This is a genomic window from Hyphomonas sp. J20-32 (assembly GCF_055808555.1).
The window spans coordinates 1,160,743-1,387,379 of record NZ_CM147873.1 but is presented as its reverse complement, the minus strand read 5'-3'; the positions used below and the strand labels follow the sequence as shown (position 1 = coordinate 1,387,379).

The window sequence follows — 226,637 nt, the reverse complement described above, 5'->3', positions numbered from 1 at the left end:
ATCATGACCGAAGGCCTGATCCCCGAGGAGCAGAACGACACGCGCTTCACGCTGGCGGTCGAGGCCACCAAGGGCGGCAATTTCATGGGCGCATGTGCGCAATGGGACGAGCTGGGGCGCGCCTATCCGCGGGCGCCGGCGGTGCTGCACAATCTGGGCGCCTGCGCCGAGGCGCGGGGCGACATGGAAACGGCGCAGCTGCGTTATGCCCGCGCGGCCGACCTGGCGCGGGGCATTCCCCTGCTGAAAGACAAGAAGGTCCGGCCGATATTCGACGCGCTGGAGCGCGTGTCGGGCCGCCGGGTTGATGAGCAATTGCTGGATGGGCCGAAGACGGCCCCGGCAGGCTCCTGACGCCTAGCCGCCGAACAGGGTGGCCAGCGTGACACCGGTTTCGCTGGCTTCCGCCGCGATGCCCCAGGCGATGCCGCCCGAGAAGGCGATGGTGCAAACGACGAACTTGATCAGGACGTTTTTCATCTGACGGTTTCTCCCGGTTTGGAACACTCTTGCAGGACAGAGTGCAAGCCGGGGGCCGCGCAGAAAGGTGTGGTTAACCCTGTTTCTCCGGGTCGCTGTCGAGACGGTGCCCGTCAGTGAGTTTGGTCAATTTCTCGGCCCGCTTTTCGTCCAGCGTCCGCTCCGCCTTGGTGCGACCGAACCTGGCGCGGTTCTCGCTGGCCGACTGCGCCTTGGCGGTGCGGGCCCGGGCCTTGCGGGCCTTGTTGAGATTGATCGGGGTCGTCATGGCGCCGACACTACTCAGCCAAACGCGGCCAGTCGAGCGTCGAGGCGCGCTTTCACCTCCGGCCATTCACGGTCGAGGATCGAGAAGACGACGGTGGAACGAATGACGCCATTTGGCAGGATGCGATTGTCGCGCAGGACGCCGTCCTGAACCGCGCCAAGCTTGCGGACGGCGGCCTGCGAGCGTTGGTTGCGCTGGTCGATATTGAACTGGACTCGGATGGCGCCCTGATCGAAGGCGTGGCCAAGCAACAGGCGCTTGGCGGCCGGATTGACCGTACCTCCCTGAAAGTCCGGATCATAGATCGTCATGCCGATCTCGACGTTTTTCGACGCGGCATCCGGACTGAGATAGGCGGTCATGCCAACAAAATCCCCGCCGGGCGTCAACACCGCGAACGGCAAAAGCGTTCCCGCATCGGTCCGCTGCCGGATATTTTCAATCCAGTACGCAATCCAGTCGTGCGGCGGGAAATAATAGGGCCACGTCGCCAGCGCTTCGCCCGACCGTTCGGCCATTGCACGCAGCGGCCCGGCATGCGTGCCCATATCGAAGGGCACGAGCCGGACATGGCCATCCGCCAGCGTGACGGGCGCGAGCTTCATTCCTTGTGGCTGTCGCGCCATTGTTCCATCGCCAGCGAGATGGCGAAGGTTTCGCGGTATTTCGGGCTGGAGGCCGGGCGTGGCGCGCGGGCCGACGTCATGGCCATGATCTCGGCCAGCTTGTTGTGCGCGGCGCCCGACTGGCCGGCACCGATATAGGCGTGCAGTTCGACAAGGGCGCTGGAGAGCGGATCATGCGCGCGGATGACGAAATAGGGCTCATCTTCAGCGAGCTTGCCGATGACATCGAATTCGGACGGGTTGGCCTTGGAGCCGACGGGAGGTTTGGCCATGGGGAATGCCTTTCTGGGCAGAAGTGATTCTCTATCGCGAGGATACGACGCGACATCACCGCTGTCAGGGCGTAGATTTCACTGGCTCCACTCTCGCCCTATACGCGCTTGAGGTCGCGCAGAATGACGCCGCGGTGATTGTGACTGACTAAGCCTTCGACGCTGTCACCGACTTCGAACTTTATGCCTTCCTCGATCGCCTGCCTGTCAGCCTGCGCAAATACGGACGTGTAGTTCTCCGAGCCATCCACGATTTCGACGAAGCACTTGCCCCGGCTCCACAGTTGGCGGACGAGGCCGCGACACGTTTTGCCCCGCAGGCAAACCAGATAGGCTGGCGGGTGCTTATGCGCCTTTGACCCCTTTTGGCTTGAGATGAAGAACACCTCGTCCCCTAGTTCAGGCAGCTCGGTATTGCAAACATTGGAATAGGAGAAATAGTATTCGGGCCCGGCCTGGCTCATGTTGCCGGACCCCGGAAGCACGATGCGCTCGGCAATGAATCCAAATCCGCCCGTTCCACCATTCTTCACTATACCCATCCGCCAGGGCCTTTCGCCCATCTCGTCGTTGATCGATTTTGACAGCACAAACCTCATATTAACCCGGCTTCGCAGGAACGGCCCGAACTGATCGCCGGACGGTCGGCCCGTCTCCTTCGCAACGACCCGGTCATTGCGGTCGACCAGCGCGGCAGGTTCGCTGTTTTCGATTTCCACCAGTTCGGTCTCGGTCGTTTCAAGCGACGCGCGCCGGCTCAACCCCTTCTTCTGGAGCGCATCGATCCGGTCGCGTCGCGTCCGGATCCACTGATCGTAATTGACGAACACATTCGACCAGACCCACTTGTTCAGGAGCACGGCCATGGCGATGGCACCTGTCGCGAATGCGACCCACGTGAAATAGTCGGGCAGCGGCGTGCCGAGCAGGCGATCATCGTTGAAAGAGTCAATCTCGCGCAAATAGGCCATCATTGCGGACACAAGCGTGAAAAATGAAAAGATCACGCTCTGCCTGTCCATCAAGGTGGCATGAAGATTTGGCGTGTTGAAAACACGCTCCTTGTCCTTGATCTGCCGCGTCAACTGGCCAATCTGCTTTACGCGATTGCGCTCCCGAAATCCCGCCAGGCCCCACCGTGACAAGAGTATTCCCGAAAAGATACCGACTATGATGGCAAGCGCATTCAGGATGAACCCACTGTTGTCCTGAACAAGACGCGCCGCCGTACCAGCGTACGATTCGATTTGCTCCAACGCCATGCCCCCCAAGGTCGCCTACCCTACCTTAGTGGGAATTTTTCCAATCTCTATCTTTTTTTGCCGGAAGGATGCTGACCCAAGTCTCTCTAGCTCGACGACACGATCCCGCCATCGCACGGCACGGTATGGCCCGTGATATAGGCCGATGCCTTTGACGACAGGAAGATGGCGAGGCCGGCGACATCGCTGGGCGCGCCGACGCGGCCCGACGGGTTGCGGCTGGCGACCGAGTCCCAGTCGACGCCTTCAGTCTCGCCCTTGAAGCCGACGCCGGTCGACAGCATCCAGGTCGGGAACGGGCCCGGGGCAATGCCATTGACGAGGATGTGCTCGCCGGCGAGATGCGCGCCCATGAATCGCGTCAGGTGGATCACGGCGGCCTTTGACGTGCCATAGGCAAAACCGCTCATCGGGGACGTGTGCATGCCGTCAATCGAGGCGATGTTGATGACCCGGGCGGGGTCGGATGCACTGGCAGACTTGCGCAGCAGCGGCATCAGTTTCTGGGTGAGGAAGAAGACGCCCTTGACGTTGACGTCCATCACCTTGTCCCAGCCGGATTCCGGGAAGTCTTCCAGCGTTGCGCCCCAGGCCACACCGGCATTGTTGACCAGAACGTCGATCTTGTCTTCACGCTTGGCGATCTCGTCGGCGAGGTGATTGATGCCGAGCATCGTGCCCACGTCAGACGGGATGGCATAGATTTCGCCGCCATACTGGTCCTTCAGCCGCTCGACTGTCTCCTCGCAGGCCTTGGCCTTGCGCGACGAGATGATGACCTTGGCGCCCTGGCTGAGAAAGCCCGCCGCGATCATCTCGCCGATGCCGCGTGACCCGCCGGTGATGACGACCGTCTTGCCTTCGACCGAAAACAAATTGCTGAAATCCATGCTCACTCTGTGTCTCCTCCTTGAACGCCCGCCGTTCTGGCGGACAGCTGGCAGCAACACAAGTGCATCCGGCGTCAGGAAGGCTTGCGGTAGACGGAAACATGCATCCCGCTCGTGGCGCTGAACGGTTCGCGATGCCAGCCGCCCCAGCGGTGTTCCCGTTCCAGTCCGGCCAGGTTTGCCATCAGGTCGATCTCCTGCGGCCAGGCATAGCGCATCTTCAATGGCACCAGCCTCGTGCCATTCGCCGTGATGCGAACGCGTTGATAGTCGATCACCTGCTCGGTGGGGTCGTGCGTCTTCGCTTCGAACCAGAGCGAGTTGAAGCCGACCTGCATGGTGCGGAGGCTCTGATTGTCATGGTAGTGGGAGAAGTCAGGGACGAATGTCTCGACAAGGAAAGCGCCGCCCGGCGCCAGCCTGTCCGCGACATTTCGAAAGCATCGCACCTGATCGGCCTGGCTGGTCAGGTTGAACAGCGTGTTGAAGACGAGAAAGACGAAATCGAACGGCCCCTCAATGCCGACATCGGCCATGTCGCCGATGACGACCGGAATGTCCGCCCCGCCCGGTTTTTCGCGCAGCTTCGCGACCATGGCCGGAGAGCCTTCGATCCCCGAAATGTCATGGCCGCGCTCAACCAGTGGCAAGGCGACACGGCCCGTGCCGATGGCAAGCTCGAGAATCCGGCCCTCGCCGGCGAGCCCGGCGATCAGGGCAACCGACTCTTCAGTCGTACCCGGATCATGCAGCGCATCATAATCGTCTGCGTTGAGCTCACCAAACGTGGCAGGACCAAATTCCATCAACCAAACCTCTTCAAGTTCACCCCGGCGAGATCATCTTCTCGGGTCGCACGATCGCGTCGAAATCTTCTGCCGGGATGCCGTCCTTGATGGCTTCTTCACGCAGGGTCGTGCCGTTCTTGTGAGCGGTCTTGGCGATCTTGGCGGCGCGGTCGTAACCGAACTTTTCCTTCAGCGGGGTGACCAGCATGAGCGAGTTCTCAAGGCCGCGCTTGATATTGTCGAGGCGCGGCTCGATGCCGACCACGCAATTATCGGTGAAGCTGATGGCGGCATCGGCCAGCAGCCGCGTCGACTGGAGGAAGTTGTAGGCCATCATCGGGTTGAACACGTTGAGCTCGAAATGGCCCTGGCTGCCAGCAAAGCCGATGGCGGCATTGTTGCCGTGGATATGGGCGCAGACCTGCGTGAGGGCCTCGCACTGGGTCGGGTTGACCTTGCCGGGCATGATGGACGAGCCGGGCTCATTCTCCGGCAGGGCCAGCTCGCCAAGGCCCGAGCGCGGGCCAGAGCCGAGGAAGCGAATGTCATTGGCAATCTTGAAGCAGCTCATCGCCACCGTATTGATCGCACCATGCGTGAACACCATCGCGTCATGAGCGGCGAGTGCCTCGAACTTGTTCGGGGCGGACGTGAAGGCGAGGCCGGTGATGGCGGCGATCTTCCCGGCCACCTTGTCGGCAAAGCCGACCGGTGAGGCGAGGCCGGTGCCAACGGCCGTGCCACCCTGCGCCAGCTGCATCAGCATGGGCAATGTGGACTCAATGCGCGCGATGCCGTTCTCGACCTGCTGGGCATAGCCGGAAAACTCCTGGCCGAGCGTGACGGGTGTCGCGTCCTGCGTATGCGTGCGACCGATCTTGATTATGTCGGCCCAGGCCTTCGCCTTGGTGTGAAGCGCGGTGTGGAGATGCTTCAGCGCAGGCAGCAGGCGGTGCGTCACTTCCTCGGCAGCGGCAATGTGCATCGCAGTCGGGAAGCAATCGTTCGACGACTGGCTCATGTTGACATGGTCGTTCGGGTGGACCGGCTTTTTCGCGCCCATTTCGCCGCCCAGCATTTCGATGGCGCGGTTCGAGATGACTTCATTGGCGTTCATGTTGGACTGCGTGCCCGAGCCCGTCTGCCAGACGACGAGGGGGAAATGGTCGTCCAGCTTGCCGGCGATCACTTCCTCTGCCGCCGCGACGATGGTCTTGCCGAGCTCCTTGTCGAGCTTGCCGAGGTCCATATTGGCCTCAGCGGCAGCCTTCTTGACGATGCCGAGCGCGCGGATGATCGGCTCAGGCTGTTTCTCCCAACCGATCTTGAAATTGCCGAGACTGCGTTCGGCCTGTGCGCCCCAATAGCGGTCGGACGCGACCTCAACAGGGCCCATCGTGTCGGATTCGGTGCGGGTGGGGGTCTTGGCCATTAAAAGGGGCTCCGTGAAATTCGCTGGATTGTTGCTGGGCGCGGTTTAGCATGCGGGCAGAACTGGGCAAGGTGGCCAGCGGAATGGACGAACGTCTCGAAATTCACCGGAAGCGGTACAGCGAGTCCATCATGCTGTTCCTGCTCGGCCTCGCCATGGTGGTTGGCATTGTCGTTCTGGTCCGGGTGCCGGCAGCCGCACTCGGCAGCGGGCTGGCGGGCGGGTTGCTCAAGACGCTGCTTGCCATGGCGCTGGCCGGCCTTGCCCTGCTGATCTACTGGCGCGTCCAGCAGGCGCTGTCGGCCGTGCCGGAAATGGTGATCGACGGGCGCGGCATCCTGATGCGTGTCGGCGGGCGCGAACAATTGCTGGCCTGGGACGATATTGTCGGCCTGCGCGTCGACACGGTGCGCGGCGGCCGCGCGCTGCATGTCAGCCCGGCGCCAGACCTTGTCCTCGGCCAGAGTGTCGGGCGCCTCGTCGGATGGATGGAGATCATCATCACCAAGGGCACGATCAGCGTCGACTTTCATGAGGTCGTCAATTTCGTGAAACGCGTCGCCCCGCCCCACCTTGCCGCGCAATTGTGACGGCCCCACCAAAATGGCTGGCAAAGCGGGCGGCGCCCGATAACATGGCGCCATGATCGAAAAACTGTCCGACCCGACCGTCCTGTTCGCTCTCGCGATTGCCTTTTCCCTGGGTTTCATGGTGCGCGGCCGGGGGCGCAACGCGCTTTCGCCGACACCGATGACACCGGAAGACATTGCCGGGGCCCTGGACCGCGTGACCGTATCGCGCTGGATGGAAATCGACGCCGAGATCGATGCGCGCCGGAAGATTGCCGCAATCAAGCTGCTGCGCACGGCGACCGGGCTTGGCCTGAAAGAGTCCAAGGAAGCCATCGAGGCCCGCATGGCCGAACGCGGGATGGGGCGGCGTTGAACGAAAATTGGGTCCAGTCCGGAAAGGTGCGTGCACGCATCACTGAGATGGGCGCGCTGGAAGTGCGCTGCCACGGTCTGACGACGCAGACGAAATATTACAAGGGCCTGCTGAAGGAATTTTTCCGCAAGGACTTCCCGCCGCTCAGGCCCGGCTATGGCGATTACAGCGTGCACATTGTCATGGAATATACCGGAGAGGCGCCGTGGATGGACCTCGACAACCTGGCCAAGGCCCTGCTCGACAGCCTGACCGGTAACGTGTTCGAGGATGACCACCAGGTCGCGCGCCTGCTGGTCGAGCGCCGCGTCGGCGAGCGCGAAGGCATCTGGCTGAGCGCCGAGGCGATAGAGTGATCAGCTGAAGTGACTCAGGCTTCCACCACCAGCTTCTCCAGACCACGGAAGAAAGGCAGCGCACGCCAGACCAGGTCCTGCGCCGGCAGGGACATGTCCGGATAGCGTTCGAACAGTTTCTGGTAGACGCGCCGCGCTTCGATGCGCGCCAGCGGTGCGCCGATGCAGATATGCGGGCCGCCGCCAAAGGCAACATGGCTGGGGCGCTTGACGGTAATGTCGAAGGCATCGGGCGCGTCGAATGTCGCCGCGTCGCGATTGGCCGAGGCGAGCGAGCAGAACACGGCCTGGCGCGCCTTCATCGGGCAGCCGGCAACGTCCTGGTCTTCAGCGAGAATGCGCGAGGTGGCCGACACCGGCGCCTCGTAGCGCAGCACTTCCTCGACCGCCTGCCCGCCAAGGGCCGGATTGGCCTTGAGCGCGGCAAGCTGGTCCGGATGGTTCAGGAACAGCCAGACGCCGTTGCCGATCAGGTCTGTCGTCGTCAGGTTGCCGCCGACGAGCAAGGCCTGCAGGTTCAGGCGCAACTCGTCATCGCTCATGTCGGCTTCACCGCTCGCCAGCAACTGGACCATGTCGGAGATCAGGTCGTCGCGCGGGTCTGCACGCCGGGCGGTCATCAGTTCGGTAAAGTAGGCGTCGAGCGCCTCGGCACCGCTCATCAGGCGCGCGGTTTCGTCGTCCGTTCGCATGGGATTGAGGCCGAGGATCACGTCTTCAGACCACTGCCGGAAATCAGCGAGCCGGCTCTCGTCCACGCCGAGGATGCGGGCAATCACGAGGACCGGGATCGGCACGGCAATCGCTTCCATCAGGTCGAAGGCGCCTTCAGCCGGGGCCGCTGCAATCGTGTCGTCGATGATCGCTTCGATGTCCGGCTTCATCTTGTTGATGCGGGCATAAAAGGCCTTGGCCAGCGGCTGGCGGATGCGGGCATGGTCCGGATCGTCGAGGAAGAGGATGCTTGTGCGCCGGCCGTCCGGATCGTCGTCATCGACCAGCCGCCGGGGCAGCGAGCCTTCTTCCGCCTTGACCGGCAGGCGCACATGGCTGCGATCGTTCACCAGGCCGCGCACATCGTCATAGCGCGTCAGCAACCAGGTCTTCGCCATTTCGTCGCGCATGACCGGGCAGGCCTCGCGAAGCGCCTTAAGCGGTGTATGGGGATCGTTGCGCGCTTCGGGTACGAAAGCCGAAATCTCGATGATGCCCTGGGGCACTTTCACCGGGCTGGTATCGTCTGCCATCTGATTCCTCCTGGAATTCTTGTTTTCCGGAGAATACCACAAGCTGGCGAACTTGGCGTTGGTGCCGTTGCGTCAGCCCAGCCGCTTGAACGGCATCGGGATGGCCGTGGCCGTCGCCTTGGCGACCAGTTCACCTTTCGGGCCGAAACATTCGGCTTCCATGAAAGCAGCCGACCTGCCGAGCTTCAGGATACGGGCCTCGACATGGGCCGGGCCCGGCATCAGGCGGCGCAGGAAGCTGGTCTTCATTTCCAGTGTCGGCGCGGTCATCGTGACGTTCGACGCGATGATGACGCAGGTGCTCATGGCTTCGTCGAGCATGGCGGAAATGAATCCGCCCTGCACGGCGCCCGTGGGATTGGCGAACATTTGCGGCACGTCGAAATCCATGCGGATGCGCATCGCATCCTGCTCGACTTCGGCCAGCGTCATCCCGAGCGTGTCGGAACAGGGCGGCCGTTTCTTCGAGCCCTGGAAGCGGGCCAGCATGTCAGCGTCGCTGATGCGGGGCTTGTCTGTCTCTGCCAAGATCCCGGCGGCCTATTTGCGCCGGAAGGCGTCGAGATTGACGACCGTGCCTTCTTCGGCGGGAGCAGTATCCTGCGCCGGGGCTTCGAAAGCGGCAGCGGGCGCGATGACGGCCTCGTCCTTGTTGGTGTTCTCGAAGGTCAGGCCGAAATTCACGGACGGATCGACGAAACGCGTGATGGCGGCATAGGGCACGAACAGGTGCTGCGGCACGCCGGAGAATTTCAGGATGATCTCGAAATGGCCCTCGTTGACTTCGAGGTCCCAGAACTGGTGCTGCACGACAATCGTCATGTCTTCCGGGAAGCGCTCGATCAGATAGTCGGCGACCTTCACGCCCGGCGCCTTGGTGCGGAACGTGATGTAGAAATGGTGGTCGCCCGGCAGTCCGCCATTCGCGAGCGCGCGCTTCAGCGATTCGCGAACGACGCCGCGCATGGCAGCCTGGGTGAGCGCGTCATATCCGATGTAGTCCGTCATGTTCGCCGTATCGCCCTCAATCGTGATTGTTGGTTATCTTTGCATACACTATGCGCGGTGCCATCTGCCCGCAACGGGCTTCGCACGGCAGGCGAGGAATATTTTACACCTCGCCTTGTCGCCTCATCGGAGAGGTGAGGGACGCGCGTTCTGCAATAGTGCAAGCAGCGCGGAGCCTGCGTCCCGGACGCTGGCCATGACACCGACCTGCGTATAGTCTCGCTGCAAAAACATGCCGTCACGAGGGAGGGACACGGGCGATGCAGATGCCGGATCAGGGACGCGACTGGAACGAGGTCAAAGCCGAGATGATTGCGCGCGGGGGCGGCGATGCAGCCTGGCGCGATGGCCGCACGGCCGTCTATGTCTTCAATGCCGGTGAAGACATCTCGCGCATCCAGCATGAAGCCTATGGACTCTACATGGCCGAGAACGGGCTCGGCCCCCTCGCCTTCCCGAGCCTGGCGCAGATGGAGAAGGAAGTCATCGCCATGGGCCTCGGCCTGTTGCACGGGCCGGAAGGCGCAACCGGGGCCATGACCTCGGGCGGCACCGATTCGATCACGATGGCGATCAAGACCGCGCGCGATCATGCCCGTGCCAAAGGCATGCCGCGCGAGGGCGCAAACATCGTGCTCGCCCAGTCGGCCCACCTCGCCTTCGACAAGGCGGCTCACCTGATGGATATCGAGATCCGCCGCGTGCCGTTGAAGACGGACGGCTCGTATGAAGCCGACCCGGACGCGATGGGCGCAGCCTGCGACGCTGCAACGATCATGATGGTCGGCTCGGCGCCGAGCTTTCCGCACGGCATCATCGACCCGATTGCCGCGCTCGGCGAAGTCGCTGAGAAGAAGAATGTCTGGCTGCATGTCGATGCCTGCGTCGGCGGCTATTTCGCGCCCTTCGCCCGCATGAACGGCGTGCCGGTGCCGCCTTTCGATTTCGAGGTGCCGCAGGTCCACTCGATGAGCGCCGACCTGCACAAGTATGGCTATTGCGCCAAGGGCGCCTCGACCGTGCTGTTCCGCTCCGAGGAACTCTACCAGTACATGCCCTTCGACATGGCCGGCTGGTCCGGCGCGCCGATGAAGACACCGACGCTTGCCGGTACGCGCCCCGGCGGGGCGATCTCTGCCGCATGGGCGGTGATGAACACGCTCGGCGTTGCGGGCTATCGCGAGAAACAGGGCCTGGTTTGCGCCACGCGCGAGCGGATCGAAGAGGGGGTCAAGCGCCTCGGCTTCGAGGTGCTCGGCAATCCGATGCTCGGCCTGATGGCCTTCCGTCACCCGGACCACCACGCCTTTGCGATCTATGGCGAAATCTACCGGCGTGGCTGGTTCACATCGGTCACCAAGGAGCCGCCCAGCCTGCACCTGATGCTGTCACCCAAGCATGCCGATGTTGCCGATGCCTATCTGGCAGACCTCGAAGCGAGCCTGTCCACCGTCGCCGGCGGCAAGGCCGGGCCGAAGGTGGAAGCCCGGTATAGCTGACGCCAGAAGAATCGTTCTTGTGCGACCGTAAATTGGCTCTATCCTCTGGTGATCGGCATTTCGCCGGAAAGATTTCCAGACATGATTTTTGACCGGGTGAAATCGCTCGACGCCATTCTGGCCACAGCTGAAAAAAAATCGCTTCATCGTTCGCTGGGTGCCTTCCAGCTGACCATGCTCGGCATCGGCGCGATTATCGGCACGGGTATTTTCGTGCTGACGGCTGCCGCCGCCCAGAAGGCCGGCCCAGGGATGATGTTTTCATTCGTGATTGCCGGGTTCGTCTGCGCCGTTGCAGCGCTCTGCTATTCCGAACTCGCCTCCATGGTGCCGGTATCAGGCTCGGCTTATACATATACCTATGCGGTTCTGGGCGAACTTCTGGCCTGGATGGTCGGGTGGGCCCTGATCCTTGAATATGCCGTTGCCGCCTCTGCCGTCTGTGTCGGCTGGTCGGGCTACGTGATGGGATTGATACACGATACGACCGGGATGGGATTACCCGATTTCCTGAGTAGCGGACCGGCATGGGGCCTGAGCGGTTTCGTGCCGACAGTGGATTTCAGCCATGGCGTGATCAACCTGCCCGCCATCATCGTCGCTGGCGCCGTCACCTGGCTGCTGGTCCTCGGCACGAGCGAAAGCGCCTCGGTCAATGCCGTTCTGGTGGCCATCAAGGTCGTGGCACTGACGGCATTCATTGCGCTCAGCCTGCCGCTGCTGAAGGGAGAGAATTTTTCGCCCCTCCTGCCGACGGGAATTCTGGGGCATGACGGATTGGGCGTGATTGGTGCAGCAGCATCGATCTTCTTCGCCTATGTCGGTTTTGACGCCGTATCGACCGCAGCCGAAGAGACCAAGAATCCCCAGCGCAATGTGCCGATCGGCCTGATCGGTTCATTGGCGATCTGTACGATATTCTACCTGCTCGTCGCAGCTGGCGTTGTCGGAACCGTCGGCGCGCAGCCGGTCCGCGATGCGGCCGGCATGGTCTTGTCGCCGGACGGCGTAGGATTCGCCAATCGCTGTGCCGAGTTGTCGGCGCAGGGCGCAGCGCCCATCGTCTGTTCCAAGGAAGCCCTCGCCGAGACGCTGCGGCTGATCAATTTCCCGCTGATCGGCAACCTTGTCGGCCTTGCCGCCTCGATCGCCCTGCCCTCCGTAATCCTGATGATGATCTACGGCCAGACGCGCATCTTTTTCGTCATGGCGCGCGACGGCCTGTTGCCGGAAAGCCTGGCAGACGTCCATCCCAAGTACCGCACGCCATGGAAGATGACGATCTTCACCGGCATCTGCGTTGCGATTGCGGGTGCGTTCTTCCCGGTTGGCCAGCTGGCCGACATTTCCAACTCGGGCACGCTGTTTGCCTTTTTCATGGTGGCGCTCGCCGTCATGATCCTGCGGCGGACCGACCCTGGCCGGCACCGGCCGTTCCGCACGCCACTGGTCTGGATCATTGCGCCCATTGCGGCGGCGGGGTGCCTGGGCCTCTACCTCAACCTGCCCCTGGTCGCGAAGATGGTCCTGCCTGTCTGGGGGACTGTCGGCCTCGCGATCTATTTCCTCTACAGCCGCAACCACAGCCATCTCGGACGCGGAGCGGTGGAAATTCACGAACTCGATCCGGACACGCCGCCACAACCGGTGCCGCCGATCGACTGACAATCGGCGGCTCCCTGCGGCATGCCTTGTTCGCAGTGACACCTTGATGCAGTCTCCGGGAAGCCCCAGCCATCCGGAGACCTTCCATGCGCCTTATCACGACCAGTCTCGCCGCCCTCGCCCTCACCGCCTGCGTCCACGCCCAGACGCCAAGCGACACGGCGGTGCTGGACAGTATCGATGCGCGCTATGACGACACCGCCGCCCTGGCACAGCAGATCTGGGACTGGGCCGAGGTCGGTTACCAGGAAGAAAAATCCTCCGGCCTGCTGCAGTCCAAGCTGAGCGAGGCAGGCTTTACGGTGGAAGCCGGTGTTGCCGGCATCCCCACGGCCTTCATCGCCAGCTATGGCTCGGGCGGCCCGGTAATTGCCGTGCTCGCCGAATTCGATGCCCTGCCGGGCATCAATCAGGACGCCAGCGCCAGCCGCTCCCCCATCGACGGCAAAACTGCGGGTCATGCCTGCGGCCACAACCTGTTCGGCGCGGGCTCTGTCGGTGCCGCGCTGGCCATCCGCGACTGGCTGGAACAGACCGGTACGCCGGGCACGATCCGGCTGTACGGCACGCCCGCTGAAGAAGGGGGCAGCGGCAAGGTCTACATGGTGCGCGAGGGCCTGTTCGACGATGTCGATATCGCCTTGCACTGGCATGGCGACGACCAGAATTCCGCCGCCGCGCAAACCTCGCTCGCCAACCGCTCGGCCAAGTTCCGCTTCTATGGCGTATCGGCCCATGCAGCCGGGGCCCCGGAACGCGGGCGCTCGGCCCTCGATGGCGTGGAATCGTTCAACTACATGGTCAACATGATGCACGAACACGTGCCGCAGGATGCACGCATCCACTATGTCATTACATCGGGCGGCGTCGCCCCGAACGTGGTGCCGGACTTTGCTGAAGTCTTCTACTATGCGCGCCACCCGAGCGCCGAGGGCGTGAAGGAAATATGGGCACGTATGGAAGACGCGGCGCGCGGCGCGGCGATGGGCACAGGTACGCGTGTCGAATGGGAAGTGATCCACGGCAACAATCCGCTTCTGGTCAACGAAACGCTCGCCAAGATGATGGATGCCAAGCTGCGACAGGTCGGCGGCGTGGACTACAATGCCGAAGAAAAAGCCTTCGCTGAGGAAATCTACAAGAGCTTCGCCAAACCCGACCTGCCCCTGGGCAGCGAGAAAGAGGTGCAGCCTTTCGAAGTCTCGCTTGGTTATGGCTCAACGGATGTGGGTGATGTGTCCTTCGCCGTGCCGACCGTCGGCCTGCGCGCGGCAACATGGGTGCCCGGCACCGCCGCCCATAGCTGGCAGGCCGTTGCCGCCAGCGGCATGTCGATCGGCTACAAGGGCGCGCAGGTGGCGGCCAAGACGCTGACGCTCGCCGCTATCGAGCTTTACGAGAACCCGAAATTGCGCAAGGCAGCCCGCGCCGAATTCGACGCGGCACGCGGCGAGGATTACGAATACACATCGCTGCTGGGCGACCGGGACCCGCCGCTCGATTACCGCAAATAGGAGAAAAGTGGAGGCTTCTGTTGCCAGGCGCCTCCGGGCCCCGCCTAGGGAGCTGAATCCCTAGGAGTTAAAGCGGTAATCCGCGCACAGCTTACGCTGCGAGCAGTTCACCTTCAGCAAAGTTGTCATTTGCAACTATGTTGATTTGGGCTTCTGAGGGGGCCCAATCCGGCGAAGGCATCGTCTTTACACGTCCGTCGATCCTATTTCGGCCCCGTCAGAAACAGGCGAAGGTGAAACGCCTGAACCTGCTTTTGGTGGAGCCGCCGGGTACCGCCCCCGGGTCCGAACCGCTTATTACACGCGCGTTTATCGCCATAGTCCGAAGACAGGTTCTATATAGGTGACATGCGCTCCCGATTAAAGGCCTTTACGCCGCGCGCGGGAATTTTCCCACAATCATATTGACAGGCAAACCAATATACATAGCATGTTATGTATATTGGGGGGGGTGCGTCATGCCCGACATATTGCAAGACCTTGGATACCTCGCCCTGGGAAGCCGCCTGAAACGGCTGGCCGAACGGCTGCAGGCAGACGCATCACTGATTTTCGAACAGAATTGCTTTGTTACCCAGCCGAGCCACTTCCCCCTGCTCGCGGCCCTCGACCGGTATGGGCCGTTGACGGTCAGCGAAGCGGTATCCGCGCTGGGCGTCAGCCAGCCCGCCGTCACGCGCAGCCTGGTCGGCCTGGTCGATCTCGGCCTTGCCGAGACAACCGTGTCGGACACCGACCGACGCCAGAAATCCATATCGTTGACCCCGGCCGGGGGCGACGCCGTCGCCCGCATGAAACAGGATGTCTGGCCGCATGTCGCCCGGGCAGCGGAGGAACTCGCCGCAGGTCCCGATACCGACCTGCTGGCGCAGATCGACCGGCTCGAAGCCGCCTTCGACACCAAATCCCTGTCAGAGCGGGCCGCCGACGGACATGCCATCGTGGAATATACCGACAGTCTTGCCGACACCTTCTACCGGATCAACGAGGAATGGATTTCCGAGATGTTCGTGCTGGAAGACAATGACCGGAACATCCTGTCCAATCCACGCGAACTGATCGTGGACAAGGGCGGCGCGGTCCTGTTCGTCTCGACCGGCGGTCTCGGCATTGTCGGCACCTGCGCGCTGATGCCGATGGGCGATGGCCGTTTCGAACTGACCAAGATGGGCGTCCTCAAGTCCGCCCGCGGGCGCAAGTCAGGCGAGTTCCTGCTCGCCGCCGCCCTCGAGCGCGCGCGGCAGATGGAAATGGACAGCCTTTACCTGCTGACCAACCGCAAGTGCGCGGCGGCCATCCACCTCTACGAGAAGTTCGGCTTCACGCATGACCCGGACATTCTGGATTCCCACGGCAAGCGGTATGAACGCTGCGACGTCGCCATGTCGTATCCACTGGTGCCCGCACCCGCGCGCCAGGCTGGCCCTACTGCTTGATCCGCAATTGCGTGATCGACCGCGCGATCGACTGATAAGCAGCAGTCAGCTCGTCGCCGTTCGCCGCACTGAACGCATAGGCCGGGCTTGTCGCGCAATACTCAAGAATGGTCCGCCCATCGCCTGTCTTCTGCACGCTGCTGGGCACCTGGAAGCCAACTGTATAGACTTGGATCTTCGACGGTGACGCTTTCATCGTGTCACACAGGTCTTGCGCCTGACGGAAAGAGCTCTTTGTCGCCGTGGGGTGGTTGGTGTTGAAGTCGCCGTCCGTCATCAGGATGACGGCCTTGACGACCTGTTTGGTATTGTAGGGCAGCGGCTCGGACGCTGTCGGCCAGATCGCCGACCAGTTGGGTGAGACAAGGTACCAGCCCCAGGCGAGGCCGATATGGCCGGCTGTGCCGCCATTGGCTGTGAGGGCCTGCACGTGGGCCTTGAGGGCCGCCTTGTCGTCGGTGAGCGGCACGGGCCCGGAGGCGCGACAGCCCGCATAACTCATGTTGTAGGCGCCCTTGGACGAATTCCCACCGCCGGATTCGATTTCCTGCTGGCCGTTGCGCTTGTTGTAATTTCCGGTCGACCAGTTCCAGCGCGGATTACCTGCGCCAATCCAGCGGAGAGACCCAGGCGCGGCATCGGTCGCCGCATCGCCGCCCGTGCGCTCATAAACGCACGTGTCGGCAATGTTCGCGTTCTCGATAGGACGGCGGGCAGCGTTCCAGTCGCCGGTACAATTCCCGCCCGGGCAGTTTTCCTGCTCATAGTAGAAGAACCGTTTGCCCGTGGCCGCGTCGATCATGCGTGCGCCGTTATAGGTGTCGTAGTTGCTTTGCGCTGCCGAATTGGAACCTTCAGCCGCAAGAGTTCTGGAGCCGCGTGACACTGTCGAAATAGGCGCCAGCGTTCACGGCGTTATTGTAGGTGGTGATCGCCAGGCGCACCGAACCCGTATCGGGCGCATCATCGGGCAGCAATTCATCGAAGGCCACTTCGGCGGCCGACTTCAGCAGGCTGAGCCTGTTCTGGCTGTTCATTGAACCGGACACGTCGAACACGAAGGCTACGTCCGCCTTGCCAATGGCATAGGTCGATGTCGACGCAACGCCGAAAGAGATCTTTTCGAACCCCATCAGGTCGGAAATGAAGGTCGGCTGGTCGCAGGAGATCACGCCGTGAATGTCCTTGTTGTCCGGATTGAACGACACCGTCACGGGAGAGCAGACGATCTGTCCGCCCTGCTCTTCGACAAGCGCCGCCGTGTAGCGCTTGACGTCCTCCCTGACGGCTTCTTCTGTGCCACCGCCCTGGCGCAACAACGCGCCGGCCAGCACGGCTGAATCGAGCGCGTACTGGACCTTGTTCTTCTGCCGGACCGTGTACTGGAAATCGACGGCCACACCACCCAGCGCCAGCACCGCTGGCACGAACAGGGCACACATGATGGCAACATTGCCGCGCTGCGACAGGCGCCAGGTTTTGAATATCTTGCCTATGTTCATCGGTTTCAGCCTCATGGCCATGCCCATCGGCGGGCGATCCTAGCGCGTGATGCGCAAATCAGAGATCGATTGAGCGATTGCCGTATACGCGTCCGTCAGCTCCTCGCCATTGGACGGCGTGAACGCGTGGCCTGCATCGGTCGCGCAATAGTCCAGGATTGTCTCTCCGCCCGGTGTCGTCGCGACATTACCCGGAACCTGGAAGCCGACCGTATAGATCTGCACATTGTACGGCTGTTCTTTCATCGCGTCACAGAATTCCATTGCCAGCTCGATCGAGCTTTCGGAAATGGACGGGTGGGTCCGGTTGAACTCGCCGTCCGTCATCAGGATGATCGCCTTGGCCGTGTCCGGCTCGTCCCATGGCCACGGATGTGAAGCCGTCGGCCAGAGCGAATTCCAGTTGGGCGAGATCAGGTACCAGCCCCATGCAATGCCGAGATGCCCAGCGGTGCCTCCGCCCGCGTGCAGGTCGTCAACATATGCCTTCAGCGCCGCCTTGTTTTCAGTGAGCGGAAGTGGCGAGGAGTTTTCGCACTTGGTCGGCGACACGTCGAAGGCGCCCTTGGACGAGTTGGCGCCACCATACTCGATTTCATAGGCGCCATTCTTCTTGTTATTGTTGCTCGTGTTCCAGTTCCACAGCGGGTTGCCCGCAATCATGGAATCCTCGGCGCCCGTTCCGCCCGCCTCATCGGTGAACGCATTCGCGCCGACTCTCTCGGAAACGCAGGTATTGTCGCCGATATTCGTCTCGAACCAGCGCCGCTTCGGCGTGATGGTCCAGTTGCTGCTGTAGTAGCAGTTCGAGCTGCAATTGGCCTGTTCGTAATAGAAGAACCGCTTGCCGGTGGACTGGTCTATCAGTACCCGGTTGTTATAGTTATTGTACCGGCTTTCCGCCGAATTGCTGCCAGACGCCGCGTCGGTGCCCAGCGTGATCTTTCGTGTCACGTCGTCGAAATAGTCCCCCGCATTGACGTTCGTATTGTATGTGGTCAGGGCAACCCGGATCGTGCCGTCGAGTTCGCGGCCATCGGGCAGCAATTCGTCAAACGCGATTTTTGCCGATGTCTTGAGATTGTCCAGCCGGTTGTCGGAATTCATTGATCCGGAGACGTCGAAAATGAACGCCACATCGACATTGCCGATACCATAGGTCGTGCCGGACCGGACCTGGAAATACAGTTTGTCGCGATGCAGCAACTGGGTCAACGTCGTCGCCTGCGCACAGCGGATCTCCGCCTCGATGTCTTGCGTCCCGTCCAGGAAAGTGAGTTCCGGGTCCGCACAACTCAGGCCACCGCCCTGCACACTCACAAGCGCCTCGACATAATCATGCACGAGCGTTCTGATCTGCTCCTGCGAACTGCCGGCCTGCATCGCCTTGGAACCTGCGATCACCGCGCTGTCGATGACAGCCTGTACCTTGTTCTTTTCGGTCAGCGTCGCCTGCACATCGATCGCAATGCCCGCAATGGCCAGGATTGGCAGGATGGCGATAGCTGCGACGACCGCAACATTCCCGCGCTTGTCCGTGCCATAGCGGCCGACAATTGCGTCGTTTGAGCTACTGGGCATGATATTCGCCTCGTCAACGGTCCTTCGGGTGGGTCCTGGATACGAGGATGAACGACATTGCTTTTTGCACCGTTAGATCGGCTTCCCCAGTTCGCCAGATTGCAGCAAGACCCGATTAACCAGGCAGCAGCGTGTTGTCAGCGAACCGGGGGAGCCATTTCTCTAATAGGTGATCCGCAGGTCGGAGATGGACTTGGCGATCAGCTTGTAAGCGTCCTTCAATTGCTGGCCATTTTCCGGCTTGAACGCGTGGCCCGCACTCGTGGCACAATAGTTCAGGATGTCCTGGCCTTCCTTGGGGGCCTGGAAAGCGACCGTGTAGATGACGACATGCTCGGCCTTTGCGGCATCGCAGATTGCCTTGGCCTGCGCAAACGAATCTCCCTGGCCGCTTGAGAAGTACGAGTTGAACTCGCCGTCCGTCATCATGATCAGGGCCTTGGCGGAATCCGGTTCGTCATAGTCCAGGGGCCTGGACGCCGTCGGCCAGATGTTTTCCCACTTCGGATCGATCAGGTACCAGCCCCAGGCAACACCCATGTGCCCGGCCGTGCCGCCAAAATCGTTCAGGCCGTTCACATAGGCCTTCAGGTCTGACCGACTGTCAGTCAGCGGAAGCGGCCCGATACTGTTGCAGGTTTCTTCGCTCCACTTCTCGGTCGACGTGTTGAACTTGGCCTCAGCCGCCTCGATCCACGCATTCGCGCCCGGCGCAGCATCCGTGAATGCATTTGCACCGATGCGCTCCTTCACGCACTTGTTGGTGATCGTTTTCGTCGCGACCATGGGGGTCACGACGTCCTTGTACGTCTTGCACTGCCCATTGCTCTTGTAGGCAATACAGACTTTCGTCGTCTTGTTGTAATTGACGGTATAGGAGCGCGTGACGTTCTTGTTCGTCACAGCCTTGAAGTAGCTGCCGGCATTGACCATCGTGTCATAAGAGGTCATGGCGAGCCGAACGTCGTCCAGCTTCGCCGTATCGTATGTCGCCGGCAGCAGCGCATCGATGGCGTCCTTGGCCGCGATCTTCAGGTCGGCCATCTTGCCATTATTTCCCATCGAGCCCGAGACGTCGAACACGAAGGCCACATCGACCTTGCCGATACCGTAAGTCGATCCGGAACGAACCCGGAAGTCCATCTTCCGCTGGCCGATCACGTTCGACAATGTGGTCGGCTGGGAACAGAAGATCGACGCATTGATATCCTGTGCGTCATCCTTGTATTCGAGCGCGACGCTCGTGCAATCGAGGCTTGCGCTCTGTTGCTTCAGCAGGGCCGACACATAGGCGTCGACATCTTTTGCGACGTCTTCGCGGCTTGAGCCTTCCTGCATGGCGCGTGCGCCGAAGATCACCGCACTGTCGATGACGGCCTGGACCTTGTTCTTCTGGGTCAGTGTCATCTGGGTGTCGATGGCCACACCCACGATCGCCAGGATCGGGATGAGCGCCAGGGCAAAGATGATGGCGATATTGCCGCCAGTATCGGCACGCCAACGAATAGAACAGAAATTCACAACAGCGCGCTTCAACTTTGTCTCCAGTTCAGAACAAAACGCTATGCCAATAAATGTATGTCATGGGATTCACCTCGATCTCCGCCGCTCTAGTACGTGATCCGAAGATCAGAGATCGATTGGGCGATCATCAGGTAGGCGTCCTTCAGCTGCTGGCCATCTTCCGGACTGAAAGCGTGGTCGGCACTCGTGGCGCAATAATTCAGGATTTCCTGACCTTGTGCCGGCGCCTGGAACGCCACCGTATAGATGACGATGTGCTCGAGCTTTGCGGCATCGCAGAGCTTCTTGGCCTGATCGAACGAATTGCCCTGTCCGCTCGAGAAATAAGAGTTGAACTCACCATCCGTCATCATGATGATCGCCTTGGCCGCGTCGGGCTCGTCATAGGGCAACGGCTTGGACGCAGACGGCCAGACGCTATCCCATTTGGGATCGATCAGGTACCAGCCCCAGGCCACACCCATATGGCCGGCCGTGCTGCGGAAATCGTTCAATCGGGCGATATAAGCCCTCAGGTTTCCCCGATTGTCCGTCAACGGAAGCGGGCCGATATTGTTGCAGGTTTCCTCCGTCCAGCGGTCTCTGGACCTGTCATAATACGCTTCGGCAGCTTCGAGCCATGCGCCCGGGCCTGGATCCTCGTCCGTGAACGCATGCGAACCAACGCGTTCCTTGACGCACGTATTCGTGATCGTCTTGGTGGTCAGCGCCGGAACCGTTTCGTATTCCCTGCACCTGCCACGACGCCACCTGAGGCAGACATTCGTCTCCTTGTCGTAGGTGGCGGTGTAGGTTCGCGTCTTGTTTTCATTCGTGACGGCTTTGAAATAACCACCCGCATTGACCATTGTGTCATAGCTCGTCATCGCAAGACGCACGTCATCCGACTTGGCAGTATCGTACGCTGGCGGCAGCAATGTCTCGACAGCCTCAAGAGCCGCGACCTTCAGGTCGTCCATCTTGCCGCTATTACCCATCGAACCCGAGACGTCGAACACGAAGGCAACTTCAACCTTGCCGATGCCATAGGTCGAACCGGACCCGACGCGAAAGTCCATTTTGCTCTGGCCAAAGAGGTTCGACAGCGTTGTAGGCTGCGAGCAAAAGATCGATGCATTGATATCCTGGGAATCGTCCTCGTATTCGAGGGAGATACCCGCGCAGTCGAGCGAGGCACTTTGCTGTTTCAGCAGGGCCTTCACGTAGGCATTGACGTCCTTGGCGACTTCCTCGCGGCTTGCGCCTTCCTGCATGGCGCGCGCGCCGAAGATCACTGCGCTGTCGACGACGGCCTGGACCTTGTTTTTCTGGGTCAGGGTCATCTGCGTGTCGACGGCAACGCCGACGATCGAGAGGATCGGAATAACGGACAGCGCAAAGATGATCGCGGCATTGCCCCGCGTATCGGTACGCCAGCGACTGGTCAGGCCTTGGACAAGATTTTTCATCGTGCTGTACCTCCCCCCCTCTGGATTGGTCGTAGATACAAGCACCATATATTTCATAAGATTCATTCAATTTGGTTCGGGCCTGCGCGGAAAATTGGTTATCTCCTGCAAGATCGTGTTAATGATTCTGGCTAACGAATCGCGCAAACGAGGCCCGCATGAGACAGTATCTCGACCTCCTGTCAGACATTCTGGAACATGGTTCCGAGCGGTCAGATCGCACTGGAACCGGCACAAAGGCCGTGTTTGGCCGCCAGATTCGCTTTGATCTCGCAGACGGGTTTCCCATGGTTACGACCAAGAAACTCCACCTGCGCTCGATCATCATCGAACTGCTTTGGTTTCTGAAGGGCGACACGAATATCCGCTATCTTAAGGATAACGGCGTCTCGATCTGGGATGACTGGGCCGATGAGAACGGCGATCTCGGGCCTGTTTATGGCAAGCAGTGGCGCAGCTGGGCTGCGCCGGATGGCCGTGTGATCGACCAGATCCAGTGGGTCCTTGATGAAATCCGCACCAATCCGAACTCCCGCCGCCTGATCGTTTCGGCCTGGAATCCGGCCGACGTGAATGACATGGCCCTGCCACCCTGCCACTGCCTGTTCCAGTTCAATGTCATGGACGGCAAGCTGAACTGCCAGCTATACCAGCGTTCGGCCGACATCTTCCTCGGCGTACCGTTCAACATCGCATCCTATGCCCTGTTAACGCTGATGATGGCGCGCGCAACCGGCCTTGAGGCCGGGGAGTTCGTCCACACGTTCGGGGATGCGCACCTCTACCTGAACCATGTCGAGCAGGCGAAACTGCAGCTCAGCCGGGAGCCGCGTCCCCTGCCCTCCATCACCTTGAACCCTGACAAGACAGACCTGTTCGGCTGGGAGTATGGAGACTTCAAGGTCGAGAACTACACGCCCCATGCCCATATCAAGGCACCGGTCGCGGTCTAGCCCCGCCTAGAAAAGGAAACGGATGCCCGCACGGATGTTGCATCCGGGCATCGGCACACGGTCCTTCAGGACAGACGTCGCCGCGCGCACTTCCGCGTCACCGATATTCCGTGCCTCGATAAACAATTTCGTGCCCTCGCGGCCCGCTCCATAGCGCGCAATATCGAGATCGGCATGCACGTCGGCGGTGACATAGCCGTCGGTCGGCAGCAGGGCCGTGCCGGGGGAATCCTGATCGCCGGCCCAGGTCAATTTCACACCCAGCGCAAGGGCGCCCCAGTCGGCTTCGGCCCCGGCATTCAGCGTTACGGGCGGCACATACGGCACGTCGCTGCCGTCATCGAATTCGGCGGTCACAAGATCCAGCCCGGCGTCGAATTTCCAGTCTGCCCGGAACGGGCCTTCCAGCCATTGGTATTCGGCAAAGACTTCGCCGCCCGTGAAGCGCGCGTCCTGCTGCTCGAAATTGAACACAGGCAGGTCGTCCAGTACGGCGCCTGTCGGGGCAAGATAGATGAAGTCGGCAAAGTCTGTGAGGAAGACGGTGACGCCGAAGCTTGCGATATCGCTCTCCCAACGTGCGCTGCCTTCGAGGTTCAGGCCGCGTTCCTTGCCGAGCGTCCTGTCGCCCACTTCGTATTGTTCCGTGGCGAGGTGTGGCCCGTCGGCAAACAGCTCGCTCTGGTTCGGCGCGCGCTCGGCCCAGGACGCCTGTGCCCCGAGGAACCAACCGGATGCCCAGTGTTGGTGAATGCCGGCTGACGCGCTGATCAGGTCGAAACGCGCCTTGCCGGCGACCTCATTGTCGAGGTCGACCCGCTCTGCGCGAATACCGCCCTCGATACCAAGGCCAGTGTCGAAGTCCTGGGTCTCGTAGAGGAAGACACCGAAACTCGTCGTGTCAGTCGGCGAGATGAATGCTTCGTCGCCAATCGCGTCGAGCGAACTGTCAGCATATTGGATACCCGCCTCGCCTTCCAGCGGGCCCAAAACGTGCCCGGCTTCGATGCGCCCTTCAAAGCCATTGGTCTTGAAGATGGTACCGGGCTCTCCGGGGGCCTCGAACTCGGTATGCTCATAATCGGCCACCGAACCGGCAGCTGTGACTTTCGTGAGGAAACCATTGTCCACGTTCAGCCCGCCGCGAATGTCGTAGCGAGTCTGCGTGAGATCGATGAAGGCGGTCTCTTCGAGCGGCAGCCCGTACTGGGAACCCTGCTGGCGCACGGCAGCGCCGAGAAATCCCGTCTCGCCGATCCAGGACAGGCCGCCTGCGACGGATTGGGTCTGCACGAACGAATTCGGCAACTCGCCGTCCGGTCCGGCCGGATCACCTGTCAGCGCTCGCGACCGCCCGGACTCGGCCGGCACCGGAATGTCGTAATTGCCGAAGTCGCGTGTCGACGCGGTCAGCGTGGCCACGACCGGTCCGTTAACCGCCTGAACCCGCGCGCCGCCCTCGGTGCCGTCATTGACACTGTTGGTTGCGGCATAGGCTTCGCCGGCAAATGCTCTTTTCGGCAGGTCTTCCATGATCAGGCCGTCAATCACGTTGACCACGCCGCCAATGGCCTGTCCGCCATAAACCAGGGCCGCCGGACCGCGCAGTATTTCGACCTTTTGCGCATCGATGCCGTCAGCGGCCACCTGGTGATCAGGGCTCGCGGCGGACACATCGATCACACCGATTCCATTGGTCAGGACCTGGACACGCTCGGCGCCGAGGCCGCGCAGGACAGGCCGGCTCGCGCCCTGCCCGAACGCGGTGGACGCGACACCGGGTTGGCGATCCAGCGTGTCGCCCAGAGTCGAGGCGAGGGCCTCGACAATCTCCTTGCGGTCGAGCGCAGCCACATTGCTGACCAGTTCGCCTGCCGTCCGTTGCGGTCCGGGCAGGGTGACGATGACGGTTTGCTCAATGCGAACTTCGTCCTCGGCGTGGTCTTGGGCAGTCGCCATTCCGGCGACAAGCGGCGCGACAGCCGCAGCAGCAAGCAGGTATTTCATGGGAGGAAACCTGTTAATGTTATAGAATAACGTCTCCTTCTTTTATCGCCCGGGCCCTGCGTGTCAATTGCTCAAAGCGCCGAACTGGCGCAAATTTCTTCCCCAACGGCATGCAGCCGTCATTTTCTGGGAGGGAAAACCATGAAAATCTTTGCCGCCGAGCTTGTCGGCACACTCACCCTTGTCCTGTTCGGCTGTGGCGCCGCCGTACTTGCCGGAGAGCAAGTCGGACAACTCGGCATCGCTTTCGCCTTTGGTCTTGCCATCGTGGCAATGGCCTATGGCATCGGCCCGATCTCGGGATGCCACGTCAATCCGGCCGTCAGCTTCGGCGCCTTCATCGCCGGGCGCATGGATGGCAAGACGATGCTGACCTATTGGGTCGCGCAATTCATCGGCGCCACGATCGGTGCCGGCATCCTCTTCCTCATTGCCAGCGGCAAGGCTGACTATGACGTCGCCATCAACGGCCTTGGCCAGAACGGCTGGGGTCCCGGTTATCTCGGCGAATACAGCCTGGCAGCAGCAATCGTTTTTGAGATTGTTGCAACCTTCCTGTTCCTGGTGGTGATCCTCGGGTCGACGCAGACGGGCGCCCCGACTGCCATGGCAGGCCTGTCGATTGGCCTGACGCTGACCGCAATCCACATCGTCGGCATCCAGGTGACCGGCGTATCCGTCAATCCGGCGCGCAGTTTCGGTCCGGCGCTGTTTGCCGGCGGACCGGCCATGTCACAGCTCTGGCTGTTCCTCGTCGCTCCCCTGGTCGGCGCGGGCCTCGCAGGCATGAAATGCCGGATGGGCCTTCTCGACCAGGACGCCGCCTGACGGTTCAGGCCTCGGCCGGGTCCACCAGGCCGAGGTCTTCCCGTCGCCGGATGATCGTCGACACAATCACGGCGCCCACCATCTTGCCGATCACGAACACGATCCAGTTGGCGACATGCAGGGAATTGCCGGGCTCGGCGCCGAACTCGATCTGCTTGGCCAGGTCAGCGCCATATAGGAACACGGTCGTGTCAACAGGCGCTGCAAACGCACTCGACAACAGGATCCGCGTCGACAGCCGGTACTTCGTGAACGTGAACATCAGCCAGTCGACGCCTTCGGAAATCGCAAAGGCAATGCCGCTCGCCAGCGCGATGACCGGCCAAGCATAATAGAAGGACCAGGCCACGGCCATCGCCATGACAGCCAGCACGCGGTGGCCCATTTCGCGCTGCACGAAGTCGCGGATCACGAACACCATGCCGGTCACCATTGTCATCGGGTGCAGTGAAATCCCCTGGGTCCATGTGGCGCTTTTCTCGACAATCTGGAATTCCGGAATCACGCCGAACGACCAGTTCAAAAAAGGTATCAAAGCGACATACATCAAGGCCCAGGCACGTCCCTTGAGCATGTAAATCGCGGTGAATGTCAGCGCCAGCGCAACCACTACCTGAACGAACTGACCGGGATTACCGTTGGAAATGATTGATATAAACGAATTGATCACGCCTGAACCCCATGTTGCGGTTCGTCACGCATAGCTGACAAATCCGGTTGCTTCGACCCCAAAACAATGTGTTCCACATGCTTAACAAGGCTAGGCAGAAACGCCGCGTGACAACGAACTTCCAGAAGGGTTGCCCGTCCCACCATGCATAGTGACGTAAAACTCAGTCTCATCGTGGCCCGCGGCCGCAACAATGTGATCGGCGCGGCCGGGCAATTGCCATGGCGCCTGAAGAGCGACCTGATGTTTTTCAAGAAAGTCACATTGGGAAATCCGGTCATCATGGGTCGAAAGACCTGGGAGAGCCTCCCGAAACGTCCTTTGCCTGACCGCGAGAATATCGTGATGACCCGCGACTGGACCTATGACGCGCCCGGCGCGCGGGTCTATTCCAGCTTTTCACCCGCCGTGAACGCGGCCAAGGCCATCGCCGCACGTGAAGGCAAGCGCGAAGTCTTCGTGATCGGCGGCGAAGCGATCTACCAGCTCGCCCTGCCGCTGGCAGACCTTGTCTATGTCACCGAAGTCGATGCGGCTCCGGAAGGCGACGCTCATTTCCCGGTGCTCGCTGAATCTGAATGGCACGAAGAGACTGCCGAGCATTTCGAGATCAGCAAAGGCAACGACCACGCCTTCACCATCCGCAAGCTCGAACGGGTCCACGCTTCCAGTCCGGCCAACGCGGACGCCTGATACCCGCCCGACCCCCTTCCCACACCCTTACCGCCCCCTTTCGCTCCCCTCGCGGAACCCGTTGCCGGTACCCTGCGGCGCACCTAATGTGCCTCCAAAACAAGGAGGAACGCGCATGGATTTCGAACTCTTGGCCAGCGGACTCGGCTTTCCCGAAGGCCCCGTCGTCATGTCCGACGGCAGCATCATCATCGTCGAAATCCAGAAGGGTGCCATCTCACGCCACTGGGGCGGTGGAAAATCCGAAACCATTGCGACCCCAGGCGGCGGCCCCAACGGCCTCGCCATCGGCCCCGACGGCGCACTATGGTGCTGTAATAATGGCGGTTTCCTCTATCACGAAGTCGATGGCCTGCTGATCCCCGGCAATTGCCCGGATGACTATTCCGGTGGACGGATCGAGCGGATCGACCTTTCAACCGGCAAGGTCGAGCGCGTGCTCGACACGGTCGACGGCCATCCGCTGAAAGGCCCCAATGACCTTGTCTTCGACAAGGCCGGGAACCTCTATTTCACCGACCACGGCAAGACCTATTCGCGCCACCGCGATTTCGGCGGCCTGTTTTTCCTCGCCAAGGGTGCGTCCGAGGCGAAGGAACTCGATTTCCATTATTCCTCACCCAATGGCGTCGGCCTCTCGCCGGATGAACAGACGGTGTTCATGGCCGACACGATGACCGGTCGCATGTGGGCCTTCGACCTGGCCGCGCCCGGCGAAATCAAGCCCGCCTCGCCCTTCAATGGCGGCCGTGTCGTTGCGACGATGCCGGGCCTGCAATATTTTGACAGTCTCGCCATGACGGCGGCCGGCAATGTCTGCGTCGCCACAATCCTGAATGGCGGCATCACCACGATCACGCCGCAGGGCGATTTCAGCCACACGGCCTTCCCTGACATGCTAGTCACCAATATCGCGTTTGGCGGAGACGACATGAAGGACGCCTACCTGACGCTGTCCAGCACGGGCCAATTGGTCAAGTGCCGCTGGCCGGAACCGGGCCTCGTGCTGAACTTCAACGCCTGACCGCGTCAGTCCTCGAAGACGATCTCGGGAGCAGGCTTGGTCTCCAGCGTATCGAGGCCGACGGCCACGGTGCGCGCCAATGCGTGAAAGATGCGGGCAGGCTCACCCTCGACCAGCGCGGCAGGCATCCCGGTGTCGCCTCCTTCACGTATGGCCTGCAGCATGGGGATCTGGCCCAGCAATGGCAGGCCCAATGCCTGCGCCATCGCCGCACCGCCGCCCTCGCCCATCAGGTGATGGCGATTGCCTGCAGGGTCTTCGAACCAGCTCATCGTCTCGACAATGCCGAGCACGGGCACGGCTGTCTTGGTGAACATGGCGGCGCCGCGCCGCACATCCGCGAGAGCGACTTCCTGCGGCGTGGTGACAATGATTGCCGCTGTCACCGGCACGCGCTGCGCAATCGCCAGCTGTGCATCCCCCGTACCGGGCGGTGTATCGATGACCAGAACGTCCAGTTCGCCCCATTCGGCATCATTCAGCATCTGCGTGATTGCCGACATGACAATCGGCCCGCGCCAGATCATCGGGGCGTCCGGATCCGACAGGTAGCCAATCGACAGGGTCTTCATGCCATGCGCACTGACCGGCACCAGTTTCTTCGATTCAGCTGTCGCGGGCTGCGCCTCCTGCATGCCCAGCATGGTGGGGATCGACGGTCCATAGACATCGGCATCGAGCAGGCCGACTTTCATGCCCGTCCTGGCCATGGCCGCAGCAAGGTTCACCGCAACGGTCGACTTGCCGACCCCGCCCTTGGCGCTCGCCACCACCAGGATGCGCGCTATCCCGGGAATGGGCGGAATGGCGGAAGCCTGTGTCGGCGCGCCTTGTTGCATCGCCTCATCCGAGAGGCGCGCACCCTTTGATACCCGGCGCGGGGCCGGCTCCAGCTTCACTTTTGGCAGTGCCTTCTGCGCTGTCAGAATACTCGTTACGGCATGTACGCCAGCGACAAGTTCAGCCCGTCCTTCGGCTTCGATCCGGCGTGCCTCAGCTCCCGCCGTATCGGTTGGATCGGCCAGCAACACGAGGATAACCCGGCCCGTTTCATCCACGTCGACCGACTCCAGCCAATCCGGTGCGCCAAGCGCATCACGGACCTGACCGGCCAGTTTCCGGCGGGATTTTTCCTTTGAACCAAACACTCGTAGAGACCCCTGCGTCCTTGATGCCCTGAAAGAGGCATGCACATATCACTCAAAGACCTATATAGAAGCCTACAAAGCAAAACAGGAGGGGCTATGCCCTGGGATGACAAGACTAAATCCAGCGGCCCATGGGGCGGCGGATCGGACGATGAGTCCAGTAAGGAGGGCGGCTCGCCCTGGACGCGCCCTGGCGGCGGCTCCGGCAATGGCGACCTCGAACAACAGATGAAGCGCATGCAGGAGCGATTCCGCAAGCGTTCAGGCGGTGGCGGTGGTGGCGGCGGACGTCGTCGCGGCGGCGGCGGCCCGAATTTCGGTCCGCTCGGCTTCGTCGTTCTGATTGGTATTGCCGTTCTGGGCTGGCTCTCGACCAGTGTGGTCATGGTCGATCCGACGCAGCAGGCGGCCGTATTCCGTTTCGGCAAATGGCAGACGAATTTCGGCCCCGGCCTGCATTTCCACCTGCCTGCCCCCATCGAGGAGCACGTTCTGGTGGAGGTCGAGAATCGCAAGGAAACCAAGATCGGCAAAAATCTCGAAGAGAGCCTGATGCTGACGCAGGACGAGAATATCGTCGACATCCAGTTCTCGGTCTTCTGGAAAGTGGATTCCGAGCACCCGGAAAACTTCATCCTCAACGTCAAGCAGCCCTCAGAGGCTGTCGAGCAGGTTGCCGAATCGGTGATGCGCGAAGTGGTCGGCAAAACACGCCTGCAAAGCGTGATCACGACCGAACGCGACGTCGTGCAGCAGGAAGTGGCCAAACAGGTCCAGGCGCTGCTGAACGATTACCGCGCCGGTATCGAAATCCTGGCCGTCACGATCGACCGGTCGGATCCACCAAAGCAGGTGATCGAGGCCTTCAACGACGTGAACGTCGCCGAACAGGACGCCGAGACAAATATCAACCAGGCAACCCAGTTCGCCAATGAAGTTGTCCCGCAAGCCCGCGGTACCGGCCAGCGTATCCTGCAGGAAGCGGAAGCCTATCGCGATCAGGTCCTGGCCGACGCGCAAGGTGAAGCCTCACGCTTCGAGCAGATCTATACCGAGTATCGCAAGGCCCCGCGCGTGACGCGCGAACGCATGTACCTTGAAACCATGGAACGGGTGCTGGAACGCTCCGACAAGCTGATCCTCGATCAGGACTCAGGCGCCGTTCCCTACCTGCCGCTGGAACGAACCCAGCCCAAACCCCGCGGAGGGCAATAATAATGCGTGCTTTTGGATGGCTAATCATCATCGTGACCGGCATTTTCCTGATGGTCATGATGAATTCGTTTTTTGTAGTCCGTCAGGACGAGCAGGCCCTTATGCTGCAGGTTGGCGAGCCCAAGCAGGTGTATAACGCACCGGGCCAGGACCAGGCCGGCCTCTATTTCAAGCTGCCCTTGTTCCAGCAGGTCGAAAAACTCGACAAGAAGAATATCGGTCTTGATATCGAGAATATCGAAGTGCTGGCATCAGACCAGCGGCGGCTATCTGTCGATGCCTTCGTGCGCTGGCGCATCAAGGACCCGCTGAAATTCTACCAGCGTTTCCGCACCGAAACGGCGGCCGCCCGCCAGCTCAACCAGATCACCAACTCGACCATTCGCGAAGCCCTTGGCGACGTGCCCGTGCCAGAAATCATTTCCGGCCAGCGCTCGCAACTGATGGACCGGATCCGGATCAAGGTGAACCAGCAGCTGAGCGATGACGGCATCGACATTATCGACGTCCGCATCCGCCAGGCTGACCTGCCTCAGGAAGTCGCCCAAGGCGTTTACAGCCGGATGCAGTCGGCCCGTCTCCAGGAAGCCCAGCGCATCCGCGCCGAGGGCGAGGAAAAGGCCCGCCTGATCCGCGCCCAGGCCAGCCGCGAAAAAACGGTGATCGAAGCCCAGGCTCGCGAGCAGGCCGAGATCATTCGTGGTGAAGGCGATGCAAAGTCGACGGAAGTCTATGCCAATGCCTATAACAGGGACCCGGAATTCTTCCGGTTCCAGCGTGCCCTGATTGCCTGTGACAAGTCCATTCAGGAAGGCACGCAGGTAATTGTCAGCCCGCAAGGCCTTGGAATCTGCGACGAGTTCATCGAAGCGGCCCGCGCCAATGGCGGCAGCCGCTAGGACGCAAGATACGTGTCGACACTCTGTTTGATACTGGCTGCGGCCGGAATCTGGTTCTTTGTGGAGGGGGCGATCTATGCGATCGCCCCCGACTTCATGCGGCGCATGGCAGTCCGCCTCTCGGAAATGTCGAGCCGCGATGTGGCCTTTGCCGGACTGGCATCAGCCGTCGTCGGTGCTGCCTTGCTTGTCTTCGCAGTCAGAGGCGTCTGAACCTGTTGCAACAAGGGCGCAAAGCGCCATACTGAACAGGCAACGTACAATATTCGACTCTCAGGAGCGTTCTGCCTCATGCGCATTTCGGCACTCGCCGCCCTCGGTTTCATTGCCGCCTTTGCCCTGCCTGTTTCAGCCCAGGGCAGCCTGTCACGGCCCCTTGATGGCCTGGACCAGAAAGTGCAGCCGCAGAACTTTCGCGACCTTTCCAAACGTCTGATGCCGGCTGTCGTGAATATTTCGACCCAGCAGACGATTGCGCCCAATGGCCTGCCGACGTTTCCGGAAGGCTCGCCCATGGAACGCTTCAACGAGTTCTTTGGTCGTGACGAGGACGGATTCCAGCGCCAGGGATCGCTCGGCTCAGGCTTCGTGATCAGTCCCGACGGGATCATCATCACCAACAATCACGTCATCGACAATGCCGATGAGATCGAGATCAATTTCTCCGATGGCCGCGTGCTCGAAGCCAAGCTTGTGGGCCGCGACCGCGATACCGATCTCGCCGTTCTGAAAGTTTCCAGCCGGACACCGCTGCCCTATGTCGACCTGGCCGACAGCGACCGCGCCGAAGTCGGCGACTGGGTGATTGCCATCGGCAATCCGTTCGGATTTGGCGGATCGGTTTCGGCCGGTATCATCTCGGCCCGCAACCGCGACCTGAACTCCGGGCGCTCGGATGATTTCATCCAGACCGATGCCGCTATCAACCGGGGCAATTCCGGCGGCCCCCTCTTCAATCTCGGTGGCGAAGTCGTCGGCGTGAATACCGCCATCATCTCGCCCACCGGCGGCTCGGTCGGTATCGGCTTCTCGGTTCCGGCCAATCTGGTGAAGCGCATTTCGAAACAGCTGATCGAACATGGCAAGGTGCGCCGGTCGTGGCTGGGCGTGAATGTGCAGGATGCCGACGCAGCCCTGGTCAAGGCCTACAAGGCCAAGGGCAAGGGCGGCGTCATCGTCACACGCATCACGAATGACGGCCCCGCCGACAAGGCCAAATTGGAAGTCGGCGATCTCGTGCTCAGCTTCGACGGCAAGGCGATTGCCAGCGTCCGCGAAATGACGCGCCTGATCTCGGACGCGCCGATTGGCAAGACGGTGGCACTGTCGATCATTCGAGACGGCAAGGCGCGCAATGTGTCGGTCACGCTCGGCGAACTAGAAGACGATGATGATCCGGCTGGCGCCAGCGCACTGCCTGACATGCCCGCCAGCAGCAATGATCTCGGCGCCGAACTCCAAAGCATCGACGATGACATCCGCCGCCGTTTCGGCATTCCCAAGGATGTCGAAGGGGTCGTGGTCACCAGTGTCAGCGCGCGCGGCCGCGCCTTCGGCAAGCTCAGCCGGGGCGATGTAATCGTCGAGGTGAACTTCGCCAAGGTTTCGACGGTCACCGACACGGTCAATCGCGTCGAGACTGCCATGACCACCCCGCACCAGCCCCTGCTCCTGCGCGTGAAACGCCGGGGCGATGCCGGCTGGTTCGACCAGTTCCTGTCAATCGAGCTTGCCAAATAGCGCCTAGGTGTCGACGAACTCGTCTGCCGTGTAGCCCTGGAAGAACAGGGCAGCCGTAAGGTCGGTATAGTTGATGGCAGCCGTAGCCTGTTCGGCAACGATGGGCTTGGCCCGGTAGGCAATGCCAAGGCCTGCCGCGCGGATCATGTCGAGATCATTCGCGCCGTCGCCAAGCGCCAGCACGTCGTCTCGCCGGAGGTCATGCGCCGCCGCCGCTTCGTCCAAGGCGGTGAGCTTTGCTTCGCGACCAAGGATCGGCCTGCCGACGTCGCCAACAAGGACGGCGCCATCGTCTGTCAGCGTGTTGCCCCGATGGGCATCAAAACCGGATGCCTCCGCCACGCGCGACGTGAAGAAAGTAAACCCACCCGATACCAGCAGTGCATGCGCGCCATGCGCCTTCATCGTTGCCGTTAGCGTGCGCGCACCGGGATTGAGCGTGATGCGTTCGCGGTAGGCTGCCTCAAGTGCTGACAGTTCCAGCCCCTTGAGCATCGCCACCCGCGTCGTCAGCGCGCCTTCGAAGTCGAGCTCCCCGCGCATCGCGCGTTCTGTGATCGCCGAGACCTCAGCCTTGAGGCCGGCAAAATCCGCCAGCTCGTCAAGGCATTCCTGGCCAATGATGGTTGAATCCATGTCGGAGATCAGGAGACGCTTTCGCCGGTTGGCGGCTGGCAAGACAGAGACGTCTGCCTCCAGTGCCTTCACGCCGGCGCGAACAGTTTCGACCTGATCCTTGCCGCTTACCTCGAACACGTACTCGCAGGCCCGCCAAGGGCCCGCCTCCGACAGAATCCGCAGCTGCATTTCACCCACGCCTGCCGCAACGAGAATCTCCCCCAGTTGCACAGAAAGCTCAGCATGTGCTGGCTGTGCCACGGCTGTAGCAGCAAGGAAATTGCGGGAATTATGCAGGTTCTGGGTCATGTTTTCAGTCTCTTGGTGTCTTTCCACGCGCCCGACAAGCCCTTAGGTCTAGTGCATGCATCCGGCTATCCTCATTCACGGTCCCACCGCCAGCGGCAAGACCGCTCTCGCCATTGCCGTCGCCCGGCGATTGGGCGGAGAAGTCATCAACGCTGATTCCATGCAGGTTTACAGGGACCTTCAGGTTATTAGCGCCCGCCCCGACGAAACCGAAATGGACGGGGTCGAACACCATCTCTTCGGTCATATAGATGCCGCCACGCGTTATTCCACCGGCGACTGGCTGGAAGAGGTCCGCCGCGAAATCAAGCGGCTTGAGCTGAAAGGCAAGCGCGCCATACTTGTTGGCGGCACAGGCCTGTACCTGCTGGCCCTGACACAGGGCCTGTCGAACATCCCGCCGGTTCCGGAGGATATCCGGGCCGATGTCCGGGCCATCGCCGAAGCTGAAGGCGCCGAAGGCTTGCGTGACCGGCTGGCGCCGGTCGATCCTGAAACAGCTGAGCGGCTCGGCACGGGCGACCGCCAGCGCCTTTCACGCGCCTATGAAGTCTGGCTCGCGACGGGGCGCCCGATCAGTGACTTTCATGACGAGCGCCAACCGCCTGTCCTGCAGGAAGGTGAATGGATCGGCTTCGCGCTCACCCCGCCGCGAGCCCGCCTCTACCAGAAAATCGATCGCCGCTTCGAAGGCATGCTGATGCAAGGCGCCATGGACGAGGCGCGTGCGCTGATGGAACGTGGCCTCGATCCCGAACTTCCCGCCATGAAAGCCCACGGCATGCCCTGGCTGACAGCCTTTGCCCGCGGTGAGATCAGCGCGGAACTGGCCGCAGAAAATGCAAAGCGAGACACAAGGCGCTATGCAAAAAGGCAGTTCACCTGGATCGGCAGGCAATTCCCCTTCTGGCCGCGCATTCCTTCGCCTGAACCAGAAAATCGCCTTAGGGTCATTCATGCCCTTTACAGGGAGATTGACAGCGCCCAAGAGGCAGATTATTCCTAAGTCCGACGTTGGAGGAAACGCACCGTGCGCAAACCACTGGTACTCGTTATTAGGCATCCGTAGTCGGCTGACCATTCAGCCGATTGCGGATGCGCGCACAAAAGGGTCTCCTCCGGGGGCCCTTTTTTAATTTCAGCCTCAGCCCGTTCCATCCCAGATTTCCGAGAGCCCTCATGACCATAGCCACCAAGCCCAAGACGCGCGCCGCCAGCCCGGCCCCGACTGAACCCCGCATCATGACCGGGGCCCAGATCGTTATCGAGGCCTTGCGCGAACAGGGCGTAGACTCGCTCTTCGGCTATCCGGGCGGCGCCGTTCTGCCGATTTATGATGCGCTGTTTGCTGCGCCGGACCTCCGGCACATCCTGGTTCGCCATGAGCAGGGCGCCGGCCATGCCGCCGAGGGCTATGCCCGCTCGACCGGCAAGCCGGGCGTTGCCCTTGTTACCTCCGGTCCCGGCGCAACCAATATGGTCACCCCGATCACGGATGCGATGATGGATTCCATCCCCATGGTTGTCCTGTGCGGCCAGGTTCCCACGCATCTCATAGGCACGGACGCCTTCCAGGAATGCGACACGACCGGCATCACGCGTAGCTGCTCCAAGCACAACTATCTCGTCACCGACGTGAACGACCTGGCACGCGCCATCCATGAGGCTTTCCTGATTGCGACGTCCGGCCGGCCTGGCCCGGTCGTGATCGACATCCCGAAAGACGTCCAGTTCGCCACCGGCACCTATATCGGCAAGGAAGGCGTCCGCAAGCCGACCTACAACCCGCGCACAATTCCCCAACCCGAAGCCGTTTCGGCTGTTGTGGACCTGATCATGGCGTCCCGGCGCCCGGTCTTCTACACGGGCGGTGGTGTCATCAATTCAGGTCCCCGCGCTTCCAAGCTGCTTCGCGAATTGCAAGCGGCAACCGGCATCCCGGTCACATCCACTCTGATGGGGCTTGGCGCCTTTGCGGCCTCTCACCCTGACTGGCTCGGAATGGTCGGCATGCATGGCAGTTTCGAGGCCAACAATGCCATGCACGACTGCGACCTCATGATTTGCGTCGGAGCCCGCTTCGACGACCGGGTCACGGGCCGGATCGATGCCTTCTCGCCGAATTCCAAGAAAGTCCACATCGATATCGACCCGTCTTCGATCAACAAGATCGTACGCGTCGACGTGCCTGTTCTCGGCGATTGCGCAGCCACGCTGCAAGCGATCCTGAAGGAGCTTGGCGCCCGCAAGGGCAAGAAGCCGAATCTCGCCGACTGGCAGAAGCAGATTGCCACCTGGCGGGCTCGTGACTGTTTCGCCTACACCAACTCTGACGCCGTGATTAAACCGCAATACGCAGTCCAGCGCCTCTACGAGCTCACCAAGGACCGGGAGACCTATATCTCCACCGAAGTCGGCCAGCACCAGATGTGGGCCGCCCAGTTCTTCCATTTCGAGGAGCCCAATCACTGGATGACCAGCGGCGGCCTCGGCACGATGGGCTATGGCCTGCCCGCTGCCGTCGGAATACAGGTCGCCCATCCGAAAGCGCTCGTTATCGACATTGCGGGTGAAGCCTCGATCCAGATGGTAATGCAGGAATTTTCCACAGCCGTTCAACACCGCCTGCCGGTCAAGGTGTTCATCATGAACAATGAGTGGATGGGCATGGTGCGCCAGTGGCAGGAATTGCTGCATGGCGAGCGCTATTCTCACTCCTATTCGGAAAGCATGCCGGACTTTGTTAAACTGGCCGAGGCGCTGGGCGGCCACGGCATACATTGCGACAAGCCGCAGGAACTCGATGCGAAGATCCAGGAAATGATCGACCATGATGGTCCGGTCCTGTTTGATTGCCGCGTCGAAAAGGCTGAAAACTGCCTGCCGATGATTCCGTCGGGGTCTGCTCATAATGAGATGATCCTTGGGGAGATAACTGGTAACGAGGTCAGTGACGCCGGGAAGAAGCTGGTATAGCAGCCGGACAGGCATCGGGTTTTGGGACGGGTAATGTAATGAGTATGAGCGAAATCTTCGCCCTGCTGCGCGAACACCTTGATGTGGTGATCGCGATCGCCTCAGCGCTGGTCGCCCTTGTCAGCGCGGTCGCCGCGCGCGCAGAAACGCGGCATCAGCGCCGCCTCCAGACAGAACGCCTGCGCCAGAGCATCGATTCAGCCAGCCTCGAATGGGGCAACCACGCGATCGACGCGCTCGGCCGCGCGGCCATGTTTGCACGCACCCGCCATCTGCAGGCCAATGACGCGACCTTCGCCGGTGGCAAGACCAGCCTGCTGATCGGCTTGTCCGCCCTCGTCGAACGCGGTCGCATGTTCTTCCCGAATCTCAATGCCGACAACAAGGGCGCGGACAAGGACGGTGCCTATCGCGGCCACCGCCCGCCCATCCTCGATGCCATCATGTGGGCCTATTTCGAACTTGACGCCATGAAACGCGAAGGCGGCCCGACGGGCGACAACAGCGCAGAATTCATTGACGATTGCCGCCGCCTTATGGTGTCGGAACTGCAGGCACACCTTGATCCTCGCCGCCTCGACAAGGTGGTCGAACGTTATGACGACCAGACCCAGGAAAACCGGCGCGACGCCATTGACCGCGCTGCGGCTCTGAAGGCCCGCCTTGAAACTCGCAGGCCGGGACTTGTGCTCGACGCAACCCGGGCACCGGACACGCAATCGGAGACAATGCAATGAGCGACGGCACAATCGCAGACACACCCGTCGGCCCGAAGTCGGCCTATTTCCTGTCGCATGCTGACGAAGCTGTCGAACGGCGTACGCTTGCCGTTCTCGTTGACAACGAACCCGGTGTCCTCGCGCGCGTCGTCGGCCTGTTTTCGGGCCGTGGTTACAACATCGACAGTCTCACGGTTGCCGAAGTCGATGCCAGCCAGCATCGCTCGCGCATTACCATCGTCACCCAAGGCACGCCGCATATCCTGGAACAGATCGAAGCGCAGCTGCTACGTATCGTTCCTGTCGGCGAAGTGATCGACATCACGAAATCGAAGCGCGGCATTGAGCGCGAATTGTCCCTCATCAAGGTTGCAGGCACCGGTGAAGTACGCGTCGAGGCACTTCGCATTGCGGAGATTTTCCGCGCCCGCGTCATCGATACGACAAATGAAAGCTTCATTTTCGAACTGACCGGCGCCTCTGACAAGATCAGCCAATTCATCGACCTGATGCGCCCGCTCGGCCTGGTGGAAGTCAGCCGGACCGGTGTGCTCTCGATCAAACGCGGAAAGGAACAGGGATGAAGGCATTCCGATTTCTTCTCCTCTGCGGCCTCCTTTGTGCTGGTGCCGCCAGCGCGGTTGAAGACGCGCCTGAAAGTTGCCGGCCCAAAGTGGCGGGCACGGCGCTGGCGCTTGCCGGTGAAGCTGAAAAGGCCCAGATGCAATGCGACATCGATCGCGCCGATCATCTCGTGGCGCGGTCCGCCCGCCTGCAGCCCACCACACGGAACCCGGCAATCCGCATCGTCGACACCGCATCGCCCAGCGGCGCAGCTTACATTTACGATGTCATCGGTGCGGCACCGTCCTACTGGCTCGAGGCACGCTCGGTGCCAAGCGAAGACAATGAGCGCAGCCGAGTCCCTGTTTGCAAGCTGAGCACCGGCCTGCCCGATGATGTCGCCAAGCGCTTGGTGACGATGCTGGCCACGGTCGGATCGAAGGACATTCCGGACTATGGTCGCCGCGAAGAGGTTTCGATCAACCCGGACGGATCGCGCCGCGTCGTCCTGCTGCTCGATACACATGACATTGTCACAACGATCGAAACGCCCGGTCAGACCCTTCATTTCTCTCGTCATGCAAAAGCGTCCGACGAAATCGCCCGGATCAACCAGATGATCATAGGCGTTGCCAATTTCAGCGATGGCTGGACCTGCAACGCCAACTGAACCTTATCCTATCAACCCCACCCTAGAGCGGAGCTTTTTGAAGCCAATGAAAGTTTATTACGAGCAGGACGCGGACCTTTCCCTGATCCAGAAAAAGAAGGTCGCCGTCATCGGCTATGGTAGCCAAGGCCATGCGCACGTCCTGAACGCACGCGATAGCGGCGTCAAAGACATTGTCGTCGGCCTGCAGGAAAACTCCGCCAGCCGCGCCAAGTGCAAGGCCGAAGGCCTGAAGGTCATGACTCCGGCCGAAGCCACAAAATGGGCTGATGTCGTGATGATCCTCATTCCGGACGAACTTCAGGCTGTCGTCTGGGCAAACGAAATCGAGCCGCACACGCGCGAAGGCCAGCACATCATGTTCGGCCACGGGTTCAACATTCACTACAACCTGATCCGTCCGAAGGCCGGGGTCGACATTTCCCTGTCCGCGCCCAAGGGCCCGGGCCACACACTGCGTGCACAATACCAGATGGGCTTCGGCCTGCCGGGCCTCATCGCCATCCACCAGGATGCGTCCGGCACCGCCAAGGATGTTGCCCTCTCCTATTCGAAGGCCATCGGCAACACGCGGGCCGGCGTCATCGAGACATCGTTCCGTGAGGAGACAGAAACGGACCTCTTCGGCGAACAGGCTGTGCTCTGCGGCGGCATCGTCGAACTGATCAAGGCCGGCTTTGAAACCTTGGTCGAAGCCGGGTACGCGCCGGAAATGGCCTATTTCGAATGCCTGCACGAAACCAAGCTGATCGTTGACCTGATCTATGAAGGCGGCATCGCCAACATGAACTACTCGATCTCGAACACCGCCGAATACGGTGAATACGTTTCCGGACCGCGCGTTGTGAATGCGGAGACCAAGGCCGAGATGAAACGCGTCCTGACCGATATCCAGGATGGCACGTTCGCCCGCAACTGGGTGCTCGAAAACCAGGCCGGCGCTCCAAGCTTCCACGCCAAGCGCGCCCGCATGAACGACCATCTGATCGAGGAAGTTGGAGAGAAATTGCGCGGTATGATGCACTGGGCGCAGAATGACCGCCTGGTCGACAAGGCCCGCAACTAGGACTGCGAATACACGATCGGCATGCCGGATTGTCTATCCATCCGGCATGCCGCCTGCGGCCCTGTTCAGGTCCACCGGGCCTTCTATCCCCGCCATCTTGCCTTTCATCGAATGCTGCCAGATGGCGTAGGGCATGCCCGGCGCGCCATCGACGCTCCGTATCCAGAGCGGGTAATTGTCGAAGTATCCGGCGATCCAGTCTGAATGAAATTCCTTCGTCGCGTAAAGCACGGGGCGCGCGCCATACTCGGCTTCCAGCCTGTCGAGAAATTCCTTCATCTCTGCCCGTGTACCTTCCGCGTCACGAAACGGCGCACAATTGTGAGCATATTCGAGGTCGACGGCCGGTGGCAGCGTGCCGTCGCGCACTTCGACCGACTGGATGAAATTGTCCGCCTGTTCCTTCGCCGGCTTGCACAGGATGTAGAAATGGTAGGCGCCGACATCGTATCCGCGCCGTGTCGCCTCGATCCAGTTCACCTGAAAGTCGGGATCCTTCCAGTCGCGTCCCTCGGTGGCCTTGAGATACACGAATTCGATGCCTTCCGTGTCGAGCGCGTCCCAATCCACGCGCCCATTGTGGTGCGACAGGTCGATCCCCCGTGCGCCCGGCGGCAGTAGACCCGGATCGGGCGTCCTCGTCTGCGCCGGCGTGCAGGCGACCAGTACCAGAAACGCCAAAAACAAGGGGAATCGCAGGTTCATACTATCCAGTCTGGCATGCAAACATGGCTTCGTCGCGGCCAAAGCGTTGCAGTCCAGAGACTCAACCTGCGACAGGCTTCCAAGCGGGAAAATTCGCCTATGGCATGTATTTTGCTTCGATTTATCCGAAATGCAGTCACCCAGGGATCGGACAAATGGCCAATCAACCTTCACAATCGCGTGCCTCCCGGCCGCAGAATGGTAACTTCCTTACGGCAGGCTCCGTGCTTGAAGGGAAAATGACATTCTCAGGTCCGACCATGGTGTCGGCCCATCTCAAGGGCGACATTTCCACCGACAGTCTCCTCTTCATCGAAGCCGGCGCCGTCATCGAAGGCAATGTCACTGGCACGGTCATCATCGTCCACGGAGAGATCAAGGGGTCCGTCAATGCCAGTGAAATGATCGAGGCCTGGCCGGGTTGCCGGCTTGAAGGCCGGGCCTTTGCTCCAAGCATGCGGGTTGACGAAGGCGCGAGCATTCTCGCTGATCTCCTGATAGCCCCAACCTGCCCTGCCGACTGGTTGTCCCCTGTCGAGACTGAGACCGTTCACGCTCCGGCCACACAGCCGGCGCCTGTGGCGCGCCCGGCGGCGCTACCGCCATTCGTCAACACGATGTTCGGCCAACCTGACGAAACCGCCACAGGAAGCTAAGGCGTCAGCGTCCCGCGCCGTCCTTCAGCCGCTCCCACGTATCGTCATTCGGGTCATAGGCCGCCAGGCCGGTGATCCGGTCACAGGCCCATTTGTATCCCGTGTCGCAGGCCGACTGGAGCACACGCGTGCCTTCGGCGACATTCTTGGGCCCGCCCTTCCCCGCGAACATCATGTTGCCATAGCCGGCACAGCCGCTCACTTCGCCCAGGTCACACGACTTTTTGTACAGGCGCCGGGACTCGGCCAAGTCCTGCTCCATGCCGAGGCCCTTGGTGGCGAGATAAGCCAGCGCCGCACATCCGTCCGCGTCTTCGCCCGTGCACGCCTTGCGATAGGCTTTTGCGGCGGCCTCATAGTCCTGCATGCCGCCCCAGCCCTTGCGATAATAGTCGCCCAGCTTGGTGCAGGCTGCGTAGTCCTTCGTGGCGCAATCGCGAATGGCGTCCGACCGCCCCGCCCGATCCCTGGCAAGGTTTTCTGTCGCCTGCTCGACCGCGATTTCTGCTTGCGATCTTTCAACCTGCTGGCCCTGCGCAAGGGCTGGTGTTGCTGTCAGGCTCGCGGCTGTCATGAATATCAGGCTGGCAAGAAGGCGCATGGGATCACTCTCTGAATGATAATGTGTAACACCCATCATATACGCCTCACCCCGTTGGCGTCCACGTGGCGTGCTGCTTAAGAAATCGTAACCCACCCTTGCCGCCACACCATCATCGGCGCAAACTCCGCTCAACATGCAATATCTTCGGGAGACATAAGGCACATGGCCGCACAGGACCAGCTACCCATCGGATCGGGCTTCAATGCCAAATCGACCGCTCGAGAGGTGCTGGAAGGCATCGATCTGACGGGCAAGAACATCATCGTCACCGGGGGATATTCGGGCATCGGGATTGAAACTGTCCGCGCGCTTGCCGGCGCGGGGGCGCGTGTTACCGTTCCGGCACGGCGGGTCCATGTAGCTGAAGAAGCATTGGCGGACGTCGCAGGCGAAATCGAAATCGCCGCGATGGACCTTGCCGATCTCAAAAGTATCGAAAAATTCACGCGCGAGTATGATGAGACCAAGCGCGGGCTCGACATCCTGGTCAACAATGCCGGCATCATGGCCTGCCCCGAAGGCCGCGTCGGTCCCGGCTGGGAACGCCAATTCGGAACGAACCATCTCGGCCACATGGCGATGAGCCTGGCGCTCGCGCCATCCATGCAACGCGCGGACTCGGCGCGTGTCGTCGCGCTGTCCTCGATCGGTCACGCCCGTTCTGACATCCATTGGAACGACCCGCACTTCAACAACACGCCTTATGACAAATGGGACGCCTACGGGCAGGCCAAATCGGCCAATGCCCTCTTCGCTCTCGGCGTGGACCATCGCGGCCGGGACGTTGGCGTCCGGGCCTTCTCCGTGCATCCCGGAGGTATTTTCACGCCGCTGCAGCGCCACCTTTCAGACGAAGAGATGGTCGCGCTCGGATGGAAGGCTGCCGACGGCACGATTCCGCCGCAGGTCCAGGAACGCTTCAAGTCACCGGAGCAAGGCGCTGCCACCAGCGTCTGGGCCGCAACTTCGCCCAAGCTCGCGAGTCGCGGCGGCGTCTATTGCGAAGACTGCGACATCGCCCAGCTCGCCACGGCTGACAGCGAACGCTGGGAACACGCCCGCCCGTGGATTTGTGACGACGAGAAGGCTGAACGCCTTTGGACGATGAGTGAGAAAATGCTGGCTGACGCCTGAACCCAGGCGCTTTGGAGGAAACAAGATGAAATACCTGTTCACCGCCCTGCTCGCCTCCGGCCTTGCGGCATCCTGCACCACGCCGCCACCTCCCTCCGAACCGGCGAGCTTGGTTGACGCGGACAGTGCTGCGCCCGAACCAAAATCAGCAAGTGTTGCCGAATCCGCTCCCACCCCTTTCGACTATGCCAGCGTGTTCGGGCAGGATGACCGGCCCGCAGCCGACTATGAGCAGTATGCGGTCCGCAAATCGGAACAGGTTCTCGCCTTCACCGGCATCGCACCCGGTATGACAGTCGTCGACATGGAAGCGGGCGGCGGTGTCTATACGGAACTCTTCTCGCGTATCGTCGGCGACGCGGGCACGGTCTACATGCAGAACCCGGCCGCGTTCGATGCCTTTCTCGGCGACGCCGTCGCGACCCGGGTCGATGGGCGACTCTCCAATGTGGTCAAGGTCAAGTCTCCTTTCGATGACCTGTCAGCCGTGGCGGATGGCACCGCCGACAGGGTCACATGGCTGCTAGGCCCGCACGAACTCTGGTACACACCAGATGGAGCCGAACCCGGTGCCCTCGGCGATCCCGACGCTACTTTCGCCGAAATCGCCCGCGTCACCAGGCCGGGCGGATCTTTCATCGTGCTCGATCACATGGCACCCGTGGGCGCTCCGGCTACAACCGGAGGCGACACGCACCGCATCGACAAAGCCATCGTCATATCCCTCGCTGAAGCCCATGGTTTTCGCCTCGCCGAGGAGAGCGACCTGTTCGCCAACCCGGACGATGACGGAACCGTGAATGTTTTCGACCCTTCAGTTCGTCGCAAAACTGACCGCTTTCTCCTCAGGTTCGAAAAGAACCCGTCCCCGGATCGGTAGCGGAAACAACGCCGCTCCGGCTTCCGGTCAGCCCGTTCGTTGTGGCTTCGCAAGTATTAACGGCGCCCGGAAAAATCTTTATGCCCTCTTCAGGTCACCTGAACGCCAATAAAGTAGTTTCCTCCGATTAGCCGTGGAGGGACAGCTGTTGAATCCCAAGGGATTCTTGACCAGGTGGGTGCGCGCACGAATGCACCCGAAATTGGAGTCGGGTACCGACGCCCTGCGCGTGGCTATTGGATCAACGCTGATCGTTCTGGCGATAATCGCGCTCGGCGAGTTGACCATATCCACTATCATGGGCACGAATCTGTGGCTTGATCTGGCGCGCGGCATGTTCATCGGCACACTGATCGCGTTTCCGACCTTGCTCTACAATGCGATTGTCCTGCGCCAGAATGTCATCCTGCAGCGCAAGTATCGCAGCGCCTATCGCGTGGCGACGCGCAATGCCGAGGACATTATCGGCAAGAACCAGGAACTGGAGGCCGCGCAGATGCGGCTTGCCGAGCTCGCCAATTCCGATTTCCTGACCGGTCTCGCAAATCGCCGCCGGTTCGAGCAGTCTTTCGCAGACGCCTTTGGCGCAGCCGGCCTTGGCGGTGCCCCCTTCACGCTGATCCTGCTAGATCTCGACAATTTCAAGCAGGTCAATGACGTCCACGGCCACGATGCTGGCGACGCCGTCCTTCAACACGTTGCAGTGCGTATCCGCAAGGCGATCGGCGATCGCCCCGGATTCGGCGCCCGCCTGGGCGGCGATGAATTCGCGATCCTGCTGTGGGAAACCTTCGATGGCGCCGATGCCGCTGCGTTTGCCGCAGAACTCCAGGATTCGCTTGCCCTGCCACATGTCTATTTCGGCAAGCCCCTTGTGGCGCGATCAAGCATCAGTCTTGGCTTCTATTCTGCCGCATTCGATGCGGCCTCGGAAATGTTTGTGGCGACGGACAAGGCGCTGATGAGCCACAAGCACAGCGGCCGGGTCGGTATAGCCCTCGCTGGCACAGTCGACGACCTGTCCCTGGCCAGCTGAGCCAGGCTCAGGCGCGGGCTTCCGCCAGCATAAGTTCCGGCGTGCCACCATGCACCACCGCCTGCGCCGGCAACCAGCACGTGACTTCCAGCCCGCCGCCTTCGACCGGTTTCATTCCAACGGTTCCGCCATGCAGGTCGACGAAATGTTTCACCAGCGCAAGTCCAAGACCCGCACCGCGCTGGTCGCCTGAAACGAAACTGTCAAAGCTCGTCGCACGCTTGTCTGCCTCCAGCCCCCTGCCATTGTCGCGCACCGACAGGGTGACCATATCGCCAATCCGCTGTGCCGAGACCACGATCTCGCCACCAGATTCCGTGAAGCGGAGCGAGTTGGAGATGAGGTTGAACAATACCTGCCGGATACGGCGCTGGTCAGCGCGAATGACGCCCAGCTTACCCGTCACATCGGCGCGAACCGTGATTTCCGTATCCTCGGCCTTCGACACGACCATCTCTATGCTTTCCTCAATGACGTCCTGCAACTGGACATCTTCGAGGTCGAGATCCATCCGGCCGGCCTCGATCATTGCAAGGTCGAGAATATTTTCGATCAGTTTCGACAAGTGGTCCGAGGCCGAGAGGATCGCGCTGACATAGTCTGACTGGCGGTCGGTCAATTCGCCATTGCGCTGCGTCTCCAGCAGTTCGGCATAACCAAAGATCACGGTCAGCGGGGACCGCAGCTGGTAGCTGACATTGCGGACGAATTCCGTCTTCAGACGGTCGGCAGCTTCGAACGCCTCTGCGCGGTCGCGCAAGGCGGACTCGACTCGGCGAGTGGCAGTGACATCGGCAAATGCGATCAACGTGTTTCCATCCGGCAACGGATGGGTCAGGTAGGTCAGGATCGATCCGTCAGAGCGTCGCATCTCGCCGGTTGTCGACTGGCGCGCCCGTGCGGACGGATCCGTTATGTGGGCCTTGATTGCATCCCAAATCTCGACATCGTGAAACAGTGGCACGCACGCCTCGATCACGACGGAATAATCCGGCTGGTCCTTCAGCAAATCGTGCGACAGGCCCCACAGGCGCTCGAAAGCGTGGTTGAACAGCTTGAGCCGCCCGTCGCCGCCGAACACGGCGACCGCTTCGTGCAGGTTATCGAGCGTCGAGGTTTGGGTTTTCACGATCGCATTGAATTTGGTCTTGAGATCAAGCTCGCCGGTAATGTCCTTGAACAACAATAACAGCCCGCCCATCGGGTGACGCTGACGCGTCACCGACAGAGTCCGGTCATCCGGCAGCGACCAGATGTCTTCCTTCACCCCGTCAATATCGAGATAGTAGGACAGCTCCTCGGCGCGCCATTCGGCATAGTTCGTCCGCGCGGGCAATTTGCGGCGCTCGCGCAGCCGGTCCAGCAACTGGCCATGGTTTGGCCGGTCGAGCAGGAAGCTCTCGTCGAGATCCCACATGTCGCGGAACGCCTTGTTGTAGAAACTCAGCTTGCGATCGGCACCAAAGATCGCGACGGCATCAGCGACATGGTTCAACGTTTCGTCATGTGCCCGGACATGACGGTTGAGTTCATCGCGCGCATTTTCCTGTGCTGTCACATCAAAAGCCATGGCCCCGGCCCCGCCAGACAGCGGGAACGTCAGAACACGCATCGCGCGGCGTTCGCCCTTGATGACCATATGGCGCGTCTCGTCGATATCGGCGCCTTCGGAAATCGTCTTGCGAGCCTGTTCGGAAGCAGCCTGGTCGAGCATCAGCTGGCGGTCGAGCACGCGGTCCAGATTGATGCCGTCAACCGCTTCGATATAGGCCGGGTTCACCCATTGCAGCTTGCCCATGCCCGACACACGCCAAGCCGGGAACGGCGACTTGCCGAGCATGTCCAGGAACGCCGTCGGATCGCGCGCGATCACCTGGCGGGCCTCTTCCAGCTTGCCGCGGGCGGAACTCTCTTCGAGCCCCTTGATCGTCGTATCGGTTACCCAAACCACAGCCCGCGCGCCAGCCGTGCGGCCATCTGCTTCGAGGAAACGGCCCGACGGCCCAATAATTGTCAGGGAAAATGCTTGTCCGGTCTCGCGCAGTTCGCGCAAGCGTATGCGCAGCGTCGTATCCTGCCCGGCGCTGTCGCGCGCTTCGAGGTCTGCGAGGCCCTCGATGATACGAACGGCCGGATCCACCGAAATGGCATCGTCAGTAAAGCTGAGCAGGCCGGCTAGGGCTACGGGCGATCCATAGAGTTCCGGCGCAACAATCTCGTCGCCATCCGCTTCCAGGGCCTCGCCCTGCCAGACGAGAATCACTCCCGGGTGTGCGCCGAGCACAGACCTGTGTTCGGCCAGCGCGGTTTCAAGCTCTGCAGACCGGTCGCGAAACTTGCGCGCAGCGCCGCGTGCCCCGTCCGAAACCCGTAGTGCCCATAACAGGGCCGCCAGGCCCAGCGAAGCTGCGCCAGCGGACATGATGATCGGCACCTGGTCTGCACTTATCGCCATAGTCTTCCTATTCCATCGCCTGAATCAGCCACCTTTCGGGCAGCCTCAAGAAGTTAACGGAATGCTCTCATTCCATTAAGGCGGCGTTAACGAGACGGTAAGACGCGCACTCAACCCATGCAAGGTAACTGAAACGTCATGTTGCAAATAAACCACAGCGGCATAGTCTGCCCGTCTGGTCACTCTCCGGGAACCGCTCATGCGTCCACGCTATCTGGCATCCACCCTGACTGCGCTTGCCTGGCTCGCCGCGCCATGCCTGGCGCAGAGCGTCGGCGCAACTGAGACGGCAAGCCTGGTTGAATCGGACGTTCAGGATGGCGAGGCCATCGACGATATCGTGCGCCTGCCCGGCCAGAGCCGCCTCAAGCCGGATGCCCCGCATGGACGGCACACATCAGGCCGGCTCGTCCCGGGTGGCGGCCTGATCGTAAGCTTCGACGCCAATGATGATGGCCACGTCACGCCGGACGAACTCCGGACGGGCGCGGTAGCGGCATTCACACTGGCTGATGCCAATTCTGACGGATCATTGAGCGCCCTAGAGCAGCAGGACTGGGCCAACAACCTGCCGACACGCGATGATACACTGGCCAATCCCGTCCGGTTCGATCCCAATCTCGACCGCGTGGTCAGCGTCGGGGAATTTGTTTCCGTGGTCGCCCAGCTGACCGCCGACCACGCTGATCCGGATGGGAACATCTACCTGTCCAAGCTTGCCGCGCCTGAGCCCAGGGAACCCGGCAAGCGCCTGTGGACCGACGTCAACGATGAGAATGTCCCGATCCGGCGTTAGCTCCGCGAACAGTATCGGAATCCCTGCAGGATCAACAGATATCGTCGTCCTGGCCCTGTTCCCCAAAACCGTCGGCTATCAGGCTGGCGATCGCTGTCACGGCTTCGGGCGCTTCCGGGCCTTCTGCGCGCAGCTCGATTTCGCAGCCCATGTGCGCCACCAGCATCAGCAGGTCCATGATCGAACGCGCGTCCGCGCTTTCGGCCTCATGGTGGACGGTGACATTGGCATCAAACTCGCCTGCAAGCCGCGACAGCCGCGCCGAGGCCCGTGCGTGCAGGCCCTTCCGGTTCACGATCATCACGCGCTGGGTCGCCGTTGTCGTCGCTGGCTGCACTAGGACGACTTCGCCAGCAGGTCGGATGCGATACTGATATATTTTCGGCCCGCTTCGGCGGCGACTTTCGCAGCCTCCGCCATCGACATCTCGTTGCGCACTTCAGCGAGCTTGATCAGCATGGGTAGATTGACCCCCGAAAGGACTTCGATCTTGCCGGCGCCCATGACAGACATGGCCAGGTTGGATGGGGTGCCGCCGAACATGTCCGTCAGGATGATAACCCCTCGCCCGCGGTCGCAGGACTTGGCCGTTTCGCGGATCTGGTCGCGGCGCGCCTCGATATCATCCTCAACTTCAATGGATATCGAACGAAAGCAGGGCTGCTCGCCGACCACATGTTCTGTGGCGGCGACGAGTTCACGAGCAAGCTTGCCGTGGCTGACGACAACGATGCCGATCATGCCGGAACCTTCCAGGGCCATTCTTAACGAACTTGTCATGCTGCCACGCATCGGCGCGGCGTCAACCCTGATTCAACCGTTGCGCAGGCTGGCCGCCACGTCAGGCGTCGGCCAGTCCCAGCACGTCATCCATGCCGTACAGGCCCGGCTTGCGGCCTTTCACCCAGGCTGCGGCCTGCATGGCGCCATGGGCAAACACCGCCCTGTCGAGCGCCTGATGGCTGAGGGTCACGATTTCCATGTCGGAGCCAAGGCTGACCGAATGCTCGCCGATCACATCGCCCATGCGGCGCACTGAAAAGCCGATCCGGCCGGGCACGCGGGCGCTGTCCGGGCCGTCGTAGGGCGGACTCCGAAGCGCGTCCAATGTCGCACCCCGTCCTTCCGCTGCTGCATCCCCCAGCATCAATGCCGTCCCTGAAGGGGCATCCACCTTGCGCCGATGGTGCGTTTCCAGGATTTCGATATCCCATCCATCACCCAGACGGCTCGCCGCCATTCTGGTGAGGGCCTGCAGCAGGTTGACGCCGACGGAGAAATTCCCCGCCTTGACGATTGCCAGCCGCTCGGCCGCCCGGGCAACTTCTTCCTCCTGGACGACACTCAACCCGGTCGTACCGATCACCACGCCGCTGACGCGCGTATGCTTCAGCGCGTCGAGCGACGCCAGCGTCGCCGCCGGACGCGTAAAATCGATCCAGACATCCGCATTCGCGGCCGCCGCGACAGGGTCGGTCACGGGCCGGATCCCCAGCGACTGGCGTCCCGCCAGTTCGCCGATATCCCGGTCGAACGGCCCACTTCCCGGCGCCTCTGTCCCGCCCACGACTGACAGGCCAGCATCGATTGCACCTGCCACGAGCTGGCGGCCCATCCGCCCGGCAACACCGGCAATGGCAACACTCAGCGCGGCCTGGATTGTTGTGTCAGTCATCTCGGTCCTTCCGGATAAGCGAGCCAGCTAGCCTCTTAACACGCCGCCTGCGCCTTTGGCGACCGAAGCCACGACACGGTCCATGAGCCCCTGGATGTCCTCGTCCTTGAGTTTCTCACGCGGCTGGATCGTCACTTCGAACGCCACTGACTTCTTGCCGTCCGGCACGCCCTTGCCCTGATAGACGTCGAACACGTCCACCGCGACGATCAGCTGCTTGTCGGTGCCCACGGCATATTTCACCAGGTCGCCGGCCGGAACGGATTCGTCGACGAGGAACGCGAGGTCACGCCGGATTGGCGTCAGGTCGGCACGTTGCAGAACCGGCTTGGTCTTGGTCGGCCTGACCTTCATCTGCGGCAGGGCATTCAGGTTCAGTTCGAACCCGAACATCGGTCCGTCAACACCCAGCGCTTTCAGCACGCCCGGATGGATCGCCCCGAAATGACCAACCGTTACTTTCGGCCCGAGCTTCAGGCAGGCTGCCTGCCCCGGATGCCAGTGTGGCTGCGTCGGCGCGCCCACCTGGAAGCGCTCACCCGGCTGGCCCAGCGCATCCAGCACCGCGAACAGGTCGGCCTTCGCCGCGTAGGAATCATAGGCATGTGGCGTGCCCTGCCAGTGGCGCTGGCCGGCGGGGCGCACAACGCCGGACACAACCGTGCGCTGGTCCTTCGGACCGTCGCCCAGATAGATCGGCCCGACTTCGAACAGGCGCGCACCGGGCTCACCATGATTGGCGGCCCGCTGCGCGGCCACAGCCAGGTTACCGATAATCGAGGGGCGCATCTGGTTGAGTTCGCTCGCCACCGGGTTCGCAACCGCCAGCGCCGGGTCGTGCTTGGCGAACAGCGCCGCATGATCCTTCGCCATGAAGCTCCATGTCACCGCCTCAAGGAAACCGCGCGCCGCCATCACGCGGCGGGACACGCGCACGCGTTCCTGGATTGGCGTCGTGATCGCGCGGCGCCCGCCGGCCGGTTCCGGCAACGATGTCACCGGCAGCGAATCGTAGCCGATAAGCCGGGCAATCTCCTCGACCAGGTCGGCCGACTGTTCCATGTCGAAGCGGAAACTTGGCGGCAACAGGTACCAGGCATCACCCGCATCCTCGATATCGAACTCAAGGTCCTTGATGATCCGCCGCATCTCCGGCAGCTTCACAACAAGGCCGGTCAGGCGTTCGACGTCAGCCGGATAAAAGGTCACCTTGTCGATACGTGCCGGGATCGATCCGGCGACATTGAGTTTCGACGCCGTGCCGCCGCCATGTTCCAGGATCAGTTCCAGCGCGAGGTTGACCCCGTCAACGCAGCTCTGCGGATCGACGCCGCGTTCGAAACGGTAACGCGCATCCGAATGGATGCCCGTCGCGCGGCCCGTACGTGCGGTGCGCAGAGGATCGAACCAGGCGCTTTCAATGAACACGTCGACGGTCTCGTTCGACACCGCGGTCGATGCGCCGCCCATGACGCCGCCCAGGCCGATCACGCCACTACTGTCGGCGATGACGCACATTTCCGGCGTCACCTTGTATGTCTTGCCATCCAGCGCTTCGAGTTTTTCGCCCGCCTTGCCGAGGCGCGCGACGACCGGGCCGCTCAGCTTCGACGCATCATAGGCGTGCAGCGGCCGTGCACGGTCGAGCGAGATGTAATTCGTCACGTCCACCAACAGCGATTTCGGCTGGATGCCGACCGCCTTGAGGCGCGCTTGCATCCAGTCCGGTGACGGACCGTTCGTCACATCGCGGATCATCGCGCCAGCGAACATCGGGCAGGCATCGGGCGCTTCCAGCTTGATCTCGACCGGGCAATCATAACTGCCAGGCACTTTCTTCGCGTCGGACCGGATGAACCGGCCTGCACCGGCCGCCGCCAGGTCGCGCGCAATGCCCTGCACGCCGAGCCAGTCCGGCCGGTTCGGCGTTACTTCGAAATCGATCACCGGATCGTTCAGGCCCAGCGCCTCTGCCGCTGGCATGCCGAGCGGCAGGGAATCATCAAGATCGGCAATACCGTCATGGTCCTCACCGGCATTCAGTTCCTTTGTGGAACACATCATGCCATGGCTCTCGACGCCGCGAATGGCGCGCGGCTTCTTGTCGAGCGCGAATTCAAGCCCCGGAATATAGGTGCCGAGCCCCGCATAAATCGCCGTCATCCCGGCCCGCGCATTCGGCGCACCGCACACGATCTGCTTCGTGCCATCGACTGTCTCGACCGTGCACACGCGCAGCTTGTCCGCATCAGGATGCGGAACAGCCTCAGTCACCTTGCAGACCGTGAAGTCTTTCAGGGTCTCGTTCGGGTCGACAACCTCTTCGACCTCAAGCCCTGCTTTCAGCATGAGCGCAAGAATCTCGTCCAGTCCGGCCTTGGTCGCGAGGTGGTCGGTTAGCCAGGAAAGGGTGAACTTCATGGTTTCGTTGCTTTCACGGGTTTGGGCGGCGCATAGGACGCCAACAATGCATTGGATGTCGCCTCAAGGGCGCGGCAGGATTTCACAGGCTCGGGCCGCTTCTGATCGTCCAGCGTGCTGGAAATCCAGCAATCCTCAAGAATCGAACAATAGCAGACGAAAACGACTGCGCTTTCCTCTTCGCCGGACACGAACTGCGTCAGGCGGCGTTGCAGCGCCACGCGGCTCTCATCTGTCGAATCCCACGACGCCTTGATCGCGTTGATGGTCGTCCCCTGCCGGATGACCCGACCGTCAAGGGAACGGAAAGCGGTGTACGGTTCGCCGACGTTCAACGCCACCATATAGTCGACAAGTTCATAGAAATCGGTCGTCGCCGGCTGGCCCGGTATGGTGATCGTGAAACTGTCGATCAGCGCCGGGCCGACGCCGGCATTCTCCACAGCGATGGCATAACTGACGGAATCGCCATTGAAATCGGTCTCGTGCGTCAGCTGGATCATGGGCCAGACTTCTGCCTGCTGCTGGCCGCGCATGACCTGCGTCTGGCTCCAGCCAATGAACAGCGCCACCACGCTGGTAATCACCGCGCAGACAGCAATCAGCATTTCCGCCTTGTTGCCCTGTCCCATCATTGCCCCCGGCCTAGCTCAGTCCGCCACTGACCGACGGTGTCGTCCATGGTGCGAAACCGTAATGGCGCGTCCATTGCGGGTCGGCCTCGAAATAGGGGCGCAGGTCCGGCATGCCGTATTTCAGCATGGCAAGGCGATCGACGCCCATGCCGAAGGCAAAGCCCTGGTGAACCGCCGGGTCGAGCCCGCAATTGCGCAGCACGTTCGGGTGCACCATGCCGCAGCCCAGCACTTCCAGCCAGTCGGTGCCCTTGCCCACTTCCACCATGCCGCCTTCGCGCAGGCATTGCACGTCCATCTCGGCAGACGGCTCGGTGAACGGAAAGAAGTGCGGGCGGAAGCGCGAGACCACATCATCAACCTCGAAAAAGGCTTTCACGAAATCGATCAGGCAGCCTTTCAGGTGGCCCATATGAATGCCTTCCGCGATGACCAGTCCTTCGACCTGGTGGAACATCGGCGTATGCGTCGCGTCCCAGTCATTGCGGTACACCCGGCCCGGCACGAGAATGCGCAGCGGCGGCTTCTCATTCATCATGGTGCGGATCTGCACGGGACTGGTATGGGTGCGCAGCACTTTGGGCGTGCCGCCTTCGGGCGCATCCAGGAAAAACGTGTCATGCATCTCGCGCGCCGGGTGGCCTTCGGGGAAGTTCAGCGCGGTGAAATTGTGCCAGTCGTCTTCAATGTCCGGGCCTTCGGCCACGGTGAAGCCCATGTCGCCGAAGATCGCCGCGATCTCCTCGAACACCTGCATCACCGGGTGCAGCGACCCTGCACGGGGGCCGGGGGCTGGCGGCAGCGTCAGGTCGACCTTTTCCGTCGCCAGCTGGGCTTCCAGTGCTTCGGCTTCCAGTTCGGCCTTGCGGGCGCGCACCGCCTCGTCGACCGTCACTTTCAGCGCGTTCAGTTTCGGCCCGTTTTCCTTGCGCTCTTCCGGACTCATCTTGCCGAGGCTGCTCATCAGGCCGGACACGCGGCCCTTCTTGCCCAGTTCGGCCACCCGCACCGCATCCAGCGCGTCCAGGCTCGCCGCCGCGCCAATCGCCGCAAGGGCCTCTTTCTCTATCGTTTTGATATCAGACAAGGTTCCAGCCTCTGTTCAGGATCACGCGCGCTTTCTAGTCGCTTCGGGACAACATGCAAACGCCCAAAGGAAAAGCCCGGCTTTGCGGGCCGGGCTCTCCACTGTGCAGCATGTCGGTGCGGCTTAGGCGAGCGCGGCTTTCGCCTGCTTGACCAGCACGCCAAATGCGTCGGGCTCGCGGATGGCGAGGTCGGACATGACCTTGCGGTCGACTTCGATGCCAGCCTTGGTCAGGCCGTCGATGAAGCGGCTATATGTGAGTTCGTCATCATGAATGCGCACAGCGGCGTTGATGCGCTGGATCCAGAGCGAACGGAACTTCCGCTTTTTGACCTTGCGGCCAACATAGGCGTACTCGCCGGCTTTCCAGACAGCGGCATGCGCGTTCGAGAACGTGTTCTTCGAACGGTTGCGGAAGCCTTTGGCCTGCTTGATGATTTTCTTGTGGCGGGCGTGGGCCGGCACTTTATTGCGTGAACGGGGCATGGTGGCCTCCTAAGTCAAGATCTTGGGGAAAACGGGAAAAGCTTACAGGCCGTAAGGCAGGAACTTCTTCACAACGCGTGCAACGTCAGAATGCGAGGCAACCTTGGTGCCGCGGTTCTGACGAATATACTTGGCATTGTGGCTGCTGAGGCGGTGGCGCTTGCCAACGACACCATGCTTCAGTTTCCCGGAAGCTGTGATCTTGAACCGCTTGGCAGCGGCTTTCTTGGTCTTCATCTTCGGCATTTCGTGTCTCCTTGTATGAGCTCTCACCCGCAGGCGGCCCGTGGTCGTTCATGAACAGAGGGGCATGCCGTTCGCCCGCACCGCTCGGAAGTGGCGGCTTATGGCGGATCAGGAGAAGAGAATCAAGACGTCTTCTGTTCAGATTGCAGGCGTTTTTCCAGCGCATGCCTGCGCGCCTGCCGCTCGGCCCGCCGTTTCGGCATGCCCAGCCCGACCCAAGCCCGCCACACGAAGACAGGCAGAGCCAAAATCACGAGAATGAGGGTAACTTTCATCGGTTCGTCTCCATGAAGTTGAATACCAGCTTCCCGGCAGGTTTCCAACGCCGCTCTGGTGCCGGCCCCGGCAGCGGAGGGACCGGGCTCGCGACCCTGTTGGCCTGCGTTCAATCATAGTGAAGCGACGCGGCTCCGTGCCCTCCGCCCGCCACACAAAGAAAAACCGGAGGGCTTGAGGCCCGTCCGGTCTTTCGTTTTGCTCTCAAGGAAGCGGCTCTCAGCGCGGTGCCAGCACCATGGTCATCTGGCGGCCTTCGAGCTTCGGTTCGGTTTCCACTTTCGTGGTTTCCTCGAACTGGGATCTCACCCGCTCGAGCAATTGCATGCCGAGATGCTGGTGCGCCATTTCGCGGCCCCGGAAGCGCAGGGTGACCTTCACCTTGTCGCCGTCCTCGAAGAAACGCTGCATCGCGCGCGCCTTGACCTCATAGTCATGCGTGTCGATGTTCGGGCGCATCTTGATCTCTTTGAGTTCGCTGGAGCGCTGCTTCTTCTTGGCAGCGGCCTTCTTCTTGCGCTCTTCAAAGCGAAGTTTGCCATAATCGAGGATTTTCACGACCGGGACTTCCTGGTCGGGGGAAACTTCCACAAGGTCCATGCTCGCCTCGCGCGCCGCATCGAGGGCTGCTGCGAGGGGCATCACGCCCTGCTTTTCGCCGTTCTCATCAATCAGGAGAACCTTGGCGGCGGTAATGTCATCATTGGTGCGGGGGCCAACCTGTTTCTGCGGTCCACCCTGGTCTGGTCTGCGAGCTATAGCCTGTCTCCTTTGTGGCTGTTCATAAGCGTTGGGAATATGCCAGTCGTTGGCCCGTTCCACAAGGCGCTTCGGTTGTGCCCTATCGTGGGTGAAGTCAAGCGGCCAACAGCCCAAGCGCCCGTACGGACTGCCAAACGTCATCAACGCTCAGCTCTTTCAGTGTCGGCGCCGAGTTGATGATGACCGGCGCTTTCGGGCCGCGCGGGGCCGAATGGTCCGGATCGCTCTCGGTCAGGGCGAACAGGGCGATGCCCGGTGCACCCGCCAGGGTCGCCATATGCATCGGGCCGGTATCGTTGCCCACGACGAACAGCGCCTTCTCGGCCAGAGTCACGATCTGGAACAGGTCGGTCCGCGTCACCAGGTTCTTCACCCGGGGCTCGCGGCGCGCGATATTATGCGCCAGTGGCCCTTCCGCCTTGCCGCCGATGATCACCGGCATGATGCCCGCATCGGCAATCCGCGTCGCCAGTTCGGCATAATTCTCTTCCGGCCAGCGCTTGGCCTCCCGGTGCTCAGACGCACCCGGAATCAACAGCATGTAGGGCTCGGTTAACGCGAAATAGGCTGGCTGCAGGCGCGGTGTATCGCCCAGCTTGTGACGTACCCAGGACAGGTCCGGGAAAGGCGCGCTATTGCCCAGCCATCGTCCGCCCGGCGCCACACCCGCCACTTCAAGCTGCTCGGCCAGCCGGTCGATCGAGTGCATCTTCGCGCGGTCGGCATTGTCGTGAAAGAACGCTGCTTTCTCATGGTGACCCGACCAGAGCGGCGCCTTGCCCGACCGGCTCAGTGCCGTGAAATAGTTCTTTGTCCGGCCGCTGGTCTGGAAATCATAGATGATGTCATAATTCATCTTGCGGATGCGCTGGATCAGCGCGCCGGTGGCCTTCATGCCTTCCGGCCGGCCATCGGTCTCGATCCGGTCAACATAGGGGCAGAGTTTCGCGAATTCTTCGAAGAAAGGCGTTGTCAGGAGCGTGATCCGTGCCGACGGATGGGCCTCGCGTACAGCCTTCATCGCACCCAGCGCCAGCACGAAGTCGCCCAGTGCGCTCAGCTTGATAACGAGCACTTCCCTGGCTTTGGCGCCGGGGTTAACCGGGCTCATCGGTGAGTTTGTTTTCGCCATCCCTGCGTATCGGGTCCCTACTCCAGCAATCGCTTATAGACATTAAGCGTCGCCGCCTGAAGCCCCTGCTTGGAGAAATGCGCCCGCACATGCGCCTGGCCCGATTTTCCCATGCCCGCCCGGGCAGACGGCCCGATGTCGAGAAACGCCCGGATCGCCCCTGCCAGCGCCGCCGGATCACCAGGGTCCGCCCGTGCGCCGGTCACGCCCTCGATCACGGTTTCGCGCCCGCCGCCATGATCGGCCACGATCACGGGGCGCCCCATGGCGGAGGCTTCGACCGCTACGCGCCCGAAGGCTTCGGGCCGGGTCGACGGCGTCAGCACGATATCCGCGGCCAGGCACGCGGCCGGCATGTCCCGTTCATGTTCCGCCAGGATGACCGTGCCGCCGAGCTTGTAGTTCAGGATCGCGTCTTCCAGCTTGGTGACATAGGCCGCGCGCCCTTGCGGATCGCCTGCCAGGACAAGGACGAGACGCTTGAGTTCAGGCACTGACATCATTCCGAGCGCTTCGATGGCCACGAGCTGGCCTTTCCATTCCGTCAACCGGCCTGGCAAGAGGAGCGTCACGCGCGGGTCATTCGCGATGCCCCATCGCTGCCTGACTGCCTCGATCCGCGACGGCGTCACCGCTACAGGATCGAACACGGCAAGGTCCACGCCGCGCGGGATCGTGACAATCCTGTCTTCTGCTATCCCGTGCTCGGCATGCACATGCGCTGCGATCCACGCCGAGTTGGCAATCACGAGATCGCCCTTCGCCATGACGGAATTATAGGCCTTCTTCAGCCGGGTCTTCCCCGAATAAGCGCCATGATAAGTGGTCACGAAGGGCACACCCGCCGCCTTCGCGGCCCAATAGGCACTCCAGGCTGGCGCGCGCGACCGGGCATGCACAAGACTGACCCCCTCGCGCGCGATCAGGCCCTGCAGTTTGCGCTGGTTCAGTTTGAGAATGACAGGGTTTTTCGATTTGGCGTCCATCCGGAACAATTCGCCGCCCAGTGCCGTAAATTCATCTTCCAGCCGGCCGCCCCGGCTTGCCAGCAAGGCGCGGCCTCCGGCGGCGATGATCGCCTCAGTCACTTCCAGCACGGTACGTTCCACGCCCCCGGCTGAGAGTTCTGGCGCCACCTGCAGGATGGTCTTGCCGGTCATGTCCGGGAAATCGTCCAAAGCTGTTCTTGCCCCTCGCTCGCTTGACAGGGGAAACAGATGAAGGAACGGAAGGACGATGACAACGACCTATTTCACCAGCGCCGAAGGCAGGCGCCTCGCCTTTCGCCACAATCGCGCCAGCACGGGCAAATTGACCTTCGTCTGGATGTGCGGCTTCAAGTCCGACATCAGCGGCACCAAGGTGCTCCGGCTCGAAGACTGGGCGGCTCGCACCGGCCACGGTTTCCTCGCCTTCGACTATTCCGGTCATGGCCAGTCAGACGGCGCGTTCGAGGACGGCACGGTCAGCCAGTGGCGCGCCGATGCACTGGCCGCCATCGACAACCAGACAGACGGCCCGCTGGTCATCGTCGGCTCCAGCATGGGTGGCTGGATGGCGCTGCTCGCCGCCCTGGCCCGCCCCGAGCGCGTGAAGGGCCTCGTCCTGATCGCCCCGGCGCCGGATTTTACCGAAAAGCTGATGTGGCCCGAATTTTCAGCCGAGGCCCAGGCAGAGATCATGGAACAGGGCTTCACGCTCCGCCCGTCAGACTATGACGAACCTTATACGATCACGCGCTCCCTGATCGAGGACGGCCGCCAGTGGCAGATCCTCGACAAGCCCATTGCCTTCGATGGCCCGGTTCGCATCCTCCAGGGCATGCAGGATTTCGACGTGCCATGGACCCATGCCGCACGCCTCGTCGACACGATGACCGCCGACGACCTCACAATCACCCTGGTCAAGGATGGCGACCACCGCCTCAGCCGCGAGCAGGACATCGTCCGCCTGCTCGCAACCTGTGACGAGGTGGCAGCAACGCTCGCCTAGATGCGCGACCCGTCAATCGTGATATCGGACTTGCGCCAGATGATGTCGAACTTGGCCTTGGCCTCAGCAGCCTCGGCCGTCTTGCCTTGCTTTTCCAGGGACTTCATCAGGCCTGACATGGACCAGCCGTTACGCGGATAGTCGACAAGGTCCTTACGATAGACCGCTTCAGCCTCGGCGAACCGGCCCGCCGCAATATAGGCTTCGCCCAACGATTGCCGCGTCGGGTAATACCAGAAGGGTGGCTCGGTATAAGGCAGCGAATCCTGCGCATCGACCGCTGCCGAGAAATGCGCAATCGCTTCGTCGTGACGCGCTTCGACACTGGCAATCTCACCCAGAAGCAATTCGTCTGCGATCGTCAGCAACGTGCTGGCCGGATAGTCGGCCGTATCGAGGAAACTGATCTGGACACTGCCTTTCAGTGCAGCAAGCTTTTCGCGCTCCTCATTTGCCGTTTCGGTATAGCCTGTCCGCGCGGCCGCAACGCCACGCGCATAGTGCCAGATCGCGTTCGAGTAATCGAGCTGCTCGGGGGGCTGCTCCACCGCCAGAATACTCTCCCACTGCCCGAACTGCACCAGCGCCAGCATTGGAACTGTCTTGAAAAATTCGATGGTCGGGAATTGCTCGATCTGTTCCAGCCGCACATTGTCGGCCAGCTTCTGCGCCGTGCTGATCGCCATCTCGCGCTGGCCCGCCATGCTGGAAGCCGCCCAAAGGAAATGGATATTGTGCGGATAGTAGAGCGCCGGATAAAAGCCCTGCGCATTGCATTGGGCGATATAATCCTCGTCCACCTTGGCCGCCCGAATATTGGCGGTCGCCGCATCGTCATACCGTCCGACGCGCCAGTATATATGCGCCGGCATGTGCACAAGATGGCCAGACCCCGGAACCAGGTTGGCCAGCATGTCTGCCTCATCTTCCGCCCTCCCCGGATTGTTCGAGGCTTCAACCGCGTGGATATAAAGGTGCAGCGCCAGCGGATGGTCCGGCGAGCGCTCTATGATGCGCTCCAAAGTCGCGATGACTTCCGCTGTCTCGGGCTTCGGCTCGCCGTCCGCCGACCAGTAATCCCACGGCATCGTGTTCATCCAGGCTTCGGCATACATCGCCGCCGCGTCGTCATCATCAGGATGCTCGGCCACATAGGCGCCCATCGCCTCGGCATAGGCCACGTCCAGGGGTTCTCGTGAGATTGAGGCGTCGCCATTGTAGCGCGTCGCCAGCGCTTCGATCAGCGCCTGCTCGTCCGGGCTGGCCGTGCCTTTCAGGGCAAGCGCCTTGTTGATCGCAGCAAACGCCGCGACGCGTTCGGCTTCCGACATCACGGCCTTGCCCTTGCTGGTGACATTGATGTTCGGGCCTGTCGCCAGCGCTTCGCCCCAGAAACACATCGCGCAGTCCGGGTCGAGTTTTTGCGCCGCCCGGAACGAGCGGATACTTTCAGCGTGGTTGAAGCCAAATGCCAGCACCATGCCCTGGTCGAAGTATTTTTGTGCATCCGGGCTCGATGTCGAAATTTCTCGATGGAAATCGCCCATGCCCTCGAACAGCGGCGCGCCTGCCATCGTGGCGACATCGACCGGTGTCTCCGTGGCCACGGTGGTATCGGCTGGCACGGCCGTATCCGCCAGATTGTCAGTGCCATGGTGGCGCTCCTGGAAATGCGCACAGCCCGTGAGTGCGATGGCGCTCACGGCCATCAGGATATGTCTGCTTGTCATGTTTCGTCCCCTCGTCGCGGGACTTGCCCATCCGTTTGGACGCAAGCCCGTCTGTTTATCCGTCTCCCCTATCACATATTCCCCTTCGGGTTGACCCCATCGACCTTCTGCAGGGTGCCGCTGAGGCAATGCACCCGGTTACAAATGCGTAAGCTGCCGACTGACCTGCGCCTGACGACCGTTCAAGTCCCACATCAATCCAGCTTGAAGGTTTCCCCAAAATGACTTTTCCCCTTGTCCGCCCCGCAACCGCAGGTGCCTGCCTTGCCGCTATCCTGCTCACTGTCGGCTGCGCATCCGGTCGCCAGCCAGCGCGTCCCTCCGGCGACATGCAGGCTGGTCGCCCCGGCGTTCAAGGCGGCAAGATCGCCCGACCGGTTTCGCTACTCTTCGCCGGCATGGACCAGAACCAGGACCATGTCGTCGATGCGGGCGAGCTGAGTGACGGCATCGCGCATGACTGGAAGGGCTTTGGATTAAGCGGCCGGTCGGGTGTCTCGGCCCTGTCGCTCGCTGAATGGTCCGCTTACGCCCTCGGCGACGCCGACGCCCTGCCCAATCACATTGCCTTCGACGCGAACTTTGACGGTCAGGTCACCGAGGCGGAATTCCGCGCCCGGCTCACCAGCGAATTTGCCCAACTCGACAAGGATCATGACCAGCGCCTCACGCGGGCCGAACTTTTGATCGACGCGCCGGCCCGCTCTCAGTCGCGCGAGATGATGCAGGGCGGAATGGCCCAAGGTGGCATACGCCCCGGCGGCGGAAGCCGTCCGCCCCGCTGACCCGCCCAAAAAGCAGCCTCGATCCGCGAAGGGCTGGTCCCTGTCCAGGGCCGCCTCATTCAATTAACGGAATGTATACGCAATACTTGGAATTCGCTTGAAATCTTCCCTTCAGAACTAACCATAAATAGCTGTTTTTGTGGAATAAATTCCGTGTGGGGCAAAGGCTCCGCTTTGTTTGGTTATCGCGGAAGTCTTCCATGCGTTTCGTCAGCAGATTCCTCAGCCTGCTCGTGGTTGTCGTCGTTTCCCTGTCCTTCCCGTCGGACGCTCAGGTGATTCCGGTCGGCAATCTTGATGGCCGGATCGAAATTGGTGGAGCCATCGCAATTGCCGATTCCGTCAAATCTGGCACGAGTCTCGACGATGTCCTGCGGGCCGACAGCGACGTGTTTTTCCAGCCCAGCGTTAAGCATGTCTATCATTCAATGGGTAAAGCTGCCGAAGTCTGGGCAAGGGCAGAACTGGTCAATGACAGCCCGGCCGACATGCGCGGTAAGCTCGTCATCCGTTTTCCCTACTTGCAGTCTGTCGAGGTTTTCCTCGTGGACGCAGACGGAAAGGTGACAAAGGGGCATGCTGGGGCGAGCGTCTCCCTGTCAGGCAATGCCCTACCCGGCCCCTTTCCGGCCTATGAAATCAGCATTCCCGCCGGGCAGTCGCGCACGCTGCTTGTCCATGCACGCTCCAACACGTTGATCACGCTGCCCATCTGGCTCCATTCGAGCGCCGACTACCAGGTCTGGTCGCAATGGAGCACAGCCACCTACACGTTTCTGATTGGCATCATCTTCACGTTCACGGCTTTTGCCTGGTCGATCGCGCGCAGGTCCCGCGAACTGTCCTATCGACTGTATTTCTGGTTCTGCGTCGTGGCGATCTTCTACATCGTGTTTTCGACAGGAATCGGAAAAGCGTTCCTCTGGCCGCACAGCGAACTGAATACGCTGTCGCTGACCTATGCCCTGCAAGGCGCCGTCATGGCACTGGGAGCGCTGTTCATCGCGGCTTTCCTCGATATCCGCACCCATTGGCCTGCTTTTTTCATGGTCATCAAGGGATTCGTGGTGATTGCAGTGATCTCCTGCTTCTATGCCCTGCTACCGGGAAAGATCTCGCGTCTTGCCTATATGGTCTGTACAGGCCTGAGCCCTATACTGGTCTTGGCGGGTGTCTGGGTGCTCCATCGTCGCCAGATTGCCGGTGCAGGCGCCGTCCTGATGGCCTGGTCTCCGTCCTTGATGGCCACGGTCTGGCTCTACCTTCGCCTGTTCGACATCACGCCTTATTTCGAGGTCAATCACTATATCGTGCCGATCGGTCTGGGCCTCACCGTGCTGCAATTCAGCTGGGCAATCAGCAACCGCGTGAGGGAAACGGAAGCCAACGCATTAACCGACGCGCTGACCGGCCTGCCGAACCGTCGCCAGCTCTATTCCACAGTTTCCCATCGCGCGCCCCGCGACGAGCCGCCCTGCACGGCTGTGCTCGCGATCGATCTCGATGGTTTCAAGGCCATCAACGACACCTATGGTCACGATGCAGGCGACGCCGTGCTCCAGACGATAGCCGAACGTCTTACCAAGCTCAGCCTCGGCCGCGCAAAAGCCTTCCGCACGGGTGGCGACGAATTCATCGTCCTCTATTCCGAACTGGATGGACGCGCTGACATCCAGGCCTTCGGCGAACAGTGTATTTCGCGGATTCACCGGCCCATCCCGTACGGCTCAAAGGAGCTGCGGGTTGGCGCGAGTGTCGGGATCGCCTTTGTGCAGACCCTCGAGGAATTCAAAACCGGCATCCACCGGGCTGATTCCGCGCTTTACCACGCCAAGCGTGCAGGCAAAGGCACCGTCCGCCTGTTTGATGAACGTCAGGCACCGATCGGCCATGAAACTTTCCAGCCTGCCATTGTCGAATCCTGAGCTCAGGCCCCGGCCTGCTCACCGGCAAGAATACCGGACAGGCCTTCCCGGTACGACGGAAATTCCGGACGCCACCCCAGCGCCGCCTTGGCGCGCGCATTCGACACCCGTTTGCATTCGGCATAAAAGCTCCGCGCCATCGGGCTGAGACCAGCGTCATCAATGGCCGTTTCAGGCGGTGGCTCAATCGCCAGCAACTCCGCGGCAAACGCCGTCACGTCCTGCGGCGGCGCGGGTTCGTCGTCACAGAGATGGAACACGCCGGCCAGCGCCGGTCTCGACAGCAGGGCCTCCAGTCCGCGCGCGATATCGTCGACATGGACACGGCTGAACACCTGCCCCGGTTTCACCACGCGCGTCGCGGTGCCATCGCGCAACCGCTCAAAGGGTGACCGGCCCGGACCATAGATGCCCGGCAGGCGCACGATCCGAGCCGCGCCGCCCGTCGCGTCCTGCCATTGCCGCTCGGCCAGCACCCGCGCCTTCGCGCGAGCCGATCCCGGATTGACCGGACTCCATTCCATCGCCCAGCCGCCGCCAAGATCGCCATAGACGCCCGTCGTCGAAAGATAGGTGACTGAGGCCGCCTCGCCCGCCCGCTTTCCCATCGCGCGGGCCGCCGGGCAGCCGTCTGCGTCAGGCGGGAGCGTGACCAGCCAATGCGCGCCGGGCGCTGGACCGACCTCCCCCTCGCCGCCCCATTGCAGCGCCCTCACCCCCGGCCCGAAATCCGCATCCCTTGCCCGGCTGGTACCCTCGATCTGCCATCCTGCCGCGACGAGGCGCGGTGCCAAGCGACGGGCTGAATAGCCCATGCCGAAGACAAAAAGCAGAGATGGCGGAACTGTCATTTGCACTGGGCCCCTGACTGATGACTATAGGCACCACTACAGGTCCGGGAGCCCATTATCCATGTCTATACTCGCCTTTGCTGCAGTCTCGTTCGCCTTTCTGCAAAGCGCCAGCGCCGACTTCGCCCAACGCGAGGCGACGCGCCTCGACACCTGTATCGCGCGTATCGATGAAAACCCGGAAGACGCGTATGAAGATGCCCTTGCCTGGAGCTTCGAAGGCAACCGCCCCGGCGCCCGTCAGTGCGTTGCGCTCTCGCTGATCGCCCTCGGCCAGGAGGCTGAAGGCGCCGCGCGGCTTGAAGACCTGGCCAATGCCACCGACGGTGGCACGCTCGAACAGCGCGCGCTCTACCTCACCCAGGCCGGCAATGCCTGGCTTGTGGCCGGCGCGCCGGAAGCGGCGATCCTGACGATCACCAATGCCCTGAAAATCATGCCCGATGATCCGAACCTGCTGGTCGACCGCGCCAGCGCCCATCTCATGCTGGAACATTGGCTTGAAGCCATAACCGATCTCGATGCGGCGCTTTCAGCTGCTCCGGGTCTCGCTGCCGCCCACCAGCTGCGCGCCGAAGCCCGTCTCAACACCGGCGACCTCGACATGGCCCTCGCCGATGTCAAAGCTGCCATGCAGGCCGAGCCGGACAATATCGACACGCTGGTCCTGCGCGGCCGCGTCCGTGAAGCCATCCGCCTGTCGGAAGTCCGGATGGTCCCACCTCAGGCGGAATAGACGTGCTGTTTCTAATGGGCTGACCAATCCAAGTTAATCCGTTGCGGACGCAGATTCGCGACGATAGAAAGGTCAACCTGTGGCAGAAACTCCAAGGCATCGACCATGCAAGACTCAGATCCATTTGCTGATGCGGCGAGTCTTCCAGACGAACTGATCGATGTGCTGGATTTAGCTCAATCTGATGAAGAGGTGCACTTCGTCCGAGTTATAAACTTTCACGGGGACATTCTGAACGGGGGCCTGGACCAAGCGTTCTTCAATCACAAACTGGAAATATCCGATGTGATCCAGTCCTACCGAGAACTGAGCATGCATCCCATTGCAACGCTTCTAGTCACAGCACGAAAGCAGGTGACGATTAGTCGGTTCTGGCGCGGCCTATTCAGTCGGCCCGAAAGCGATTTCGACAGCTTATATTTGGCAATGACCTACAATTTTCCCTACGCCTGCAATGACTTGCAGGACGACGCAGAGTTTCCCGAAACTGGTATTGAAAATGATTGGGTCGACAGGTTGGCCCTCAAATATGCCCGACGTAATCGCGTCTACTTTTCTGCATTGCAGGCTGCATATGACCGAGAGCGGGCCGATAAAAGTTGATCACCCGTAACGCGCCTGCAGCATCGCCCAGACGGCCCGCAGACCTGTCGGCGCGCCGCCTTCCGGCCGACCGTATTTTCCCTTGCGCCAGGCCCAGACATCAAAGTGCGCCCAGCTCTTCGCCGTGACGAACTGTTTCAGGAACAGCGCCGCCGTGATCGATCCGGCTTGGCGCCCGCCGGAATTGACCAGATCGGCAATCGGGCTTTTCAGGTCCGACAGGTAAGGGTCCCACAACGGCATACGCCACACGGGGTCACCGCTCGTTTTTGAACCCGCCAAAACATCCGCAGCGAGGTCGTCGTCATCGGTGTAGATCGGTGCGAGATCCTGCCCTAGCGCCACGCGCGCCGCCCCCGTCAGCGTTGCAAAATCGATCAGCAGGTCCGGCTCACCTTCGCAGGCCCGCGCCAGCGCGTCCGCCAGGATAAGACGCCCCTCCGCATCGGTATTGTCGATCTCGACCGTCAGGCCCTTGCGGCTTGCCAGAATGTCGCCCGGCCGGAACGCATTGCCGGCAATCGCATTTTCCACAGCGGGAACGTAGAGCTTCAGGTGCACCTTCAGACCGGCACCCATGACCAGTTCCGAGAGGGCAATGACATGCGCTGAACCGCCCATGTCCTTCTTCATGATCCGCATCCCGTCACCGCCCTTGATGTTCAGGCCGCCGGAATCGAACGTCACGCCCTTGCCGACGAGCGCCAGCTTGGGATGGCTCGGATCGCCCCATTCCAGTTCCAGGAAGCGCGGCGCAAACGTCGCGGCGTTGCCCACCGCGTGCACCAGCGGATAGTTGGCCGCCAGCAGGTCATCGCCCACAGTGGCGGTCAGCTTGGCGCCGTACAGCCCGGCCAAGGCCGCGACCTCTCCCTGCAGCTCTTCCGGCCCCATGTCGCTCGCGGGCGTGTTGACCAGGTCGCGCAGGTGCGCGGCCGCGTCGGCTTCACGCGACAGAGCGCCGGAATCCTCTCCGGATGGAATCACCAGCCGTGGCGGCTTCGCCTTGTCCTTCAGGTATCGGTCGAACCGGTAGGCGCCATCGGCCCAGCCAGCCGCGATCTGCGCAAAGCCCAGCCCACCATCGGTTGCCACCTGGTAGTCGCCCTCAGGCAGCTTTGCCGAGATGGCAGCCACGCCCAGCGCATCGCGTCCATTGCCCAGTCCCGCCAGAACATGGCTCAGCTTTCCGTCCTTGCCTGCCTGCAGCACAAGCTGCCCCGCTGCGCCGGTGAACCCCTGCCCCTTCGCCAGCGCCCGCGCGCCAGCAAACGGATCGTCCGCCAGCTTTTCAAAGCCGGAAGCCGTGAACAGGTGGATCGCGGCCGGTTTGGCCCCCTTGGCGGTAAAGCTCTTGTGCATTTCGTGTGGCTCTCCGGGCAAATTGTTAATCAGACGGCCGGTATTGTTAACCGAACCTTGACCTCGATCAGGCCAGAATCGGGCCCGAATGCACCTGATACATACTTGGAGCCAGCCCATGTCCAGAGCCAAAACGTCACTGGCGGTCCTCGCGCTCGTCCTTGCGGCGGCGGCGACAAGCTGCGCCAGCACGGCGACGAAAGAGGAAAAGGCCGCGAATGCCGAATTGCAGCGGGCCATGGAAGAAGCCCTGAAGCCAGCCAGCCCGGAAGAAGTGGCTGCGGCCAACCGCGCCGACCCGCTGACCAAAGCCAATTTCTGGTCGAAGGAACATGCCAAGGATCCGGAGAATCTCGAAACCGCTATCACGTTCGGCAATGCCCTGCGCGACATTGGCAGCGATGATCGCGCGATCGACGTCCTGTCCCAGGTTCTGGTTATCCACCCGGACAGTGCCGAGCTTCTCATGGTGCTTGGACGGGCCCTGTCGACCCGGCAGGATTATCGCGCCGCTGTGCAGGCGTTCAGCCAAGCCGGTACGTTGGAACCCGACCGGGCAGCAGCCTGGGGCGCGCTCGGCACGGCGCTCGACCAGCTCGACCGGCACGCAGACGCGCAGCAAGCCTACCAGCGCGCGCTCGTTATTGAGCCCAATCGCACCTCGACACTGGCCAATTATGGTCTTTCACTCGCCCTCTCCGGCGACCTTGTCGGCGCAGAAGAGAAATTGCGGCTCGCCGATGCCCAACCTGACACCACAACGCGGATCAAGGAAAACCTTGCCCTCGTCCTCGGCCTGCAGGGCAAGTATGACGAGATGAAAGCTGCGAGCGGCGCCAACGCCCCCAGAAGCATCGTCGATCAGAATGTCGAACTGCTGCGCGAAATGATACAACCGACCCGCACATGGGAGGCGCTCGCCGAGCGCGCTGAAATGGGCAAGATTCCCGCGTCGCCTGCATCATCGAACCGGCTCGGACCAGATGCCGAGCGCGCGGCCGCCGCAACGTCCACGCCTGTAACGGACGAACCTGCAACCGTCACGACACCCGAGAACGACACGGGCCTGCGCCTGCGAAAGTCCGACTGACCTTCCACCCAAAAAAATCAGCGACCGCCTCGCCACCGCAAGGCAGGCACTCGGTGCCGTCCGTCAGGAAACGCCGCAAACTCCACGCTTCAGAAAAGGGAAGTTCCCACCTGCATGTTGGCGGGTGAGCATTCGCAATGCGTGTTCACCCTGCGCTAGCCGAAATCGCTTGTGGGCATTTCGATGTTCATCTCGAATACATTCGACGCCGTTTCATCGCCAGCCTTCATCGACTTGTACTGGATGTAGGCTGGGCCGAGCACGACGAGGAACAAGACCGGCAGAAAGAACAGGATCATCGGGACAGTCAGTTTTGCCGGAAGCGCTGCGGCCTTTTTCTCCGCGGCAGACATCCGCATTTCGCGGTTTTCCCTGGCCATCACGCGCAGCGCGTCACCCAACGGCGTACCATAGCGTTCAGCTTGCGACAGTGCCATGCACACCGCTTTCACGCCCTCATGTCCTGTACGACCCGCGAGGTTGTCATACGCTAAACGACGATCGGGAAGATAGGAGAGTTCCGCGACCGTCAGTCCGAATTCTTCAGCCAATTCCGGCGAGGCAGTGCCAATCTCCTGGCTCACCTTGTTGAAGCCGAGCTCGATTGACATGCCGGCCTCGACGCAGATCAGCAGCATGTCGAGAGAATCCGGAAAACCGAGCATGATCGACTTCTGGCGCTTGGATGCAAGGTTCGAGACATACATGTTCGGTGCATAGAAGCCAGCCGCCATGCCGAAAGCGAGCGAGCCGTATTTCAATACCGGGCTGAAGCCATGGTCGTTGATGAAGAAGATATAGATAAAGGTCAGGAACAGGCCGACAAAGGGCAGCGCCATTCGCGCAAAATAGAAGGCCGAAATCGGGCCCGGCCCACGCAGGCCGGCCTGGTTCATGAGCTTGACAACGTTGGGGTCTTCCAACGCTTTCGCCAGGTTAAGCTTGGATGAGACTGTGCCCATCATGCTCTTGTCTTCCCGCCGCAGCCCCCTTGTCTCGAGCGCCGCGCGGCTTTGCTTGCGCAGCTTTTCGCGCTGGTTCGAAACGGCTTTGAGACGCGTTTCGAGTTTGTCACCCTTCAGGTAGGGCAAAAAGACTGTAACGAAGGTCGCAAACACGGCTGCTGCAACGAGATAGGCCGCCAGCGTTTCCGGGCGAGTGAGTGACAGAATGAAATCATACATAATCCGTCACCCTACATATCAAAGTTGATCATTTTTTTCATCGTAAGGATGCCCATGGTCATCATCGTTGCCGCGATTGTCAGGATGACATGTCCCGTCTCGGTGATGAACAGTTGCATGATGTAGCTGGGCGTCGTCAGGTACACCATTAAGCCAACCGCAAACGGAAGCGCCCCGATGATCATGCCTGAGGCTTTGGCTTCGGACGACAACGCGTTGACCTTCTCGCGCATCATCTTGCGCGAACGGATCACAGTCGACAGGTTGCCCAGCGCCTCCGAGAGATTACCCCCTGCCTTGGCCTGGATCAGCAGCACAATGACGAAGAAGTTGATCTCCTGGAGGGGAACGCGCTTGTAGAACGAGTTCAGCGAACGCTCGAGGCCAGCACCCATTGCCAGGTTGTCGGCCAGCGAACTGAATTCGGCGCCCAAAGGATCGGGGCTTTCCTTGGCAATGATGCGAATACATTCGTTGAGCGGAAGGCCAGTTTTTACACCCCGCACGATGATATCCAGAGCGTCGGCGAACTGGTTGATCATCTTTTTGTGACGACGCTTGGTCAGCACGCCCAGAAACAGGCGCGGCAGCCACAAGGTGCCTGCAACGAACGCGCTGCCGATCATGACGGGCTTGCTCTTCAACGACATGCCGAAGACCACCAGTCCGTCCGCACCCGACAGGTAGATCAGGACCGCACAAAGCGTACCCAGGACCAATGAGCCGATCCAGAAGGCGGAAACGGGAAGATCCAGGCCAGCCTGCGCGAGCTTTGAACCGATGTCGCGCGGTGTGATCGACTTGCGGCGTTCCTTGTCCTGCTTGCGCAGGTTGTCGAGCATTTCCTGTGTCTTGGCGCGGCGTTTGGAATTTTCGTCATGAACCTTGCCACCACGAGCCTTGCCGGTGGCAGCCCCTGCACCGATGGCCTTGGCGCGCTTGCGCGCCGCGTCCGCGTCACCGCTCGTGAACGCCAGACCGATGCCTGCAAGCGCGATAAACGCCAGCCCGGCAACGGCATAGACCATCATGTTGTTGTCCATGGATCAGCTCCCGAGCCCGTCAAGTGCGGCTGCGAGCTCGCGCTCAAGATTGTAATATGAAGCACGCTCCCAGAAGCGCGGGCGTCCAATACCGGTGCCGCGGTGGGCCCCGATGATCTTGCCGTCAGCGTCTTCGCCATCCATCTCGAACTTCAGGACATCCTGAAGCACAATCGTATCCCCTTCCATGCCCATCACCTCTGTGATGCACATGATGCGGCGCGAACCGTCACGCAGGCGCGAAGCCTGGACAACGACGTCGATGGAGCCGACGATCATTTCCCGGATTGTCTTTGCTGGCAGCGAGAAGCCACCCATCGTGATCATGGACTCCACACGACTGAGCGCTTCGCGCGGACTGTTGGCGTGCAACGTGCCCATCGAGCCGTCGTGACCGGTGTTCATGGCCTGAAGGAGGTCAAATGCTTCCGGTCCACGCACCTCGCCCACGATGATCCGTTCCGGACGCATGCGCAGGCAGTTCTTCACGAGCTCGCGCATCGTTATCTCGCCTGAACCTTCGATGTTCGGCGGTCGGGTTTCCAGACGCACGACGTGCGGCTGCTGCAACTGCAGTTCGGCGGAGTCTTCACAGGTGATCACCCGCTCGCCAGGCTCGATGAACGCTGTCAGGCAGTTGAGAAGTGTCGTCTTGCCCGAACCCGTACCGCCGGAGATCAGGACGTTGCAACGTGAGTGGCCGATAATGCGAAGGACTTCAGCGCCCGCTTCACTGATCGATCCAAAATTGACCAGGTCCTGAAGCTGAAGCTTGTCTTTCTTGAACTTACGAATGGTGAGCGTTGGGCCGTCGATAGCAAGAGGCGGCGCGATAACGTTCACGCGCGAACCGTCAAGCAGGCGCGCGTCACAGATTGGCGAACTTTCGTCGACACGGCGGCCAACCTGGCTCACGATGCGCTGGCAGATATTCATCAACTGGGCATTGTCACGGAACCGGATATTGGTGCGTTCGATCTTCCCGTTGACCTCGATATAGGTCGTGTCCGCACCATTGACCATGATATCGGCGATGTCATCGCGCGCAAGCAATGGCTCCAGCGGGCCATAGCCGAGAACATCATTGCAGATGTCATCGAGCAATTGTTCTTGCTCGGAGATCGACATCACTACATTCTTGATACTGATGATTTCAACCACAATATCGCGAATTTCTTCGCGCGCGCTCTCGGCATCAAGCTGGGCAAGCTGCGACAGGTCGATCGTGTCGATCAGGGCGTTGAAGATCGTCGTCTTGGTGGCGTAATACTGTTCCGATTGCTGGTTCACCTTGCGAACCGGCTCGGGTTTGGGCTCAGGCTTCTTGGCCTTGACGGGCTGCGACGATAGCGGCTTCGGAGCCCCCCTCACCGGCACCGGATCAGGCACTTTAGGCTTGACGGCCTGGGGGCGCGGCTGCGCTACAGGAGCTGCCGGCTTTGGCGCCGCCGGCGCTGTAACTGCTGGAGATCCTGTGCGTTTGCCGAAGGCCATTTACGGGCCCTTTCCCTTGAGTTCTATTTGCCGAGGAGTTTTTTGAATATCGACTTCGCTGGCTGCGCGACGGCCCTGCCCGTCAGCACGGAAGCCAAGTGGTCGATAGCCATCGACGGTCGCGATGTTGCATCCGTTTCCGAGATCATCTGGCCATTGTTTGCTGCCGTACCAAAGAGCTCTGGTTCAAACGGCAAGATGATTTCCGGCTCGACGCCGATAGCCGCCGCGAAATCCTTCACCGGAATTTCAGGCCGCTTCGGTACACCGCTCATGTTCAGCACGAGACGCGGCGGATTGTCGTTGGGCCGCTGGCCCTTGAGCTGGTCGATGAAATTCTTGCCGTTGCGCAGCGACGCCAGGTCCGGCTGGCAGACAATGATGACCTCATCGGAGGCGACAAGCGTGCGCTGCACCCACCGGCTCCACGTGTGCGGCAGGTCCAGAACCATATAAGGCACATTGCGCCGGACGCTCTCGATGACCGTGCTGAAAGCGTCGTCCGGAATGTCCATGATCTGGTTGATCGTTGCGGGCGCCGTGAAAAGTGACAGGCGGTCGGTCGCCTTTGCCAGGAGCCGCTCGATGACGGCATCGTCGGCCCGTTCGGGGGCCAGAAGCGCATCAGCGATCGTCTGCGGCGTGTCTTGGTTGAAGTCGAGCGCAGTCGTTCCGAATGACAGATCGAGGTCGACCAGTGTCGTGTTGACGCGCGCATTTTCCGCCAGGGCCCAAGCCAGGTTGTGGGCTATGGTTGAAGACCCTACCCCGCCTTTCGCACCAATCACCGAGATCTGCTTGCCAACGAAGGGCCGGTCGGGATCGACGAAAAGATTGGAAATCGAGCGGATGATCTGAATCGGGTCAAACGGCGGCACGAGGTATTCGCTGACCCCGCGCGCGACCAATTGACGGTAAAGCTTGATATCGTTGACGGCACCGACAACCATGACCTGCACGTTTTCATCGCAATGCTCAGCCAGCGCATCGATTTCGGCCAACACCTGCTGCGCCAAAGCGGACGATTCGACCATCAAAAGGTTCGGGGTCGGATTTTGCTCCATATAAGCCGTTGCTGCCGCGATGCCGCCGGGAATCGATTCCAGCGTGGCGCGGCCCATGCGGCGGTCGCGCGAGCACACCTCCATCAGGTCGCGGGTTTCCTCACGCTCGTAGAATACCTTGATCGAGATTGCAGGCAGCGGCACATCGCCGCCGTTCCGGTCAGGCATCGTGAAGATCGACTGGTCCGCTGCCACCTGTTTCTGCTCAGGCACATCAACCGGATCGACACTGTGTTCATCCATCAGGGCGCTAAACGCATCATTGGCCGGTGCAGCGAGTTCGTCGACAGGGGTTTCTTCCGCGAAGACATCTTCGAAGTCAGAATCGAAATCGTCTTCAAAGAGCGCTTTTTCGTTCGACATTGTACTTTCGTCCTTCTATTCGGCAGCCAGCTATTACTTGACCGCGTCAGATATCGTTCCGGATTCGTCCGATGAGCGGGCGGACGCCGTAGTTTCACCGTCGCGGAATTTCTGCAGGATCACTTCTCGGCGCATCATGTCGCCCTCGGCGAGTTCACGCTGGCCCAGAAGATCAGCCGGGTCTGCGATCATGGCAGCAAGGTTTGTCCGGATAGCGCAGCCGAGGCTGGGCATTTCATTGTTCGAACGGATGTCGGACACGTCGTATTCGGCCATGGACTTGCAGTCCGGCTTGATCGCGTCATAAACTTGGAAGGCCAGGATCATCGGCTCGGACTTGTCCGAACCCGCACCGTGACTGCTTCCGGCAATTTCTTCATACTCGACGCCGTTCTGCCAGGCGATCTCGCGCGCCGCAGCAACCGCCGATACGGCCAGTTGCGAATTGTCGCTGGTCTCCGGAAGGGACATGATCAGCGGTCCGTGGCCCTTCGATCGATAGGTGCGGACAAAGGTCTCAATCCTGGCGCGGTCCTTCAGCGAAAGCTCGCTGGCAACCGGGCTGATGTCCACTTCAAGGAATTCGGTACGCTTCGACACGCCGATCGCATTGCGATCAAGCGCTGTGCCCTCAAGATACGCTTTCGGCACTGCCGTTGGCGCATGGCTCGCACAGCCGGCGAGGCCGCTCAGGCAAAAGCCAGCGGCGAACAGGGCATGCGTTGGTTTAAGAAACGGGTTCATCCTGACGTCCCTCACTCTTCAATAAAGCCCACGGGGGAGCGGTAATTCTCGGCATCCACCGGTGCGCCGTCCTTGCCGTATTGTTCATTCAGCTTGCCAAAGAAGATCGACTTGGCGTCCGAGGCGTTGGCATATCCATCGGCCGGCGTCCGCAGCTGGTTCTTCTGGGTCGGATCGACCAGGTAAGGCGTCACGATGACGACCAGTTCGGACTCGTCCTGGAGAAAATCACGCGACTGGAACAGGGCCCCGAGGATCGGCAATTTCTTGAGCCCCGGAATCTGGTCAAGCGTCTGGCGTGTCTTGGACTGGATCAGGCCGGCCATCATCATCGAACCGCCTGACGGTAGTTCGATCACGGATTCTGCCCGGCGAACCGACAGGGCCGGGATCGTGATACCGGCCAGCGTGATCAGGTTGCCGTCTGGATCGATGGCCGTCTGCGAGGCGCCCTGATAGGCACCCTGATTGGTGAGTTCCGATACTTCGGTCGACACCTTGAGCGAAATCCGGCCCTCGGAGAGGACAACAGGTGTGAAGCCAAGGCCTACACCATAGGGCTTGAATTCGATCGACACGCGACCGCTATTGTCCTGCCCTACCGGCACGGGAAATTCGCCGCCCGCGAGGAACTTGGCGCTTTCGCCGGAAATGGCGACAATATTCGGCTCGGCGAGCGTTTTGACGACACCAATGCGTTCCAGCGCATCAATCGTGGCACCCACGCTCGACTGCAGGTCGGACCCCACATAATTGGAATATGTCAGGGAGCCGCCGAGACCACCAAGTGCCTGGCCCTGGATCGGAAAGCTGTTACTGGCGCTAAGCGAGCCCTGGAACGTCTGCGGCAGGCCGGGCACAAGACCGGTCGTGCCGGTGGATTCCGGAACGCCGTCGCCGTTCGTGTCCGCAAACAATTGTTTTTCGACCAGTCTGGCCATATCGCCAAAGGCCGGCGTGCCGGACAGGTTGATACCGAGTTGCTTGATCGCTGTGCGCTGCATTTCGACAATGCGCACTTCCAGCATGACCTGGTCCTTGGCCGCGATCTGGATCATGTTGACGATCTGCATATCGTCACCGGCCCCGAGGAACGCCGAAACGAGCCGCTTCACCTGGTCGGACTGCGCCATGTCGTCGACAGTACCCGTCATCAGGACGTTTCCATTGATCCCTTCGATATTGACGCGCGCATCCGGCACATGCCGTTCGATCAGCTTGTGAAGGCTGGTCATGTCGGTTTCGACACTGATTTCCAGGTTCAGGAGCTGGTTGCCGTCGCGGTCGAATACGAAGGCGTTTGTCTGTCCGTAGGCGACACCCCGAAAAATGATCCGCTTGGCCGTCTGCACCACCGCATCGGCGATGGCAGGGTTCGTGATGACGACGTCTGCGGCCGGCGCATCGAGGTCGACAATCATGGACTTGCTCAATCCAAGCGTAACCCGCTGCGAAACGTTCGCTTCGCCAGGTCCGGTAATCGTGGTTCCCATGTCATTGGGGGCCGCATGCGCGAAAAGCGGCAATGCCGCCACGAGCGCCATCACCAGGCAGTTCCGAAACGGGCGGGACATGTTCATCATCAGCTTCCCCCAAGCCCGGCCGATGTGGCCTGGCCGTTGCGGTAAATCATGATGCCACCGGCACCAGATCCGCCATTCCCACTCAACATGTCGGTGCGTGATTCGCGGCCCATGCCGTCTCCGGCATCCGACCACGGGCGCAATGACAGCGACAGCGTTCCCATGCGCTGTGACAGCGCCACCAGTTCGGCCTCTTTCGCCGACACTTCCAGCGTCGCCGTGTTGCCGATCTGGGAAGACCCGCCATTCTCATCAGGCTTGAAGACCTGATCGATCGCCAGCACACGCACATTCTTGATAATTGTCGTGGTTGCCGGGCGCTCGGTGACCATCTGTTCAGTCTGCACCTGCACTTCATGCGTGAGGATCACATCGACCTTGTCATTCGGCAGGATAAAACCACCCGACGCCGACTCCGTCGAAATCTCGACAGAAATCGCGCGCATTCCTGGCGCCAGCAAAGCTGCCATCAGGCTCGAATCTGATGCCTGCACCAATTTTCCAGGCAGGATCGGTTCGCGATTGAAGATTGGAATTCGAACAATTGCGCCAGCCATCTTCTCGATGCCATCTGGATGGTCGGCCTCAGTAAGGTACCCCTCGACAATGTTCAGTTCCGGCCAGGGAGCCCATTCGAAATCGCTCGTCGCCAGGCGATCACCGATCGCCAGGTCCCGCCGGGCAACCAGAACTTTCACCTCGGAAACCTGCTTGGTCTGGATCTCTGTCTGCAGCTCGGTAACAGTCTGCGTCACTGTCGTCGGCGCCGACATGTTGCGAACGAGAAACGCGGCGGCCATCGCTGCCAGGGCAGCTCCGAACAGAATGATAAGACGCATCGGCGACATTGGGCGCCACTCCCTTGTGATGACTAAACCCGGCGGACAACTGCAACTAAGCTGAAACCCCATCCAAATCGGATACTTCCATGATCTGGACTAAGGCTTGGTTAACTGAATAGACTGATTTGGCTTAATAAGTTGGCAAGGAATGGCGACGCTGGCGCAGCGACGAGCACACCTGCTGCAATCGCGACTCCATAAGGAACGCCAGCATTTTCTTCGAATGGTGCACGGATAAGTCCCGGCAGTGCCGCCGCAGGCATAAGGCGGCGGACAGACAGGATAAGCAGGGCAAAGGCTCCGCCTGCGAGCGCCATAATAAAGAGAAAGGTAAAACCGGCGCCTGGCCCCAGCCACAGCATCACGGCGGGAATCATCTTGGCGTCCCCTCCCCCGAAAATATTGAAGGCGAACAGACCAAAAGCCACCATGAAAGCAAGCGCGGCGACCATCAGGTGCCCCCCGATAATTTCCATCGGTACGCCGGAGATCGCGGCTGCAGGAACAAACAGGCCCGCAAGAGTAAGGTTCAGCCAGTTCGGAATCGTCAGACGGTTGACATCATGCATGGCAGCAAACAGGCAAAGGGCCAGGAACACGCCCCCCAGGATGTTCAGAATCATTCGTCCGCTCCTTCATTCTTCAATTCGGCCGCACCGTGACGGAAAAGACTGAAGGAAGTTTTTAATTCTGCGCTGCGCTCCCGGGCCCGCCCCGCGAAGTACAGGGACAAAAGAAAAGGCCGCCAGGTTTCCCCGGCGGCCCTTCTGCGAACCGAATAAATTCGGCCGACGAATTATTGAGCGTTGTCAAGAGCCGTCGAAACGGTCGTGAACGTCGTGTTGGCGCTGTTACCGAGGGCGGTAACGCCACCGATGATAGCAACAGCGATCAGAGCAGCGATCAGGCCGTATTCGATAGCCGTGGCACCAGACTCATCTTTAAGAAAACGTGCAAACATTGGAAACTCCCATCATGCGTTGAATAAGCCCCGAACATTTTTTTCTTCCCGGGACATCGCTGAAACTACAGAACTATTCTCAATATCGCGTTACAGAATAAAGATAATCCGTGAAGGTAAATCAGGGTTTTGTTTACTCTCGCCCAACGTGCAAATCGTCAAAGTCGCCCTTATCGTGTGATCTTGGATTTATCTGATCGCCGCGTAATTAGGAAAAGGGCAACCTTCTTCAGCGAAGAATCCCTCGAAGCTGAATCTGGAGCCTGAGAAATGAACATATTGGCCAAGTCGTGTGCACTGGCACTGGCAGGATCCCTGGTCGCCGTGACTGCTGCGGCCGGTCAATTGTCAGTCGAAGCCAACAAGACCATCCCCGTTCGCGTTTCAGGATCTGCGGCGAGCATTGTGCTTGGAAACAAGAATGTCGCCGACGTCGCCGTTCACGACGAACACCTCATTTTCATCACAGGCAAAACGTTCGGCACGACCAACCTCATGATCTTCAACAAGGCTGGCGACCAGATTTATTCGACCGAAGTGGTTGTCACGATCAATTCGTCAAATCTGGTGACCGTGAATCGCTCGGGCCAGAATTTCACCTACGATTGTGCCCCCGAATGCCGTTCGGTCATGAGCATAGGCGACCAGGCCGACTATTTCGATTCCCTGCTCACGCAGCAAAAAGCTGCCCAGGAATTGAATAGTGGCAACTAGGTCGCCATCGCTTTCGGACATTGCAACGATAATTTTGCCGAAAGCGGACGTTTGCTTTTTTGGGGCCGACAGCTCCCCCCTCGGATGCCAGTTCGATCAAATTTCACACATCCGGTAAATCGGGTGCAAACCCAGGTCTGGTATCTGGTGATGCTGAGACAATCGTCTGTTTGAGGTTTGAAAATGTTCAGCTTCCGCTTCGGCATCCTCGGTTCGCGCCTTCAGGCTTCCTGGAGTGCGTATGCCCACGACCGGCGCGGTGCAGCGGCCGTCGAATTTGCCATGGTCGCCATTCCGTTTTTTCTGCTGATTTTCGGCTTGCTCGAAGTCTGCCTCATGTTTCTCGTATCGACCGTACTTGAACACTCCGTCGCAGATGCGTCCCGGCAAATCCGCACGGGTCAGGCCCAGGAAAGCGGATTTAACGAGGTAAATTTCCGAGCGTCGGTCTGCAGCAGCTTTTATGGCCTGCTCGATTGCGACGAGAAGCTGCACATCGACGTCAAGTCACTTGATGAATTCGGTGCCGCCAGCTTCGATCTCCCGATTGATATGGACGGCAATTTCGACGAAGCCGGCTTTACGTACGAACCGGGCGGCCCCAACGAAATCGTGGCCGTACGCGTTTTCTACGAATGGCGGCTCATGACACCTTTCATTACAGCGCCTCTGTCGAACATGGCCGGTTCAAAATACCTCGTGCAGGCAAATGCCGTGTTCCGCAACGAACCCTTTGGAGACTAGCCCATGCCCCGCAAGTCCCTTTTTTCCCGGATCAATCGCCGCCTGAAATGGCGTGGCATACAGGGCCTGCACTACAATGAGCAGGGTGTGTCGGCGGTGGAGTTTGCCATCATCGCGCCGGTCATGGTCCTGATCTATTTCGGCTGTATCGAGCTCAGCTTCCTCATGCGCATGGACCGCCGGGTCACATCCACCAGCGCCAGCCTTGGCGACCTGACTGCTCGTCTGGCGACCGTGACAGATGACGATATGGGCGAAATGTTCGCGGCAGCAAAGGTGATGATGCAACCCTATGATGCAAGCGCGGCCAACCTCCGGATCACGAGTATCGTCGATAATGGCGACGGGGTTGCGCGCGTTGCCTGGTCAGACGCCTACAATATCACCGCTTATACCCAGGGCGCCGCGATGACGGTTCCTTCCGGCATAATCCCCTCCCCCGGATCGGTGATCCTCGCCGAAGTTGAGTACACGTTCAAAAGTCCCTTCGGCTACGTTCTGAAGACCGAAAAGACGGTCGATGACAAATTTTACCTGCGTCCGCGCCGCGTGAATGAAATCAGCCGAACGCATGACGCCGACGACGATGGCACGTCATTCGGGCCGACAAGCTAGCGGGCTTGAGCCGCACGAAAGCTGCGGGACCAGACGCGAAGGTACATTGCAAGTCGGCACCTTGTCAGGCAGCCGGCTTGTCACTTGCGCGGATTGTGGTCAGCATCGCGAGCCCCAGGAAGAACAATAGCGCAATGGCGGACATGCCGACGCGCTGGTCCTGGGACCATTTGGTAAAATACTCGATCAGCAACGGGCCCATCCAGACCGTAATGGTGCCTGCAATCGCGAACAGCCCGAAGAATTCCCCGCGCATGTGGGCCGGGGCAACATGCACGACCATCGACCGGCTGGACGAGATATTTGCCGTGGCGAACACGGCGATGAGCGCATACTGGAACAGGTAGGTTAGGTCGGACAGCGAACTGAAATAGCGCCAGTTCAGAACCTGGAAATTGTCGATCAGGCCATAGAAGATCGAATCGCGCGTTACCGACAGGCCGAAGAACAGGATCAGGACAATGCCGGTCAATTCGAAGATCAGGGCATTCTTCGGGCCCATCCGGCGATCGAGCCAACCTCCGAAAATACCGCCCACAACGGCCCACATCGACGCCCAGATAGCGCAAATCGTCAACTCGATCAGGCCCCAACCGAGGAAGAGGCTGACATAGACAGCTCCCACGGCGAGCAGCGCCGCCATGCCATCGGCATATAGCGTCCGCGCGATCAGGAACTTGAATGCCTCGCGGTGCTCGCTGGCCCGTTTGACCGTGTTGATCACACCCCGGATGCCATCACGGAACGCAGGAACGATCGGCGTCCCCTTCACGCCAGTGTCTTTCGAGTAGCGGAAGAACGGATAGATCATCAGCACGATCCAGACCCCGCAAATCGGCCCTGCAATACGGAACTGCTCGTACTTGGATGAGTCGATACCGAATGCCGCCTGCTTGAACGGCCAGCCGATCGCGTCGGGCAAGGCGAATAGCAGGACGAGCGCAATGAACATCAATGTGGCCCCGGCATTGCCAAGCGCCAGGCCGAGACCGGAGACACCCGGAAGGGCCTCGGGTCGGGCCGCATCCGACAACATCGAATTGTGAGCCACTTCGCTGTAGGTATAGGCAACATAAGCGAGAATCAGCAGGCCCATGATCATGGACGTCGACAGGCCCGCGCCGCCCGGCATGGCCCACCAGAGCAGGCAACTGGATGCGGCAATGATGCCCAGGTTGACGAACAGGAAGGGTTTGCGTTTCAGGCCCCGGTCAAAGGCTGCGCCAAGGAAGGGGGCCGTCAATGCCGCGATCACCCCGGCCCATTTCGTTACAGATGCGACGGTGGCCTGCCCTTGCGCCCCTGCCACGGCGCGGGCCTTTTCGGTCGACATTCCATCCAGCGCGCCACTGGACAGAAGGTCGCCGCCGATGATGTCCCGGGCGAAATAGGGTGCGAAGATATAGATTACGATCAGGATGTAATACGGATTGCGGGCCCATTCGAACCAGGCCCAGGCAAGTCCCGTCTTGCCGGTGGCGCCGCCTTCCCCGATATACCGGCCGTCGTGACGGGCCTTTTCTATCTCGGCCATCTGGCCCTCAGCCGCCGGCAAGGACGGGTCTGCGTAATCGCTCATATGCTGGTCTCCCGGTGCGTTCTATCCGACGCTCAGGCGCAACCGTGCGATATTCCGCAGCGCGAGGAAAGGCCTTTGCGCCCCTCCGGCTGGCTTGGCGTCGGGGAAACCCGAAGCGGCCTAGAGCTTGGCTGCCAGCTCGCCGGCATATTTGGTGATGTCGCCTGCCCCGAGACAGACAACCATGCCGCCTGGCTTGGCAATGCCCCGGATGGATTCTGGCAAATCATCCAGCGAAGCCAGCACATGCGCGCCCCGGTGGCCGTGCCGCTTGATACTGGCGACCAGGGTCTCGTGCGTGATGCCCTCAATCGGCGCTTCGCCCGCTTCATACACCGGCGCGACGAACACTTCGTCGGCTGCATCGAAGCAGCGCGAAAAGTCTTCAAACAGGTCACGCAGGCGCGTGTAGCGGTGCGGCTGGCAGATGGCGATCAGCTGGCCCTGTCCGAGCATTGAACGTGCCGCCTTCAGGACGGCCGCGATCTCGACCGGATGGTGGCCGTAATCGTCGATGATCCGCACTGCGCCCTTGCCGTCCCCTGCCGGCGCCCATTCCCCCACCGTCGTGAACCGCCGCTTGACCCCGCCGAAGCCCGCCAGTGACGCCCGGATCTGGTCGTCGGTTGCACCAAGCTCCAGCGCCACGGTGATTGCCGCCAGCGCGTTCTGCACATTATGCTCGCCAGCCATCGGCAGCGTCAGGTCCTTGATCACGCGCGGCGTGGCCGAGCCCGGACGCCGCAGGGCCACATCAAAGTGTGCGCCGTCGAGGTCAGTCTGCAGGTTCACCGCCCGGACATCGGCCTGCCGGTTGAATCCGTAGCTGATACGTCGCCGGTCGGTGACGCGGGCCGCCAGGTCCTGCACTTCGGGATGGTCGGTGCAGAGCACGGCGAACCCGTAAAAGGGGAGGTTTTCCACAAAGGTATCAAAGGCTTCGCGCAGCTTTTCCATAGAGCCGTAATGGTCCATGTGCTCCGGATCGATATTCGTCACGATGGCGCAGGTCGGATGCAGTTTGGCAAACGTCCCGTCGCTCTCGTCGCTTTCCACGACCATCCAGTCGCTCTCGCCCGCTTTATAGTTCGACCCATAAGCATGGATGATCCCGCCATTGATCACCGTCGGATCGATGCCGCAGCCGTCCAGCAGGCACGCCACCATACTCGTCGTTGTCGTCTTGCCATGCGTGCCGGCAACGCAAACCGTGTATTTCAGGCGCGTTATCTCGGCCAGCATATTGGACCGGCGCACAACGGGAATCCCTGCTGCCCGCGCGGCCAGCACTTCCGGATTGTCCTTCCTGATAGCCGACGAGATGATGACCGTGCCCGCGCCTTTCACGTTCTCGCCCTTGTGCCCGATGAAGACTTTTGCGCCTTTTTCCTGCAGTCGCTGCACATTGGCGCTTTCGGAAATGTCCGAGCCCTGCACCTGGTAGCCCATGGTCAGCATCACATCTGCAATGCCCGACATGCCGATACCGCCAATGCCCACGATATGGGCCGGGCCGAGGTCGAAAGGGGTGGGCGAAGTCATGATTAAATCTCCGGATCAGCCCAGCGATGTAACCGAATCCGGTCCGGCTTCATAGCTCTGCGACGCGCTCGGCCATGTCGGCGAGATCGCTGGCCGCGTTGACCTTGCCGACAGACCTGGCCGCGGCTGCACGCTGGCGCAGGTCGTCGCCATGCTCCAGTCGCACCGCAATCAGGCTGCCCAGCAGCTTCGGGTAAAGGTTGCTCTCCAGGATCACGTCGGCCGCCTCGACATCGGTCAGCGCCTCTGCATTCGCCGACTGATGGTCATCCATGGCAATCGCCAGTGGAATCAGGATCGACGGCCGCCCGACAACCGCCAGTTCGCTCACCGTACCGGCGCCTGACCGGGCCACGACAAGGTGGGCCGAAGCAAGGCGTTCCGGCATGTCAGCAAAAAAAGGTGCTAGATCGGCATCGACCTGCGCGCGCCGGTAGATATTGCGCACGCCTTCCATTTGCTCCGCCCGCACCTGTTGCACCACCTTGAGGCGCCCGCGCAAAGAGGCCGGAAAATAGTCGGCAATCGCGATCGGAACCGTATCGCCTATGATGCTGGAGCCCTGGCTGCCGCCGGTCACCAACAGGACCAGTTTGCCGTCGGTGGGCGGATAGGGCATGTCGCGCATAGCGACAATCGGTGCGCGCACCGGATTGCCAATGGGCATATGGGCCGCGCCATGCGGCAGGAAGTCGAGCCGGTTGAATCCGCTGGCGACCAGCTTGGCATGTTGGGCGAACTGCCGGTTCACACGGCCCAGCACAGCGTTCTGCTCGTGAATAATGATCGGCACGTTCCGCTTCTTCGCAGCAGCCAGTGCAGGATACGCTGGATAACCTCCGAACCCTGCGACAAGCGCCGGCTTGGACTCGTCAATCAGGCGGACCGCCCGATTGATACCCGCCTTGATTTTCATCGCCGCCGCCGGAAGTGTCCATGGCTTGCGGAAGTTCGGCGATGCGGCTTTCACCTCTTCTTTCCACTCGGCCGGAAAGTCGCTGGCATAGCGCAAGCCGCGATGGTCGGAGATCAATCCCACCTTCCATCCGCGCTCGCGCATTTCATCGGCAAAGGCGCGCGCCGGGAACATGTGTCCGCCGGTGCCACCTGCCGCAATTATCACCAGTTTTCCGGTGTTTACTTCACCCATACCTGCCTCTTGTGCGCGTACCTTGTCCGCGCACAAGGGCCAGTGCAAGCCCGAGTGTCAATCCTGTGCCGATCATCGAAGAGCCGCCATATGATACAAAAGGCAGTGTCATCCCCTTTGGGGGGATGAGCGCAACATTCACAGCGATGTTGATAGCGGCCTGAAGGCCGAACAGCGAAAACAGTCCGGCAGCGGCCGCCCGGGAATAATCGTCGTCCAGCCGGGCCGCCGCGCGGAAGCCGCGAAGCACCATCAGAGAGAAAACGGCCAGCAGGACAATCGCCGCCACCAGCCCGAATTCCTCGACCATTACGGAGAAGATGAAATCGGTGTGCGCGTCCGGCAGGCTCGCCTTGACCTGCCCCTCCCCCGGTCCAACGCCGAACAGGCCGCCACGCCCGATGGCCTCGGCCGCCTTGTCGATCTGGTAAGTGTCATAAGCTGATGGATCGACGAAACTGTTCACGCGCGCGCGCACATGTGGCAGCAGCGCATAGAGCAGGCCCGCCAGCGATACGCCGCCACCCGCGAAAGCGGCAGCCCATTTCCATGGCAGGCCGCTGATGAAGAACGTTATGACGAAGGCCGCAGTCAGCAGCGCCGCCTGGCCCACGTCCGGTTGCAGCAGCAGCAATCCCAGCGTCACGGCATAGAAAACGAATGCAATCACCGCCCAGGGCCCGCTCGGATAGGTCTCCCGCTGGGCCAGCAACCAACCGCTCAATACGATCAACGCCGGTTTGATCATCTCGCTCGGCTGCAGGGAGAAACCCGCAATGCGCAGCCAGCGCTGCGCCCCCTTGGCTTCGTGGCCAAACACAAGAATCCAAATCATCAGCAGCAATGCCGTGAAAAACACGAATGCCGCCAGCCGCCGCGCCCACGCCTGGTCGAGCATGCTGACGCCGACCAGGATGACGACCGCAGACGCGGCAAATGCCGCCTGGCGCATGACAAAGAAATATTCGTTTTCGTAGCCGATGCGGATCGCGGCCGACGGACCTGCCGCCAGTGACATCAACAGGCCAATGGCAATCAGGAAAAACGCGCCGCCCATCAGCCCCCAGTCCACCGTGCGGCGCCATTCGGTCAGCCGCGACGTGTCGGACCGGGCAAACTGCAAGGCGGTGGGCGCTGGGTTCAAGCCGTCACCCTTATCTCGTTCGGCATCATCGCATGGATGATCGAGCGAAAGACATCGCCGCGATGTTCGAAGTCGTGGAACTGGTCAAAACTGGCGCAGGCTGGCGACAGCAGAACGATGGGATTGGCTTCTCCCGAAGCCCTCGCATCATGCAGGGCCGCTTCGACAGCTTTCTCAAGCGTGCCGCATTTCTGCAGCGCGACCTTTCCCTTCAGTGTCGCCGCGAAGGCGTTTTCGGCGTCGCCGATAAGGTAGGCCTTGGCCACGTTCGGAAACAGCGGTTCCAGCGGCTCGATTCCCTCTGCCTTCGGCACCCCGCCAGCGATCCAGTAGACATTCTTGAAAGCACGCAACGCCTGCTCGGCAGCCTGCGCATTGGTCGCCTTGGAATCATTGATGAAGCGCACGCCGTCCACTTCCCCGACAGTTTCCAGTCGGTGAGGCAGGCCTGGAAAAGACTTGAGCCCGGCCATGATGATGTGCTGCTCGATGCCGAGTGCCCGACACGCAGCATAGGCCGCCGCAGCGTTCTGGTGATTGTGCTTGCCGGGCAAAGAGGGACAATCGGCCAGGTTGCCGATCAGTTCGGCCTTGCCCGACTGGTTGTCGTACAGCTTCCCGTCAATCGCGCTGACGCCCCGCCCCAGGGTGTAGGTGGACGACGCATGAACCACACGGCCCTGGCCATGTCCAGCCAGCCCGATGGCGATCGACTGGGTGATCACGTCATCGAAACCGACAATCGCCACGTCACCCTTCTGCTGGTTCTGGAAAATCCGCATCTTGGCAGCCTGATACCCTTCCATGCCGCCATGACGGTCGAGATGGTCCGGACTGATGTTCAGCAACACGGCGATATCGCAGTGGAGGCTCTTCACCAGGTCGAGCTGGTAGGATGAAAGTTCCAGCACATAGACGGCGTTGGCATGAAGGGCAGCAAGGTCCAGCACGCCGGTACCGATATTGCCGCCGATACGCGCATCACGGCCAGCCTGCTTCAGGATATGCCCGATCAGCGCCGTCGTGGTCGATTTTCCGTTTGTCCCGGTGATGCCGATAATCTTCGGCCGGCCACGTTCCGGCAGCGACTGAACGGCGCGCGCAAAGAGTTCCATGTCGCCAACAACCGGCACGCCGGTCATTTCGGCCATGCGCACGATCCGGTGCGGCGCCGGATACTTGTAGGGAATGCCTGGCGACAGGACGAGCGCAGCGAAGGTTTGCCAGTCGCGCTTGTTGATATCCGACAGTGTCAAACCGGCGGCTTCGGCCTTGTTGCGGATTTCCTCATTATCATCCCACGCATGCACGCGTGCGCCGCCAGCCTTCAGCGCTTTTGCTGCGCTGAGGCCTGTCCGGCCAAGGCCGAACACGGCGACATCCCGTCCTGCGTATTCTGTAATGGGGATCATGGTGTTGCGGTTACCTCAGCTTCAATGTTGCGAGGCCCGCGAGGGCGAACAGGACCGACAGGATCCAGAAGCGCGCGACAACGCGCGTTTCCGGCCAGTTCTTTTTCTGGAAGTGATGGTGCAGCGGCGCCATCAGGAAGATGCGCTTGCCTTCACCGGTCATGCGTTTGGTGATCTTGAACCAGCCGACCTGCAGCATCACCGAAAGTGCTTCGATCACGAACAGGCCGCCAATGACGACCAGTGCGAACTCGTGCTTGGTTGCGACCGCTACAATTCCCAGCATGCCGCCAAGGCCGAGCGAACCGGTATCGCCCATGAACACTTTGGCCGGATAGGCATTGTACCAGAGGAAGCCCATGCCAGCACCGATCATGGCGCCCAGCAGGACAGCTATCTCACCCGCGCCGGGCGCAAACTGGATGCCGAGATATTCGGCGAAAACGAAGTTGCCCGTCAGGTAGGCGATCATCGCATAGGCGGCGGCAGCGAACGTCATCGGCACGATCGCCAGGCCGTCGAGACCGTCAGTGAAGTTCACCGCATTGGCGCTGCCGACGACGACGATCATGCCGAACAGGATGAAGAAGCCGCCCAGCGGCAGGAAGTAATTGTTCACGAAGGGCACAGCGACGCCGCCCGAAAAGGCAGGGTCGGCTGGCTTCACCGACGTTGTCGGCGCCAGGTCTGCTATGTGTTGGGCGAGACCGTTCAGCGGCCCCCACTCGGCATGCCCGGCCGGTGTGTGGGCCCCGTGCAGGCCCATGATGAACGCGCACGCAACCGCCGCAATGCCAAAGCCGATCAGCAGGCGCGCCTTCGCGGAGACGCCTTCGGCGCTCTGCTTCGTCACCTTGGCATAATCGTCGAGAAATCCGAGCAACGCGTAGGACAGTGTCACGAACAGCACGACCCAGACGTACGGATTGGTGAGATTGCCCCAGAGCAGCACGCCGACCAGCAGGCCGATCCAGATCAGAACGCCGCCCATCGTGGGCGTGCCCTGCTTCGACATCTGCGCTTCCAGCGACAGGTCGCGAATCGGTTGGCCCTTGCCTTGCCGGGCCCGGAGCATGTTGATGATCGCGTCACCAAAAACCACTGTCACCAGGAACGCCGTCACAACGGCAGCGCCGGCACGAAACGTGATATAGTTCAGTAGGTTGAAGAAACCGCTATCCGCGGCCAGCCATTCGTACAGCATCACCTGACCTCTGCAGCGTCTTCGTCGCTGCTATCCATCTTGCCCAAACCAGCCGCTGCACTTCGTTGGCGCAAGCGGTCTGCAATAAGTCCCATTCCGGAGGCATTCGATCCTTTGAGCAATAGCACGTCGCCATCTCTCACTGCGTTTAGCAGTGCATTCCACAGCTCATCTGCCTTGGGGGCCCATACCTGCTGCAGGCTCGGCGGCAGGGCCTCTGACAGGTGAGTCATTTTGTCACCCGCGAGGAAAACGCCTTCAGCACCGCTCGCGACGACATCCGGCGCAAGTCCGGCATGTTCGCGCGCTGACTCCTCGCCGATTTCCAGCATTTCGCCGAGCGCAACAAGGCGGCGGCCGCCCTTTCGCTGCGCCAGCGCCGAGAGGGCAGCGCGCATGCTGGCCGGGTTCGCATTATAGGCATCGTCGACAAGCGTGAGATGACCGCCCTGCGGCAGCGCAATCTGTTCCACCGTGCCGCGCCCGGGAGGTGGAGCATAGCCGGACAGCGCCTCGGCACAGTCGGCAATGGAGAGACCCGTCTGGCTTGCAGCGAGAAGTGCAGCGGCTGCGTTCAGCGCCCAATGCTTGCCCACGGCCGCAATTTCCAGTTCCGCACGCTGACCGATCACGTCGATGCTGATGCGGCTGGTGACACCATTTGTTTCGTATCCCGTCACCCGCGCGGTGGCATCTTCCGCCATTCCGAAAGTCTCGAGGTTTCCTGTCGGGCAAAGCGCCCGCGCACGGGCGGACAGCTGATCGAGGAAGACATCGTCGGCGGGCAGGATGAATGTTCCGCCCGCTTCCATGCCAGCGAAGATATCGGCCTTCTCATTGGCGACGGCTTCGAGACTGCCAAGGCCTTCAAGGTGCGCGCCGGCAATACAGGTCACAATAGCGATATGCGGGCGCACCATTTGGCTGCGCGGCGCAATCTCGCCCGGCGTCGACATGCCGATCTCGAACACAGCGCGTTCGGTATTTTCCGGCATCCGCGCCAACGTCAGTGGCACGCCCCAGTGATTGTTGAAACTCTTGACGTTCCAGTGCGCCGGGCCGGCGGCGCGATAGATCCGCGCCAGCATTTCCTTGACGCTCGTCTTGCCCACGCTGCCGGTCACCGCCGTGCGGATCGCGCCGGACCGGGCCCGCGCCGCGATCCCCATCATTTCCAACGCTACCAGCGTGTCATCGACCAGCATCACAGGTCCGCCCGTGACGGGTTTCGACACAAGCGCGCCTGCGGCGCCCGCCTTGAAGGCGGCCGCAACAAAGTCATGCCCGTCGCGCTGGTCGTGCAGTGCCACGAACAGGTCGCCCGGCACCAGCGTCCGCGTATCGATAGAGATCGTGCCCGACACCCAGAACGGGTCGCTTGCCGTGCCGCCGGTTGCCAGCGCGATTTCTTCAGAGGTCCAGAGAAGCTGGCTCATGCGTCCTCCCCTGCCAGCGCCGAGAGCGCCGTGTCCTGGTCGGAAAACGGGATCACCGTCTTGCCGACGATCTGGCCTGTCTCGTGCCCCTTGCCGGCGACCACCAGCGTATCGCCTTTTTTCAATTCCGCGATCACGGTCCGGATCGCCGCTTCCCGGTCGCCGATCTCGCGTGCGCCCGGCGCGCCCGCGAGCACAGCCTTGCGGATGGCAGCGGCGTCTTCCGTACGGGGATTGTCGTCGGTAACAATGACATCGTCGGCCTGGCGCGTGGCGATCTCGCCCATGATCGGGCGCTTTCTCGCGTCGCGGTCGCCACCGCAGCCGAAAATAACCTTCAGGCGCCCCGCCGTGTGCGGCCGCACAGCGCGCAGCAGGACATCCAGCCCGTCCGGCGTGTGCGCATAATCCACGAACACCCCTGCCCCGGCGGGTGTCTTGCCAACCAGTTCGAGGCGTCCTTTCACGGGCTGCAGGTGCGTCAGGCCATCGGCCACCTGTTCAAATGTCAGGCCCAGCGACAGGGCAATCGCCGCCGCAGCCAGCGCGTTCAGCGCCTGGAATTCGCCGATCAGCGGCAGCTCCAGCGGCTTCTGCTCAACGTCGCGCCAGAACAGGTGCAGTACCTGCCCGGTCGCCCGCGGCATGATTTCGTCGATCCACAGGTCCTCGCCGCGCCAGCCGAACGAAACGATCTGGAGCCCGGCTTCCTTCGCAGCTGCCTCGAACACGTCGCGATGGTCGCTGTCGGCATTCACGATGGCCGGCATGTCCTTGCGTCCAAGCTGGCGGAACAGGCGCAGCTTGGCGTCAAGATAGGCTTCCATCGTGGCATGGTAATCAAGATGGTCTTGCGTGAAATTCAGGAACGCGACCGCCGCCAGGTCAACGCCATCCAGGCGGTACTGTTCAAGACCGTGGCTGGAGGCTTCCATGGCGCAATGCGTCACGCCCTGACGCACGAGTTCGCGCAGCGTTTCATAAATCGTCACCGGGTCCGGCGTCGTGTGGCCGACATCGATCTTGCCGCCTGGGCCAATCGCCCCGAGCGTGCCCATCGAGGCGGCGCCCAGCCCTGCACGGGTCCAGATCTGGCGAAGGAAGTCCACGGTGGATGACTTTCCGTTCGTGCCAGTAATCGCCACCACCGTTTCCGGCTGGGATGCGTAGAAACGCTTGGCCGCAAGGGCCAGCGCAAGGCGCGGCTCATCGGCGATCACATGCGGCACCGGCACTTTTTCGACGCCGCCATCGGACAGGATCGCCGCCGCCCCGGCCTCGACGGCCTGCGGAACGAACAAGCGCCCATCTGACGCCGTGCCCTTCAGGGCGGCGAACAGGAAGCCCGGCTGCACCTTGCGGCTGTCTGCCGTCATGCCGGTGATCTCGGTGTCGCCATCTTCGGCGAGGGGAAACAGGTCTTTCAGCTTCACAGGGAACTCCTCTCATCAGATGCAGAGCGGAGATCAGCGCCAGCAGGCCGGGCACCTTCGAAGCGCGGGGCGAGCCCGAGCAGAGGCGCGACACGTTCGATGATGCGTCCGGCTGTCGGCGCTGCGTTCAGCGCAGCCGTATCGCCGCGCTCCGCCCCTGCTTTGGGTTCATCCAATGTCACGATCAGGGCATATTGCGGGCGGTCATAAGGAAAGATGGCCGCAAAGCTCGTCACGTTGCGTGTGTCGTCATATCCGCCGGGCACCGGCTTTTCCGCTGTTCCGGTCTTGCCGGCAACGCCATAGCCAGCGACGTCGGCCCGCTTGCCCGTGCCGTTCACCACCGCTTCGCGCATCATCACATTGACCATGTCGGCCGTCAGGGCCGACATCACCCGCACCGGGGCCACCTTGCGCGTCTCGTCCATGACCAGCGTCGGGCTGGCCCGCTCGCCGCCATTGGCAAAGGCCGAGAACGCGTCGAGGAACGACATCGGGGTCACTGCGATTCCGTGGCCGTAGGACACAGTCGCCGCCGACAGGTCGTCAAACCGTTCGGGCAGGATCGGCTTTGCACTGCCGGCCAATTCGATCGGCGCCCGTTCCATCAGGCCCAGCCCTTCAAGAAAGGCCTTCTGGCGGCGGGGACCCAGCTTGGTATTGATATGTACCGTACCCAGATTCGAGCTTTCCGAGATGATACGGGTGACGCTGGCTGGTCCGCCGATCGGATGCAGGTCGTGAATCTGGTAGCCGCGGATTTCCATTGGCGCCTGCACATCGAACAGGTCCGTCGGCTTGATCGCGCCGGCTTCCAGCGCAGCGGCCACCGTGAACGGCTTGAACACAGATCCCAACTCGTAGACCGCGCCGGTTGCCCGGTTCAGCTGGGCCGTGTCATCCGGCTTGAGTTCCCGCGCCCGGTTGGCGTCGACTGGCGGCCAGCTGGCCATGGCGCGCACTTCCCCGGAATGGGCATCCATCAGGATCACGGCGCCGCCCTGTATGTCGTGCTCGGCAGCAGCGGCTGACAGCTCCGATTCCACTGCTGACTGGACGCTATTGTCGATGGTCAGGCGCACGGGCTCGCCGCCGGCGCTCAACCGGGTCTCCAGCGCGTATTCGATGCCCCCAATGCCCCTGCCGTCGACATTGGTATAGCCGAGCAGGTGACCGGCCAGCGTTCCGCGCGGATAGGCCCGGCGGCTCTCTTCCTCGAAGCGCAGGCCCTCCAGGCCGAGGTCGAACACGGCCTTGCGCTGACGCGGTGTCAGGCCGCGTTTGACATAAACGAACTCGCGCGATTGGTTCGCCAGGCTTGTGGCCAGGTCGGCGACCTTGATATCCGGAAACACGCTTTTCAGTGATTGGGCAACGTCGCCGGCATCCCATATCAGTTTCGGATTGGCGACCAGCGAATAGGCGGTCACCGACGTCGCCAGGAGTTCGCCGTTGCGATCGACAATATCGGCCCGCACCGGCGCATCGACACTGGCAATGCTTTGTGCGCGGACAGGCGTGGATGAGATCGCAAGATAGCCGCCCTTGCCCGCCAGGATGACGAACAGGGCGCTGAGGCCTAGTCCTACAAGCCGTGTCCGGTCGCGGGCGCCTTCAGTCACTTTGCACCCTCCGCCTGTTCGGGTTCAGGCACCGCGCCGGGTTTGACCGGCAAGCCGACAACTTCGTCGAGATCGGATTCACCGGCAATCTGGTCAGGGCGCGGCGGCGCCATGCCCAGTTCGCCACGGGCATATTCCTCGATCCATTCACGCCGGCTCATATGAGACAATTCGGTCTCCAGCAGCGCTTTTTCGTGCCGCGCATCCTCGATCTGGGCTTCGACCGCCATGATTTCGGACGCCGTATCCTTGGCGCCGTATTTGGCCCGGTACAGGCTCACGATCAGCAAGCCCACAACCAGGATTCCGAACAGGAAAGCACGTCGGCTCATGCCACATCCTCCAGGTCCGACAGGGGCGGCAGGTTCATGCCGTCGCTGGCGTCTTCCTCGATCGCGGGCGCGCTGGTACGGATCGCGGCCCGCAGCTTGGCCGAGCGTGCGCGCGGATTGCCTTCCACTTCCTTATCAGATGGAACAATTGCCTTGGAAACAGCCAGTTCGAACGTCGATTCCGGCCCTTTTGCCATCAGCGGCATGTGACGCGAGCCCCCGCCCTGCTTGCCCGCCCGGTCTCGTAACCATTGCTTCACCATACGGTCTTCCAGCGAGTGGAATGCCACGATCACCAGCCGACCGCCGGGACGCAGGATACGTTCGGCAGCGCACAGGGCGCGGGCCAGCTCGCCCAGCTCGTCATTCACGTACATGCGGATGGCCTGGAAAGTGAGGGTCGCCGGATGGGTGCGCGCGCCCCGGCGCCCGCCAACGGCCACTTCGACAGCATCGGCGAGGTCAGCCGTCGTTTCAAAGCGCTGCTGGGCCCGGCGCTGCACAATATGGCGCGCGATGCGTCGCGCCTGCCGCTCTTCGCCAAGTCGGAAGATGATATTGGCCAGGTCGCGTTCGGACATCGTGTTGACCACATCGGCAGCCGTCGGCCCGGCGGCGCCCATGCGCATGTCCAGCGGGCCGTCCTTCATGAAGGAAAAGCCGCGGTCGCCCTCGTCGATCTGAAAACTCGAAACGCCGATATCAAGCACGACACCGTCGACTGTCGAATGCCCGGCATTGATCACCAGCGCGTCCATTTCGCCGAACCGGCCGAGCAACGGCGTCAGGCGCGGCGTCTCTGCGGCGAGCTTTTCGGCACGTTGGATTGCGTCGAGGTCGCGATCGATCGCCAGCACGCTGCATTTCGCAGCCTGCAGGATGGCCCGCGTATAGCCGCCGCCGCCGAAGGTGCCGTCGACAATCAGGTCGCCGTCCTGCGGCGCAAGCCAGGCGAGGACTTCATCCATCATCACCGGCTTGTGACCCGATGCCGGAGGACGCGCAGATGTGTGACGTGCACTCATCAGCCTTCGCTCCCGTCGACCAGTTTGGGGCCCATGTAGTGTCCGGCGCCCTGCTGGTGCAGGACTTCGGTATAGGCCCGCCCAAAGGCGGCCAGCGTTTCGGGCTCGGCTGCGGCCGCTTCCATGGCCGCATTGAAGGCGGCATGCTTTTCAGGGTTCCATATCTGGAAACTGTCCATGTTGCCCGCGAACTTGATCCGGTCGGTCAGCTCGGCGGCCTTGCAGAGATCTTCGGGCAGCTTGATCCGCCCGGTCTCGTCCATCTTCAGGTCAGCAGAGCCCGCAATGATACGGGTGACCAGCGCCTTGCGGACTTCGGATTGCGGGGCCAGGCGCGTCAGGGTCGCCCGGTACATCGCCATCAGGGCTTCGCCACCGCCCTCGAGACAGCCTGATCCGTCCAGCGCCGGCCAGAGGAAAATCCGGGTGCCACCGCCAAGCGCAGCGCGAAAGGGCGCGGGGATGGAAACCCGGCCTTTTGCATCAATAGCGCTCTCGTAGGTGGAAACAAACACCCGCCAACCCTGTAATTATTATGCCTAAACCCCAGCATGGGTAAACCATGTGTAAATTTGGAATATCATGGGTTAGGATGGGTCTCAATGGGCTGACTGGGTGAATCGAAATATCCACAGCCGGGTCAGTTTGGAACATAAAACGCACGCAGCAGGAACATGATGGAACATCGCCATGGGCTGGCATGGGAGCGGCGTAATTTGTTCTACTGAATCAGTAAGTTACCAACGAGTGTTGTAGCGATGCATCGCGCGTTGAAGTTGACTGGAAAAACGCACCAATCGAACTGACATTACATCAAATCAATGTCGGAACGCGCCTGAGATCATCATCTGCTTTTCTGAATCCTTGAGTCGGGCCATGTCGGAACCGCTCGAATACAGGGCCTCCTCAAGAGGAACACCCCCGACGCTCTGCCCAGCCAGGTACAATCTCAGACGCTGCTTCTGGATTGCCGGAAAACGAAAGCGGGCCAGCGGCCGGGCTCTTCGAGGAACAATTTGCCGGCGCCGGATGCAAGGCGGCGCGACCTGCGGTTCCGGGACAGCCTGGAAGCCGGGATGACAAATCCCGACGGGCGCGTCCCAAAAGAAAAATTGATATTCAAGGAAAAAAATATAGATACGCTCTATGGCAATACCGACCCTCAGACAGCTCCAGTTTCTCACCGCGCTCGGCGATACGGGCTCGTTCTCACGCGCCGCCGAAGCCTGCTGCGTCACCCAGCCGACCCTGTCTGCCGGTATCAAGGACCTTGAAGAATTGCTGGGTGTCCGGCTCGCAGATCGCGAAGCGCGCGGCGCGCGCCTGACCCATGCCGGAGAACTCGCCGTCGCTCGCGCCAGCGCCCTGCTCGCTGACACCCACGCCCTCGTCCAGGCCGTCCAGAGTGCCGGCGCGCTGCTGACCGGCCCGTTCCATCTCGGCGCCATCCCGACCATTGCCCCCTTCGTCCTGCCTCAGGCTGTTCGGTCGCTGGGCGACGCCTATCCAGACCTCAAGCTCTACCTGCACGAAGACAAGACGACCCGCCTCATCGACCAGCTGCGCACCCGCACGCTGGACGCAGCACTGATCGGCCTGCCCTGGGACGCGCCGGGCATAGAGACCCTGCCCCTGTTCGACGATGAATTCCTGTTCGCCTCGTCCACCAGCCACCCGCTGGCGAAGAAAAACGGCCTTTCTCCGGAAGATCTGGCCGGCGAAGACATCCTTCTGCTGGAAGACGGCCATTGCCTGCGCGACCATGCCCTGTCCATCTGCCGCCTGAAGACCGGCAGCCATGCCGGACAGGTCGCAGCAACGTCGCTCGGTACCCTGGTCAACATGGTGGCCGGCGGGCTCGGCGTCTCCCTCCTCCCCCGGCTTGCGATGGATCATGGCCTCGCCATCGGCCATGACGTCGCCGTACGCGAATTCACCACGCCCGTCATCGGCCGCCAGGTCGGCATCGCCTGGAAGGCCGGCAGCCCCCGCGAAGCCGACGCCCGCGAGATCGGCAAAATGATCAAGGCGGCGCTGGTCTAGCTGGATCGCAGCCCCCCGAAAACGGAAAAGCCCCGAAGCGCATTGCACTTCGGGGCTCCCGATCATTGCCTGTTCCGGCGTTTATCCCGCTTCGCGTTCGTTGCGAACGTCGAGATCGTATTCGCGCACCTTGCGGTAAAGCGTCGAGCGGCCGATGCCGAGGCGGCGTGAGACTTCGCTCATATGCCCGTCATAGAACTCGATCGCATATTGCAGGATGTCCTGCTCGATATCCGTCAGTGTACGCAATTCGCCATGCGCGTCCGTTATGCTGACCGGGCTATTGCCCACCGCAACAGGACCTGAATCATTGGCCGCCTTCGGTGCGGTCGGCACCGCATTGGCCGCCACCGGTGCCGCCGGCAGGCTGGCAAGGTCGGGCATCTGGCCGGAGATTTGCGGGAAGTCCTGTGGTTGCAGGAGGTCGCCCTCGCACAGCACCACGGCGCGGAAGACGGCATTCTCCAGCTGGCGCACATTGCCCGGCCAGTCAAAAGCGTACAGCATTTTCAGCGTGTCATCAGCCAGGCCAGACACTTTCGCGCCTTCGCTCGCATTGAAACGTGTCACGAAATGCTCGACCAGCGCCGGGATATCGTCGCGACGTTCGCGCAAGCTCGGCATGTCCACAGGGTAGACGTTCAACCGGTAGAAAAGGTCTTCGCGGAACGTGCCTTCAGCGACCTGCGCAGCCAGGTCGCGATTGGTCGCCGAAATGATGCGCACATCAACCTTGGTCGGGCGGCGCGAGCCAACGGCATCCACCTCCCCTTCCTGCAGGGCTCGGAGCAGTTTCACCTGGGCATCGAGCGGCAGCTCACCCACTTCATCGAGGAACAGCGTACCGCCATCGGCCTCGACAAACTTGCCCGGCGCCTTCGAAACGGCACCGGTAAAGGCGCCTTTCTCATGGCCGAACAGGATCGACTCGACGAGGTTTTCGGGGATCGCGCCGCAGTTGACGGTCACGAATGGCTTGCCCGCTCGGTTCGAGGCGCCCTGGATACACCGGGCGACAACTTCCTTGCCGACGCCGCTTTCACCGAGGATCAGGACCGGGATGTCGGAGGCGGCTGCCCGCTCGGCGAGACGGACTACCTGGCGCATCGGCGCCGCAGAGGCAATCATGTCCTCGAAGCTCATGCCGCCATCGGCCTTGCGCGACAGGCGTTTCACTTCACCGGTCAGCGACTGCATCTTGAGGGCATTGCGGATGGAGACAACAACGCGCTCCGGATTGGCCGGCTTGACGATGAAGTCCACGGCGCCGCGGCGCATCGACTGGACGATCGTGTCGATACCGCTTGTCGCGGTCAGCATGATCACCGGCAGGTCGGGGCGCTTGTTCGCCAGGCGCTCGAGCGTGTCGAGACCCGACAGGCCCGGCATGGTCAGGTCGAGCAGCACGACATCGACGCCGTCCTTGGCATCGGCGGCCACCGCAATCCCGGTCTCGCCGTCCGGCGCCGTGCGGCAGGCAAAACCCGCCTTCTCCACGGCGGCCTGTAGCAGGCGGCGCTGTGTCGGATCGTCATCAATAACCAGAACGGTCTTCGCCATCATCTTACCCTTGTGCGTAGCCGGAGGGTATTTTACCCACCGAGCCTGAATTCAATGGCGCAATATGAAACAGCAACGTCCCACATCGCGACGACCCGTTATGACACAGCGGGATGAGGTTCCGGTGTACGCAATCGGTGAAATTTCAGGTGAATTTCTGAGGCGTCGCCTCAGTGCGGGGAAGGCTCCGCCGCCACCAGCCGGTCGAAGTCGGCCTCGTCCAGCCGCTGCGTGAATCGCACGCCGACAAGATCGTTTTTCTGCCAGCGCTTCTCGCAGACGAGGCGGAGCGAAACAGAGCCGCCGCGCCCATGGACGAAGAGGTAGAACTCGCCGGGCAGGTCCGGCAGGATTGCGCCCTCGCCAAAGGACAGTTTCGCGCCGGCCTGGGACATGTCGACAATGGACACGTCGCGGGAGGCGCTGAGATCAGGCCACACCATGCGCCCCGGCCGATACGACCGGACGCGCAGCTCGCTGCGCCGGAGTTCCATCTGGACCCGGGTCAGACCGGCCTGCAATTTGGACGCAAATCTGTTCATGCGCGTATCTATGCGCTCACCCGGTAAACGGATTGCAAATGGAAAGCACGCATTTCAACACAGGGCCCGGCCGCGCGCCCGCCATGCGAACATCGATTGAGCTTGCACTGGAACTGTGCAATAAAGCGCTCATCGACTTCGAAATTGTGTCGGATAACTCGCAACTAAGGCCGTGCTCTAGCGCCGCTGCAAGACCGACTTCTCCCCCGCAAGACCCGAGATTGATCACGTGCGCGCAACTCCGCATGCCCGTGAATTTTTAAGACCAGGTAAGATCTATGTCTACAGGAACTGTTAAGTGGTTCAACAGCCAAAAAGGCTTTGGCTTCATTCAACCCGACGCCGGCGGCGCTGATGTGTTCGTTCACATCTCCGCAGTCGAGCGCGCTGGCATGGCCACGCTCAACGATGGCCAAAAGGTCAACTACGAGCTGGAAAAAGATGCCCGCAGCGGCAAGATGTCTGCTGGCCAGCTGTCAGCGGCCTAAAGCCTTTTAAGGCCCCGCGTACGCCGCGAGAGCCACACATTCCCGAAAGCCCCCGCACCTCACCCGTGCGGGGGTTTTTTCTTGGTCAGCAGGCAGCCTGCCATCCGTCAGGCGCGGTAGAATCGCCAGGCGCGGCGCAGGTCGAAATCGCCCAGGTTGCCGTCGTCCTTGTGCTCCCAGTCATAGATGAAATGTCCGGAATTCAGGTCGGGCGTGAACATGCGCTCCACCTCGAAACCCGCCTCGCTGGCCAGCCGCTCGACATAGAAAGGTGACGGCCGGCACGCCGCACCGTGGATCGATTCCTCGATCACGTCCTTGCGGCCTTCGAAATACACGATCTTCTGCGGATCGAGCGAGTCGCACACGACGGTCTCCATCACGATCTCGTCGGTCATGCCGAAACAGATGGCGAGATGCTCATCGACATTGCCCAGATGGTAGAGCAGGCCGAGGTGCAGGATCAGGTCGAACTGCCCGTAATGGGAAAAATCCTGCTCCAGGTCGAATTGTTCGATCCGCAGGTTCGGTACTTTGCGGTGCTTCAGCAGCGCCATGTCGATCGTCTCCTGGCGCCCTTCCAGGCACGTCACATCCGCGCCGAGTTCGGCAAAGAAGGCGCCGATCTCGCAAAGGCCTGCCCCCAGTTCCAGAACTCTCTTGCCCTTGAACCAGTCGAGCCCGTACAGGCGGATCAGTGTGTCGATCCGCTTCGTGCGCCATTCCGGATAGCTGGTGTCGAACAGGGCGTCCTTGCGGAAATGGGCGTGCAGCGCGACGTGCCGGTCGATCGGCGACAGGTGGGAGACCATCTCGATTTGCTGCAGGCGCGCGAAATCACGTTTGGATTCGTCCATGCGCCACGGCAGGCTGCGGATGTCCTTCATCGCCCGAACGATTTTTTTCAACATGTCTGTCTTCCCCCTGGGCGCGGCTGGAATAGCGCCGCACAATTGAATGCCCTTCCCCGCTTGTTACACCAGAATACCAGCAAATGCTGCGCCAAAACGGCCTCTTGCCCGGTTTTGTCCCACGCCGGCCCGTTCCCTATTCCGGCAGGTCGCTCACCGGCTGGCCGGTCTGGCGCCGCGTCTCGAAATGATTTTCGAAGGCAATCGCCAGGCACGCCCCGATGATCAGCACCGCCCCGGCCCACACGCGCCAGCCCGGCATCTCGGCAAAGAACACGATCCCGAACAGCGCGCTCCAGATCAGCGCGGTATATTCCAGCGGCGCCAGCAATTGCGCCTTTGCCCGCGCATAGGCCAGCGTCATCAGGAACCAGACCGAATAGCCGAGCACGCCCAGCAGGCCGAACACCGGCAGGTCGCCCATATCCACCGGCCCCGCCACGCCGAACAAAACCGGCGCCATGCACAGCGCCGGCACGGCATTGGTGAACAGGGCAATCGTCGTTGCGTCTTCGCGCACCGCGCGCAGGCGCAGCAACACCAGGATCACCGCATAGATCGTCGCCGAGGCAAAGCACGCCGCCAGCCCCAGCCAGCGCCCGTCTCCGACAGTCCCCTCTCCGCCGCCGCTGATCGCAAAGGCGGCCCCGGCAAACCCGACCAGCGTGATCAGGAAGGCCCGCGCCGACACGAATTCCCCGAGCACGATCCGCGCCACGAAGGGCACCATCAATGCGGCGGTGAACCCGATAATCGTCGCCTCGGCCAGCGCCAGCCGCGTCAGCGCAAAGAAGAACAGCACCGCGCCGACCAGCTGCAACGCCCCGCGCATCGTATGGAACCAGATCGCCTCGCGCGATGGCACCGGACGGCGCTGCCACAGGAACACCGCCAGCGCCAGCAGGCCGCCGAACAGGAACCGCCACGCCACCAGGTGCATCAGGCCCGCCGTCGGCGCCGCCCCCTTCACGATCGCATCAATCCCCGACCCCATGCCCACAGCCAGCACGGCGATCAGGAGAGGATGAGAGAGAAGACGGTCGAACATCCGCGATGGCTAGGCGGGAGTTGCGGCAGTGTCCAGTGTCTACGGGGCTTCTCGCGCTCAGGAATTGCTTAGCAACTACTGCTCGCTGCCTTGATCTTCACGAGAGCGCTGGCAAACGACCTTAAACGCTTGGCGCCAGTTGACGCGCAAGCGTCGAGTGAATGTGTTTTTACTGCAAGCAATCTATGCCGCTTTGAAAACGGTATCGCGATGGTATTCTAGATACGCCGAAAGCGGCCGAAACTTTCCAGGTGCGCTAGCTTTCTTGCCTTCAAATAGTGCGCGTAGATTACTCGGCAGCATCAGCATCGGCGAGCAAACCACTGATAGATCGTTATTCAACGTAATAAATCCCGCATCGAATGCGCGGTCGTGCAGTGAATTCAAGCAAATACCGTTTCGGGGATCTAGGCGCAGTTTCTCGTTCACTCGCCACGGAACAATGTGGCTCGCGATCAGAAGCTCAGGCTGGCTCACTCCGGTGATGGCGCACCGTGACTCATACGCAGACAGCACCATAGTGCGAAAGGCAGCTTGATTCTTGCGGACTTTCACCGTCCGCAAAACTTCCTTGCCCTCCCGAAATTCGGTTGGTTCGGAATCGTCTTCTTCTGGCAGTTCCCAAGCCCCTTCGGCTTGTCTGATAGATCGAGCCATCTGAAGAAAAGATTCTGGGTCGGCAAAGAATTCATCCCACGTTTCGCGATCTGCCTTGGTGGCGCCTTCCAGGCCTTTGCGGTCCAATGCGTCATCCAGAGATGCATAGTTTCCTAGTTTCATCGCAATGGAACTGGGTGTTCGCTCCAGATGCGAAGCGAGCTCGACGACGTCCGGATTCGTTTTGTGCATCCTGCCAAACGGAATGCGTGAATAAAGCTCGAGCGCGAGTACTTGGTCACGACGTGTCCAAAGTTTGCGCTCAGCCACGGCTACCACCGGAAACTCTTGAAGCCTCCTGCGTCACATTCTTCAAGGTCATACTTCTCCCCAATCCGTTCAACCCAGCTAGCCGAATCCTCTCCCGTATTCCAATCTCTTTGCATCTCTTCAAGAGAGAAACCTCCCATGACGTGATCGATCCCGAACCGCGCAAGGAATTTGCGGTCGACCTCAACGAGCCATTTCTCAAAACTCATCCGAGCCACCCTCAGCAACGACAAATGAAGGACAACTTACACTACACTCATACACAAACAAACCAAGAACAACTTAGGCTGTTCTCTGCCTCGCGCCACATTCGCGAGCCTAGTCTAGCGCTTTTCGATCCAGCCCCAGACCCCTCTTCGACGCCCCATCCGCACTCACGCTGCACGGGGCCGTCCTGAAAGGCCTCTTTGAGGCAACTAAACCGCCATGCGGTTTTCGCCCGGCAGTGCGCGCGGCACGTTGAGTTGCCGCCTGAGTTCGGTTTCACGCAGCGACTCCGAGAAATAATGGCCCTGCGCCTCCGGGCAGCCCGCCGCCCGCAGCAGCTCTGCCTGGCGCTCGGTTTCCACGCCTTCGGCCAGCACCGAAAAACCCAGTTGCCCGGCCAGCTGGATGATGCCCTGGATGATCTTCATGCTGCCCCGGTCGCGCGCCATGTCGCGGATGATCGAATTGTCGATCTTCAGCCGCGACAGTGGCAGCAGCCGAAGCTGGGCCAGCGAGGACTGGGCCGTGCCGAAATCGTCGATGGACAGCTGCACGCCCATGTATTTCAGCGCCTGCAGGGTCTCGATCGCCACAGCGGACCGTTCGAGCGTGGGACTATTGGTGATCTCCAGTTCCAGCCGGGTCGGCGCCAGCCCCGTATCGGCCAGGATGGATTCCACTAGGCCGGAAAAGGCCGGGTCCATGATCTGGGCCGTGGCCACGTTCACCGAGACGCGTGCGAGCCTGCCCGACGCTGCGGCCGGCCAGTCTGTCGCCGCCCTGCAGGCCTTGATCAGGACCTGCTTGCCCAGCTCGTTGATCAGCCCGGAAGATTCGGCGATGTGAACGAACTGGCGCGGAGGAATGACGCCGAAATCAGGGTCCTCCCATCGCGCGAGCGCTTCATACCCCGTCGGCTCGGACGTTTCGAGATCGACAATCGGCTGGAACGCCAGGCTCAGGCCATCCTCGGCGAGCGCGTTGCGAAGCCGCAATTCGAGTTGTTTCTGGTGTTCGGAATCGGTTTCCGTCTTCAGGTCGTAGAAGCAGTAACCGCCCTGTCCGGCCTCCTTGGCCCGGGAGAGGGCAACGTCCACGCACGTGAGCAGGCTGTTGACGGTCCGGGCATCGCGCGGCGCTACCGCAAGACCGATCGACGCGCGGATCCGCAGTGTCAGGGGCCCGGCCGTGTAGGGCTCGGCGAGCATTTCATTGAGTTCTCTCGCGAGCGCCTCGAGCGCGGCGTCGCTGATCGTGCCCTTGCAGACAACGATGAACTCGTCGCCGCCAATGCGCGCGGCCCAGCCCCTTGCCCCGAGGGTCCTCGTGATCCTGCCGGCCACCTGCTTCAGCAACATGTCCCCGGCATCATGGCCATAGGTGTCGTTGATACTCTTGAACCCGTCGAGGTCAATCGACAGGACACAGAGGGATTTTCCGGACGCAAGGCAGATGGCCATCTGCTTGGTCATGCGGTGGTTGAAGGCATGGCGGTGGACCAGCCCCGTCAGGGCGTCCCTTTCCGCCAGGCTGCGGATTTTTTCCTGTTCGGCAACCCGCTCTGTCACGTCCATGCCGACGCCCCTGTATCCGGTAATCGCACCGTCCGGCCCGATGCTTGGCATGGCCGACAGTTCCAGCTTGTAGTGGCGTCCCTTATGGTCGGTGAAGTCGGCCAGGATGCCCTCGTAGGGGCGGGCGGCCCGCAGCGCACGGTGCATGGCCTCGTCATGGCTCGGGCTGAAGCCGAGAATATCCGCATAATGGCTGCCGACAAAGGCGTCCGGCTCGAAACTGAGGCTCGGCGCCAGGCGCCCGCCGACATAGATGAACAGGCCGTCGAGATCGGCTTCCCAGAAAAGGTCAGCCGCAATTTCGGAGAAGTCCGTAATCCGGCTGATCGCCGCATCCTTCGTGGCGTTGGCGTCCTCAAGCTCACGGATCGCCTCGCGGGTCCGGCGGTGCGACGGCCAGAAAATGAACAGGGCCTCGAATATGAGCAGCGCAACGGCAGCCGCCAGCGAAGCGGTCTCGAACGTCTTCAACTGCTTGGAATTGCGCTCGGCTGCGGCCTCATGGGCACTCACAGCCGCTTCTAGATCGTCCATCAGCGAGCCCGATGCGAGCGCGGTCATCCGCTGCAGCGCTTCGTCCGTGTCGTCCGGCTCGCCATGGGCAACGATAAGCGCGTCGCGCTCATAGGCCGTACAGAGACTGTCGAGGCTCTTGCCGTCCACTTGCGAGAAATAGGCGTTGGACAGGTCGTGCACCCTGCGGGCCTCGTCCCGGAGCGTCTCATGAGCCGTGGTAAAATTGGCCGTCGCCTCGACGAGCGCGTCCCGTGTTGCGTCCGACGGGTTATCCGCCTGCTGAGAGGCCAGGTAGAGGATACGCTGGCTCAGCATGCGCTGGCGGCCGCTCTGATTGATCATCGACGCATCTTCATTCGACGCGTTCAGTGCCAATACCGATGCCGTGTGCGACAGGGCGAGGAACACGCCGATCAGGCTCAGCGCCACGAGATAGCGCCGCCAGATGCGCTGTGGGTTGATTGCCCCGGCTTCGGGGATGTTTGAAGTTTGCTCATCCGACATGCCGGAATCCCTCATCAATACAATGCCCCACGAAACCCTATTTTGAGTGGAATAGTTAATTCCCGTTTAGGCTGACTGACATTTCTGCAGCGGTTGCAACCGCCCTCCCACAGCGCACAAACCAAGAACACCCTAGACACTCCCCTCGCCCGCCTCCATATCTGGGCGCATGGCCCGCTCCTCCTCCAAATCCTCCGCCAAAGGCGTCTCCGAAGCCCCGTCCGTGTTCACCCTGGACGGGCCAGCACGCGGCGCGATGGAGACGCTCGCCCCGTCGATCTGGACGCCGCACAGGCCCGACCGCGCCTGGGACAAGCTCGAAGGCGGCATCCCCTTCCGCGTGCAGGCCGACTATGAGCCCGCCGGCGACCAGAAGACCGCCATCCCCGAACTCGTCGAGGGCATCCAGTCCGGCGAGCGCGACCAGGTCCTGCTCGGCGCCACCGGCACCGGCAAGACCTTCACCATGGCCAAGATCATCGAGGCGACCCAGCGCCCGGCCCTCATCCTCGCCCCCAACAAGACGCTCGCCGCCCAGCTCTATGGCGAGTTCAAGTCCTTCTTCCCGGACAATGCGGTCGAGTATTTCGTTTCCTACTACGACTATTACCAGCCGGAGGCCTACGTGCCCCGCGCCGACCTCTATATCGAGAAGGAATCCTCCATCAACGAGGCCATCGACCGGATGCGCCACTCGGCCACCCGCGCCGTGCTCGAGCGCGACGACGTCATCATCGTCGCCTCGGTCTCCTGCATCTACGGCATCGGCTCGGTGGAAACGTACACGAGCATGACGTTCAAGCTCGCCCCCGGCGACCGCATCGGCCCGCGCGCCGTCGCCGAACGCCTCGTCGCCAACCAGTACACGCGCAACGACATCGCCTTCACGCGCGGCACGTTCCGCATCAAGGGCGACGTCGTCGACATCTTCCCCGCCCACTACGAGGACCGCGCCTGGAAGCTCTCCTTCTTCGGCGACGAGCTGGAGACGATCACCGAGTTCGATCCCCTCACCGGCGCGAAGATCCAGTCCCTGCCCGCGATCAAGATCTACGCCAACAGCCACTATGTCACGCCCCGCCCGACGCTCCAGCAGGCCGCCGAGAAGATCAAGGCCGAGCTGAAACAGACCATCGCCCATTTCGAACAGCACGGGAAACTGCTCGAGGCCCAGCGCATCCAGCAGCGCTGCCAGTATGACATCGAAATGCTGCAGGCCACCGGCAGCTGCAACGGCATCGAGAACTATTCCCGCTACCTCACCGGCCGCAAGCCCGGCGAGCCGCCGCCCACCATGTTCGAATACCTGCCCGACAATGCCCTCGTCTTCTGCGACGAGAGCCACCAGACCGTCCCGCAGATCGGCGCCATGTACAAGGGCGACTTCTCCCGCAAGTCGACCCTGGCCGAATACGGCTTCCGCCTGCCCTCCTGCCTCGACAACCGCCCGCTCAAGTTCGCCGAATGGGACGCCATGCGCCCGCAGACCATCCATGTCTCCGCCACGCCCGGCAGCTGGGAGCTCGAGCGCACCGGCGGCGTGTTCACCGAACAGGTCATCCGCCCCACCGGCCTGGTCGACCCGCCGGTCGAGGTCCGCCCCGTCTCGAAAGACGGCGCCAACCAGGTCGACGATGTCATGGCCGAGGTGAAGGCCGTCGCGGCGCGCGGCTTCCGCTCGCTGATCACGACGCTGACCAAGAAAATGTCGGAAGACCTCACCGAATTCCTCCACGAGAACGGCGTGCGCGTGCGCTACATGCACTCCGACATCGACACGATCGAGCGTATCGAGATCATCCGCGACCTCCGCCTCGGCGTGTTCGACGTCCTCGTCGGCATCAACCTCCTGCGCGAAGGCCTCGACATTCCCGAATGCGCCTTTGTCGGCATCCTCGATGCCGACAAGGAAGGCTTCCTGCGCTCCGAGACCAGCCTCGTGCAGACCATCGGCCGCGCCGCGCGCAATTCCGAGGCCCGCGTCGTCCTCTATGCCGACCGCATCACCGGCTCGATGGAGCGCGCCATGGAGGAAACCTCCCGCCGCCGCGCCAAGCAGGAGGCGCACAACCTGGAACACGGCATCACGCCAACCACGATCATCCGCGGCGTGCAGGACATCCTTGGCGAGCTCGGCGAAAAGCCCGGCACCAAGTCCCGCGCCCGCCGCGACCGCGACAAGGGCCTCGCCGAAGAAAAATCCTTGCCACTTGCCGGGGAACCCGGCCACAATCTCAAATCAGTGATTGCGGATACAGAAAAGCGGATGCGCGAAGCCGCCGCCAACCTGGAATTCGAACAGGCCGCCACGCTCAGGGACGAGCTGAAGCGGTTGAGAGAAGCCGACCTCGGCCTGAATTAATCCAGTGGATCAATTCAGAGGTCGGCTGATTTGGGGTTGGGCTTTTGACGCATCGAAATTTGGCTATCATTGTCAATCGAAGCGCCGCGGAAAATCAGGAGAATTGGGTTGAAAAACAACGAACGTGATATCGCATTTTACGAAATGGTATTTCGACCGTCGGCTCCCACAGCAACACCCATCCACGATACGAATGACCTTTTTACCGTCATTTCCGACGCGGTGAATTCCGAGTTCGGACGCAAAAAGATCAAACTGTCAGGCGTGGAACACACGATAGAACTGTTGGAATTCAATCCAACTTACAGCGGAAACTTCGCGGTCGGCTATATCGGCATATCTGACAGCACTGTGCCTGTTCCAGCGCGCCGTCACAGAAATACGAAAGCGATCAAATTCGCTCCGAAGGGCAGTGATGAGGACGACGAATTCGGCTGTCACTTCTTCATTAGTCGTACTCCACATCCCAACGGCAAGTACACATTTTACCTTGAGCGAATGACCAAACTCGGAGCAAGCAACGTTCAGGCTCTTTTCCGGCATATATTCAGTTCCCAGCATGAGAGCGTGAAGGAAAAGGGCGGTATTGGACTGTTCGCCGGCCCCCATAAGAAAGGAAAAAACAAGGACGTCGGTTACGGCATCATCGTTGATCTCGTGGGAATTCCATCTGACAAAGCCGCAACAATTGTCAATCAGCGCCTGATCACGGGCATCACTTTGGTGAGCGAAGACACGAAGGCTCCTTTCGGGGGAAAAAAATATCTCCGTGCGCGAAAGCAAGACCTCAGAGTGCAGCTGGATTTGCAGGCCGCCTCAAACGTAGTCGATCTATTTGACGACCTGAAAGGGGCATTCAAGTCAGAAGCATCAAAGTGGAAGACGGCGCGTCTTCAGTTCGACTCTCCAACCGAGGGGAAAGGCTCCATTTCTCTCGATACGGCGACCGGAAGCATCTTAGAAGACCGCTTTATAAAAAAGGTGACAATTACGGCGATTTCGCCTCAACTGCCCACAAGCTCGGGTCAAATCGCTGCACATTTTGCCTCTAAAGTGTTGTCCAATCCGCAGATAAAGTGAATAGAACAAAAACAGAACATGTGGTAGACTGTTATCATGCTTCCATGGCTCACGTACCCGCGTATAAATCACTTCACAGTTAAGCTGTATTCCCTCGTTGTGCCCGCAATTCTCACATTGATTGCCGCGATTTGGTACTTCCAAGCGGACAGCAAACCATCGCTTCTGGGCAACTTGAGCCTTTCGAGTTTTGTGTTCTCTGTATTCTCTCTTTTACCAGGGTTTTTGATTGCTGCTCTTTCTGCGGCAGCGACATTCGGCAATCCCCACGTCGATGAGGATATTGGCGACGAGAACACAAAAATGCCGATCAAAATTGATGGCAAAGTGGAGTGGGACACCCCGTCTAAACGTCAGATTGCCATTTATCTTTTCTACTTTTTGCTTATCAACAGCATTGCGGTCGTTCTACTATCGGGCGCAGGTACTTTTTTGTTTCAAAGCCCAATCGGTAGCTCAGTCGGAAATACGTACGGCATCGGCCATGGCATTTATTTTGTTTTGTTGTTCTTTCTTTCTTCGGTCACTTTGTCTTCGTTGGTTCACGGACTCACATTTTTTGTCGAGCGCCTAACAAGCTTGGACTAGCAAGCATATGCCGAATTGAGCCGAGTTAAACCCGCCAACCTTTCGGTTCATACGAGGCCCCCCAACATGTCCAAGCGAATACCGCTTCCACCCGCCATTAGACAATTGGTCGAGGCGAGGAACGCGCTCCGGGCGCATTACAATTCTATCGATTTGAAATTCACCCTCGATGGCAACCTTGTTGGCGACCTCGGCGAAGCGCTTGCGGCCGAGATTTTCGGCCTCACACTGGTTGGCAGATCGTCCGAAGGCATTGATGGTATCGCACCGGATGGACGCACCGTTCAAGTGAAGGCCAGCGGCACAAAAAGAGGCCCTGTGTTTCGCCAAGTGGCCACGAAGGCGGATCACCTGTTATTCTTCCACTTCGACTATGACGACTGTTCCGCTGAACTGGTTTTCAATGGACCCGAGAACACCATTCTCGCCTTCATGCCTAAAGTTTGGAACGGGCAACGCATGGCCTCGATCACAAAAGTTCGTTCGGCTGACAAGGCGGTCCAAGACAGCCAACGCCTCGAACCAAAGAGATGAGCTCTTAATTGGGGCAGGTTAGGCCGGAGCCAAACGTTTCATGGCAGGATTCAATCACTACCCTTGGTGCAATTGCGGCTGGTGCGTCCATTCCCGCGGCCGATACACATCGCCGGCAGACGCCCTTCGGACCTACAAGCATGAAGCCTCCCTGAGGATACTCCAGACCAGCGGCGCAGAGCGAAGCTGGGCCGCTTGTTTTGTTGATCCAAATGCGACTTGCCCCGAGTGCGGCGCGCAAGTCTTCTACTATCAAAACGCCCTTGGAAGTCGTGTATTCTTTGATGAGCTTGGTTACCCATGGCCGAAACACCCATGCACGAACCCTTCTGAAAAACAGCTCGACAACGGTTGGGTCAAATCAGTCAATATCAAACCAAGAAAAGCGGGCGAGTCGGCAAAAATACTTGATGCCTTGCGAACCGTCGGTCTCGATTGGGTCAGCCAATATGTTGACCAATACAAACGACGACCTGTTCCGCTATATGTCGTTCAAGAGATCGTGCTTTTCAAAAGCGACAATCTTATGAAACTCCGGTTGTGCGCCAGCCTATCGGAACCCACTGGCGAGGATTCTATTCGGTACATCAAATACACATCCCAAAAACTTCGAGCCGAAAGCGGTGATATCGTGGCGTTTGATGGCAAGATTGTCAGTGTACTGAACCGCGAAAACTTCAGGTCTCGGGATTTTGTAGCCACGCGCATGTTGGAAGCAGATTTTTTGAAAGCCCAACAACTATAGAGTACGGATAGTGGTTCCCCCTACCCCGCTGCACCCCTCTACCCCGCCTCCACCTCACGCCGCTCCCACACGGCCCGCGCGCGTTCCATGAGTTCGCGCTCCTCTTCCGGTGAGAGCTTCGGCTTGTCGTCCCAATAGCCGATGCGCGTCGCGGGGCGCCGCTCGGCTGCAGGCGCGCGCCCGCCCGGCGGGTCCAGCCACCAGGCCTTGCGATAGAAGGCGTCCGCACGGTGGGCGGCCAAAGGCGGCTGGCCCTGCGGGCGATAGCGCGCATACAGGTCGCGGCGCAGGGCATGGAAGGCCTCGCCCTGCCCGGCCTCTTCCAGTTCCCACACATAGTCCCGGATCTCGTCGAACGCCGCGAAGACATGGTCGCCCGCCATCCAGGCCATGCGCGTATGGGCGTCCCAGCCGTCATATTCCGGCGGGTCGGCATAATCGGCGTCCGTCCACACGCGTTCGCGCCCCTGCACCGGCGCGGCAAAATTCATCAGGCTCAGCAGGCGCCGCGCCTTGCGCATGTCGGCCTCGGCTTCCGGGATGTGGCCGGCCTCCAGCAGCGCGCCGACGCGGGCGCGGGCCATGTCCACTTCGCGCTCCACCGGCGAGGCGCCCGCGTCCAGCCCCGCCTCGCGCACCGTGTCTTCCGCCGCCCGGCGCACCCGCTCGGCCTCCATCTCCGCTGCGGCCGCCGCCTCGGCCCTGGCCTTCAGGTCTGTCTTGCGGAAGCCGTCGGCCAGCGCCCAGTCCGACAGCGTGGTTGGCGGGATGTTCAGACGCGCGGCAATCGCGGCCAGGGGTTCGCCCGCCTCCGCCGCCTCCCGCGCCAGCTGCCTCAGGGCGGAAAGCGTACGGGCAGTGCGGCGGTAACGGCGGGGGCGGGCTGTCTCTGTCATGGCCCGGACTATACGCCCACCGGCCCTGCGGTCGGAGAGAGGGCGCGCTCTCCCACACCCTTCCCCCCCTCCGCGTCCCCGGCGAAAGCCGGGGCCTCAGGCCATCTAGTCCGGTCCCTGCCGCAAGAGACCCCGGCCTGCGCCGGGGAAACGGACCCGTCTGTCCCCCGCTCCGTGCACATACCACCGCCTCCGGGCCCTCTCCGTGCACAATCCGGGCTTTTTCCGGGCACCTGTTCGTGGTTCGTATGCGTGTGCAGCGCAACAATTTCACCACCGTCGCAAATCTGTGGAATTCCTCCCCCTGAGAGCGAAAAAATCATGGACAGGGACTCGACTCAGGCGAGTTTTGGTGAGATCGTTTCGGTAAGCCAACGACCTCGGCGCGGGAGCACAATCCGCGACAGAACGATGGCCCAGCACATCGCACCCGGAGACCCCGGGCCAATAGCCAGGCCGTGAGAGCGGCGGACGTGAAGGGCAAGGGTAAGGCGACGGGACAAAGCCAAGCGATGTCCATCTTTGGGGGAGCTAGACCCCTGGATTTGGTGCCCTATGCCGCGACCGGGGCGCGATCCGAAACGCGGCCACTAAAGGCAAATCCCTCGGGATGGCCGGCAGTGAGACCAGAACTTTGCCCCTGGGTAATGACTGGTCGAGGTGATGGTTCGGGCGCTCTTCGGAGCGACCAGCCGGAGCCAGGGCGACGTACGGAACCGCTCAAACGGAACCGACCGAGCCCCGTGTCAGTTGATGACCGACGACGAGTGCTAGCACATAGTCTCGGTAGTCTGATTCGATGACGCAGGAAAGGCGCGTGCCCTAGGGACCGCGCCTTTTTTGCTGTCTGGAACAGGCCCGCCGGAACCGGCCGCCCCTCCCCCCGCGTCACGGCTTGCGGCGCGGCCTTCCGGCACTAAGTTCCTTTTAAGAACGTTATTAGGAGCCCGCCCATGGATTACCTCGTCCCCGAAGACCAGCTCTCCCCTGCCGCCTTCACCGCGCGCGGCAACGGCAAGCTGCCGGGCCATCTCGGCATCATCGTCACCACGCTGGAGCGCCACCTCGTCGAGGGCCATTTCGAGATTGCCGCCACGCACCATGCGCCCAATGGCTTCCTCCATGCCGGCGGCCTCGTCACCCTCGCCGACACGCTCTGCGGCTATGGCACCATGGCCAACCTGCCCGCAGGCGCGACAGGTTTCACCACGATCGAACTGAAATCGAACTTCTTTTCCACCGCCCTCGAAGGCCGCGTCCAGGCCCGCGCCACGCCGGTCCATACCGGCGGCACGACGCAGGTCTGGGATTGCGAAATCACGCACACGGCCACCGGCAAGCGCATGGCCCTGTTCCGCTGCTCGCAGCTGGTGCTGCGCCCTAAAGGCTGACCCAGGCGCCTGCCGCCAGGTACATCGCCACCGCCAGCCCGCCCGCGGCCAGCGCATAGGGCAGCTGCGTGCGCACATGCTCGATATGGTCACAGCCCGCCGCCAGCGAGGCGATGATCGTCGTGTCGGAGATCGGCGAGCAATGGTCGCCGAACACGCCGCCGCCCAGCACCGCCGCCAGCGCCAGCGAGGGCGGAATGCCCAGCGCCATGGCCAGCGGCATCGCGATCGGGATCATGATGCCATAGGTGCCCCAGCTCGTGCCGGTCATGAAGGCCGTCACCCCCGCCACCACGAACACAACGGCCGGCACGATGATCGGCGACACGAAAGCCGCCGCCACGCCGGCCATGTAGGCGCCCGTGCCCAGCTCGCGCAGGCTGTCGCCCAGCGCGATCGACAGGAACAGGATCGCCACGACCGGCACCATTTCGGCAATCCCGGCAAAGCCGCGCGCCTGCAGCCCGCCCGCCGGGAAGGCCTTGCCGATGGCCAGCACCACGCCCGCCACCAGCATCGCCAGGCACACCGCCCACAGGATCGACTGGCTGCCATTGCCGGCCAGGATATTGCCGCCGCCGGTCCACGCCATGAAGCCGAGCGCGCTGCCGATCATGGTCAGCAGCGGCAGCCACATATAGACCGACCGCGTCGGCGCCACCGGCTCCTCATCTTCCGCCAGCACGTCCCGGTCCAGGCCCGCCGTCTTCATCGGTCCGAACACGCGGCCCGTGAACACCGTCAGGTACACCCCCGCCAGCGTCAGCAGCGCATAGAAATTCCACGGGATCGTCCCGGCCACGACGCCGATCGGGCTCTCGAATCCATACGGCTCGACCAGGCCCAGCGCATACGCGCCCCAGCCGTTCAGCAGGATCAGCGCGCTGACCGGCGCCGAGGTGGAATCGATGATATAGGCGAGGCGTTCGCGCGACAGGCCGTGCGCGTCGAACAGGCGCTGGCCCAGCACGCCGCTGCTCAACAGGCTTACATTGGTCTCCACGAAGATCGCCGTGCCCGCCAGCGCCGGCGCCAGCGCCGCCCGCCGCGGCGTCGAAACAAGCCCGCGCTTCATCAGGCCGCTCACCACGGCCTCCACGCCGCCGCTGTCGCGCATCCACGCGATCAGCGCCCCGATCAGCAGGCAGAAAAGCAGGACACGCGCATTGCCCTCGCTCGCGAAAACCGCCGCCGCCCGGTCAATGCTGCCCAACGCCCCCATGCCCGGATGGAACCCCGAAATCAGCGTCTCCGAAGCCAGCAGCGCCAACCCCAATGCCGCATACACATTGCGCGTCAGCATGGCGACGATGATCGCCATGACCGGCGGCAGGACAGTCAGGATTTCCAGGGCTCAGCCTCCCAAATCAGCAAGCCGCCAGACTAGGCCAATTCGGCGCCAAAAGCCCAGCGCAACCTGCCATTCAGCGTGAAAGTGTCGAAATTATTCGATCCGGCGCAAGGTCTTGTAAGTGCTTGTGTCTTATAGTGAACCAAATCAACCGGCACCGGGGACGCCACGATGAACGAAATAGAACGTCGATTCTGGTTCGAACAGATCCGCGCCACCCTGATCATCCTGGTCATGGCCGTCAGCATGTCCCTGCTGATCACGTGGTTCAGCACCGCGCATCTCGACGTGTCGGCGCGCAAGCACATGATCGTGCTATCCTTCGTAATCCCATTGCTCGTCACGCCCCTCGGGATGGGCTACATGATCCGCCAGAACGTGCGCTACCTGAACTTCCATCGCCCGGTTCAGCACCATGCCAATAGCGACGACCTGACAGGCCTCGCCAACCGGCGCAGATTCACGGTTCAGGCTTCCGCGCGCCTCGCCGCCGCCGCTGCCACGCAGCAAACGCTCGGACTCATCGTGGTCGACATCGACTGGTTCAAGCGCGTCAATGACAATCATGGCCACGAAGCGGGCGACGAAACGCTCTGCCACATCGCCCAGACGCTGCTGCATGCGGCGCCGCATGGCGCCCTTGTTGCGCGCCTTGGCGGCGAGGAATTTACTGTCATGTGCGATGTCGATAGCGAACTGGATCTCAGCCGCATCGCAGAAGCCCTGCGCAAGGCAACGGAAGCGGCGGGCTTCTACTATCGCGGCGAGAAAATCCACGTCACGATCAGCCTCGGCCTGACGCTCGCCCAGCCGGGCGACACCCTCTCCACGCTGCTCTCCCGCGCCGACCACGCCCTCTACGACGCCAAGCGCCACGGTCGGAACCGGTTCATGCTGGCCGCCTAGCTGAAAAATAGCAGTTCCGTCGGCCTGCAAGTCCCCCGCAAGCGGGGCTGTATCGCAGAAGTACATCAAATTTTACCGTTTCGGAGCAAGTTTAGGTAAGCCGGCACGAGTTATTCTATGTGCCCCTAAATAATATATCTGAATTGCGTCCCAATGAACGACCCGAAAAGCAAATTTTGGCGCCAGCAGATCCGCATGGCCATGACGGTGACCAGCCTCGCGATCATCGTCTCCATGGGCCTCGATTGGCTTTCAGATACCGACTTGAAATCCGCCGAGGTTCGCCAATCGCTTGTGATGTCGTTCATCATCCCGTTGATCGTCGCCCCGCCGGCGCTCGCCTACGTGATCCGGCAAAATCTGCGCCATCTCAACCTCCACCTCCAGGTCCAGCACTTCGCAAATAGCGACGATCTCACCGGCCTCGCCAACCGGCGCTGTTTCACCCGCCATGTAACCGAGCGCCTCGCTGGCGCCGGGCAAGGAGTGACCGGTCTCATCCTGGTCGACATCGATTGGTTCAAGCGCGTCAATGACACGTACGGACATGAAGCAGGCGACGAGGTGCTCTGCCATATCGCCCGGACGCTGGAGCATGCCGTACCAGACGATGCCATCGTGGCGCGCCTTGGCGGTGAAGAATTCACGATCCTGTGCGACGTTGCCAGCGCGGACGAACTCAGCCGTATCGCCGAGGCCGTGCGCCGGGCCACCGAAGCGACCCGCCTGCTCTATCGCGGCAAGGCGATTCACGTCACGATCAGCCTCGGTCTCACGCTGGCCCGGCCCGGCGACACGCTCTCCACCCTGCTCTCGCGCGCCGACCGCGCCCTCTACGATGCCAAGAACCACGGCCGCAACCAGGTCGCGCTGGCTGCCTAGGGGCAGCCTTTGTCGCCGGCCCTGCCGCAACGACTCCCGTCGCGCCTGAATGCGAGTTCAACGCACTGCAATCGCGCCCAAGAAAAAGCCGCCTGCATGTTTGTGCAGGCGGCTTCCTTCCCAACCTCCCGGAGAATCCCCCCCGGTTGTGGTAGAAGTCTTTTCTAGAAGCTCAGGGGCGAGTCTTCCGGTGTCTCTGGCTCGGCCTCAGGCTCCGGCATGTTTTCGATGAGCGTCGCGTCTTCAGGCTGTGGCGCGGCCGAAGCCGTGTTGCAGCAGCGGACCTGCATTTCCAGGACGCGCTCGTTGAAGCGGCACTTCTCGTCATTGATTTCACGCAGGAAAGACAGGCGCCCGGCGCGCGTCGTGTAGCGCGTCTGGGTACAGCTGGTCAGCTTGTAGCCCGGACGGCATGTGCCGGTGTCGGTTTTCTGAATGGTGCGGGTCTCGCAAACCACTTCGTCACTCTTGGCGAGTGCGGCATCGGCGCGCTGCATCGCTTCGTCGGCCGTTGCCTGTGCGCGGGCGGCCGCATCAGAAGCACTGTCGGCCACGCCGCGCGCTTCCGACAGGCGCATGTCGGTATCTGACAGCGCGGTCGTCTGCCCGTCGATTTCGACCTTCAGCCGGCAGACGTTTTCCTGCGCCTTGTCAGGATTGGCGCAATAGTCGGCGACGCTCATTTCCTGCGGTATCAGATTCTGGCAGCCAGCCAGCGCGAGGGCCAGCACAGCGCCGGCCGTTAGTCTTAAAACACCCATGTCCATCTCCCGTGTGTCCCGGTTCTCCGGGCATTAACCCCTTCCGGGGCCGGGGGGTCAACGCCGCTCGCGTCTTACGGGAATCAGGCTTTGAGCTTGTAACCGGTCTTGAACATCCACCAGACGGCGCCGGTAGACAGCACAGACAGCACGCCGGTCACCATCACCCCGGTCATCACGGAAGAGTTTGCAACGCCGATGAAACCATAGCGGAACCCGTCAATCATGTAGAAAAACGGATCCAGGTGCGCCAATGTCAGGAACGGCTCCTTCATCACCTTGATGTCGTAAAACGTGCCTGACAGGAAGGTCAGAGGCACGATCACGAAGTTCGTCACGGCGGACAGGTGATCGAACTTGTCGGCCCATATGCCGCCCATGGCGCCCAGCGCACCCAGGATGATCGCCGCCGTCAGGCTGAACCAGACAATCGGCCAGACATGCACCACCGTCAGGTCGGCCAGGCCGCTCAGCTGGATACCAATCCCCGAGATCACGGCCACGATCACGCCGCGGGTAATCGCCCCGCCCAGGAAGCCGGCCGTCAGCTCCAGCGGCGACAGTGGCGGCATCAGGAAATCGACATGGGTCGAGTTGAACTTGGCTTGCACCAGGCTCGAACTCGTATTCTGGAAGGCGTTCTGGAGGATCGCCATGATGATCAGGCCGGGCGCGAGGAAGTCATTATAGTTCAGTCCGTCAAAGTCGCCTGTCAGGCGCCCCCGGTCGCCAAAGGCCAGCTTGAACACGGTCATGAACAGCAATGTCGTCACGACCGGCGCGAACACGGTCTGCATCCACACTTTCAGGAACCGGCCGATTTCGCGTTTATACAGTGTCCACAAGCCCAGCCCGTTCACCGCGCCATACTGGCGGATAACCCTGAAACCAGATTCTGAACTGGAAGAAACGGTGGAATTCGGGCTGGCGGGTTTGGCGTCTGAGCTGATGTCTGTCATGCAGGTTATCTAATGTGCCACGCGCGGATGAGCGAGAGGCAATTCGCGACTTTTTTGCCTTTGCCCGGATTTTGGGCCCGCATGCAAAAAGTGCGACTCACAAGACACAAGATATGGAAAGCCTGTGGAAAGCCATGTCTGCATGTTGTGTTTCGTTTCGGTCCTGATACGATATCTAGGTGCTGAGAGCGATGGCGCGTAACTGCTATCACAACATGTAGAGGCTGACGGGACCGTGTATGGGCCCCTGAACCTGGAGCTGGGAGACCTAAATCCATGTCATGGACTGATGAACGGGTAGATGTGCTCAAGAAACTTTGGGCGGAAGGCCATTCGGCCTCGCAGATCGCCAAGCAATTGGGCGGTGTGACCCGCAACGCCGTGATCGGCAAGGTGCATCGCCTTGGCCTGTCCGGGCGCGCGACGCCGTCGCGCCCCGTCAAGCGCCCGCCACGCCTGGCCCGGCCAAAGCCGCGCGTGATGCCGGACGGTTCGGTCACGATGCCGACGCCGGCCGTCACCACGCCGATCGAGCAGTCCAGGCCTGTCGAGCGCACGGCGATGATCGCGCCCCTGCCACCGCTGAAACTGGCCGATGGTGGCGCTGCAACCATCCTCACCTTGCGCGATTCCATGTGCAAATGGCCAATCGGTGATCCGGCCGATCCGAAGTTCGCCTTCTGCGGTCGCAAGTCCGACTGCGGCCCCTATTGCAGCGAGCATGCGAAAGTGGCGTTCCAGCCCGCCCGCAAGCGCGACACCAAGAAGAACCAGTACGACTATGTGCGTCGCATCGCTGGCTGATTGCAGCCGGTAACCCCAGCGACGAACAGGAAAGCCCCCGGAGTTATTCTTCGGGGGCTTTTTCCATATCGGCCGCCACGCCTGCGGCCTGTGATGGCGTATCACCTGCCGCGGCAGTTTCGATGCGAACCCGAAGCGCATCCGAGGATTTGACGTGCAGGTCCTGTTGCGGGAACGGGATTTCGATACCGTGCCGCTCGAGGGCGGAATGGATCGCCCAATTATAGTCCGCAACGACCTTGGACGGCTTCTTCACCGCCTCCTCCGTCAGCCAGACGACAAGCTCGAAGTCGAGACTGGACTCCCCGAACCCCACCAGCCAGACCTGCGGCATGCGCGGGCCCATATTCTCCAGCGTCCACTTGACCTCGGCAGCGGCTTCCATGCCGGCCTGGCGCACCAGCTCCTTGTCCGTGCCATAGGCCACGCCGAACTTGATATGCGTGCGCCGGCGCGCCTCGCGCAGGGTCCAGTTGATCACCTGCGCCTTGATGAATTCCTCGTTCGGCACAAGGATATCGACATTGTCATTGGTGGTGATCACCGTGGACCGGATGTTGATTTCATTGACCAGTCCGGTCACGCCCGATTGCAGCTCGATAAAGTCGCCCACTTTCACTGATTTCTCGATCAGGATGATCACGCCCGAGATAAAATTCGAGAAGATCGACTGCAGGCCGAAGCCGATGCCGACGCCGAGGGCACCGGTAAAGATCGTCAGCGCGCCCAGGTTCACGCCAACCGTCTGCAGCGCGATGGCAATGGCAGCCACCATCAGCAGGATATTGGCCACTTGCCCGAGCAGCCCGGCCATCGACGGATTGAGCCGTTTGGTCGACCTGAGCCGCGTCTGGGTCGCGGCACCAGCGATACGCCCCAGCCAGAGCGCCAGGATCGCAATCGCCACACTGCTCAATATGGTCCAGACAGACGGCGAATGCTTGCCCACCGGGATGTGGAAATCGTTCAGCGCCGTCACGGTCGGCTCGAGCCAGCGCAGGATGTAAAGCGCGGCGATGGTCCATGAACTGAGCGCAATTGCCCGGGACAGGAAGCTCTTGCGCATGTTCGATGTGAGCAGGCGGATAATGATCCATGCATTCAGCAAGCTGGCCACGATGCGCAGGCCGTCATTCGGCAATTTCGCCATATGGAAACCAGCCACCGCGGCCCAGATGAAGACGACGCTGATCAATGGCCACATGACATTGGCCAGCGAAATGTAGACCCGCGTGAGCGCGTCCGTCCGGCCACGCTCCTGGGCAGCGGCAATCAGGCGCTTGTAGGGAATGCGCGAGAGCAGCCAGCCGACAATGCCGGCGGCGATGACCACGCCAGCCTGCCACAGCGTTGCAATCGACCACGCCTGCTCGAGAATCCCTTCGAACCAGACCTGCAAACTGTCGAAGATCGTCCCGACCTGTTGGGCCACCGCCTCGGTGTCGATTTCGATATCGTCAGGATTCATGGTTCGCCCTCAAAGCCACTTCATCAGCTTGAATAACATGAACTCGATCCCGACGATCACCGCAAGGATCACAACGGTTATCCAGAATGCGCCACTGGAATTCACACCCGGCATGCCGCCGACATTGATTCCCAGAAGCCCGGTCACAAACCCCAGTGGCAGGAATATCGCCGCGATGATCGAGAATACGAACATTGTGCGGTTCATCTCGGTCGCGGCGCGATTGTTCAGGTCGTCCTGTAACACGAGTGCGCTTTCCTTCGACACGTCGAGGTCCTCCAGGTATCGGCTGAGCCGGTCAATCGTCTCGCGGATCGTGTTCCGGTGGGCGTTCGACATCCATTCAGGCGGGTCACGCTGCAATTGCAACAATGCCTCATATTGCGGCGAAAGGTACCGCTTGAACGCGAGGCAGGTGCGCCGGATTCCACCGATCTCGCCCAGCAGGTCCTCGGGCCGCGCATCTGCCGCATCGGCCTCCAGCTCGTCGATTCGCTCGTTCATGTCGGCAATCGCGCTGTTTATCTTGCCAACCAGTTCCTTGGTCAGCGAAATCACCAGGTCACCGGCGGTTCCAGGCCCGGTTCCCGTCTCCTGCAACCGGGCGAGCACGTCGCGCGGCGTCAACAACCGGCGTCGGCGCAACGTCACCACGCGCGTCTTTTCTGCCCATACCTGCATCGCAATCATATCTTCCGGTTCATCACCCGGATTGAAATTGATTCCGCGCAGGACGGCCACCAGCCCGTCGCCCTCGCGGAATACGCGCGGCCGTGTCTCATTCGAGATCAAAACGTCGATCGTGGCTTCCGAGACTGGCAGCGCTTTACGCATCCAGTCGGCAGCGCCGTCCGCCGTGCGGTCCAGGTGCAGCCACAGGACTTCCCCGTCATGTGCCGGTTGCCATGTCTGAACTGAATCCCATGTGATCGTGCGGCACCCGCCCTTCCCGTCGAGCACGCATCCGAAAACAAGCAAAGGGTGTGGCTCCGGTTGCGCCGTGCCTGTGGGAATTTCAACAGTCATGCGCCACCCTATCCTGTTTGCCGTTGCGACCGAACCCTAACGCATGGACGCACGCGAACGCAGCGGGAATTTGCGGCAAGACCGGCGAACTTGCCGACGCCGCAGGCCACGTCTAGGTTTCAGGCATAATCGAATCTGACGCTGTCGCATTCCGTGACGCCAGCGACTTCAACGCCGCGACCACAGGATACGCACATGACGCTCCAGCCCGCTCTCTGCCTCGCACTCGGCCTGATCGGCCTGACTGCCTGTTCCTCGCCGCAATCGTCTGAAGCCCCTGCTCCCGCGACCACCCAAACAGCGCTTCAGGGGACTTGGCGCTCGGTCGACGACGCCAAGAGCATGATGACCATCCGCGATACGACCGTCACGGAAAGCTATCTCGGCGAAGAGCCGAGCGTTTCCACGCTCACCGTCGTGACCAACTGCAACGACCAGGTGCCTGATCCGGCCGGCCAGTCGTTCACTTTCGAAGACGAGGCGGTCGGCGTGCGCTGCTTCACCCTGCTCGACGCGACCGGCGACTTCATTTCCTACAGTTACGCCGCGCGTGGCAACACGCTCGCCTTCAATCGCGTCCCGGACTGAGCCCGCCCTTGCCCGGGGCGTCGATCCGGGCATAATCAGCAGGGTCACATTCCCCGCGAGCTTGTTGCCATGCCCCGTATTGCCGCCCAGATTCTTCTTGCCGCCATGCTGTCGGCTCGGGCCGGAGCCGACGTGGTTGCTGCAGCGCCGGACCACTACGAACTGAAACAGGAGGCCGTCTCGGCTCTCACCCCCGGCGAACTGTGGGACCGCCTGATCCATCCGGAATTCTGGTGGCACCCGGACCATACGTATTCCGGTGCGTCCGATCACCTGTCGCTCGACCCGAAAGCCGGCGGGCTCTGGAAGGAAACATGGGACGATGGTTCCGTCGCCCATGGCATCGTCCTGTCCGTACTGGACGGTGAAATGCTGCGTCTCGACGCCCCGTTCGGCCCGCTGCAGGACAAGGCCGTCACGGTGATCTGGACCATATCGCTCGCCCCTGAAGGCAAGGGCACCCGCGTGACCTTCTCCGAGACCGCGAACGGCACTGAAGCCAGCGCCCTCGACCAGCTCGCCCCCGCCGTCGACCAGGTGAAGACCGAAGCCATCAGGCGACTGGCGAGCGGCGACTAGGTTTCTCGTTTACGAGGGCCGCGCTGCCGGCAGCCATATGCCAAAGGCGCTGCCCTTGCCGAGGCGCGTCTCGACGGCGAGGCCGCCACGATGGCGGGCCATGATATGCTTGACGATGGCTAGGCCGAGGCCCGTGCCGGTGATCTTGCCGCCCCGGCTCTGGTCGGCGCGGTAGAAGCGCTCGCCGAGACGCGGCAGGTGCTCGCGCTCGATGCCCGGGCCTTCATCTTCGACGCGCAACCAGACAGAGGCATCCGGCGTGCCGGGACGGCCCGACGCAGGCAACAACGTCATCCGCTCGGCTTCGCGCCAGCCCTGCGCCGCCTGTGTACGCGCCTCACTCATGCTGCCGGCAGGCCCGAACGATACGGTCACCTTGCCGCCCGGTTCCGTATATTTCAGCGCATTGGTCAGCAGGTTTTCGACCACCTGCACGATCTCGTCCCGGTGGGCCACGACCGGCATGTCGTCCTTGGCCCCTTCCAGTTCCAGCGTGACATTGCGGTCCCGGGCAATCGGTTGCAGCGCGTCGGTGGCATCGAGCACGATCCGGGCGAAGTCTTCGCGCTCACTCGGCGCGACATGTTCGGAAAACTCGATCCGCGACAGCGACAGCAGGTCCGCGATCAGCCGGCTCATCCGTTCGGACTCCCCCGCCATGATGTCGAGGAACCGGTCCCACGAGGCCTTGTCGTCCTTGGCCGGGCCGCGCATCGTCTCGATGAAGCCCGACAGGGCCGTCAGCGGCGTGCGCAATTCATGGCTGGCATTGGCCAGGAAATCGGACCGCGCCCGCGCCGCCCGGCGAACCGGCGTCAGGTCTTCCAGGACGACCAGCGTGTGAATGGCGCCCACGGGCCGCGAAACGTGGGCCCGCCAGGTCTCGTCCGGTGCGCTCTCCACGTTCACCGATACGGCCTCGCCGGCCGAGTTGAGGCGCATCTCCTCGATCGCCGACAACAGGGCCGGTGAACGGATCACGGTACTGGTGCGCGGATTGATGCGCCCTTCAAGGCGAAGGACCAGGTCAGCCGCCGCATTGAAGGTCACGATACGCCCTTCCGCATCGACTTCGAAGGCTGGCAGCGGCAGGGCGCTCAGCAATTGCCGGGAATCCAGTCCGCCCGCACGCTCCGCCACGCCGACCGCAGGCGCTTGCCTGCTGACAGGCAGGAACGCGGCCGTACCGGCATAATAAGCGATGGCGACCGAAGCCAGCATCGCCAGCGCGGCCAGCGCCACGACCGGGCTCAGTTCGCCCGTCACGGCCAGAAGCGCCAGGACGCCGGTGAAGCACAGGCCGAGCATGATGAAATCACGCGCCCGGCGGCTCACCGCATCGCGCCGCGCTTTCGGCGTTTCAACTGGATCGGTCTGGCTCATCCCGTCTCCCGGCACAGGTGCGGGATGTTGCCCGGACCGCATTCATGGCAAGTTGTCGCCACCTCAGACGGCGCTACAGCGGCACCGCGAGATTGCCAAGCCCCCTTGGCTTGTTCCGGCGTGTCGGCCCCTTCCATGACACATTCGCAATAATTATTGAAATTCGATAATTTCTCGTTGACAGTCGACTAGGCCCATCGTAACCCGGAGCGGGCAAAATCGGGAGCCTCACCAGCGGCATGAAACGTTCAATTCTCCTCCTAGGCACGGCAATTGTTGCAGCGTGCGCCTCTTCGCCCGCGTCAACCGGCCGCTGGGCGGGCCAACCAGTGGAATTTTTTACCAAAACGGCGAATGCGCCCGACGAATGGGCCACACGCGGTGTTGCCGGCGTCGCGCCCAGCGGCGACTGGCTCAGCCAGTTCAATGACCCGCTCATGGTCGGTCTCGTCAACGAAGCCCTCACCAATAGCCCGACGCTGGAATCCCGCGCCGCCCTCGTGCGCGCGGCGGAAGCCTCGACCCGGGTGGCCCGCGCCCAGCGCCGGCCCAGCGTCAGCGCATCGGCCTCGGCTGGCGTGACGTCCACCGAGAATACGTTCGGCGGCAGCTCTGACCGAAATACAGACGGCATCTATGGCGTCGGGCTCGATGCCAGCTGGGAACTCGATCTCTGGAACCGCCTCGGGTCCGGTATCGGTGCCGCCGAAGCCGACTATGCGGCCAGCCAGGCGGACTTTGCTGCGGCCGAACTCTCGATTGCGGCCCAGACAGCGATTGCCTGGATCAATCTCAATGAAGCCCTCGCGCAGGAACGCGTCGCCGTGCTCACTTACGAGGCTCGCGACCGGGTCCGTACGCTGACCGAGCGCCGCTTCCAGCGCGGCCTGGCCGACGCGCTCGACGTGCGAACCGCCCGCAGCACAGTGGCCCAGGCCGAAGCCTCGATCGCCGCGCGCCGTCAGTTCACCGGCGAAACCGCCCGCCGGCTCGAAACGCTGGTTGGACGCTATCCATCGGCTGAACTGGACGCCCCCGCCGAAATCCCGACGCTCGAAGTCATCGTGCCCGAAGGCAATCCGGCCCTCCTCCTGTCGCGCCGTCCGGACATTGCCGGCGCCGAAGCCCGCATTGCTGCCGCTGGTTTGCGCGCCGAACAGGCCCGCCTCGCCATGCTGCCATCGCTGCGCCTCACGGCCTCGGCCTCGACCAACACAACCGAATTCTCTGATGCGTTCGATCCCGAAAAGATCGCGGCCAACCTCATCGCCGGCCTCGTCCAGCCGCTCTTCACCGGCGGCCGCCTCGACGCCCAGCGCGACGCTGCCGTCGCACAGGCTGAAGCGGCGGTCGCAAATTACGCTGCCGCAGCGCTCGACGCCTGGCGCGAAGTCGAGAATGCACTGGCTGCCGATATCCTGCTCGCCAAACAGGAAGACGCCCAGGTCCGCGCCGTTGAAGAAGCCCGCCTCGCCGAAGACCTGGCCGAACGTCAGTACACGAGCGGTACAGTCACGATCTTCAACCTGATCGATTCCCAGACCCGACGCCTGACCGCCGAAAGCCAGCTTGTCTCGGCCCGCGCCAACCGCGCATCCAATCGCGTTGCCTATCACCTTGCCCTTGGCGGCGGCCTACCCACGGGCACATCGGGCGGACAATATGATACAATGAACATTGACACTGACACCGCCGCCGGCGGCAGGAGCTAGTACTTATGGGTCGTCTCGTTTCCATCCTCGCCCCGATCGCGATCATCATCGTAGTCGGCATCGGCGGCAGCTTGGTGCTCAACATGATCAAGCCTGAACCGGAAAAGGCGGATGAGGCCCACGCCGGTCTCAATGTCTTTGCCGAAGCCATCTATCGCGACGACCTCCACCTGACGGTCGCGGCGCAGGGCGAAGTGCGCCCACGCCGCGAAATCATCGTTGCGCCGCAAATTTCCGGTCGCGTCTCATATGTCGCGCCTGACTTCATCGATGGCGGCTTCATCAAGAAGGGCCAGCTCCTTGTCCGCGTCGAAGCTGCCGATTACGAACTCGCGGTCGTACGGGCCCGGTCCGGCGTCGCCAGCGCCGAGCAGCGCCTTGCCCGCGAGCTGGCCGAAGCCGAACTTGCCGTACAGGACATTCAGGATCTCGGCCTTGAGAACGCCTCTCCCCTCGCCCGCCGCGAACCGCAGCTTGCCGAAGCCCGCGCTGGCCTCGACGGTGCCAAGGCGCAACTGAAGGATGCTGAACTCGCGCTCAACCGCACGGCCGTTTATGCGCCCTTTGACGGACGCGTCCGCGAACGCAGTGTCGATATCGGCCAGGTCGTCGCCGCCGGTTCAGCGCTTGGCCGTATCTTCGCCAATGACGTTGTCGAAGTGTCCCTGCCGCTCGATGACGGCGAGATGGGCCGCCTCGGCCTGCCGCTTGCCTTCGCCGCATCGGCGAACCAGCCGGGCCCGAAAGTCACGTTCACCGCTACCGTCGCCGGCCAGCCCCGGACATGGACGGGCGAGGTCGTCCGTACTGCCGCGGCCGTCAACTCGAAGACCCGCCAGATCAACGTCATCGCCGAACTGAAAGACCCCTATGGTGCCGGCGCTGACGGCGACGCGCCGATGGCGCCGGGCCTGTTCGTGAATGCCACGATCGAAGGTGACACGATACCGGACGTTCTGGTCGCGCCGCGCGGTTCTTTGCGCGGCGAGGACAAGCTGTTCATTGGGAATGCCGCAGAAGGCAAGCTGTCGATCCGCACCGTCGATCTCGTCTACTCGGATGCCGGGGGGGCCTATGTGCGTTCGGGCGTCGAAGAAGGCGAACTGGCGATCACCAGCCCCGTGCAGGCACCGTTCGACGGCATGAGCATCACCGTCATGGAACGGCTCGAGGATGGTGCCGTCAAGGTCCACGAGCCCGACAAGGCATCGGATACGGGCGACGCCACCGGCGCGCCCGCAACCGTAGCCGTCACCGGAGCAGAGGGTAATCCACAATGAGCGGAATCGTCGCCTGGTTTGCCCGCAACGCCGTCGCCGCCAACCTGCTGATGATTGTCGCCTTTGTCGGCGGCATCTTCGGCTACACGCGCATGGAACAGGAAATGTTCCCGGTCGTGAACGTTACAGGCGCGTCCGTGTCAGTCGCCTGGAACGGCGCCTCCCCGCAGGATGTCGAGGAACAGATCGTCACCCGTATTGAAGAGGCCGTTGCCGACCTCAACGGCCTGGACCGCATCACTTCGATTGCCAGTGAAGGCTTCGGCGTGGTCAACATCAAGGGCCGCGACGACGTCGACATGGAGATTTTCGTCAAGGACGTCGAGCGCCGGGTCAACCAGATCAACAACCTGCCCCAAGCCGCCTTCCAGCCACAGATCCAGCGCTGGGAACAGCGCAACCGGTTCATTGGTTTCGCCATCCACGGAGAGGTTGATCCCCGCACGCTGAAGCGCGTTGCAGACAATGTCCGCGACGAATTCGCCAAGCTGCCGGGCGGCGAACTCGCCGAATTGCAGGGCACGCTGGACGAGCAGGTCAGTATCGAAGTTTCCGAACAGGCCCTGCGCCGCTTCGGCCTCAGCTTCAGCGACGTCGCCAACGCCATCCGCCAGTCCTCCCTCAACTCGTCGGGCGGGCGTATCGAAAGCTCGACCGGCGACGTCAACATAACGGCGCGGCAGCTGGCCGACACCGCCGAACAGTTCAACAAGATCATCATCCGCCAGACGACCGAGGAAGGCACTGTCTACGTCTCCGATGTCGCCAATGTCATTGATGGCTTTGTCAGCGACAAGCTGAAGGCGACATTCGACAACGAACCGACAGCCTTCGTGATGATCCCCTCCCCCGACGACATGGACATCGTCGCCTACACGGACGGCTTCAAGGACTTCGTCGAGCGCGCCAACGATCCGGCCAACGGCATCCTGCCGGAAGCCGTCAAGATCGACATTCTCTGGGACGACTCCGAGGGCTTCAAGGCGCGCATGGACCTGATCACCCAGTCGGCCCTCAGCGGCGCCGTTTTGGTCATGCTGGTGCTGATCCTGTTCCTGCGCCCGATGGTGGCGCTCTGGGTCACTATCGGCATTTTCACCGCCTTTGCCGGCGGCATCATGCTGCTGCCCTATTTCGGTGTCTCCTGGAACATCCTGTCGACCTTCGCCGTGCTGTTGGTGATCGGCGTGATCGTGGACGACGCGATCGTCGTCGGCGAGAACATACACAGGGAAGTCGAGAGCGGCCGGCGTGAAGGCATGGATGCAGCCATCGTCGGAACGCAGCTTGTGCTCAAGCCGATCATATTCGGTGTCCTGACCACGATCATCGCCTTCCTGCCCTGGGCCTTCATCACCGGCCCGACGCGCATGTTCACGCAGCAGATCACGTTCGTCGTCGTGGCTGCGCTCCTCTTCTCGATCGTCGAGTGCATGCTGATCCTGCCCAGCCACTTGTCGCACATGAAGAAGCAAAAATTCGACGGCCCCGCCGGCAGGTTCCTCAGGTTGCAGCGCCGCATTGCCGACAGCCTGCTCTGGTTCGCCAACAACCTTTACAAGCCGGTGCTCGAACTGGCCCTGCGGTTTCGCTATGCGACAGTGGCCCTGTTCTTCTGCCTGTTCGGCCTCGCCGCCCAGATGCAGTCTCTGGGCATCGTCCCCTTCCAGTTCATGCCGGAAATCGAAGCCGACCTTATCCAGGTCAATATCGAGATGCCCGAGGGCACGCCCTATGAACGCCTGCTTCAGGTCCGCGACCAGCTTCAGGCCGGCATCGACGGCCTGAAAGACGCAACGCGCGAAGAATATCCGGACCTGAAAGACGGCCTCGTCGTGCAGGCCTCCGTTGTCGCGTCCGGTCGCAACGTACGGGCCTGGGTTGGTCTCGCTCCGCCTGAAGTGCGCCCGATCACGGTCCGCTCCAAGGACATATCCGAACGCATGCGCGACATGGTCGGCGATATTCAGGACGCGCAGGAAATCAGCTTCGACTTCACGTTCAACGAGGATGATACGGGTGTGCGATTTGCGCTCAATCACCCGGACCTCGCGCGGCTGCGCCTGGCCGCAGCGGAAGTGAAGGAGCATCTGGCCACCTATTCCAGCGCCTATGACATCGGCGACAACCTGTCCTCCTCCGCCGAGGAAATCCGCATCACGATGAAGCCCGGCGCCGAAACGCTCGGCATCACGCTCAACGATGTCTCACGCCAGTTGCGCCAGGCCTATTATGGCGAAGAGGTTCAGCGCCTGCCGCGCGACGGGGAAGATGTCCGCGTCATGGTCCGCCTGCCGGAAGACGCCCGGTCCGATCTCGACAGCATCAACAGCCTGAAGCTGCGCACGGCCGACGGCCGTGAGATCCCGGTCACCCAGGTCGCCGATTTCGAATACGCGCCCGGCATCAACCGCATCATCCGGCGCAACCGCACCCGTTCGGTCTCGGTCTATGCCGAAATCAAGGGCGAAGGCGGTCGCGGCCAGGTCATGGGCGCCATGGAAAAGGATTTCTGGCCGACCTTCCAGAAACACTTCCCGGACGTCCAGCGCGGCGAAGCCGGCGGCTTCGAGGAAGAGCAGAAATTCTTCGCCGAGATCGGCCGCCTCATCGTCATCGCCATCGGCACCATGTACATCCTGCTGGCCGTGGCTTTCCGCTCCTATTCCCAGCCGCTCCTGCTGATGATGGCCCTGCCCTTCGCCTATTGTGGCGCGATTTTCGGGCTCGCCATCTTCAACACGCCGATGGCCATGTTCGCCTTCTTCGGCATTGCCGCCGCCGCTGGCGTCGTCATCAACGACAACCTCGTGCTGATCGACTATGTCAACCGACGGCGCGACGAAGGCGCCGGCGCGATCCAGGCCCTCGTGGACGCGGGCGTGTCCCGCTTCCGCCCCATCCTGCTCACCTCCGTCACCACGTTCGTCGGTATCCTGCCGCTGCTCGCCGTGCGCTCGGTGCAGGCCCAGTTCCTGAAACCGATGATCGTATCGCTCGCCTGCGCGGTGGCCTTCGCCATCTTCGTGTCCCTGCTCATGGTACCGGCCCTCTATGCCGTCGGTGTCGAGATCGGGCGGATCTTCCGCTGGACCTGGGGCGGCAAGCCGTTCCGCCAGATCGGCGAGACCTATTCCGGCGAAGTGACGGTCGACGAGGACGAACTCATCGGCACCAGCCGGGGCGACGACCTTGGCGGCCTTGCTCCCGCCGAATGAAGACGTGATTTAACCAGGGTGCGTCCCTCTTCGTCCATGACAGGCAGGAAGAGCGATACGTCCGTGAATTTGGAGAAAGACAGATGAAACATCTCATGCTGGGCGCAGCTGCGATCGCGCTCCTCACGGCTTGCGGGCCGGGCAAGCACAAGGCGGAAACGACCGCCGCCGAAGCCCCCGCACCAGTGATCAACGCTGACGGCAAATACGTGACCGCCGAAGGCCTGGAACTCTCCACGCCCGACACCTGGGGCACATGGGGCATCAACCTCGACAATGTGAAGGCCGACGTGAATCCCGGCGACGATTTCTTCGCCTATGTGAACGGCAAGTGGCTCGACAGTTTCGAAATCCCGAGCGACCGGACCCGCTACGGCTCGTTCACCCTGCTCGCTGAAAAGTCAGAGCAGCGTGTGCGCAAGATCATCGAGGAACTGGCCGCCGCCAAGCCGGACCCGGCCACGCTCGAAGGCAAGGTCGCCACGATCTATAATGCCTACCTCGACACCGGCGCCATCGAGGCCCGCGGCCTTGCCCCGGCCCAGCCCTATCTCGACCGGATCAAGGCCATGGAGACCCGCGAAGACCTCGCGAAAGTCTTCGCCGCCAATGGCTTCACAGTGCCTGTCGGCGGCTGGGTCGATGTCGATTCCAAGCAGACCGACCAGTACATTTTCTACATCACCCAGGCCGGTCTCGGCATGGGAGACCGTGATTACTACCTCGTAGACAATGACAAGAACACCGAGCTGCGCGCCGCCTACAAGGCCATGCTCGCCTCCCTGCTCGGCGCAGCCGGCTATGACGACGCGGATGCCGCCGCCGACAAGGTGATCGCCGTCGAGACCGAGATTGCCAAAGCCCATTGGGACCGCGCAGCCGGCCGCAACCGCAACCTGACCTATAACAAGGTGACCAAGGACGAACTCATCGCCCTTGGCGGCGCTTTCCCGACCGCCACGCTGATCGACGCGATGGACCTCGGCGACCAGGCCGAATTTGTCGTGCGCCAGGTCACGCCCACGGCAGAAGAGATTGCCGAGAACGGCCTTGATGCCGACCAGCTGGAAAAAGTGTCCGGCGGCGGCGTGCCCGGCCTGTTCAAGGTCATGCAAACCGCGCCGATGGACCAGTGGAAGGCCTATCTCACCGCCCACCTCCTGATCGACACGGCCGACGTCCTGCCCGCCAGCATCGACGACACCGTATTCGAATTCTACGGCAAGACCCTCAGCGGCCAGGAAGAACAGCGCGAACGCTGGAAGCGCGGCGTCGATGCGGTCGAGAACTCGGTCGGCGAAGCCGTCGGCAAGGTCTATGCCGCCCGCTACTTCCCGGCCGAGAACAAGGCCGAGATGGACCAGCTGGTCGCCAATCTCCGCGTCGCCCTGTCGGAAAACCTTGAAACCCTCGACTGGATGGGCGCGGCCACCAAGGCGGAAGCCGAAGCCAAGCTGAACCAGTTCACGCCGAAGATCGGCTATCCGGAAAAGTTCGAAACCTATGACAGCCTTGTCGTCAGCGATGATGCGTTCGCCAACCAGATGGCTGTCAACGCCTGGGCCTACCAGGACATGCTGTCCGACCTCGGCCAGCCGATCGACCGCACGGAATGGGGCATGCTGCCCCAGACCGTGAACGCTTATTATTCGCCGAACCGCAACGAGATCGTGTTCCCGGCCGCCATCCTGCAGCCGCCCTTCTTCAATCTCAGCGCCGATCCGGCCGTCAATTACGGCGCCATCGGCGGCGTGATCGGCCACGAGATCGGCCACGGCTTTGACGACCAGGGATCGAAGTCCGATGGCACCGGCATGCTGCGCAACTGGTGGACGGCTGAGGACGAGGCCAATTTCAAGGCCAAGACCGGCGCGCTCGTCGCCCAGTACAACGCCTTCTGCCCCTATGACGAGGGCGAGACCTGCGTCAACGGCGCGCTGACCCTGGGCGAGAATATCGGCGACCTGGGTGGCCTTTCGATGGCCTACAAGGCCTATCACCTCAGCCTCGGCGGCAAGGAAGACAAGGTGATCGACGGCCTCACCGGCGACCAGCGCTTCTTCATGTCCTGGGCCCAGGTGTGGCGTGCGAAATACCGCGAAGAGGCCTCGCGCCGCCAGATGCTGACCGATCCGCACTCGCCTCCGAACTACCGGGTCAACGGCATCGTGCGCAATTTTGATGCATGGTACACGGCGTTTGACGTCACGCCGGACAGCGAGCTCTACCTCCCGCCGGAACAGCGTATCAAAATCTGGTAATCTTGTTACCTGTAGTTGATATTGCAGAAAGCGGCGCCTCGAGCGCCGCTTTTTTTGCCTGTTTTCCGGTGCATTTAAGGGCGCGGTTAATTGTTGGCGTGTTAGTTGCAGGCCCGTGGGCATGATGGACCGGTTTGGCCCACATGCAATTGAACGAGTGAAATTTGATGTCCCTTCTGACCCGTATGTTCAAATCCAAACAACCTGCTGCGCCTGCGCATGAGCGGATCGAGCATGCTGTTGCGCCAGAACATGACACGCCACGCCCCCTGCGCGGTGCATCCTATCGCGAAGCCTCGGTCACCTATGAATCGGGTTACACACGCAAGGGCATCGTGCTCGATTATACGCAAACCGGCGTGCGCGTACGATTCCCCACGAATGAGATCATGCCCCCGGTCGTCACGATCAATGCCAGGGCCGTCAATGTCAGCGGTCCGGCCCGCGTGATCTGGCAACACGGCTCCGAAGTCGGCCTCGCCCTGCTCTGATCCGTCCACCCCGGCCAGCGACCACATTCCCGTTTTACGAGAGTCTCCTTGGCATTTACGCCTTTTAGGCGTTGTATGGTGCACCTGTTCCACACTTGAACAAGGAGGTCCTCCATGGCCATCATGAAATCCGAACAGATTCTCGCCGAGTTCACGAAATCCTTCGAGGATGCGATCCAGAACGCCGTCAGCCGCTTTTCCAAGACGGTCCGCGGCCTCGCTTCGGCCAATGTCAACAACATGTCGACCACCGTGAAGAACGGCAAGATCGTGACCTATCGCGTCAACCTGCAGATGACATTCGAGATCGAACCGCCTGTCACCAAGGCCAAGAAGTCGAAATAGTCACGCCCGGCACCAGCCCCACAGGCTAGAGCCTGACCTCGCGCGTCACGCCGATCGCGCCGAGAAAGTCCGTGTCGTGACTGACCACGACCAGCGCGCCGTCAAAGCCCGACAACGCGTCTTCGAGCAGCTCAATTGCTGCCAGGTCGAGATGGTTGGTCGGTTCGTCCAGCAATAACAGCCAGGGCGGCTCGGCCCGCGCAAACACGCAGGCCATGCCCGCTCGCAACCGTTCGCCGCCGCTCAGCGTGCCGGCTGGTTGCAGCGCGGCCGTATTGCGGAACGCAAACCGCGCCAATGCCGCCCGCGCCGCATTCTCGCTCAGGTCCGGGTTCAGCCGCCGCAAATTGTCCAGCACGCTTTCCTCGGGTGCCAGCAGGCCGACATGCTGGTCCAGCATGGCCACGCGGTCCGTCAGGCGGCGCACCTCGCCTGCCTCCGGCTCGGCCTCCCCCATGATCAGGCGCAGCAGCGTCGTCTTGCCGGACCCGTTCGCGCCACAGACGGCGATCCGCTCCGGTCCGCGCACGTCCAGCGACAGCGGCCCGAACAGGTGCCGTCCCGCGCGGGTCATTGCCACATCGCGCAGGGCCAGCAGGTCCCGGCTCGGCGGCAAGCCCGTTTGCGGCAGGTCGATATGCAGCGGCGTTTCCACCTCCACCCGCGCGCGCGCCGTCTCGAAAGCCTCACGCCCCGCTCCGGCCAGCCGATCGGCGGCATCGCTGCCGCGCGCCCGCGTCGCTTCGGCCCGTTGCTTGCGCGCATCCAGCAGCATTTTCGGCGCGTCGCCCCTGGCCCGGGTCGCGCGGCCTCTTTTGTCCCGCCGGTCCTGTTTCTCGCTTGCTTCCTGCGCCGCGCGTTCGGCCCGCTTCAGCTCGCTGCCCGCCCGGTCCAGTTCGGCTTCCGCCCGCGCCCGCGCCGCATCCCGCGCCGCCTTGAAGTCGCTCCAGCCGCCGCCGAACACGGTCACGCCCACCGGGGTCAGTTCGACAATCCGGTCGACGCGTTCCAGCAGTGCCCGGTCATGGCTCGCCACCACGACCCCGCCGGTCCAGCGCGCCAGCAGGTCAGCGATGGCCGTGCGTCCGTCCGCATCCAGATTGTTGGTCGGCTCGTCCAGCAGCAGAACGTCCGGTGCCGCCATCAGCAGGCGCGCCAGCGTCACCCGCGTGCGCTCGCCGCCGCTCAGCGTGCCGAGGCGACGCGCGAGGTCCATATCCGGCAGGCCCGTCCCTGCCAGGGCCTCGGCAAGGCGCGCCTCCAGCGTCCAGTCCGCTGCAGCGGCGTCGGAGACACTCCCCTCCCCCGCTTCGAGCCGTTTCAGGCAGGCGAGCCCTGCCACCACGCCCAGCGCCTCGGCCACGGTGAGGGTCTCATCGGGCACCTGCACCAGCCGCCCCACCGTCCCGGCGCGATGCACCGTTCCGCTGGCTGGGGCCAAGTCCCCCGCGATCAGGTTCAGCAGCGTGGACTTGCCACAGCCATTGCGCCCGACAAGGCCGATCCTTTCCTGTCCGACAGACAGGGTCAGGCCATCGAACAAGGTGCGGGCATCAGGCGTGGAAAGGGAAACGGAATTCAGCGTGATAAACGCAGGCATGGGAAGACACTTTCAAAGACGTGGAGTTGCAGCGAGGGGTCAGCGTGCAAGATCCATCTTTCGTGTCCTTCCGTAGGCGTTGGTATCGAGGCGCCCTTCTATAAAGGCGCGCCCGGCGATGCAAGGGTGCGGGCCCGAAAAATCCCCTTCAAGACGGCTTCCCCGCCCAAGCCTCCGAAAAGAAGACCATCCGTGTAAAATTGGTGCGAAATCCCAAGAGCGAGATGTCCCTTCTATTGAGCCACAGAGCAACAGAAAAGCCAAATTTTTTAACGCGAAGGTTGCGGCCACGCCTCTTGAATTATGAGATCGTATGCGCCATTCAACGAGAACGGGCGGGGGCTGATCATGAGAATTTTATGGAGCGCATTAGGAACGATCACCGGTGCAATGTCAGTATCGTCACTTCTAATGCAACACAGCGATTTAAGCCTTAGCGGCATTATCTTGGATTTTGTTGATTATTATCAACAAGTCTCATCCTTTGTATTCGGTTCGATACCATCAATTATCGGTATACATGTACCTCAGTGGCTCTGCGACGCTTGGACCTTAAGCTTTGTTTTGACTGCCGCCACTTTCAGAATGATTCACTATGACTATAGAACGCGCGGAATTCTGGAATACCATCATCGTCCCCCCCTCCACCTATACGTGTTGCAATCCTTGACATTTTTGGGTGTTTTCAATGCGCTCATTTATTGCATTCCCATGATCAAGCGCAGCCCCATAAAGCGAACAGATCCGAGAACCGAAGAAAAAGTACCAGCACCCTGTTACAGGTTCGCCGGATACTACTTTCTCAAATCTGATGCCTATTGGTTCGGGACGCTCTTTTCTATAGTCGGCCTCGCAATCTTATTTTTCATCAGTTCCGCATACGGACCCTCTTCGTGAAATCGATGATCGCATCATCGATTCGGATCTATTCATCTACAAAACTATAGGATCAGGCATGCCCGACGCATATGTGACAGTTGCAACGACATCATCCAAAGAAGCAGTCTTTGATGTCATTAGTGGGATCTTTAGAGATTCTTTTGCCCGATCGATACTGTTCGCAAACTACATGGCGCCGCGAACATTGGACGGAGCTGATATTTCGAGAAATGCGGAAATAGAAGCTCTCGTGCAAAATGGAAGAAATGATCTCTGGGTTCGGGGGCGCATTGAAGGCTTCAGCAGAGAAGTTTTTGCAATAAGGTTCTTTTTTGAAAGCACCGCGTATCATTTAGGGGGCGATATTACCCAGCCCAAAGTCGAAAAAAATCGTAAGGCAGAATTTGTCTTCCTTTGCAAAGACGGTAGGGGCAGTCGATGCGATCTTGAAATAGGCGTTGATCTGGGAAAGCGAATGTTTGGCGGCGTAAGCCCTCACGCTATGGTTCTGGAAGTTATTGAGTTTTTGAAATCTCAGGGCCTGCCTTTAGATAGCTAGCCACCCTATTTTTGAGTATTTTTCTGGTTTGATTGGCATCACACCATGCGGTCGAAAATGACAACGGACTGACATGCGGGGCGCTGTATTTTACCCTCACCTCCTGTCCCCTCAACAAAGCGACCCCGCAAAACTTATCCCCCCCTTCCCGCGCGCCCTTATACTCCCCGCATGACCCGCGCCGAGATCACCGCCCTCCTTGCCTGCTTCCCGATCTGGATGCGGCCTTTTGTGTGGGTGCAGCTGATGGTCCTGAAACGCTGGCAGATGCGCCATCGGCGTGAGCTGATGATCGCGGTCTGCCATGTTACCGGCCGCCTGCGGGTTGTCCGCATGGGCGACGCGCCGCGCGACCCGTCCGTTTACCATTACGCGGCCCCGGCCAGGCCGGCCTGGCAGCGCGCCTGCGACATTGCGCACGCCGCGCGTGGCGCCGCCCTGCCCGTCCGTCTCCGCGATTCCACTTTTCCCGCTTTTGGCAAACCATCTTGCCTGAATTCTGCCGCGCCTGCCGCCCCGGACACGTCCTAGGGAGGCGCCAGCGCAAAATCATGCCTTCCATCGCCGCGCCCTTTCCAGGGGTTGCGGCCGCCCGTGCTTGACCGAGCGGAACCGTGACACGCGCACGGTCTTGACGACCGCCGCGTCAGGGCGCCTAAGTGTTCGCAACTGCAAAAAAATGCGAACTGGAAGGAACCCCAATGTCAGAACAAGATCCCGTCGTCATCGTCGGCATGGCCCGCACCCCGATGGGTGGCCTGCTGGGCGACCTCGCCAGCCTCAGCGCCAACGAACTCGGCGCCATCGCCGTGAAGGCCGCTGTCGCCGAGGCGAAGCTGAAGCCCGGCGAAGCCAATGAGATCATCATGGGCAACTGCCTTCCCGCAGGCCAGGGCCAGGCCCCGGCCCGCCAGGCCGGTTTCAAGGCCGGTGAAGACAAGGGCCTCGAAGCGGTCACCATCAACAAGATGTGCGGTTCCGGCATGCAGGCCGCCGTCATGGGCCGCAATGCCATCATGGCGGGCGACGCCAACATCGTCATCGTCGGCGGCATGGAATCCATGACCAACGCGCCCCACCTGCTCAATGCCCGCAAGGGCCACAAGTACGGCAGCATGAACGCGGAAGACCACATGGCCCTCGACGGCCTGTCCGACGCCTATTCCAAGGGTCCGATGGGCCTGTTCGCCGACAAGATTGCCGGCGAATACCAGTTCACGCGTGAACAGCAGGACGCCTATGCGCTCGAAACGCTGACCCGCGCCCAGAACGCCACCAAGAACGGCAAGTTCAAGCGCGAGATCGCCCCGGTCACCGTGAAGGGCCGCAAGGGCGACACGATTGTCGACACGGACGAGCTGCCCCGCACCGCCATGCCGGACAAGATCCCGACCCTGCGCCCGGCCTTCTCGAAAGACGGCACGGTCACGGCGGCCAACGCCTCGGCCATTTCCGACGGTGCAGCGGCCATGGTCCTGATGCGCGAATCCGAAGCCAAGAAGCGCGGCCTGAAGCCGATCGCCCGGATCGTGTCCTCGTCCAGCCACGCCCACGAGCCGGAATATTTCACCACCGCGCCTGTGCCTGCCATGAAAAAGGCCCTCGAAAAGGCCGGCTGGAAAATCGAGGATGTCGACCTCTGGGAAGTCAACGAAGCCTTCGCGGTCGTGCCGATGATCGCCATGAAAGAACTCGGCATCAGCCATGACAAGCTGAACGTGAATGGCGGCGCCTGCGCCATGGGCCACCCGATCGGCGCCTCCGGCGCCCGCGTCATCATCACCCTGCTCGCCGCCATGGAAGACCGCGGCGTCAAGAAGGGCATGGCGTCGCTCTGCATCGGCGGCGGCGAAGGCATCGCGATGGCTCTGGAACGCCTCTAGTCTTCCATTGTCCCGCCTGAACATGGACCCGGACAGTGCACCGCATTGTCCGGGTCTTTTGTTTTGCAGGCCCGTCCGCTCCTGACAGGAAGCCCCGCCCATGCCCCTCTGCAACCGCGTTGACCCCTTCGGCCAGATCCACGCCGTAGCCGATCGCGGCCTGTTCATGGGCAATCGCGGCGGCTGTATCCACCGGCCCGACCAGACGCTGAAACCGCGCCACTGGACCAGCCAGCGCTGGATCATCTGTGTGCTGGACTTCAAGGGCCGCCAACGCCCGCTGATGCAGCCGGGCCTCTATACCGAACTCTTCTTCCTCGATGAGGCGACCGCCCTCGCCGGCGGCCACCGCCCCTGCTACGAATGCCGCCGCCCGGACGCGCTCGCCTTCCGCGCCGCACTGGACAAGGCGGGCCGCGTATCCGCGAAGGCGCCTGTCGGCCATGTCGACGCCTTGGTCGCCGGCGAGATCCAGTCCGTCATGAAGGGTGAATGTGCCCGCGAAACGATGACCCCCTCCACACTGCCCGACGGGGCGTTCTTCACACTGGGCGGCAAGGCGTTTCTCAAATGGGGGAACTCGGCCCGGGCCTGGTCCTTCGCTGGCTATGGCGCCCCCTCGCCCCTGCCCGCCCGCGCCACGCGCCTCACTCCGCGCGCCACCTGCGCCGCCCTTGCCGCAGGCTACCGGCCCGCGCTCCACCCCTCCGCCAAACGATGAGGTTTCCCGCATGACAGACGACCGTATCCACGCCCATTTCATCGAACAGGCCGGATGGTGCCACGACCTCGGCTCCGCCTTTACGGCCCAGCTCCTGATCGCCATGGCCGCCGACCTGCGCAGCGGTGGGATCGTCCACGAACTCATCGGCACATGGCCCACCGATCCGCGGCGCGATGCCCTCGGCCTCCGCCTCGCCGGCGCCCTGCACCACGCATCCCTCAACGGCACCGCGCCCCGGCTCACCACCCTCTATCCCGCCGCCAATCCCGGCTGGACCATGGAACACGTCTGGCCCGTCGCCCGCGACTATCTCGCCAGTCACAAGGACCTTGTGCCGGCCTTCATCCAGTCCCCGCCCCAAACCAACGAGACCCGCCGCTGCATCGCCCTCCTGCCCGCTTTCCTTGAACTCGCCGCAACATTCGACGGCCCCATGGATCTGCTCGAGCTCGGCGCCAGCGCCGGCCTCAACCAGAACTGGGATCGCTACTCCTATCGCACCGCCAGCTGGCAGCGCCGCGGAACTTCTGGTGTCCTCATCGAGACCGACTGGACCGGACCGCCCCCTCAGCACCTCTCTGCCACCCCCGTCATCCGGTCCCGCGCCGCCTGTGATCTCGGCCCCCTCGACCTGTCAGATCCCGTTCAGGCGCTCAGGCTCAGGTCCTATGTCTGGCCGGACCAGCCCGCACGCCTCGCCCGCCTCGACGCCGCCATGGCGCTGGCCCGCGACACCGGTGTGAAAGTCGACCAGGCCGACGCGGCCGAATGGCTGGAAGCCAAACTTGCCAATCGCCGCAATGATGGAATGACCGTCATCTATCACTCGGTTTTCCTGATCTATCCGCCAGCGGAGACCCGCCAGCGCATCGAGCGCGCCATCGAAGCCGCCGGCGCCAGCGCGACGCCCGAGGCGCCTATCTCCTGGGTTTGCTATGAACCCGAACCCCTGTTCGGCGGCGAACCGGCCTCCGGCATGATGCGCACACGCCTGCAAACATGGCCCGGCAGCGCAGCACGCTTCCTCAACCAGTCCGACGGACACGTCACATCTGTTAGAATGCTGGACGGATAGGTCTCAGGAGGATTTCAACCGGTCACTGACAAGGCTCAGCGGCAACGCCGTCGTCCGCTTCGACACACGCACCACGATGCGCGACTGCACGTCCGACACCAGCGCCGAACCCAGCAACTTGTCACGCAGGAAATTGTCATAGGCATGCATGTCGGTCGTCACCACATGGATCATATAGTCGACCGCCCCGGTCACGGTCATGCACTCGATCACTTCCGACCAGTTCTGCACGATCGCCTCAAAGGCCTCGAGATTTTCCCGGCTCGGCAGCGCCAGTTTCACGCTGGCCATCACTTCGAAGTTCAGGCCGAGGGCAAAATTGTCCAGCAGCGTAACGCGACCCGTGATGAAACCGGCCTCTTCCATGCGCTTGATCCGGCGCCAGCAAGGCGACGAAGACAGCCCAACCCGGTCGGCAATGTCGGCGACTGACAGACTCGCATCGCGTTGGATAATGTCGAGGATGCGGGCATCAATCGTATCAATTTCTTGGGCCAATTTTCTTTGATACTCCATGTTTCGAGGCATATTATACCCCGAATTACACGGAATGGCGCAAGAAAGGCAAGCTATTTCACGCGATTTGCCCAATAATCTACCAAACTGCTATTCAGGATGGCACATCGATGAAACACCGTGAAGTCACGCTGGACGACAAATACGAGCTTGTCGAGGGAAATGCTTTCATGACAGGCATTCAGGCGCTCGTGCGCCTGCCGCTTGACCGCAAGCGCCTCGACCGGGCAGCTGGCGTCAACACGGCCGGCTTCATTTCCGGCTATCGCGGCTCGCCGCTGGGCGGATACGATCAGCAATTGCGGGCGGTCCAGGGCCTGCTCGACTCCCATGACATCCAGTTCTGGGAAGGCCTGAACGAAGATCTCGGCGCCACAGCTGTCTGGGGCAGCCAGCAACTCGGCCTGTTCCCCGGCGCGCGTTTCGACGGCCTGTTCGGCATCTGGTACGGCAAGGCGCCCGGTGTCGACCGCACGGGCGACGTGTTCAAGCACGCCAACGCCGCCGGCACATCGGCCCTTGGCGGCGTCCTCGCGATCATCGGCGACGACCATAATTGCAAATCCTCGACCCTGCCGTCGCAGTCGGAATTCGCCATGGCAGATGCCGAAATTCCTGTGCTCAATCCCGCCTCGATCCAGGACGTGCTCGATTATGGCATCCACGGCTGGAACATGAGCCGCTACAGCGGCGCATGGACCGGCCTCGTCGCCCTCGCCGACACGATGGATTCCGGCGCCGTGGTCAGCATCGATCTCGATCGCTTCAGCTTTATCGCACCGTCCTTCCACCTGCCGGACGCCGGCGTCCACATGCGCCGGGGCGATACCCCGCTCGACAAGGAAGCGCGCCTGCGCCAGTTCAAGCTGCCCGCCGCGCAGGCCTATGTCCGCGCCAACCGGCTCGACCATGTCATCCTGCCCTCGCCCAAGCCGCGCATCGGCGTCATTGTCACCGGCCAGGCCGCGCGCGACGTGTTCGAAGCCCTCGCCGCCATCGGCCTGACGCCCGAAGAGGCCGGCCGTCTTGGCCTCACCATCTTCAAGGTCGCCATGCCCTGGCCGCTGGAACCGGAAGGCGTCCGCGAATTCTGCGCCGGTCTCGAACGCGTCGTCGTCATCGAGCACAAGCGTCCGCTGATCGAGGACCAGCTGAAATCAGCGCTCTACGACCTGCCGGACAACAAGCGTCCGGTCATCGAAGGCAAGCGTACGGCCGAGGGCAAGCCGCTCCTCTCCAACGTCGCCTCGATCACCATTCCCGAAATGGCCGCCGCCCTGATGAAGATCATCCCCTCAGGCTGGGACACGACCCGCGCCGATGCCTATTTCGACCGCGTCGGCCGGGCCGGTGAAGCCGCGCGCACGAATGCGTCGCCGACCGTCCGCAGCCCGCACTTCTGTTCCGGTTGCCCGCACAACACCTCGACCACCGTGCCGGATGGCTCGCGCGCACTCGCCGGTATCGGCTGCCATTACATGGCCAATTTCATGCCCGACCGGAAAACGGACATGACCAGCCAGATGGGCGGCGAAGGCATTGCCTGGGTCGGCCAGCACTGGGCCACCGATGAAGACCATGTCTTCGTCAATCTCGGCGACGGCACCTATTCCCACTCCGGCAGCCTCGCGATCCGCGCCGCCGTCACCTCCGGCGCGAAGATGACCTACAAGATCCTCTACAATGACGCCGTCGCCATGACCGGCGGCCAGCATGTCGAATCTGGCCAGACCCCGGCCCAGATCGCGCAGCAGGTCGAAGCCGAAGGCGTCCAGACCATCGTCATCGTCACCGAAGACCCGACCCGCTATGCCGGCGTGAAAAACCTGCCCCGCCGCGTTAAAATCTTTGACCGCGAAGACCTCGAAGACGTGCAGGTTATGTTGCGCGGCACGCCCGGCGTCTCGGTGATGATCTATGACCAGATGTGCGCCACCGAGAAACGCCGCCGGTCCAAGCGCGGAATCATCGCGCCCGACCGTGTGCGCGTGATCATAAACCAGGAAGTCTGCGAAGGCTGCGGCGACTGTTCGCTGAAATCAAACTGCCTGTCGGTCGAACCGGTCGAAACAGAACTCGGTCGCAAGCGCCGCATCAACCAGTCGACCTGCAATACAGATCTCTCCTGCCTTACCGGCTTCTGCCCCAGCTTCGTCACGGTGAAAGACGGCGAGCCTGCCTGGACCGGCGAAGTCCGCCGCGAATTCGATGCGTCCGGCCTGCCCCTGCCCGAGACGCCCAGCCTGGCCGAACCCTGGAACGTGCTGTTCACCGGCGTCGGCGGCACCGGCGTGACGACTGTTGCAGCCGTCCTCGCCATGGCGGCGCACGTGGATGGCAATGCCGCTTCCTCGCTCGACATGACGGGCCTTGCCCAGAAGGGTGGCCCCGTCCTCTCGCACATCCGCTTCGCCCGTGAACCGGAAACCATTTCCACAGGCCGCGTGCCCCCTGCCAGCGCAGATCTCATCATCGCCTGCGACCTTGTCGTGGCGGCGGGCGGTGACGCATTGCTGCTGATGGATCCAGCCCGAACGGCTGCCTATGCCAACTCGGACGTCACCCCGACCAGCGAATTCATCCGCAACCGGTCGAAGCGGTTCGAGAGCGACCTTCTCGCCGCGCGTGTGAAACGCCAGGCACGGGACTTCGGCGCCTTCGACGCCGAGGCGCTCGCCGTCGGTTATCTTCACGACGCGATCTATACGAACATGATCATGGTCGGTTACGCTTGGCAGAAAGGCGCCGTGCCTGTCTCGCTGCGCGGCCTCTACCGCGCGATCCGCCTCAACGGCACCAAGGTCGATGACAACATGGCCGCGTTCAATATTGGCCGTATCGCCGCAGCCGCGCCCGAACGCCTCGTCGCACAGCACGATCCGCGCGGGCATCTGGAACCGAAGACTCTGGACGAACTGATCGACGATCGCGCCGCCCGCCTCGTTGCCTACCAGAATGAATCCTATGCCCAGCAATATCGTGACGCCGTCACCCGCGTGCGCACGGCCGAGGAAGCCGCTGGCCTGGGAGACAAACTCTCCCGCGCCGCCGCGACCTATGCCTACAAGCTGATGGCCTACAAGGACGAGTACGAAGTCGCCCGCCTCTACACAAATGGTGACTTTGCCAAACAGCTCGCCAGCCAGTTCAAGGGCGGCAAGCTGCGCTTCTGGCTCGCCCCGCCGATCCTCTCGCAAAAGGACAGCCACGGACACCTGAAGAAAAAGCATTTCGGCGGCTGGATGATGCTGGGCTTCAAAATCCTGACACGCCTGAAAGGCCTGCGTGAAACCCCGTTCGACCTGTTCGGCCGCACCGAAGAACGCAAGATGGAACGCGCCCTGCGCGACACGTATTTTGAAACGCTGGAGACGCTGGCATCAGGCCTGACGGCGAAGAACCACACCCTCGCCGTGGCCATTGCAGAAATCCCGGACGACATCCGGGGTTACGGTCACGTCAAGGATGCCGCCGTCGCCACGGCAAGCGAAAAGGAAGCCGGCCTCTGGAAAGGCTGGCCCACGGGCGACATGCCGAAGGTGAAAACCACGCTGATCGCCGCAGAATAGTCATGAAGCCAGCGCATGGGTGCAGGGTCCGCAGAAAACCCTATGGAGAATACCCATGCGCCGTCTGACTATCGCCGCCCTTGCCGCACTGGGCGCCCTTGCCGCCTGCCAGCAACCGGCTGCGCCTGCGACAGATGCGGACACAGCCGATGCGCCGAACGAACCGGCTCAATATGTCCTTCCGAAGGAGGAGGTCCAACCTGTGCCCATGGCGGTGACGAATATCGAAACGGCAGAAACGCTTGCCCGCGGCAACAATCTCTTCGCCTGGTCGCTCTATGACGCGCTGGACGGCAAACCGGGAAATGTCTTCGTCTCGCCTGCTTCGGTGAGCGGCGCCTTTGCCCTGCTCTATCCGGGCGCGGCCGGCGAGACAGCCGATCACATGGCCACGCTGTTCGGCTATGACGCGGTGCCGCACGAAATCTTCCCGGCCGCCCAGTACACGCTCGATCAGGCGATTGTCGCCGATACGGAAAAGGCGAAGCTGACCATCGCCAATGCCGTCTGGCTGCGCCAGGGGTCCACATTGCGGGCGCCCTACCGCGCTGCGGTGGAAGGCGTGATGAAGGCAAAGGTCGCACTGGTGGACTTCACACAGCCTGCCGCCGCAGCCCGCCTGATCAATGACTGGGTGGAGGCCCACACCAACAACAAGATCAGGAACCTGATCCCGGCCAGCGCCATCAAGCCGCAGGCGACCGAGCTGATCCTCACCAATGCCGTCTGGTTCAAGGCCGACTGGAAAAGCCCCTTCAAGGCGGAAGCGACCAGCGACCAGCCCTTCCACGCGCCGGATGGCGAGATCACCGCGAAGCTGATGAACCAGACGCTGAGAAAGGCGCGTCACCTCTCGCGCGACGGCTATGCCGCGCTCGACCTCGACTACATGGGCGACGACTACGCCCTCACCGTGATCCTGCCGGACGCTCAGGACGGCCTGAACGGTGTTGCGGAAGCCATGGCGCCGGAAAGCTTCATCAACCTCCTCACCGACATGGATGCGGCGGCGGAGAAGCGCGTACATGTCGTCCTGCCCAAGGTGAAGATCGAGGGGGACTACCAGCTCAATGACGTGATGATCGGCCTCGGACTTGGCAACGCCTTCACGGCCGATGCGGATTTTTCCGGCCTGATCGAAGGCGCAGGCCCAGGTGATCTCGTGATCAGCCAGGTACTGCACAAGACCTTCCTCGAGATCGACGAAAAAGGCACCGAGGCAGCCGCTGCCACCGCGATCATCATGGAGCGCACGGCCATCATGGTGCCGGACGAAGAGCCGGTCGAGTTCCGCGCCGACCACCCGTTCCTAATTGCCTTGCGCCACAAGCCGACGGGCACGGTGATGTTCGTCGGCAGGATCGAGGAGCCTGCGCCAGCTGGGTAAGACGCCCGCCTAGTCCACTGCGGTGACTTCGACGTCGACGATACGGCCCTTTTTCTCGATCTTCTTGAGCTCCCGCTCAAGATACTTGACCTTGACCGTCTTGCGCACATGCTTGGTGCGGCCTGTACGCGTCTTCAGCGTTACGTGCAGCCTGGCCATCTCGTCAGGCCCGTCCAATAGGTCTCCCGTTGTCCGTACAGCTGTGCCGCCGACATAGACGACGCTCTTGCCAGCCACTTTCGTGGCGCCCACAGCCAAGCCGACCGGGACTGTCACGACTTTCGAAGCGACACACGCCGAGGCCATCAGCAAGACAGGCACGAGCAGGAGTATTTTCAACCGGGCCATAAGCAGGCTCCTCTTCTGTCCCGGTCAGGCTAGGGGATTCGTCGCCAGCCGCCAGTTACAGACTCAGTCACGCGCCAGGGCGTCATCGATCAGCGTGGCGGTCTCCGCGACACCATACAGCGCCGCAAAGCTGCCGAAGCGCGGCCCCTGCTCCTGCCCGAGCAGGACTTCATAGAGCGCCTTGAACCATTCGCGCAGGTTCTGGAAGCCGTGATCCTTGCCGATGGAAAACGTCAGCGTCTGCAGGTTTTCCGGCGTCGGCTCTTCATCAAAGGCTTTCAGCCGCGCCGAGAGATCCGCCATGGCCGAACGCTCCTGCTCGGTTGGCCCACGGAACACTTTCGCCGGCAGGACGAAGTCGCGGTAATAGCGCATCGCATAACCGGCAAGGCTGTCGAGCAGCGGATGCGTTTCAGCCGAGGCTTCCGGCGCATAACGCGAGATGAAGCCCCAGAGCTGGCTCTTGTCCTCGGGATTGGCCACCGCCACGAGATTCAGGAGCAGCGCAAAGCTGACAGGCACGTCCGCCTTCGGGGGATTGCCCGAATGGATATGCCAGACCGGGTTTTCCAGCTGGCGCGCGGGCTCTTCGTCCGGATATTTCTCGAGGAAGGTCAGGTATTCGTCGACCGCTTTCGGGATCACGTCGAAATACAGCTTCTTGGCCACGCGCGGCTTCTGGAACTGGAACAGCGACAGGCTCTCGTCCGGTGCATAGGCGAGCCATTCCTCCACGGAGATGCCGTTGCCCTTGGACTTGGAAATCTTCTCGCCCTTCTCGTCGAGGAAAAGCTCGTAGACATATTGTTCCGGCGGGCGGTGGCCGAGGATTTTGGCAATCCGGGAATAGATCGGCGCATTGGCCTGATGATCCTTGCCGAACATTTCGAAGTCGACTCCAAGCGCGGCCCACCGCATGCCGAAATCCGGCTTCCACTGCATCTTCACATGCCCGCCTGTGACCGGCAGCGTCACCTCGGCGCCGTCTTCGTCCTCGAAGGTCACTTCCCCCTTGGCCGCGTCGACATGTTTCATCGGCACATAGAGGACCCTGCCCGAGGTCGGCGAGATCGGCAGGAAAGGCGAATAGGTTGCCTGGCGCTCAGCGCCCAGCGTCGGCAGCATCACGGCCATGATCTCGTCGAACTTTTCCGCAGCCCGGCGCAGCATCGGATCGAACCGACCGGACTTGTAGCATTCCGTCGCCGAGACGAATTCGTACTGGAAGCCGAACTGGTCGAGGAAGGCGCAAAGACGCGCATTCATGTGTGCACCATAGGAAGCGTGCGTGCCGAACGGGTCCGGCACCGACGTCAGCGGCTGTTGCAGGAATTCTTCGAGGCTTTCCGGGTTCGGCACGGTGGGCGGCACCTTGCGCATGCCGTCCATGTCGTCGGAAATACAGATCAGCCGCGTCGGGATTTTCCCGCCCGTCAGCACTTCGAATGCGTGCCGCACCATGGTCGTGCGCACCACTTCCCCGAACGTGCCGATATGCGGCAGGCCCGACGGGCCGTAGCCAGTCTCGAATATGACCGGATCGCCTGCCGCGCGCTGGCCCGCCTTGACCTGCTGGTCGACCCGTTTCTCCAGCGCGCGCGCCAGTTCAAACGGCCAGGCCTTGGCAGAATGGGCAAGTGTCGAAAAGTCAGTCATGGCATGCGTGTCCGGTTGGGATTACAAGCGCACAGCCTGTAGTCACACGCCCGTCGGGGGTCAACTCGCAGGCAGGCGCAGGTAACCGAACACGGCGTAACAGACGCGCGCCTTGATCGCCTTGAGGTCTGTCTCGCCGCGCAGACAGGCCTTGTCGGTAATGCCCTGAACCAAGGCAAGGATATCATGGGTTGCCGTCTTCAGGTCGAAGGGTGTCTGCAGCTGCCGTGACGCCATCAATTCGTAGACGACGTTGAATATGCCTGCACGCACATCCTGCAGGTTTTCATCGAGCGCCAGGCGCCCCTCCTCCATGTCAAGCAGGCGGGAAAGTTCGGGCCGGTCGGTATGGTGGGCGACCGACACCTCGACCAGTTCCGCGATAGCCACGTTCACGGGCGCTCCGGCGACCCGCGCAGCCGTCTCCTGCATGCGGCACAGGAAGCGCTGCGAGTCTGCGAGGACGAGCGCGGCCGTCACCGCTTCCTTGTTGGGGAAGTACTGATAGAGCGACCCGACGCTCACGCCGGCCGTCTCAGCGATCCCGTTGGTCGTGTAACCGGCCATGCCGTCCGTCTCCAGAATGCGAGCCGCCGCCTCGAGTATGGCATCGACGGTCTGAACCGACCGTGCCTGAACCGGCGGTTTTCTTGGGATGATGGACGCGGTTCGGGACATGGCACCAATGCGAGTAGCAAAACATGAGCAATAGCTCGTATTATTCTCCTGCGCCAGAACAAGAGGAGATTCCAGACATGCCATTCGACAGCACGCTTCCACGCGATGGCCTGAACGATCCCGATGTCGCCGAGACGCTCGACCGCCTGCACAGGGATGCACGCGGAGACAGGCGGGTTTTTGCCCGCGCCCTGCCTGCAATCGCGTTGGGTTACCTGCGCGGCCGCAGCGTATTTGAATCCGCCGAACCTTTCCTGGCCGACGCCTACATCCCCGTTTCACCCGAGCTCGGGCGCCTCATGTACCAGATTGCCTGCGCGATGAACGCCCGCAATATCGTCGAGTTCGGTTCGTCATTCGGGATTTCATCCATCTACCTTGCCGCCGCTGCACGCAAGAATGACGGCCGGTTCACAGGCACCGAAATGCTGCCGCGCAAGCACCTGGTCGCGGAGTCCAACCTTGTCTCCGCCGGCCTCAAGCGCTGGGCCGATATCCGCGAAGGCGACGCGATGGAAAGCCTCGCACCGCTCGACGGCCCGGTCGATTTCGTTTTCCTCGATGGATGGAAGGAACTGTATATTCCGATCCTGCAACTGCTGGAGCCGAAACTGTCGGACGGCGCAATCATCTTTGCCGACAATATCAATTCGTTCCGGAAAACCCTGAAACCCTTCGTCGACCATGTCAGCGATCCCCGCAACGGCTACGAGACGACAATTATTCCGCTTGGCAGCGGCGTGTCGATCTCGACATGGAGCGGGCAGGCCGCCACCTGAGGCGCCACAAAACGCGCTTGACAATCATTCGCAGATTGATGCAAATGGTTCTCATGATCATCTGCATCTGCAACCGTATCAATTGTTCCAGCGTCCGCGCCGCAGTCGATGCCGGTGCGCGCAGCCCCAAGGCGGTTCAGGCCCATCATGGCTGCAAGTTCAATTGCGGAAAATGCAGCTGCTCGATCGGCGAGATCATTTCCCGGGAAATGGACCTCAAGGCGCCATCACCGGCCCTCGTCGCCGCCGAATAAGCTTTCTGTTTGAGACTGCGTTTCAGCACGCGGTGAGACTGTGTCTCACTTGCAGATGAACTTGTTTTTATTCGACAATTTCTTGCCAATGCCGCCGCATTCACCTATCCCGCGAGCATACGTATTTACCACGAGCAGGAGAGCCCCATGAAAGGCGACACCAAGGTCATCGAGTTCCTGAACCTTTGCCTCAAGAACGAACTGACAGCGATCAACCAGTACTTCCTGCACGCCCGCATGCTCAAGGACTGGGGTGTCAGCAAGCTGGCCGAGCATGAGCACAAGGAATCGATCGAGGAGATGCATCATGCCGACTGGCTGATCGAGCGCATCCTGTTCCTGGGCGGCCTGCCAAACCTTCAGGACCTCGGAAAGCTCCAGATCGGCGAGAGCGTACATGAAATTCTCGAGTGCGACATGAAGATGGAAATGACCGCCATCCCGCTGCTGCGCGATGCCATGGAGCATTCGGAAAAGGTCCGCGACTATGGCAGCCGCGACCTGTTCGGCAAGATCCTCAACAATGAGGAAGAGCATGTCGATTACCTGGAAACCCAGTTCGACCTGATCGAACGCATCGGGATCGAGCGCTACACGATGCTGCAGTCGGAAGCCAACGGCAGCTAGGGATGAAGCCGGCCTGAACGAGGCCGGCTTCCAATCACCTGAACAGAGGCAGGTCTAGTTGAACGTGTCAGTCGGATTGAGGCGCGCATGGATCGGCCATTTCGCAAAGGCGAGATAGGCGAACGCGATCAAGTTCACGAGCGGTACGAGCATCAGGAGCGACCACGCGCCATTAAAGCCCGCCTTGCTCCATATCTTCCAGTAGCAGACGATAAAGAAAATGATCATTGCCAGATAGATGACGCCTACAATGGCAATGGCAGCTGAATTTCCGGACTCCATGGTTCTCTCCCTTTTTCCCGAGCCGGATCAAACCAATTTTTTTCGGTTTTGCCAACGATAGATGGTCCAATTGCGATTCAGCCCTCAGGCAGTTGGGCCATGCCGGGAACAGGACAGGCCGTTGTACCGGAAAAGCCGCGTCGTCGGATCAGAGACCCAGGGGGCGGAAAGAGACCGCCTGCGCCATGGCCCATTCATTCGCCAGCGCCGTGCTTTCCGGGGCATCAAGCAACACGTTTTTCTCGAGCAGGTCATAGGCCCTGTGCGCCGGCTTGACGATATCTTCCGTCACCCGGTGCATGATGTGGCGCGGCGTCAGCTCGGCCGGATGTTCGCATCCCGCCGCACCGACCACTTCCATCAGGGCCTTGATCGTATTGCGATGGTAATTGTAGACGCGCTCTGCCTTGTCGGCGACCACAAGGCCGCGCTGGCGGCCCTTGTCCGTGGTCGCAATACCCGTCGGGCAGGTATTCTTGTGGCAGTGCAGCGACTGGATGCAGCCCAGTGAAAACATGAAACCGCGCGCCGTGTTCACCCAGTCTGCTCCAAGCGCCATGGACGATGCCAGCGCAAACGCGCTCGTCTGCTTGCCCGAACAGGCAAGGCGCACATGATCCTTCAGCCCTGAGCCGATCAGGGCGTTTCGCGTCAGCACCAGTCCCTGGCGCAGCGGCGCGCCGATATGATCCAGGAATTCCGCAGGCGCCGCGCCGGTGCCGCCTTCGCCGCCATCGACGACCATGAAGTCGGTCCGGATGCCGGTCTCCAGCATCGCCTTGCACAGCGCTAGAATCTCCCAGCGATTGCCGACGCAGAACTTGATGCCGACGGGCTTGCCGCCAGACAGGTCGCGCAGGCGCGCGACGAATTCCATCATCTCGATCGGCGTGGAGAACGCCGAATGCCCTGGCGGTGAGAAACAGGTCTCGCCAATCGGGATGCCCCGCGTGGCGGCAATCTCCGCCGTCACCTTGGCGCCGGGCAGCACGCCACCATGGCCCGGCTTGGCGCCCTGGCTGAGCTTGATCTCGATCATCTTGATCTGGGGGTCTCTCGCGACGTCGGCAAATCGCGCCGCATCAAACGTGCCGTCGCTTGCGCGGCAGCCGAAATAGCCTGAACCGATTTCCCAGACGAGATCGGCGCCGCCGGCACGGTGGTATGGCGACACGCCGCCCTCGCCCGTATCGTGATAGAAGCCGCCCTTCTTCGCGCCGGTCGACAGCGCCTCGATCGCATGCGCCCCAAGCGAACCGAAACTCATCGCGGAAATATTGAACACGCTGGCCGAATAAGGTAGCGCCGTTCCGGGCGCGCCGACGCTGACGCGCGGACATTCCTCCGCCGTATGCTTGGCAGCGATCGAATGCGCGAGCCATTCATAAGGCGGCTTGTCGATATCGAGCTGGCTTCCGAACGGTTCGACCGACGACACATCCTTTGCACGCCGATAGACCAGTGCGCGCTGCTCGTGATTGAACGGGCGTCCTTCTGTATCGCTCTCTACGATGTACGACCGGAAGAAGGGGCGCAGCTCCTCGGCGATCCATCTGATGTGCGCAAGGATCGGAAAGTTGCGCCACAAAGAGTGTCGGCGCTGAATGAGATCGTAGAGCCCAAGCAAGGCCAGGGGTGTTGCTATCCCTCCGCCAATCACTTGCCAGGTCGCCAGGCGCTGGCCCGCCATCAGCGCAAGAACAAAACTGATTGTGGAAAGGAGTGTGAGTCCGAAAGGCAATAGCCGCGTCATTGCGTTTTCCTGTGCTGCGGGAATAGGTTGAACAGTTGCAATCCTATCCCGCCTTGGGTGTGCTTCAAGGGATGTTATGCGGTGGCCTCTCCAACCGCCCCGTCCTGGAAACGCCAACCAGATGAATCGCGCAGTCTATGAAGAGGCCGTATAGACGCGTCGGCGCCAGCAAGCAGATTGCCCAAGCAACGCTTTCAAAATGGTGGCAGTCACCGCCTCGAAAATCGGCGGCGAGACAGTCTCCATCACGCATGCCGACATCGACTCACTCAACCTGCCGTCGGACGAACCAAAACAAATCATTTCTGCAAGAGTCTGCACCATCCTTGCAACCAGCGACAAATAATTACTTCCGTTTACTGATCTTATGAGAATGCAGCCCGCGCTTTAATACAGCGTGCGGGGTTGCCGACCTGTGGAAATCACGATTTAAGCACGACACGTATCTAGAGATTCGTGTAGTCAGTTTGCGTAAGACAGAAACCGCCCGCTTCCGGGCCCATTGAGGAGACAATCCCATGGCAAAAGCAACCAAGCCAAAAACCAAGAAACCAGCCGCTGCCAAGAAGGCCGCGCCCGCACCGAAAATCGCTGCGCCAGCCAAGGCGCCAACAGCGAAAGAAGTGCTGATGGAAAAATACGTCACCGACCTGAAAACAAAAGTTGGTGAAGCCCGCCCTGACATGGCGCTGCTCGAAGCTGCCGTGAAAGCGTCCGGTCCAACCATCTACAAGTCGGACTCGGCAACCATCGCCGCTTCCGACAAGGAAGAACTCGCCCGCGTGCGCAAGGGCTTCGTCGCCAAGAAGCTCGGCGTCACGGATGAGGCCAAGGCTGACGGCGCTATCGCCGACGCCATCGCCAAGTACGGCAAGTCGGTTCGCGCCAAGCACCGCCCGGTGATGTACTATCTCATCGCCAAGGCGCTGAAGAAGGGTTCAGTCCTCAAGGGCTAATCTTTCAATCCGCTTGCGGATAAAAATAAAGCCGGGCTCAGCATCGCTGGCCCGGCTTTTTCATGTCTGGTTTCTGAATCGAATCAGAAGCCCTGCAGGCGCGCATAGCGGTCGCGATGCCAGCTGGCACCGCCATACAGCGCTTCCTGCACGCGGGCGCGTTTCATGTAGAGTCCGGGATCGGCCACGTCCGTCATGCCGATGCCGCCATGCATCTGGACGCATTCGTTCGACACGAGATGCACGAGTTCACTGGCCTTCGCCTTGGCAAGGCTTGCCAGTTCGGCGACGTCGCCCGTGCCGGAATCGACCGCCGCCAGCGCTGCAGCAACGCAGGAACGTGTCATCTCGAGCTCGGTGAACATTTTCGCCGCGCGATGCTGCATCGATTGGAACGAGCCGATCAACTGGCCGAACTGCTTGCGGCTCTGCAGGTATTCGAGCGTCATCTCGAACGCCGCTGCCGACGAGCCGAGCATTTCAGCCGCCATGCCGATGGCGGCGCGGTCCAGCACGGGCTCAAGCACGTCGGCGCCTTGGTCGACCGGGCCGAGCACAGCGCCTTCGCCGACCATGACATCGTCAAGGGTCACGTGGGCGGCGCCGTGGGAGTCGACAGTTGTCAGCTCCTGGACGGTGACACCCTTCGCCTTGGCGGGCACGAGGAACAGCGTGATGCCGTGACGGTCTCCTGCTTCGCCGAACGTCCGCGCGACGACAATGAACATCTCCGCATCGTGGCCGCCGGGTACAAAGCGCTTCATGCCGTTCAGCGTGTAGCCCTGCCCATTGCTCTCGGCTTCGGTCGCCACGTTGAGCGGCGAGAAGTGGGCCGACTCGTCGAGCGCCAGCGCAAAGGTCACCTCGCCCGCTGCAATCTTTGGCAGCCACTCGGCCTGCTGCGCCTTGCTGCCGCCCAGCTGGATGGCGGAGGCAGCGATCAGCGCGGTCTGCAACAGCGGTGTCGCAGCCAGCGTGCGGCCCTGCGCCTCGAGGATCTGGCCAAGGCCGACAAGGCCGAAATGTTCGCCGCCCGGCTCATCCGGAATGATGACGCCGAAGAAGCCGAGCTCGGCCAGCTTCTTGCGCGCGGCTGCATCGCGGCCGTTGGCCCCCTTGTCGCGCAAGGCGCGCAAATGGGTCACCGGCAGTTCATCCCGCACGAATGCGAGGGCCGTGTCGCGCAGCATTTCCTGGTCTTCAGTGAGTACGAAAGTCATGTCTATTGATGGTCCTTCAGGCCGAGTACGCGCTTGGCGACGACATTGAGGTTGATTTCGCTTGTGCCGCCTTCGATCGAGTTGCCTTTCGAACGCAGCCAGCCGCGCGTTGCCTTCATGGCGCTCTCGTCAAAGCCCTCCCCTTCCCAGCCGAGCCCTTCCGAGCCCAGCGCTTCGATCAGGAGTTCGTGGCGATCCTGGTTCATCTTGGCAGCACCATATTTCAGGATGGACGCCGTATGGCCCACCTGCTGGCCGGCTTTCGCCTGCTCGGTCTGGCGCTGGACAGTCAGGTTGAACGCCTTCGCATACATCTTGTGGTCAGCGATGCGTCCGCGCAGGTCGCCATCGGCGATGCGGCCTTCACTGTCGGTGCCGACATGCATCTTGGCATATTCTTCCGGGCCGAGAATGCCGGACCCGCCCGTGCCGCCAAAGCCACCGGCCGAGATCGACGAGCGCTCGAATTGCAGCAGGCGCTTGGCAATTTCCCAGCCGCCATTCACGCGGCCAACCAACTGGTCCTTGGGAACCTTCACATCGGTAAAGAAGGTTTCGCAGAAAGGAGACGAGCCGGAGATCAGCAGGATCGGACGCGCTTCAACGCCCGGGCTTTCCATGTCGAACAGGATAAAGCTGATGCCTTCATGCTTGGTCGAGGTGTCGGTGCGCACAAGGCAGAAAATCCAGTCGGCCTGGTCGGCATAGGATGTCCACACTTTCTGGCCGTTGATCAGGTAATGGTCGCCCTTGTCCTCGCAGCGCGTCTGCAGGCCGGCGAGGTCCGATCCGGCGCCCGGCTCGGAATAACCCTGGCACCAGCGCGTCTTGCCTTTGACGATGTCCGGCAGGAAGCGCTTCTTCTGCTCCTCATTGCCGAACTCGAGCAAGGCCGGACCGAACATCCACAGGCCGAAGGAGAACAGCGCCGGGCGCGCCCGGATGCGGCGCAACTCTTCCTGCAGCACGCGGTTCTGGTCCTTGGTCAGGCCGCCGCCGCCATAGGCCGCGGGCCATTCAGGCGCCGTCCAGCCCTTCTCGCCCATCCGGTCGAGCCATATCTTGGATTCCGGGTTCTTGAACTCGCCGCGCTTGCCGCCCCAGACGATTTCATCGTCTGCCATGGGTGTGCGCATGGAGGGCGGGCAATTCGCCTCCAGCCAGTCACGCACTTCGGCGCGAAATGCGTCCAGGTCTTCGGTGACGTCATAGGCCATTGGAACGGCTCCTTAATTGTCAGGCATTGTCTCTGGGATGACCCTAAATCTCTGCAGCACCCACGCCAAGCCTGACGCCGGGTAAAACTTTCGGCAGGCCATTCAGGACAACGGAGCGCCATGCGGCGTCTTCGCCCAGAAGTGCGGGGCATGACACAAACCGTACAGCGCCCGCGCCATCGCCACTGATTGCAGGGGCCAGTAAAGCGGCGCCGTCAGCGCCACGGCCAACCGCCGCCTGCCCGGGTGCGCAGGCGCCGCGAATCCCGTAGCCACCCCGGCCAGGTACGACACCGCCATCACGCCGGTTCCGAGCGGGCCAAGCGATATGCCCGGCATAAACGCGCACAGCAGGCACCACAGGGCCCACGGGCCATGCACCAGCGCCGACAGGATCGCTGCGCCGAGGGTCAGCTGCATGGACACGAAACCGGCGAAGCCCATTTCCCGCATCGATGCGGCTGGCGTGCGCATCAGGACGAACCAGGTCTGCAGGAAACCTTTCAGCCAGCGTGACCGCTGGGCCAGCCAGACGCCCAATTGCTCCGGCGGCGCCTCCAGCGTGGGCGGCGCAATCATTCCCACCCGCGCGCCGCGACGGGCCAGCCGCAGTCCGAGATCGGCATCCTCGGTCACGTTCCACGCGTCCCATCCCCCCGCCTCGACCAGCTTCGTCCGATGGAAATGATTGCTCGTACCGCCAAGCGCGATGGGCAGGCCAAGACGCGAGAGCGCGGGCAGGATGCGCCCGAACTGGATCGCATACTCAAGCGCCCATTGCCCCGACAGCCATCCGCCCCTTTCTGGCACCCCCACGAGGGGTGCCTGCACGCAGGCCAGGCTGGATAGTCCCCGCGCGAAAGCCGCCACCGCCGCGCGCAATTGTCGGGGGTCGGGGCGGTCTTCGGCATCATACACGACAACATAAGTGCCCCGGGCGCGCGCCAGCCCATAATTGAGCGCACGCGGCTTGGTGCGCGGCAGGCCGGGCGGCAGCACGATGAGTTCCGTCCCGTCCGGCCAGTCTTGGTCAAGCAGCGCGTCGCGTGTCGCCGTGTCGCCGGTTTCGATCAGCAGTTTGAGGTCGATCCTGTCGGACGGGTAGTCGAGCGCGAGGATGGCCCGCGAAAGCTGCGCTGCGCTGTCGGCTTCATCCTTCAGGGCAACGAGGATTGTATAGACAGGCAGCAGCAGGTCGGCGGCGAGCGGGCGCTGTCGCTTGCACGCCAGCACGCAACCAAGAACGACAAGCCCGATCCGGAACAGGAGAATCGCGCCGAACAGGACCAACCCGACCCACAGTGCCATCTGGATGATGAGAGCAGGCGCCATGAGAAGGGATACGCCGACCATGACCGACAGGCGGCGCATTATACCTGCTTGCTCAGCCGGCAGGACTGTCATGGCGGATTGTCCGGGAAAGGCCCGGCTGAAACCGAGCGCTGCATGTTCGGCAAGGGCAGCATCAGGCTCCGGCAGGGAAAATGCCCCTCGCCGGATTTGCCTTTCCCGTTCGAGAGAAAAGAACCCATCCGCACCCATGCGAGCAGAAAAGACCTGTGGATAACTTGAGGCCACAAACTACAGGTTGAAATTGTTTCGATGTCGAAACAATCCATGCGGCGGCGCCGTTCGTTGCCGCCCTGATGCAAAAAAAGCTTGAGCGTTTGTTTAAATGTTCTATGTTTGTTCCATGCCTGATCTGCATGTTGTCTGGTTCAAGCGGGACCTCAGGGTCCACGATCACGCGCCCCTCCTCGCGGCTGTGGCGAGCGGCGCACCAGTCGTGCCGCTCTATGTCTTCGAGCCGGGGTTCTGGGCGCAACCGGAGCATTCGCGGCGCCAGTTCGATTTCCTCATGGAAAGCCTCCAGAGCCTGGATGAAGCCCTCAAGGCGCGCGGGTCCGCCCTCTGCCTCCGGGTCGGCGAGGCGACTCAGGTCTTTGCCGAACTCCACAGGCAGCACGGCATTGCCGCGATCCACGCACACGAGGAAACCGGCCCGCAATGGACCTTCGAGCGCGACCGCGCGGTCCAGCGCTGGGCCGTGCAGGCCGGCGTGGCCCTGCGCGAGCACCCGCAAAACGGCGTCATCCGGCGCCAGGCCAGCGGCGACGGCTGGGCGCGGTGCTGGGAATCCCAGATGCTCGCATCACGTGTCAAAGCCCCGGACATGCTGCCGCCGCCCGGCATATCGGCTGGCGAATGGCCCATTGCCGAGGATTTCCGCCTGCCCCCGGATCCCTGCCCCAAACGGCAGCCAGGCGGGCGCGCGGAAGGCGTCGAACTTCTGCGCTCGTTCATCGCTGCGCGCGGCCGGCGCTACCGGACAGCGATGTCCAGCCCGCAATCGGCCGAGGGTGCGTGTTCGCGCCTGTCGCCACACTTCGCCTTTGGCACTGTGTCGATCCGCGAGGCCTATCAGGCCGCAACGCGCGCGAGGGCAGACCTGGAACTTGATGGTGATTTAACGTTTGCCGCCTCCCTCGACAGTTTTCTGTCCCGGTTGCAATGGCATTGCCGGTTCATCCAGAAACTCGATGACCAGACATCGATCGCGGGACGTAACCTGCTGGCCGCGCCTGATGGCCTGCGCGATGTCGTGGCCGACGGGGATCCGCGCCTCGAAGCCTGGATCAATGGCCGCACCGGGTTTCCCTTCCTTGATGCCTGCATGCGTTCGCTCAACCAGACCGGCTGGCTGAACCATCGCATGCGCGCGATGGTGATGGCGTTTGCCGCGCAGCACCTCTGGATGGACTGGCGCCAGCCTGCGGCGCGCCTTGCAGCCCTGTTCACGGATTTCGAGGCCGGGATCCATTACCCGCAGGCCCAATCGCACGCAGGCGCAGCCGGATCCGGCATCCCGCGCATCTACAATCCGGTGAAGCAATCGCTCGACCATGACCGCGATGGCGACTTCATCCGCCGCTGGGTGCCGGAACTGGCCGCGCTGCCGGCCGCCCATATCCATGCGCCCTGGGACGCGCCCAAGTCCGAACTGGCAAAAGCCGGCATCGTTCTGGGCCAGACCTATCCGATGCGGATCGTCGATCACATGGCAGCCGCCCGCGAAGCGCGTGACCGGCTCTATTCCGGCAAGGCCTCCCACGCCAGGCAGGACAGAACCGTCAGCAGTAGGCGGGCAACCAGGCCGCCGCAGCAGGGCAAGGCGCCCCCAAGGGCTGTCCCGCGCCAGCTCGCTTTCGACCTTCAAATGCCCGGATCGGCAGAATTGGTGCGATCACCAGCCATTTGACGGCAACGCCCCCGAATTTTTTCCAACATGAATCGGAGTTAACGGGCCTTGCAAGGCCGTTTCATGTTACCATATCGAATAACAACGAGGCCTAAGACCCGAATTTTCCTCGATTTTATTATTTTTCGATAAATTCTTATTGCTTTTCGATAATAACAGTCCTATCTTGAGTGTGTCGACGGCGGAATGGTTCGCCCGAGACATTCAGACCAAGCAAGAAGGACTAGAAGAAAATGACCCCCCGCGCCCGTCTCAACGACGTCGAAACGCCTGCCCCTGCCGCCACGATGGCCAATGCCATCCTGACCGGTTCGGCAACGGCCCGGTCCATACCGGCCAATGATGTCAGCTTTGGGGGTCGGCCCGGCTTGCTCGTTCGCCGTCGTCGTCGCCTCGCCCGCCGCGAAGCCCGCTGACACGTCTGCACCCACCCGGCGCTGCGCCGCCTGCCCCCTGGGCCCGCAGCGCCGGTCTCCTCCCGAAAAGCAAAAAAGGACCAAAGAGATGAAACGCCCCCTTATCGCCGCCGCCCTCGCCGCCTCCCTGCTCGCCACGCCGGCCTTTGCCGCAAGCGACCAGTTCGAAATGGCCGTCAAATTTGACCGTGCCGCCGCCGCAAGCACCGAAGGTGCGCAGGTGGAGTACACGAAAATCCGCGAGGAAGTGTCCCAACGCTGCGCTGCAGAACACGAGAACTTCTCTGTCGGTCGCGACTTTGCGACCACGCTCTGCACGGCCCGGACGATGAACAAGGTCGTGAAAGCGATCGACAGCCCCGAGCTCAGCAAGGTTCACGCCGCCAGAAAGGCTGGCTGAACACTTACAGGAGCTGCGCCTTCCGGCGAACGCCGCCTCTCCCCTGACTCGCTCGCCTGTGGCTCCTGACGCCATCCTGTCCCCTCCAAGGCAGGATGGCGTTTAAGCTTTTCAAGGTCAGGCCGGATCGGCTTCGCGGAAATCGCGCGCCCGCATCACATCGGCCAGTTTGAAATGAACCGGCAGGAACGCGCCATCATCGTCGGATTCGAAAAGGGCGGCGCAAGCCGTCGGAAACTTCTCTGTGAGCCTTTCCGCGCCCACGTGATCGTGGCTGCCGCCTTCCCGCAGGAGGCTGAGCGCAAAATCGTGCAGGCCGGGATTGTGCCCGATCACCATGAGTGTCGAGGCGCCGTCATTCTGGCGTACCGCGTCGGCAATGCCGCGCATGCCGGAAAGATACAGCGCCTCCATTGGCCGCACGCGTTCGCCTTCCACTACCTTGGCCACTTCCGAACAGGTCTCGCGCGCCCGGCGCGCAGTCGACACGAGAATGCGTTCGGGGCTCCAGCCCAGCTTAACGATCTCCTCAGCGACCCGGCGCGCATCGGCATGCCCCTGGTCGGTCAATGCACGGCCGAAATCGTCGATGCCTTCGGCCCAGGCCTCGGTCTTGGCATGACGCATCAGGATCAGGCGTTTCATGGGCGCTTTTTGCTCGCTCTGCCGGGACCATTAGAAAAACTTATCGACACCTTGAGGTGTCTCGCATTGGTTCTGTAGTCCTTAGGCACCATTTTCGCTCCAGAAATCAAGTGACAGGAGTTTGAATTATGAGCCTTCTTATTGGCGATGTTGCCCCCGACTTTGAAGCCGACACGACAGAAGGCCGGATAAAATTTCACGAATGGGCCGGCAAGGACTGGGTTGTCTTCTTCTCCCATCCGGCAGATTTCACACCCGTTTGCACAACCGAGCTCGGCTACACAGCCAAGCTGAAGGACGAATTCGCCCGGCGCGGTGCCAAGGCGCTGGTCGTATCTGTCGACAGCGTGGAGGATCACAAGCGCTGGATCAAGGATATCGAAGAGACCCAGAATGCCAGCGTGCAGTTCCCGATCATCGCCGACACCGGACGCAAGGTGGCGACGCTCTACAACATGATCCACCCGAATGCCGACGCAAAGGTCACCGTGCGGGCGGTCTATGTCATCGACCCGAACAAGAAGATCCGCGCCTCGATCGTCTACCCGCCCAGCGCCGGACGCAATTTCGACGAGGTGCTCCGCCTCATCGACAGCCTCCAGCTGACCGACAATCACAAAGTGGCGACGCCCGTGAACTGGCGCGACGGCGAGGACGTGATCATCGTGCCGTCGCTGACCGATCCGGACGAGATCAGGCGCCTCTTCCCGAAAGGCCACAAAACGGTGAAGCCCTACCTCCGCTACACCGCCCAGCCCGGCAAATAGACCTGCGCCCGTTTCCGGCCCCTGCCGGTCGGAATGTCATCCTGAATCCCGTCCCGCCGCCGCCAACCCGGAATGGCGCGGGGCGGGGTTTTCGGTGTGTCGACCGGGATTTGATTTGACTCCTGCCGGGCCGGGACAGACCTTCACGCAAGAACGGAGGGACCCCGATGGTCGAGAAATTGACTCTCTATACCAACCCGATGTCGCGCGGACGCATCGCGCGCTGGATGCTGGAGGAGACCGGCGCGGACTATGACACGCGCCTGTTCAAGTTCGGCGACGCCACGCACTCGCCCGCGTTCCTTGCGATCAACCCGATGGGCAAGGTCCCGGCGATCACTCATGGCGACAAGGTCGTCACCGAATGCGCCGCGATCTGCGCCTATCTCGCCGAAGCCTTTCCTGATGCCGGGCTCGCGCCGACTCCTGACGAGCGCGCGGACTATTACCGCTGGCTGTTCTTCGCGGCCGGCCCGGTCGAGGCCGCGGTCGTCAACAGGTCTCTGGGCGTCGAGATACCCGCCGACAAGAAGGGCATGGTCGGTTATGGCGATTTCGACCTGATGCGCGCGACGCTGATCTCTGCGGTTGCCGACCGGCCCTATATCTGCGGCGACCGGTTCACGGCAGCCGATGTCTATGTCGGCTCACAGGTCGGCTGGGGCCTGCAGTTCGGGTCCATCCCGTCCAGCCCCGAGCTCACGGCCTATTCCGAACGTGTCTATGCGCGGGACGCTTTCAAGCGCGCCGCGGCCAAGGATGATGCGGCCATGGCGGAGGTGACCTGACCCCGCTCCCCTTCCCTGCCAGCTTGACGCCTCGTGGCGCCTCACCGCTAGTAGGAAAAAATTCGGGAGGCATACATGGGAAAGCTGACACGGCGCGTCCTGCTTGGCGCAGGAGCAGCGGCCCTCGCCGGAGCCGCCTATGGCGTGCACAGATTGCGCAAGCGGCCGGGGCCGGCTCCACTCGGGTTTGAGCTCACCGACGAAGAGCGCGCGCGCGGCGTGGCCTTCCTGACGGCCAACCCTGCAATCGATGCCCACGCCCATCCGGGCCAGACCTTCGTGCGCGGTGCCAGCGGCCTGCCGCCCCTGCTGCAGGTCTATTCGGCCAAGGGCAGTTTCGAGAGGCGAACCGTGGGCGACATGGCCGAGGGTGGCCTCGCCGCCTCCAGCTTCGCCGTCGTGGCCGACTTCAACGTCCTCGACCTGTCGAAGGAAAAGGGGCTGATCGAACGCCGTCCGTTCAAGCCGGGCGAGGCCTGGGCGAGCTACAAGACCCAGATCGCCAACCTCAAACGGCTCGCCAGCGACGGTCTGGTGGCAGCCATGTCCGCTCCGGGCGAAATGGACGCCGTGCGCGCCTCCGGCAAGCCGGGTGCGATCTGGACGGTCGAAGGCGCCGATTTCCTGGAGGGATCAAGCGAGCGGCTGCAGGAAGCCCATGCAGACGGCGTGCGCTCGATCACGTTGATGCACTACCGTGCCAATGAAATCAGCGAGCCGATGACAGCCGCAGCCCATGACAGCGCCCTGTCGGCGGCCGGCGCAACCATCGTGCGCGAGATGAACCGGCTCGGCATGCTGATCGATCTCGCGCACATGCCGGAAACAGCGGCCCGCCGCGTACTGGAAATCTCCGACAGGCCGGTGATGGTCTCGCACACCCATATCAGCACCCCGGATCTGGCCCATCCGCGTTTCATTTCAGCCGCGCTTGCCAATGAAGTGGCCGCCTCCGGCGGCCTGATCGGCGCCTGGCCAAGCGGTATCGGCATCAGCACGCTTGCCGGATATGCTGACCGGATCTTCCAGCTGATCGACGCGGTCGGCATTGACCATGTCTGCATGGGAACTGACATGGACGCCAACTACCAACCCGTCTTCGACGACTACCGGCGCCTGCCCGACCTGGCCGGGTTGCTGCTGAAGCGTGGCCTCGGCGAACGGGAGGCGGCACAATTCTTCGGCGGCAACCTGATGCGTGTCTGGCAGCAGAGTCTGGCCTCTTGAGTTCTGCCGCCGGAAAGGGCTAAGAGAATCGCCATGACAGACACACTTCCCGACCGCCTGAGCGTCAATCCGAAAAGCCCCTTCTACAACGAGGCCTTGCTGCTGCGCGGCATCGGCGTGCGTTTCAAGGGCGAAGAGAAGACCAATGTCGAGGAGTATTGTCTCTCCGAAGGCTGGATCCGCGTGGCCGCCGGCAAGGCGGTTGATCGCAAGGGCAATCCGCTCACCATGCTGCTCAAGGGCACGGTCGAAGTCTGGATCAAGGACGAGGAGTCCGACGAAGCCTGAATCAGGCTGCGCCTTTCGGCGTGATCGTCCAGCACAGCCCGTCCGCCGTCTCCGAGACGTCAACATCCATGAAAGCCCGGCAGGAATTCACCGCCCCCCGCCACAGCTCGGTCCAGCACGCCAGCAGCTGGCTGCGTTGGTCGCCGTCCAGGCCGCGTACGATCCTGAGGCCGCGATGATGCAACACTGCCTGCCCCGCCTCGCCGCCTGCGGCCACAGCCACCTCGTCGCCCATGCCGCCAAACATGGCGGCCAGCATGTGCGCCGCCTCAACCGGGCCGCCATCGGCACCGCCCACGGCATCGGCCATATGCCGGTACTGCTGCAGGCCGGTTAGCCGGGCGGCGAGTTTCGCCAGCTCAAGCGCCCGCTCCGCCCCCAGCACATTGACCAGTTCGCGCACGCCATTGCGGATATACTCTACCGCATAGTTCCGGTTCGCCTTGGCGAGACGGACAGCGTCCCACTCGCCTGCCGGCGGCGCAGGCTGCTGCGCCGGGTCATAAGGCGGCGGGGCCTCGCCGGGCGCAAACTGCAACCGCTCGTCCTCGCTAAGATCATGGTCATATTCGCGGAAATAGCCGCACAGGCCGAACTGGCCGGTCATGTCTTCCGAGACGCAGACGAAGCCGAGACGCGGATTCTCGAGCGAAACACCGTTCTGCGCGTACCACCCCTTCAGGAATCCCCGGCTCGCCTCGACCGGCACGCCGCAGATCGCCGGGCCGTCATACATCCAGCGCGGATAGCGAAACCGGACCCAGGCCTTGGTGTCCGACTCTTCCATGTATTCGACGGATACCCCGCCCATACTGTTCGACAGCACGTGATAACGCGCGCAGGCGACTGCGTCCGGCAGGTCGTCCAGTCCAAGCTTGCGGAAACTGGAGAGGAACTTCTCCTCATGCTGGCGCCGGAACAGGCGGAACATCCATTCGCCGACAATGGCTGGCCCTTCGCGCGTGGCGACCATCAGCTCGAGCCCGAGCAGGTATTGGTGATGCAGGTCGGCCTGCGCCGCAATCGCCTTGAGGTCCTCAGCAGGGGCCGTATCGGGCATCGTTCGGCCGGCCTCCCGGTGGCTAGAGTGCGAGTTCCATCTTGCCGTTCACGAGGCGGGTATAGTCATCGACCAGCGAGTGGCTGATCTCTGCCGGCTTGTAGGTATGCGCGCCGATTTCCGCGACTGGCGTGATTTCGGCGGCGCTGCCGGTGATGAAGCACTCAGAAAAAGTCGCCAGTTCGTCCGGCATGATGGCGCGTTCGATGACTTCGATCTGGCGGGCCTTGGCCAGCTTGATCGCGGTCTGGCGCGTCAGCCCGTTGAGGAAACAGTCCGGTGTCGGTGTGTGCAGCGCATTGTCACGTACGAAGAAGATGTTCGCGCCTGTCGCCTCGGCCACCTGGCCGCGATAATCAAGCATCAGCGCGTCGGCATAGCCGGCTTTCTCGGCCGCATGCTTGGACAGGGTGCAGATCATGTAGAGGCCAGCCGCCTTCGCATGGCAGGGCGCCGTGTCCGGAGCCGGACGACGCCATTCGGCATGCGTCATCCGGATGCCCTTCATCTTGTCGGCAAAATAGTCGCCCCACGACCAGACCGCCACGGCGAGGTGGATCGTGTTGTTCTGGGCCGAAACGCCCATCATTTCAGACCCGCGCCAGGCAATCGCCCGGATGTAGGCGCTCTCGAGCCCGGATTTGGCCAGCGCCTCGCGCTTGGCCTCTTCCAGCTGCTCAACGGTGAACGGAATCTCGAAACCCATGATGCGCGCAGAATTGTGCAGGCGTTTCGAATGGTCGAGCGAGCGGAATATCCTGCCGCCATAGGCGCGCTCGCCTTCGAAGACTGCCGAGGCATAATGCAATGCGTGCGTCAGGAGATGTACCTTCGTATCCCGCCACGGGACGAACTCGCCATCCATCCAGATGTACCCGTCACGGTCGTCATAGGGGATACTTGCCATGGATTTCAGCGCTCCTCGCTTGCACTTTTTATGTATTCGCGTTCATTTCAGACTATGGCCCCTGACGTCAACCTGAACCGACCCTTCGATCCTCGCCTTTTCCTGATGGATCAGGAGCTGGACCGAGGCGTCGGCCTCCTGATGGCGGGAGGGCGCGAACTCATGTCTGCCGCAGAAACAGCCCGCAGGAAAGCAGGGCTGAGCAAGCCAGAGATGCAAATACTCATATCCATCCGCTACGAGCCTGGCAGGACAGTCAGCGAAATGCGAGATTCGCTTGGCATGACCGTGCCGACCTTTGCGCGACTGATCGGTGGATTGGACACGCGCGGCCTGATCGCGCGCGAGCGTGAAGAGCGCGACGGACGCCGCCGGACCCTCGTCCTGTCGGACGCCGGAGTGACCCTGACAACGCCGATCGCCATCGTGTTGCGCGAACGCCTGCGCCTTGCCTTCCGGGCCGCGGGGCCCGACGCGGTGGCGGGCATGCGTCTCGCGCTCGAAGCACTGGCCAGGTGAGGCGGCAATGACTGACCCGGCCCACATCCTTGTCGTCGACGACGACGACCGTATCCGCGACCTGCTGAAGCGCTTCCTGTCACGTGAGGGCTATCGGGTCACCACGGCCAGCGACGCGGCCGCCGCGCGCCGCCTGTTGGCCACCATGACATTCGACCTCGCGATTCTCGACGTCATGATGCCCGGCGAGGACGGCCTGTCGCTGCTCGCCGCCATCCGCGAAGGACGCCAGAAGGAAACCCCGGTCATGCTTCTCACCGCGCGCGGCCAGGCCAGCGACCGGATCGCGGGACTGAAAACCGGCGCCGACGACTATTTGCCCAAGCCGTTCGAACCGGAAGAACTGGCCCTGCGCTGCGCCGCCATCCTGCGGCGGTCATACAAGGACGTGCCGCCCGAAGAAGTCGAGATGTCCGGCCTCGTCTTCAATGCCGCCCGCGGAGAATTGCGTGAAGGCGACAAGCGCATTCGCCTGACAGACGCAGAGCTGCAATTGCTGACCGTCCTTGCCGCCAATGCGGGCGAGCCGGTTGGCCGCGAAGACCTCGCCGCGCTCACCTCGGCCGGCATGGAGCGGTCGGTCGATGTGCAGGTGACCCGCTTGCGCCGCAAGATCGAGCCCAACCCGCGTGAGCCCATCCACATCCAGACCGTGCGGGGCGTCGGCTACCGCCTGATGCCGGACTGAGGCGCGCATGATTCGCCTCCGGGATATCACGCCGCGCGGGCTCTACGCCCGCAGCCTCCTCATGGTGGTGGCGCCGGTCGTGCTCATCCTCGCCCTGATGACCTGGTATTATTATGACAGCCACCTCGCCGAGGTGAACCGCAAGCTGGCCCAGTCCATTGCCCGCGATGCCGCACTGATCCAGTCCTATTGCGATGAGCGGCCCGACTCGCCGATCACGCGCGAGCGTCTCGAGGGCAACCTCGACATGCGTTTCGCCTGCGACCATGTGGATCCGCCATCTGGCGGGCCGCGCCTGGTGCGCAATTTCGCTTACGGCCAAACGCTGACAGAAGAACTGGCAACCCGGCTTGGCGTCCCCGTGGACGTGAGCATCGACCCCGCCTCGATGCTGCATTTCCGGTTCCCGTCAGGCAGCGACACGGTCGAAATCCTGATCGAGCGAAAACGCGCGCTGACCGTGAACTCCCACTTCTTCATCGTCTGGGTGATTGCGTCTTCCCTCCTGATGCTCGCCCTCGCCGTCGCCTTCCTCAACCAGCAGGTCCGCTCCATCCTGCGCCTGTCGGATGCCGCACGCGCGTTCGGCCGCGGCCGGGAGGCGCCTGGCTTCCGGCCCTCGGGCGCGACCGAAGTGCGGGACGCCGCCCGCGCATTGCTGGACATGAAAAGCCGGCTCACCGCCTTCGCTGACCAGCGCACCGCGATGCTGGCAGGCGTCAGCCACGACCTGCGGACCCCACTGACCCGCCTGAAACTCTCCCTCGCCATGATGGACCAGACCGACGATCTCAGCGCGGCCCAGTCAGACCTCGACGACATGGCGATGATGCTGGACGAATACCTCACCTTTGCGCGCGGCGAGGAAGGCGACGAGCCTCTGCCGCTCGACCTCGCCCGGCTGGTCCGCGACGCTGCCTCTGGCTTCGGCCAGCACGTGGTCGTTATTGGCCCGGATGCCATCGACGTGACAGGGCGGCCGCTAGCCCTGAAGCGCGCCGTCAACAATCTCATTTCCAATGCCGTGAAGTATGCAACCGAGGTCCGCGTGACGCTGGTCGACGGTCCACACGCCGCCGAAATCCACGTCGACGACAACGGTCCCGGCATCCCGCCAGCGCGCCGGGAGGAGGCGTTCCGGCCATTTTCCCGTCTCGACGAGGCCCGGACGCAAAATGCTTCCGGCACCGGACTGGGACTGACACTTGCGCGTGACACCGCAAGAGCGCATGGAGGCGATCTGCGACTGTCAGACAGTGCGCTGGGCGGCCTGCGAGCCAGTCTCCGCCTTCCGCACTGACTGGGCGTTCTCCAGGCGCGCCTCATAATTCTTGAACTCGATCTGTCCGGAGTCCCCATGACGAATTCTGCTGCCAAACTGATTATCCGCACCGCGACCCCGGCTGACGTGGACGCCATGATCGACGTATCGGAGCGCATTTATGGCGCCGGCATGGGCTATACGCGCGACAATTTGCTCGGCCACATCAATCGCTTCCCCGAAGGCCAGTTCATCGCCGAGTACGAAGGCAGGATTGTGGGTCACTGCGCAACCTTCATGATCGACTCCAAGATCGCCTTTGCACCCCACACATGGAACGAGATAACCGGCGTCGCGTTTGCGGCGCGGCACGATCCTGAAGGCGACGTCCTTTATGGCATGGATGTCGGCGTCGACCCGGACTTCCGCCGCCTGCGAATCGGCCAGCGCTTCTATCGTGTCCGCCAGGAACTTTGCCAGAATCTCGAACTCAAGGGCATCGTCTTCGGCGGCCGCATGCCCGGCTACGCCCGCAAGGCTAAGGAATACCCAAACCCTGAAGATTATGTCGCCGCCGTCGTCGCCTCGAAACTCAAGGACCAGGTCATCACCTTCCAGCTGCGCCAGGGTTTCGAACCAATCGGTGTGCTGAAGGACTACCTCATCGGCGACGCGCCATCAATGAACCACGCCACGCACATGTTCTGGAAGAACCCGCTGGCACAGGACGAGATCAAGGCGAAGCCAAGCCTTGGCGGCACCAACCTTCCCGAAAGCGTTCGCATCACGACCGTGCAGTTCCAGATGCGCAAGATCCAGTCGATCGACGAATTCGAGACACAGGTCGAATATTTCGTCGATATCGCATCGGACTACCGGTCCGACTTTGTTGTGTTCCCGGAACTTTTCACGTTGCAGCTCCTGTCGCTCGAGCACAAGCCGCTCGCGCCGATCGAGGCAATCACGAAGATTTCCGAATACACATCCCGCTATGTCGCGTTCATGGAGAAGCTCGCTGTCTCCTACAATATCAACATCATCGGCGGGTCGCACCCAAGCCGGATGGAGAATGGCGACATCTTCAACATATCCTACGTCTTCCTGCGCGACGGCTCGGTCCACACGCAGCAGAAGCTCCACCCGACCCCGTCCGAGCGGCGCTGGTGGAACATTCGCGGCGGGTCAGGCAACACGGTTATTCAGACTGATTGCGGGCCGATCGGCGTCATGATCTGCTATGACAGCGAGTTCCCGGAACAGGCGCGTCACCTCGTCGACCAGGGCGCACTGATCCTGTTCGTGCCTTTCTGCACCGACGAGCGGCGCGGCTATCTGCGCGTGCGCTATTGCTGCCAGGCGCGCGCCGTCGAAAACCAGTGCTATGTCGTCATGTCCGGCGTGGTGGGCAATCTTCCCAATGTCGAGAACATGGACATCCACTATGCTGAAAGCTGTATCCTGACACCGTCGGACTTCCCCTTCTCCCGCGACGGCGTGGCAGCAGATACGCCAGCCAATACCGAAACCGTTGCGCTGGCCGATCTGTCCCTGTCGGATTTGCTGACGGCGCGGCAATCGGGCGCCGTCCAGAATCTCAAGGACCGGCGGTTCGATCTTTACCAGGTCGCATGGAACAAAGGGGGGTGACGCAGCGGAATTGCCCCCCGCGGTTTTACGATCCCTACACACATTAGGCCTAATCCTGTGTCCAGACGACCTCTGGGCAGGTACAAATGACCGACACTCCCTTGATACCGCCTGCGGAAGCTTGGCGTGCACTTGATCAATTGCAGGTCGGATTCGTCGTATTCACGCCAGACAACGGCTTGTTCTTCGCCAACAAGATGACCCGCTCGCACTGGCCGATCCTCTATGCCAGCATGGATGACGGCGCCAGTCTCCAGGATGCTGTAGGACAGCAGATTCGCCATCTTTTTCCGCGTCTCAACGAGGCCACGTTCCAGGTGCGTCAGTCCCTGGTAATGGATGCCATCCGGAAGTGCCAAGACCTCGACATGGTCACCGCCACGGGCCGGCACGTCGTGACCAGTTATTCGCGTCTCGACAACGACTATGTCATCGGCGTCGCGCATGATGTAACAGACATCGTGAAACGCCAGGTATCGTTGAAACATGCCCGTCGGGATGCCCTGACGGCCAGCGAGGCAAAATCGGAATTCCTGGCCACGATGAGCCACGAAATCCGTACACCACTGAATGGCATCATCGGCATGTCGGAGGCGCTCCAGCACAAGGCGCTTCGCCAGGACGAGCGCGAAATGGTCGACATGGTTGTCGAGAGTTCGCACACACTCCTGGTATTGCTCAACGATATTCTCGACATGTCAAAGATCGAGGCGGGCCGGCTGGATATTGCCCCCGTCGTCGAGAACGTCCGTGAACGCGTCTCGTGGATCAAACGCACCTACGCCCCCATTGCCCGCAAGAAAGGCCTCACCCTTGAGGTCGCGTTTGACCCCAAGCTGCCGAAATTCCTGGCGCTGGACACGAAGCGCGTGCGCCAGTGCATCGACAACCTCGTTTTCAACGCGCTCAAATTCACGTCACAAGGTGGTGTCACAATCGCCGTGATGGCTGGCGACATGTCGCGTGACGGCCGTGTCGGCGTGACCGTGCATGTCTGCGATACAGGCATCGGCATTTCCGAAGAAGAGCGGGCAAGACTGTTCCAGAATTTTGAGCAAGGCAGCGAAACAACGAGCCGCAAGTTTGGTGGATCGGGACTGGGGCTGGCCATTTCCCGCCGGCTGGCCAGGTTGATGGGCGGGGATATCACCTGCACCAGCAAGCCGGGCGAAGGGTCTGTGTTCTCATTCTCATTCGAAGCCCGCCTCGCTGACGCACCTTCGCAAGCAACCCCGCCACCGAAATCGTCCCGCGGCCGGATGGTCACCAGTCTGCGAGGACTCCGGGCCCTCGTCGTCGACGACAATGAGATAAACCGGCGCGTCGCCCGCGCTGCGCTGGAACCGCGCGGCCTCACAGTGGTCGACGCGGCCAGTGGCAAGGAGGCCCTCGATATATTGGCAAACGATCCAGTGGATTTCGTGCTCCTGGACGTGCACATGCCGGACATGAGCGGGCCGGAGACGCTCAAGCACATTCGCCAAAGCCAGGCGCCATGGTCCGTGGTGCCGGTCATCGCGCTCACAGCCGACGCGATGGCGGGTGACCGCGAGCGCTACATCAGGATGGGCATGGACGATTATATTTCCAAGCCGATACTCGAGCGCGAATTGCTCATTGTCCTGTCGCGTATCCAGAGCAAGTTACGCACCCGGTCGAGCCTGCGCGCGCCTGCAATCGGCGATATCGCCCACGATGCGACAGTCGGCGTGAATCTGCAGAAACTTTTCGTAGTCGCGTCCGATTCCTGACGGATCATCCGAGCTTGGCAGCAAGCGCATCCATGAACCGGGCCAGTTCCACGTCCTTGGCCGACACGCCATCAACGTCATGCGTCGTGAGAGTCACTTCGACCTTGTTGTAGACATTGAACCATTCCGGATGATGATCCATCGCCTCGGCCTTGAGGGCGACAGCCGACATGAATCCCCAGGCGGTCTTGAAATCGGAAAACTTGAACGTCTTCCCGATCGTGTCGCGTTCGCCCGATCCGGCCGTCCAGCCCTTGATCTGTTGAAGCGCCGCGTCAGCGCCGATCTTGCTTGCCATCAGTCTAGTCCTCTCCATCGAGCCCGAGCACGAAATAGACCCAGCGCCCATCCTCGGCGATGGCCGTGCGCATGCCGGGATATCCCTTCCCTGCCCGTATCAGGTCGATGCCGTCTTCACCAATCAGTTCCCTGAGCCGCTTGCGGTCCTGAAAAGACATTTTCTCCGGAATGAGATCCGCGGCGTCGCGGGCCGCGAGGTCCGGCCAGATATACCAGCGCTCACCATCGACCATCCTGACGCCAGCCGGCTCGGCAAGCAGTTCGCGCAGCTTGAGGTTCGGGTCGAGGCCCGTGCGGCGGAGCAGGTCCCAGAAATCCCTGTGAGGCTGACCGCTGAAATTCGAGATGAAGCCGTCGCTTTTGGCCGCCGTGCGCGCCAGCCCGCCTAATGAGCCTGCCCTCGCATATTTTAACAGGGCGTCGCGCGTCTCCGAAACGTCTTCGGTAATCTCGACAGGTTCAGGCGCGACAGGCGGCTGCGTCAGGCTCTCATCGGGTATGGCCTGAATCGGCTCTTCGCCGCTCCGGCCGCAGGCGGCCAGGCCCAGCGCCATCGCCGCGAGGAGGGCGCTACGCCAGCGCATAGCCGGTCACGGCTTCAAGGTCAGCCAATAGCTGGTCTTCACCGAGCACCTTGATCGTTGTCATGCCCATCTGGCGCGCAGGCTTCAGGTTGATGCCGAGATCGTCGAGATAGACACAGTCTTCCGGCGCAACATCCAGCGCCTCGCACATCAGCGCATAGATGCGCGGGTCTGGCTTGCGGATGCCCAGTTTGGAGCTTTCGATGACATGGTCGAACCGGGCGAAAACCTTTTCCAGCTCGGCGGCCTTCTCGCTGTCATTCGTCATCGAGGCGCCTTTGCCGATCGGCGCATTGTTCGTGATACAGCCGACCTTGCCTTTCACCTTGCAGGCGTCCAGCGCAGCCACGACGCGCGGGCGCAGGGAGCCGGACAGGAGGGACAACACGTCGCGGCCTGGCACTTCATGCCCCAGGGCCTGCGATTCCGAGCGGAACATGCCGTCAAATCCGGCCGCGTCGACTTCGCTGCGCTCCAGCAAGGCCCAGGCGTTTTCCAGCGGATTCACTGCATTTACCGAGCGGATGAAGTCCTTTGGCAGGCCGTTTTCCTCCTCATAACGCGTGAAGGCATCGAAGGGAGAGGAGGTAAAAACGCCCCCGAAATCCCAGATTACTGCTTTGAATGTCTTTTCCATGCGGCAGCTTTAGCCTTCCTCAAATCGAGTTTCAAACCTTGAACATTGCTTGGCCGTATCTAGGGTGCCCGTCAATCACATGGAAAACGCGGAGGATAGGCGATCATGGGTGTGCTTGACGGCAAAACAGTACTCATCACAGGCGGCGGCAACGGTATCGGGCGCGAGACGGCGCTGCTGGCGGCGCGCGAAGGCGCCAAGGTCGTGGTCAACGACCTCGGCGGCAGCCTGACAGGCGGAGACTCGGGTGATGCAGGCCCGGCCGAAAAGGTCGCTGCTGAAATCCGGGCGGCTGGCGGCGAGGCCGTATCAAACTCCGAAAGCGTGACCGATATGCGCGCCGTAGAAGGCATGGTCGAACAGGCCAAGGACACGTTCGGCTCGCTCGACGCCATCATCAACCCGGCCGGCATCCTGCGCGACGGCATGTTCCACAAGATGAGTGAAGACGACTGGGACAGCGTCATCGACGTGCACCTGCGCGGCAGTTTCAACGTCACCCGCGCCGCCATCGAGCTGTTCCGCGAGAAGGAAAACGGTGCCTTTGTGCTGTTCACGTCCACGTCCGGCATTATCGGCAATATCGGCCAGGCCAATTATGCCGCCGCCAAGATGGGAATCGCCGGCCTGTCGCGGATTATCGCCATGGAAGGCGAGCGCAAGAATGTCCGCTCCAATGTCATCGCACCGTTCGCCTGGACCCGCATGATCGCCTCAATCCCGGTCAAGGACGAGGCAGGCGCCCAGCGCGTGGAGCGGATCAAGAATTCCATGCGTGCCGACCAGGTCGCCCAACTGGCCGTCGCCCTCTGCGCCGACAAGTCCAAGCATGTCAGCGGCCAGATTTTCATCGTGCGCGGCAATGAAGTGATCCTGTGCGACCAGCCCCGGCCGGTCAAATCGCTCGCCCGCATGGAGGGCTGGACACCTGACAGCCTGATCGAGAACGCCTTCCCCGCCATGCAGGGCAGCTTTACCGACCTCGGCGCATCGGCCAGCGTATTCCCCTACGACCCGGTCTAGTCACCCCCAGGCGCGGCCCGCCCTATTGCGGCGGGTCGTCGGCCGAGGGTTCCGGTTCCAGCCCCAGATCGTTCCGCGGGCGCAGGTCCACAGGGCCCGTCACCTCTGGTTCGGATTCCGGCTCTGAACGGGGCGCGGGCGCATTGTCGTCGACAAACAGCGGATCAGCGTCCTCAATGGCCTCAGGCGCGGGCCGGGCAAACGACTCCTCCGCCGCATCCAGCACCCGGTTCAGCGGATCGTCACCTGCAACAGGTGTGTCGCCTCCGGTCTCGTCAGGCAGCGGTTCGGGCTCGGGCGGCAGGTCTGGCATGCGTTCAGGCGGCGGCGGTGCAGGCTCGCCCTTCACAGGCGGCAGTGGCGCCGGGCGCTTGTCGCCGAACACGCATGCATCGAGGCCCTGATGGCGCACCACGCGCATGCGCGCCTGCAACGACCCGGCACGTTTGGTCACATAAGGGCCCGGCGGGTCGACGCGCCACTTGTTCGGGCTCGGCAACACTGCCGCCAGCAGGGCGGCCTCGCGCTCTGTCAGTTGCGACGCCGGTTTGCCAAACCGGGCCTGCGCAGCAGCCTCCGCGCCGAAGATGCCGTCGCCCCATTCGGCAACATTGAGATAGACTTCCATCACGCGGCGCTTGCCCCAGACATGATCGATGAACGTCGCCATCCACATGTCACCGATCTTTCGGGGCGCGCCGCCGCCATTCCAGAAGAACACGTTCTTCGCGGTCTGCTGTGTAATCGTGGACGCGCCGCGCGCCTTCTTCCCGCTCTGGTATTCGTCGATCGCCTTCCGGATCGCTTCAGTGTCGATGCCGCTATGCTCGCAATATCGCGTATCCTCAGCCGCAATCACCGCGCTGACCAGGTAAGGCGAGATATCCTCGATCGGCGTCATCGTGCGGCGCAGGTGCTCACCGCCGGTCGCCCGCTGGACCATCAGGATCGTGCCCGGCACGGGCAGGAAGATCAGCAGCGCCGCATAGACGTGCAGGCCGACGAACAGCCCCGCAAGGAACCGCACCAGCCGGACGAACCACACCCTTACCGGCCCCTTGCCGCTCGCTTGCCGCCCTTTTCGATTGGTCATGCCGCCTCGTCCCATTCCGCCAAAACGCCCGGATCGGTCTCGCCATCCCGCCGCGCGGCCTTCTCTGCCTCAAATCGGTCAGGATCAAGACGCGCCAGCGCCCAGACAGCCGCCCCGCGCACTTCCGGCGCGGCATCGTCCAGCAACGCCAGTGCAGACGGAACAAGGCATAGGTCTCCCGAATTGCCAATCGCGACGCACACATTGCGGACAAACCGGTTACGACCGCTCCGCTTGATCGGAGACCCGGAAAACACGTCCCGGAAGGCGCCGTCGTCCAGCGCGGCGAGTTCATCCAGTCCCGGCGCCTTCAGTTCCGCCCGCGCATGCAGCGCCGCTTCGGACGCGGCCTCGGCAAACTTGTTCCAGGGGCAGACGGCGAGACAGTCGTCACAGCCATAGATCCGGTTCCCCATCGCCGCACGGAACGCGCGGGGGATCGGCCCGGCATGCTCGATCGTGAGATAGGAGATACAGCGGCGCGCATCGAGCTGGTAAGGCGCCGGGAAAGCCTGCGTCGGGCAGGCATCGAGACAGGCCCGGCACGAGCCGCAATGGTCGGTCTCCGTCGCGTCCGGCACCAGTGCTGCATCCGTCAGCATGACGCCGAGAAAGAACCAGGAACCGAGTTCGCGGCTGACAAGGTTCGTATGCTTGCCCTGCCAGCCCATACCGGCCTTCGCGGCCAAAGGCTTTTCCATCAGCGGTGCGGTATCGACGAAGACTTTCACCTCCGCGCCGGTTCTGGCCACGAAAGCCCGCGCAAGCTGCTTCAGGCGCGACTTCAACAGGTCGTGATAGTCCTTCCCCCGCGCATAGACGGAGATATTGCCGAGACTGCGTTTCGCCAGCATCTCCATGGGGTCGAGGCCCGGCCCATAGTTCAGGGCGACAACCACTGCCGATTTCGCGCCGGCCCACATGGCCGTCGGCGCCTTGCGGCGCTCAAGTGTGGTCTTCATCCATTCCATCTGGCCGTGGCGGCCTTCTGTCACGAACGTCTCTAACCGCTCGCCCGCTGCCCAAGCCTCATCCGCACGCGTGATGCGCACGCTGTCGAACCCAATCGTGCCACCGGTGTCTTTAATGAAGGATTCCGGTGAACCGGCCAGAGGATCAGAAGTCGAGGTCGGCATAGTGCGCCACGGGCCGCGTGCCCTCTATCCGGTCGCTGAGGAGCGGCCGGAAACTGGGGCGCGATTTGATCCTTGCATACCAGGTCTTCAGCTCCGGCACCGCATCCCACTCGACATCGCCGAAATAATCATAGGCTGACAGGTGCGCGGCCGCCGACAGGTCGGCGAGCGACAGTGTACGCCCGGCCAGGTAACCGTTCTGCTCGACCATGCCATTGAGAAAGGTCAGCCGCCCGCGCAGCGCATGCGCGCCGCGACGCAGTTTTTCGGAATCCGGCTGACGGTCGCGCCGCACCCATTGCATGACGCGCTCGGTCAGCAGCTTGTCGGTCACTTCTTCACAACCGGCCTCCACCCAGGCCCAGAGTCGGCGCGCTTCTGCCCGCTCGTTCCGGTCTTCCGGCAACAATGTCGGTGTTGGCACCATCTCTTCCATCTGCTCGCAGATAGCGCGCGTACCGCATGCAAAAGCCTTTCCCGCAGGTCCCGTTTCCACCAGGGCCGGAGCGACGGCGCCATGTGCGAGTGCGGACACATCCGGATGCGGCGCCCACGGAGTCGACTCGAACAATTCGAATGCTTCGCCCTTCTCGCCGAGCACGAGGCGCACCAGCCGTCCGGCGGGATCGAGGGGCCAATGATAGAGCCGTTTCATGATGGCGTTCACTCATAGCAGGCTTATCGCGCCTGTTAAGCAAAGCCTTTGCGGCTGCCGTCACCTGCGCTCCGGCCCTGTGTATAGCCTGCCAGCCCTTACCGGCCCATGAATTGTCGGACCGCATCAGCCGAAAGCGTGAATTTGGCAAATGACCAGTCCTTGCCCTTGGTCAGCGTCCCAAGCGTGGCGACCAGTTGCCGGCGCATTTCCGCGCGTTCGGCAAGCCAGGCATCGACACCGCCCCCGGCAAGCGCTTCCTGTGCAGCAGCAGCCTGGATGCGAACGAGTTCACTGACCAGGCGGCGCCCTGCGATCCGGTCCCAATAGCCCGCTTTAGCAAGGCCTTCGCGGGCCGACGCCCGCAACCGGTCGAGGCGGAGCGCATCGCCGATGGCATAGAAGGCGGCGCCAGCACTGGACACATCCGCAGATGCCGCCTTCGCCAGATCGATGACGACCAGGCCCTGCGAGAAGTGGCTCATCACGGCTGTCCACCGCGCCAGCGCGTCCGGCGCACCGCGCTTGACGAGGGCACGCGCCGCACGCTCGATCCGGGCTGCCGGGAACGGCGAGTGGATGGCGCCGAGGGCAGTCTTGAACGCGTTCAGCGGCGCATGTGTCCGGGCGACCGCGTCGCCGACCGTCACGCCCGGCATGCTGCGAATATACCAGGCTGCGGCCTCGTTCATCGCCTGCATTGCCTGAATGCGCATGTCGATCTGGACATCCGAGCCGACCTTGGTGTCGAGGGCGTCGACTTCGCGGCGGAACGCATCGAAATCGAGTACAGCACGTGATGCTTCAAGGCCGCGAACAATCGCGGCATTGTCGGCGCCGGTCATTTCGCGCAGGCGCAACAGGGGCACGGGCCCGGCCATGTCGAGCGAGCGGTTGGCAATAACGGTTGCGATGATTTCCCGCTTGAGGCGGTGATTGCGAATCGCGTCTTCATACGAGTTCGATCGGCGTGGTGAAGTATGACTTCAGCACGCTTTCGAAATACGGATCATCCGGAATATCCGACGCAACGACATCGTCGATCAATACGATCTTCGACCAGGCCAGCAACACGGCCAGCTCCGGACGGGTCAGCCAGGCGCCGGCCTCCTGCCGCAAAAGCATGTGGGCCGTGCTCGGCAGGCCCTCTAGCGCCCGGTTGAGCACGCCGCGCTCTTCCAGATAGACCATCAGGCGCTCCAGAGCGTCATGATCGCCAGCGGCATTCGCTTCCGCCAGGCTCAACGCGCCGGTCTGGTCATAGTTGTGTCGCAGGACATGCGCCGCAACATCGTCGGTCATCTCGGCCAGGAGCGCATTGCGATCCTTCGCCTTCAGCGAACCGATCCGGATGGCCTCGGCGGCCAGGATCTTGATGTTCACCTCGTGGTCGGAACTGTCGACGCCGGCGGAATTGTCGATGGCATCGGTATTGATATGCCCCTTGCCCTGCGCGAATTCGATCCGGCCGGCTTGTGTCAGCCCGAGATTGGCGCCCTCGCCGATCACCTTGGCCCGCAAGTCGCATGCGTCGACGCGGATGGCATCGCTCGACCGGTCGCCCACTTCGGCATGCGTCTCGGTGCTCGCCTTCACATAGGTCCCGATGCCGCCGAACCAGAGCAGGTCCGTTTCAGCCTTGAGCAGGGCGTGGATCAGTTCGTCAGGTGTCACCGCATCCTTCGTCAGGCCTGTCACGGCCTTGGCTTCATCGCTCAGCATGATCGATTTGGCCGACCGTTCGAAAACGCCGCCGCCCTGCGAGATCAGCTTTGTGTCATAGTCCGCCCAGGACGAGCCTGCGAGGTCGAACAGGCGCTGTCGCTCGGCCAGGTTCTTCTTCGAATTGCCCGGATCGGGATCAAGGAAGATGTGCATATGGTTGAAGGCTGCAACGAGGCGAATCTCCGGCGACAGCAACATGCCATTGCCAAAGACATCGCCGCTCATGTCCCCGACGCCGATCACCGTGAATGGTTCGGTCTGGATGTCCCTGCCCATTTCGCGGAAGTGACGCTTGACCGCCTCCCACGCGCCCCGGGCCGTGATGCCCATCTTCTTGTGGTCATATCCGACCGACCCGCCCGATGCGAATGCATCGCCCAGCCAGAAGCCGTGCGCCTCGCTGATCGCGTTCGCCGTGTCGGAGAACGTCGCCGTGCCCTTGTCGGCCGCAACCACGAGATAAGGGTCTTCGCCGTCCCAGATCACTGTCTGGTCCGGATGGATGACCTTGGCGCCGTCAAGGTTGTCGGTGAGGCCGAGCAGCGCCGTGATGAACTGTTTGTAGGCGTCGCGTCCGCTTTCGAACCAGGCATTGCGGTTTGACCGGTCGGCGAGTTGCTTGGGGAAAAATCCGCCCTTTGACCCGACAGGAACGATTACCGCATTCTTGACCTGCTGGGCTTTCACAAGACCCAGCACCTCGGTGCGGTAGTCCGACGGCCGGTCCGACCAGCGCAGGCCGCCGCGCGCGACCGGGCCGAAGCGCAAGTGTACGCCCTCGACCTGAGGACTCGAGGTGAAAATCTCGCGATACGGCTTCGGCTCGGGCAGGTCTTCCAGTTCGCGGCTGGCGACCTTGAAGCTGATGAATGCATGCAGGTGGCCGTCTTCATCTGCCTGGTAGAAATTGGTCCGCTGGATTGCGCAAATGAGGTCGGTCAGACGACGGAGAACCTGGTCCTCTGCCAATGCTGACACGTCGCGCAGTGCCGTCTCGATTGACGCGCGAATGCCCTTCTCCCTGTCACGGCGGACGTCAAGGCTGTCATGCGCAGCCGGATCAAACCGGGCCGCGAACAGATCAAGCAGAAGGCGCGTGGTCTTCGGATGGGCCGCGAGGGCGCGCTCCTGTATCTCCTGTGGCTGCTCAAGCCCCGACTGGCGGCGATAGGCCGCCAATGCCCGCATGAGGGCGGCTTCGCGCCAGCTTGCACCAGCCGAAAGAACAAGCCTGTTGAAGCCGTCATTCTCGGCCAGCCCGCTCCAGACTGCGACAAAGGCATCCTCGAACCCTTTGGCCAGTGCGTCCAGGTCGACGGTTTCCCCGCCCACAGACCGCATCGACAGCGAATGGACCCAATATATCTCCGGCGCGTCTGCTGCCGGTTTCTCGGATGGCCGGATCGGATAGCCCGTTTCGAAATTCACGAACAGGCCCATATGCTCGAACACCGGGACACATCGTGACAACGGAATAGCACCCTCGCGGGCATAGATCTTCACGCGTATCTTGTCGCCATCGTCGCCGTCCGACCGGAAGGCGCGGGCAAGTATGGGCGTATTGAAATGCAGGCCCGCCATGGCAGTGACGTCGCGCAGCGCCTCTTCTGGCGGGAATGCTTCTCGGTAGGCTGCATTGAAGGCACCAATAAAGGCACGTGCGCCTTCCCGGTCTGCTTCGGCCAGCGGGCTTGCCATCAGGGCCTGCCGGAATCCCTGGTCCCAGGTCCGGGCGAGTTCGGCAATTTCACGTTCCAGCTCGTCCGGATCGGGCTGGGGATGATTGCGGTCAATCGAGATTTCGAAATGCACGCGCGCCAGCGGCCCGGTGTCGAAATAGGGCTGGAACTTCACCAGTGTCCCCGCATAGGCGCGCGTCAGGACGTCCGCGATGCGCAGGCGCAGCGCGGTGTCATAGGCCTCACGCGGCACAAACACGATAGCGGTCACGAACCGGTCGAATTCGTCGCGACGCAGGAACACGCGCGTGCGCGGGCGCCCCACCAGGTGCAATGCGCCGACAATCATCGGTGCCAGGAACCGGGAATGGGTTTGGAACAATTCGTCGCGCGGCCAGGTTTCAAGCAGGTTGGCGACGGTCTTCTCTGTGTGGCCCCCCGGTGCCGCGCCGGACGCTTCGATCACTTTCTTGACCCGCCGGCGAACGAACGGGATCGACCGCGCCGTCTCGTCATAGGCTTCAGCGGTAAACAGGCCGAGGAAACGCACTTCCCCGTTCACCTTGCCATCGGCATCATACTTCTTGATGCCGATATAGTCGCAGTTGACCCGGCGGTGCACACGGCTGACCAGCGTCGATTTCGCAACGAACATGGGGAAAGGTTCAGCCAGCAGCTCGCTGATTTCAGGCGTCAGGACAAGTGGTTCGCTATCGCGGGACAGCACGTTCAACTGCTCGTCGCGCAGGATGCCGAGATTGGAACCTTCGATCATGATCGGCTCTTCGGGCAACACTTTGCCCTTCGCATCCGTCTCGAAATGGTATTCGCGGCAACCGAGGAAGACGAAATGATCTTCAAGCAGCCACTCGAGGAAAGCGATCGTTTCGCGCATGTCGTCTTCAGCGTGATTCTTGAGATGCGAGATGCCCTCGATCTCAGCCTTCATGCGCGCCTTCATTGGCTCGAAGTCGCCGACCACTTCTCGGGTCGAGTCCTGCGTCTTGCGTACGCCCTGGACCAGCTTTTTTGCCTCGGCGTCTGTCATCAGCGGCAAGTGGATCTGGATGACGGAAACACAGCGGCCGTCATCCATGTTCACGATCGGGTGGAACAGGGTCTTGACCTCATGTCCGGCGGCCGCGCACTCGCCCAGGAGCGAATTGACCAGGAACGGCATGTCCGGACCGACCGCCTCGAGCACCGTCCGTTGCAGGGGAGCGCTTTCCCCTTCCGGCGCGATCAGGACACGCGCGTCCTGCACGTCCGGCGCAACGCTGCTGGCCCATTTCCACAGGCCCGTCGTCAGCTTGCGGACGTCGCCCTCGGTCAGGCCGGTCAGGTCTTCATTGCGGGATTCCTGTTTGACCTGCGCCAGTACTTGCTGAAGCGGGTCTGCCTTGGAAAGCGGTGGGGACATGTGAAATGGCTCGCTCGGCGATTGCGGAAACTCGGTCCGGTTTACCGTGCGCCGTGAGGCCCTACAATGGCTTGTTTCAATTGAAACTGATTAGCTGGCCGAAGTGCCCGCCCGAATATAGGCGGGCCCGCCGAACGGGGACGTGTCCGACGGGCCCTACAGGCGTTCCGCAGGCTGGGTGGGGGGACGCACGCGGAGGCCTGATCTTGTAATTGAGCCCTGCTACAGGAAAGCAGGGAAAACCGGTGGCAAAATTACTTTCCAAATCCTGAAGAATTCACTGACCTGAAAATTCTACTTTCACGATTTTGCGGAATGCCACATTTCAAATGCTTTCGCCATGATCTTTGGCAGTTGCAACTGCAACCTTTTGCCCGCCCTTTCCTTGCGGATTTCCGTCCGACGACAGGAGGATCGCGATCCACCGCGTGCCGTCTGATTGCGCAAACAGTATCATCATCAACACAGTCAGCGGTGCCGACAGGAACATGCCGGGAATACCCCACAGGACTCCCCAGATCGCGAGCGCCAGCAAAACCACGAGAGAAGAAAGATTCAGGGATTCCCCCATCATCCGCGGCTGGATGAAATTCCCGATCGAGAATTGCCAGAAACTGACGACGCCAAACACGATGGCAGCGTAGATATAGGTATCCTGCGGAGACGCGCCCGGAATCCAGGCCGGCACTTCGGGTTGGACAAGGGCGAAGAGGGGCGGCACCAGCGCCGCCACGATCGATCCGACGGTCGGGATATAGTTCAGCACGAAGATGAGCGCCGACAGGAACAGCGCATTTTGCACGCCGAGCAGCAGAAGGGACACATAGCTCAACGCCGTTATCAGCGCCGAAATAACCGTCTGGGTCCAGAGATATGTCTCGATGCTGCGGCGCGCCTCATCGCCGATCTCGCGAACCTGCCCCCGCTGTTCGAACTCGGGAAAGATATTGTCCAGCTTCTTGGTCCAGCCCGACTGGGCGATGAACAGGAAGGCGACATAGATGAAAATCACGACCAGGTCGCCCGACAGGTCGCCTGTCGCATTTGCAATCGTCGCGAAGAATTTCTGCCCCTGGGCATTGAACAGCAGATGGGTCAGTGTCGGCGCATCGCTCATATTGACCAGGCCATAGGCGTCGCGAATCAGTGCGTTGATCTTTTCTTCATACTCGGCCGCGTCGCGCCCGAACTGCGACATGCCATGGGCCATCAGCGCGATGAAGCCGACAAAGCCGCCAAGCACGGTCAGGACCGCAATACCCCGGGCGGCGCCGCGGCGCATTGTACGCGACCAGTTGTCGATCACGGTGGCAAAGCCCTCGATCACGAGGAACAGGAACACGGCCATCGCGAATGTCGCCAGAATGCCGCGTCCAACGTAGAGGAAGGCCACGATCACGCCCGTGGCGATGATCCAGATGCCGGTCTTGGTTGCGCGGTCCATACAGCCTCCCCAGAAGCTGACACAGGGTGGAAGCAGCCTCGCCCTGCGTCAAGATATGCTTGCACCTGCTTTTGCACACCAGATGCCAAGCTCAGTCGCCCCCTTGCCGAATCCTGTGAAATCACTAGCGTTCCGGCGGCATCAGGGGAGATTTGGCCAGTATGACGGATTCACTTTTTATCGGTGGCGCAGACGCAGACGGGTCCGGTACGCCGAACACCGCTCAGGAATTGCTGCTGAAAGTGGCCAACCGTCATGGCCTCGTCGCCGGTGCGACCGGCACCGGCAAGACCGTGACCCTGCAGATCCTCGCCCAGGGCTTCTCCGATGCGGGTGTCCCGGTCTTTTGCGCCGACGTGAAGGGCGACCTCTCAGGCATCTGTGTTCCCGGAAGTTCCAACCATAAGTTGCACGAAAAACTGGTCGCGCGCGCCAACCTGATCGGCCTCGATGATTTCGGCTATGGTGCCGCCCCTACCATTTTCTGGGATGTGTTCGGTGAGAACGGACACCCGATCCGCGCCACGATTTCGGAAATGGGCCCCCTCCTCCTGTCACGCCTGATGGGCCTGACGGATGCCCAGGAAGGCGTGCTCAACATCGCGTTCGAATACGCCGATGATAACGGCCTCCTGCTGCTCGACCTGAAAGACCTGCGCAAACTGCTGGTCCACTTGTCCCAGAAGGATGTGCGCGACGAGATCAGCCAGGAATACGGCAATGTCGCCGCTGCCTCGCTCGGCGCGGTCCAGCGAAACCTCCTCGTACTCGAACGCGAGGGCGCCGAGCATTTCTTCGGCGAGCCCGCGCTGGAACTGAACGACCTGATGCGTACGACCCAGGACGGGCGCGGCTACATCAACGTCCTCGACGCTACCAGGCTGATCAACAGCCCGAAACTCTATTCCACCTTCCTCCTCTGGTTATTGTCGGAACTGTTCGAGCGCCTCCCGGAAGTCGGCGACCCGGACAAACCAAAGCTCGTCTTCTTCTTCGACGAGGCCCACCTCCTGTTCAACGACGCGCCGCCCGCCCTGATGCAGAAGATCGAACAGGTCGTCCGCCTCATCCGCTCGAAGGGCGTCGGCGTCTTCTTCGTCACCCAGAACCCGCGCGACCTGCCCGAAAGCGTGCTGGCCCAGCTCGGCAACCGCATGCAGCACGCCCTGCGTGCCTATACACCGGCCGAACGCAAGGGCGTGCGCGCCGCCGCCGACTCCTTCCGGCCCAACCCGGCCTTCGACACCGAGGAAGTCATCACCCAGCTCGGCACCGGCGAGGCTCTCGTCTCGACGCTCGACACCAAGAGCGCGCCGTCCATGGTCCAGCGCACGATGATCCGCCCGCCATCATCACGGCTCGGCCCGGCGACACCTGCCGAACGCGCAGCGGTTCAGAAGTCCAGCCCCTTTGCCGGCAAGTATGAAGAGGCCATCGACCGCGAGTCCGCCTACGAAATCCTTGAGGAAAAGGAAGCCGAGGCTGCCGAACAGGCTGAAAAACTGGCCGCGAAGGAAGCCAAGGCCAAGGCCGCGCTCGAAAAGAAGAAATCCCGTACGAGGTCCACCCGGTCCCGGCGCCAGACACCGCTCGAAGCGGCCGGAAAGCAGGCGGCCCGCACCGCCACGCGCGAATTCACCCGATACATATTGCGTGGCATCCTGGGCGGCATGAAGCGATAGGCCTGCGCCTGTCCTTGATGAATTCCCTGTTACACCCCAGATTTCCTTTGCGTCAGGACTTGCCGGTGACGCGTGCGTCACCTATAGTCGGGCAAGAACCATAGGCATCAAAGGGAGGCTCCGGCCCATGAAAGACTATCTCAAATTTTACATCAATGGTGAGTGGGTCGACCCGGTGGAGCCCCGCACGCTCGACGTCGAGAATCCGGCCACCGAAGAGCCCTTTGCGCGCATCTCGCTCGGCTCGAAAGCCGATGTCGACAAGGCCGTCGCCGCCGCCAAGGCCGCGTTCCCGTCCTTCTCGCAAACCACCGTCGAATACCGCGCCGACCTGCTCGACAAGATCACGGCCGGCATCCAGAAGCGCATGCCGGAACTGGCCAGCGCCATCTCCGACGAAATGGGCGCCCCGATGTGGCTCGCCAACGCTGCGCAGGTTCCTGCCGGCATGGGCCATTTTGCCACAACGGCTGCCATCCTTCGGGCCTATGAGTGGGAAGAGCTGAAAGGCACGACCCTGCTGCGCAAGGAGCCAATCGGCGTCTGCGGTTTCATCACGCCATGGAACTGGCCCCTCAACCAGATCGCCTGCAAGGTTGCGCCAGCCCTCGCAGCCGGTTGCACCATGGTCCTCAAGCCATCTGAAATCGCGCCGCTCGATGCGCTGATCTTCGCCGAAATCCTGCATGAAGCCGGCGTGCCGAAAGGCGTGTTCAACCTCGTCAACGGCGACGGCCCGAATGTCGGTGCCGTTCTGTCGGCCCATCCCGATGTCGACATGATGAGCTTCACCGGTTCGACCCGCGCAGGCGTGCTCGTCGCGCAGGCTGCAGCCCCGACCGTCAAGCGCGTGGCCCAGGAACTCGGTGGCAAGTCGCCGAACATCGTCCTGCCCACCGCCGACCTGAAAAAGGCTGTTGCAGGCGGCGTCATGCAGATGATGACCAATACCGGCCAGTCCTGTAATGCCCCGTCGCGCATGTTCGTCCAGAAGGGCCAGCAGGATGAGGCCATTGCCATCGCCAAGGCCGCCGCTGAATTGGTCAAGGTCATGATGCCCGGCGAAGCGACGCCCGGCGCCATCGGCCCGATCTCGAACGGTAACCAGTTCCAGAAGGTGCAGGACCTGATCGAGACCGGCATCAAGGAAGGCGCCACGCTCGTTGCCGGCGGACCAGGTCGCCCCGAGGGCTTCAACAAGGGCTACTTCACCCGCCCGACCGTGTTTGCGAACGTCACCAACCAGATGACCATCGCGCGCGAGGAAATCTTTGGCCCGGTGCTCTGCATCCTGCCTTATGACACCGTGGAGGACGCCATCGAAATGGCGAACGATACCGTCTACGGACTCGCTGGCTATGTTCAGGGCCCGGACAAGGAAGCCCATGAAGTGGCCAACCGCATCCGCGCCGGCCAGATTCTCGTCAATGGCGCAAGCCCGGACTTCACGGCACCGTTCGGCGGCTACGGCCAGTCCGGCAATGGCCGCGAATGGGGCGAACTCGGCTTCGAGGAATTCCTCGAAGTGAAAGCCGTCATCGGCTACAAGGCCGCCTGATCCGGATATCCGGACGGCAAAACAGATTCAGGGCGGCCCGCAGGGCCGCCCTTTTTCTTTGCCGTGAAAAGGTTCAGGGACGGCTGTCGATCCGGAACACGTCGCCGATAATGGAGATAATGTAGAGATTGCCGTCATTGTCTTCGCCAAAGCTGGCAATGCTCGCCAATGTACCGGCATCGGGCACGAGCGAGGGATTCAGCCGGTCGAAATTGCCCGCGGACACGGTCTGGCCAATCACCAGGTTGTCCACCGGGACAGCCCAGATATTGCCGATCACGAAATCGGCAAAGACATAGGCGTCTTTGATCCGTTCGATATTGCCGCGATAGACATAGCCGCCGGTGATCGACTCGCCCCGTGCCGGCCCGTCGCCATGCACATATTCGGCGACCGGATCGGTCAGCCCCGCGCTGTCGGGCGCTTCAAAATCCTGAGTCCCTTCCTGGTCGTCCCAGCCAAAATTTGTGCCGGCATCACTCATGCGCAGGCGGTCGATTTCCTCGACTGCGTTCTGCCCCACATCGCCGATGAACAGGTCGCCAGTCACCCGGTCAAAGCTCGCCCGCCACGGATTGCGCAGGCCCAGCGCAAAAATTTCCTCGCGTCCGGCGGCGGCAGAAAACGCATTGCCCGGCGGTATCGCATAGTCACGCGACGTGTCCGCCGGATAGTCGTCACCGCTGACATCGATCCGCAGCATCTTCCCCAGCAGGGAATTCGGGTCCTGAGCATTTTCGTTCGGGTCGCCGCTTCCGCCGCCATCCCCTGTCGCGACGAACAGCAGCCCGTCGGCGGCAAAGCCTATCCATCCGCCATTATGATTGGTCGCCGGTTGGGCAAAGGTCAGGATCACGTCTGCCGTGGACGGATCGGCTTGTGTCGCCGATCCGGAAAACATCTCGTAGCGACGGACTTCCGTATCGCCCGACAGGTTCGTCATGTTGATGTAGAAGGTTCCGTCCGTGGCAAAATCCGGCGAAAAGGCAATCCCCAGCAAGCCGCCTTCGCCCGCCGCAGTCGTCTCGCCGGACACGTCGAGAAAATCGACTGGGTCGATCGTGCCTGTCTGCGGATCGAGAATGCGTATGCGGCCCTGTTTCTCCAGGACGATCACCTGCGCCGTGCCCGGCAATCCGGCCAGGTAGAGCGGCTGGGAAAACCCGGCGCCGACACGCGTCAGCATCAGGTCCTCGAACACGTCACGCACCGTGATCTGCAGGTTCAGCCGCGCTGACAGCCCGCCGGGGTCGCGCGCCTCCAGCGTGACCTCGTAGACATTGTCACCGTTCGCGTCAGCGGGCGCCTCGAAGTCGAGCGGAGTCGACACCCGTATGGTACGCGATGGAATGTCGATATCGAACGCCGCCTCGTCGCCACCCGGAACGATCGAGATCGTCACGCTGTTTCCGTCAGGATCAGACGCTGCAAAAGTGTAGAGCGTGCCACTCGTATTCTCGTCGACCGTCACCTGCGCCGAGGATGAGAAGATCGGCGCCAGGTTGACCGGTGGCGATCCGCCGTCGCTGCCTCCACCACACGCCGCCAGGACAACGGGGGCCCAGACCAGTGCCTGCCTGAATAGTCGAATACCGCGTGTTTTCATGTCTGGCCGTCACTTCGTTGCTTTGGCGATTGGCTCCGTTCCCGAGGCTAGTTCGCGAAATCGTGATTGTCATATGACAAAAGTGACAGCCGGAAACCGCGCTAATCGATTGGCGTTCCATGACGATGGACCTAAACTTAGCGAAACAGATGTCCTCAGGAGGAACGTCCCATGCCCATATTCAGGATCGCCGCCGGATTTGCAGCGCTCGCCATGCTCGTGGCGTGCACGACAGCCACGCCCTACCAGGCGGCGCTCGACACCGAGCGCGGCTATTCCGAACAGCAAATCGAGTCCAACCGTTTCCATGTCCAGTTTGCAGGCAACAGCCTGACAGACCGCAAGACGGTGGAGACCTACATGCTCTATCGTGCGGCCGAGCTCACCAAGCAGAATGGCTTTGACCATTTCCGCGTCGTGCACAGGGCCACCGATGCCGACAGCCGCGTCGTGCCGACCGGAACAGGCTATTCGCCTTTCTACGACAATTTCTATCTCGACTATCGTTATTTCGGTCCGCGCGCGTCCTACTTCTATGACCCCTACCGGCGCTGGGCCTACCCGCGCTCGTTCTACGCGTCCCGCTTCGGCTATTACGACCCCTTCTGGGACGGTCCGCAGGAATACCGCGAAATCACCAGCTATGTGGCGTCAGCCGAAATCATCATGGGCAAGGGCCCGAAACCGGATGACCCGGCCTATTTCGACGCCGACCAGGTGATCTTCAATCTCGGCAGCCAGATCCAGCGCCCAGAAGCCTGATCCGGTTGCTCTCCGTCTTCAAACGCCGCCCTGCAAGGGCGGCGTTTTTGCAACAGCTCGTTTTTTCAAGGTCTCGCCCCTAGGCAAGCGGCAAGGCTTGGCCCAGATAGGAAGGCTTCCCCACACCGCACCTGACAGGAAAGGCGGGCCGATGGCTGACACCGAACCCTCCGCCATTCCACCTTCCGGAATCCTGCCCGGCGCGAAGCGCCCGGTGCCGGGGCGCAGCGAACTTGTCGTCATGATTGCCGGCCTGATGGCGCTCAATGCCTTCGGCATCGACATCATGCTGCCTGCACTCAACGAGATCGCCCACGCCGTCGGGCTCACCGCGGCCGGCATGGAGAGCGACAACCGCCAGCAGATGATCATCTTCTCCTACGTGCTCGGCTTTGGCGCACCGCAAATCGTGTGGGGACCGATCTCCGACCGTTTCGGCCGGCGCGGTCCCCTCTTCGTCGCGATCACGGGTTATATCGTCACCGCCTTTGCCTGTGTCGTCATGCGTGATTTCCAGGCCCTCCTGATCATGCGCTTCCTGCAGGGCGTGTTTGCGTCCGGTGGTCGGCTTGTCGCCGTGTCGGTCGTGCGCGACCTCTTTGCCGGCCGCCAGATGGCACGCTTCATGTCGCTGGTGATGACCATCTTCATGGTCGTGCCCATCCTCGCGCCGGGTCTCGGCCAGATCATCCTGTTCGTTGCGCCATGGGAAGCCACCTTCCTGGTCCTCGCCCTGTTCGGCATCATCATGCTGGTCTGGACCTGGTTGCGCCTTCCCGAAACGCTGCCGGAACCGGCGCGCCAGCCGCTCAATGCCCGCCAGGTGTTCCGCGCTTATGGCCAGATCGTCAAATCACGGGTCACCTTCGGATACATGTGCGCCTCCGGGATCATCTTCGGGGCGCTGTTCTCTTTCATCGCCTCATCGGAACAGATCTTCCGGGAAGTCTTCGACCAGAAGGAAACCTTTGCGCTCTGGTTCGCCGGGATCGCGGGCACGCTCGCCTGCGCCAATTTCCTGAACTCGCGCATTGTCGAGAAAGTCGGCATGCGCCGGATCAGCCAGACGGCCCTGTTCACCTTCACGATCGTTTCCGGCCTGCTCTCGGCGCTGTCCTACTTCCTCGGAGAGAGCCTCTACATGTTCTTCCCGCTGTTCGCGCTTTGCTTCGGGTGCTTCGGCCTGATGGGATCGAATTTCAGCGCGCTCGCCATGGAGCCGCTCGGCAGCATCGCGGGCACGGCGTCAGCCGCCTACGGCTTTGCCACGACAACCGTCTCCAGCTTGATCGGCATGGCCATTTCCAGCCAGTATAATGGCTCGACCATTCCGATCACGTTGGGCTTCATGTGCCTCGGCCTGACATCGCTCGTGATCATCCTCATCACCGAGCAGGGCAAGCTGTTCAGCTCGCGCTGACCCGGCGGCGCGTTTTCGCGCCTGTCTCGCGCACCTTGGCGAGCGGGCGCACCTGACGTTCAAGATGTTCGATGATCATGCCGGCAATATCCTTGCCGGTCGCATTCTCGATGCCCTGCAGCCCGGGGGAGGAATTCACTTCCAGAACTTTCGGTCCCTCGTCAGTCTTCAGCAGGTCCACGCCCGCTACTCGCAGGCCCAGGACCTTGGCCGCGTCGCGCGCGACGTCCCGCTCGGCGCGTGACAGTTTCACGGCGCTTGCCGTGCCGCCCCTGTGCAGGTTCGAGCGGAACTCGCCCTTGGCCGCCTGGCGTTTCATGCCGCCGACCACCTTGTTGCCGATGACGAAACAGCGCGTGTCGGCGCCGGCCGCCTCCTGCACGAATTCCTGCACCAGGAAGTTCGCATCCAGACCCCGGAACGCATCGACCAGGCTCTCGGCGGCCTTGCGCGTTTCGGCCAGTACAACGCCCTTGCCCTGTGTTGACGACAGCAGCTTGACCACGACCGGCGCGCCACCCGCCAGCGAGATCAGGTCTTTCGTATCCTTCGGGCTGTGCGCAAAGGCGGTGATCGGCATGCCGATCTTTGCGCGGGCCAGCAATTGATGGGCCAGGAGCTTGTCGCGTGACCGTCCGATCGCCCCTGCCCCGTTCAGGCAGAACGCGCCGGTATTGGTGAACTGGCGCAGCACCGCCATGCCATAGTCCGTGATCGACGCACCGATGCGCGGGATCACGGCGTCGAAGCGCGCCAGCGCCTTGCCGTCATAATGCACTTCCGGATCCAGCGTGCCGATCTGCATGTAACAGCGCGCCGTATCGATCATCTCCAGCACGTGGCCGCGCGCCTCGGCAGCCTCCAACAGGCGTTTGGACGAATAATTGTCCGGCTCGCGTGTCAGCAACGCGATCCGCAGGGGCCGCTTGACCGGCGTACGCCTGGGCAGTCCGGAATAGCCTGCATAGTCCAGTACGGGCTGGCTGAAGGACGCATTCGGGTTGACGATCATGTCCGGCTGGATCGCGCCGCGCCCGAACAGCATGCGGTAGGTCATGTTCTCGCGGTTTGTCAGCGTCAGCTGGATCGGCCAGCGCCGCCCGCCCATCTCGGCCTCTGTCTCGATCACGTAACGCAACTCGGTTTCGCCGTTCGAACTCGTCACCTCGCGCCGGTCGATCACCCGCGCCGAGCAGGTAATCTCGAGGCTCGGATCGGCCGGGTTCGGCTGGATCAGGAACCGCACCTGCGGTTTTGTGTTCGGCCCGAACGGCTCGATCACGCTGGCATGCAGCGCCGATGTCTTGGCGCCGGTGTCCACCTTGGCCTTGATCGCAGGCAGGCCGAGGTCCGGCAACGCCAGCCATTCTTCCCAACCGAGTTCAAACTGTCCCATGCCGGCTCCCGCTCAGGCTGCATTGCAAGAATGCGCGCCCTTAGCCAGCTTGTGCGGTCCCGTCCAGCAGCAGAAAGCTGCAAAGCTAGGCCGTCGCCAGCCAGGCCTTCTCGGCCACTTTCACCACGTCGCCCATGATGCCCGTGATCTTGAAGTCCTTCGGCGTGTAGATGCGCGCAACGCCCATCTGGCGCAGCGCCCTTGCATCTTCCGGCGGGATGATGCCACCGACAACCAGCGGCACGTTCTCCAGCCCCTGCTTGCGCATCTCGGCTATCGTCTCGCGCACGAGGTCGAGATGGCTGCCTGACAGGATGGAAAGCCCGATGACATGCGCCTTGGCCGCCTTGGCTTGCGCCGCGATCTCGGCCGGCGTGAAGCGAATGCCTTCATACACGACATCCATGCCCACTTCGCGCCCGCGCGCGGCAATCTGTTCGGCGCCGTTCGAATGCCCGTCGAGTCCCGGCTTGCCGAGCACATAGGTGAGCCGCCGTCCCAGCGCCTCCGAGACGCGGTCGACATCGGCTTTTACCGCCGCAATCTCTTCGTCGCCGTCGCCGCTGATAACCATGGCCACGCCCGTCGGTGCACGGAATTCGCCGAACACGTCTCGCATCGCCGTGCCCCATTCGCCCGTCGTCACGCCTGCCTTGGCGCAGGCAATCGAGGGCTCCATGATATTCACGTCGCTTGCCGCCGCCGCTTTCAGGTTCGCCAGCGCCGCCTCGACCGCGGCCGGGTCCCGCTTTGCGCGCCACGCTTTCAGGTCGCGCACCTGCGCGGTCTCTTCGGCCGGATCGACCGTCATGATCGCACCGTCGCCGACGCCCAGCGGGCTTTCCTCGGTCGACGTGTATTTGTTCACGCCGACCACGCTCAGAGAGCCGTTCTCGATCGCCTTGATCCGGTCGATATGCGCGCCGACAAGGCTTTCCTTCATATGGGTGATGGCATTGGTTGCCCCGCCGAGCGCGTCGATCTCAGCCAGCGTGGCGCGGGCCTTGTTCTTCAATTCCTCGGTCTTGCCGTCGATCACATGGCTGCCGTCGAAAATGTCCTCGAATTCCAGCAGGTCCGTCTCGTAGGCCAGGATTTGCTGCAGGCGCAGGCTCCATTGCTGGTCCCATGGACGCGGCAGGCCCATGGCCTCGTTCCAGGCCGGCAATTGCAGCGCGCGGCAGCGGGCCCGCTTCGACAGGGTCACTGCCAGCGCCTCGATCAGGATGCGATAGACATTGTTCTCCGGCTGCGGCTCGGTCAGTCCCAGCGAATTCACCTGCACGCCGTAGCGGAACAGCAGCGCCTTCGGGTCGGTCACGCCATAACGTTCCCGGCCGATCTCTTCCCACAGGTCCACGAAGGCGCGCATCTTACAGAGTTCCGTAACGAAACGCACGCCGGCATTCACGAAGAAGGAAATCCGCCCGAACACGGTTTCAAAGTCTGATTCCGGAACTTGCCCGCCGGCTTTCACCCGGTCGAGCACGGCAATGGCCGTCGCCAGTGCATAGGCCAGCTCCTGTTCCGGCGTCGCGCCCGCTTCCTGCAGGTGATAGGAGCAGACATTCATCGGATTCCACTTGGGCACTTCAGTATAGCACCAGCTCACCATGTCCGAGATCAGCCGCATCGAGGGTTCCGGCGGGAACACATAGGTGCCGCGTGACAGGTATTCCTTGACGATATCGTTCTGCGTCGTGCCGCGCAGCTTGTGTCGGTCGTCGCCGCGCTCGTCGGCCAGCGCCACATACATCGCCAGCATCCAGGCTGCCGGGGCATTGATCGTCATCGACGTGTTCATCTCTTCCAGCGGCAGCTGGTCGAACAATAGCGCCATGTCGCCCATATGCTTGACCGGCACGCCGACCTTGCCCACTTCGCCGCGCGCCAGGATATGGTCGGCGTCATAGGCGGTCTGCGTCGGCAGGTCGAAGGCGATGGACAGGCCCGTCTGGCCCTTGGCCAAATTGCCCCGGTAGAGTTCGTTGGATTTCTGCGCCGTTGAGTGGCCCGCATAGGTGCGGAAAATCCATGGCCGGTCAGGCGCGTGCTGGATCGGCTTTTGTGTGTCGGCCATGCCGGGGCTCCCCTTTTATTGTTGCGGCGCAACATGCCGTGTGGCGGTCCGGAGCGCAAGCGTCAGACCGCGCCCTTGTGCTGGCCCGCATGCATGGCCACATCGGAACACACCCGCCACACCCTTGCCATCCCCCGGATACGCCCTCCTGACCCCGCCATCTTCCCCCCTCCAGACGGCCCTGTCCCTGCGCCTCGCCACCCTGCTCGCCTTCCCGTTCGGCGTCGTCCTGGTCGCCCTGATGCAGCGCAGCGCCTTGATGATCGCGCTGCTGGCCGCCGCCATGGTCAGCGTCAGCCTCATCGAACGTATCCGTCTCGCCCGCCTCACCGGGACGGTCGCCCCGCTCACGCTGGCTGGCCTCCTGCCCGGTTTCGCCGTGCGCCTTGGCGGCCTCGCCGGCCTGTTCATTGTCCTTCTGGGCATTCTCGCCCTGTTCCGCGACACGTCCCTCGCGCGCGGCCTTGGCCTTGAAGACGTGGCCATCCTTGTCGGCGTCACCGGGTTTGCCCTCGCTGCCAATGCAATCAGCGCCCGGCTCGCGACAACCGAAGTCAGCAGCGTGCTGTCCACCCTGAACGCATCGTTCCGTGAGGCCAATCCTGATGCGGGTATTGCAGATGGCGAGATCATCGAGGGCGAGTTCTACGACCCCGAATCAGGGCCTGATTCTTCCCCTCGCCGCTGACGCAGACCTGATGTATATACCGCCGGGAATCTGGCGGAGCACACTTCAGATGACTGAATTCATTGGATTTTTAGCGGCAATCCTGACCACGGTCTCGTTCGTGCCGCAGGCCGTTCACATCCTGCGCACCCGCGAAACCGGCGGCATCTCCCTCGTCATGTACGTGCTGTTCACCACCGGCATCGCCGCCTGGCTCGCCTATGGCATCCTGATTGCCAGCCTGCCGGTCATCCTGTCGAACCTGGTGACCATCGTGCTCGCCGGAACGATCCTCACCCTCAAGGCCCGCGCTGTCCTGTCCGCGCGCCACCCCGTACTTCAGCCCATCGTCCAGGGCGCCACTGCCGCGACGTCGGCGCCCATCGCCTGATAATACAGCCTCTGGATCTGGCGCGTTACCGGCCCGGGCTTGCCGCTGCCGATCACCTTGCCGTCGATCGCAATCACCGGCGCGATCATCGCTCCCGCAGACGACGTGAACGCCTCCTTCGCGCCCAGCGCCTCGTCAGGCGTGAAAGCCCGCTCCACGAGGTGCAGCCCTGAGCCTTCGAGCAGGTCCAGCACACCGGCCCGCGTGATGCCCGGCAGGATGGATGGCGACAGGTCCCGCGTCACTAGCTGTCCCTCGCCATCCACAATCCAGGCATTGGCCGAGGCAGCCTCGGTCACGAACCCGTCCTCCACCATGAACGCCGTGTCGGCGCCGGCCTCGCGCGCCGTGCGATAGGCCAGCGCCTGCGACAGCAGTTGCGTCGTCTTCATGTCGCGCCGTTTCCAGCGCGTATCGTCGAGGAAGATCGCCTTGATGCCATCGCGCGCCGTCTCGCCGATCAGCGGACGGGCGTCAGCATACAGGAACACGGTCGGCTCGAATTCGTCAGGCCCGGCGAAGTCGCGCAGGCCATAGGCCCCCGCCGTGACCTGCAAATAGATCAGGCCTTCGGTCAGTTTGTTATACTCGATCAGGTCGCGATGAATCTTGCCCCAGCCTTCCCCCGACAGGGGGGCCGGAATGCCAATTCCCGCCAGCGTACGGGCGAGGCGCGACATATGGCCCCCGAAATCGACGAGGTGCCCGTCATAAACAGCCGTCACTTCATAGGCCGCATGGGCAAACAGGAAACCCCGGTCAAAGGGCGATATCCGAGCGTCTGCTGCAGAACAGAAGGCGCCATTGAGGTAGGCCGTGGTGCATATTGTCATTTTTGTCACGCTTGTGAGGTTGCGTTATTGTGCGCCGCAACAAATGCCTTGCATCCTTGCGGGCGTGAAGCCAAGGTGCCGCGACCCGGGGGCTTTGTGAAGACACGCAATAAACGTGCGCACACGGTCCCCTGAAGAGAATTTGGAGGATTGGTATTTCAATTATGGGCAGAGAACAGAAAGACATTTACGCACTGGGCGAGATTCCACCGGAATTCCACGTCCCGAAAATGATGCACGCGTGGGCCATCCGCCGCGAGCGCCACGGTCGTCCGTCGACCGCGATGCAGCTCGAACAGGTCCCCGTGCCCGACATCGATTCCGACGAAGTCCTCGTCCTCGTGATGGCGGCAGGCGTCAACTATAACGGCATCTGGGCCGGTCTCGGCGAGCCGGTCTCGCCGTTCGACATCCACAAACAGGACTATCACATTGCCGGGTCCGATGCCGCCGGCATCGTCTGGGCCGTGGGCCGCAAGGTCACCCGCGTGAAGCCCGGCGACGAAGTCGTCATCCACTGCAACCAGGATGATGGCGACGACGAGGAGTGCAATGGCGGCGACCCGATGTTCTCGCCGTCCCAGCGCATCTGGGGCTATGAGACGCCAGACGGTTCCTTCGCCCAGTTCTGCCGCGTCCAGGCCCGCCAGTGCATGCCGCGCCCGAAACACCTGACCTGGGAAGAAAGCGCCTGCTACATGCTGACGCTGGCAACCGCCTATCGCATGCTGTTCGGCCACCGCCCGCACATCGTGAAGCCGGCCGACAATGTGCTCGTCTGGGGCGCCTCGGGCGGACTTGGCAGTTTCGGCGTCCAGCTCTGTGCGGTGACCGGCGCCAATGCCATCGGCGTCGTCTCCAGCGATGACAAGATTGATCACGTCCTCGGCCTCGGCGCCAAGGGTGTGCTCAACCGCAAGAACTTCAATTGCTGGGGCCAGCTGCCCACGGTTAACGGGCCGGAATTCGGCGACTACATGAAGGAATCGCGCAAGTTCGGCAAAGCCATCTGGGAAATCACCAACAAGCAGGATGTCGACATCGTGTTCGAACATCCGGGCGAAAGCACGTTCCCGGTCTCGGTCTTCGTAGTCAAGCGCGGCGGCATGGTCGTCATCTGCGCCGGCACGACCGGCTTCAACCTCACCATGGACGCCCGCTTCCTCTGGATGCGCCAGAAGCGCGTACAGGGCAGCCACTTCGCCCACCTGAAACAGGCGAGCGCCGCGAACCAGCTGGTCATCAACCGGCGTATCGATCCCGGCATGTCGGAAGTCTTCCCGTGGGACCAGATTCCGGCGGCCCACGACAAGATGCTCGACAACAAGCACCTGCCCGGCAACATGGCCGTCCTCGTCACCAGCCCGAAACCCGGCCTGCGGACAGTCGAAGACGTGCTGGCGGTGACAGGGCAGGCTTAGGCCGGTCCTTCCCTACCAGGCGGCTCGCACCTCCTGCGCAGGCAGGGGCGGCTTGCCGAGTCGCCGCCCCAAAATCCGAAGTCCCGGCGAAAGCCGGGGCCTCATGCCATCGGAGAAAGGAACTCGCCTCCCGCCCCCCTCTCCCTTCGGGCTTGCGAGGATCAGCAATCGCACCGCGATTGCCCGAGCAAGGGCCGGGGGTGAGGGGTCACAGGACACCCCGCAAACCCCGCTCTCGCCGCGACTTCCGCTACCCCTCATCCCCAACCCTTCTCCCAAGGGAGAAGGGCGTCTCTCTCCCCCACCCAATCCAACCCATACGCCGCTCGCGCTATACTGCCCTCCATGAGCAGTGCGCCCGCCTTCATCCAACACGGCCTCGAACAGGCACGGCTGGCGCTGTGGGCGGTGATCAACATGACCAATGCCCACCTGCGCCCGCTCACCTTGAGGCGTAGCCTGAAGCAGAAGGCAATGGGGCGGCTGAAGCAGCTGGAAGTGATCGTACGGCGCCTGCTGACCCTGATGGCGCTGGCGCTGGAACTGGCCCCGGTGCGCCCGCGCCTCACCCCTGCCACCCCCATGCCGCTCCCCGAGGGCACCGAGATCATCACCTTCCCGGCCCAGCGCCGTTTTGCCCTGTCGGGAAGGGTGCAGCCGGAGGTCGATCCCGAAGCCTCCGTGCTGTTTCCGGGCAGTATCCGGGCCTCCGGCCCGGTCCCCGCCGCGCCTTTCCTCGCGCGCGTCAGCGCCCTCTACAAAGTGCTGGAAGCGCCAGACCTCTATGCCAGACGCCTCGCGCGCAGCCTCGCCCGGCAGCAGGAACGCGGCGACCCGAAACCGGTCGCCCTGCCGATGGCATCGGCCTGGCGCCTCCGCCCCGAACTCGGCGCCATTGCCTCGGCCCTGCCGGGCCTGCTGAACGCGGCGCTGGAAAAGTGGGACAATTCAAGCTGAGTTCCCACGTCAATCAGACAGGCATGCCGGGCACCGGGCGGGGTGCCCGGTCGCAGGCATTGGTCTCAGGCCGCCTCCTTGGCGACGCTGACGAAGCGATCGACCGCGCCTTCCAGAGAGTCCCTGACCGGCGTGCCCGCGAGAATTTCGTTGGCGATGGCCTCCAGCCTGAAGGCGGCGTCCGACACGTCCTTGAAGCCCAGGCTTCCGGACGTTCCGGCCACGGAGTGTGCAAGCGCCGCAACCGCGCGCGCGCGGGTCACCGGCGAACTGATGCGCAACAGCGCGCCGAGCTTGCCGGGAAGCTCCAGGATATCGCGGCGGCAGTCTTCCTTCAGGGCCGCAATCTTGGCATCCGCGCCGGCCGATCGCTCGGCGGTTTCCTTGCCATGTTTACGCAGCAGGCGTTCGATCAATCCGTTCAGGCGCACCATGTCGACAGGCTTGGCGAAATGTGCGTCCATCCCGGCTTCAAAACATTCGTCCGCCTGATTGGCCAGTGCATTGGCCGTGAGCGCCACGATCGGAAGGCGGCCTGCAGGCCCATGCATTTCCCGGATACGGCGGGTGGCGGTCAGGCCGTCCATTTCCGGCATCTGCACGTCCATCAGGATGATGTCATACAGCGTGCCTTCAAGCAGCGAGAGGATCGCATCTGGGGCCGAAGCGAAACTTGTCACCTCATGCCCGGCTTTGTGCAGGCCGATTTCGATCAGGGCCCGGTTCATCTCGACATCGTCGACGACCATGATACGCGCCGCTGCCGGCGCGCGGCGGTCTTCGACCAGGTCGGGGGCTTCGACGCGGCCTGTGCGCCTGTCCGGAATGTAGGGCAAGGTCAGGATTGCGTTCGTTCCCTCGCCCACCTGGCTGACAATCTCCAGTTCACCGTCCATCAACAATGCCAGCGACCGGCTGATCGACAAGCCGAGGCCGGTGCCGCCGAAGCGCCGGGTGATCGAGCTGTCGGCCTGGGAAAAGCCGGTAAAGATATGGTCGACCTTGTCGGCTGGAATACCCGGCCCGGTATCGGCGACGATTATGCAAAGCCGCCCGTCCCGAAGCCTGGCGTCCAATCGGACTTGCCCAGCCTCGGTGAATTTGGCCGCATTGCCGACAATGTTCGTGAGGATCTGGCGAATACGGGTTTCGTCCCCCACCACCGCTGCAGCAATCTCAGGCGCGACATGGCAGGAGATTTTGACCTTCGGATTCGGTCGCGCCGCCGCGATCAGATTCACGATATCCTCGGTCACCGCGCGAAGATCAAAGGGCCGGTTTTCCACCTCCATATGTCCGGCATCGATCTTGGAGAAATCGAGAATGTCGTTGATGATGTCGAGCAGCGTCCGGCCTGCCGACGAAATGCGTTGGACATAGGTCAACTGGTCGTCCGTCAAGGCGGTCGTCTTGAGAATGTCGGTGAAACCCAGGACGCCATTCAATGGCGTGCGAATCTCGTGACTCATGTTGGACAGGAATTCCGTTCGGGCGACCGCGGCCGTCTCCGCCAGCAGGCGCGCCTCGGCCAGCGCTTTTTCGCGCTCATGACGCTCGCTGACATCACGATAGGTCGACACAACCTCGACCGGATTGCCGTCGGCATCGCGGATGACCTGGGGCTTGCCTTCCAGCCAGATGGTGGAACCGTCAGCGAGGCGGACCCTGAACTCGCGCTGCACACTTTGGTCGACCTGCTTGCCCGTGAAAAGACCCGTCGTGAGCGACACAGCGAACTCTCGGTCTTCGGGAACCACGAAATCGACCGTCCGCTTGCCAATGGCCTCGTCCGGAGGCGCGATCACGGATGCCGAAGGCGACGCGTAACTGATCACGCCATCGAGGCCGAACTTGAGCACGATATCGGTCGAATGTTCCGCCAGGAGGCGATACTGCTCCTCCTTTGCCGCCATGGCTGTATAGAGATCGTGTTCCTGCGTGATGTCCTTGAACACGCCGAAAATGCGCTCGACCGAACCAGTCGGCCCAATCTGGCATCTCGCGATCGACCTTACCCGGCGTTCTGCTCCGTCAGAGCGCCGTACGATCGTCCCCTCGAAGTTCCAGTCATCGCCACTTTCCATGTGCTGATCGATCAGGCCCGCGACACGCTCGCGGTCGCCTTCGACATAGAAATCCAACGCGCCATCCAGCATGGGATCGAACGTCTCGGGCGTCACGCCGTGAATACGATAGACTTCCGGCGACCAGTGGACTTCCCCCGAGTCGGAATGCAGGGTCCAGTGGCCGACCTGCGAGATTTCATCTGCCATTTCGGCCTCTGCCAGGAGAACCTTTTCGCGCGCAGATCGCTCCAGGACGCGGCGCTTGGATTGGCGCAGGCGATGGGTCAGGCGACGCCGCTGGGATACCGACGCGCCAAGTGCCAGGGCCATGAAAGAGTTGGCCGCGAGAAACGCCTGCAGCACGAGCACATGAACCACAACGTCACCGGCAGTCAGTCTGGTGGGGCCCATATCCATCACGGTAAAGCCGATCGAGATGACCGTCACTGCCAGCAAGCCTACTGCAGCGCCGCGCACGCCATGGCGGAACGTGATCGGCACGAGAACAGGCGGAACAAGAAACATAAGCGGATAAGTCGACTGGGAAAACACGGCGAAAGTGACCGCGATGACAAGCGCCATATCCGAAGCCGAGTGCCAGCTGAGCCGCTGCCGCCCGTCGTCGCTATTCCTGGTTATCAATACGGAGATAAGCGGGGTGAACAGAATCAAACCGAGAAAGTCAGACAGGAACCACAGGATGGCATCCAGCATCGGAACGGGCGCGCCCGTCATGACGAAGCCCGCTACGGCAATTGGTGTCGATACAGAGCATGCCAGAACCGAGGCGCCGATCAAACTCATTATCCCGGACTTCTGGATGACCGTCCGGTTCGAGTACCGGTAGAGAATGAGCGCGACGATCAGCACTTCCAGACTGTTCGCCATCGTCAGCACGACACAACGCAGCAAAGGATCGCCAGCATACATGTTGGCCGCAAAATTTCCGATGATGAGGCAGCCGAACAGCGAAGGCCAGCGCGACTTTGGCCATCTCAACAACACCATCAGGAGAACGGCATTCACCGGCCAGACGGCCGCAACGTCGCCGGTGCCGCGCGTAAACTTGATTGCGGCTGCCGCCAGCGTGAAGGATGCCAGCGTCAGGAGAATATGCACGACGACCGTATTACGCAGGATGCTCGAGATGCGCCCTCCGGCACTCGGATGGGGCTTTTCCGATGCAGTAAGTGTCATGCTTCCAGGCCTTTTGAACCGGTTCCTGAAAGACCTTATTCACTATACACTTTACGATATCTTACTCTGGGTGTGCAGGCACTTCCGTTATCTTGTTGGTCGGATTCAATCGCGGGTTTCCACCCACGGCTGATCAGGCTTTCAACATCGCGTATAACTCATCCTTGAGGACAAGCCGACGCTTGCGCAGCTCCGTCTCGTGGGTTTCGCTTGCAGGCTGGACGCCGGTCTCGTGCCGGTGAATGTGGCGATTCACGTCATGATACTCGTCAGCCAGGCGCGCGAAATGCGCATTTGTCGTTTTGAGTTCGTGGATTTTGTCGGTCGCTTCGGGAAATTCCGCGGCAAGTTCGTGAGGCGTGTTGGACATGGTTTGTGGTTTCCTGTGGCATGATTTGCAGCCTCCATCAGGCCAAATGCCACCTCCCCTGTCACTAAGGGAGTCTGCGTAGGAACTGTTCAGCGCAGCTGGTAATAAGTCGTATAGGCCATGGCGCCTTTTGTCTCGGCGATGACGCGCTTCAGGTCCGCATAGGATGTGAGGGTGCATTCAGCATCCAATTGGAGTTCATTGATCGTGTCGATCGGCAGGTCGTCGCAATCAGGCAGCTTCATGAACAGGCGCGCGCCGATGATCTTGCCGACCGCGTAATTGTAGACATAACCGCCATCGACACTCTCTTCCGGTGTTGCAACCTGCATCAGGAATTCGTCCGAACCGTCATCAAGCCGCGCAAATACAAGCCAGAGTTCCTCGTCCAGCCAATAGCCATTCGCCTCCTGGCGGATGGCATAACCGTCATCGATGCCTTCGGTTCTGGAGCGGTCCCAACGAGTCGGATCGTCGCTATTCTGGATATAGGTCTCGGCGACAGTATATGCGCCAAGCGGCAGGACCGCATCTTCCGCCGGGATCAATGCTTCATACGAGCCAAAGGCGCAGCCGACAGCCAGGGTACAAAGCGCTGCGGCAAGAAAGGTTTTCAAACGAAGCATCCCGGGTCTCCCAGTAATCGCGCGTCAAAATCAGCTAACGCTGGCCGCGGCCTGAAATCAATACCCGGATCAACCCGGCAGTCAGGCTTCGAACGGGTCGCGCATCAGGATGACGTCTTCCCGCTCAGGCGAGGTCGAGACCAGGGCGCAGGGCTTGCCGACCAGTTCTTCCAGGCGGCGGACATATTTCACCGCCTCGGCCGGCAGGTCGGCCCAGCTGCGGGCGCCTGCGGTCGAACCTTTCCAGCCCGGGATCGTCTCGTAAACCGGCTCGACCGCCGCCTGGTCCGTCAGGCCGGCTGGGTAATAGTCGATTTCCTTGCCGTTCAGGCGATAGGCGATGCAAACCTTGATCTCGTCGAAGCCATCGAGCACGTCGAGCTTGGTCAGGGCGAGGCCGTTGACGCCGCTGGTGGCGCAGGCCTGGCGGACCATGACGCTGTCGAACCAGCCGCAACGGCGGGCCCGACCGGTGTTCACGCCGACTTCCTTGCCGATGCGGCCAAGCCGCTCGCCGATTTCGTCGTTCAGTTCCGTTGGGAATGGACCAGCCCCAACCCGCGTCGTGTAAGCCTTGGCGAGGCCAAGCACGTAGGATATCGCGCCCGGACCAACGCCTGAGCCTGCAGAGGCATTGCCAGCGACGACATTGGAGGATGTCACGAACGGATAGGTGCCGTGGTCGACATCCAGCATCACGCCTTGGGCGCCCTCGAACAGGATGCGCCGGCCGCGCCGGACCTGCTCGTCGAGCAGTTTCCAGACTGGCTGGGCATAAGCGAGTATCTGCGGCGCAATCTTTAGCAGGTCGGCCTTCAGCTGCGCACCATCCGGCTCCGGCAGGTCGAGGCCGATGCGCAGCGGACGGTGATGGGCCAGCAGGCGCTCGATCTTCATGTCGAGGGCGGCGGGGTCTGCCAGATCGGCTACGCGGATGGCACGGCGCCCGACGCGGTCTTCATAGGCCGGGCCGATGCCACGTTTGGTCGTCCCGATCTGGGCGGCGCCAAGAGCCCCTTCCCGCGCCGCATCGATATCCTTGTGCCAGGGAAGGATCAGCGAGGCATTGTCGGCGAGGATCAGGTTTTCGGAAGTCACTTCGACGCCCTGCGCGCGGATGCCATCAATTTCCGTCAGCATGTGCCACGGATCGACGACAACGCCATTGCCGATGACCGAGAGCTTGCCACCGCGCACGAGGCCAGAGGGCAGCAGCGCAAGCTTGAACACTTTGCCGTCAATGACCAGCGTATGGCCGGCATTGTGACCGCCCTGGAAACGCACCACGACATCGGCCCGGCTCGACAGCCAGTCGACAATCTTGCCCTTGCCTTCATCGCCCCACTGGGCGCCTACGACGACGACACCTGACATATCCTGCTCCCGTGTTCAGCCGCCGCGACAAGGGCAGGAGTCTGCCCGGAAATGCAAGGGGCAGACTCCGTTTTCACAGATGATTTGTACCGCTTTGGTCCTACTTGACGAGGTCATAGTCCTTGAGATCGACATTTGCCACGGCATCGGCATAGGCGCGCGTATGACCAGACCAGTTCTGGGTGATGCGGCCGCCTTCGGTCTTGTACCAGCTGTTGCAAGCCGGGTCGGCCCAGACTGTCTTGCCAAGACGCGCCTGCAGGTCCTTGTTGAACTTGTCCTGCACCGCCCGTTTGGGGGCCATGGCGACCGCACCGGCTTGGTCCAGCTTGGCGAGTGCCTGGATCGTGTATTCGACCTGCCGCTCGAGCATGAACGTGATCGAATTGTGCCCGAGATTTGTGTTCGGCCCGTAGAGGACAAAGAAGTTCGGGAAATCGGCGACCGTGATGCCGAGATAGGCTTCGGGTCCATCGGCCCACGCCTCTTCAATCGTCGTACCCCCCTGCCCGATCACGTCCACCGACCAATGCCAGCCGGTTGTTTCGAAGCCAGTAGCAAAGACAAGAATGTCATACTCGTGCAGCACGCCGTCCTTGGTGCGAATGCCTTCAGGCACGATCTCGGCAATGCCGTCGGTGATCAGGTCGACATTGTCGCGCATTAGCGTCGGATAGAAATCGTCCGCGATCAGGATGCGCCGGCAACCGACGGGATAGTCGGGGGTCAGTTTCTTGCGCAGTTCCGCATCCGGCACCTGGGCATTCAAATGGTCAGTCGCCTGGCGCGTGAAGAAAGCGCGCCCTTCGGGCGTCCATTCGAACGCCTGCCAGAAGAAATAGTCGGCATTCTCGTAGATGATTTTCCGGTTGATTGCCGCAAACTCCGCCGCCTTTTCCGGGACCGTGACCATCAGCGCCATTTCCTCGGGCGTGATCTCGCGGTCGTTGCGCGGAATCATCCAGTTGGCCGAACGCTGGAACACGCCGACATTGGAGGCTTCAAGCGCGACTTGCGGAATCAGTTGCACAGCGCTCGCCGCCGAACCTACGACGCCCACACGCTTGCCCTTCAAGTCGACCGAATGGTCCCAGCTGGCCGAATGCATTTTTGGCCCGGCAAATGAATCGAGACCGGGAATGTCCGGCCAGAATGGACGGTTGAGCTGGCCAAGCGCGCCGATCACGGCGTCCGCTTCAATCTTGCGGCCCTTCGTCGTCGTCACCGTCCATTTGTGGCTGGCATCGTCCCAAACGGCTGACTCGGCCCCCTCATTCAGGTGCAGGTTCGGGCGCAGCTGGAAGCGGTCGGTGACCTCCTCGGCATAGGCCTGGATCTCTTCCTGCTGGGGATAGAGGCGTGTCCAGGCCATGGATTGGGCAAAGGACAGCTGGTAGAGCGCCACCTGCACGTCGCAGGCGCAGCCGGGATAAGTATTCGCGGCCCACGTGCCGCCGACACGGTCGCCCTGTTCCAGCAGGGTGAAATCATATCCGGCTTCCTGCAACTTGATGGCAGCGGTGAGGCCACCGAGGCCGGCACCGATCACGACAACATGCTTGTCTGGCATCACTTCCTCCTGAATTTTCAGGAGAGAGTGGCAGGAACCGTATTCAGCGCAAGGGGTATCGCAACGCCAAGGCTTAGCTCAATCCTAGTGACCGAACGCGTAAATGACCCGGATGCCAAGATTGTCCATGCCCTGATTGCGGCCACTGCCGAGGATCTGGCCATGACTGAGATGCTCATACAGGATCTGGCCGCCCCAGCGGTCATTGAAGCTGTAATTCAGGGCGAACGACGTGCGGAACAGATCGCGTGAACCAAGCAGCACGTTTTCTTCGGTAAAGGCATCCCCGCGCGGGTCTCCCTGCGGGAATGGGCTTTCAAGCGTGCCGTCATGGATCGCATAGCCTTCGCCTGCTTCGAGCGACCAGTTCTCGGCAAAATCCCAGTTCCAGACCAGGCCCACGGCCCCGAAACTTGTCTGGCCGGCCGTGTTCCCGCTGCCCATCACATAAGGACGCGGCGACCAGATGATGGACAGGAAGTCCGGGGACTTGAAAACGAGTTCGCCATTGATGTTCGGCCCGTCTTCCTTGTTGGCGTTGTTGCAGTCCTGAACGCAGATATTGTGCTGGGTGACGCCGAACCGTGCCTCATCCAGAATGTCGGCAGAAGACGTGCCCGCCATCGCAAGGACGGCAGAGAGGCTTAGAATGGCGCGGTGCATGAGTGATTCCCCTGATCGGTGTATTTGACCTGACCAAAGGCCTAAACACCGCGCCGTCAACCCGGTTCCGTCAAGCCTTGCCACGAACCCAGCGAAGGGTGGCATCAGCGACACGCTTTCCAAACTGTTCTGCGGTTTCAAGGTCAAAGCGGTCAGGGGTCTGTTCGGCCGGCAGGTCGCTCAACGACTGCACGCCGAGGCCAAGCGTGAAGCTCGCCCGATTGTGCACGGCATTGATATCCTTGGTCGAGGCATTGTAGCCGGGCATCATCCCTGTACCGACCCAGACCATGCCGTGCTGCGCGGCCAGCGTCGCAAACTGCGACAGGGTCTCGGACTTGTCGCCTGAGAGCGAACCGGAATTGGTAAAGCCTGCCGCGATCTTGTCTTTCCAGGCCTGCGTGAACCACGGCTTGGAACTGGCATCCTGGAATTGCTTAAACACGGCTGAGGCCGAGCCCATATAGGTGGGCGCACCGAAGACAATAGCATCGGCCGCTGCCAGTTCGTCCCACGGGCCGGTTTCGGGGCTGGTCAGGTCGTCCGCCTTGTAGAGCGTCACCTCTGCGCCATCAGCGCTGGCCGCGCCGATGCGGACATGTTCTGCGACCTTGGCGGTGTGGCCATAGCCGGAATGATAAACGATTGCGATCTTTGCCATGTGAGGCTCCTGTTCTGACTGGAGCCCCGCAAATGGGAGCGGGCCGCCTTATCGGCAGCCCGCCCTGTCTGCATAGGAATTATGCGCTCGGCGAAAATTAGAAAGTCAGAACCTTGGCGTAGCGCACCTGGGGCAGGCCTTCGAGCTTGGTCATGAGCGAATCGGCGGGCACAGAATCGATACCGATCAGCGCGATGGCTTCGCCGCCCGCTTCGGTGCGCCCGAGGTGGAAAGTGGCGATGTTGACCTTCGCTTCACCCAGCATCTGGCCGAGCGCGCCGATAAAGCCTGGTTTGTCGAGATTGTTGACGTAAAGCGTGACCGGCGAGAAATCGCCTTCCAGTGCCATGCCCTTCACCTCAACAATGCGCGGCTGTCCCGCGATCAGCGTGCCGGCAAGCGTCCGCCAGCCGCCTTCGGGAGCATTCTTCGTCGCCTTGGTCTTTACCTTGACGCGGATCAGGCTGTCATAGACCGGGCTGTCTTCCGTCTTCGTCTCGGTGAGCTTCACACCCGAGTCGGCGAGGATCGCCGGAGCGGAGACCATGTTCACGTCGCCGCGCGACGCGCGCAGCAGGCCCGCGAGCAGCGCTGCCGTCAGCGGCTTGCGGTTGAGGTCTGCGACCTCGCCCTCATATTCGATGACGACCTCTTCATAGCCGAAGTCTGAAATCTGGCCGGCAAACGAGCCAAGCTTTTCGGCAAGGCCAGCGAACGGCTTGATGCGCGGGGCTTCCTCGGCGGTGATCGACGGCATGTTGAGCGCATTGGTGACGGCGCCGGAGAGGAGATAGTCCGACATCTGTTCGGCCACCTGCAGGGCAACGTTTTCCTGCGCTTCGTTCGTGGCTGCGCCAAGGTGAGGCGTAGCGACAAAATTCTTCTTGCCGAACAGGACGTTTTCCTTGGCCGGCTCGACCGCAAACACGTCGAAGGCGGCGCCGGCCAGATGACCACTTTCCAGCATCTCGGCGACGGCTTCCTCATCGACAAGTCCGCCGCGCGCACAGTTGACCAGGATCAGGCCCTTCTTCGTCTTGGCGAGATTTTCGCGAGAGAGGACATTGCGGGTCTGGTCAGTCAGCGGCACGTGCAGCGTGATGACGTCGGCGCGCTTGAGCAATTCGTCCAGTTCGACTTTCTCGACGCCCAGCTCGACAGCCCGCTCCTCGGTCAGGAATGGGTCGTACGCGACGACTTTCATCTTGAGGCCGATGGCGCGCTCAGCTACGCGGCTGCCAATATTGCCGCAACCGATCAGGCCGAGCGTCTTGTAGCTGACTTCGATACCCATATAGCCGGATTTGGGCCATTTGCCGTCTTGCGTCTCGGCATTGGCAGCCGGGATCTGGCGGGCGGCGGCGAACATCATGGCGATGGCGTGCTCGGCCGTGGTGATGGCATTGCCGAAGGGTGTGTTCATCACGACGACGCCATTGGCGGTGGCCGCCTTGATGTCGATATTGTCGACGCCGATACCAGCGCGGCCGATGACTTTCAGGTTCGTGGCCGCGGCGATCACGTCTGCATTCGGCTTGCAGGCGGACCGGACGACGAGGCCGTCATAGTCCGGGATTTCCTTGATCAGGTCTTCCGTATTCAGACCGACCTTGGTGACGGTTTCGATGCCGCGCGCATGGAAGATTTCAACGGCGGCGGGGGAGAGCTTATCTCCGATAAGAACTTTGGGCATTGGTCTAATTTTCTCTTTTCAGTATTTTCAGGAGTTCTGACATGACGCCGTCAGGCGTAAATTCGGGAATGTCTGCAGCAAGAGCTACTCTTGCGACGTCTTCAATTTGGCTTCGAAAATTCAGAGCTTCAGATTCTTCCGCGCAACCTACAACGTTCTTCAGAAGATCGCCGGGATACATATCGCCTTCCAGCCAAGGGTCCGACATCAATCGTCCGAGGGCCACGGGAAGCAGATGCTTCAGATGGATCCGCTGACCGACCAGGAACCGAACACCTTCGTTGGTGAGCATCGATACATCAGTTTTGACGTATTTCGCACACTTTCGAACAAGTGGGGTCGCATCCGACTCGGGGTCGGGCCAGCGTGAGCCAGAAAGCTCTTCGAGCGTTGCCATCGGTATCCCTCAGAGCGCGGCGGCTTCTTCGGCGAAGGCCCAGTCGAGCCACGGCGTCAGGGCCGCAACATTCGACGGCTCAACCGAACCGCCGCACCAGATGCGCAGGCCCGGAGGGGCCTTGGCATAACCGGCTGCATCAAAGCAGGCGTTTTCCTTTTCGAGGCGCTTCATCATGCGCTTGACGAAATCACGCTGGCCGTCCTCGTTCATGCCGGCGACACGCGGATCGACGATTCTGAACGTCACGCCCGTGTTCGAGCGCACAGAAGCGTCAGGGCAGAGGAAGTCGACCCAAGCCGTTTTCGCCGCCCAGTCGGTGAGGATGGCGAGGCTTTCATTGGAGCGCTTCTGGAGCCCCTTCCAGCCGCCAAGGCTTTCACACCAGTCGAGCGCCTGCAGATAGTCTTCGACGCACAGCATGCTGGGCGTGTTGATCGTCGCGCCTTCGAACAGGGCCTCGTCGAGTTTTCCACCCTTGGTCATGCGGAAGATTTTCGGCAGTGGCCGGTCCGGTGTGTAGCTTTCGAGACGGGCGACGGCGCGCGGGCTGAGGATCAGCATGCCGTGCGCGGCTTCCCCGCCAAGGCATTTCTGCCAGCTATAGGTCACGACATCGAGCTTTTCCCACTCAATGTCCTGTGCAAAGGCGGCCGAGGTCGCATCGCAGATCACGACGCGGTCGGGGTTGGGCTTGATCCAGTCAGCGTTCGGCACGCGCACGCCGGACGTGGTGCCGTTCCATGTGAAGATGATGTCGGCATCGTCGCGCGCCTTGGCGAAGTCCGGCAGGACGCCATAGTCGCCGACATAGGTGTTGCAGTCCTTCAGCTTCAGCTGCTTGGTCGCATCCGTCACCCAGTCCTGGCCGAAGCTTTCCCAGGCGAACACGTCGACCGGCTTCGGGCCGAGCATCGACCACATGCACATCTCGACCGCGCCCGTATCAGAGGCTGGCACGATGGCAACGCGATAGTCGGCCGGGATGCCGAGGATCGCCTTGGAGCGATCGATTGCGGCCTTCAGCTTCTTCTTCGCATCGCCGGAACGGTGCGAACGACCGAGGGCGGCGGTTTCGAGTTTTTGAAGGGAAAATCCGGGACGCTTGGCGGTCGGACCGGACGAAAAATGCGGGCATGCTGGCAGCACGCCGGGTTTGGCGGTGGTCGTCATCTGTTTTACTCCTATCCTCACAGATAGGCTGCATGCCGTTGGGGGCATGTGGCCCGCCGCGTCATTCGCATATTTCCGGGAGCCGCGCAAATGACATTGTTGCATCGCCCTCGAGCGAATGGTTCACTCGGGCCATGAGCATGACCATCCAGCCCCTCACCGGCACACTCGGCGCGGAAATCCACGGCGTGGACCTGACAAAGGACCTGTCGAACTCCGAGTTCGACGCCGTCCACCAGGCCTTTCTCGACCACAAGGTCATCGTCCTGCGCGGCCAGCACGGCATGACGCCGGACCAGCACAAGGCCTTCGCCCGCCGTTTCGGGACGCTGAACATCCACCCTTATGTGAAAGGCATGGACGGCCACCCGGAACTGCTCGAGATCATCAAGGAACCCGACGAAAAGACCAATTTCGGCGGCGGCTGGCATTCCGACATGAGCTTCCTGGAACAGCCGGCGCTAGGCTCCATCCTGCACGCCTTGGAAGTGCCGCCCTATGGCGGTGACACGCTGTTTGCCGACCAGCAGGCGGCCTATGACCGCCTCTCCCCCGGGCTGCAAAAGACGCTGGGCGGGATGACCGCCATCCATACGGCCAGCAAGGAATATGGAGCGGACGGCTATTCTGCTGCCGTGCGCCAGTCGATGGACGCCACCGCCGCGCCCGACGCACCGGAATACGAGCATCCCGTCATACGCACGCACCCGGAAACCGGTCGCAAGGGCCTTTTCATCAATCCCGCCTTCACGCTGCGCTTTGCCGGGTGGAGCCGCAAGGAAAGCCGGCCCCTGCTGAATTACCTGTTCGACCTGTCGAAGGAAGAGCGCAACACGTGCCGCGTGCGCTGGCAGGCCGGCGACGTCACCATGTGGGATAATCGCTGCGTTTGGCACTATGCCCTCAACGACTATCACGGCCACCGCCGCCACATGCGCCGGGCCACGGTGGATGGCGACCGGCCGCGCTAGGCCAGCGCGTTCAGCACGCCCCAGGCAATCAGGGCCTGCCCGCCGAAATAGAGCGTCCACACTGCGAGAGACGAGACGGTGCCAGCTGGCTGGTCCGCCGGCTTGCGGAAGAGCTGCAGCGAAAGGATCAAGTCGGAGACGATGAACATCACTGCGCCCAGCGTGACCGGCCAGTAGACAGGGTCAAGGCGCAGGGCCGCTGCGCCCATCATCAGGATCACCGCCGTATAGGCAAAGACCGGCCAGCGCATGGCCCCCAGCCAGGGCGACAGCCAGCGCGCAAAGCCCACACCGGCGAATACGAGGACAATTTGCGCAGATGTATTCAAAATCCCGCGGGGCGCTGCTTCCAGCCCCCAGAACAGGGCCACGTAGGCCACATGGGCCAGGAAAAACGCCGCCATTCCGGGCTTCAGCCAGCGCTCGCCTTCCAGGGCGAGGAAAGCATCCCCGGCAGAACTGAGGGCCAGTCCGGCCACAAGCAGCACCGGGCCGCCCGCCAGGTAGGCCCAGAGCGCCAGAAGGGCCGTCGAACCGGTCTTGACCAGCAAGGCGACAGGCCCCTTCCCGCGATAGCAGAACGCCGCGCCGTAAACCAAGCCGAGCGCAAGCGCGCCGAAAAGTGTCATCTGTGCCCCGCCCATGTGACTAATCCTGATCCTTCACCGGTTCGGGCAGGCGCAGCAGGCGCCTTGCCATGCGCCGGTGGCGCTCTTTCACGTGCATGCCGACCACGCCGAGCGCAGTGGCCAGAACGGTGGCGTCATCGGTAAATCCCAGCCCGACAATCATGTCCGGCAGGAGATCGGCGGGCATCACGAAATAGGCAACGGCCGCAAACAGAACGGCCTTCGCCTTCATCGGCGTCAGCGGATCGCGCGCCGCATACCATGCGGCGACCAGGTCGTCTGCGAACGGGACCCGGCTGATCACACGCATCAGCTTTGGCACCAAGCCGCGCGCCATGCGTTCATTGCGCTCGATGGACTTGGGCAGGAAGGTGCCATCCTTGCCGCGAACCGTATTTATAATTTCCGCCGCGTCAGTCATTGCGAACTCCTCAGACCATTATAGACACAGTGCCAGTCTCACGAAAACCAGGGAGGGCAGTGGCCCATGAAACTCGATTCCAGCATATCCGCCGTCATTACAGGCGGCGCATCCGGCCTCGGCGCCGCAACCGCCCGCAAGCTTGCGGGCATGGGCGTGAAAGTCGCCCTGTTCGATCTCAATGCCGAAAAGGGCGAAGCGCTCGCCAAGGAACTCGGCGGCGTCTTCTGCAACGTCAACGTCACCGACGAAGCGTCGGTCGATGCCGGCTTTGCCAAGTCCCGCGCCGCCATTGGCCAGGAGCGCATCCTGGTCAATTGCGCCGGCACCGGCAATGCCATCAAGACGGCCAGCCGCGACAAGAAGACGGGCGAGATCAGCCACTTCCCGCTCGACAAGTTCGACCTGATTATCCAGATCAACCTCGTCGGAACCTTCCGCTGCATCGCAAAATCGGCCGCCGGCATGATGACGCTCGACCCGATCGACGGTGAACGCGGCGCGATCGTGAACACGGCCTCCGTGGCCGCAGAGGATGGCCAGATCGGCCAGGCATCCTATTCAGCCTCCAAGGGCGGCGTTGTCGGCATGACCCTGCCAATCGCACGCGATCTCAGCCGCGAACTCATTCGCGTCAACACGATCCTGCCCGGCATCTTCGATACGCCGCTGCTGGCCGGCGCACCTGAGCCTGTTCGCCAGGCGCTGGGCGCACAGGTCCCGCACCCGGCCCGCCTCGGCAATCCGGACGAGTATGCCTCGCTGGCCGTGGAAATGTGCCGCAACGGCTATTTCAATGGTGAGGACGTCCGCCTTGACGGCGCGATCCGCATGGCGCCCCGCTGAGCCCTGCCAGGCAATCCTGCGTTTTGAGAAGCCCGCTCATGTTGAGCGGGCTTTTTCATGTGGTCAGTTTTTCTGACCAAAGCACCAAGCGGAAGCATGCTCCGCGCAAGGCAGGAAAACGCCTAGGCTGCCTCGGCCGTTTCTCCAGTTTCCGAAGTTTCCTCGGCTTCAGAGATCAGGGCGTCCGTTTCGCTTTCGATCCGGCGGTTGATGCCACCGATTTCCCTCAAGGCCCCCGCCGTCAATTGCTGAAAGACCTGCAAGTCGTTGAGCAATTTGTCAGCCCGGTCTTCCACGAGCGTATGGCGGGCGCACTCAACCTTGCAAATTATCCGCATCACTTCGAGCCCGGCGGTCAGGCGATTCATTTCCAGGTATGAGTGGCGGAATCCACCAATCTTCGTTGCAATGTCCTGCAGACTGGCCGTGGCCTTGGTGATGTATGCCGTACGCTGGCTGCTCAGCGCGTCCATTTCCGCAGCACTTTCGGCAGAGTCTGCTTCGGCTGAAAATAGGTCGACCAGTTCATGTTGAACCTGGGCTGTCCCGATGAGGAAATAACTGTCACGGATCGCACGCTCGACCTCTTCGGCAGCGGTCACGAATTGCCCGAGAATGTCGCGCATTTCGTCGGAGAGGACCGCATAATTGTCGGAAATCACGCTGATCGCTGCGCCGTCCTGGCCGAGCTGCGAGGCAAGGATATGAAAATTGATCGGCACCATCTCGTTTTTCTTGTAGGCCGCGATGATGCGGGCGGAATGCTGCAGTACGTTTTGTGCGGACGCCAGAAGCGTTTCGAAATGAGCGAGCGTCGGATCTTCCCGCAGGCCCAGCTCGATATTCCGTGCAGCGAGCTCCTTTCCCAGCGCGGCGGCCATGAAGGCCTCATAGGAATCGAAGCCAAGATCACCAAGGCGCCGCAATAGGCGGCTGGCGCTGTCGGCGGGCTCCAGATTGTCGCGGCGCTCTTCGGCCGACAGCTCGGAGTAGACCTGCTGGATCGTGCGGAACAGGTTGCTGCTCGGGCGCAAACGGACAGACAAGTAGCCGCCATCCATTGGCGTCACGATGGCAAAGACCCAATAGTAGCGACCATCCTTGGCGCGGTTTTTCACATAGGCCCCGATGGGCGCGCCTGACTTGATTGTCTGCCACAAGGCATGGAAGACGGCCCGTGGCGTATCCGGATGCCGCACAATCTTGTGCGGCTTGTTCAGCAACTCCTCCCAGGAATAGACGCTGACTCGCTGGAAAACACTGTTCCCGAACTGGATGATGCCCGCCGGATCCGTGCGGGAGAAAAACAGTTCCTCAAATCCGAATGGCACTTCATTGGAATCAGAAAAACGTTCAGTCATTTGATTGCGCCCCCGCGTTCGTTCCTGCAGCAAATCCTACAGAATGCCCCCCTGTGCGCTTTTGAACTTCAACCGTTAACCACTCGTCAATTTGAAGGGGCAGCACCCGCGGCAGCTCGCCACATCCGTAATTCTACCTAGTCTAGGCAACCATCTTCTTCCGGGATGGACGCGGGGTGGTTTATGCCCCGCGTCCGTCATCATCGGCTATTGTTCGCCCTTGCGCTGCTTGACGTCTTCTTCGCCAGCGGTTGAACGATCTGATTCATCAAAAACGATCTCAGCCTCCTCACCCTTGCCATAGGCGCGGGATTTCTTGGCAAGCGCAGACATCGAGTCCTGCATCCGGCCCTGGCCGACTGCCATGGTTTTCGACGCGCTCATTCCCACGGCATCCGCATCGCCAAAGCTCGCAAACTCCGCCCCCAGAAAGACAACTTCCCAGCCATTCGCCTTGGCTCGGTCGAGTGCAGCCTTGGCGCCGTCACGCGTGATCTCTTTTGATGAGTTCTCGTGGCCATCCGTCATGATCACGATAACAGCCTTCTCGGGCTTGTCCGCTTCGGCCAGCGACACCATTCGCCCGATCGCATCGAACAGCGGAGTCATGCCGCGCGGATTGGCTTCGTCATTGGTGACGTCGGTCCAGTTCTCCGACGTCACATCCTTGCGCAACACGTCGAATTGCAGGGATTCCTGATAGTCGAAGACGGCGAGCGTCACGGTCGTCTTGATGTCGGCGCCTTCGATTTCTCCTTCGTCAGCCTCGCCGACGCTGGCGGCATAGGCGTTCACAGAGCCGAGTGCCTCATCCCAGATATCGCTCATGGACCCCGTGCGATCGAGCAGGATGTAGGAGTGTATCGAGCCCGCGGTGGCGGCAGGGTCGGGTGCCTGCTTGGCGGCGGCCGGCAGGACCATGGCCAGGCCGAGGCCAGTCATGGCAAGTGTCAGGAGTGTGGATTTCATCGGGGCGTCCCTTCCCTGTTATATCGGCTCCCCAGCCATTGGTGCGGGCAAACATTGCCGACAAATAGGGCGGGCCTGTGGCCGCCCTGCGCCGAAGCCAAGAAAAAGCCCGCCTTTTGAAAGGCGGGCTGGTTCATCTCGAGTTCAGGAAGTGATCAGGCGAACTGCGGCGCGATCTTCAGGTTCTTCACCCAGCCGATTTTTTCAAACACGAGCAGGATCGTACCGTTGTAGTCGACGATACGGTTCCAGACGCCTTTCCGCGGACGGTGCAATGCACTTTGCGGCGCCTCGTGATGGTGGTCGTGGAAGGCTTCGCCGCCTGTGAGCAGGGCCATCAGGTGATCGGCCCAGACCGGTGTCTTGAGGTGGCCCAGCACGTTGATGCCATAGACCGTCGCGTGGAACTGGATGGCACGACCGATGACGACGCTGGCATGGATAATCGCCGTCAGCACGAGTGACCCGCCTGACGCCCAGACGATCAGGTAGATCGCTGCAGGAATCACAAGGTGCACGACAAGGCTGATTTCATTGTAGAACCGGTCCATCCAGACGATTATGGGCTGGTCTTTCAGCCACATCGCGATCGGGCGATCGGTGTCTTTCTTGTCGCGCCATAGAATCCAGCCAACCCAGGCCCAGCGCTTCGATTCGAAAGGATTGTGCGGGTCGCCGGGTTCATCGGCAAAACGGTGGTGCTGGGAATGGTAATTGACCCAGTCCTTCACGTTGCCCTGCATGGCCAGCATCAGGTTCATCATCGTCAGGAATTGCGCAGGCGCTTTGAGCTCGCCAGCGCGATGCTGGAGGATGCGGTGCAAGGGGCCGATGCCGGCATTGCACATGAATACGGACAGGGCGATGACACCGAAAGCGAGCGGGAAATACCACCAGTGCAGCGTCAGCTCGCTGAGCACAATGCCGAGCACGACCATGGTCGTGAACAGCGCAATGCCGAGAGCCGGGTATCCAAAGGCGGAAAAGAAACTTGCCCCATTGAACGTCTTCCACGTTTTCGGGATGGCCAGCGAACGAGGTATCATGTGTGTTGTCTCCCAATCGGCCGGCGGGCCAGTGCATTCTGCAAGGCATTCTCAGGCCGGGCCGATTAACACTTACTTAAGGCCCGCGACCCCTTCAGGGAAGGTGGAATATTCAGCGCTGACACGGGTGTGATGCATGGGGGTGACGGGCGTGCAGAGTTTCGGGTAAGTCTGCGGTTCGTGTTCAACGAGGGGTCACGTGATCATGGCCGATTCACGCGAAGAATTTCTTCTGCAGAAGATATCCCGACAATTGGGATCCCTGCTCGATGATGCGAGCCAGGACTCGAGCGAGCAGAAGAGCCAGTGTCCGCTCGACGAGACCTGCGCTGCCTCGGACGAATACAGCCTGACGCTTTACCTCGAGCGCGGAAAATACCATTGCAGGAATTGCGGGGCGCAAGGTTCCTTCGAGGAACTTGCCGAGAAATTGGCTTCCCTACCCCAACAGCGCTTTCGGGGACCCCCGGCACGCGACGAACCTGAACCCCAGCCGATCCACACAGATGAATTCGCGGTAGAAAAGCGCGTGCAACGCAACACCTCCGTATCAACGGAACCCAGAGTTCTTACGCTCCAGACCGAGCACCGCGTTCCCCCGCCCCCTCCCCGCCCGCACCGCAATCTGGGTGAACGGATCATCATCACCCTGCTTGCGTTCGTGTTCCTTGGCGCAGGGCTCAGTGCAGCGGGTCTGTCAGGCTTTGCCAATTACCAGGCATTCTCCAGCTCGGTGGCCGATCCGCTGCAGGCCGGGATCTGGGGCTGGACCGGGGTGATCGCGGCGGTGATCTCGTTCGGCGGCTTCACCTTCTTCTACTGGCACACGGCCAATAAGCGCATGAAAGAAGGCGTGCGCGCCCTCCTCTTCGCCCTGGCAGGGGCTGGCACCAGCATCCTCGGCACGCAGATGTATATCGCCGCCAACAACCAGGCCTCCGAAGCAGAGATCACCACGGCAGGGTCCAACCGCGCCCTGCTGGAACAGCAGCTTGGCGATTGGCGGGTCCAGCTCGCCGGAATTCCGCCGGAGACGCGGTCGGTCGAAGGGCTTGAGGCGTACATTTCCGAAGTCGAACGCGTCGGCCGTACCGAACAGAAACCCTATCGGGACGCCCAGAACGAGCTCGGTCTCGCCCGCCGACGTGATGACCTGCAAGCCAAGATCGAAGCGGCCAATGCAGAACTGCTCGGCAACGGCCAAGGCGACATCCTGATTGAGGCGCAGGCGCGCGCGGCGATCCCGAGTTGGTTCTTCGCCGGTATGCTAGAACTGTTCTCAAGCCAGGGCACGAGCATCGGGCTTGTTGCCCTGCTGATCCTCTATACGAAACGGCGCCATGAAGCCGAAGCCCTTGCCTGACGCCTCATCCAGCGGCTTCTGCCTGCTTCACCCGCTCTTCGCGCAGCGCCTTCCTGCGCACCTTGCCCGCATCATCGCGCAGCGGGTCACGGACCCATTCGAACGAGCGCGGAATCTTGTAACGAACGAGTCGATCCGAAAGATGCGCAAGCAATGCCGCCTCGCTGGGCGCACCGTCAGGATAGTCGACAATCGCGTGCAGGCGGGCGCCCAGGTCCTCGTCCGGCAGGCCGATCACCGCAGATGAGCGTACGCCCGGAAAGGCGTCGAGCGCGGCTTCCACTTCCGCCGGATAGATGTTTGCGCCACCTGACAGGACCATGTCCGACAGGCGGTCGGAGAGATACAGGAAGCCATCCGCGTCCATCCAGCCAAGGTCACCAAGGCTTTCCCAGCCGCCGTCAATGACTTTGGCCTCAGCGCCGAGATAGGCATAAGTCGTACCGGGCCCTGAATGCGGACGCATATAAACCTCGCCAACCTCGCCGGGGGGAAGCGTTTGGCCATCTTCGCCGACGATCTTCATTTCGCATGTATCGACAGGCCGACCGACCGAGCCGCGATGGGTCAGCCAGTCTGTTCCCTGAATTGTGGTCGATCCCTGCCCTTCGGTGCCGCCATACAGTTCCCAGATCACTTCTGCGCCGAGCCAGTCGATAAAGGCTTCTTTCAGCCATGCCGGACAGGGCGCCGCAAGATGCCAGACCGCCCGGAGGCTGGACACGTCATATTTCGTGCGTACCTCTTCCGGCAGGGCCCAGATGCGCCGCATCATCGTTGGTACCAGATAGACGATATCGACACCCATCGTCTCGATCCGCTCGAGCACCTGTTCGGCATCGAACCGCGTGCTGATGACGACCGTACACCCCTTGAACAGGGCGATCATGGCCCAGAGAAACGGGCCATTGTGATAGAGCGGGCCCGGAATCAGCATCGTGCCCTGGTTGGAAATCTCCAGATAGGGCTCATCGGGGTCCCAGGCCGCGGGCAGCTTGGAAACGATCAGTTTCGGACGTCCGGTCGATCCACCCGACGTCATGGCCTTGAAGGATGCCGCTGTCCGCTCGGGCAATTGTGAATCGGACAGGCTCGCATCGGGCATGAACCCCATATTCAGGCAGGGCGTGGGTGCATACTCATCCGCCTCCACCCCCACGACCAATGCCGGCTTGCCGAGTTCAATAATCTGGTCGCGTTCGAACTTTGGCAGTTTGGCGGAGATCGGCTGCGGCGTGGCCCCGAGTTTCCATGTGGCAAGGCACGCCTCGATAAACTCGCAGCCATTGGGAAGCGCGATGGTGACAAAATCGTCGGCCTCAACCCCCAGCGCCTGATAGGCGCGGGCGAGCCGGTTGGTTCTAGCCTCCAGTTCGGCCCATGTGCGCCGGTCGCCCATATGGTCGAGAGCGACCCGGTCCGGCTGTTGCTGCGCCCAGTGCGCCACGATGCGTGAAAGGGAAATTGCCGTCATGTGAATCCTGCCCTGATCCCGAAGCCTGTTGTTCCGGTTCTCGTTTTGGCAAACGTGCCATATGCGCCCCAGCGCGTCATCAGGAACCTGATGCGACATGGCGCCTTGAATGGAGAGGACGGGCATGCCGCCAATTTGTGCGGCCTACGGTGGAAAAAGCACCCCGAAACCAAGCTGAAACAGCCGGAAAACCGTCCGCGCCAACATAAACAGCTTCATTAAAGCAAAATTCACCACATTTCCCCTAAAGCATTTCACAGCCGCAAATTTGGTGGTTTTCGGGATCGTTTTTCCTGAATTCCGCCAGCGCCTCGAAATATGGAACGTTTTTTTATGTCAGATGATCTCGCTACTTCCACGTTTACCCTGGATTTCGACCTTGGACCCAAAGCGGTTGACGATCTTCGGGGGGCTTTGCTGGAAAGACGCGGCGATCCAATTCAGATCGACGGGAGCCAGGTGGCGCAGATCGGCGGAGGCTGCCTGCAGCTTTTGCTGAGCGCGCAAATGACCTGGGCGCTGGACGGCAAGCCTTTCCAGGTCACGTCGCCCTCGGCTGAACTGACCGATGCGCTTGCTTTCACCGGTCTTGCCGAAACACTTTCAAATGAAACAGGAGCCAGCGCATGAGTCTCAGGATTTTGGCGGTCGACGATTCTCGCACGATGAGGGACATGATTCGTCTTGCCCTGGTGGACGCCGGATTCGATGTTCATTTGGCTGAAGATGGCGTGCACGGACTGGAAGTCCTGGCTGACGCAAACCCCCAGGTAATCATCACCGACATCAATATGCCCCGCCTCGATGGATTCGGATTCATTGAAGCCGTACGGGCGCGGGATGATTTCGGCAGCGTCCCGATTCTGACGCTGACAACGGAAAGTGCTCCCGAGCTGAAGCAGCGCGCGCGAGATGCCGGTGCGACCGGTTGGATCGTCAAGCCTTTCAACAAAGAAAAACTGATCAGCGTCATTCATCGCGTTGCCGCCTGATAACAGCTGACCCGAGGACATTTCATGGACCCGATGGACGAAATTCGCGAGACATTCTTTCTGGAATGCGAGGAACTGCTTCAAGATGTCGAAGCTGGACTTACAGCGATAGACGACGGTGACCGCGATCCCGAGAAGGTGAATTCCATCTTCCGGGCTGTCCACTCGATCAAAGGCGGCGCGGGTGCGTTCGCCCTGGACGACCTCGTGCGATTTGCGCACAAATTCGAAACGACAATGGATGAAGTTCGCGCCGGCAGGCTTGAACCCACGCCTGAATTGATTGCGGTTTTCCTGCGCGCTGCAGATGTGCTGACGGACCTCGTCGCCGCCGCGCAATCTGGTGACTCGGTTGATGGCGACCACGTCGATCAACTCATCACGGAGTTGGAAAGCTTCGTTGAGGTCGACGAAGACGCTGTAAACGTTGAAGATATCGAATTCAAACCGATCGCTCTCGATTTCAGCATGGATTTTAGTGCTATCGCGGGCGCTCCGGCGGCCGACGAAGAGGAAGCCGGCTGGCGCATCGATTTCGCGCCGCACGCCGGACTTTATGCTCGCGGGAACGATCCCTTGCGTCTTCTCAGAGCGTTGCAAAAGCTCGGTGAAGGCACGGTCTCCTGCGATTCGGAAAACCTCCCCCTTCTCGACGATATCGCTCCTGAATCCAGCTATCTGAAATGGACGATAACGCTTCCGGGAAGTGTCGAAGAAGAAGCCATTCGGGAAATCTTCGAATTTGTCGAAGATGATTGCGATTTGCTCATCGAACGCGTGAAACCGGAAGCCGAAGCCGAGACAACAGTTGTGGAAGACGCGGAATCGTCCGACGTCCCACCAGCGGTCGTCGCATCCGAGCAGAGTGCGGAAGAAGGTGATCAGCCCTCCCCTCCCCCTGCTTCCGACGAAGTTGCAACGCCTCCTTCCGCTTCAGCCGAAACCGCTGCTCCGCCGGCAGAACAAGCTGCAGCCTCCAATTCAGACGAAACTGTCGCCAAAGACACTGCGCGCGCGCCTAAGGCCACTGTTCGGGTCGAGCTGGATCGTGTCGACAGACTGATCAACCTGGTCGGCGAGCTTGTCATCAACCAATCCATGCTGTCCCAGGCCGTCGCCGACGCCGGCTTTCCGCCCAATTCTTCGCTTGCAGGTGGCCTTGATGAATTCAAGCAACTGACGCGCGACGTGCAGGAAAGCGTCATGATGATCCGGGCACAGCCCGTTAAGCCGCTGTTCCAGCGCATGTCCCGCATCGTACGGGAAGCCTCCAACGCTACTGGCAAATCGGTGCGCCTCGTGACTGAAGGCGATGCTACCGAAGTCGACAAGACCGTTATCGAGCGCTTGTCTGACCCTCTCACGCACATGATCCGAAATGCGGTCGACCATGGCCTCGAATCCCCCGAGAAGCGGGAAGCGGCAGGCAAGCCTGCAGAAGGTATTGTCCGATTGACGGCCATGCACCGCTCCGGGCGCGTTGTTATTGAAGTGACCGATGACGGCGCTGGCATCAATCGTCCCAAGGTAAAACAGATCGCCATCGACAAGGGGCTGATTTCCCCAGACGCCCAATTGTCGGACGGAGATATCGACAACCTTTTGTTTATGCCAGGTTTTTCCACGGCAACGGAGATTTCGAACCTGTCTGGCCGCGGTGTCGGCATGGACGTGGTCAAGAAATCCATTCAGGCACTTGGCGGTCGGGTATCGATCGTCTCGACACCCGGTGAGGGGTCCACCTTCATCATCAGCCTTCCCCTCACTCTCGCCATTCTGGAAGGAATGGTTGTAAAGATCGACGGGCAGACCACTATCATTCCGCTCACCGACATTGTCGAAACCCTCAAACCAAAGGCCGAGGATATCCACGATTTCTCGACCGAAGGCCGGGTTGTCTATGTCCGGGGCGAATTCCTGCCGCTCGTGGATGTCGGTGCCGCACTTGGCTATCGTAAGCCACTCGCAAAGATCGACAATCAAATCGTCATTCTGACCGAAACCGACGATAGCGCCCTCAGTGCCCTTCTGGTCGACGAGATCTTCGACCAGCGCCAGGTGGTCATCAAGGGGCTCGAAGAGAATTATGGTGCAGTACCCGGCATCGCAGCTGCAACCATTCTGGGAGATGGGCAAATCGCCCTGATCCTCGATGTGGGCCGGATCGTTTCTAACAAGGGGACGTCACCCGACGTGTCCCAAGCCGCCTGATCGGAGAATTCAAGATGTCGGATCAAAAAGAAAACCCCCACATGGGTGAAAACAAGTTCATTTCGTTCAAGATTGACGATCAGGCATTCTGCGTCGACATCATGGCAGTGCGCGAAATTCGTTGCTGGGCAAAGCCGACACCGATCCCCCACGCCCCTCACTATGTGAATGGCATCATCAACCTTCGCGGCACGGTCTTGCCGATCATCGACCTCGGCGCCCGCCTGGGCATGGCGACGACGACACCGACGGTCTCCACCGTGACGATCGTTGTACAGATCGCCGACCAGATGATCGGATTGATGGTCGATGCAGTATCCGACATCCTTTCGCTGAAAGATGATGTCCTGCTGCCGACACCAGACATCGCGACAGAAACCTCCAAGAGCTTTTTCAAGGGCGTCGCTGCGCTTGAGGGAAGCATGATTCGTGTTATCGATCTTGCGACGCTGGCGCCAGCGAGCATCGAGAGAGCCGCAGCATGATCGCGAGCCCCCGTCCTGGTGCCTCACAGTCCAATGACCACCGTATAGAAGCCCTCGGGATGAAGGAATTCCGCCGGGTGGCGGATGCACTGTTCACGGATGCCGGAATCACCCTGCCCGATTCCAAGATGACGCTGGTACACTCTCGTTTGTCGAAGCGTCTTCGGGCGCTCAAGATGAACCGATTTGAAGCTTATTGCGACTATATCGAGAGCTCGGAAGGCGCGATAGAGCGCCGCGAACTTCTGACGGCCCTGACCACGAACGTGACTCGGTTCTTCCGGGAGCCGCACCATTTCGACGACCTCAAGACCAGGATTCTTCCTGACCTGATCAAACGCGCCAAGCGCGGAGAGCGTATCCGGATTTGGTCAGCAGGCTGCTCAAGTGGCGAAGAGCCCTACACAATCGCCATGTGCCTCCTCTCGCTTGTCCAGGATACAGCCGGTCTCGATATCCGCATCCTGGCAACCGACATCGACCCGAATATCCTGCAGCGTGCCCGGCTGGGCATCTACAATGAGCAGCAGATGAAAGGGTTGCCCCTCGAATTGCGCAAAAAGTATTTTAACCGCGTCGAAACAGACCGCACAGGGGATCACTACCAGGTCTCCGACACGCTCAAAAAACTCATTTCCTACAAGGAACTGAACCTGACGAAGCGTTGGCCCCTGAAGGGCCCCTTCGATGTCATTTTCTGTCGCAATGTGGTGATCTATTTCAACGAACCCACTGCCCAGAAAGTCTGGAGCGCTTATGCTTCAGTCCTCTCACCAGGCGCCTATTTGCTGGTCGGCCATTCCGAACGCGTATCCGGTCCCGCAATGGCGCTGTTCGATACGGCGGGCGTGACCACCTATCGGCGTATCAAAGCTTAGCAGAACGCACAGCCTAACTATACCTGAAACAAATTCGGAGCGAAAAAGTGTCACTGAAAGAAAATCTTAGAGTTCTGGTCGTGGACGATATGGCCACCAGCCGAGGCGTCCTGGTCAATGGACTGGAAGGTTTCGGGTTGAAGAACGTTTTCTCCGAAAACAGCGGCGATGAAGCCTTGAGCTTCCTGATGAAAAACCCCGTACACCTCGTTGTGTCTGACTATAACATGCCCGGCATGAATGGACTTGGCCTGTTGAAAGCCATCCGATCGACCGCCCAATTGCAGGGAATCGGCTTCATTCTCGTCTCCGGCACGACCGATTCGTCTATCGTCTCTGAAGGCCAGCGCAATGGAATGAACAACTTCCTGCCCAAGCCGGTCACGCCTGAGAGCCTGAGAAAGACCGTTGAAGCGGTTGTTGGGAAGATATAGCCCATGAGCGCACTCGCACAGTCTTCCGACACTGAAAATGAAGTTGCCGCGACTGACCTCATGGGCCGTCTCGCACGCATCCTGCGAGACCTCCAGGAAACCTGCATGGGCCTTCAGGACGGTTTGGGAGACGGCTTGAACTCGACCTATCCCCTCTCCTCTTCCCTCGGTAGCCAGCTTCAGGAAATTGACCGGGTCACCCAGACAATGGGAGAACTCGCCGCATTCATGTCGGCCCTGGATACCGGGCAGTCTGACAACGAGCTCCACATATTACACGCGCTGAGTCAGGTAAGACTGCATTCTGTTCGCGAACGCCTTGAGGCACAGGCCGCGCCTGATGGTGACACGCCACCAACGGAAGACATTGAGCTCTTCTGAATGTATCGGGGCCGGCCTGAACTCGCCCCCCCTCCCCTCTTCCCTGGACAGCCTGCTTTTCAGAAATGTTGCGCCATCCAGACAGTATCGCTCGCGCGACAGTGACGTCGGCCTTGGGCACCTGTGTGTCCAACGCGCGGCGCGATATCAAGCGTGCGATCCGCCAGGCGAGACTCTATCCAATTTGCTCACGACTCGGCGCGCACGCGGCGCCTGACGGCAACCCGGAACTGGCGACAGCGATCCAACCCGACCAAATAGAAGTGCGGTCGCCATGCGCGACTTGAATCTCGGCTTGACCCAGGCAGATCAGAACAGTTCGACGTCCATGTCGGTTTGTGACGGGGGTGGCGCCACTTTGGCCGGCTTCGGCACGCTCACCGTCGAGGCGGCACCAAGCAGGAGCTGCTGCGCTTCCCCGGTATGCGGCTTGAACCTGATCCGCCGGGCCTGCGTGCCACCCAGGCTTTCGCCCGTGAGGGCGATGCCGTCGTCCCTGATAAAAGATCGCGCAAAGTCCGCATTCCGCGCCCCGACGTCCGACAGGCCTTCAATCATGCGTGCACCGCCGAAAAGCTTCGCCCTCAGCCGCGTCTTGATTGCACCGCGCTTGAGAAGGTCGTTGATCAGCAATTCCATTGCGTGAAGGCCGAAGACCACTTCGGCACCGCTTGAGCATTCGCGGGCTGGAAGCAGGAAATGGTTCATGCCCCCGATACGCAAGTCAGGATCATGCAGGCAGACCGCAACACAGGAGCCAAGGATCGTCGTGAACATGGCGTCCGGGTCTCCAGACGTGGCGTATTCGCCCTGAATGATGTTTCTGTGCCCCGGCCGGCTGAGGGAAGAGGGTTTTGATCGTGAAAGAGTCATCGGCGGTCCTCACACCGGTCGAGAATCGCACCTGCGATCATTCCCAACGGCAATTGTTGCTGGATGCCCCCCAATTCGTATGCGACCTTTGGCATGCCGTAGACGACCGACGTCCTCTCATCCTGCCCGATCATGGCACCGCCACTATCGCGAATGGCCTTGGCGCCAACGGCCCCGTCACGTCCCATCCCGGTCAGGATTACCCCGACCACCTTCTCTCCGAGGACTGCTGCCGAATGGAACAGTTCATCGACAGACGGACAATGGCCGTTGACCAGGCCTCCTTCTGTCAGGGAACATGTCTTCCGGTGGCGTCCTGAAAGCGTCAGGTGGCGCGAACCGCCTGGCGCAAGATAAATCTGGCCGGTTTCCAGTGGCGCACCATCGGTGGCCTCGCAGACCCTCGGCGCGCAATTCTGGTCCAGCCGTGCGGCGAAGCTTCGGGTAAAACCACCCGGCATGTGCTGTGTAATGAGCGTGGGCGGGCAATTTTCCGGAAACGACCCGATCAGCCGCATCAGTGCATCAACACCCCCTGTCGAGGATCCTATCACCACCACATTGCCATTTGGCTTGAACGCGTTTGGCCGCGCTGGAGCCTGGACCTTAGGGGGTAGCGCGTCAGTGCGCGCTTGCGCGGCTGCCTTGATCTTCTCGGGCAGCTCCAGGAATGCTGCGCCTGCGGTATTGCTGGTTGGCTTTCCGATGCAATCGACGGCTCCCAGAGCGAGCGCTTCGATTGCCTTTTCCGCCCCTGTGTTTGTCAGCGATGAAACCATGATTACCGGCATGGGACGCAGCCGCATCAGCTTCTCGAGAAATTCCATCCCGCTCATCCGGGGCATCTCGACGTCAAGTGTAATCACGTCCGGCGACAACGCTTTGATGGCTTCACGTGCCTCAAAGGGGTCTGCCGCTTCGCCTACGACCAGGATATCTTTGTCAGTCCGCAAGACCTGCTTGATGATCGCGCGGATGGTTGGGGAATCATCAACGATCAGGACTCGGATTGGCATACCTTGGAAGCCTCGGCAAATTCAGAAAAAATAGGGGCCCGAGCGGACCGGAAGCCCCGGTTCCGCTCGGGCATAAGGCTAGAAGTTTTCCCAATCGTTATCGTTTTCTTCCAATTCGAGCTTCAGCGCACTGGAACCCTGCGTTGCGGCAAAGGCAGCTACTTTCTTTTGCTGCTGGGCAACCGGATTTGCTTTCGGCGCGTGGCCTTTGGCAGCCGCCGGCTTGGACGGCGATCCGCCGGTCAGCTTGAACTTGGCCATCAGGCGGACCAGCTCTTCGGCATCCTGGGTCAGCGTTGCGCTAGCAGCCGTTGATTCTTCAACCATTGCCGCGTTTTGCTGCGTGACCTGATCCAGCTGGTTCACAGCGGAGTTGATTTCCGTGAGACCCATGGCCTGTTCCTGGGCCGCAGACGAAATCTCTGCCACCGCTGCGCTGACTTTCGCCACCGATTCGATGATTTCGCGGAGTGCCTGACCTGTCTGACCAACGTTTTCAACGCCGTTCGCAACGTTCTTCGAGCTCTGCGAAATGTGCGTCTTGATTTCCTTGGCAGCCTCGGACGAGCGCTGGGCAAGGGCCCGGACCTCAGATGCAACCACGGCAAATCCGCGCCCTGCATCCCCTGCCCGTGCCGCCTCGACACCAGCGTTCAGTGCCAGAAGATTGGTCTGGAATGCGATATCGTCGATCACACCAATGATCTGCGAGATCTGGTCAGAGGACTGCTCGATGCTGCTCATTGCCTTGACAGCTTCGCTGACGATATTCCCGCTGTCCTCGGCACTCTTGCGAGTGGCGGAAACAAGAACATTGGCTTTCTTGGCACCATCGGCCGTCGAATTGACGCTCGATGTCATCTGCTCGAGTGCCGCAGCCGTTTCTTCAAGCGTAGCCGCCTGGTTTTCAGTCCGGCGCGACAGGTCGTCTGCCGCCTGGCTGATTTCACGGGCGCTATCGCCAATCTGGCCTGCGTTCACGATGACCGAACCAAAGGAATCTTCGAGATTCGCCATGGTGTCGTTAAAGTCGCTGCGAAGCTGCTCATAGTCGGCCGAGAAGGGCGTGTTGAGCCGGTAGGTCAGGTCGCCTGCTGACAGTTTGCCAAGGGCCTTGCCAAGATCGTCAACGATCCGTGCCTGCTCTTGCTTCATCTGGTGCGCATGCTGCAGCTGGCTTCTGAACTGGTCGAGGATGCGGGCCATGTCGCCGATTTCGTCACCGCGGCTAAGTGCCGGAACAACGGTGTCGAACTTGTCTTCGGCGATCTCGGTCATGGCGCCGCCAATACCGGTCAACGGGCGGGTGATCGACCGCGAGAAGAGGAAGCCGACAAAGGCGATCACGATGGCAGCGATGCCAATCTGGATCATCATCTTGTTGCGCATCTCGATCGCAGGTTCCATCAGTTCAGCGATGTCCTGCTCTGCCAGAAGGGCCATTTTCACGCCGCCGATCGAGACAGGCTCGTACGCTGCCAGCGCTGGCTGGTTTTTGATGCTCGCGACCTTGGTCACGCCGTAATTGCCTTTCAGCGCCTCCTCGACAGCGTGATTGTCGACCTTTGTCGCGAGAATGTCGTTTTCCTTGGTGTGCAGCGAATCATTGCGCATGAGGTGGTCGGCACCAATGAGCATTGCTTCACCGGTTTCACCGAGACCAGGCGTGTGCTGCATCAGGTGGTTCAGGCTGCCAGCATCCATCTTGAAAGCCAGGACTCCGATAAAGTTGCCGGAATGATCCTTGATCGCGACCGCCTTGAAGCTCGCTGCATCGCCATTGCTTGGCCCATAGGCTGCCAGGTCGAAGAAGGTCGTTTTGCCGGAGCTCGCATTGGCGCGCGCACCTTCGAATGCCTGGCCCAGGTCTGAACTGGCCCACTGCCCCGAAACGAAATTGGTCGCGAAATCGGATTCCTTGGCAACCGAGTAGACGAGGTTACCGGCCCGATCGAACAGGAAGACATCGTAATAGCCCTGCTCGTCCACCATTGAGCGGAAGTAAGGATGGTACTTCTTGTGAACGTCGCTGTATTCCGAATTGTCGCCGGCATAGTCGAGTCGCGCCTTGGCGCCGGCAGGATTTGGGTTTTTCTGAACATACCAGTTCTGCAGGTAGGATGATGGATCGCCTGCAATGCCCGACCAAGCGGCAGAAAACTCGGCGACCGCCTCATGCACTGCCGGGTTTTCGCTCTGCGAAACCAGGTCCTTCTCGGCGCTCTCGTACCAGATGGCGATCGACTCTTCATGCGCCTTCAAACTCGCCATCAGCCGGGTTTCGGCCTGATGTTCGATTGCCGAACTCGCATCCCTGTATGAAAGCTCAGCCGTGACAACCGCAGTTATCAAGCTGAGCGCGACAATCGCCAGCGGCAATTTCCAGGATAGTTTCATTCTGCTTACGAACTTCATCGATTGCACTCCGCGTATCGAGACCAAATCATCGTTTCATATTCGCAAGCAGTCATTCGACGACATGCGAGGCGTCCTGCAGGGCCTCAGCATTTCAGCTGTGAACCTAACATTTCGTCCACCTATGAAGAATGTGGTGAATATTGATTTAACAAAACTGCAGCTGGAAAATCGCTGGTTTCGCAGAAGAAATTTCGCGCATCCACATGATTTTATTGTATATTTTTTGTATTTATTATGACGGACTGGTTTTTTGCCAAGCTTGCTTGACTGCAAATAAGGGTCCTACGGACCGCGTCTGATTGAAATTTATACTTCCAAAAATTGCAGGACTGTCATCGAGCCGACTCACAAGAATCAATGAAAACAGCCTGCATTTCTGCACTTGTTGCCCACACAGAATTCACCCTGTTGGGGAATACAACTAAAATGCATCTCTATGCTTGAGCGGCCAAGTAAGTACGCGCGACATCATTTGACGAATTATCGCCGTATCCACCCCTGAACTCCGGGATAACGAACCGGGTCAGGCAATATGTGATCCCGCCTGAAACCTGGAACCCGGCGTTTCGGTCTGAAACCCTGTCCTTATGGCGCACCCGAAGAGATTCGAACTCCTGACCCCCAGATTCGTAGTCTGGTGCTCTATCCAGCTGAGCTACGGGTGCCTGCCTAAAGAAGGCGGACACATACAGGCAGGTTTCCGCCCTTGCAAGCCTGTCTGACACGGGTTTCTGGGTAAAACTGCACTCAGGGCACCGAGGCTGCGGCCTCAGCATCGACCGTGCTGCGAACCCAGTCGGTGAAGGCAGCGACTCTTGTATAGATTCCGGGGCTTTCCGCCCGGCCGCAGCCAAGGCCCCAGCTGACGATTCCGACCTGGACCGGCTTGCCCGTACTGCCATGGCGGACTAGCGGGCCGCCGCTGTCACCCTGGCAGGAATCGCTGAAGCCATCGCCTGCGCA

217 protein-coding genes, 1 tRNA gene and 1 other RNA gene (2 of these 219 only partly in view) are annotated in these 226,637 nt (G+C 61.5%); 98 read left to right on the top strand and 121 right to left on the bottom strand.

Annotated elements, in window-relative coordinates:
- On the top strand, positions 1–354 hold the final stretch of the coding sequence (locus tag AC0L7I_RS06970) for a hypothetical protein (protein ID WP_473398825.1). 657 nt of this gene lie to the left of the window's left edge; only the last 354 of its 1,011 coding nucleotides appear in the window; its start codon lies off the left edge, out of view; the stop codon is at positions 352–354.
- Between the two features lie 3 nt (positions 355–357).
- Here the strand turns inward: AC0L7I_RS06970 and AC0L7I_RS06965 are convergent, their stop codons facing one another.
- From AC0L7I_RS06965 to fumC, 8 genes are all read right to left on the bottom strand, one after another.
- Positions 358–480, bottom strand: a complete 123-nt coding sequence (locus AC0L7I_RS06965) for a hypothetical protein (RefSeq protein ID WP_340693261.1) — start codon at positions 478–480, stop codon at positions 358–360.
- 73 nt (positions 481–553) lie between these two features.
- The gene (locus AC0L7I_RS06960) at positions 554–748 is read right to left on the bottom strand and encodes a DUF4169 family protein (RefSeq protein ID WP_473398824.1); all 195 of its coding nucleotides are present in this window, start codon (positions 746–748) and stop codon (positions 554–556) included.
- 14 nt (positions 749–762) lie between these two features.
- Positions 763–1,353 carry a GNAT family N-acetyltransferase gene (locus AC0L7I_RS06955; protein WP_473398823.1) on the bottom strand — a complete coding sequence of 197 codons (591 nt, stop codon included), beginning with the start codon at positions 1,351–1,353 and terminating at the stop codon, positions 763–765.
- Entirely contained in the window at positions 1,350–1,646 is a 297-nt protein-coding gene (locus tag AC0L7I_RS06950; RefSeq protein WP_473398822.1) for an aspartate decarboxylase, read from the bottom strand. The genes AC0L7I_RS06955 and AC0L7I_RS06950 overlap by 4 nt, the downstream gene beginning before the upstream one ends.
- Before the next feature lie 98 nt (positions 1,647–1,744).
- Positions 1,745–2,908 (bottom strand): hypothetical protein, encoded by a 1,164-nt coding sequence (locus tag AC0L7I_RS06945; RefSeq protein WP_473398821.1) that lies wholly within the window; start codon positions 2,906–2,908, stop codon positions 1,745–1,747.
- An 86-nt stretch (positions 2,909–2,994) separates the two neighbouring features.
- Positions 2,995–3,798, bottom strand: coding sequence for an SDR family oxidoreductase (locus AC0L7I_RS06940; protein WP_473399121.1), 804 nt, complete (start codon positions 3,796–3,798; stop codon positions 2,995–2,997).
- A gap of 74 nt (positions 3,799–3,872) precedes the next feature.
- A complete protein-coding gene (locus AC0L7I_RS06935; RefSeq protein ID WP_473398820.1) occupies positions 3,873–4,604 on the bottom strand; it encodes a class I SAM-dependent methyltransferase in 732 nt (243 codons plus the stop codon).
- Positions 4,605–4,623: 19 nt separating this feature from the next.
- Positions 4,624–6,018, bottom strand: coding sequence for a class II fumarate hydratase (gene fumC / locus AC0L7I_RS06930; RefSeq protein ID WP_473398819.1), 1,395 nt, complete (start codon positions 6,016–6,018; stop codon positions 4,624–4,626).
- Positions 6,019–6,068: 50 nt separating this feature from the next.
- Here fumC and AC0L7I_RS06925 point away from each other — a divergent pair, with 50 nt between their 5' ends.
- From AC0L7I_RS06925 to AC0L7I_RS06915, 3 genes are read left to right on the top strand one after another with little or no spacing between them, the layout of a single operon-like run.
- Positions 6,069–6,608 (top strand): hypothetical protein, encoded by a 540-nt coding sequence (locus tag AC0L7I_RS06925; RefSeq protein ID WP_473398818.1) that lies wholly within the window; start codon positions 6,069–6,071, stop codon positions 6,606–6,608.
- 52 nt (positions 6,609–6,660) lie between these two features.
- A complete protein-coding gene (locus AC0L7I_RS06920; RefSeq protein ID WP_473398817.1) occupies positions 6,661–6,963 on the top strand; it encodes a ribosomal protein L7/L12 in 303 nt (100 codons plus the stop codon).
- On the top strand, positions 6,960–7,319 hold the full coding sequence (locus AC0L7I_RS06915) for a RusA family crossover junction endodeoxyribonuclease (RefSeq protein ID WP_473398816.1): 360 nt from the start codon (positions 6,960–6,962) through the stop codon (positions 7,317–7,319). Before AC0L7I_RS06920 ends, AC0L7I_RS06915 begins: the two co-directional genes overlap by 4 nt.
- 14 nt (positions 7,320–7,333) lie before the next feature.
- Here the strand turns inward: AC0L7I_RS06915 and AC0L7I_RS06910 are convergent, their stop codons facing one another.
- The 3 genes from AC0L7I_RS06910 to AC0L7I_RS06900 form a co-directional block, all read right to left on the bottom strand.
- The gene (locus tag AC0L7I_RS06910) at positions 7,334–8,566 is read right to left on the bottom strand and encodes a cytochrome P450 (RefSeq protein ID WP_473398815.1); all 1,233 of its coding nucleotides are present in this window, start codon (positions 8,564–8,566) and stop codon (positions 7,334–7,336) included.
- 72 nt (positions 8,567–8,638) lie between these two features.
- Positions 8,639–9,094 (bottom strand): PaaI family thioesterase, encoded by a 456-nt coding sequence (locus AC0L7I_RS06905; protein ID WP_473398814.1) that lies wholly within the window; start codon positions 9,092–9,094, stop codon positions 8,639–8,641.
- A gap of 12 nt (positions 9,095–9,106) precedes the next feature.
- Complete coding sequence (locus tag AC0L7I_RS06900; RefSeq protein ID WP_473398813.1) at positions 9,107–9,574, bottom strand: SspB family protein; 468 nt, start codon at positions 9,572–9,574, stop codon at positions 9,107–9,109.
- A gap of 260 nt (positions 9,575–9,834) precedes the next feature.
- On the opposite strand from AC0L7I_RS06900, the gene AC0L7I_RS06895 reads away from it, so the two are divergent.
- The 3 genes from AC0L7I_RS06895 (at position 9,835) to AC0L7I_RS06885 (ending at position 14,252) form a co-directional block, all read left to right on the top strand.
- Complete coding sequence (locus tag AC0L7I_RS06895; RefSeq protein WP_473398812.1) at positions 9,835–11,073, top strand: pyridoxal phosphate-dependent decarboxylase family protein; 1,239 nt, start codon at positions 9,835–9,837, stop codon at positions 11,071–11,073.
- A gap of 81 nt (positions 11,074–11,154) precedes the next feature.
- Positions 11,155–12,738, top strand: a complete 1,584-nt coding sequence (locus AC0L7I_RS06890; protein WP_473398811.1) for an amino acid permease — start codon at positions 11,155–11,157, stop codon at positions 12,736–12,738.
- An 86-nt stretch (positions 12,739–12,824) separates the two neighbouring features.
- Entirely contained in the window at positions 12,825–14,252 is a 1,428-nt protein-coding gene (locus tag AC0L7I_RS06885; RefSeq protein ID WP_473398810.1) for an amidohydrolase, read from the top strand.
- A gap of 6 nt (positions 14,253–14,258) precedes the next feature.
- On the opposite strand, the gene ssrA is transcribed toward AC0L7I_RS06885, so the two are convergent.
- Positions 14,259–14,621: a transfer-messenger RNA gene (ssrA, locus tag AC0L7I_RS06880) on the bottom strand.
- An 89-nt stretch (positions 14,622–14,710) separates the two neighbouring features.
- On the opposite strand from ssrA, the gene AC0L7I_RS06875 reads away from it, so the two are divergent.
- Positions 14,711–15,688 carry a bifunctional helix-turn-helix transcriptional regulator/GNAT family N-acetyltransferase gene (locus AC0L7I_RS06875; protein ID WP_473398809.1) on the top strand — a complete coding sequence of 326 codons (978 nt, stop codon included), beginning with the start codon at positions 14,711–14,713 and terminating at the stop codon, positions 15,686–15,688.
- On the opposite strand, the gene AC0L7I_RS06870 is transcribed toward AC0L7I_RS06875, so the two are convergent.
- The 5 genes from AC0L7I_RS06870 to AC0L7I_RS06850 form a co-directional block, all read right to left on the bottom strand.
- Complete coding sequence (locus tag AC0L7I_RS06870) at positions 15,678–16,490, bottom strand: vWA domain-containing protein (RefSeq protein WP_473398808.1); 813 nt, start codon at positions 16,488–16,490, stop codon at positions 15,678–15,680. The genes AC0L7I_RS06875 and AC0L7I_RS06870 overlap by 11 nt on opposite strands.
- A gap of 52 nt (positions 16,491–16,542) precedes the next feature.
- Positions 16,543–17,217: a TadE/TadG family type IV pilus assembly protein gene (locus tag AC0L7I_RS06865; protein WP_473398807.1), complete on the bottom strand. Its 675-nt coding sequence runs from the start codon at positions 17,215–17,217 to the stop codon at positions 16,543–16,545.
- A 12-nt stretch (positions 17,218–17,229) separates the two neighbouring features.
- Positions 17,230–18,771 carry a TadE/TadG family type IV pilus assembly protein gene (locus tag AC0L7I_RS06860; protein ID WP_473398806.1) on the bottom strand — a complete coding sequence of 514 codons (1,542 nt, stop codon included), beginning with the start codon at positions 18,769–18,771 and terminating at the stop codon, positions 17,230–17,232.
- A 162-nt stretch (positions 18,772–18,933) separates the two neighbouring features.
- Positions 18,934–20,307: a vWA domain-containing protein gene (locus AC0L7I_RS06855; protein ID WP_473398805.1), complete on the bottom strand. Its 1,374-nt coding sequence runs from the start codon at positions 20,305–20,307 to the stop codon at positions 18,934–18,936.
- A 74-nt stretch (positions 20,308–20,381) separates the two neighbouring features.
- On the bottom strand, positions 20,382–21,743 hold the full coding sequence (locus AC0L7I_RS06850; RefSeq protein WP_473398804.1) for a TadE/TadG family type IV pilus assembly protein: 1,362 nt from the start codon (positions 21,741–21,743) through the stop codon (positions 20,382–20,384).
- A 158-nt stretch (positions 21,744–21,901) separates the two neighbouring features.
- Between AC0L7I_RS06850 and AC0L7I_RS06845 the strand changes: the two genes are divergently transcribed.
- Positions 21,902–22,696, top strand: coding sequence for a thymidylate synthase (locus AC0L7I_RS06845; RefSeq protein ID WP_473398803.1), 795 nt, complete (start codon positions 21,902–21,904; stop codon positions 22,694–22,696).
- Between the two features lie 6 nt (positions 22,697–22,702).
- On the opposite strand, the gene AC0L7I_RS06840 is transcribed toward AC0L7I_RS06845, so the two are convergent.
- Positions 22,703–24,703 (bottom strand): TonB-dependent receptor, encoded by a 2,001-nt coding sequence (locus tag AC0L7I_RS06840; RefSeq protein WP_473398802.1) that lies wholly within the window; start codon positions 24,701–24,703, stop codon positions 22,703–22,705.
- Positions 24,704–24,844: 141 nt separating this feature from the next.
- On the opposite strand from AC0L7I_RS06840, the gene AC0L7I_RS06835 reads away from it, so the two are divergent.
- Complete coding sequence (locus AC0L7I_RS06835) at positions 24,845–25,531, top strand: aquaporin (protein WP_473398801.1); 687 nt, start codon at positions 24,845–24,847, stop codon at positions 25,529–25,531.
- Between the two features lie 4 nt (positions 25,532–25,535).
- Here AC0L7I_RS06835 and AC0L7I_RS06830 read toward each other — a convergent pair whose 3' ends face one another.
- The gene (locus AC0L7I_RS06830; RefSeq protein WP_473398800.1) at positions 25,536–26,201 is read right to left on the bottom strand and encodes a hypothetical protein; all 666 of its coding nucleotides are present in this window, start codon (positions 26,199–26,201) and stop codon (positions 25,536–25,538) included.
- 144 nt (positions 26,202–26,345) lie between these two features.
- Between AC0L7I_RS06830 and AC0L7I_RS06825 the strand changes: the two genes are divergently transcribed.
- Both AC0L7I_RS06825 and AC0L7I_RS06820 read left to right on the top strand, forming a co-directional pair.
- Positions 26,346–26,894, top strand: a complete 549-nt coding sequence (locus tag AC0L7I_RS06825) for a dihydrofolate reductase (protein WP_473398799.1) — start codon at positions 26,346–26,348, stop codon at positions 26,892–26,894.
- A 115-nt stretch (positions 26,895–27,009) separates the two neighbouring features.
- Positions 27,010–27,918 (top strand): SMP-30/gluconolactonase/LRE family protein, encoded by a 909-nt coding sequence (locus AC0L7I_RS06820; protein WP_473398798.1) that lies wholly within the window; start codon positions 27,010–27,012, stop codon positions 27,916–27,918.
- Between the two features lie 5 nt (positions 27,919–27,923).
- On the opposite strand, the gene AC0L7I_RS06815 is transcribed toward AC0L7I_RS06820, so the two are convergent.
- Entirely contained in the window at positions 27,924–29,066 is a 1,143-nt protein-coding gene (locus AC0L7I_RS06815) for an Mrp/NBP35 family ATP-binding protein (RefSeq protein ID WP_473398797.1), read from the bottom strand.
- A gap of 96 nt (positions 29,067–29,162) precedes the next feature.
- Here AC0L7I_RS06815 and hflK point away from each other — a divergent pair, with 96 nt between their 5' ends.
- The 4 genes from hflK (at position 29,163) to AC0L7I_RS06795 (ending at position 32,920) form a co-directional block, all read left to right on the top strand.
- Entirely contained in the window at positions 29,163–30,281 is a 1,119-nt protein-coding gene (gene hflK, locus AC0L7I_RS06810; protein ID WP_473398796.1) for an FtsH protease activity modulator HflK, read from the top strand.
- Between the two features lie 2 nt (positions 30,282–30,283).
- Positions 30,284–31,180, top strand: coding sequence for a protease modulator HflC (hflC, locus tag AC0L7I_RS06805; RefSeq protein ID WP_473398795.1), 897 nt, complete (start codon positions 30,284–30,286; stop codon positions 31,178–31,180).
- Between the two features lie 12 nt (positions 31,181–31,192).
- Positions 31,193–31,393: a DUF2065 domain-containing protein gene (locus AC0L7I_RS06800; RefSeq protein ID WP_473398794.1), complete on the top strand. Its 201-nt coding sequence runs from the start codon at positions 31,193–31,195 to the stop codon at positions 31,391–31,393.
- A gap of 78 nt (positions 31,394–31,471) precedes the next feature.
- Positions 31,472–32,920 (top strand): Do family serine endopeptidase, encoded by a 1,449-nt coding sequence (locus tag AC0L7I_RS06795; RefSeq protein ID WP_473398793.1) that lies wholly within the window; start codon positions 31,472–31,474, stop codon positions 32,918–32,920.
- Between the two features lie 3 nt (positions 32,921–32,923).
- Here the strand turns inward: AC0L7I_RS06795 and serB are convergent, their stop codons facing one another.
- Complete coding sequence (gene serB, locus AC0L7I_RS06790) at positions 32,924–33,847, bottom strand: phosphoserine phosphatase SerB (RefSeq protein ID WP_473398792.1); 924 nt, start codon at positions 33,845–33,847, stop codon at positions 32,924–32,926.
- 55 nt (positions 33,848–33,902) lie between these two features.
- Between serB and miaA the strand changes: the two genes are divergently transcribed.
- The 6 genes from miaA to ilvC all read left to right on the top strand — a co-directional run bounded on the left by miaA (position 33,903) and on the right by ilvC (position 39,842).
- Positions 33,903–34,853, top strand: a complete 951-nt coding sequence (miaA, locus tag AC0L7I_RS06785) for a tRNA (adenosine(37)-N6)-dimethylallyltransferase MiaA (protein WP_473398791.1) — start codon at positions 33,903–33,905, stop codon at positions 34,851–34,853.
- Between the two features lie 173 nt (positions 34,854–35,026).
- The gene (locus AC0L7I_RS06780; protein ID WP_473398790.1) at positions 35,027–36,823 is read left to right on the top strand and encodes an acetolactate synthase 3 large subunit; all 1,797 of its coding nucleotides are present in this window, start codon (positions 35,027–35,029) and stop codon (positions 36,821–36,823) included.
- Positions 36,824–36,861: 38 nt separating this feature from the next.
- Positions 36,862–37,560, top strand: coding sequence for a hypothetical protein (locus AC0L7I_RS06775; RefSeq protein WP_473398789.1), 699 nt, complete (start codon positions 36,862–36,864; stop codon positions 37,558–37,560).
- Positions 37,557–38,126, top strand: a complete 570-nt coding sequence (gene ilvN, locus AC0L7I_RS06770) for an acetolactate synthase small subunit (RefSeq protein ID WP_473398788.1) — start codon at positions 37,557–37,559, stop codon at positions 38,124–38,126. Before AC0L7I_RS06775 ends, ilvN begins: the two co-directional genes overlap by 4 nt.
- The gene (locus AC0L7I_RS06765) at positions 38,123–38,776 is read left to right on the top strand and encodes a hypothetical protein (RefSeq protein ID WP_473398787.1); all 654 of its coding nucleotides are present in this window, start codon (positions 38,123–38,125) and stop codon (positions 38,774–38,776) included. Before ilvN ends, AC0L7I_RS06765 begins: the two co-directional genes overlap by 4 nt.
- Positions 38,777–38,822: 46 nt before the next feature.
- On the top strand, positions 38,823–39,842 hold the full coding sequence (ilvC, locus tag AC0L7I_RS06760) for a ketol-acid reductoisomerase (RefSeq protein ID WP_473398786.1): 1,020 nt from the start codon (positions 38,823–38,825) through the stop codon (positions 39,840–39,842).
- Positions 39,843–39,875: 33 nt separating this feature from the next.
- Here the strand turns inward: ilvC and AC0L7I_RS06755 are convergent, their stop codons facing one another.
- Complete coding sequence (locus tag AC0L7I_RS06755) at positions 39,876–40,547, bottom strand: GH25 family lysozyme (RefSeq protein ID WP_473398785.1); 672 nt, start codon at positions 40,545–40,547, stop codon at positions 39,876–39,878.
- A gap of 23 nt (positions 40,548–40,570) precedes the next feature.
- Between AC0L7I_RS06755 and AC0L7I_RS06750 the strand changes: the two genes are divergently transcribed.
- Entirely contained in the window at positions 40,571–41,203 is a 633-nt protein-coding gene (locus AC0L7I_RS06750) for a bactofilin family protein (protein WP_473398784.1), read from the top strand.
- A gap of 4 nt (positions 41,204–41,207) precedes the next feature.
- Here the strand turns inward: AC0L7I_RS06750 and AC0L7I_RS06745 are convergent, their stop codons facing one another.
- Positions 41,208–41,804: a tetratricopeptide repeat protein gene (locus tag AC0L7I_RS06745; RefSeq protein WP_473398783.1), complete on the bottom strand. Its 597-nt coding sequence runs from the start codon at positions 41,802–41,804 to the stop codon at positions 41,208–41,210.
- 165 nt (positions 41,805–41,969) lie between these two features.
- On the opposite strand from AC0L7I_RS06745, the gene AC0L7I_RS06740 reads away from it, so the two are divergent.
- The 3 genes from AC0L7I_RS06740 to AC0L7I_RS06730 all read left to right on the top strand — a co-directional run bounded on the left by AC0L7I_RS06740 (position 41,970) and on the right by AC0L7I_RS06730 (position 44,857).
- Positions 41,970–42,941: an oxidoreductase gene (locus tag AC0L7I_RS06740; RefSeq protein WP_473398782.1), complete on the top strand. Its 972-nt coding sequence runs from the start codon at positions 41,970–41,972 to the stop codon at positions 42,939–42,941.
- Positions 42,942–42,966: 25 nt separating this feature from the next.
- Positions 42,967–43,821, top strand: a complete 855-nt coding sequence (locus AC0L7I_RS06735; RefSeq protein WP_473398781.1) for a class I SAM-dependent methyltransferase — start codon at positions 42,967–42,969, stop codon at positions 43,819–43,821.
- A gap of 190 nt (positions 43,822–44,011) precedes the next feature.
- Entirely contained in the window at positions 44,012–44,857 is an 846-nt protein-coding gene (locus AC0L7I_RS06730; RefSeq protein ID WP_473398780.1) for a GGDEF domain-containing protein, read from the top strand.
- A gap of 7 nt (positions 44,858–44,864) precedes the next feature.
- Here AC0L7I_RS06730 and AC0L7I_RS06725 read toward each other — a convergent pair whose 3' ends face one another.
- Positions 44,865–47,312: a sensor histidine kinase gene (locus AC0L7I_RS06725; RefSeq protein WP_473398779.1), complete on the bottom strand. Its 2,448-nt coding sequence runs from the start codon at positions 47,310–47,312 to the stop codon at positions 44,865–44,867.
- A gap of 199 nt (positions 47,313–47,511) precedes the next feature.
- Between AC0L7I_RS06725 and AC0L7I_RS06720 the strand changes: the two genes are divergently transcribed.
- Positions 47,512–48,108, top strand: a complete 597-nt coding sequence (locus AC0L7I_RS06720; RefSeq protein WP_473398778.1) for an EF-hand domain-containing protein — start codon at positions 47,512–47,514, stop codon at positions 48,106–48,108.
- A 31-nt stretch (positions 48,109–48,139) separates the two neighbouring features.
- On the opposite strand, the gene AC0L7I_RS06715 is transcribed toward AC0L7I_RS06720, so the two are convergent.
- The 12 genes from AC0L7I_RS06715 to AC0L7I_RS06660 form a co-directional block, all read right to left on the bottom strand.
- A complete protein-coding gene (locus AC0L7I_RS06715) occupies positions 48,140–48,445 on the bottom strand; it encodes an HPr family phosphocarrier protein (protein WP_473398777.1) in 306 nt (101 codons plus the stop codon).
- Entirely contained in the window at positions 48,445–48,849 is a 405-nt protein-coding gene (locus AC0L7I_RS06710) for a PTS sugar transporter subunit IIA (RefSeq protein WP_473399120.1), read from the bottom strand. Before AC0L7I_RS06710 ends, AC0L7I_RS06715 begins: the two co-directional genes overlap by 1 nt.
- Before the next feature lie 100 nt (positions 48,850–48,949).
- The gene (dapB, locus tag AC0L7I_RS06705; RefSeq protein WP_473398776.1) at positions 48,950–49,783 is read right to left on the bottom strand and encodes a 4-hydroxy-tetrahydrodipicolinate reductase; all 834 of its coding nucleotides are present in this window, start codon (positions 49,781–49,783) and stop codon (positions 48,950–48,952) included.
- A gap of 27 nt (positions 49,784–49,810) precedes the next feature.
- The gene (pheT, locus tag AC0L7I_RS06700) at positions 49,811–52,204 is read right to left on the bottom strand and encodes a phenylalanine--tRNA ligase subunit beta (protein ID WP_473398775.1); all 2,394 of its coding nucleotides are present in this window, start codon (positions 52,202–52,204) and stop codon (positions 49,811–49,813) included.
- The gene (locus tag AC0L7I_RS06695; protein WP_473398774.1) at positions 52,201–52,839 is read right to left on the bottom strand and encodes a hypothetical protein; all 639 of its coding nucleotides are present in this window, start codon (positions 52,837–52,839) and stop codon (positions 52,201–52,203) included. Before AC0L7I_RS06695 ends, pheT begins: the two co-directional genes overlap by 4 nt.
- A gap of 10 nt (positions 52,840–52,849) precedes the next feature.
- On the bottom strand, positions 52,850–53,926 hold the full coding sequence (gene pheS / locus AC0L7I_RS06690; protein WP_473398773.1) for a phenylalanine--tRNA ligase subunit alpha: 1,077 nt from the start codon (positions 53,924–53,926) through the stop codon (positions 52,850–52,852).
- Between the two features lie 123 nt (positions 53,927–54,049).
- Positions 54,050–54,412 (bottom strand): 50S ribosomal protein L20, encoded by a 363-nt coding sequence (gene rplT, locus AC0L7I_RS06685; RefSeq protein ID WP_473398772.1) that lies wholly within the window; start codon positions 54,410–54,412, stop codon positions 54,050–54,052.
- Positions 54,413–54,454: 42 nt separating this feature from the next.
- Positions 54,455–54,658: a 50S ribosomal protein L35 gene (gene rpmI, locus AC0L7I_RS06680; protein WP_473398771.1), complete on the bottom strand. Its 204-nt coding sequence runs from the start codon at positions 54,656–54,658 to the stop codon at positions 54,455–54,457.
- Positions 54,659–54,780: 122 nt separating this feature from the next.
- A complete protein-coding gene (locus tag AC0L7I_RS06675; RefSeq protein WP_473398770.1) occupies positions 54,781–54,933 on the bottom strand; it encodes a hypothetical protein in 153 nt (50 codons plus the stop codon).
- 220 nt (positions 54,934–55,153) lie between these two features.
- Positions 55,154–55,693: a translation initiation factor IF-3 gene (gene infC, locus AC0L7I_RS06670; protein ID WP_473399119.1), complete on the bottom strand. Its 540-nt coding sequence runs from the start codon at positions 55,691–55,693 to the stop codon at positions 55,154–55,156.
- Positions 55,694–55,790: 97 nt separating this feature from the next.
- Positions 55,791–56,807, bottom strand: coding sequence for a glycosyltransferase family 9 protein (locus tag AC0L7I_RS06665; RefSeq protein WP_473398769.1), 1,017 nt, complete (start codon positions 56,805–56,807; stop codon positions 55,791–55,793).
- Between the two features lie 38 nt (positions 56,808–56,845).
- Positions 56,846–57,988 (bottom strand): glycosyltransferase family 4 protein, encoded by a 1,143-nt coding sequence (locus AC0L7I_RS06660; RefSeq protein WP_473398768.1) that lies wholly within the window; start codon positions 57,986–57,988, stop codon positions 56,846–56,848.
- 76 nt (positions 57,989–58,064) lie between these two features.
- On the opposite strand from AC0L7I_RS06660, the gene AC0L7I_RS06655 reads away from it, so the two are divergent.
- Entirely contained in the window at positions 58,065–58,820 is a 756-nt protein-coding gene (locus tag AC0L7I_RS06655) for an alpha/beta hydrolase (RefSeq protein WP_473398767.1), read from the top strand.
- Here AC0L7I_RS06655 and AC0L7I_RS06650 read toward each other — a convergent pair.
- Entirely contained in the window at positions 58,817–60,550 is a 1,734-nt protein-coding gene (locus tag AC0L7I_RS06650; RefSeq protein ID WP_473398766.1) for a hypothetical protein, read from the bottom strand. The two genes, AC0L7I_RS06655 and AC0L7I_RS06650, sit on opposite strands and share 4 nt — an antisense overlap.
- Before the next feature lie 221 nt (positions 60,551–60,771).
- Here AC0L7I_RS06650 and AC0L7I_RS06645 point away from each other — a divergent pair, with 221 nt between their 5' ends.
- On the top strand, positions 60,772–61,335 hold the full coding sequence (locus AC0L7I_RS06645; protein ID WP_473398765.1) for an EF-hand domain-containing protein: 564 nt from the start codon (positions 60,772–60,774) through the stop codon (positions 61,333–61,335).
- Positions 61,336–61,535: 200 nt separating this feature from the next.
- Positions 61,536–63,260 (top strand): diguanylate cyclase domain-containing protein, encoded by a 1,725-nt coding sequence (locus tag AC0L7I_RS06640; protein WP_473398764.1) that lies wholly within the window; start codon positions 61,536–61,538, stop codon positions 63,258–63,260.
- A 2-nt stretch (positions 63,261–63,262) separates the two neighbouring features.
- Here AC0L7I_RS06640 and AC0L7I_RS06635 read toward each other — a convergent pair whose 3' ends face one another.
- On the bottom strand, positions 63,263–64,111 hold the full coding sequence (locus AC0L7I_RS06635) for an SDR family oxidoreductase (RefSeq protein WP_473398763.1): 849 nt from the start codon (positions 64,109–64,111) through the stop codon (positions 63,263–63,265).
- Positions 64,112–64,172: 61 nt separating this feature from the next.
- Between AC0L7I_RS06635 and AC0L7I_RS06630 the strand changes: the two genes are divergently transcribed.
- Positions 64,173–64,847, top strand: a complete 675-nt coding sequence (locus AC0L7I_RS06630; RefSeq protein WP_473398762.1) for a hypothetical protein — start codon at positions 64,173–64,175, stop codon at positions 64,845–64,847.
- A gap of 105 nt (positions 64,848–64,952) precedes the next feature.
- Complete coding sequence (locus tag AC0L7I_RS06625; RefSeq protein WP_473398761.1) at positions 64,953–65,450, top strand: DMP19 family protein; 498 nt, start codon at positions 64,953–64,955, stop codon at positions 65,448–65,450.
- On the opposite strand, the gene AC0L7I_RS06620 is transcribed toward AC0L7I_RS06625, so the two are convergent.
- Positions 65,451–66,812, bottom strand: a complete 1,362-nt coding sequence (locus AC0L7I_RS06620; RefSeq protein WP_473398760.1) for a leucyl aminopeptidase family protein — start codon at positions 66,810–66,812, stop codon at positions 65,451–65,453.
- A gap of 118 nt (positions 66,813–66,930) precedes the next feature.
- On the opposite strand from AC0L7I_RS06620, the gene AC0L7I_RS06615 reads away from it, so the two are divergent.
- Positions 66,931–67,902, top strand: a complete 972-nt coding sequence (locus AC0L7I_RS06615; protein WP_473398759.1) for a tetratricopeptide repeat protein — start codon at positions 66,931–66,933, stop codon at positions 67,900–67,902.
- Positions 67,903–68,057: 155 nt separating this feature from the next.
- Here the strand turns inward: AC0L7I_RS06615 and AC0L7I_RS06610 are convergent, their stop codons facing one another.
- From AC0L7I_RS06610 to AC0L7I_RS06570, 9 genes are all read right to left on the bottom strand, one after another.
- Positions 68,058–69,086: a type II secretion system F family protein gene (locus tag AC0L7I_RS06610; protein ID WP_473398758.1), complete on the bottom strand. Its 1,029-nt coding sequence runs from the start codon at positions 69,084–69,086 to the stop codon at positions 68,058–68,060.
- Between the two features lie 11 nt (positions 69,087–69,097).
- Positions 69,098–70,129: a type II secretion system F family protein gene (locus AC0L7I_RS06605; protein WP_473398757.1), complete on the bottom strand. Its 1,032-nt coding sequence runs from the start codon at positions 70,127–70,129 to the stop codon at positions 69,098–69,100.
- Between the two features lie 3 nt (positions 70,130–70,132).
- Positions 70,133–71,623, bottom strand: coding sequence for a CpaF family protein (locus tag AC0L7I_RS06600; protein WP_473398756.1), 1,491 nt, complete (start codon positions 71,621–71,623; stop codon positions 70,133–70,135).
- A gap of 23 nt (positions 71,624–71,646) precedes the next feature.
- Positions 71,647–73,050 carry a CpaE/TadZ family protein gene (locus AC0L7I_RS06595; protein WP_473398755.1) on the bottom strand — a complete coding sequence of 468 codons (1,404 nt, stop codon included), beginning with the start codon at positions 73,048–73,050 and terminating at the stop codon, positions 71,647–71,649.
- 33 nt (positions 73,051–73,083) lie between these two features.
- Entirely contained in the window at positions 73,084–73,794 is a 711-nt protein-coding gene (locus AC0L7I_RS06590; RefSeq protein ID WP_473398754.1) for a CpaD family pilus assembly protein, read from the bottom strand.
- Positions 73,795–73,805: 11 nt separating this feature from the next.
- On the bottom strand, positions 73,806–75,377 hold the full coding sequence (locus AC0L7I_RS06585; RefSeq protein WP_473398753.1) for a type II and III secretion system protein family protein: 1,572 nt from the start codon (positions 75,375–75,377) through the stop codon (positions 73,806–73,808).
- Positions 75,377–76,225 (bottom strand): Flp pilus assembly protein CpaB, encoded by an 849-nt coding sequence (gene cpaB / locus AC0L7I_RS06580; RefSeq protein WP_473398752.1) that lies wholly within the window; start codon positions 76,223–76,225, stop codon positions 75,377–75,379. Before cpaB ends, AC0L7I_RS06585 begins: the two co-directional genes overlap by 1 nt.
- Before the next feature lie 101 nt (positions 76,226–76,326).
- Positions 76,327–76,842 (bottom strand): A24 family peptidase, encoded by a 516-nt coding sequence (locus AC0L7I_RS06575; RefSeq protein ID WP_473398751.1) that lies wholly within the window; start codon positions 76,840–76,842, stop codon positions 76,327–76,329.
- Between the two features lie 173 nt (positions 76,843–77,015).
- Positions 77,016–77,180, bottom strand: coding sequence for a Flp family type IVb pilin (locus AC0L7I_RS06570; protein WP_473398750.1), 165 nt, complete (start codon positions 77,178–77,180; stop codon positions 77,016–77,018).
- 270 nt (positions 77,181–77,450) lie between these two features.
- Here AC0L7I_RS06570 and AC0L7I_RS06565 point away from each other — a divergent pair, with 270 nt between their 5' ends.
- From AC0L7I_RS06565 to AC0L7I_RS06555, 3 genes are all read left to right on the top strand, one after another.
- Complete coding sequence (locus AC0L7I_RS06565; protein WP_473398749.1) at positions 77,451–77,894, top strand: pilus assembly protein N-terminal domain-containing protein; 444 nt, start codon at positions 77,451–77,453, stop codon at positions 77,892–77,894.
- A 183-nt stretch (positions 77,895–78,077) separates the two neighbouring features.
- A complete protein-coding gene (locus AC0L7I_RS06560; protein WP_473398748.1) occupies positions 78,078–78,638 on the top strand; it encodes a TadE/TadG family type IV pilus assembly protein in 561 nt (186 codons plus the stop codon).
- Positions 78,639–78,641: 3 nt separating this feature from the next.
- Complete coding sequence (locus tag AC0L7I_RS06555; protein ID WP_473398747.1) at positions 78,642–79,253, top strand: TadE/TadG family type IV pilus assembly protein; 612 nt, start codon at positions 78,642–78,644, stop codon at positions 79,251–79,253.
- Positions 79,254–79,317: 64 nt separating this feature from the next.
- On the opposite strand, the gene AC0L7I_RS06550 is transcribed toward AC0L7I_RS06555, so the two are convergent.
- From AC0L7I_RS06550 to AC0L7I_RS06495, 12 genes are all read right to left on the bottom strand, one after another.
- Positions 79,318–80,832 carry an MFS transporter gene (locus AC0L7I_RS06550; RefSeq protein ID WP_473398746.1) on the bottom strand — a complete coding sequence of 505 codons (1,515 nt, stop codon included), beginning with the start codon at positions 80,830–80,832 and terminating at the stop codon, positions 79,318–79,320.
- Positions 80,833–80,952: 120 nt separating this feature from the next.
- Entirely contained in the window at positions 80,953–82,374 is a 1,422-nt protein-coding gene (gene murC, locus AC0L7I_RS06545; protein WP_473398745.1) for a UDP-N-acetylmuramate--L-alanine ligase, read from the bottom strand.
- Positions 82,375–82,423: 49 nt separating this feature from the next.
- Positions 82,424–83,524: a UDP-N-acetylglucosamine--N-acetylmuramyl-(pentapeptide) pyrophosphoryl-undecaprenol N-acetylglucosamine transferase gene (locus AC0L7I_RS06540; RefSeq protein ID WP_473398744.1), complete on the bottom strand. Its 1,101-nt coding sequence runs from the start codon at positions 83,522–83,524 to the stop codon at positions 82,424–82,426.
- Positions 83,517–84,668 carry an FtsW/RodA/SpoVE family cell cycle protein gene (locus tag AC0L7I_RS06535; protein ID WP_473398743.1) on the bottom strand — a complete coding sequence of 384 codons (1,152 nt, stop codon included), beginning with the start codon at positions 84,666–84,668 and terminating at the stop codon, positions 83,517–83,519. The genes AC0L7I_RS06540 and AC0L7I_RS06535 overlap by 8 nt, the downstream gene beginning before the upstream one ends.
- On the bottom strand, positions 84,665–86,080 hold the full coding sequence (murD, locus tag AC0L7I_RS06530; RefSeq protein ID WP_473398742.1) for a UDP-N-acetylmuramoyl-L-alanine--D-glutamate ligase: 1,416 nt from the start codon (positions 86,078–86,080) through the stop codon (positions 84,665–84,667). Before murD ends, AC0L7I_RS06535 begins: the two co-directional genes overlap by 4 nt.
- Positions 86,081–86,090: 10 nt before the next feature.
- Entirely contained in the window at positions 86,091–87,284 is a 1,194-nt protein-coding gene (mraY, locus tag AC0L7I_RS06525; protein WP_473398741.1) for a phospho-N-acetylmuramoyl-pentapeptide-transferase, read from the bottom strand.
- Positions 87,284–88,720, bottom strand: coding sequence for a UDP-N-acetylmuramoyl-tripeptide--D-alanyl-D-alanine ligase (locus tag AC0L7I_RS06520; RefSeq protein ID WP_473398740.1), 1,437 nt, complete (start codon positions 88,718–88,720; stop codon positions 87,284–87,286). The genes mraY and AC0L7I_RS06520 overlap by 1 nt, the downstream gene beginning before the upstream one ends.
- Entirely contained in the window at positions 88,717–90,153 is a 1,437-nt protein-coding gene (locus AC0L7I_RS06515; protein ID WP_473398739.1) for a UDP-N-acetylmuramoyl-L-alanyl-D-glutamate--2,6-diaminopimelate ligase, read from the bottom strand. Before AC0L7I_RS06515 ends, AC0L7I_RS06520 begins: the two co-directional genes overlap by 4 nt.
- Positions 90,150–91,775, bottom strand: coding sequence for a peptidoglycan D,D-transpeptidase FtsI family protein (locus tag AC0L7I_RS06510; protein ID WP_473398738.1), 1,626 nt, complete (start codon positions 91,773–91,775; stop codon positions 90,150–90,152). The genes AC0L7I_RS06515 and AC0L7I_RS06510 overlap by 4 nt, the downstream gene beginning before the upstream one ends.
- Positions 91,772–92,107, bottom strand: coding sequence for a cell division protein FtsL (gene ftsL, locus AC0L7I_RS06505; RefSeq protein WP_473398737.1), 336 nt, complete (start codon positions 92,105–92,107; stop codon positions 91,772–91,774). Before ftsL ends, AC0L7I_RS06510 begins: the two co-directional genes overlap by 4 nt.
- Positions 92,104–93,132 (bottom strand): 16S rRNA (cytosine(1402)-N(4))-methyltransferase RsmH, encoded by a 1,029-nt coding sequence (gene rsmH, locus AC0L7I_RS06500; RefSeq protein ID WP_473398736.1) that lies wholly within the window; start codon positions 93,130–93,132, stop codon positions 92,104–92,106. The genes ftsL and rsmH overlap by 4 nt, the downstream gene beginning before the upstream one ends.
- Positions 93,132–93,647, bottom strand: coding sequence for a division/cell wall cluster transcriptional repressor MraZ (locus AC0L7I_RS06495; RefSeq protein WP_473398735.1), 516 nt, complete (start codon positions 93,645–93,647; stop codon positions 93,132–93,134). The genes rsmH and AC0L7I_RS06495 overlap by 1 nt, the downstream gene beginning before the upstream one ends.
- A gap of 631 nt (positions 93,648–94,278) precedes the next feature.
- Here AC0L7I_RS06495 and AC0L7I_RS06490 point away from each other — a divergent pair.
- Positions 94,279–95,175, top strand: a complete 897-nt coding sequence (locus AC0L7I_RS06490) for a hydrogen peroxide-inducible genes activator (protein ID WP_473398734.1) — start codon at positions 94,279–94,281, stop codon at positions 95,173–95,175.
- Positions 95,176–95,256: 81 nt separating this feature from the next.
- Here AC0L7I_RS06490 and AC0L7I_RS06485 read toward each other — a convergent pair whose 3' ends face one another.
- A complete protein-coding gene (locus AC0L7I_RS06485) occupies positions 95,257–96,735 on the bottom strand; it encodes a sigma-54-dependent transcriptional regulator (protein WP_473399118.1) in 1,479 nt (492 codons plus the stop codon).
- A 170-nt stretch (positions 96,736–96,905) separates the two neighbouring features.
- Positions 96,906–97,277 (bottom strand): PilZ domain-containing protein, encoded by a 372-nt coding sequence (locus AC0L7I_RS06480; RefSeq protein WP_473398733.1) that lies wholly within the window; start codon positions 97,275–97,277, stop codon positions 96,906–96,908.
- Positions 97,278–97,555: 278 nt separating this feature from the next.
- Here AC0L7I_RS06480 and AC0L7I_RS06475 point away from each other — a divergent pair, with 278 nt between their 5' ends.
- On the top strand, positions 97,556–97,765 hold the full coding sequence (locus tag AC0L7I_RS06475) for a cold-shock protein (RefSeq protein WP_473398732.1): 210 nt from the start codon (positions 97,556–97,558) through the stop codon (positions 97,763–97,765).
- A 107-nt stretch (positions 97,766–97,872) separates the two neighbouring features.
- Here AC0L7I_RS06475 and AC0L7I_RS06470 read toward each other — a convergent pair whose 3' ends face one another.
- The 5 genes from AC0L7I_RS06470 to AC0L7I_RS06450 form a co-directional block, all read right to left on the bottom strand.
- Complete coding sequence (locus AC0L7I_RS06470; RefSeq protein WP_473398731.1) at positions 97,873–98,676, bottom strand: class I SAM-dependent methyltransferase; 804 nt, start codon at positions 98,674–98,676, stop codon at positions 97,873–97,875.
- A 136-nt stretch (positions 98,677–98,812) separates the two neighbouring features.
- On the bottom strand, positions 98,813–99,724 hold the full coding sequence (locus AC0L7I_RS06465) for a DMT family transporter (protein ID WP_473398730.1): 912 nt from the start codon (positions 99,722–99,724) through the stop codon (positions 98,813–98,815).
- 183 nt (positions 99,725–99,907) lie between these two features.
- A complete protein-coding gene (locus tag AC0L7I_RS06460) occupies positions 99,908–100,651 on the bottom strand; it encodes an HNH endonuclease (RefSeq protein WP_473398729.1) in 744 nt (247 codons plus the stop codon).
- A 2-nt stretch (positions 100,652–100,653) separates the two neighbouring features.
- Positions 100,654–100,860 (bottom strand): hypothetical protein, encoded by a 207-nt coding sequence (locus tag AC0L7I_RS06455; protein WP_473398728.1) that lies wholly within the window; start codon positions 100,858–100,860, stop codon positions 100,654–100,656.
- A gap of 207 nt (positions 100,861–101,067) precedes the next feature.
- Positions 101,068–103,452 carry an EAL domain-containing protein gene (locus AC0L7I_RS06450; protein ID WP_473398727.1) on the bottom strand — a complete coding sequence of 795 codons (2,385 nt, stop codon included), beginning with the start codon at positions 103,450–103,452 and terminating at the stop codon, positions 101,068–101,070.
- A gap of 169 nt (positions 103,453–103,621) precedes the next feature.
- Here AC0L7I_RS06450 and uvrB point away from each other — a divergent pair, with 169 nt between their 5' ends.
- From uvrB to AC0L7I_RS06425, 5 genes are all read left to right on the top strand, one after another.
- Positions 103,622–105,814, top strand: coding sequence for an excinuclease ABC subunit UvrB (gene uvrB / locus AC0L7I_RS06445; RefSeq protein ID WP_473398726.1), 2,193 nt, complete (start codon positions 103,622–103,624; stop codon positions 105,812–105,814).
- Positions 105,815–105,922: 108 nt separating this feature from the next.
- Positions 105,923–106,894, top strand: coding sequence for a hypothetical protein (locus AC0L7I_RS06440; protein WP_473398725.1), 972 nt, complete (start codon positions 105,923–105,925; stop codon positions 106,892–106,894).
- A gap of 36 nt (positions 106,895–106,930) precedes the next feature.
- On the top strand, positions 106,931–107,482 hold the full coding sequence (locus AC0L7I_RS06435) for a hypothetical protein (RefSeq protein WP_473398724.1): 552 nt from the start codon (positions 106,931–106,933) through the stop codon (positions 107,480–107,482).
- Positions 107,483–107,548: 66 nt separating this feature from the next.
- The gene (locus AC0L7I_RS06430) at positions 107,549–108,016 is read left to right on the top strand and encodes a DUF6998 domain-containing protein (protein ID WP_473398723.1); all 468 of its coding nucleotides are present in this window, start codon (positions 107,549–107,551) and stop codon (positions 108,014–108,016) included.
- A gap of 40 nt (positions 108,017–108,056) precedes the next feature.
- Complete coding sequence (locus tag AC0L7I_RS06425) at positions 108,057–108,761, top strand: hypothetical protein (RefSeq protein ID WP_473398722.1); 705 nt, start codon at positions 108,057–108,059, stop codon at positions 108,759–108,761.
- 38 nt (positions 108,762–108,799) lie between these two features.
- Here AC0L7I_RS06425 and AC0L7I_RS06420 read toward each other — a convergent pair whose 3' ends face one another.
- Positions 108,800–109,657, bottom strand: a complete 858-nt coding sequence (locus AC0L7I_RS06420) for a hypothetical protein (protein ID WP_473398721.1) — start codon at positions 109,655–109,657, stop codon at positions 108,800–108,802.
- Positions 109,658–110,610: 953 nt separating this feature from the next.
- On the opposite strand from AC0L7I_RS06420, the gene AC0L7I_RS06415 reads away from it, so the two are divergent.
- Positions 110,611–111,048 carry a PaaI family thioesterase gene (locus AC0L7I_RS06415; RefSeq protein ID WP_473398720.1) on the top strand — a complete coding sequence of 146 codons (438 nt, stop codon included), beginning with the start codon at positions 110,611–110,613 and terminating at the stop codon, positions 111,046–111,048.
- Here AC0L7I_RS06415 and AC0L7I_RS06410 read toward each other — a convergent pair.
- Positions 111,038–112,369 carry a Na+/H+ antiporter NhaC family protein gene (locus AC0L7I_RS06410; RefSeq protein ID WP_473398719.1) on the bottom strand — a complete coding sequence of 444 codons (1,332 nt, stop codon included), beginning with the start codon at positions 112,367–112,369 and terminating at the stop codon, positions 111,038–111,040. The two genes, AC0L7I_RS06415 and AC0L7I_RS06410, sit on opposite strands and share 11 nt — an antisense overlap.
- A gap of 201 nt (positions 112,370–112,570) precedes the next feature.
- Here AC0L7I_RS06410 and AC0L7I_RS06405 point away from each other — a divergent pair, with 201 nt between their 5' ends.
- Together AC0L7I_RS06405 and AC0L7I_RS06400 are read left to right on the top strand one after the other, a co-directional pair.
- Positions 112,571–113,305 (top strand): GGDEF domain-containing protein, encoded by a 735-nt coding sequence (locus AC0L7I_RS06405; RefSeq protein WP_473398718.1) that lies wholly within the window; start codon positions 112,571–112,573, stop codon positions 113,303–113,305.
- A 153-nt stretch (positions 113,306–113,458) separates the two neighbouring features.
- Positions 113,459–114,187 carry a GGDEF domain-containing protein gene (locus tag AC0L7I_RS06400; protein ID WP_473398717.1) on the top strand — a complete coding sequence of 243 codons (729 nt, stop codon included), beginning with the start codon at positions 113,459–113,461 and terminating at the stop codon, positions 114,185–114,187.
- 164 nt (positions 114,188–114,351) lie between these two features.
- Here AC0L7I_RS06400 and AC0L7I_RS06395 read toward each other — a convergent pair whose 3' ends face one another.
- Both AC0L7I_RS06395 and AC0L7I_RS06390 read right to left on the bottom strand, forming a co-directional pair.
- Positions 114,352–114,948: a hypothetical protein gene (locus AC0L7I_RS06395; RefSeq protein ID WP_473398716.1), complete on the bottom strand. Its 597-nt coding sequence runs from the start codon at positions 114,946–114,948 to the stop codon at positions 114,352–114,354.
- An 83-nt stretch (positions 114,949–115,031) separates the two neighbouring features.
- Positions 115,032–115,907, bottom strand: a complete 876-nt coding sequence (locus AC0L7I_RS06390; RefSeq protein WP_473398715.1) for an ABC transporter permease — start codon at positions 115,905–115,907, stop codon at positions 115,032–115,034.
- 276 nt (positions 115,908–116,183) lie between these two features.
- Between AC0L7I_RS06390 and AC0L7I_RS06385 the strand changes: the two genes are divergently transcribed.
- Entirely contained in the window at positions 116,184–116,711 is a 528-nt protein-coding gene (locus tag AC0L7I_RS06385) for a GcrA family cell cycle regulator (protein WP_473398714.1), read from the top strand.
- Between the two features lie 43 nt (positions 116,712–116,754).
- On the opposite strand, the gene AC0L7I_RS06380 is transcribed toward AC0L7I_RS06385, so the two are convergent.
- A complete protein-coding gene (locus AC0L7I_RS06380; RefSeq protein WP_473398713.1) occupies positions 116,755–118,179 on the bottom strand; it encodes a mechanosensitive ion channel family protein in 1,425 nt (474 codons plus the stop codon).
- Positions 118,180–118,188: 9 nt separating this feature from the next.
- Positions 118,189–119,205 (bottom strand): zinc transporter ZntB, encoded by a 1,017-nt coding sequence (locus tag AC0L7I_RS06375; RefSeq protein WP_473398712.1) that lies wholly within the window; start codon positions 119,203–119,205, stop codon positions 118,189–118,191.
- Between the two features lie 195 nt (positions 119,206–119,400).
- On the opposite strand from AC0L7I_RS06375, the gene AC0L7I_RS06370 reads away from it, so the two are divergent.
- Positions 119,401–119,793, top strand: a complete 393-nt coding sequence (locus AC0L7I_RS06370) for a hypothetical protein (RefSeq protein ID WP_473398711.1) — start codon at positions 119,401–119,403, stop codon at positions 119,791–119,793.
- Positions 119,794–119,862: 69 nt separating this feature from the next.
- Positions 119,863–120,372 (top strand): SRPBCC family protein, encoded by a 510-nt coding sequence (locus AC0L7I_RS06365; RefSeq protein ID WP_473398710.1) that lies wholly within the window; start codon positions 119,863–119,865, stop codon positions 120,370–120,372.
- A gap of 9 nt (positions 120,373–120,381) precedes the next feature.
- Here AC0L7I_RS06365 and AC0L7I_RS06360 read toward each other — a convergent pair whose 3' ends face one another.
- Positions 120,382–121,755, bottom strand: coding sequence for a sensor histidine kinase (locus tag AC0L7I_RS06360; protein WP_473398709.1), 1,374 nt, complete (start codon positions 121,753–121,755; stop codon positions 120,382–120,384).
- Between the two features lie 239 nt (positions 121,756–121,994).
- Here AC0L7I_RS06360 and AC0L7I_RS06355 point away from each other — a divergent pair, with 239 nt between their 5' ends.
- The 6 genes from AC0L7I_RS06355 to AC0L7I_RS06330 all read left to right on the top strand — a co-directional run bounded on the left by AC0L7I_RS06355 (position 121,995) and on the right by AC0L7I_RS06330 (position 131,062).
- Positions 121,995–123,467, top strand: a complete 1,473-nt coding sequence (locus AC0L7I_RS06355; RefSeq protein ID WP_473398708.1) for an efflux transporter outer membrane subunit — start codon at positions 121,995–121,997, stop codon at positions 123,465–123,467.
- 5 nt (positions 123,468–123,472) lie between these two features.
- Positions 123,473–124,747 carry an efflux RND transporter periplasmic adaptor subunit gene (locus AC0L7I_RS06350; RefSeq protein WP_473398707.1) on the top strand — a complete coding sequence of 425 codons (1,275 nt, stop codon included), beginning with the start codon at positions 123,473–123,475 and terminating at the stop codon, positions 124,745–124,747.
- Positions 124,744–127,965, top strand: coding sequence for an efflux RND transporter permease subunit (locus AC0L7I_RS06345; protein WP_473398706.1), 3,222 nt, complete (start codon positions 124,744–124,746; stop codon positions 127,963–127,965). Before AC0L7I_RS06350 ends, AC0L7I_RS06345 begins: the two co-directional genes overlap by 4 nt.
- Before the next feature lie 83 nt (positions 127,966–128,048).
- The gene (locus tag AC0L7I_RS06340; RefSeq protein ID WP_473398705.1) at positions 128,049–130,226 is read left to right on the top strand and encodes a M13 family metallopeptidase; all 2,178 of its coding nucleotides are present in this window, start codon (positions 128,049–128,051) and stop codon (positions 130,224–130,226) included.
- Between the two features lie 185 nt (positions 130,227–130,411).
- Complete coding sequence (locus AC0L7I_RS06335) at positions 130,412–130,717, top strand: hypothetical protein (RefSeq protein WP_473398704.1); 306 nt, start codon at positions 130,412–130,414, stop codon at positions 130,715–130,717.
- A gap of 114 nt (positions 130,718–130,831) precedes the next feature.
- A complete protein-coding gene (locus tag AC0L7I_RS06330; protein WP_473398703.1) occupies positions 130,832–131,062 on the top strand; it encodes a dodecin family protein in 231 nt (76 codons plus the stop codon).
- Between the two features lie 25 nt (positions 131,063–131,087).
- Here AC0L7I_RS06330 and AC0L7I_RS06325 read toward each other — a convergent pair whose 3' ends face one another.
- Positions 131,088–132,662, bottom strand: coding sequence for an ABC-F family ATP-binding cassette domain-containing protein (locus AC0L7I_RS06325; protein ID WP_473398702.1), 1,575 nt, complete (start codon positions 132,660–132,662; stop codon positions 131,088–131,090).
- A gap of 955 nt (positions 132,663–133,617) precedes the next feature.
- Between AC0L7I_RS06325 and AC0L7I_RS06320 the strand changes: the two genes are divergently transcribed.
- From AC0L7I_RS06320 to AC0L7I_RS06300, 5 genes are all read left to right on the top strand, one after another.
- Entirely contained in the window at positions 133,618–134,100 is a 483-nt protein-coding gene (locus AC0L7I_RS06320) for a hypothetical protein (RefSeq protein WP_473398701.1), read from the top strand.
- Positions 134,101–134,271: 171 nt separating this feature from the next.
- A complete protein-coding gene (locus AC0L7I_RS06315) occupies positions 134,272–134,631 on the top strand; it encodes a hypothetical protein (RefSeq protein WP_473398700.1) in 360 nt (119 codons plus the stop codon).
- 170 nt (positions 134,632–134,801) lie between these two features.
- Positions 134,802–135,983, top strand: a complete 1,182-nt coding sequence (locus AC0L7I_RS06310; RefSeq protein ID WP_473398699.1) for a thiolase family protein — start codon at positions 134,802–134,804, stop codon at positions 135,981–135,983.
- Between the two features lie 100 nt (positions 135,984–136,083).
- A complete protein-coding gene (locus AC0L7I_RS06305) occupies positions 136,084–136,704 on the top strand; it encodes a hypothetical protein (protein ID WP_473398698.1) in 621 nt (206 codons plus the stop codon).
- Positions 136,705–136,714: 10 nt separating this feature from the next.
- Complete coding sequence (locus tag AC0L7I_RS06300) at positions 136,715–137,782, top strand: DUF2332 domain-containing protein (protein ID WP_473398697.1); 1,068 nt, start codon at positions 136,715–136,717, stop codon at positions 137,780–137,782.
- 3 nt (positions 137,783–137,785) lie between these two features.
- On the opposite strand, the gene AC0L7I_RS06295 is transcribed toward AC0L7I_RS06300, so the two are convergent.
- Positions 137,786–138,298, bottom strand: a complete 513-nt coding sequence (locus tag AC0L7I_RS06295; protein WP_473398696.1) for an Lrp/AsnC family transcriptional regulator — start codon at positions 138,296–138,298, stop codon at positions 137,786–137,788.
- Between the two features lie 110 nt (positions 138,299–138,408).
- Between AC0L7I_RS06295 and AC0L7I_RS06290 the strand changes: the two genes are divergently transcribed.
- Together AC0L7I_RS06290 and AC0L7I_RS06285 are read left to right on the top strand one after the other, a co-directional pair.
- Positions 138,409–141,867, top strand: a complete 3,459-nt coding sequence (locus AC0L7I_RS06290; RefSeq protein WP_473398695.1) for an indolepyruvate ferredoxin oxidoreductase family protein — start codon at positions 138,409–138,411, stop codon at positions 141,865–141,867.
- 55 nt (positions 141,868–141,922) lie between these two features.
- Entirely contained in the window at positions 141,923–143,254 is a 1,332-nt protein-coding gene (locus AC0L7I_RS06285) for a serpin family protein (protein ID WP_473398694.1), read from the top strand.
- Between the two features lie 9 nt (positions 143,255–143,263).
- On the opposite strand, the gene AC0L7I_RS06280 is transcribed toward AC0L7I_RS06285, so the two are convergent.
- The 3 genes from AC0L7I_RS06280 to AC0L7I_RS06270 form a co-directional block, all read right to left on the bottom strand.
- A complete protein-coding gene (locus AC0L7I_RS06280) occupies positions 143,264–143,602 on the bottom strand; it encodes a hypothetical protein (protein ID WP_473398693.1) in 339 nt (112 codons plus the stop codon).
- A gap of 63 nt (positions 143,603–143,665) precedes the next feature.
- Positions 143,666–145,258 (bottom strand): lysine--tRNA ligase, encoded by a 1,593-nt coding sequence (locus AC0L7I_RS06275; protein ID WP_473398692.1) that lies wholly within the window; start codon positions 145,256–145,258, stop codon positions 143,666–143,668.
- Positions 145,259–145,318: 60 nt separating this feature from the next.
- Entirely contained in the window at positions 145,319–145,936 is a 618-nt protein-coding gene (locus tag AC0L7I_RS06270) for a TetR/AcrR family transcriptional regulator (RefSeq protein ID WP_473398691.1), read from the bottom strand.
- 77 nt (positions 145,937–146,013) lie between these two features.
- On the opposite strand from AC0L7I_RS06270, the gene AC0L7I_RS06265 reads away from it, so the two are divergent.
- The 3 genes from AC0L7I_RS06265 (at position 146,014) to bfr (ending at position 147,596) form a co-directional block, all read left to right on the top strand.
- Positions 146,014–146,715: an O-methyltransferase gene (locus AC0L7I_RS06265; RefSeq protein ID WP_473398690.1), complete on the top strand. Its 702-nt coding sequence runs from the start codon at positions 146,014–146,016 to the stop codon at positions 146,713–146,715.
- A 44-nt stretch (positions 146,716–146,759) separates the two neighbouring features.
- Positions 146,760–146,969: a (2Fe-2S)-binding protein gene (locus AC0L7I_RS06260; protein ID WP_473398689.1), complete on the top strand. Its 210-nt coding sequence runs from the start codon at positions 146,760–146,762 to the stop codon at positions 146,967–146,969.
- 147 nt (positions 146,970–147,116) lie between these two features.
- Positions 147,117–147,596: a bacterioferritin gene (bfr, locus tag AC0L7I_RS06255; RefSeq protein ID WP_473398688.1), complete on the top strand. Its 480-nt coding sequence runs from the start codon at positions 147,117–147,119 to the stop codon at positions 147,594–147,596.
- Between the two features lie 54 nt (positions 147,597–147,650).
- On the opposite strand, the gene AC0L7I_RS06250 is transcribed toward bfr, so the two are convergent.
- Both AC0L7I_RS06250 and AC0L7I_RS06245 read right to left on the bottom strand, forming a co-directional pair.
- Positions 147,651–147,878 carry a hypothetical protein gene (locus tag AC0L7I_RS06250; protein ID WP_473398687.1) on the bottom strand — a complete coding sequence of 76 codons (228 nt, stop codon included), beginning with the start codon at positions 147,876–147,878 and terminating at the stop codon, positions 147,651–147,653.
- Between the two features lie 148 nt (positions 147,879–148,026).
- Entirely contained in the window at positions 148,027–149,631 is a 1,605-nt protein-coding gene (locus AC0L7I_RS06245) for an FMN-binding glutamate synthase family protein (protein ID WP_473398686.1), read from the bottom strand.
- A gap of 199 nt (positions 149,632–149,830) precedes the next feature.
- Here AC0L7I_RS06245 and AC0L7I_RS06240 point away from each other — a divergent pair, with 199 nt between their 5' ends.
- Positions 149,831–149,977 (top strand): hypothetical protein, encoded by a 147-nt coding sequence (locus AC0L7I_RS06240; protein WP_473398685.1) that lies wholly within the window; start codon positions 149,831–149,833, stop codon positions 149,975–149,977.
- 172 nt (positions 149,978–150,149) lie between these two features.
- A complete protein-coding gene (locus AC0L7I_RS06235) occupies positions 150,150–150,587 on the top strand; it encodes a DUF2853 family protein (RefSeq protein ID WP_473398684.1) in 438 nt (145 codons plus the stop codon).
- Between the two features lie 83 nt (positions 150,588–150,670).
- On the opposite strand, the gene AC0L7I_RS06230 is transcribed toward AC0L7I_RS06235, so the two are convergent.
- The 3 genes from AC0L7I_RS06230 to AC0L7I_RS06220 form a co-directional block, all read right to left on the bottom strand.
- Positions 150,671–151,807 (bottom strand): acyl-CoA dehydrogenase family protein, encoded by a 1,137-nt coding sequence (locus tag AC0L7I_RS06230; RefSeq protein WP_473398683.1) that lies wholly within the window; start codon positions 151,805–151,807, stop codon positions 150,671–150,673.
- A gap of 2 nt (positions 151,808–151,809) precedes the next feature.
- Positions 151,810–153,024, bottom strand: coding sequence for an acyl-CoA dehydrogenase family protein (locus AC0L7I_RS06225; RefSeq protein ID WP_473398682.1), 1,215 nt, complete (start codon positions 153,022–153,024; stop codon positions 151,810–151,812).
- Between the two features lie 102 nt (positions 153,025–153,126).
- Positions 153,127–154,428 (bottom strand): glycosyltransferase family 2 protein, encoded by a 1,302-nt coding sequence (locus tag AC0L7I_RS06220; protein WP_473398681.1) that lies wholly within the window; start codon positions 154,426–154,428, stop codon positions 153,127–153,129.
- A gap of 289 nt (positions 154,429–154,717) precedes the next feature.
- On the opposite strand from AC0L7I_RS06220, the gene AC0L7I_RS06215 reads away from it, so the two are divergent.
- The 3 genes from AC0L7I_RS06215 (at position 154,718) to AC0L7I_RS06205 (ending at position 157,099) form a co-directional block, all read left to right on the top strand.
- Positions 154,718–156,283 (top strand): FAD-binding domain-containing protein, encoded by a 1,566-nt coding sequence (locus AC0L7I_RS06215; protein WP_473398680.1) that lies wholly within the window; start codon positions 154,718–154,720, stop codon positions 156,281–156,283.
- A 233-nt stretch (positions 156,284–156,516) separates the two neighbouring features.
- Positions 156,517–156,699 carry a hypothetical protein gene (locus AC0L7I_RS06210; RefSeq protein WP_473398679.1) on the top strand — a complete coding sequence of 61 codons (183 nt, stop codon included), beginning with the start codon at positions 156,517–156,519 and terminating at the stop codon, positions 156,697–156,699.
- Between the two features lie 88 nt (positions 156,700–156,787).
- Positions 156,788–157,099 (top strand): UrcA family protein, encoded by a 312-nt coding sequence (locus AC0L7I_RS06205; protein ID WP_473398678.1) that lies wholly within the window; start codon positions 156,788–156,790, stop codon positions 157,097–157,099.
- A gap of 117 nt (positions 157,100–157,216) precedes the next feature.
- On the opposite strand, the gene AC0L7I_RS06200 is transcribed toward AC0L7I_RS06205, so the two are convergent.
- Positions 157,217–157,744, bottom strand: coding sequence for a SixA phosphatase family protein (locus AC0L7I_RS06200; RefSeq protein WP_473398677.1), 528 nt, complete (start codon positions 157,742–157,744; stop codon positions 157,217–157,219).
- Between the two features lie 128 nt (positions 157,745–157,872).
- Between AC0L7I_RS06200 and AC0L7I_RS06195 the strand changes: the two genes are divergently transcribed.
- From AC0L7I_RS06195 to AC0L7I_RS06180, 4 genes are all read left to right on the top strand, one after another.
- Positions 157,873–158,511 (top strand): peroxiredoxin, encoded by a 639-nt coding sequence (locus AC0L7I_RS06195; protein ID WP_473398676.1) that lies wholly within the window; start codon positions 157,873–157,875, stop codon positions 158,509–158,511.
- A 167-nt stretch (positions 158,512–158,678) separates the two neighbouring features.
- Complete coding sequence (locus AC0L7I_RS06190; protein ID WP_473398675.1) at positions 158,679–159,299, top strand: glutathione S-transferase family protein; 621 nt, start codon at positions 158,679–158,681, stop codon at positions 159,297–159,299.
- 75 nt (positions 159,300–159,374) lie between these two features.
- Positions 159,375–160,526: a dipeptidase gene (locus tag AC0L7I_RS06185; RefSeq protein WP_473398674.1), complete on the top strand. Its 1,152-nt coding sequence runs from the start codon at positions 159,375–159,377 to the stop codon at positions 160,524–160,526.
- Between the two features lie 33 nt (positions 160,527–160,559).
- On the top strand, positions 160,560–160,814 hold the full coding sequence (locus AC0L7I_RS06180; RefSeq protein WP_473398673.1) for a DUF3297 family protein: 255 nt from the start codon (positions 160,560–160,562) through the stop codon (positions 160,812–160,814).
- Between the two features lies 1 nt (position 160,815).
- Here AC0L7I_RS06180 and AC0L7I_RS06175 read toward each other — a convergent pair whose 3' ends face one another.
- Entirely contained in the window at positions 160,816–161,874 is a 1,059-nt protein-coding gene (locus AC0L7I_RS06175) for a hypothetical protein (RefSeq protein ID WP_473398672.1), read from the bottom strand.
- A 22-nt stretch (positions 161,875–161,896) separates the two neighbouring features.
- Complete coding sequence (locus AC0L7I_RS06170; protein ID WP_473398671.1) at positions 161,897–162,781, bottom strand: branched-chain amino acid aminotransferase; 885 nt, start codon at positions 162,779–162,781, stop codon at positions 161,897–161,899.
- A 54-nt stretch (positions 162,782–162,835) separates the two neighbouring features.
- On the opposite strand from AC0L7I_RS06170, the gene AC0L7I_RS06165 reads away from it, so the two are divergent.
- From AC0L7I_RS06165 to AC0L7I_RS06145, 5 genes are all read left to right on the top strand, one after another.
- Positions 162,836–163,300, top strand: a complete 465-nt coding sequence (locus AC0L7I_RS06165) for a MarR family transcriptional regulator (protein ID WP_473398670.1) — start codon at positions 162,836–162,838, stop codon at positions 163,298–163,300.
- 7 nt (positions 163,301–163,307) lie between these two features.
- Positions 163,308–163,988, top strand: a complete 681-nt coding sequence (locus tag AC0L7I_RS06160; RefSeq protein WP_473398669.1) for a response regulator — start codon at positions 163,308–163,310, stop codon at positions 163,986–163,988.
- Between the two features lie 7 nt (positions 163,989–163,995).
- Positions 163,996–165,288: an ATP-binding protein gene (locus AC0L7I_RS06155; protein ID WP_473398668.1), complete on the top strand. Its 1,293-nt coding sequence runs from the start codon at positions 163,996–163,998 to the stop codon at positions 165,286–165,288.
- 57 nt (positions 165,289–165,345) lie between these two features.
- Positions 165,346–166,896, top strand: coding sequence for a GNAT family N-acetyltransferase (locus AC0L7I_RS06150; RefSeq protein ID WP_473398667.1), 1,551 nt, complete (start codon positions 165,346–165,348; stop codon positions 166,894–166,896).
- 86 nt (positions 166,897–166,982) lie between these two features.
- On the top strand, positions 166,983–168,647 hold the full coding sequence (locus AC0L7I_RS06145) for a response regulator (RefSeq protein WP_473398666.1): 1,665 nt from the start codon (positions 166,983–166,985) through the stop codon (positions 168,645–168,647).
- 4 nt (positions 168,648–168,651) lie between these two features.
- Here AC0L7I_RS06145 and AC0L7I_RS06140 read toward each other — a convergent pair whose 3' ends face one another.
- Genes AC0L7I_RS06140 through AC0L7I_RS06130 form a run of 3 tightly spaced genes read right to left on the bottom strand, consistent with a single transcriptional unit; the run spans position 168,652 to position 170,168 of the window.
- Positions 168,652–168,945: a 4a-hydroxytetrahydrobiopterin dehydratase gene (locus tag AC0L7I_RS06140; RefSeq protein WP_473398665.1), complete on the bottom strand. Its 294-nt coding sequence runs from the start codon at positions 168,943–168,945 to the stop codon at positions 168,652–168,654.
- 4 nt (positions 168,946–168,949) lie between these two features.
- On the bottom strand, positions 168,950–169,531 hold the full coding sequence (locus AC0L7I_RS06135) for a hypothetical protein (RefSeq protein WP_473398664.1): 582 nt from the start codon (positions 169,529–169,531) through the stop codon (positions 168,950–168,952).
- Positions 169,518–170,168, bottom strand: coding sequence for an HAD-IA family hydrolase (locus tag AC0L7I_RS06130; protein WP_473398663.1), 651 nt, complete (start codon positions 170,166–170,168; stop codon positions 169,518–169,520). Before AC0L7I_RS06130 ends, AC0L7I_RS06135 begins: the two co-directional genes overlap by 14 nt.
- 105 nt (positions 170,169–170,273) lie before the next feature.
- Here AC0L7I_RS06130 and AC0L7I_RS06125 point away from each other — a divergent pair, with 105 nt between their 5' ends.
- Positions 170,274–171,191, top strand: coding sequence for an SDR family NAD(P)-dependent oxidoreductase (locus AC0L7I_RS06125; RefSeq protein WP_473398662.1), 918 nt, complete (start codon positions 170,274–170,276; stop codon positions 171,189–171,191).
- 22 nt (positions 171,192–171,213) lie between these two features.
- On the opposite strand, the gene mtgA is transcribed toward AC0L7I_RS06125, so the two are convergent.
- The 6 genes from mtgA to AC0L7I_RS06095 all read right to left on the bottom strand — a co-directional run bounded on the left by mtgA (position 171,214) and on the right by AC0L7I_RS06095 (position 180,343).
- Positions 171,214–172,284, bottom strand: a complete 1,071-nt coding sequence (mtgA, locus tag AC0L7I_RS06120; RefSeq protein ID WP_473398661.1) for a monofunctional biosynthetic peptidoglycan transglycosylase — start codon at positions 172,282–172,284, stop codon at positions 171,214–171,216.
- The gene (queG, locus tag AC0L7I_RS06115; RefSeq protein ID WP_473398660.1) at positions 172,281–173,420 is read right to left on the bottom strand and encodes a tRNA epoxyqueuosine(34) reductase QueG; all 1,140 of its coding nucleotides are present in this window, start codon (positions 173,418–173,420) and stop codon (positions 172,281–172,283) included. Before queG ends, mtgA begins: the two co-directional genes overlap by 4 nt.
- Positions 173,401–174,075 carry a glutathione S-transferase family protein gene (locus AC0L7I_RS06110; protein WP_473398659.1) on the bottom strand — a complete coding sequence of 225 codons (675 nt, stop codon included), beginning with the start codon at positions 174,073–174,075 and terminating at the stop codon, positions 173,401–173,403. The genes queG and AC0L7I_RS06110 overlap by 20 nt, the downstream gene beginning before the upstream one ends.
- Positions 174,076–174,173: 98 nt before the next feature.
- Positions 174,174–174,977, bottom strand: a complete 804-nt coding sequence (locus AC0L7I_RS06105; RefSeq protein WP_473399117.1) for a hypothetical protein — start codon at positions 174,975–174,977, stop codon at positions 174,174–174,176.
- Positions 174,978–175,026: 49 nt separating this feature from the next.
- Positions 175,027–178,899 (bottom strand): NAD-glutamate dehydrogenase, encoded by a 3,873-nt coding sequence (locus AC0L7I_RS06100; protein WP_473398658.1) that lies wholly within the window; start codon positions 178,897–178,899, stop codon positions 175,027–175,029.
- A 325-nt stretch (positions 178,900–179,224) separates the two neighbouring features.
- Positions 179,225–180,343: an AI-2E family transporter gene (locus AC0L7I_RS06095; RefSeq protein WP_473398657.1), complete on the bottom strand. Its 1,119-nt coding sequence runs from the start codon at positions 180,341–180,343 to the stop codon at positions 179,225–179,227.
- Between the two features lie 161 nt (positions 180,344–180,504).
- Between AC0L7I_RS06095 and AC0L7I_RS06090 the strand changes: the two genes are divergently transcribed.
- Together AC0L7I_RS06090 and AC0L7I_RS06085 are read left to right on the top strand one after the other, a co-directional pair.
- Positions 180,505–182,025, top strand: coding sequence for a helicase HerA-like domain-containing protein (locus tag AC0L7I_RS06090; RefSeq protein ID WP_473398656.1), 1,521 nt, complete (start codon positions 180,505–180,507; stop codon positions 182,023–182,025).
- Between the two features lie 127 nt (positions 182,026–182,152).
- Positions 182,153–183,583 carry an aldehyde dehydrogenase family protein gene (locus AC0L7I_RS06085; RefSeq protein WP_473398655.1) on the top strand — a complete coding sequence of 477 codons (1,431 nt, stop codon included), beginning with the start codon at positions 182,153–182,155 and terminating at the stop codon, positions 183,581–183,583.
- A gap of 73 nt (positions 183,584–183,656) precedes the next feature.
- On the opposite strand, the gene AC0L7I_RS06080 is transcribed toward AC0L7I_RS06085, so the two are convergent.
- Positions 183,657–185,189, bottom strand: coding sequence for a PQQ-dependent sugar dehydrogenase (locus AC0L7I_RS06080; protein ID WP_473398654.1), 1,533 nt, complete (start codon positions 185,187–185,189; stop codon positions 183,657–183,659).
- A 171-nt stretch (positions 185,190–185,360) separates the two neighbouring features.
- Here AC0L7I_RS06080 and AC0L7I_RS06075 point away from each other — a divergent pair, with 171 nt between their 5' ends.
- Positions 185,361–185,951 carry a CC0125/CC1285 family lipoprotein gene (locus AC0L7I_RS06075; protein ID WP_473398653.1) on the top strand — a complete coding sequence of 197 codons (591 nt, stop codon included), beginning with the start codon at positions 185,361–185,363 and terminating at the stop codon, positions 185,949–185,951.
- A 151-nt stretch (positions 185,952–186,102) separates the two neighbouring features.
- Positions 186,103–187,371, top strand: coding sequence for a multidrug effflux MFS transporter (locus AC0L7I_RS06070; RefSeq protein ID WP_473398652.1), 1,269 nt, complete (start codon positions 186,103–186,105; stop codon positions 187,369–187,371).
- Here AC0L7I_RS06070 and rimK read toward each other — a convergent pair.
- Both rimK and AC0L7I_RS06060 read right to left on the bottom strand, forming a co-directional pair.
- Positions 187,358–188,767 carry a 30S ribosomal protein S6--L-glutamate ligase gene (gene rimK, locus AC0L7I_RS06065; protein WP_473398651.1) on the bottom strand — a complete coding sequence of 470 codons (1,410 nt, stop codon included), beginning with the start codon at positions 188,765–188,767 and terminating at the stop codon, positions 187,358–187,360. The two genes, AC0L7I_RS06070 and rimK, sit on opposite strands and share 14 nt — an antisense overlap.
- Before the next feature lie 85 nt (positions 188,768–188,852).
- Positions 188,853–190,847: a methylmalonyl-CoA mutase family protein gene (locus AC0L7I_RS06060; RefSeq protein WP_473398650.1), complete on the bottom strand. Its 1,995-nt coding sequence runs from the start codon at positions 190,845–190,847 to the stop codon at positions 188,853–188,855.
- Positions 190,848–190,971: 124 nt separating this feature from the next.
- Here AC0L7I_RS06060 and AC0L7I_RS06055 point away from each other — a divergent pair, with 124 nt between their 5' ends.
- Both AC0L7I_RS06055 and AC0L7I_RS06050 read left to right on the top strand, forming a co-directional pair.
- Positions 190,972–191,535, top strand: coding sequence for a hypothetical protein (locus AC0L7I_RS06055; protein ID WP_473398649.1), 564 nt, complete (start codon positions 190,972–190,974; stop codon positions 191,533–191,535).
- A 49-nt stretch (positions 191,536–191,584) separates the two neighbouring features.
- Positions 191,585–191,905 carry a SemiSWEET transporter gene (locus AC0L7I_RS06050; protein WP_473398648.1) on the top strand — a complete coding sequence of 107 codons (321 nt, stop codon included), beginning with the start codon at positions 191,585–191,587 and terminating at the stop codon, positions 191,903–191,905.
- On the opposite strand, the gene AC0L7I_RS06045 is transcribed toward AC0L7I_RS06050, so the two are convergent.
- Complete coding sequence (locus AC0L7I_RS06045) at positions 191,854–192,738, bottom strand: aminotransferase class IV (RefSeq protein WP_473398647.1); 885 nt, start codon at positions 192,736–192,738, stop codon at positions 191,854–191,856. The two genes, AC0L7I_RS06050 and AC0L7I_RS06045, sit on opposite strands and share 52 nt — an antisense overlap.
- Before the next feature lie 164 nt (positions 192,739–192,902).
- Here AC0L7I_RS06045 and ccrA point away from each other — a divergent pair, with 164 nt between their 5' ends.
- Both ccrA and AC0L7I_RS06035 read left to right on the top strand, forming a co-directional pair.
- A complete protein-coding gene (gene ccrA / locus AC0L7I_RS06040; RefSeq protein ID WP_473398646.1) occupies positions 192,903–194,159 on the top strand; it encodes a crotonyl-CoA carboxylase/reductase in 1,257 nt (418 codons plus the stop codon).
- 345 nt (positions 194,160–194,504) lie between these two features.
- Positions 194,505–195,116, top strand: coding sequence for a hypothetical protein (locus tag AC0L7I_RS06035; RefSeq protein ID WP_473398645.1), 612 nt, complete (start codon positions 194,505–194,507; stop codon positions 195,114–195,116).
- Between the two features lie 65 nt (positions 195,117–195,181).
- Here AC0L7I_RS06035 and AC0L7I_RS06030 read toward each other — a convergent pair whose 3' ends face one another.
- The 10 genes from AC0L7I_RS06030 to AC0L7I_RS05985 all read right to left on the bottom strand — a co-directional run bounded on the left by AC0L7I_RS06030 (position 195,182) and on the right by AC0L7I_RS05985 (position 206,906).
- Positions 195,182–198,379, bottom strand: coding sequence for an ATP-binding protein (locus AC0L7I_RS06030; protein ID WP_473398644.1), 3,198 nt, complete (start codon positions 198,377–198,379; stop codon positions 195,182–195,184).
- 133 nt (positions 198,380–198,512) lie between these two features.
- Positions 198,513–198,749 carry a YdcH family protein gene (locus AC0L7I_RS06025; protein WP_473398643.1) on the bottom strand — a complete coding sequence of 79 codons (237 nt, stop codon included), beginning with the start codon at positions 198,747–198,749 and terminating at the stop codon, positions 198,513–198,515.
- An 89-nt stretch (positions 198,750–198,838) separates the two neighbouring features.
- Positions 198,839–199,375, bottom strand: coding sequence for a hypothetical protein (locus tag AC0L7I_RS06020; RefSeq protein ID WP_473398642.1), 537 nt, complete (start codon positions 199,373–199,375; stop codon positions 198,839–198,841).
- Between the two features lie 81 nt (positions 199,376–199,456).
- Positions 199,457–200,749, bottom strand: a complete 1,293-nt coding sequence (locus AC0L7I_RS06015) for an adenylosuccinate synthase (RefSeq protein WP_473398641.1) — start codon at positions 200,747–200,749, stop codon at positions 199,457–199,459.
- Between the two features lie 100 nt (positions 200,750–200,849).
- The gene (locus AC0L7I_RS06010) at positions 200,850–202,319 is read right to left on the bottom strand and encodes a flavin-containing monooxygenase (protein ID WP_473398640.1); all 1,470 of its coding nucleotides are present in this window, start codon (positions 202,317–202,319) and stop codon (positions 200,850–200,852) included.
- 84 nt (positions 202,320–202,403) lie between these two features.
- A complete protein-coding gene (locus AC0L7I_RS06005) occupies positions 202,404–202,982 on the bottom strand; it encodes an acyloxyacyl hydrolase (protein ID WP_473398639.1) in 579 nt (192 codons plus the stop codon).
- A 70-nt stretch (positions 202,983–203,052) separates the two neighbouring features.
- A complete protein-coding gene (locus AC0L7I_RS06000) occupies positions 203,053–203,643 on the bottom strand; it encodes a flavodoxin family protein (RefSeq protein WP_473398638.1) in 591 nt (196 codons plus the stop codon).
- A 97-nt stretch (positions 203,644–203,740) separates the two neighbouring features.
- Entirely contained in the window at positions 203,741–205,336 is a 1,596-nt protein-coding gene (gene serA, locus AC0L7I_RS05995; protein ID WP_473398637.1) for a phosphoglycerate dehydrogenase, read from the bottom strand.
- 4 nt (positions 205,337–205,340) lie between these two features.
- Complete coding sequence (locus AC0L7I_RS05990; RefSeq protein WP_473398636.1) at positions 205,341–205,733, bottom strand: contact-dependent growth inhibition system immunity protein; 393 nt, start codon at positions 205,731–205,733, stop codon at positions 205,341–205,343.
- A 9-nt stretch (positions 205,734–205,742) separates the two neighbouring features.
- On the bottom strand, positions 205,743–206,906 hold the full coding sequence (locus AC0L7I_RS05985) for a phosphoserine transaminase (RefSeq protein ID WP_473398635.1): 1,164 nt from the start codon (positions 206,904–206,906) through the stop codon (positions 205,743–205,745).
- A 134-nt stretch (positions 206,907–207,040) separates the two neighbouring features.
- Here AC0L7I_RS05985 and AC0L7I_RS05980 point away from each other — a divergent pair, with 134 nt between their 5' ends.
- Positions 207,041–207,877 (top strand): TauD/TfdA dioxygenase family protein, encoded by an 837-nt coding sequence (locus tag AC0L7I_RS05980; RefSeq protein WP_473398634.1) that lies wholly within the window; start codon positions 207,041–207,043, stop codon positions 207,875–207,877.
- Here AC0L7I_RS05980 and AC0L7I_RS05975 read toward each other — a convergent pair.
- Both AC0L7I_RS05975 and AC0L7I_RS05970 read right to left on the bottom strand, forming a co-directional pair.
- The gene (locus tag AC0L7I_RS05975; protein WP_473398633.1) at positions 207,874–208,521 is read right to left on the bottom strand and encodes a lysoplasmalogenase; all 648 of its coding nucleotides are present in this window, start codon (positions 208,519–208,521) and stop codon (positions 207,874–207,876) included. The genes AC0L7I_RS05980 and AC0L7I_RS05975 overlap by 4 nt on opposite strands.
- Before the next feature lie 4 nt (positions 208,522–208,525).
- Complete coding sequence (locus AC0L7I_RS05970; protein WP_473398632.1) at positions 208,526–208,927, bottom strand: YkvA family protein; 402 nt, start codon at positions 208,925–208,927, stop codon at positions 208,526–208,528.
- Between the two features lie 66 nt (positions 208,928–208,993).
- On the opposite strand from AC0L7I_RS05970, the gene AC0L7I_RS05965 reads away from it, so the two are divergent.
- Positions 208,994–209,773, top strand: a complete 780-nt coding sequence (locus tag AC0L7I_RS05965) for an SDR family NAD(P)-dependent oxidoreductase (RefSeq protein WP_473398631.1) — start codon at positions 208,994–208,996, stop codon at positions 209,771–209,773.
- A gap of 122 nt (positions 209,774–209,895) precedes the next feature.
- Here the strand turns inward: AC0L7I_RS05965 and AC0L7I_RS05960 are convergent, their stop codons facing one another.
- The 3 genes from AC0L7I_RS05960 to AC0L7I_RS05950 form a co-directional block, all read right to left on the bottom strand.
- Positions 209,896–211,134 (bottom strand): PAS domain-containing protein, encoded by a 1,239-nt coding sequence (locus AC0L7I_RS05960; RefSeq protein WP_473398630.1) that lies wholly within the window; start codon positions 211,132–211,134, stop codon positions 209,896–209,898.
- Positions 211,135–211,341: 207 nt separating this feature from the next.
- Positions 211,342–212,103, bottom strand: a complete 762-nt coding sequence (locus AC0L7I_RS05955) for a vWA domain-containing protein (protein ID WP_473398629.1) — start codon at positions 212,101–212,103, stop codon at positions 211,342–211,344.
- 155 nt (positions 212,104–212,258) lie between these two features.
- Positions 212,259–213,149 carry an acyl-CoA desaturase gene (locus AC0L7I_RS05950; protein WP_473398628.1) on the bottom strand — a complete coding sequence of 297 codons (891 nt, stop codon included), beginning with the start codon at positions 213,147–213,149 and terminating at the stop codon, positions 212,259–212,261.
- A gap of 205 nt (positions 213,150–213,354) precedes the next feature.
- On the opposite strand from AC0L7I_RS05950, the gene AC0L7I_RS05945 reads away from it, so the two are divergent.
- A complete protein-coding gene (locus tag AC0L7I_RS05945; RefSeq protein WP_473398627.1) occupies positions 213,355–214,512 on the top strand; it encodes a hypothetical protein in 1,158 nt (385 codons plus the stop codon).
- Positions 214,513–214,516: 4 nt separating this feature from the next.
- Here the strand turns inward: AC0L7I_RS05945 and AC0L7I_RS05940 are convergent, their stop codons facing one another.
- A complete protein-coding gene (locus AC0L7I_RS05940) occupies positions 214,517–215,986 on the bottom strand; it encodes an AMP-binding protein (RefSeq protein ID WP_473398626.1) in 1,470 nt (489 codons plus the stop codon).
- 318 nt (positions 215,987–216,304) lie between these two features.
- Here AC0L7I_RS05940 and AC0L7I_RS05935 point away from each other — a divergent pair, with 318 nt between their 5' ends.
- From AC0L7I_RS05935 to AC0L7I_RS05905, 7 genes are read left to right on the top strand one after another with little or no spacing between them, the layout of a single operon-like run.
- Complete coding sequence (locus AC0L7I_RS05935) at positions 216,305–216,616, top strand: STAS domain-containing protein (protein ID WP_473398625.1); 312 nt, start codon at positions 216,305–216,307, stop codon at positions 216,614–216,616.
- On the top strand, positions 216,613–216,978 hold the full coding sequence (locus AC0L7I_RS05930; protein WP_473398624.1) for a response regulator: 366 nt from the start codon (positions 216,613–216,615) through the stop codon (positions 216,976–216,978). Before AC0L7I_RS05935 ends, AC0L7I_RS05930 begins: the two co-directional genes overlap by 4 nt.
- Before the next feature lie 24 nt (positions 216,979–217,002).
- Positions 217,003–219,189, top strand: coding sequence for a chemotaxis protein CheA (locus AC0L7I_RS05925; RefSeq protein ID WP_473398623.1), 2,187 nt, complete (start codon positions 217,003–217,005; stop codon positions 219,187–219,189).
- A gap of 14 nt (positions 219,190–219,203) precedes the next feature.
- On the top strand, positions 219,204–219,674 hold the full coding sequence (locus AC0L7I_RS05920) for a chemotaxis protein CheW (RefSeq protein WP_473398622.1): 471 nt from the start codon (positions 219,204–219,206) through the stop codon (positions 219,672–219,674).
- 59 nt (positions 219,675–219,733) lie between these two features.
- The gene (locus tag AC0L7I_RS05915; protein WP_473398621.1) at positions 219,734–220,552 is read left to right on the top strand and encodes a CheR family methyltransferase; all 819 of its coding nucleotides are present in this window, start codon (positions 219,734–219,736) and stop codon (positions 220,550–220,552) included.
- Between the two features lie 47 nt (positions 220,553–220,599).
- Entirely contained in the window at positions 220,600–220,986 is a 387-nt protein-coding gene (locus AC0L7I_RS05910) for a response regulator (RefSeq protein WP_473398620.1), read from the top strand.
- Positions 220,987–220,989: 3 nt separating this feature from the next.
- Complete coding sequence (locus tag AC0L7I_RS05905; RefSeq protein WP_473398619.1) at positions 220,990–221,367, top strand: hypothetical protein; 378 nt, start codon at positions 220,990–220,992, stop codon at positions 221,365–221,367.
- A 309-nt stretch (positions 221,368–221,676) separates the two neighbouring features.
- Here AC0L7I_RS05905 and AC0L7I_RS05900 read toward each other — a convergent pair whose 3' ends face one another.
- The 5 genes from AC0L7I_RS05900 to AC0L7I_RS05880 all read right to left on the bottom strand — a co-directional run.
- Entirely contained in the window at positions 221,677–222,144 is a 468-nt protein-coding gene (locus AC0L7I_RS05900; RefSeq protein WP_473398618.1) for a chemotaxis protein CheD, read from the bottom strand.
- Positions 222,145–222,236: 92 nt separating this feature from the next.
- Positions 222,237–223,256, bottom strand: coding sequence for a protein-glutamate methylesterase/protein-glutamine glutaminase (locus tag AC0L7I_RS05895; RefSeq protein WP_473398617.1), 1,020 nt, complete (start codon positions 223,254–223,256; stop codon positions 222,237–222,239).
- A gap of 78 nt (positions 223,257–223,334) precedes the next feature.
- Positions 223,335–225,653, bottom strand: coding sequence for a methyl-accepting chemotaxis protein (locus tag AC0L7I_RS05890; protein ID WP_473398616.1), 2,319 nt, complete (start codon positions 225,651–225,653; stop codon positions 223,335–223,337).
- 609 nt (positions 225,654–226,262) lie between these two features.
- Positions 226,263–226,339 (bottom strand) — tRNA-Arg (locus AC0L7I_RS05885).
- 82 nt (positions 226,340–226,421) lie between these two features.
- Positions 226,422–226,637 carry the 3' end of a S1 family peptidase gene (locus AC0L7I_RS05880; protein ID WP_473398615.1) on the bottom strand. 750 nt of this gene lie beyond the right edge of the window, so the window shows 216 of its 966 coding nt (coding positions 751–966); the start codon falls outside the window, past its right edge — the gene reads right to left on this strand; it ends in the stop codon at positions 226,422–226,424.

Coding starts and splice junctions, on each gene's coding strand:
- queG (WP_473398660.1), bottom strand. CDS start 173,420: ATGCCGACCTCGACTTCTGATCCTCTGGCCGGTTCACCGGAATCCTTC.
- AC0L7I_RS05945 (WP_473398627.1), top strand. CDS start 213,355: ATGGCCGATTCACGCGAAGAATTTCTTCTGCAGAAGATATCCCGACAA.
- AC0L7I_RS06145 (WP_473398666.1), top strand. CDS start 166,983: ATGACCGACACTCCCTTGATACCGCCTGCGGAAGCTTGGCGTGCACTT.
- AC0L7I_RS05935 (WP_473398625.1), top strand. CDS start 216,305: ATGGAACGTTTTTTTATGTCAGATGATCTCGCTACTTCCACGTTTACC.
- AC0L7I_RS06695 (WP_473398774.1), bottom strand. CDS start 52,839: ATGATGGGACAGGGCAACAAGGCGGAAATGCTGATTGCTGTCTGCGCG.
- AC0L7I_RS06355 (WP_473398708.1), top strand. CDS start 121,995: ATGAAACGTTCAATTCTCCTCCTAGGCACGGCAATTGTTGCAGCGTGC.
- AC0L7I_RS06015 (WP_473398641.1), bottom strand. CDS start 200,749: ATGTCAGGTGTCGTCGTCGTAGGCGCCCAGTGGGGCGATGAAGGCAAG.
- AC0L7I_RS06160 (WP_473398669.1), top strand. CDS start 163,308: ATGACTGACCCGGCCCACATCCTTGTCGTCGACGACGACGACCGTATC.
- AC0L7I_RS06175 (WP_473398672.1), bottom strand. CDS start 161,874: ATGCCCGATACGGCCCCTGCTGAGGACCTCAAGGCGATTGCGGCGCAG.
- AC0L7I_RS06245 (WP_473398686.1), bottom strand. CDS start 149,631: ATGACGCGGCTATTGCCTTTCGGACTCACACTCCTTTCCACAATCAGT.
- AC0L7I_RS06170 (WP_473398671.1), bottom strand. CDS start 162,781: ATGGCAAGTATCCCCTATGACGACCGTGACGGGTACATCTGGATGGAT.
- AC0L7I_RS06395 (WP_473398716.1), bottom strand. CDS start 114,948: ATGGGTGTTTTAAGACTAACGGCCGGCGCTGTGCTGGCCCTCGCGCTG.
- rplT (WP_473398772.1), bottom strand. CDS start 54,412: ATGCCCCGTTCACGCAATAAAGTGCCGGCCCACGCCCGCCACAAGAAA.
- AC0L7I_RS05990 (WP_473398636.1), bottom strand. CDS start 205,733: ATGGCAACGCTCGAAGAGCTTTCTGGCTCACGCTGGCCCGACCCCGAG.
- AC0L7I_RS06455 (WP_473398728.1), bottom strand. CDS start 100,860: ATGAGTTTTGAGAAATGGCTCGTTGAGGTCGACCGCAAATTCCTTGCG.
- AC0L7I_RS06870 (WP_473398808.1), bottom strand. CDS start 16,490: ATGATCGACGCGGCCACGGGCAAACGGTTCTTCTACTATGAGCAGGAA.
- AC0L7I_RS06185 (WP_473398674.1), top strand. CDS start 159,375: ATGGGAAAGCTGACACGGCGCGTCCTGCTTGGCGCAGGAGCAGCGGCC.
- AC0L7I_RS06665 (WP_473398769.1), bottom strand. CDS start 56,807: ATGAGCCCGGTTAACCCCGGCGCCAAAGCCAGGGAAGTGCTCGTTATC.
- AC0L7I_RS06590 (WP_473398754.1), bottom strand. CDS start 73,794: ATGAACCCGTTTCTTAAACCAACGCATGCCCTGTTCGCCGCTGGCTTT.
- AC0L7I_RS06405 (WP_473398718.1), top strand. CDS start 112,571: ATGAACGAAATAGAACGTCGATTCTGGTTCGAACAGATCCGCGCCACC.
- AC0L7I_RS06935 (WP_473398820.1), bottom strand. CDS start 4,604: ATGGAATTTGGTCCTGCCACGTTTGGTGAGCTCAACGCAGACGATTAT.
- AC0L7I_RS06210 (WP_473398679.1), top strand. CDS start 156,517: ATGACCCCCCGCGCCCGTCTCAACGACGTCGAAACGCCTGCCCCTGCC.
- AC0L7I_RS06180 (WP_473398673.1), top strand. CDS start 160,560: ATGACAGACACACTTCCCGACCGCCTGAGCGTCAATCCGAAAAGCCCC.
- AC0L7I_RS06650 (WP_473398766.1), bottom strand. CDS start 60,550: ATGACAAGCAGACATATCCTGATGGCCGTGAGCGCCATCGCACTCACG.
- ilvC (WP_473398786.1), top strand. CDS start 38,823: ATGAAAGTTTATTACGAGCAGGACGCGGACCTTTCCCTGATCCAGAAA.
- AC0L7I_RS06205 (WP_473398678.1), top strand. CDS start 156,788: ATGAAACGCCCCCTTATCGCCGCCGCCCTCGCCGCCTCCCTGCTCGCC.
- AC0L7I_RS06480 (WP_473398733.1), bottom strand. CDS start 97,277: ATGAACAGATTTGCGTCCAAATTGCAGGCCGGTCTGACCCGGGTCCAG.
- rimK (WP_473398651.1), bottom strand. CDS start 188,767: ATGGGACAGTTTGAACTCGGTTGGGAAGAATGGCTGGCGTTGCCGGAC.
- ccrA (WP_473398646.1), top strand. CDS start 192,903: ATGGGCAGAGAACAGAAAGACATTTACGCACTGGGCGAGATTCCACCG.
- AC0L7I_RS06295 (WP_473398696.1), bottom strand. CDS start 138,298: ATGGAGTATCAAAGAAAATTGGCCCAAGAAATTGATACGATTGATGCC.
- AC0L7I_RS06000 (WP_473398638.1), bottom strand. CDS start 203,643: ATGGCAAAGATCGCAATCGTTTATCATTCCGGCTATGGCCACACCGCC.
- murD (WP_473398742.1), bottom strand. CDS start 86,080: ATGATCCCCATTACAGAATACGCAGGACGGGATGTCGCCGTGTTCGGC.
- pheT (WP_473398775.1), bottom strand. CDS start 52,204: ATGAAGTTCACCCTTTCCTGGCTAACCGACCACCTCGCGACCAAGGCC.
- AC0L7I_RS06315 (WP_473398700.1), top strand. CDS start 134,272: ATGACCCGCGCCGAGATCACCGCCCTCCTTGCCTGCTTCCCGATCTGG.
- AC0L7I_RS06430 (WP_473398723.1), top strand. CDS start 107,549: ATGTCCAAGCGAATACCGCTTCCACCCGCCATTAGACAATTGGTCGAG.
- AC0L7I_RS06555 (WP_473398747.1), top strand. CDS start 78,642: ATGCCCCGCAAGTCCCTTTTTTCCCGGATCAATCGCCGCCTGAAATGG.
- AC0L7I_RS06730 (WP_473398780.1), top strand. CDS start 44,012: ATGCACCCGAAATTGGAGTCGGGTACCGACGCCCTGCGCGTGGCTATT.
- AC0L7I_RS06400 (WP_473398717.1), top strand. CDS start 113,459: ATGAACGACCCGAAAAGCAAATTTTGGCGCCAGCAGATCCGCATGGCC.
- miaA (WP_473398791.1), top strand. CDS start 33,903: ATGCATCCGGCTATCCTCATTCACGGTCCCACCGCCAGCGGCAAGACC.
- AC0L7I_RS06465 (WP_473398730.1), bottom strand. CDS start 99,724: ATGTTCGACCGTCTTCTCTCTCATCCTCTCCTGATCGCCGTGCTGGCT.
- AC0L7I_RS06030 (WP_473398644.1), bottom strand. CDS start 198,379: ATGACACTTACTGCATCGGAAAAGCCCCATCCGAGTGCCGGAGGGCGC.
- fumC (WP_473398819.1), bottom strand. CDS start 6,018: ATGGCCAAGACCCCCACCCGCACCGAATCCGACACGATGGGCCCTGTT.
- AC0L7I_RS06425 (WP_473398722.1), top strand. CDS start 108,057: ATGGCAGGATTCAATCACTACCCTTGGTGCAATTGCGGCTGGTGCGTC.
- serB (WP_473398792.1), bottom strand. CDS start 33,847: ATGACCCAGAACCTGCATAATTCCCGCAATTTCCTTGCTGCTACAGCC.
- AC0L7I_RS06820 (WP_473398798.1), top strand. CDS start 27,010: ATGGATTTCGAACTCTTGGCCAGCGGACTCGGCTTTCCCGAAGGCCCC.
- AC0L7I_RS06100 (WP_473398658.1), bottom strand. CDS start 178,899: ATGTCCCCACCGCTTTCCAAGGCAGACCCGCTTCAGCAAGTACTGGCG.
- AC0L7I_RS06350 (WP_473398707.1), top strand. CDS start 123,473: ATGGGTCGTCTCGTTTCCATCCTCGCCCCGATCGCGATCATCATCGTA.
- AC0L7I_RS06625 (WP_473398761.1), top strand. CDS start 64,953: ATGCAAGACTCAGATCCATTTGCTGATGCGGCGAGTCTTCCAGACGAA.
- AC0L7I_RS06585 (WP_473398753.1), bottom strand. CDS start 75,377: ATGATGAACATGTCCCGCCCGTTTCGGAACTGCCTGGTGATGGCGCTC.
- AC0L7I_RS06110 (WP_473398659.1), bottom strand. CDS start 174,075: ATGAAACGGCTCTATCATTGGCCCCTCGATCCCGCCGGACGGCTGGTG.
- AC0L7I_RS06375 (WP_473398712.1), bottom strand. CDS start 119,205: ATGACTGTTGAAATTCCCACAGGCACGGCGCAACCGGAGCCACACCCT.
- serA (WP_473398637.1), bottom strand. CDS start 205,336: ATGCCCAAAGTTCTTATCGGAGATAAGCTCTCCCCCGCCGCCGTTGAA.
- AC0L7I_RS06270 (WP_473398691.1), bottom strand. CDS start 145,936: ATGTCCCGAACCGCGTCCATCATCCCAAGAAAACCGCCGGTTCAGGCA.
- AC0L7I_RS06045 (WP_473398647.1), bottom strand. CDS start 192,738: ATGACAATATGCACCACGGCCTACCTCAATGGCGCCTTCTGTTCTGCA.
- AC0L7I_RS05925 (WP_473398623.1), top strand. CDS start 217,003: ATGGACCCGATGGACGAAATTCGCGAGACATTCTTTCTGGAATGCGAG.
- AC0L7I_RS06050 (WP_473398648.1), top strand. CDS start 191,585: ATGACTGAATTCATTGGATTTTTAGCGGCAATCCTGACCACGGTCTCG.
- AC0L7I_RS06885 (WP_473398810.1), top strand. CDS start 12,825: ATGCGCCTTATCACGACCAGTCTCGCCGCCCTCGCCCTCACCGCCTGC.
- AC0L7I_RS06765 (WP_473398787.1), top strand. CDS start 38,123: ATGAAGGCATTCCGATTTCTTCTCCTCTGCGGCCTCCTTTGTGCTGGT.
- AC0L7I_RS06220 (WP_473398681.1), bottom strand. CDS start 154,428: ATGACAGTCCTGCCGGCTGAGCAAGCAGGTATAATGCGCCGCCTGTCG.
- AC0L7I_RS06735 (WP_473398781.1), top strand. CDS start 42,967: ATGAAATACCTGTTCACCGCCCTGCTCGCCTCCGGCCTTGCGGCATCC.
- AC0L7I_RS06575 (WP_473398751.1), bottom strand. CDS start 76,842: ATGATTCTGAACATCCTGGGGGGCGTGTTCCTGGCCCTTTGCCTGTTT.
- AC0L7I_RS06370 (WP_473398711.1), top strand. CDS start 119,401: ATGACGCTCCAGCCCGCTCTCTGCCTCGCACTCGGCCTGATCGGCCTG.
- AC0L7I_RS06825 (WP_473398799.1), top strand. CDS start 26,346: ATGCATAGTGACGTAAAACTCAGTCTCATCGTGGCCCGCGGCCGCAAC.
- AC0L7I_RS06675 (WP_473398770.1), bottom strand. CDS start 54,933: ATGAAAGTTACCCTCATTCTCGTGATTTTGGCTCTGCCTGTCTTCGTG.
- AC0L7I_RS05965 (WP_473398631.1), top strand. CDS start 208,994: ATGAAACTCGATTCCAGCATATCCGCCGTCATTACAGGCGGCGCATCC.
- AC0L7I_RS06745 (WP_473398783.1), bottom strand. CDS start 41,804: ATGCGCCTTCTTGCCAGCCTGATATTCATGACAGCCGCGAGCCTGACA.
- dapB (WP_473398776.1), bottom strand. CDS start 49,783: ATGACTGACACAACAATCCAGGCCGCGCTGAGTGTTGCCATTGCCGGT.
- AC0L7I_RS06035 (WP_473398645.1), top strand. CDS start 194,505: ATGAGCAGTGCGCCCGCCTTCATCCAACACGGCCTCGAACAGGCACGG.
- AC0L7I_RS06900 (WP_473398813.1), bottom strand. CDS start 9,574: ATGACGGACTACATCGGATATGACGCGCTCACCCAGGCTGCCATGCGC.
- AC0L7I_RS06165 (WP_473398670.1), top strand. CDS start 162,836: ATGGCCCCTGACGTCAACCTGAACCGACCCTTCGATCCTCGCCTTTTC.
- AC0L7I_RS06225 (WP_473398682.1), bottom strand. CDS start 153,024: ATGGCCTATGACGTCACCGAAGACCTGGACGCATTTCGCGCCGAAGTG.
- AC0L7I_RS06320 (WP_473398701.1), top strand. CDS start 133,618: ATGCCCGACGCATATGTGACAGTTGCAACGACATCATCCAAAGAAGCA.
- AC0L7I_RS06195 (WP_473398676.1), top strand. CDS start 157,873: ATGAGCCTTCTTATTGGCGATGTTGCCCCCGACTTTGAAGCCGACACG.
- AC0L7I_RS06565 (WP_473398749.1), top strand. CDS start 77,451: ATGAACATATTGGCCAAGTCGTGTGCACTGGCACTGGCAGGATCCCTG.
- AC0L7I_RS06775 (WP_473398789.1), top strand. CDS start 36,862: ATGAGTATGAGCGAAATCTTCGCCCTGCTGCGCGAACACCTTGATGTG.
- AC0L7I_RS06075 (WP_473398653.1), top strand. CDS start 185,361: ATGCCCATATTCAGGATCGCCGCCGGATTTGCAGCGCTCGCCATGCTC.
- AC0L7I_RS06965 (WP_340693261.1), bottom strand. CDS start 480: ATGAAAAACGTCCTGATCAAGTTCGTCGTTTGCACCATCGCCTTCTCG.
- AC0L7I_RS06235 (WP_473398684.1), top strand. CDS start 150,150: ATGGCAAAAGCAACCAAGCCAAAAACCAAGAAACCAGCCGCTGCCAAG.
- mraY (WP_473398741.1), bottom strand. CDS start 87,284: ATGCTGTACGAATGGCTGGCCGCGGATAGCGGTTTCTTCAACCTACTG.
- AC0L7I_RS06560 (WP_473398748.1), top strand. CDS start 78,078: ATGTTCAGCTTCCGCTTCGGCATCCTCGGTTCGCGCCTTCAGGCTTCC.
- AC0L7I_RS06275 (WP_473398692.1), bottom strand. CDS start 145,258: ATGACTGACTTTTCGACACTTGCCCATTCTGCCAAGGCCTGGCCGTTT.
- AC0L7I_RS06860 (WP_473398806.1), bottom strand. CDS start 18,771: ATGCCCAGTAGCTCAAACGACGCAATTGTCGGCCGCTATGGCACGGAC.
- AC0L7I_RS05930 (WP_473398624.1), top strand. CDS start 216,613: ATGAGTCTCAGGATTTTGGCGGTCGACGATTCTCGCACGATGAGGGAC.
- AC0L7I_RS06060 (WP_473398650.1), bottom strand. CDS start 190,847: ATGGCCGACACACAAAAGCCGATCCAGCACGCGCCTGACCGGCCATGG.
- AC0L7I_RS05905 (WP_473398619.1), top strand. CDS start 220,990: ATGAGCGCACTCGCACAGTCTTCCGACACTGAAAATGAAGTTGCCGCG.
- AC0L7I_RS06020 (WP_473398642.1), bottom strand. CDS start 199,375: ATGCTTCGTTTGAAAACCTTTCTTGCCGCAGCGCTTTGTACCCTGGCT.
- AC0L7I_RS06230 (WP_473398683.1), bottom strand. CDS start 151,807: ATGACTTTCGTACTCACTGAAGACCAGGAAATGCTGCGCGACACGGCC.
- AC0L7I_RS05955 (WP_473398629.1), bottom strand. CDS start 212,103: ATGAAATCCACACTCCTGACACTTGCCATGACTGGCCTCGGCCTGGCC.
- AC0L7I_RS05915 (WP_473398621.1), top strand. CDS start 219,734: ATGAAGGAATTCCGCCGGGTGGCGGATGCACTGTTCACGGATGCCGGA.
- AC0L7I_RS06610 (WP_473398758.1), bottom strand. CDS start 69,086: ATGTATGATTTCATTCTGTCACTCACTCGCCCGGAAACGCTGGCGGCC.
- AC0L7I_RS06420 (WP_473398721.1), bottom strand. CDS start 109,657: ATGACAGAGACAGCCCGCCCCCGCCGTTACCGCCGCACTGCCCGTACG.
- AC0L7I_RS06085 (WP_473398655.1), top strand. CDS start 182,153: ATGAAAGACTATCTCAAATTTTACATCAATGGTGAGTGGGTCGACCCG.
- AC0L7I_RS06755 (WP_473398785.1), bottom strand. CDS start 40,547: ATGAACCTGCGATTCCCCTTGTTTTTGGCGTTTCTGGTACTGGTCGCC.
- AC0L7I_RS06190 (WP_473398675.1), top strand. CDS start 158,679: ATGGTCGAGAAATTGACTCTCTATACCAACCCGATGTCGCGCGGACGC.
- AC0L7I_RS05890 (WP_473398616.1), bottom strand. CDS start 225,653: ATGAAACTATCCTGGAAATTGCCGCTGGCGATTGTCGCGCTCAGCTTG.
- AC0L7I_RS06435 (WP_473398724.1), top strand. CDS start 106,931: ATGCTTCCATGGCTCACGTACCCGCGTATAAATCACTTCACAGTTAAG.
- AC0L7I_RS05950 (WP_473398628.1), bottom strand. CDS start 213,149: ATGATACCTCGTTCGCTGGCCATCCCGAAAACGTGGAAGACGTTCAAT.
- AC0L7I_RS06615 (WP_473398759.1), top strand. CDS start 66,931: ATGTCCAGAGCCAAAACGTCACTGGCGGTCCTCGCGCTCGTCCTTGCG.
- ftsL (WP_473398737.1), bottom strand. CDS start 92,107: ATGAGCCGACGTGCTTTCCTGTTCGGAATCCTGGTTGTGGGCTTGCTG.
- AC0L7I_RS05895 (WP_473398617.1), bottom strand. CDS start 223,256: ATGCCAATCCGAGTCCTGATCGTTGATGATTCCCCAACCATCCGCGCG.
- AC0L7I_RS06135 (WP_473398664.1), bottom strand. CDS start 169,531: ATGCGCTGGCGTAGCGCCCTCCTCGCGGCGATGGCGCTGGGCCTGGCC.
- AC0L7I_RS06070 (WP_473398652.1), top strand. CDS start 186,103: ATGGCTGACACCGAACCCTCCGCCATTCCACCTTCCGGAATCCTGCCC.
- uvrB (WP_473398726.1), top strand. CDS start 103,622: ATGGCCCGCTCCTCCTCCAAATCCTCCGCCAAAGGCGTCTCCGAAGCC.
- AC0L7I_RS06595 (WP_473398755.1), bottom strand. CDS start 73,050: ATGTCGAACGAAAAAGCGCTCTTTGAAGACGATTTCGATTCTGACTTC.
- AC0L7I_RS06280 (WP_473398693.1), bottom strand. CDS start 143,602: ATGGCCCGGTTGAAAATACTCCTGCTCGTGCCTGTCTTGCTGATGGCC.
- murC (WP_473398745.1), bottom strand. CDS start 82,374: ATGACTTCGCCCACCCCTTTCGACCTCGGCCCGGCCCATATCGTGGGC.
- AC0L7I_RS06600 (WP_473398756.1), bottom strand. CDS start 71,623: ATGGCCTTCGGCAAACGCACAGGATCTCCAGCAGTTACAGCGCCGGCG.
- AC0L7I_RS06540 (WP_473398744.1), bottom strand. CDS start 83,524: ATGGGTGAAGTAAACACCGGAAAACTGGTGATAATTGCGGCAGGTGGC.
- AC0L7I_RS05975 (WP_473398633.1), bottom strand. CDS start 208,521: ATGGGCGGGGCACAGATGACACTTTTCGGCGCGCTTGCGCTCGGCTTG.
- AC0L7I_RS06840 (WP_473398802.1), bottom strand. CDS start 24,703: ATGAAATACCTGCTTGCTGCTGCGGCTGTCGCGCCGCTTGTCGCCGGA.
- ilvN (WP_473398788.1), top strand. CDS start 37,557: ATGAGCGACGGCACAATCGCAGACACACCCGTCGGCCCGAAGTCGGCC.
- AC0L7I_RS06215 (WP_473398680.1), top strand. CDS start 154,718: ATGCCTGATCTGCATGTTGTCTGGTTCAAGCGGGACCTCAGGGTCCAC.
- AC0L7I_RS06750 (WP_473398784.1), top strand. CDS start 40,571: ATGGCTTCGTCGCGGCCAAAGCGTTGCAGTCCAGAGACTCAACCTGCG.
- rpmI (WP_473398771.1), bottom strand. CDS start 54,658: ATGCCGAAGATGAAGACCAAGAAAGCCGCTGCCAAGCGGTTCAAGATC.
- rsmH (WP_473398736.1), bottom strand. CDS start 93,132: ATGAGTGCACGTCACACATCTGCGCGTCCTCCGGCATCGGGTCACAAG.
- AC0L7I_RS06380 (WP_473398713.1), bottom strand. CDS start 118,179: ATGAATCCTGACGATATCGAAATCGACACCGAGGCGGTGGCCCAACAG.
- AC0L7I_RS06740 (WP_473398782.1), top strand. CDS start 41,970: ATGGCCGCACAGGACCAGCTACCCATCGGATCGGGCTTCAATGCCAAA.
- AC0L7I_RS06330 (WP_473398703.1), top strand. CDS start 130,832: ATGGCCATCATGAAATCCGAACAGATTCTCGCCGAGTTCACGAAATCC.
- AC0L7I_RS06200 (WP_473398677.1), bottom strand. CDS start 157,744: ATGAAACGCCTGATCCTGATGCGTCATGCCAAGACCGAGGCCTGGGCC.
- AC0L7I_RS06125 (WP_473398662.1), top strand. CDS start 170,274: ATGGGTGTGCTTGACGGCAAAACAGTACTCATCACAGGCGGCGGCAAC.
- AC0L7I_RS06475 (WP_473398732.1), top strand. CDS start 97,556: ATGTCTACAGGAACTGTTAAGTGGTTCAACAGCCAAAAAGGCTTTGGC.
- AC0L7I_RS06095 (WP_473398657.1), bottom strand. CDS start 180,343: ATGGACCGCGCAACCAAGACCGGCATCTGGATCATCGCCACGGGCGTG.
- AC0L7I_RS05970 (WP_473398632.1), bottom strand. CDS start 208,927: ATGACTGACGCGGCGGAAATTATAAATACGGTTCGCGGCAAGGATGGC.
- AC0L7I_RS06365 (WP_473398710.1), top strand. CDS start 119,863: ATGCCCCGTATTGCCGCCCAGATTCTTCTTGCCGCCATGCTGTCGGCT.
- AC0L7I_RS06130 (WP_473398663.1), bottom strand. CDS start 170,168: ATGGAAAAGACATTCAAAGCAGTAATCTGGGATTTCGGGGGCGTTTTT.
- AC0L7I_RS06290 (WP_473398695.1), top strand. CDS start 138,409: ATGAAACACCGTGAAGTCACGCTGGACGACAAATACGAGCTTGTCGAG.
- AC0L7I_RS06550 (WP_473398746.1), bottom strand. CDS start 80,832: ATGAGCGATTACGCAGACCCGTCCTTGCCGGCGGCTGAGGGCCAGATG.
- AC0L7I_RS06265 (WP_473398690.1), top strand. CDS start 146,014: ATGCCATTCGACAGCACGCTTCCACGCGATGGCCTGAACGATCCCGAT.
- AC0L7I_RS06895 (WP_473398812.1), top strand. CDS start 9,835: ATGCAGATGCCGGATCAGGGACGCGACTGGAACGAGGTCAAAGCCGAG.
- AC0L7I_RS06950 (WP_473398822.1), bottom strand. CDS start 1,646: ATGGCCAAACCTCCCGTCGGCTCCAAGGCCAACCCGTCCGAATTCGAT.
- AC0L7I_RS06955 (WP_473398823.1), bottom strand. CDS start 1,353: ATGAAGCTCGCGCCCGTCACGCTGGCGGATGGCCATGTCCGGCTCGTG.
- AC0L7I_RS06920 (WP_473398817.1), top strand. CDS start 6,661: ATGATCGAAAAACTGTCCGACCCGACCGTCCTGTTCGCTCTCGCGATT.
- AC0L7I_RS06325 (WP_473398702.1), bottom strand. CDS start 132,662: ATGCCTGCGTTTATCACGCTGAATTCCGTTTCCCTTTCCACGCCTGAT.
- mtgA (WP_473398661.1), bottom strand. CDS start 172,284: ATGACCAATCGAAAAGGGCGGCAAGCGAGCGGCAAGGGGCCGGTAAGG.
- cpaB (WP_473398752.1), bottom strand. CDS start 76,225: ATGTCGCCGATGCGTCTTATCATTCTGTTCGGAGCTGCCCTGGCAGCG.
- AC0L7I_RS06155 (WP_473398668.1), top strand. CDS start 163,996: ATGATTCGCCTCCGGGATATCACGCCGCGCGGGCTCTACGCCCGCAGC.
- AC0L7I_RS06415 (WP_473398720.1), top strand. CDS start 110,611: ATGGATTACCTCGTCCCCGAAGACCAGCTCTCCCCTGCCGCCTTCACC.
- AC0L7I_RS06940 (WP_473399121.1), bottom strand. CDS start 3,798: ATGGATTTCAGCAATTTGTTTTCGGTCGAAGGCAAGACGGTCGTCATC.
- AC0L7I_RS06385 (WP_473398714.1), top strand. CDS start 116,184: ATGTCATGGACTGATGAACGGGTAGATGTGCTCAAGAAACTTTGGGCG.
- hflC (WP_473398795.1), top strand. CDS start 30,284: ATGCGTGCTTTTGGATGGCTAATCATCATCGTGACCGGCATTTTCCTG.
- AC0L7I_RS05985 (WP_473398635.1), bottom strand. CDS start 206,906: ATGACGACCACCGCCAAACCCGGCGTGCTGCCAGCATGCCCGCATTTT.
- AC0L7I_RS06780 (WP_473398790.1), top strand. CDS start 35,027: ATGACCATAGCCACCAAGCCCAAGACGCGCGCCGCCAGCCCGGCCCCG.
- AC0L7I_RS05980 (WP_473398634.1), top strand. CDS start 207,041: ATGAGCATGACCATCCAGCCCCTCACCGGCACACTCGGCGCGGAAATC.
- AC0L7I_RS06645 (WP_473398765.1), top strand. CDS start 60,772: ATGACTTTTCCCCTTGTCCGCCCCGCAACCGCAGGTGCCTGCCTTGCC.
- AC0L7I_RS06620 (WP_473398760.1), bottom strand. CDS start 66,812: ATGCACAAGAGCTTTACCGCCAAGGGGGCCAAACCGGCCGCGATCCAC.
- AC0L7I_RS06080 (WP_473398654.1), bottom strand. CDS start 185,189: ATGAAAACACGCGGTATTCGACTATTCAGGCAGGCACTGGTCTGGGCC.
- AC0L7I_RS06005 (WP_473398639.1), bottom strand. CDS start 202,982: ATGCACCGCGCCATTCTAAGCCTCTCTGCCGTCCTTGCGATGGCGGGC.
- AC0L7I_RS06660 (WP_473398768.1), bottom strand. CDS start 57,988: ATGACCGGCAAGACCATCCTGCAGGTGGCGCCAGAACTCTCAGCCGGG.
- AC0L7I_RS06890 (WP_473398811.1), top strand. CDS start 11,155: ATGATTTTTGACCGGGTGAAATCGCTCGACGCCATTCTGGCCACAGCT.
- AC0L7I_RS06335 (WP_473398704.1), top strand. CDS start 130,412: ATGTTCAAATCCAAACAACCTGCTGCGCCTGCGCATGAGCGGATCGAG.
- AC0L7I_RS06850 (WP_473398804.1), bottom strand. CDS start 21,743: ATGAAAAATCTTGTCCAAGGCCTGACCAGTCGCTGGCGTACCGATACG.
- AC0L7I_RS05900 (WP_473398618.1), bottom strand. CDS start 222,144: ATGTTCACGACGATCCTTGGCTCCTGTGTTGCGGTCTGCCTGCATGAT.
- AC0L7I_RS06305 (WP_473398698.1), top strand. CDS start 136,084: ATGCCCCTCTGCAACCGCGTTGACCCCTTCGGCCAGATCCACGCCGTA.
- AC0L7I_RS06960 (WP_473398824.1), bottom strand. CDS start 748: ATGACGACCCCGATCAATCTCAACAAGGCCCGCAAGGCCCGGGCCCGC.
- AC0L7I_RS06340 (WP_473398705.1), top strand. CDS start 128,049: ATGAAACATCTCATGCTGGGCGCAGCTGCGATCGCGCTCCTCACGGCT.
- AC0L7I_RS06875 (WP_473398809.1), top strand. CDS start 14,711: ATGCCCGACATATTGCAAGACCTTGGATACCTCGCCCTGGGAAGCCGC.
- AC0L7I_RS06490 (WP_473398734.1), top strand. CDS start 94,279: ATGGCAATACCGACCCTCAGACAGCTCCAGTTTCTCACCGCGCTCGGC.
- AC0L7I_RS06925 (WP_473398818.1), top strand. CDS start 6,069: ATGCGGGCAGAACTGGGCAAGGTGGCCAGCGGAATGGACGAACGTCTC.
- AC0L7I_RS06845 (WP_473398803.1), top strand. CDS start 21,902: ATGAGACAGTATCTCGACCTCCTGTCAGACATTCTGGAACATGGTTCC.
- AC0L7I_RS06485 (WP_473399118.1), bottom strand. CDS start 96,735: ATGGCGAAGACCGTTCTGGTTATTGATGACGATCCGACACAGCGCCGC.
- AC0L7I_RS06310 (WP_473398699.1), top strand. CDS start 134,802: ATGTCAGAACAAGATCCCGTCGTCATCGTCGGCATGGCCCGCACCCCG.
- AC0L7I_RS06470 (WP_473398731.1), bottom strand. CDS start 98,676: ATGTTGAAAAAAATCGTTCGGGCGATGAAGGACATCCGCAGCCTGCCG.
- AC0L7I_RS06520 (WP_473398740.1), bottom strand. CDS start 88,720: ATGAGCCAGCTTCTCTGGACCTCTGAAGAAATCGCGCTGGCAACCGGC.
- AC0L7I_RS06360 (WP_473398709.1), bottom strand. CDS start 121,755: ATGAGCCAGACCGATCCAGTTGAAACGCCGAAAGCGCGGCGCGATGCG.
- AC0L7I_RS06300 (WP_473398697.1), top strand. CDS start 136,715: ATGACAGACGACCGTATCCACGCCCATTTCATCGAACAGGCCGGATGG.
- AC0L7I_RS06570 (WP_473398750.1), bottom strand. CDS start 77,180: ATGTTTGCACGTTTTCTTAAAGATGAGTCTGGTGCCACGGCTATCGAA.
- AC0L7I_RS06605 (WP_473398757.1), bottom strand. CDS start 70,129: ATGGACAACAACATGATGGTCTATGCCGTTGCCGGGCTGGCGTTTATC.
- AC0L7I_RS06710 (WP_473399120.1), bottom strand. CDS start 48,849: ATGATCGGCATCGTTGTCGTCAGCCACGGCAAGCTTGCTCGTGAACTC.
- AC0L7I_RS06720 (WP_473398778.1), top strand. CDS start 47,512: ATGCGTCCACGCTATCTGGCATCCACCCTGACTGCGCTTGCCTGGCTC.
- AC0L7I_RS06250 (WP_473398687.1), bottom strand. CDS start 147,878: ATGGAGTCCGGAAATTCAGCTGCCATTGCCATTGTAGGCGTCATCTAT.
- AC0L7I_RS06725 (WP_473398779.1), bottom strand. CDS start 47,312: ATGGCGATAAGTGCAGACCAGGTGCCGATCATCATGTCCGCTGGCGCA.
- bfr (WP_473398688.1), top strand. CDS start 147,117: ATGAAAGGCGACACCAAGGTCATCGAGTTCCTGAACCTTTGCCTCAAG.
- AC0L7I_RS06865 (WP_473398807.1), bottom strand. CDS start 17,217: ATGGGCATGGCCATGAGGCTGAAACCGATGAACATAGGCAAGATATTC.
- AC0L7I_RS06635 (WP_473398763.1), bottom strand. CDS start 64,111: ATGACAGTTCCGCCATCTCTGCTTTTTGTCTTCGGCATGGGCTATTCA.
- AC0L7I_RS06240 (WP_473398685.1), top strand. CDS start 149,831: ATGGTGGCAGTCACCGCCTCGAAAATCGGCGGCGAGACAGTCTCCATC.
- AC0L7I_RS06945 (WP_473398821.1), bottom strand. CDS start 2,908: ATGGCGTTGGAGCAAATCGAATCGTACGCTGGTACGGCGGCGCGTCTT.
- AC0L7I_RS05940 (WP_473398626.1), bottom strand. CDS start 215,986: ATGACGGCAATTTCCCTTTCACGCATCGTGGCGCACTGGGCGCAGCAA.
- AC0L7I_RS06285 (WP_473398694.1), top strand. CDS start 141,923: ATGCGCCGTCTGACTATCGCCGCCCTTGCCGCACTGGGCGCCCTTGCC.
- AC0L7I_RS06910 (WP_473398815.1), bottom strand. CDS start 8,566: ATGGCAGACGATACCAGCCCGGTGAAAGTGCCCCAGGGCATCATCGAG.
- AC0L7I_RS06025 (WP_473398643.1), bottom strand. CDS start 198,749: ATGTCCAACACGCCTCACGAACTTGCCGCGGAATTTCCCGAAGCGACC.
- AC0L7I_RS06010 (WP_473398640.1), bottom strand. CDS start 202,319: ATGCCAGACAAGCATGTTGTCGTGATCGGTGCCGGCCTCGGTGGCCTC.
- AC0L7I_RS06345 (WP_473398706.1), top strand. CDS start 124,744: ATGAGCGGAATCGTCGCCTGGTTTGCCCGCAACGCCGTCGCCGCCAAC.
- AC0L7I_RS06150 (WP_473398667.1), top strand. CDS start 165,346: ATGACGAATTCTGCTGCCAAACTGATTATCCGCACCGCGACCCCGGCT.
- AC0L7I_RS06140 (WP_473398665.1), bottom strand. CDS start 168,945: ATGGCAAGCAAGATCGGCGCTGACGCGGCGCTTCAACAGATCAAGGGC.
- AC0L7I_RS06795 (WP_473398793.1), top strand. CDS start 31,472: ATGCGCATTTCGGCACTCGCCGCCCTCGGTTTCATTGCCGCCTTTGCC.
- AC0L7I_RS05960 (WP_473398630.1), bottom strand. CDS start 211,134: ATGACTGAACGTTTTTCTGATTCCAATGAAGTGCCATTCGGATTTGAG.
- AC0L7I_RS06260 (WP_473398689.1), top strand. CDS start 146,760: ATGGTTCTCATGATCATCTGCATCTGCAACCGTATCAATTGTTCCAGC.
- AC0L7I_RS05920 (WP_473398622.1), top strand. CDS start 219,204: ATGTCGGATCAAAAAGAAAACCCCCACATGGGTGAAAACAAGTTCATT.
- AC0L7I_RS06835 (WP_473398801.1), top strand. CDS start 24,845: ATGAAAATCTTTGCCGCCGAGCTTGTCGGCACACTCACCCTTGTCCTG.
- AC0L7I_RS06640 (WP_473398764.1), top strand. CDS start 61,536: ATGCGTTTCGTCAGCAGATTCCTCAGCCTGCTCGTGGTTGTCGTCGTT.
- AC0L7I_RS06655 (WP_473398767.1), top strand. CDS start 58,065: ATGACAACGACCTATTTCACCAGCGCCGAAGGCAGGCGCCTCGCCTTT.
- hflK (WP_473398796.1), top strand. CDS start 29,163: ATGCCCTGGGATGACAAGACTAAATCCAGCGGCCCATGGGGCGGCGGA.
- AC0L7I_RS06450 (WP_473398727.1), bottom strand. CDS start 103,452: ATGTCGGATGAGCAAACTTCAAACATCCCCGAAGCCGGGGCAATCAAC.
- AC0L7I_RS06090 (WP_473398656.1), top strand. CDS start 180,505: ATGACGGATTCACTTTTTATCGGTGGCGCAGACGCAGACGGGTCCGGT.
- AC0L7I_RS06390 (WP_473398715.1), bottom strand. CDS start 115,907: ATGACAGACATCAGCTCAGACGCCAAACCCGCCAGCCCGAATTCCACC.
- AC0L7I_RS06410 (WP_473398719.1), bottom strand. CDS start 112,369: ATGGCGATCATCGTCGCCATGCTGACGCGCAATGTGTATGCGGCATTG.
- AC0L7I_RS06630 (WP_473398762.1), top strand. CDS start 64,173: ATGTCTATACTCGCCTTTGCTGCAGTCTCGTTCGCCTTTCTGCAAAGC.